This is a genomic window from Dactylosporangium sp. CA-092794 (assembly GCF_050948465.1).
Lineage (GTDB): Bacteria > Actinomycetota > Actinomycetes > Mycobacteriales > Micromonosporaceae > Dactylosporangium.
Window position 1 is genome coordinate 1,371,883 of the sequence record NZ_CP192044.1, and the last position, 230,686, is coordinate 1,602,568.

Here is a 230,686-nt window from a genome sequence, read left to right on the forward strand (position 1 = left end):
CGCCACCCCGGCCACCATCGGCCCGGCCGGGCCGGCCCGGTCGCACCAGGCGCCGGCCAGCACCATGCCGACGACGCTGGTGGCCAGCGCGCCGCCGAAGGCCAGGCCGTACAGCGCGACCCCGTCGAGGGCCCGCGCGACGGTGGGCATGGCCGCGGTGACCGCGACCGCCTCGAAGGCGACCAGTGTCACCAGGGTCACCATGCCCGCGGTCAGGGCGCGTCGGTTCCGCACCCCGGCAACGTCGCACCTCAACCGCGCTTCAGGTCAAGCCGCGATCGGCTTTGACATCGCCGCCCGGTTATGCCAACAATTGTTTGCCAACGTGTGTTGGCAAACGCGAGGAGGAGCCATGAAGACGATCATCGCGGGGGCCGGGCCCACCGGGCTGCTGCTCGCCGGGGACCTCGCCGCCGCCGGCGCCGACGTCACCGTGCTCGAGCGGCGGGCCGAGGAGTCCAACCTCACCCGGGCGTTCGCCGTGCACGCCCGCACGCTGGAGCTCCTCGACGCGCGCGGCATCGCCGAGGAGGTCATCGCCACCGGCACGAAACTTTCCCGGATGCGGCTGTTCAACCGGATCGGCGTCGACTTCGCCGCCCTGCCGAGCCGGTTCCCGTTCGTGCTGATCACCCCGCAGTACCACGTCGAGCGCATCCTCGAGGAACGGGCGGTCAAGGCTGGCGCGCGGATCGTGCGCGGCACCGAGGTCACCGGGCTGCGCCAAGACGAGCGCGGCGTCGAGGTACACACCAAGGCAGGCACGCACGCCGCGGACTACGCGGTGGGCGCCGACGGCGCGCACAGCGGCGTGCGGCACGCCCTCGGCCTGGAGTTCCCCGGCCGGGCCGTGGTCCGCTCGCTGATGCTGGCCGACGTGCGGCTGGCCCGGCCGCCGCAGGACGTGATCTCGGTCAGCGCGGTCGGCACCGCGTTCGCGTTCGTCGCCCCGTTCGGCGACGGGTGGTACCGCATCTTCGCCTGGAACCGCGAGCACCAGGTGCCCGACAGCACCCCGCTCACCCTGGAGGAGGTGCGCGAGACCACCGAACGGGCCTTCGGCCGCGACTTCGGCATCGGCGAATGCCGCTGGCTGTCGCGGTTCCACAGCGACGAGCGTCAGGTGGAGCGGTACCGCACGGGCCGCGTCTTCCTGGCCGGCGACGCCGCCCACGTGCACTCACCCGCCGGCGGCCAGGGCATGAACACCGGCCTGCAGGACGCGGCGAACCTCGGCTGGAAACTCGCCGCGACCGCGGCCGGGTGGGCGCCCACGGGCCTGCTCGACTCCTACCACGACGAGCGGCACGCGGTCGGCCGGCTCGTGCTGCGCACCAGCGGCGGCATCATCCGCCTGGCCCTGCTGGAGTCCCGCGCCGCGCGGCTCGGCCGCGACGTGCTCACCGGGCTCGCGCTGCACGTGCCGGCGGTGCTGCGGCGCGCCACCGGCACCATCTCCGGCGTCGGCATCTACTACCCGCACGCCCCGCGGACCGCCGACGCCGACCTCGGTGGCACCCGCCTCTACGAGCTGCTGCGGGCCGGCCGGCACGTGCTGCTCGGCCCCGCGGTACCGCCGCCCGGCTACGCCGACCGATTGGTATGCGCGGCGTACGACCGGTACATCCTGGTCCGCCCCGACGGCTACACCGCCTGGACGGGCACCGCGGGAGAGGTCGCCGTCGCGCTCCGCACCCATCTCGGTGATCCACGACACCCCGCCGACACGATCTCTTGACATGGGAGCGTTGATCGATGTGTCATGCCGGTCACAGAACGATTCTCGTCTTGTTGCCGCCGACGCACACGGGGACGACGTGCCGGGTCCCGCGCCGCCACGGGGGACCCGGCACCCTGGTTTCGGGCTGCCGTTACGGCACCGGGTCGTGGGTGCCGCGCGGCGTCACCGGATTGCAGCGGCGGATCCGCGCCGCCGTGAGCCGCGAGCCCTCCACCAGGCCGTAGCGGCGGACCGCCTCCATGCCGTAGGCGCTGCACGAGGGCACCTGGCGGCACTTGATGCCCAGATGGGGCGAGATGAAGCGCTGGTACCCGCGGATCGCGGCCATGCCCGCGCGCCCCGGACCGCTGGCGACCCGCCGCGGCGGCCGGGTCGGCGCCGAGACCGCCATCAGCGACAGCAGCGAGCTCAGCAGGAACGGGCTGCAGTCGCCGTCGCAGCAGTCCAGATCACAGTCGGGGGTGCAGTCACGGTCGCGCCGGCGGCCCTGCTGTTGCCGCTGCAGCCGCCGCTGGTGGCGGCGCGCCCGCCAGAGCGCGAAGAACTCGCCGATCCGCATGGCGGCGATTGTGGGCGGCCCCCGTCGCGGTGATCAAGCGACGGACCCAAACACGACAACGCACCCGGATGTTCGACTTCGCGCGGGCGGCCGGGAATGTCCGGACAGTCCCGGACACCCGGACGAAGTCGAACAACCGAGTGCGTCGTATTGCGGTCCGGCTGCTGTGGTCGGGCGCCGGCCGGCGGGGCTGATGCCGCCGGCCGGGGCCGTGGCCACACCATGAGCGGGCTCGGGCCTTACTTGGCCGCGATCTCGCCCGCGCCGCCGTGGTACTCCGTGCCCTCCGCGAACGCGGCGTCGAAGCGGTGCTGCAGAGCGTCGAGCTCCGAGAAGTCGGCCTCGTGGGCGTGCTCGCTGCCCTCGGCGGCGAAGACGTGGTCGTCGACCTCCGCGTTGTGGCTGTAGTTGGTGTAGTCGTCGGCCTCGTAGTGCACCGACGCCGGGGCGTCGTACTCGACGTGGTGGCCCTGCGAGAAGTCGGTGTTCTCGGCCGCGTGGTGGTCGGCCTCGTACACGCCGTACTGGTTGTTGTAGTCGGCCTCGTGACCCTGGGCCTGGTGCAGCTGGTCGAGAGCGTCGTGCTCCTGACCCTGCTCGTAGTGGCCGTAGTCCACGTCGTGGCCGGTGTCGCCGTAGCCGCCGGTGTCGACGTCGCTCATGGTGTGCTCCCTCTGGGATTTGGTGGGTGTGGCCTTGCGATGCATAGAACGTTACGGTCGGCCGCTCCTGCTCGAATCCCGGAAACGTGCCACCACTGGCACCCTCGCTCCGGCGCGGGGGTTGGCCGGGGCGTGCCCCGGGATGACAGACTTCGTTGCCGTGGACAGCGAAACTTTCTGGTCGATCATCGACGGTGCCCGGTCCGCCGCCGGGGACCGCGTCACGCCGGGCTTCGCCGAGCGCTTCACCGCCGCGCTGCGCATGCGCCTGGCCACCCTCGACAAGAGTGAGTTGTTGGACTTCGACGCCCGCCGCACGGAGCTGCAGGCCCGCGCCAACTCCTCGGCCATGTGGGCGACGGGCCGCGTGGTGGCCCGCTACGCCGACGCTTTCGTCGACGGCCTGATCGCCCGCGGCCGCGACCTCTACGAGCGCGCCGTGGCCGACCCCGACCGCTTGGCCGACGACCCGGTGATCCGCGCCGTCGCCGCCGGCGAGATCCCCGCCCACGAGCTGGCGCCACGGGAGGTCGAGGACCTGGCCGAGGAGCTCTACGGCGAGACCGACGACTACCCGATGCTGCTGCGCACCCGCACCGGCGAGGTCGCCCCGCTGGTCGAGGACGACTGGGACGACGAGGACGACGACGCGGTGCGCAAACACCTGCCCCGCATCGCCGCCCTGTTCCTGCCGCAGCCCTAGCCTTGCGCGACCGGCACACCACTTTCGGTCACGGTCGAATTTTTTGGCGCCTGGTACGGTGGAGGAGATTCGGAGTGCCACCGCCGAGGTTCGCACCGCATCCGGCGTTCGCGTTCACGCCGCTTTCGGCGACCGCCATGGCGCCGTCGGTGCCCACGTGTCGCCGGCGCAGGCGGGGGTCAGTCCGGAACGGGGAAGGTGGCGCCGATGCCCATGCCCGTGATCCACTCCGGGACCGGTTCGTAGGCGGTCCACGCCAGGGGCTGCCCGACCGCGGCCAGCCCGGTCAGCCAGGCGCGGATCTCGTGGCCGCCGGTGCCGGCCAGCAGCTCCAGCTTCTCGTGGCCCAGGTCGGTCACGGCGGCCAGGTCGTTGGCGGCCAGGCGCTCCAGGAACCAGCGGTCCCACTCGACGTTGACCGGCGCGCCCGGGTCGCCGCCCATGGCCCGCACCCGCGGCTCGCGGGCGGCGGCGAAAGCGCGCACGTCGCGGCGGCCGTGGATGAGGTTGGCGCGGCGGTCGCCGACGACCGACGGGTCGCGCGGGTCGTTCGACGGCAGCCAGTGGGACAAGCCGCCGCTGGCCAGCACCAGGACCCGGCCCGGGAAGCGGGAGTCGCGGATCGCGGCGCCCAGGGCCGTGCCCAGGTCGGCGCAGCGCTGCAGCGACGGCAGCGGCGGCGCGGCGGTGTTGAGCACCAGCGGCACCATCGGGGTGCGGGCGGTGCCGCAGAGCATCTCGTAGCTCTGCACCACGCCGTGGTCGACGGTGAGGGAGTACGACAGCGACACGTCGAAGCCCGCCCCGGCGAGCCCGTCGCGGATCGACCAGGCCAGCTCGCCGGCGACCGGCAGCGGGCCGGGGGTGCTGCCGTAGTCGCCGAAGCCGATGGCCTCCTCCACGCCGAGCACGAAGGGCGGCATCTGGTCGTAGAAGTTCGCGTGGAAGTGATCGGGGCCGATCACCACGATGGCGTCGGGCGCGAGCGCCGCGGTGGCGCGGGCGAGCCGGGCGGCGTCGGCCAGGAAGGCGCCGCCGGGCGCGTCGGGGTCGGCGGGCGGCAGCAAGGTCGCGAAGGGGGAGTGGGACATCCCGACAAAACCGACAATGGTACTCATGACAGGAAATCCCGGTGGATTTGGAGGTACTCCTCGACCTTCTCCCACTGCGGCCAGTGCCCGGCGTCGGCGATGACGTGCAACCGCGCGTCCGGCAGCCAGTCCAGCAGCATCTGCGCCTCGTCGAGCCCGCCGGTCGGGTCGTGCTCGGTCCACAGCAGCAGCGTCGGCGCCGAGATCTTGCCGACCCAGGAGGGGTCCCAGGCGAAGGCCTTGCGCACCTCGGGGTCCTGCAGCACCAGCGTGTTGGTGATGGCCTGCACGAAGCCGGGCCGCCGGTACACCGCCTGGCGCAGCGCGACCAGCTCGTCGGTGACCATCTCCTTGTGGTGGAACAGGAACTCCACCCGCCGGCGCACGGTCGGCTCGCTGGGGTCCAGCACCGCGGCCATGGTGCTGTCGCGCATCCGCGCCATCACCTCGGGCTTGTTGGCGATGTTGCCGGGCGTGTTGAGCACCAGCTTGTCGACCCGCTCCGGGTGGAACGCCGCCGTCCAGGCCACCACCCAGCCGCCGAGCGACTCGCCGGACAGGTGGGCGCGCTCGACGCCGAGCGCGTCCATGAGCCCGATCAGGTGGCCCGAGAGGACGTCGATGGTGTACGGGCGGTCCGGCGTGTCCGACCAGCCGTGGCCGATCATGTCGTAGACGGTGACCCGGAAGCTCTCGGCCAGCCCGGCGATGTCGCGGGCGTACGCCTCCAGGTGCCCGCCCGTGCCGTGCACCAGGATGAGGTCGGGTCCGGAGCCCGCGCGCAGGACCCGGGTGCGCACCCCGCCGACGTCGACGTGGCGCAGCTCGTGGTCGACGTCGGCGAGCTCGCCCCAGATGCTGATGTGTGTCACGGCTGCTCCTTGAATCGGATGCGGGCCTCGGCCACGCTCGACAGCCCCGCGCTCTGCCGCCGGGCGAGGCCCAGCAGGGCCAGCAGGCGGGAGTTCTCGATGGTGAGGAACTCGACCGGGTGCTCGGTGGAGTCGTTGTAGTGCCGGTGCCAGGTCCACGGGGGCGTGTAGATGAAGTCGCCGGTCGACCAGGACTCGGTGTCGTCCTCCACCTCGCTGTGCCCGGTGCCTTCGATGACGTAGTGGACGGTCTCGTGGTAGTGCCGCTGCATGTCGGAGGACAGCCCCGGCGGGATGGTCTGCCGGAAGATTTCGAAGGTACTGCTGGGCAGCAGGCCGGCGATGGACAGCTCGGTCGGGTTGTGGACCTGGTTCGCCGGCAGCCGCTCCAGCTGCCCGGCGTGCACCACGAACGGGCGGGCCGTGCCCGGCCGGACCGCGTCGGTGATGCCGCCGAGGAACGCGCCGAGGTCGAAGGGTTGCGTCGTCATCAGGTGGTCTCCGTCCTGCCGCCGTCGACCGTGAGCACGGTCCCGTTGACGTAGCTTGCGGCGTCCGAGGCGAGGAAGCACACGGCGGCGGCGATCTCCTCGGCCCGACCGGCCCGCCCGGCCGGCACGACCGCCACGTCCTCGGCCTCCACCTCGGAGTACGGCCGGCCCTCGCGCCGCGCCCGGGCGGTGAGGATCTGCCGCCGGCGCTCGGTGTCGGTCGGCCCGGGCGCGACGCAGTTGACCGTCACGCCGGCGTCGGCGAACTCGCGCGACAGCAGCTTCGCCGCGCTGGTGACGGCGGCGCGCAGTACCACGGAAGCGGCGATGTCGGGCTGCGGCTGGCGCACGGCGGTCGAGGTGATGATCACGACCCGGCCGAAGCCGCGCTCGGCCATGCCGGGCAGCACCAGCCGGGCCAGCCGCAGCGGGCCGAGCAGCAGCAGCTCGAACGCGGCCCGCCAGTGCTCGTCGCCGAGGTCGAGGATCCGCCCGGGTGGCGGGCCGCCGGCGTTGAGCACCAGGATGTCGGGGCCGCCGAAGCGCTCGGCGACCTCGCGGACCGTCGGCTCGGCCGAGTCCGGGTCGCTGATGTCGGCGACGAGCGGGTGGATGCCGTTGGCGACCTCGGGCGGCTTGCGCCCGGTCACCACGACCTGATGGCCCTGTGCGGCCAGCGCCTCGGCGACGGCCCGGCCGATGCCGGCCCCGCCCCCGCCGACCAGCGCCGTCCGCTGCGCGTTGCTTTGCACAGGGATTAGCCTGGGCCGCATGACCTCGCGGACCCAACGATGAGTCCCGCTGAGCGGGATTCCGGGGGCATGGGCGCGCTCGACCGGGCCGCCGCGATCCTGGGCGCCTTCGACGCCGTGCACCGGGAGCTGACCCTCGCCACGCTGGTCGCGCGCAGCGGGCTGCCCCGCTCGACGGCCCACCGCACCGCCGACAAGATGCTGCGGCTGGGCTGGCTGGACAAGCCGGCGGACCGGTACCGCATCGGCAATCGGCTCTTCGAGCTCTCCGGCCTGGCCCCGATCCGGCACGTGCTGCGGGAGGCGGTGCTGCCGTTCCTGCAGGACCTCTACAACGCCACCCGCACCACGGTGCAGCTCGGCGTGCTCAGCGGCACCGACGTGCTGATCGTCGAGAAGATCGGCGGCCATCGGCCGATGACGATGCTGTCCCAGGTCGGCGGCCTGATCCCGGCGCACTGCTCGGGGCTGGGCCGGGCGATCCTCGCCTACAGCGACCCGACGACCGTCGACGCCGTCATCGCGTCCGGCCTGAACCGGCGCACGCCGCGCACGATCACCTCGCCGACCGCGCTGCGCCGGGAGCTGGCCGAGATCCCGGCGCACGGGCTGGCCATCGACCGCGAGGAGGGCAACGTGGGCGTGAGCTGCGTCGCCGCGCCGATCTTCGGCCCGCTGGGCGCGGTGGCCGCGGCGCTGTCGGTGACCGGGCCGACCGGCCTGGTGCGGCCCGACCGGGCCGGACCGGCGGTCCGGCTGGCCGCCGCCGCGGCGTCGCGGGCCTATGCCGCTCGCTGAATTCCGTCCCGGTGAGCGGGACACCGCGTAGGGTGTCGGGGCTCACGGGTCGCACGCTGTGACCCACAACACCCCGAAGGAGGATCCCGATGAGCCTGGGCGGTGGATACTTTCTCCAGTCCCGTGACGGGACGCAGATCCCGGCGATCGGTCTCGGCATCACGATGAAGACCGACGGCAAGTCCACCCACGACGCCTACTCGCTGTTCGAGTACGCGATCCCGTCCGAGACCGACGGGCCGCCGCCGCACATCCACACCCGCGAGGACGAGTCGTTCGTCTGCCTCGCCGGCCGGCTGGACGTGAGCCTCGGCGGCGAGGAGTTCGTGCTGGAGCCGGGCGACTACCTGTACCTGCCGCGCGACGTCGTGCACGCGTTCCGCAACCCGTACCGGGACGAGGCCCGGGTCATCTCGGTCGTGTCGCCGGCCGGGCTGGAGGCCTACTACCAGGCACTGGGCGAGCTGCCGCCGGGCCCGAAGGACATCAGCAAGATCAAGGAGATCATGGTCGAGTTCGGCATCAAGATGCTGCCGCTGCCCGAGGGGCACTGACCATGCGCGTCGCAGTCATCGGCGCGGGCGTCGCGGGCCTGGTCACCGCCAAGACGCTGCTCCAGGCCGGCCACGAGGTGGTCGTGCTGGACAAGACCCCGGACGTCGGGGGCGTGTGGAGCGCGACGCGGCGCTACCCGGGCCTCACGACGCAGAGCGCGAAGGCCACCTACGGCTTCTCCGACTATCCGATGCCCCGCGAGTACCCGGAGTGGCCGACCGGCGAGCAGGTCCAGCAGTGGCTGGCCGGTTACGCCGCGCACTTCGGCGTCGAGCGCTGCCTGCGGCTGAACACCGAGGTCGTCGCGGCGCAGCGGGACGCCGCGGGCGCTTGGACGCTGCAGTTGCGCGGTGCCGACGGCGCCACCGCGACCGAGACCTTCGACCGGCTCGTAGTCGCCAACGGCATCTTCAGCGAGCCGAACGTGCCCGACTACCCCGGGCGCGAGGCGTTCGAGGCGGCCGGCGGGCGGCTGTGCGCCGGCACCGACCTGCACGACGCCGAGGAGGCCCGCGGCAAGCATGTCGTGGTGGTGGGGTACGGCAAGTCGGCCTGCGACGTCACGGTCCCGGTCAGCGAGGTGGCGGCCGGGACGCACATCATCGCCCGGCAGCTGCTGTGGAAGGTGCCCCGGCGCATCGGCGGCTTCCTGAACTTCAAGTTCCTGCTGCTGACCCGGATGGGCGAGGCGCTGTTCCCGTACCTGCACAAGCGCGGCATGGAGCGCTTCCTGCACGGCCCCGGCAACCCGATGCGCCGCTCGATGATCAACTCGATCGGCTCCGTCTCGGTCCGCCAGTTCAAGCTCCGCGAGCTCGACCTGGTGCCGCGCGGCACGATGGAGGGCATCGTGAAGGGCGCGATCGGCCTGGCCACCGAGGGCTTCTTCGAGGGCGTCGCGGCCGGCCGGATCACCGTGCACCGCGACACCACCGTCACCGCCCTAACGGCCCGCGACGGCCGGCCCGCGGCCGAGCTCGCCGACGGCAGCGTGGTCCCGGCCGACCTGGTCATCTGCGCGACGGGCTTCACCCAGGGCGTGCCGTTCCTCAACGCCGACGTGCAGGCCGGGCTCTTCGACGAGCGCGGGAACTTCATGCTGTACCGCCAGATCCTGCCGCTCAACGTCGAGGGCGTGTACTTCAACGGGTACAACTCCTCGTTCTTCAGCCCGCTGAACGCCGAGATGGCGGCGCTGTGGATCGCGGCCGACCTGGCTGGCGCGGTCGACCTGCCCGCACCCGACGAGCGCCGCCGCGCCGTCGTGGAGCAGCTCGCCTTCATGGACGAGGCCACCGCCCGGCACCACAGCCGCGGCGGGAAGATCATCCCGTTCTCGATGCACAACGTCGACGAGGTCCTCGGCGACCTCGACGTCAACATCCCGGCCCGGGTGCGCGCCTCGCACTGGCTCAACCCCGTGAACCCGGGCGCTTACCGCCGCGTGAGCAAGACCCTGATCGGCCGCCTCGGCGCCCCCGCACCCGCCCCCGCTGCCTCCGCCGCACCGCAGCCGGCTTCCGCCGAGGAGCCGGTCCGCGCCGCCTGACCCCGCCCCGCCGCTGCCGCGCAACCGCGCATAACCGAAATATCGGATTTATCCGTCACGAAGTGGCGGATAAATCCGATAAGTCCCGCGCTGGATAAGTCCCGCGCTGGATAAGTCCCGCGCTGGGTGAGTCCGGCAAGGGCGAAGTCCCGCGCTGGGCGAGTCCCGCAACGAGCAAGTCCCGCGAGGGTCAACTCCCGCGCGGGGCGAGTCGTCCCGCGAGGGGCGAGTCCCGCGAGGGGCAAGGTGGCGTGCCCGAGCCGGCGCAGGCCGCGCGCCGCCGGCCGCCAGTGGGGCAGGCAGCTCCCGCCTGGCTTCGAGTCGGCCGCGAGGCGGACATTTCGGATATGTCGCCCGTCGGGCTCGGGTGAACGTAGCCGGGGCGGACGAATGTTTCCGTGATCATGATGCTCACTGCGGCCGTGGTCCGGGTTTTCCATGATCCCGGAGTGTTGATGTACACCTGTGTACATCAACACTCCGGGATCATGAGAAACCGTTGGTGCCGGTGGCGGTTCGGCATGATCGTGGAGACTTCTGTCGCTGCGCTGTGCTTCTCGGTGGGAAATGCCCCGCGCCGTCTCGGAGGTCGCGGACGGCAGCCAGCTCATCCGCGCGTTTCGCCGGCGCTGCGACCAGACCCCCGCTCAGCCGCCCGCGGCCGGTGAACGGCCTCCGGCGGACGCGAGCCGGGCGGCTAGGCGGGCGGCGCCGAGTGCGGGATCGAGCGCAACACCTACCTGTGCGCCGCGGGCCTCGAGCGCCTCGATGACCCCGCGGCGCACCGGCGTGTCGGCAACTAGGAGCCCGCCGCCCAGCACCACCGGCGCGGCCGGCGCCTCCAGTTCGTCCAGCGTCGCGAGCAGCCGGGCGGCGGCCGAGGCGACGATCGCGGCGGCGTCCGGGTCGCCGGCGTCGGCCAGTTCGCAGACCAGCGGGGCCAGGGCGCCGAACGGTGGCAGCGCCTGCGCCCAGTGCACCAGATCGTCCGGCGTCGCCGCGCCCGCGTGGGCGGCGACCTTGCGGGCCAGGGGCGTGGACCAGCGGCGCGCGGCCGCGCGGACCGCCTGCAGGCCCAGCCACAGGCCGGAGCCCTCATCGCCCAGCAGCCAGCCCAGGCCGTCGGCGACCCGGACCACCTCCAGCCCGTCGACCAGGGCCGCCACCGCACCCGTGCCGGCGATCAGCACCGCCCCGCGGGTCCAGTCGCCGCCGGTCACACCGGCCCCGCCCCCCGTTCCAGCGCCGCCCGTTCCAGCGCCGCCCGTCCCAGCGCCGCCCGTCCCAGCGCCGCCCGTCCCAGCGCCGCCCGTTCCAGCGCCGCCCGTCCCAGCGCCGCCCGTTCCGGCGCCGCGGGTGGCATCGGCTGGGCCCGCCGCGAACGCCGAGCCGCCAACGCCAGCCGTGTGGGCCATACGGCCCCCGGCCGTCACACCGGCCGGGCCGGCCGCGAGGGCCGGGCTGGCCCCGCCTGCCATAGCGACCCCGCCGGACGCGTGGGCCGCGCCGGACGTGCAGGCCCCGCCGGACGCGTGGGCCGCGCCGGACGCGTGGGCCGCGCCGGACGCGTGGGCCGCGCCGGACGTGTAGGCCGCGCCGGACGTGTGGGCCGCGCCGGCGGCGAAGGCCGTCACCGCGTCGCCGACGATCTTCATCTCGCAGCGCAGGCCGAGGGCCGTCCACTCCGCCGCGAACGCCGCTGCCACCGCCGGGTCGGTCAGGGCGCTGGCGCCGGCCACGCCCACCACGCCGGCCGTGACCGAGGCCGGGTCGAGTGGGCCGAGCGCCGACCGCAGCGCCGACCCGACGGCGCGTGCGGCCGGCGGGCCCGCGGCCGAGGGGTTGCCCGGGCCGGCCGTGCCCCGGCCGAGCACCGTGCCCGCCAGGTCGGTCACCACGGCCCGGGACGCGGTGCCGCCCGCATCGACACCAACCACCACGTCAGCCATGGCGTCGATGGAAGCATAGAAAATTGTTGTTGACTAGAAGTTGAAGTGGTCGTAATTTTCATCGCCAAGGCAGAACGATGAAAAGGATGACCGACTGTGACGGGTGAGAGCGGCGGGCTGCTCGGGCGGCTGCGCATCGAGGGGCCGACGATGCCCGAGGCGCTGGCGAAGATCGCCGAGACGATCCTCGGTGATCCGGAGACCGCGGCGCACGCCAGCATCGTCGACCTCGCCGAGCGCTCCGGCACGTCGACCGCGACGGTCACCCGGTTCAGCCGGACGCTGGGCTTCAAGGGCTACGCCAACCTGCGGGTGGCCATCGCGACCGAGACCGGCCGGGCCGAGCAGGCCCGGTGGGAGACCGACATCAGCGGCGACATCGCGCCGGACGACCCGCTCACCGACGTGCTCGGGGTGGTCACGGCGGCGGACACCCGGGCCATCCAGGCGACCGCGGCCGGGCTCGACGTGGCGGCGGTCGAGCGGGTCGCCGCGGCGATCGCCGGCGCCGGGCGGGTCGAGATCTTCGGGCTGGGCTCCAGCGGCACCGCCGGTCGGGAGATGGCGTTCCGGCTCGAGCGGATTCGCATCCCGGTGTGGTACCGCTCGGACAGCCACACCGCGCTGACCAACGCCGCCCTGCTGGGGCCCGGCGACGTCGCGATCGGCCTGTCGCACTCCGGACGCACCCGCGAGGTGCTGGAGACCATGGCGGAGGCGGCCGACCACGGCGCGATGACGGTGGCGGTGACGTCGTTCGGGCGCTCGCCGCTGGCCGAGGTGGCCGACGTCGTGTTCACCACCTCGGTCCACGAGACCACCTTCCGGGTCGCGGCCCTCTCCGCGCTGCACTCCCAGCTGCTGGTCCTGGACCTCATCTACGTGGCGGTGGCCCAGCGCACCTACGAGCGCACCGCCGAGGCCCTCGAGCTCACGGTGCGCGCCGTCGACGCGCACCGGGTGCCCGACACGACGAACAACCGCAAGCGATCACGGAGGGACAAAGCGCTGTGACCATCAGAAGTGCCGACTACGTCGAGGCGATCCGCGCCGCCATCGAGCGGGTCGGCACCACCCAGGGCGACAAGGTGGCGCACGCCGCCGACCTGATGACCGCGACCATCCAGGCGGGCGGGGTGATCCAGGCGTTCGGCTGCGGGCACTCCGAGGCGCTCGCCATGGAGATCGCGGGCCGGGCCGGCGGGCTGGTGCCGACCAACCGCATCGCGCTGCGCGACATCGTGCTCTACGGCGGGGACCCGGTCAGCGCGCTGGCCGACCCGGAGCTCGAGCGCACGCCCAGCGTCGCGCACCGCCTCTACGACCTCGCCCACGTCAAGCCCGACGACACGTTCGTCATCGCCTCCAACTCCGGCGTCAACGGCGCCGTGGTGGAGATGGCGGCGCTGGTCAAGCAGCGCGGGCACGCGCTCATCGCGATCACGTCGCTGGCGCACTCGGCGCGGGTGGAGTCGCGGCACGCGAGCGGGCGGAAGCTCGGCGACCTCGCCGACGTGGTCCTCGACAACGGGGCGCCGTACGGCGACGCCTCGCTGCCGCTGCCCGGGGGCGGCGCCGTCGGGGCGGTCTCCTCGATCACCGCGGCGCTGCTGGCGCAGCAGATCGTCACCGAGGTGGTGGCGCGGCTGCTGGCGCTCGGCATCGCGCCGCCGGTCTACCTGTCCGACAACGTGCCTGGCGGGCGGGAGCACAACGCAGCACTCGAGGCGCGCTACGCCGGGCGCATCCGGCGTACCGCATAAAGGGAGAGAGATATGAAGAGGCGCGCGATTATCGCGACCCTCGCCGCCACGCCGCTGCTGAGCGCGTGCGTGACCAGCGGCGGCAGCGACGACACGCCGGCGGCGAACACCGCGGCGAAGAGCGCGGACAACCCGCTCGGCGTCAAGGACGACGCCCCGCTCGAGGTCGTCGTCTTCAAGGGCGGCTACGGCGACGACTACGCCAAGAGCGCCGAGGACGTCTACAAGTCCCGGCACCCGAAGGCGACCGTCGACCACAAGGGCATCCAGAAGGTCGGCGAGGCGTTACAGCCACGGTTCGTGGCCAACACGCCGCCCGACGTCGTGGACAACACCGGCGCCGGCCGGCTCGACATCGCCACCCTGGTCGGCGCCAAGCAGCTGACCGACCTCGCCGAGCTGCTCGACGCGCCCTCGTTCGACGACCCGAAGACGAAGGTGCGTGACACGCTGCTGCCGGGCGTGGTCGAGGACGGCACGTTCGATCAGCACGTGCTGGCGCTGAACTTCACCTACACGGTGTGGGGGATCTGGTATTCCAAGCCGCTGTTCGCGAGCAAGGGCTGGGCGTATCCGAAGACCTGGGACGAGATGCTCGCGCTGTGCGCCACCATCAAGGCGGCGGGCGTGGCGCCGTGGACCTACCAGGGCAAGTATCCGGAGTACATCAACGACCCGCTGCTGAGCATGGCGGCCAAGACCGGCGGCCTCGACCTCGTCAAGGCCGTGGACAACCTCGAGCCCAACGCGTGGAAGGCCGAGGGGCTCAAGAGTGCCGCCGAGGCGTTCGCCGAGCTGGCCGCCAAGGGCTACATCATGAGCGGGTCCGAGGCGCTGTCGCACACCGAGGCGCAGGCCGCCTGGTGCCAGGGCAAGGCCGCGTTCATCCCGTGCGGCTCGTGGCTGGAGAGCGAGCAGAAGGACGTCGCGCCCAAGGGTTTCGACATGGTGATGGGCGCGGTGCCGCCGCGGACCGGCTCCGACAAGCTGGGCGCGGCCGCGGTGCAGGCGGCCTCGTCGGAGTCCTTCCTGGTGCCGGCGAAGGCGAAGAACCCCGCCGGTGGCATGGAGTACCTGCGGATCCTGTTCTCCAAGCAGTCGGCGAAGGCCTTCGCGCAGAGCGCGGCCACGCTGCCGGCCGTGGCCGGGGCCACCGACGGGCTGACCCTGTCCAGCGGGCTGGGCTCGACCCGTGACGCGATCACCGCGGCCGGCAAGGACGCGTTCACCTACCGCTTCCGCACCTGGTACGCGCCGCTGGCCAAGGCCCTCGACGACGCCACCGGCGAGCTGGTCAACGGGCGCGCCAAGCCCGCGGAGTGGGCCGATCGCGTGCAGAAGGCCGCCGACGCGCTCGCGAAGGACTCCAGCGTCACGAAGTACCACCGATAATGAAACACGGGCGGCTCGTGTTCCTGTCCGGTGCGCTCGTGCCGGCGCTCGTGCTGCACGCCGTCTTCGTGCTGTCGCCGTATGCGCAGGCGTTCTACCTCTCGCTCACCGACTGGAAAGGCGTGGCCGGCGAGGCGCACTTCGTCGGGGCGGGCAACTATGCCCGCCTCGGCGGCGACTCCCTCTTCCTCGACGCGGTGCGCAACAACGCCGTCATGTTGGCGGTGGTACCCCTGGCCACGATCGCCCTGGGCCTGTTCCTGGCGAGCATGCTGCACCTCGGCGGCCGCGACGGGCGCCGGGGCATCGCGGGCTCGCAGGTCTACCAGATCGTGTACTTCTTCCCGCAGCTGCTGTCGCTGGTCATCATCGCGGTGCTCTGGCAGTTCGTCTACAACCCGAACACCGGCCTGCTCAACGGGGTGCTGCGCGGCGTCGGGCTGGACCGGCTGGCGCGCAGCTGGCTGGCCGAGCCGTCCCTGGCCCTGCCGGCGGTGATGGCCGTGCTGGTCTGGTCGGCCGTCGGGTTCTACATGGTGCTGTTCAGCGCGGCGATCGAATCGATACCGCGGGAGCTGTTCGAGGCGGCGCTGCTGGACGGCGCGAGCGGCTGGGCGACGTTCCGCAACGTGACGCTGCCGCTGGTGCGCGACACCGTGCAGGTGGCCTTCGTCTACCTGAGCATCACGGCGCTGGACGGGTTCGCGGTCGTGCAGGTCATGACCGTCGGGCCGGGCGGGCCGGACGGGGCGACCGAGGTGATCGGGCTGTCGCTGTACCGCAACGCCTTCACCTACGGCCGGTTCGGCTACGCCTCGGCGATGGGGGTCGCGCTGTTCTTCGCGACGCTGACGCTGGCCGTGCTCGCGCTGCGGGCGGGGCGCTCCGACAGGGTCGAACTCGCGTGAGACGCGTGCTGCCGCATGCGGCGATGCTGTGCTGGGGCGCGGTCACCGCGCTGCCGCTGCTGTGGGCGGTGCTCAGCTCGTTCAAGACCGACCAGCAGATCCTCACCGATCCCTGGTCGCTGCCGACGACGCCGCACTTCGACAACTGGTCGCGGGCCTGGGGCCAGGCCGACATCGGCCGGTACCTCCTCAACAGCCTCGTCGTCGTGGGCGGCGCCCTGGCGCTGACCATGCTGCTGGGCTCGCTGGTGGCGTATGCGCTGGCGCGGTACGAATTCCGCGGCAACCGGCTCGTCTACTACGTCTTCGTCGCGGCCATGTTCTTCCCGGTGTTCCTGGCCCTGGTTCCGCTGTTCTTCGTCGTGCGGCAGCTGCACCTGCTCGGCACCTACCAGGGCCTGATTCTCGTCTACGCCGCCTACGCGGTGCCGTTCGCCGTGTTCTTCCTGCACTCGTTCTTCCGCACGCTGCCCGGCGAGGTGGCCGAGGCCGCGTTCCTGGACGGCTGCTCGCACGCGGGGGTGTTCTTCCGCGTCATGCTGCCGATGTCCCGGCCGGGCCTGGTCGCCGTCGGCATCTTCAATTTCCTCGGGCTGTGGAACCAGTACCTCCTCCCGCTGGTCCTCAATCCCGACCCGGACCGGTACGTCCTGGCGCAGGGCCTGGCCTCCCTGTCGGTCAGCCAGGGGTATCGCAGCGACTGGAGCGGACTGTTCGCCGGCCTCACGATCGCCATGCTGCCGGTGCTCATCGCCTACGTCGCGTTCCAACGCCACATCCGAGCCGGTATGACCGCCGGCGCGGTCAAGTAAGTCCCTCCATCCCCTTGCACAGGAGGACTCCGCTCATGTCAATCGGCAAACGTCGATCAATTGCGATCGCCTCGGGCATCGCGTTGGCCGGCGCCGTCGGTGCGGTCGCGGTCACCGCGGCCACCGTCGGGACGGCCAGTGCCGCGGCGAACAACTGCGGCTACCTGTTCGACGACTTCAACTACAGCTCGTCCGCGGACTCGACGCTGACCGCGCACGGCTGGGTGCCGCGCACCTACTCCGGCGGCCCGGGCGTACCCGGCGCCACCTGGTCGGCCAACAGCATCTCCTTCCCGACCAACGGCGGTCAGAAGGTCATGCAGCTGACCGCGTCCACGGACGGCACCGGCGGGGGAACCAACCAGGCGGAGCTCTACACGAGCCAGAAGCGGTACTTCGAAGGCACCTACGCCAGCCGGGTCCGCTTCACCGACACGCCGACCGGCGGCAGCGACGGCGACCACATCAACGAGACGTTCTTCACGATCAGCCCGCTCAACGGCGACCTCGATCCCACCTACAGCGAGCTGGACATCTCGGAGTACCTGCCCAACGGCGGGTGGGGCGAGACGGGCCCGATCAACTACCAGACCACCTGGTACACCTACCGCAACGACCCGTGGTACGCCGACAACGTCCACTCGGAGGAGCGGCAGAGCTACGACGGCTGGCACGACCTCGTCGTGCAGGTCTCCGGCGGGCACGTCATCTACTTCATCGACGGCGTCCAGGTGGGCGACCACTCCGGCAAGTTCTACCCGCGCCAGACGATGACCATCAACTGGAACCTGTGGTTCATCGACACGGCGGCGCACAGCGGCGGCCTGAGCACCTACATCGAGCAGGTCGACTGGGTGCTGTACGCCAAGAACCAGGTCCTGACCCCGAGCCAGGCGTCGGCCCAGGCGGCCACCTACCGCGGCGCGGGCAACGCGTTCACCGACACGGTGGACTCCTCCGGCCCGTGCGTGACCCCGTCCGGCTCGCCGACGCCGTCGGCCTCGGCGTCGCGGTCGTCGTCCCCGTCGCCGTCGCCCACCCCGTCGACCCCGCCGGCCACGAACTGCGCGTCCGCGCCGGAGTGGTCGATCAGCGCGGTCTACCTGGCGGGCCAGACGGCCAAGCACGAGAAGAGCGCCGCCGGCGACCCCAACGGCCCGCCCTCGGGTCAGGGCAAGCACCTGTGGCGCGCCAAGTGGTGGACCCAGGGCTCCGAGCCCGGCTGGACCGCCAACTGGGAAGACCTCGGCCACTGCTGAGCCTCCCACCGACCAGAAGGGGCCGGTCGCCCGAACCGGCCCCTTCGCGGTGTGGTGCGGACATTTGCGAGTAGCTCGGGCGAGGGACATAGACTCGGGCCCATGCCGACGACCCGGGCCGCCGACCGGTTGCGGACGCTCGACGCCGACGTGTGGGATCCGTGGATCGCCGCCGCGTTCACCGGGCTGGCGTTCGTGCCGGTGCTGGCGAACATGAGCGCGCAGTTCGGCGACCTGCCCCGCCGCCCGGCCGACTGGTTCGCGCTCGTCCTCGTGCTGGCCCAGACGCTGCCGCTGGCCGTGCGCCACCGGTGGCCGGCCGCGTGCCTGGCGGTGGTCGGGGCCGGGTTCGCGATCCACGAGGCGCTCGCCTATCCGCCGCAGTTCTCCAGCGTGACGGTGTACCTCGCGCTGTACTCCGCCGGCGCCCACCAGGAGCGGTTCCGCCGCGGCACGGCGGTCGTCGCGTCGGCCGGGTATGTGACCCTCTCGACCGTCGTGCACGTGCTCGGCTCACCCGACCGGCTCGCCGACTTCCTGGTCTTCTACCTGCTGCTGGCCGTGTGCTGGGCGCTCGGCGCCTTCGTCCGGCAGCGGCGGGCCGTCGAGGCCGACCGCCGGCGGCTGGCGGCGGCCGCCGCGACCGCCGCCGAGCGGGCCCGCATCGCGCGGGAGCTGCACGACGTGGTGACCCACCACGTGACCGCGATCGTCGTGCAGGCCGACGCCACGCAGTTCCTCGCCGAGTCCCCGGACCGCGTGGTCAAGGCCCTCACGACGATCGGCGGGACCGGCCGGCGGGCGCTGGCCGAGCTGCGGTACCTGCTCGACGTGCTGGAGGCGACCGGCGAATCGGCCACGCCGCGCACGGCGGCCGAGGAGTCGGTGCGGGACCTGGTGGAACAGACCCGCCTCGGCGGGCAGCCCGTCGAGCTGGCCGAGGAGGGCGAGCCGCCCGCGCTCCCCGTCGCCGTGCGGCTGGCGGTGTACCGGGTGGTGCAGGAGGGCCTGACCAACGCGGTCAAGTACGCGGCGGGGCAGCCGACCGTGGTCCGCGTCGCCTACCTCGACGGCCGCGTCGAGGCCGAGGTGACCAACGCCGCCGCGCCGGTGCCGCTCACCGTGGGCGCCCGCCGCGACCTCTCCGGCGGGCGCGGCCTGACCGGGCTGCGCGACCGGGTCGGGACCCTCGGCGGCGAGCTGACCGCCGGGGAGCGGCCGGACGGCGGGTTCCGGCTGCGCGCGGTCATTCCCGTGGGGGACGCGTGACCCTCCGCCTGCTCATCTGCGAGGACCAGGAGCTGGTCCGGACCGGCTACGTCACCGTCTTCGACGCCCAGCCGGACATCACCGTCGTCGGCGAGGCCGCCGACGGCCCGGCCGCCGTCGACGCCGCGGCGCGCCTGAAGCCGGACGTCGTCGTCATGGACATCCACATGCCGCTGCTGGACGGCATCGAGGTCACCCGGCGCATCGCCGGCCCCGGCGTGCCCGACGCGCCGAAGGTCCTCGTCGTGACCACGTTCAACGTCGACGAGTACGTCTACGCGGCGCTGCGCGCCGGGGCCAGCGGCTTCCTGCTCAAGGACGCGCCGCTGGCCGAGCTCGTCAACGGGGTGCGCACGATCATGCGGGGCGAGTCCCTGCTGTCGCCCGCCGTGACGCGTACCCTCATCGGCCGCTACGCCGACCGCATCCGCCCGGCCGCCGTCGCGCGCGCCGACGACCCGCTCGACGCCCTGGCCCGCCGCGAGCGCGAGGTGCTGGCACTGATGGCCCGCGGCCTGTCCAACGCCGAGATCGCCGCGGAGATGGTGATCAGCCTGGAGACGGTGAAGACCTATGTCTCCCGCATCCTGGCCAAGCTCAACGTGCGCGACCGCGTCCAGGCCGTCGTGCTCGCCTACCGCACGGGCCTGGTCGCCCCCGACACCTAGTCAGCGCCACGGCCTGCTGGAACAGGCGCGGCGCCGGCCGGCGGGCTGAACCCGTCGGCCGGCGCCGCGAACAGCGGGCCCGGCCTACTCGGCGGTGAACGTCACCTTGCGCCGGCGGCGCAGGGTGACGACGAGCGCGGCGCCGCCGACGACCAGCGCGGCGCCCGTGCCGACCAGCGGCATCGTGTTGGACGAGCCGGTGACCGGCAGGCTCGGCGGCGCGGACCGGGACGCTTCGGGCGTGCGCGGCGGGGCCGTGGTCGCGGGCGGCGTCGTGGCCGGCGGCCTGGTCGTCGGCGGGGCCGTGGTGGGCGGCGGCGGGGTCTTGCAGTCGCCGGTCAGCGTCACCTTGGTGCTGGTGAACGGCAGCGGCCCGTTCTGCGGCCAGTTGCCGTTGCGGTCCCTCCACTGCCCGCCGCCGGTGATCACGACCTCCGCCTTGGTCGTGCCCGTGAACTCGGTGATGACCTTCGCCGACCCGTGCGGGCCCAGGTCGATGTCGGCGAGTTTGGTGTCGCCCGGCTTCTGGACGACATTGCTGATGTGTACGGGAGTGCCGAAGTCGTTGGTGACCGTCCAGGTGATTTTGTACGTACCGTCATCGTCACAACTCGCGGCGCCCGACGCGAGCACCGTGTGCGCGCTCGCCGGTGAAGCGAAGAGGGTCGATAGGCCGACGGCGGCCGCGGCGGCAAATGTGCCGACGACCACCCTCCTGAACAGCGTGTTTCTCACGTCGTCTCCTACGGGGTGGAACTTAGCGACGACACAAGATAGTGCGCGGCCGTAGGCGCGCAACACCCATTGGGGCATAGAAATTTGCTAAAACTCAGAAATGTCGGAATCGCCTAAGAAAACGTTAATGATCCATCGCTCAGCGTAATTGAGGCGTCACCGGAGCCCTGCGTCGCCGCTGGCCGGAGTACCCTCGCGCCGGTGGAGACCCCACAGATCCTCCAGGCCGCCTCGCTGCTGACCCTGCCGCAACTGCAGGTCGCCGAGGTCCTGTCGCTGCGCGCGGCCGGCACCCGGCGGCGGGATCTGGCGCGGGCGCTGGGCGTCGCCGAGGACGACCGGCGGCTCGCCGCGGCGCTCGACGCCCTGCGCGAGGCCGGGCTCGCCTGGCCGGACGAGGCCGAGCCGGACTGGATCCGCACCGTCGCGCTCCACCAGGTGCTGGCCAACGGCTACGGATTCGGCCGCGCCGCCGAGCACGAGCTGAACTACCTGCAGGTGGAGCAGTTACAGCGGATCGCCTACGAGCTGGGCGCCCCCGTGGCCCGCGACCACGGGCGGCTGGTGGCGGCGATCAGCGCCGCCCTGGCCGACTCCGACCTGGTGCGCGAGCAGTTCCGGGCCGCGCCGCGGGTGGCCCAGGACATCCTGCTCGACCTGGCCACCGGCGAGCCGTACCATTCCGACCCGCACGCGATGATGGCGCTGCGCAACGGCCGCCGGGCCTCGCCGCTGCGCTGGGCGGTCGACCACGGGCTGCTCATCTTCAACGCCTACTACGGCGCGGCCATCTCGATGCCCAGCGAGGTCGGCGTCGCGCTGCGGCCGGAGTTCCGCGCCGGCTTCGACCCGGTCCCGCCCGCGCCGCCCTCGGCCACGGTCAGCGCCGAGATGGTCGACCGCGAGGGCGCGGCCGCCGCCCGGTCGGCGCTGGCGGCCGTGACCATGCTGCTGGAGGAGTGCGGGCGTATCCCGGTGCCGATCCTCAAGGCCGGCGGCATCGGGCTGCGCGAGGTCCGCAAGCTGGCCCGGCTGCTCGGCACCGACGAGGAAGGCATCCGCTTCTGGCTCACCGTCGCCGGCATGAACGGCCTGATCGGCATCGCCGGCGACAAGGTGGCGCCGTCGGCCGAGTTCGACAGCTGGCTCAAGCTGGAGCCGGCCGACCAGTTCGGCTGGCTGCTGGACGGCTGGTTCCAGATGCCGGCCGCGCCCCTGCTGCTGGACGGCCGCCCGGCCCTGGTCGGCAGCGAGCACGACGGCACCAGCGCGCTGCTGCGGGTGACGCTGACCGCGGTCCTGGCCTCGCTGCGCACCGGCCGTGGCGCGGCCGGCATCGAAGGCCTGGCCGCGATGCTGGCCTACCTGCGCCCGCTCGTGGCCGGGGACGCCGAAGAGGTGGTACCCATGGCGGAGGCGCTCTGGCGGGAGTACGAACTCATGGGCGTCGGCGCCCATCACGCGCCCACGGCCCTGTGCCACGCGCTGGCCACGGGCGACCGCGACCGGCTCGCCGCCGCCCTGCGCGCCTTCCTGCCGGCCGCCGAGGAGTCGGTGGTGCTGCAGAGCGACCTCACCGCGGTCGCCACCGGAACCCCGTCCGCCGCGCTCAGCACCCTGCTCGACCTGACCGCCGACCGCGAGTCCCGCGGCGGCGCCTACACCTGGCGCTTCACCCCGGCCTCGGTCCGCCGCGCCTTCGACGCCGGCTCCACCGCCGACGAGCTGCTGGCGAGCATCCGCGCCGCGGCCACCGGCGGCCGGGTGCCGCAGCCGCTGGAGTACCTCATCACCGACCTGGGCCGCAGGCACGGCAACGTGCGGGTCCGCACGGTCGGCTGCGTGCTGCGCGGCGACGACGAGGCCCTCCTCGGCGAGCTGCGCGCGGTGAAGAGCCTGGCCCGGCTGGAGCTGACCGAGCTCGCCCCGACCGTGCTGTCCAGCGCCCTGCCCCCGGCCGAGACCCTCGCCGCCCTGCGCGCCGCCGGCTACGTCCCGGCCGCGGAGAACCCCGACGGCACCATCGCCTTCGAGCGCCCCACCCGCCACCGCGCCGAGCCGCCCGCCTAGACCTACTCGGGGTCGAACTGGACGTGGCCGGCCGGGATGCCCAGGTCCGGCAGCAGTCGGTTGAGGGCGGCGACCATGGCGGGCGGGCCGGCCAGGACCGCGTGATGGCCGGGCCACGGGCCGTGGCGGGCGACGACCTCCGGCAGCGTACCCTCGTCGAACGGGTAGGCCGGCCCGGCCGCCACCGCCGGCACGACCGACAGCCACGGCGCCGCGCGGGCGGCCGCGGTGAGCGAGTCCAGGTCGTAGAGGTCGGCGCCGGTGCGCGCGCCGGCGAAGAGCACGGTCCGCGGCGGCGCGGCCTCGCGGGCCAGCGCGCCGAGCAGCGCCCGGATGGGGGCGAGGCCGGTGCCGCCCGCGACCAGCAGCACCCCGGCGGCCCCGGTCAGCGGCCCGGTGCTCAGCCGGCCGCGGGCCGGGCCGACGCGTAACCGGTCGCCGGGGCCGGTGCGCTCGACCAGGACGTCACTGAGGCCGCCGACGCCCCGCGCCCGCACGTGGAACTCGAGCAGGCCGTCGCCGGTGGGCGGGGTGGCCATCGAGTAGCACCGCCAGGCGCGCGGCAGTAGCGGGGACTCCAAGGTGGCGTGCTGCCCCGCCCGGTAGCGGTAGGCCCGGGCGGTGCGCACGCGGAGGACCGCGAGATCGGGGCGGCGGCGTTCATGGCTGACGACCTCGCCGGTGTGGTACGGCGGGTCGGTGGTGAACTCCTCGGCGGCCTCGATCATGAGGCGGGCGGTGAACCAGTACAGGCGCAGCCAGGCCTCGTGGTACGCGTCGCGCCAGTGCTCGCCGCCGGCCGTGCGCAGCGCCTCGGCCAGCGCGTCGGCGAAGACCGCGTAGTGCTGCGGCAGCACGCCGAGCTTGCGATGGTCCCGGCCGAGCTCGGCGACGGCGGGCACGACGTCGCCCGGCGCGTCCAGCGCGTCGATGAGGGCGAGGAAGCACGCGGTGAGCCGGTCGCGCTGGACGTGGATGGAGCCGGGGAACATGCCGCGCATGTGCGGGCGGTCTCGGAAGAGCGCGCCGTACATGAACAGCAGCGCGTCGGGCAGCGGATCGAGGCAGGCCAGGCTCTCCCGCAGCAGCCGCTGATCGTCCTGCCGCTGCGGCCAGGACTCGACGGTCGGCGCGCCGGCCACGACGGTGGAGCCGCCGGTCTGCCCGTTGAGGTACCGGCGCAGCCGCATGCCGTGGTGCAGCCCGAGCAGCGCATGGTAGTCCCCGCCGGGGAGTCCGGAAGCCATGATCGCGACCGTAACCGCGCCGCCCGGACGGCCAGCAGGTCCCGAAGGCGTGAGATCAAAGGACCTTCGGCACTGGTGAGGCGCGGGCGCGACGGCGTCAGGCGGCCGGGGCGGGGAGGATGCCGCGCGCGGCGTGGGCGGCGGCGTCGGCCAGGGCCGGGATCGCGGGCAGGTCCAGGGCCGAGACCGTGATGCGCACGGCCGGCGGGGTGGCGATGCGGTACAGCGCGCCCGGCGCCACCGCGTACCCCGCCTCGCGCAGCCGGGCGACCGCGGTGGTCTCGTTCGGCACGCCGAGCCAGACGTTGAGGCCGGTGCGGCCGGTGACCGTCAGGCCGCGCTCGCGCAGCGCGGCCAGCAGGGTCGTGCGGCGGGCCTCGTACCCGGCGCGGGCGGCGGCCAGTGCGGCGGCTGTCGCCGGGTCCGCCCACAGGGCCGTGACCAGCCGCTGCAGGACGGTCGACACCCAGCCGGTGCCGAGGCGCTGGCGGCCGGTGAGCCGGGCGATGCTGGTGGCGTCGCCGGCGACCACGGCCAGGCGCAGGTCCGGGCCGTAGGGCTTGCTCACCGAGCGGACGAAGCCCCACGCCCGGGTGGCGCCCGCGAGCGGGTGCAGCGGCTCGACGGACAGCTCGGCGGCGTGGTCGTCCTCGATGACCAGGACGTCCGGGTGGGCGGCCAGGACCGCGCGGAGGTCGGCGGCCCGCGGGCCGGTGACGCTCGCGCCGGTCGGGTTGTGGGCCCGGCTGGTGACGACCGCCGCCCGGGCCCCGCCGCGCAGCGCGTCGGTCAGGCGCTGCGGGTCGGGCCCGGACTCGTCGACCGGCACCGGGACCGGCCGCAGGCCCAGGGCGGCGACCAGGTCGAGCAGGTTGGCCCAGCCCGGGTCCTCCACCGCGACCCGGTCGCCGGGCAGCAGGTGGGCGTTGAGCAACCGCTCGACGGCGTCCAGCGCGCCGCCCACGACCGCCAGCTCGGCCCCGTCGACACCGTCGCGCTCCAGGGCGGCGCGGGCGGCGGCCCGCAGCGGCGGATGGCCGGCGCCGGAGGCGTAGCCGGTCGGGGCGGGCTCGGCCGCGAGCGCGGCCAGGGCCGGGCCGAGGTCGGGCAGCAGGCGCGGGTCGGGGCCGCCGGAGGCCAGGTCCAGGACGCCCTCGGGGACCTCCAGACGGAAGGCGCCGCGGGCCGGGGCGACCGCCGGGCGCGGCCGGACCCGGGTGCCGTTGCGGCCGGCCGACTCGGCGATCCCGCGCTGGCGCAGGGCCTGGTAGGCGGCGGCGACCGTGGCCGGGCTGACCCCCAGCTGCGCGGCCGCCGCCCGGATCGGCGGCAGCGCGGCGCCGGTGGGCAGCGCGCCCGAGCGCACGCCGGCCTCCACGGCGGCGGATATCTCGCTGGCGGTGCGTCCGGCCAGCGCAAACCCAGCGGTCACTCCCCGACCCTACTGTCACGCTTTTCACCGCTCGCGCCTTCGCGGGGCTTCAAGTCTCCGCGATCATGCAAAAGGCGCCCGGTGCACCTCGGTTTTTTCGTGATCACGGAGTGAACATGTACCTATTGGTACCGTATGTCTCCGTGATCATGAGAAACCCGCCGTTCGGGGCCGGTCGCGTGCGTGATCGCGGAGTGTTTGTGCCGGGCAAAGCAGGCACAACGGGCATAAGCGATAAATGCGAAATGTCGGATAAATCCGGACGCGGAGCGTCTGGATTTATCCGAGTACGCCGCGGGGCAGGGTCAGGATTCCGGGGGCTGGAGGGTCGTGTTCTCGGCGGGTGGGTGCAGGGGAGTCAGGGTGGCGTAGCCGTCGGCCAGCAGGGCCAGGTCGGTGCCCGGGGTGCGGGCGTCCGGGCTCTCCTCGACCGCGATCCGGGCGTAGTCGTGGCCGAGCTCGGCCACCGCCATCTGGACCTGCCCGAACGCGGCCAGGGTGGCCCGGCGTACCCCGCGGACCTCGGCGAGCGGCCGGTCCGGCACGTTGAGGTTGAGGACCGTGCCGGGCGGCGCCGACGACAGCCAGGGCAGCAGGCCCACCGCGAGCGTGGCGGCGGTCGGCCAGTGCCGGACCTCGCCCTCGGTCTGGCGGAAGGCGGCCAGGCCCGAGCCGAAGGCGATCAGCGCCGTCAGCACGTCCAGGGAGACGGCCAGGGCGCGCAGGCCCTCGTTCGACGCGGTCAGGGCGGCGCCGACGGTGCCCGAGTGCAGGACCGCGTGGCCCGCGTTGGCGCCGCGGTTGATGCCCGACAGCAGGATGTCCGGGGCCGGGCCGAAGACGCCCAGCGCGGCCAGCGCGGCGATGTATGCGGGGGACGCCGCCACCGAATAGGCCGGCAGGCCGTCGAACTCGACGCGGTCCAGGATCAGGCGGCCCTGGTCGGTGATGGCGCTCAGCGCGGCGCCGGAGCCGCTCGCCTCGCGGTGCGGGGCGGCGACCACCACGTCGTGGCCGGCGGCGCTCGCGGCGACGGCTAAGGCGCGGAGGCCGGGGGCGGTGATGCCGTCGTCGTTCGTGATCAACAGTCGCACGACCACGAGACTAACGTCAGTGGCATGTCTGTACTTGTTGCGTTCTCCGTCACACCGCTCGGGACCGGCGCGGACGTCGGGGCCCTCGTCGCCGAGGCGGTGCGGGTCGTGCGGGCGTCCGGGCTGCCCAACCGTACCGAGGCGATGTTCACCACGGTCGAGGGCGAGACGTGGGAGGAGGTCATGGCCGTGGTGCAGGCGGCCGTGTCGGTGGTCCAGGCCAAGAGCCCGCGCACCAGTACCGTGATCAAGGTCGACTGGCGCGACGGACCGGTCGGCCGGCTCGACGCCAAGGTCGCCTCGGTCGAGCGGTACTTGGAAAGCTAAAGGCTGTCGAGGAAGCGCAGGGCGGCGCGGGCGTTCTCGTGCCGCCACGCGGCCAGGATCGCGGCGAAGCCCTCGGCCCGGTCGCGGCGGCGGGCCAGGGCCGGCTCCAGCGGGGCCAGCGTCTCGCGCTGCGCGGCCACCAGCGCGTCCAGCGGGCGGCCGCGGCGGGTCAGCAGGGCCAGCTTCACCAGGAACTCCGAGCGCAGGTCCCGCACGTGCGCCACCGGCCGGGCCAGCCACTCGGCCACCGCCGCCGCGCCCGCCGGGGTGACGCTCAGCACCGAGCGCTGCGGCCCGCGGTGGCCCGCCTGCGTCCCGGCGATCACGAGCAGGCCGGCGGCGGTGAGGCGGTCGGCGGCGCGGTAGACGATCGGGCGCGGCACCTGCCAGACCCGGCCCACGTCGCCGTCCTCGGCGGTCAGCGCCGCGATCGCGAAGCCGTGCGCGGGCGCCTCGTCGACGAGCGCGAGCACGATCCACTCGGGCAGCGACAGCGACGGCACACTCGCGAGCCTATGCCCTCCCCAGGTAGTCTCATTGTGACTACCCGGGCAGGGGGTGCGGATGACACAGCCGGTGGGGCGGCTGGCCGACGGCACGCCGCACTACGCCCCGATCGGGGTCCTGCTCGCCGACGGCGACCGGGTCTGCTGTCACCTGTGCGGGCGGTGGTTCCTGTCGGTGGCGAGCCACTTGCGGTACCACGGCTGGACCAAACCCGCCTATGTCGAGGCCTTCGGCCTGGAGCTCGGCAACCCGCTCAGCGGCACCGCCACCCGCAAGCGCCGCGCCGCCGCGCTCACCGCGCGCCACGCCGAGCCGGCCATCCGGCTCGCCCGGCTCGCGGCGCGGGACCGCTCCGGCAGCGGGGCGCTGACCGCGGCCGCCGCGCGTGCCGCCCGGGGCCGCCCGCACCCGGCCGAGCGCCGGGCCAAGACGCTCGCCGCGCTGGCCGGCGTCGACCCGGCCGCCCGCGCCGAGGGCAGCCGGCGCCGCGGCGAGCGCCACCGCGCCCGCGTCGCGGCCGAGGTCGCCGCGCGGTTCGGGTTCGCGACGTTCGACGAGTATCTCGCCGCCCGCGTCCGGGCGGGGCTGAGCATGGCGGCGATCAGCCGGGAGGCCGGGCTGCACAAGGACTGGGTGAGCCGGCACGCGCCCACGCCGGACCGGCCGGCGCCGGGCGAGGCGCGGCTCGGCCCGGTCGCGCGGGCGCTCGGCCACGCCGGCACCGCGGGCTACCTGCGCGCCGCGCACCTGGAGCAGCACCGCTCGGTCGCGGCGATCGCGCTGGAGGCCGGGGTGTCGCGCTGGACGGTGCTGGCCGCGCTGCGCCACCACGGCATCGAGCCGGTCGCCCACGCCGCCAAGCGCCACCGCGCGCAGGACCGCGGCGACCGCGCCGCGCGGGCGCTTGGCTACGCCTCGATCGGCGCGTTCGTGGCCGCCCGGCGCGCCGAGGGGGCGTCGTGGAGCGCCCTGGCCGCCGAGTCGGGCATCGCCCCGACCAGCCTGCGCCGGCTGCTGCGATGATCTGGGCGTGACCGACCGCTGGCTGCTCGACCCCGACCCCGCGCTCCTCCCGCCGGCCCGCACGCCCGAGGTGCGCTTCGCCAGCGGCGGCGTGCCGCTGCTCGGCGTGCTGCACGTGCCCGCCGGCCCCGGCCCGCACCCGATCGCGGTGCTGCTGCACGGCTTCCCGGGCAACGAGCGCAACTTCGACCTGGCCCAGGCCCTGCGCCGGGCCGGCTACGCCGCGCTGGTGTTCCACTACCGCGGCTCGTGGGGCGTCGGCGGCACCTATTCCTTCGCCAACGTCCTGGCCGACGCCGCCCGCGCGGTCCCGGCCGTGCGCGAACTCGCCGCGGAGCACGCCCTCGACCCCGAGCGCGTGGCGCTGGTCGGCCACAGCCTGGGCGGGTTCGCCGCCCTGCGGACCGCCGCGCACGACCCGTCGGTGCGCGCGGTGACCGCGATCGCGGCGTTCGACTTCGGCGCCGTTTCCCAAGCCCCGGATGTGGTACTCCGGGAAGCCCACGACATGTTCGGCTCCGACCTGCTGCCCCTGCGCGGTACCGACGGCGACGCCCTCTTCGCGGAGATGCTGGCCGCCGGCGCGGCCTGGCGACTGGCCGGCCTCGCGCCGGCGCTGGCCGGCCGGGCGGTCCAGGTCCTGGCCGCCTCCCACGACACCGCCGCACCGCCCGCGCTGCACCACGAGCCGGTCATCGCGGCGTACACCGCGGAACCGATCCACCGCCTCGAACACGCCACGTTCCCGACCGACCACGTCTTCTCCGACCACCGCCAGGCCCTCGCCCGCGCGGTCGTAACCTTCCTGGACCGGCACCTCGGCGCATAGCGGGCCGCCCCCACCGGACGAGACGACTGCCGTGTTCGTTGTGTGGGTAACCGAAAGGTGTCCGCCGCGCCGGTGAGTCGTAGCACGCGTCCGAGAACCATCGACGCAGGGAGAAACTCCGATGAAGTACCGCATCGCCGTCCTGGCGCTCGCGCCGCTGCTGCTGCTCGCCGCGGGCTGCGGGCCGGGGCAGGGGATCGCCGGGCCGTCGTCCGCGCCCCCGGTCGAGATGTCGTCCGCGCCGCCGGTCGTCGTCTCCAGCGCCCCGCCGGGCTCCGCCGAGCCGACCGGCGCCCAGCCGGCGTCCGACCGGTGCCACACCGGCGAGCTGAAGGTGACCGCGCGCGACGCGCCGGGCGGCGGGGCGGCCGGGAGCCTGTACTCCTGGCTGGTCTTCACCAACGTGTCCGGCCGTACCTGCTCGCTGTACGGCTACCCGGGCGTCTCGTGGCTGGACGGGCCGTCCGGCCAGCAGGTCAACGACCCCTTCCAGCGCACGAGCGACGTGACGCCGGCCAAGGTCGTGCTGGCGCCGCAGGCGGCCGCGCACGCGCTGCTGCGGCAGGGGCAGCCGGACCTGTTCGAGCCCGACTGCCACGCGGTGGACGTGGCCGGCTTCCGGGTGTACCCGCCGGACGAGACCGGCGCGGTGTTCGTGCCGTGGAAGGCGCGCGCCTGCGGGGCCAAGGGCGTCGACCTGGGCGACGTCGCGCCGATCGTGGCCGGCCTCAGCGAGTGACGGGCCTCAGGTGACCAGGCCGCGGCGGTAGGCGTAGACCACCGCCTGCACCCGGTCGCGCAGGCCGAGCTTGGTGAGGATGCGCGACACGTAGGTCTTGACGGTCTCCTGGCTGATCACCAGCGTCGCGGCGATCTCGCTGTTGGACAGGCCGTTGGCGATGAGGCGCAGCACCTCCAGCTCGCGCGGGGTCAGCGGCACGTCGTCCGGCCCGCCGCCGACGGGCCGGATCCGCGCCGCGTAACGGCCCACGAGCTGGCGGGTCACCTCGGGGGCCAGCAGGGCCGCGCCGGTGGCCACCGTGCGGATGCCGTGCAGCAGCTGGGCCGGCGGCGCGTCCTTGAGCAGGAAGCCGCTGGCGCCGGCGCGCAGCGCCTCGTAGACGTACTCGTCGAGATTGAACGTCGTCACGACGAGCACCTTGACGGGCTCGGCCACGCCGGCGCCGGCGAGCAGGCGGGTCGCCCCGATGCCGTCGAGGACCGGCATCCGCACGTCCATCACCACCACGTCCGGGCGCAGCCGGCCGGCGAGGTCGACCGCGGCCCGCCCGTCCCCGCACTCGCCGACCACCTCGAGGTCGGGCTGCGCGTCGATGATGGTCGCGAACCCGGTGCGGATCAGCGCCTGGTCGTCACAGACCAGGACCCGGATGGCGTCGCTCACGCGGCGCTCCCCGAAGGGATGCGGGCCCGCACCGCGAAGCCGCCGCCCGGCTCCCGGCCGGCGCTGAAGTCGCCGCCGAGCACGCCGACCCGTTCGCGCAGCCCGGTGAGGCCCCGCCCGCTCCCGCCGGGCGATCCCGCGGCCGAGCCCGAGCCGTCGTTGCTGACCTCCACGGTGATCTCCCTCGGGCCGTGGTGCACGTGGACCACGGTGCGGCTGCCGTGGGCATACTTCAGGGCGTTGGTCAGGGCCTCCTGCACGACCCGGTAGGCCGCGACCTCGGCGCTGCCGGTCGCGCGCGGCGCGGCGCCCTCCTCGGTGAACTCTACCGGCTGGCCGGCCCGCCGGGTCTGCTCGACCAGGTCGTTCAGCGCGCCGACGGACGGCGTCACCGGCCGTCCGGTGCCGTGGTCGGGGTTGAGCAGGTCGAGCAGGTGCCGCAGGTCGGCGATGGCCAGCCGGCCGGTGTCGGTGACGGCGCTCAGCGCCTCGTCGAGGCGCTGCGGTGCGGCGGTGAGGTAGCGCGCCGCCTCGGCCTGCACGACCATCGCCGTCACGTGGTGGGTCACGACGTCGTGCAGTTCCCGGGCGATGCGGGTCCGTTCGGCGGTACGGGTGGCCTCCGCGACGTGGAGGCGGCGCTCCGCCTCGGCGGCCCGGGTCTGGCGCAGCCACGCCCCGATGCCCCAGGCGAGGACCAGCGCCAGGTAGAACGTCACGAACCCGGACAGGCCCTCGGTCAGTCCCTGCCGGTCCAGCGCGAACGCCAGCGGCACGTAGGCGGCGGAGGCGACGAGCATGGTCACCCGCCGGTACCGCTCCAGATGGGCGCCCGCGCTCAGCAGCGCGATCGGCAGCGCCGTGCCCGCGACCATGTGGTAGCCGCGGAGCTGGTCGACGGCGAAACCGGCCGACACCAGGGCCAGGCAGGCGGCCGGCCAGCGCCGGCGCCCGGCGAGCGGCAGGCACTCCAGGGCGGCCACCAGCAACGCCAGCGCGTCGTAGGGGCGGGCCGGCTGGTCGCCCAGCCGCGTGCCGTAGCCCTGCAGCGCGGGCACCAGCGACGCGAGGCCGAGCAGCAGCGCGAACGGAAGATCCCGGACCGTGACGTCGAAGCGACGCCACCGGTCCGGGATCCGCTGCGGGTCCATCACCGGGCGAGCGTATCGGCCGAACCGGCCACGGCGGCGCGCCGGCGGCGGGGCACCAGGCGGCCGCGCCGGTGGGCCAGCACCAGAAACACGGTCGCGGTCAGCACGCCGGCCAGCACCGAGTACAGGCTCGCCTCCGGGCCGAAGTCGCCGCCGCCGAGCAGGGTCGGGCCGGACATCGCGCCGTCCAGCAGGCCCTGCGACCCGTCCTTGCCGGAGACCACGGTGCCGAAGATGCCGGCCTCGGCGAAGTTCCAGCCGAAGTGCAGCCCGATCGGCACCCACAGGCTGCGGGTGGCGGCGTACGCGGCGGCGAGCATCCCGCCCGCCTCGACCGCGATGGCGATCGCGCCCCACAGGCTGGCGTGCTCGTTGAGCAGGTGCGACAGCCCGAACAGCAGGCCGGTCAGGGCCAGCGCCCACCACGTGCCGATGCGCTCCTCGACGATGCGGAACAGCACGCCGCGGAAGATGAGCTCCTCGGTCACGGCGGCGGCGACCATGAAGCCGAGCGTCCCTACCGTGGCCACCGCCGAACCCCAGCCGACCACCCGGTAGCCGCCGAGCATCGCGATGTTCGCGATGACCGCCGCGAACAGCCCCACGCCGAGCAGCACGCCCCGCGCGGTCGCGGCGACGGCGCCGGCCCGGGCCACCTCCGTGACCGGGCGGCGCTCGGTGCGCCGCACCACCCAGGCGTACGTGAGCACACACAGCACGGCCGTCGCGACGCCCAGGATCAGCGTGAGCCACGCGTTGCCTCCCACCGCGCCGACCGCCAGGCTGCCGGCGAAGGCGACCACCGCAACGGCCCCGAACTGCTTCAACAGTCGCATGACGACTCCCTGTCCGTGTCCCGCGGCCGGTGCGCCGCGGCTATGTCGAACGGTATGGATTCGACGGCCCGGAATCGTCACCGCGCGGTGGACACCTGCCCGTAGCTCGCACGGGGGACAGGCGGTCGATCAGCCTCGGTAGAGCGCCGCGGCGAGCCGGGCGAAGGAGTGGACCAGCGGGCCCGCGGCGGCCGTGTTCCAGGCGACCACCAGCCGGCTGGGTGGCATTTCCGGCAGGGGTACGGCCACCAGCCCGGCCGGCAGCGCGTGCCCGAGCGGCGTCAGGCCCACCGTGCCGGTCCACAGCACCGCCTGCCGGCACTCGTGGGCGGTGCGGACCACCGGGCCGTCGCCGTCCGGGGTGGCCCGCCAGTAGGCGCTCCAGAGCGGGTCCGTGCCGTCCGGGAAGCGGAACCAGCGGCGGCCGGCGAGGTCGGCCAGGCGCAGCTCGGGGGCGGACGCGAGGGGGTCGTCGGCGCGCAGGACCACGCCGACCGGGTCGGCCCGCAGCGGTACCGTCGCGATGCCCGTGTCGTCGAACGGCGCCCGGGTCAGGGCCACGTCGGCCAGGCCGGTGCGCAGCCCCGTGGTGGGGTCGGCGAAGTCGGCCTCGCGGATGTGGACGTCGACGCCCGGGTGGCGGTCGCGGAAGCCGGCGGCCAGCCGGGTGCCGGTCTGGTCGGCGGCGTCGCCCAGGGTGCCGATCGTCAGCGTGGCCGGGCCCGACGCGGCGGAGACCCGGGCCCGCAGCCGGTCGGCCTGCGCCAGCAGGGTGCGCGCCTCGGCCAGCAGCGCCGCGCCGGCCGGCGTGAGCTCGACGCCCGACGGCGAGCGGTGCAGCAGCACCGCGCCGAGATCCGTCTCCAGCCCCTTGACCGCACGGCTGAGCGGCGGCTGGGTCATGTGCAGCCGCGCCGCGGCCCGCCCGAAGTGCAGCTCCTCGGCGACGGCCACGAAGTAGCGCAGCGTCCGCAGGTCCATCACCAGGCACGATACCCGGCCACCGGCGCCGTGGCCCGGCTCAGAACAGGGTCAGCGGCTCCACCGGTGCCGGCTCGGGCAGCGGCTCCAGCCGCGGCACCCGCGCCCGCACCTCGTCGTGGAACCGCCGCGCGAGCAGCGGCGCGTCGGCGTTGTCCGGGGTGTGGATGAACACGGTCGGCGAGCGCCCCTCCCGCAGCCACCCCTCGACGACGCCGGCCCAGTGCTCCCACCCGCGGACGGTCTCCTCGACGTCGTCCCGCCCGAGGTACCGCACGATCGGCCGGTCCGTCAACGCCACCGACCGCCGCGGCGTGCGCGGCTTCTTCGCCCACGCGTCGCGCTCGGCCTCGCTGGCCGGCGGCCGCTCGAAGAACGCCGTGGTGTCGAACGGCACCCACTCCGCCCCCGCGGCCGCGAGCACGCCCTCGAGCTGCCGCGTGGCCGCCGGATCGGCGAAGAACGCCGGATGTCGTACCTCCACGGCGTACCGGTGCGCGGGCGGCATCCGCCGCAGGAAGCGGGCCAGCGCGTCGACCTCGCCCGGCCCGAACGACCCCGGCAGCTGCACCCACAGCGCGTGCGCCCGCGGCCCGAGCGGCTCGACCGCGTCGAGAAAGGCCCGCACGTCCGCCGCCACGTCCACGAACCGCCGCTCGTGCGTGATCCGCTTCGGCAGCTTGACGACGATCCGGAAGTCCTCCCCGGTCTGCTCGGCCCACGACGCGACGGTCTCGCGCGCCGGCGTCGCGTAGAACGTGGTGTTGCCCTCGACGGCGTTGCACAGCGCGGCATACGCCCGCAGCCGCTCCCCGGCCGGCAGCGGATGCGCGACGAACCGCCCCTGCCACGCCTTGAGCGTCCACATCGCACACCCGACATGCAGCCGCATGGGGCCCACGCTATCCGCGCGCCCTCCGCCGCCGCGACCACACCCAGCCGCCGCCGGCCAGCACCGCGACGACCACGACCGCCGCGAGGATCCACCAGCCGGCCGGGCTCTGCTCGCCGGAGGCGGGCCGGTCGGCGAGCGGCGTCCCGGCGACCGGCCCGGCCGCCGCCGCGCTCGTCGGCGCGGCGGTGACCGGCGCGGCGCTCGTCGGCTCGGGGGACGGCGCGGCGCTGGTCGGCGCCGGCACGGCACTGGTGAACCCGAACGACCCGGAGATCGCGTCACCGTCCGCCGCCGCCGACTTCCAGGCCACCGTGATCGCGCCCGCGGGCAGCGGCTTGACCGCCTGCAGCACGTTCTTGTCGACCACCTGGGCGGCGCCGTCGCTGTAGTTCGTGCCGTCCGGTCCGGTGACCGTGATGACGGTCTTGCTCTGCCGTACCATTTCGTCGAACGTCAAGGTGATCGTGGCCACCGGTGTGGTCACCGTCGACCCCTTGGCCGGGTCACTGCGCAGGAGCGTCGCGTGCGCCCAGGCCGGCCCGGCCGGGATGCCGACCGCACCGCCGGCCGCCAGCAATACCGCGAACGCCCCGACCACCAACCGCCGCACCGTACCTCCACGCAGGTGAATACCCAGCCGTCGGTCGTTAGTCGTTCCGGCGGCCAGGAAAGTTCCCGATCCTCGCGCGGGTCATCCGCCGGCCCGCCGAGCCGGCGACGCCGTGAGCCGCGGCGCCGACGATGCCGCGGCCTGCGCGCGATAGTGGGTCGGCGACATGCCGTACGTGCGGCGGAAGAGCCGGCTGAAGTGCTCGGGGTGGGTGAATCCCCACGCCTGGGCGATGAGGCCGACCGGGCGGTTGCGCAGCAGCGGGTTGGTCAGGTCGCGGCGGCAGCGCTCCAGCCGGCGGTGCCTGATCTCCTCGGCGACCGAGTTTCCGCCGTCGCCGAAGACGCGGTACAGCTCGCGGATCGAGATGTTGTGGGCGTCGGCGACGGCATTCGGTGCGAGGGCCGGATCGGCGAGGCGGGTGTCGATGAACGCGTCGATGCGGGTCCGCAGCATCCGCCGCTTGGTCTCGCCCGGCATCGCGTCGGCCGCGCCGAGCAGCTGGGCGACGGTCGCGGCGATCAGGTCCACCAGGCGCCGGCCGAGGAAGCCGGCGTCGGTGGGCTGGAACTGGTCGTGGTGGCGGGCGATGTGCCGGATGTCGTGGGCCAGCAGGGCACCCATCCCGCCGGTGAGCGCAGCGGCCTCCACCACCTCGGGGCGGCACACGTTGCGGGTCTCGCCGATGCCCTCGATGACGGTCCGCAGGGTCTGCCCCTCGCGCAGGTAGACCTTCGGGTCGCGGCCGTCGCCGACGCCGCCCCGGGGTGCCGGTGCAGATCAGGTCCGGCTCGGCCCCGCCGAGCTCGTCGGCGGTGACCAGGCCGGGGCCGACCGGCGTGGTCGCCCGACGGCGCTTTCTTTCCGCGATCATGCCGAGGAGCATCCCGAATGGCGGGATCTCCATGATCGTGGAGCGACGATGTACCAGGAGCGGCACTATCACTCCGCGATCATGAGGATCCCGGCCAGTGGACGTCTCCGGTGCATGATCACGGAAGCAAAACGCCGCACCGGCCGCAGGGGCCACCGGCGCCGGGCGCGGCGGGCGGGGCCGCTGGGGGTCGCGCCGTTCTGGATCGACGGGGTTGAGCCGGCCCCTGGATCCGGCGGCGTGGGAGGGCGCAAGCCGCGGTCGAAGGCGGCCGGCCGCCGCCTTCGACCGGTGCTGCGGGAGCACGACACCCAAGCGCTCACCGACTTGCTGACGGCGACGTCTCGGAACTCCATCGCCCCTTCCGGAACACGAAAGGACCAGGGGTTCCGCGATCGGCGATGATGTCGCCATGACCGACTACAGCGCGCTGCTCGCTCGGATCGCGGCGAGGGCCCTCGAGGACGAGCCGACGATGCCGCTCGCCCACCTGCCCGCTCCGCTGCGAGCAGAGGACATCGAACGTGCCGAGGGACGGCTGGGGTTCGGACTGCATCCGCTGCTGGCCGCGGTCTACCGGGACTACGCAAACGGCGGGTTCGGTCCCGACTATCAGCTGCTCAGCACCGGCTGGTGGGACAAGCTCGAGAACGGCGACGATCCCGACCTGCGGCCCTGGCCCGGCTTCAAGGAGCGGGCGTCCGCCTGACCGGCCTCACGTCACCGCCGCGATGGCCGGGTTCAGCTGATTGATCTTCCACGCGTTGACCGCGACGGTGCGCAGTCCGGCGCGAACGAGCGGGTCGGCCGAAGCGATCGCCTCCGCCTCCTGCGAGGTCGCGGCGCGCAGGATCGCCAGTCCGGCGCCGGTCGGCCGTCCCGCCTGATCGGTCCACGGGCCGGACATGATCAGCTGCCCGTTCGCGAGCAGCTCTTCCTGGTACCGCTGGTGTTCGTGGATGCGCGGGGCGATCTCGGGCCACGGCACGAGGCTGGTGGTCACGACGGCCCAGAGGACGGGCCGGCCGTCGGCCGATGCGCTGCTGGTCATTCGCGTCGAACGCTCCTTGTCGGCCGCGCGGGTGGGACCGTTGTCAGCCCGGTCCCACCCGGCTCGAGGCTAGTTGAACTCCACTGGCTCAGTTGAACTCCATACCGCCGTTGACGTTGAACGCCGAGCCGGTGATGTTCCGGCCCTTGTCGGAAGCGAGGAATGTGACCATCGCCGCGATGTCTTCGGGCTCTTGCAGCCGGCCCAGCGCGATGCGGTCGTAGAAGGTCTGCCAGACGTCGTCCTGGTCCTTGCCGGTCATCGCCGACATCCGCGAGACGACACCTTCGTGCAGCTCGGTGCGGATCACGCCGGGACAGACGGCGTTGACGGTCACGTCGAACTGGGCCAGCTCACGTGCCATCGTCTGGGTCATCCCCACCACCGCCCACTTCGAGGCGGCATACGGCAGGATGTTCGGCGAAGCCCGCTTGGCGACGACCGACGAGATGTGGATGATGCGCCCGGAACGCTGAGCGATCATGGTCGGAGCGACCGCCTTCGTCGTCAGGAAGACGCCTTTCGCGTTGATGTCCATCACCCGGTCCCACTCCAGCTCGGTCAAGTTCTGGAAGGGCGCCGGGTTCGGGCCCACGCCGGCGTTGTTGACCAGGACATCCACCCGTCCGAGGTCCGAGAGCACCGTACCGGCGAGCTCCTGGCTTGATCGCTCGCTGCGGACGTCGTGCTCGTAGGCGACGGCCTGAGCACCCTTGAGACGGAGTTCCTCGGCGGTGGCCTCGGCCGCCGGCGCGTCGATGTCCGCCACCGCGACGGCGGCGCCGTCGTCGGCCAGCGCTCGCGCGATCGCCTTGCCGAGGCCGCGGGCCGCTCCCGTGACGATCGCGACGCGTCCGGTCAGTGGTGCGCTCACTGGACACCCCACAGCTTCTTGAAGGCGCCCTCGTAGGCGGCGGGGTCACCGAACCACTTGCCGGACTCGTAATCGTTGCTGTTCAGCTGGATGTCGGTCATGGATTGCTTCGTGTACGTGCGGAGCGGGATCTTCTTGCCGTGTTCCTCGGCCATCGGATCCGCGCCGAGCATCTGGCGGACGAGCATGTCCATGGACGCCCAGGCCTCGTAGTTGATGTCGCTGCCCGTGTCGGCGAACATGGCGCCGGAGTTGATCGACTGCAGGGCACCCAGCGTGCCGTTGACGGACACGATCTTCACCTGGCCGGCCTTCTGCTGCTGCGTCACGCCCTGGATGGCGCCCTGCGCGACGACGTCGAACTGTGCGTAGACGTAGTCGGCGTTCGGGTGCTGCACCAGACCCGTCGCCACCAGCGACGGCACGTTGCCCAGCTGGCTGCTGTTGATCGCGAGCTTGTTCAGCTTGCAGCGGGGACAGTTCTGCTTGAACTCGGGCTCGATGCCCTTGGCGACCGAGTTCGTGGTCGCCTCACTGTCGTTGATCGCGATGAGCAGCACCTCCGCGTCTCCGCCCGAGTCGACGATGATCTGGTCGGCGGTGATCGCGCTCTGCTTGACCTCTTGCCGGTCGAAGGCGCTGACCATCGAGGTGTACTGCCCGGGTACCTCCTGGTTGATGTTCAGCGCCACGGTCGGAACCTTCTTGGTCACGACGTCCTGGTATGCCTGGGGTGCGAGCCCGGGCGGGATCGAGTCGGTGATGATGCCGGCGGCGCCCGACGACGTGGCCTGGTTGAAGCAGCTGGTGATGTCGGCCGGGTTCGAGTTGCCGTTGCAGACCGTGACCGACATGCCGAGCGCGCCGGCGGCCTTCTTCAGCAGGTTCGCCTGTGACTGGAACAGCGGCGGGGCGGTCAGGATCGGGATGTAGAAGATCCGCTTCCCCCGTAATGTCGAGGCGGCCTGGGTCACCGGGGGGAAGTCGATGTTCACCGGCGGGCCGGTCTTGACGTAGGCGTCCAGTGCCTGCTGTGCCGCGCTGACGTCGCTGGAGTTCGTCGCGGCTGCGGAGGGTTCCGACGCGCTCTGGCATCCGCTCAGCGCGAGCGTCGCCGAAGCCGCGACCGCCAGGAGACCGGCGGACAAGGGGCGGGTGGTGCTCATGGGCTTCCTTTCGAAGCAGAGGCCGATGGCGGGATTGCGAGCACCGCTCAGGGGCGCCGGGCGCGCCGGCGCACGAGCGTGGAGACGGTCACCGAGAGCACCAGGGCGGCCCCGTAGAAGACCTGGCTGATCCAACCGACGTAGCCGAGGAGCTGGAGGCCGACGATGCCGGTGACGAGGAAGTAGATGGCCACCCACGAGCCGATCGGGTTGAACCTGCCCGGTTGGATGACGGCGGTGCCCAGGAAGGTGGCCGAGAACGCCGGCAGCAGGTACAGCTGCGACTGGCTGGCGTCGTAGCCGCCGACCGCCGACGCGAGCAGGACGCCGCCGACCCCGCAGATGAGACCGGAAGCGACGAAGGCTCCGAAGCGGATCCGCCGCACGTTGATGCCCGCGAGGCGGGCCACCTCGGGGTTGGCGCCGACGAACCGCATGTTGCGGCCCAGCGGTGTTACGGCGAGGACATAGGCGAGGGCAATCGTCAGCACGACGCCGTAGTAGAAGGAGATGGGCAACCCCAGCACGGGGTAGGTGGACAGCTTGGCGAAGTCCGGCGAGAGGCCGCTCACCGCGGTGAGGTTCTCGATCTTCAGGGCGAGCCCGAGCACCAGTGTTCCCATGCCGAGCGTCGTGACGATCGGATCGATGCCGAGGAACACGACGATCCACCCGTTCGCCGCCCCGACCGCGGTCGCGGCCAGGACGGCCACGATGCACGCGACCCAGATGTTCTGCCCGTGCAGGACGACCAGCACCGGGACGACCGTCGCCGCGAGCCCGAGATTGGACGCGAACGAGAGGTCGAATTCCCCGACGACGAACGTGCAGATGAGCGCCATGCACAGGAACACCAGCGCCTGCTGCGATCCGAAGATCGCCCGGAACGTGCCGGAGGTCGGAAACAGGTCGGGGACGAGGAGGGCGTAGAACAGGGCGAGCACGGCCCAGACCCCGATGACGGAGAATCTGCTGGGCTGGAGCCGGGCCGCGAACGACGTGCGTCGCTCACCGATCTTGGGCGGTGTTTCGGCTGCGGTGGCGGTCATGGCTGGCGGTCTCCAGGTGTCGAGGCGGCGGTCATAGGGCGTCGAGGACGTCGGCGGCGGTGAACCGGCCGGTCAGCCGGCGATGTTCCTGGCCGGCCCGCAGCACGATGACGTCGTCGCAGACGTACGCGAGGTCGGTGGCCTCGACCGAGCAGATCAGGACGGCGGTCCCGGCGTCGGCGACCGCGCGTACCACGCGCAGGATGTCGACCCTGGCTCCCACGTCGACCGCCTGCGTCGGCTCGTGCAACAGGAGCACGTCCGGCCGGTTGAGCAGCCACTTCCCGAGCAGCAGCTTCTGCTGGTTGCCGCCGCTGAACGAGGCCGCGGGCAGGTCCGCGGCGGGCGGAGTGATCCCGAGCAGGCCGACGATCTCGGCGAACTCCCGGCGTTGCCAGCCCTTGCCGATCGCGAAGGGGTTCGCGTGCCGGCGCAGGCGAGGCAGGGTGACGTTCTCGAGCGCCGTCATCGCCAGCGCCAGCCCTTCGTGCGCCCGCTGCTCGGGAACGTAGGCGATACCGGCCGCGATGTGGTCGCGCACGGCACTGCGCGCGAGGTCGAGCCCGCGTTGCCGGGCACCGGTGCGCACGATCCCGGTCACGTCGGACCTCGCGCCGGCGAGCGCGGCGGCGAGCACCTCGTGGCCGGCGTCGGTCGCGCCGGTCACGCCGAGGACCTGGCCGGGCTTGAGGTCGAGGTCGAGTCCGGTCAGGCCGCCACCGCTCACGCCGCGGGCGGACAGAGCGGGGCGGTCGGTCCCGGGGCCGACCGGCCGGGGTGGCAGGTCCGCGAGCTCCACCTCCCGGCCGAGCAGCAGACGCGCCAGCGCCGCCTCGGTCATGCCGCCGGTCTCGATGCCCGACGCGCGCGCCTGCCCGTCCTGCAGCACCGTGACGCGGTCGGCGAGGAGCAGCACCTCCTCGAGCCGGTGGCTCACGACCAGCACCGAGGTTCCCTCGGCGGCGAGCACCTTGACGATCTCGTAGAACTCGGGCAGCGACTCTCGCGGGAGCGATTGCGTCGACTCGTCGAAGACGATGCAGCCGCCGCCCGATTCGTGGCTTTGCAGGGCCCGGGCGATGGCGACCAGCGCACGCTGGCCGGGACGCAGGTCGCCGAGGCGCGCCCGCGGGTCGATCGCGGATCGCAGCCGCTGCAGCGTGGCCGCCGCTTCGGCGACCTCGGTGCGCCAGTCGATCCGCCGGGTCAGGCGGTGCCGGCGCAGGCGCCCCATCCTGATGTTCTCGACCACCGTCGCGTCCTCGATGAGGCCGAGGTCCTGGTGGACGAAGGAGAGGCCGTGCCGATTCAACTGCGTGGGTCTGGTCGGCAGGTCCAGCTTCTGGCCGTTGACCTCGAGCGTGGCGCCCGGGTCGGGGGCGATCACTCCCGAGAGGATCCGGACGAGCGTGGACTTTCCCGATCCGTTCTGGCCCACGAGGGCGTGGATCTCCCCTGGTGCCAGCTCCAGCCCGACGTCGCTCAGCACCCGGCTCGACCCGTAGGTCTTCGACGCGTGAGCGAGCGCGAGTCGTGGCGTTGCCGGAGCGGCGTCCGGGTCGAGCGGCGCCAGGAGCTCACGACGACCGTTCACGTGTCCTCCTTGGCCATCCCGATCTCACCCCTGAGATCGGCGTCACACGACCGTAACACCTACCGTGGTAGGTAGCGCAAGGGCCGAGTCGCCGAGGTTCACGGCTTGACCATCGTCCGACCTTGCATTTAGCGTCTTACGTACCTACCTATGTAGGTAACTAGGAGGGAGAAGTCGGTGCTGCTTAGCGGAGTGGTTCCGTTTCCGCAGGAGTTCGCCGCGCGGTACCGGGCGCGCGGCTACTGGGATGACCGGCTGCTGATCGAGCACTGGGAGGACGCCTTCGCCGCGTTCGGCGACCGGGTGGCGGTCATCGACGACCAGGAGCGCTGGACCTACGCGGAGCTGGAGCAACGTTCGATCAGGCTGGCGGGGGTGCTGGTCGATCTGGGCCTGCGACCCCGCGACCGGGTTGTCGTGCAACTGCCCAACACCAACGCCTTCGTCTGTCTCTACGTCGCCCTGCAGCGGATCGGTGCGATCCCGATCATGGCCCTGCCCTCCCACCGCTACCGGGAGGTCGAGCAGTTCGTGCGGCTCTCGGGTGCGGTCGCGCTCGCGTCCCCGGCGCGGGTGAAGGACACCGACTTCACCGAGATCTTCGAGCGCGTCGCCGCGGACCAGCCCTCGCTGCGGTGGCACCTCACGCTCGGCGCGGCCGACACCACGGGCGACAAGCGGCGTCTCGACCTGGCCGAGCTCATGGCCGGCGAGCCCATCACCTCGGCCCAGGACCTGCTTGACCTGCGGGGCGACCTGGACCCGGAGGACCCCGCGGTCTTCCAGCTCTCGGGCGGCACCACGGGTATCCCGAAGCTGATCCCGCGCAGCCACAACGACTACGCGTTCAATTCACGGCTTGCGGTGTCGGTCTGCGACGTCCGCCCCGGCGACGTGCTCCTGGACGTCCTGCCGATCTCGCACAACCTGCCGCTCGCGTGCCCGGGTCTGCAGGGTTTCGTGTTCGCGGGAGCCACCGTCGCGCTGTCCACCTCGACCCGCGCCGGCGACGTGTTCGCCCGCATCCAGCGCGACGGGTGTACCCACATGCACGTCGTGCCGGCCCTGCTGATCAAGCTCATCAACGACCCGGCGGCGGACGAGTTCGATCTCGGCTCGATGCGCGTCATCCAAAGCGGCGGTCAGCGCCTGCAGCCGGAGACCCGCCGCGGCGCGCAGCGGGTGTTCGATCGCGCGACCGTTCAGGAGAACTTCGGCATGGCGGAGGGGCTCCTGATGTTCGTGCGGCTGGACGACCCGGAGGAGGTGCGGATGGAAACCGTCGGGCGGCCCATCTGCGTGGACGACGAGGTCCGCCTCGTGGATGCCGACGGACGCGACGTCGCCGACGGGGAGGTGGGCGAGCTGTGGGCGCGCGGCCCCTACACGCTGCGCGGCTACTACAACGCGGCCGAGCACAACGCGCGGGCGTTCTCGCCCGACGGCTTCTACATGTCGGGAGACCTCATGTGGCGTCACCCGTCGGGTAACTACGTCGTCGCCGGCCGTACCAAGGACCTGATCAACCGGGGCGGAGAGAAGATCTCGGCGGAAGAGGTCGAGAACCTGATCCTGACCCATCCGGCCGTGCTGAACGTCGCCTGCGTGCCGGTCGACCACGAGGTGCTGGGCGAGCAGATGTGCGCCTGCGTCATCCTCAGGCCGGGCGCCACGCTGACGCTGCGGGAACTGGTGGTACACCTGACCGGCTTCGAGCTGGCCAAGCACAAGCTGCCCGAACACCTGCGGATCTACGACGCCTTCCCGCTCTCGCCGGTCGGCAAAGTATCCAAGAAGGACCTTGTGGCGCAGTTGCGCGCACCGGTGGAGTGACGGGCTACCTACCGGGGCAGTAAGCTTATCGAGATCGCACGTGACGAATTCCCGCGATGGGACTGAACGATAGCGAACAGTATGACGAACTCGGACGGCGCGCCTGACGCACTCGTCCAGGCGCTCCTCGAACTCGGTTTCTCCCAGTACGAGGCCAAGTGCTACGTCGGATTGATGAGTGCTGCGCCGCAGACGGGATATCGGGTGTCCAAGACCACCGGTGTCCCGCAGCCGAAGGTGTATGAGACGCTGCGGAAGCTCGTCACGCGGGGCGTGGTGCGCGAGATCGCCGGCGACCCGACGCTGTTCAGCGCCATCCCGCCGGACGCGCTCCTGCGGCAGCTCGAGGACACCTTCGAGCGCCGGCTGGAGGACGCGAAGGCCTCGGTCAGGGCGCTCGACCCGGCGGAGCTGCCGCGCGATCTGGAGTATGTCGAGCGGTTGGAAGGTGTTCAGGCCGTGCTCGTCGCGGCCGGGGACCTGCTGGCCGGGGCGACCCGCCGGGTCTACCTCTCGGCGAGCGCCGATGAGCTGACGCTGCTGCGGCCGGCCATCGAGCAGGCCGTGGACCGTCAGGTGGATGCCGTGATCCTGGCCTTCGGTCGCGGCAAGGTCGACATCGCCGGCGCTCGCGTCTTCCGCCACGCTTCCACGGACGGCGCGCTGTTCCGTCACCACCAGGCCCGCCACGTCGCGCTCGTGGTCGACTCGCGCGAGACCGTCAACGCCATCGCCGCGGACGGCGCGTCCTGGCACGGCATCCGGACCGCGAGCGTGCCGGTCATCGCGGCGGTCAAGGGCTTCATCCGCCACGACATCGACCTGCAGCAGGTTTTCGCCGACTTCGGGCCGCAGCTGGTGGATGCCTACGGCCCCGGGCTGCAGATGCTCGAGAGCTATCGGCAGGATCACACCGCCGGTGCCGAGTCGCTGGCCGCGCACGCCCGGAGCCGCGCGGAGCGACTTCGAGCAGGGTGACGCGGCGGCCGCGCGCCGCGCCACCACCCGCCCGGGCCACCTGCCGGGCGCGCCGCTCAGCGCCGGCCCGAGATGCCCGCCTGCATGGCCCGGACGCCGGTGACGAACCCGGGCAGCGTCGTCGACCAGCGCTGGGCGCGGGTCTCGAGCTCCAGCGCGTCGCCGTGCACCGGCAGCTCGGCCTCCGCGCGCAGCGACGCCACCATGCGGCGCGCGAGGTCGCGCTCGAGGCCGGCCATCGCCGCCAGCCGCGCCGTCGCGGCGCCGGCCGGGTCGTCCTCCACGGCGAGCACCAGCCCGTCGCGCAGCGCGGACTCGGCGTCCCAAGCCTCCGACAGCAGGCAAGCGGCCGCCGCCCGCTGGTAGCCGACGGCCCGTTGCAGCAGCCACAGGTGTCCGCCGCCCGGATGCAGGCGGAGCCGGGCGAACCTGGTGTCGAAGCGCGCCCGCGGACCGGCGAAGCGCAGATCGCACGCCAGCGCCAGGTTCAGCCCGGCGCCCACGGCGGGGCCGTCGACGGCCGCGGCGGTCAGCAGCGGCGACCGCATCACCCGCAGGAAGCCCTCGTAGACCGCCTCGACCGGGGCGAAGTCGCCGTCCGCCGCGCTGAGCAGCGTGTCGAGCCGGGCGCCCGCGCAGAAGGCCGGTCCGCGGGCGGCGATGACCACCGCCGAGACCGATTCGACGGCCTCGGCCTCATCCAGGGCGGCGCAGAGGCCGCCGATCAGCTCCGCCGACAGGACGTTGCGGCGATCAGGGTCGTTCAGCGTCACGACCGCCACGTTCGGCGCCGCCACCGTCAGCTCCACCAAGCTCGTCATGGACTTGACCGTATCGTACTACCTACTGAAGTTGGTACTATCGGCGTATGAGATCTGTGGTCCTGTCTTCCGTCGTCCGCACACCGATCGGCCGGGCCGTCAAGGGCTCCCTCCGCGCGGTCCGCCCCGAAGACCTTGTCGCCGGCGTGATCGCGAGGGCGGTGTCGGACGCCGGCATCGACCCGGCGCTGATCGACGATCATGTGCTGGGTACCGGATATCCGGAGGGAAGGCAGGGCTACAACCTGGCGCGGCGGGCCGGCCTGCTCGCGGGCCTGCCCGTGGAGATCCCGGGCTCCACTGTGTCCAGGTTCTGTGCCTCCAGCATGCAGGCGACCCGGGTGGCCGCTCACGCGATCATGACCGGCGAGGCGCGGGCGTATCTGGTCTCGGGCGTGGAATCGGTCAGCCAGGTGGGCCGCACCCTGGCGGAGGAGCACCGGCACCCCGATCTGACCGAAAGCGGCCCCTTGCCGGACGTGTACGTGCCCATGGGGGTGACGGCCGAGAACGTGGCCGCCCGATTCGGTATCAGCCGCGCGGACATGGACGCCTTCGCCGTCCGCAGTCACCAGCGCGCGGTCGCGGCGACCAGGGACGGCTTCTACGCGCGGGAGATCGACCCCGTGCGGACGCCGGACGGCGTCGTCTACCAGGACGACGGTCCGCGGCCGGACACGTCGGTGGAACGGCTTGCGCAGTTGCGGCCGGCGTTCCGCGAGGACGGCGTGGTCACCGCCGGGAACTCCTGCCCCCTCAACGACGGTGCGGTGGCCGCGATCCTGGTCGACGAGGACTTCGCCGAAAAGCACGGCCTGCCGGTACGCGCCCGGATCCTGGCCAGTTCCGTGTCGGGCGTCGACCCGTCGGTGATGGGCGTCGGCCCCATCGACGCGATCGGCGAGCTCCTGGCCCGCACCGGCCGGAAGATCGACGACATCGACGTCGTGGAGCTCAACGAAGCGTTCGCGAGCCAGGTGCTCGCGGTTAGCCGCGCGGTCGGCATCGACATCGACGAGCAGCTCAATCCGCACGGCGGCGCGCTCGCCCTGGGACATCCGTTCGGCATGACCGGTCTGCGCCTGGTGGGGACGCTGGTGAACGGCCTGGAGCGGCGCGGGGGGCGGCTCGGGATCGCGACCCTGTGCGTCGGCGGGGGCCAGGGCATGGCGATGCTCGTCGAGCGGGTCTAGCGAGCGTGATGTCGCCGGCGCACCCGCCACGTGTCCGTCGCGGGTGCGCCGTACCCCTTGGGGTGTCAGGTGGTCGCGGTGAAACCGCCGTCGATGACCACGATCTCGCCGGTGACGAACGGGTGGGAGACGAGCAGGGCGTGCACCGACTCGGCGACGTCTTCGACCTCGACGTTGCGGCGCAGCGGCGTCTGCCTGGCCCGTCGTTCCATGAGGCCGTCGTAGTTGTCGCCCAGGGTCCGTTGCATCCACTCGCCGGCGATCCATCCCGGGGCCACCGCGTTCACCCGGATGCCGGGGGCCAGGGCCCGGGAGAGGGTGCGCGTCAAGGAGACCACCGCCGCCTTGGAGGCGGCGTAGGCCAATGGCTGCGGCCCGGGCCGCAGGCCGACGATCGAGGCGACGTTGACGATGGAGCCGCCGCCGGCGCGCAGGACCGGCGCGGCGGCCCGCGTCACCTGCACGAGACCCCGCACGTTGACCCGGAAGACCCGGTCCCAGTCGTCCAGGTCGATGCCGTCCAGGTCCTCCGGAGCCGTTTCTGAGGTCGTGCCGGCGTTGTTCACCAGCGCGTGCAGCTCGCCGTGCGGGGCGGCCGCATCGACCAGGGCGCGCACGGCCGCGTCGTCGGACACGTCGGCGGCCACGGCCCGGTGGTCTCCGCCGATGGCGGCGAGCTCTTTGAGCGTCTGGTGGGCCCGATCGGCCGACCGGCTGTAATTGATGGTGACGTCGTAGCCCGCCTGCGCGAGACGGATCGCGCAGGCGCGACCGATGCCGGTGGCCGAGCCGGTCACGAGCGCGCGGGGGCGTGCGGTGGAACTGGTCAAGACATCTCCTCGCTGAGGCGTTGGTTCACAGGCCCAGTACTCGTTCGGCGTTGGCGTGGAAGACCTTGTCCAGGACTTCCTGGCTGTAGCCGAGGTCGTCCCACTCCCGCAGGATGCGCGCGAACGGGATGCTCGGGTGGTCGGTCCCGAACATGATCTTGTCCTGCAGGCGGGCGCGGATGTCCACCTTCAGCGACGCCGGGAAGTGCTTCGGGGCCCAGCCCGACATCTCCCAGTAGACGTTCGCCTTGTGCAGCGCCACGGCGGTCATCTCGTCCACCCACGGGAAGCCCGGATGGGCGGCGATGATCGTCAATCCGGGCAGTTCCGCCGCCAGATTGTCGATGGCCATGGGGTGGGCATCGCTGATCTTGGCGCCCAGGCCGCCCGGCAGCCCGGCACCCATGCCGGTCGTACCGACGTCGATCATCACCGGCAGGCCCAGGTCCCGGATGCACTCGAAGAGCGGGCGATGGGCGGTGTCATCGACCCGGAAATGCCCCATGATCGGGTGGAAATGGAAGCCGAGGAGCCCGTCCTCCCGCCCGGCGCGCTCCGCTTCACGGATCGCGTCATCCCCTTTCAGGGGATCCACGGCGCCCCAGGCGCCGACGAATACGTCCGGATGGCGTGCTCGCATGGCGGCGGCCTGCTGGTTCGTGAACGGTTTGGCACCGGTCAGGAACTCGATGTCGAAAGCGACCAGGACGGCTTCGAGGCCGGCGGCCCGGATGTCTGCCACCACGTCGTCCTCGGGCCGGCCCACCCAGGGCTTGTTCCAGTACTGGGCCAGGGCTTCGGCGAACGGGCCTTGGGAGTCGACCCACTCCTGGGTGCCCGGATAGCAGTGGAGATCGATCCGCCGCATAGCTCCTCCAGAGTTCAGTATGTACCTACTCTAGTAGGTAGTAGTCGCACGGTATAGCCGATCCGGGCATTAGCCAAGACCTTGAGCCACCTTGCTTACTACGAAGGTAGGTGGCAGTATCGCCGCCATGACGAGCAACTGTCTGCTGGTGACGGCCCGGTTCGACGGCCGCCTGGTTGCTGCCGTCGCCGCCGGGGAAGCCCTCTACCGTCCGCCCTGGCTCCGCACCGCGGCCGGCGTGATCGACGCCCTCCGAGCCTGGCCGGAGCTCTCGGACCGGTGGAGGTCATGGCGGCCCGACGAGGCCGATCGCCTGACCGGCGCCCAGGTGGTGCAGCCCCTGCAGTACCCGCCGAAAGTGCTGTGCTCGGGGCCCAACTTCACCGATCACCTGGCCGAGATGGGCGAGAGCGGGCTCGGGGACGCCTGGAGCGCCTACTTCTTCCTCAAGCCTCCGACCACGACGCTGGTGGCCGATGGTGCGGATGTGCTCATCGACGACCCCGAGACGGCCAAGGCCGACTGGGAGGGCGAACTCGCCGTGATCATCGGCATCGGCGGCAGGCGTGTCCGCCCCGAGGACGCCATGCGTCACGTCGCCGGCTACATGGTGGCCAACGACATCTCGCTGCGCGCACCCCACCGCCGCGACACCCCGGCCAAGCCCTTCCAGTGGGACTGGCTCGCGTCCAAGGGCGCCGACACATCGCTGCCGATCGGACCCGGCCTGGTCCCGGCGTGGACCGTCGCGGATCCGCAGAAGCTGAGGATCCGCACACGCGTCAACGGTGAGCTGCGCCAGGACGGCAGTACCGCCGACATGGTGCTCGGCGTGGCGGAACTGATCGCCGACGCGAGCCGGCTGGTGACGCTCGAGCCGGGCGACGTGATTCTCACCGGCACGCCCGCCGGGGTCGGCGCCAGCACCGGCCGGTTCCTGAGCGACGGCGACAAGGTCGAGGTGGAGATCGAGGGCGTGGGGGCCATCAGCAACACCATCCGCCGCCGCCCGCCAGAGCACGAGGAGACTCCATGAGCATCACGCACCTGCGCAGCATCGCCATCTCCGCCGCCGACCCGGAGCAGCTCCTGCCCTTCTACGAAGACATCTGGGGGCTGCGGAAGGTCGGCACGACGGGCGACGGCACCATCCTGCTGCGCGCCAACGGCGAAGAGCATCATGTGCTGGCGCTCGTACCCGGACCCGGACACCGGATGGACGGCATCGGACTCGGCGCCTCCTCGCCCGCCTACGTCGACGAACTGGCCGCGGCGCTGGTCGGCTCGGGTGTCGAACCGGTCAGCGGCCCGGCGTCCCGGCCACCCGAGCTGGGCGGCGGTTACGGCGTGACCTTCCGCGACCCGGAGGGCCGCCTGATCGACGTGAGTGCGAACGTCGGCACGCACGAGCCGTTCGCCGCGGGAACCGGGCCGGGACCCGACCGGCTCAGCCACGTCGTCCTCAACTGCACTTCCCAGGCCGCGTCGGTCGAGTTCTACACCACCGTGCTCGGCTTCAAGGTCTCCGACAGCTACGAGAACGACCTCATGGTCTTCCTGCGGTGCAACCAGCTCCACCACTGCGTGGTCATGGCGCCGGGCCGATGGACGTCGCTCAACCACGTCGCCTTCGAGGTCGCCTCCGCCGATGAGGTCATGAAGGCGCTCGGCCGCATGCGCAAGGCCGGCGTCGACACCATCTGGGGCCCGGGCCGGCACGGTCCCGGAGGAAACGTCTTCTGCTACTTCGCCGACCCGGTCGGCAACGTCATCGAGTACACCGCCGAGCTCCTCGAGCTCGACGACTCCTGGGAACCGCAGGTCTGGCGGCGCACACCGGAGAACGCCGACGTCTGGGGCACCAGCGGCGGCATCACCCCCGACGTCATCGCCGCCATGTCCAACCCGCCCGCCGGCGCTCTCGCCGAGCCGGAGCGATCGTGAGCCGCCGCATGCGCGGCTACGTGATGCGCGCCTTCGGCGCACCGGACGTGATGGAGCTGGTCGACGACCTGCCGGTCCCCGAGCCGGCCGACGGCGAGGTCCTGATCCGGGTCCAGGCCATCGCGCTGGCGCGGACGAAGGACGTGGCCATGCGGGCGGGCCGCCCGCCGTTCGCCCCGCGGGTGTCGCTGCCGCACACACCGGGAACCGAGCACGCCGGCGTGATCGAGGCCGTAGGGACCAACGTCGACCCCGCACTGCTCGGCACCCGGGTCGCGGTCTCCGCCGTGCTGACCTGCGGCGCATGCCGGGCGTGCCGGCGTGGACGCGAAGAGGCCTGCGCGGACTTCCGGCTGGTGGGCGTGGACCGTCCCGGCTGCTACGCCGAGTTCGTCACCGTACCCGCCGCCAACGCATTCCCGATCCCGGACGACCTGCCGATCGCCCACGCGGCCGCGCTGGCCGCGAACGGCCCGGTGGCCCGCGCGCAGCTGGACGCCGGATCCGTGGGCAGCGGTGACGTCGTCGCGATCATGGGCGCCGCCGGCGCTCTCGGGTCCACCGCGGCCTGCCTGGCGCATCACCGCGGCGCATCCGTGATCGCGGTGGACCGAGTGGCATCGAAGGCCGGCCTGCTGGCGGCGCTGCCCGCCGACGGCATCTTCGACGGCGCCGACCCGGAACTCGCGGCGAAGCTGCGCGCCCACACCGGCGGATGGGGCATCGACTGCGTCGTCGACAACCTGGGCCTGCCCGACCTGTGGCTCGCCTACCGGCCCGCGGTAGCCACCCTGGGCCGGATCGTCGTCTCGGGCGCCATCGGCCGCGACGCGATCCCGATGGAGCTGCTGCCGTTCTACCTGCACAGTCAGTCGCTGATCGGCGTCCGCACCGGCAACTTCACCCAGATGGCCGGACTCTGGAGCGACGTGAGCGCGGGCTTCCGCCTGCCCGGCACCGTCGTGCGAACCATGCCGTGGACCGACATGCCGCAGGCCCACGCCATGGTCGAGAACGGAGCGGCCATCGCACAGACCGTCCTGGAGGTGTCATGACGAAGCCGAAAATGCTCGCGCCGGGCGAGGGCCGTCTCATCGCGGGCGGAGGTCTGCACGCGACGCTGAAGGTCGCCGGAGGCAGCGAAGGGCTCACCTCGACCTTCGAGGTCGTGGTACCGCCCGGCTACGACGTCGGAGCCCACGTGCACACCATGGGGGAGGAGCTGTTCTACGTCGTCGAAGGCGAACTGGACCTGCTCGCCCTGGAGCCGACGACGCGGTCCGGCAACGACTGGCACGAGTGGGTCGCTCCCGACGGCCACACCTACATGCGGGGCGGACCCGGAGCCATGCTCTTCGTGCCCGCCGGCTGTCCCCACGCCTTCGCGAACCCGACGGACAAGCCCGCCAAGATGCTGTTCCAAGCGGCGCCGTCGGGCCACGAGGACTACTTCCAGGAACTCGCGGACTTCCTGCGCGCCAGCAACGGACCGCCGGACCAGGAGGAGCTCGGCCGGATTCGCCGGCGCCACGACATTGAACAGCTCACGCCCTTCCGCGGCGGAACACCACTGACAGCGAACCAGGGAAGCCGATGACGACCGGCACCCAGGTGCGCCGGGTCCCGGTCGTGCGGATCGATACCGTGGCGCTGCCGTCCTAGCGCAACGGCCATGGTGAATTTGTGGATCACCTGACGATGGAGGCTTCGGCGCACTCCCTCGAACGCGCTCGGAGAGTGGGAGAGCGGCACGAAGAGCATCCCACCCGCTTCGGTGAGCCGTGAGCGGCGCGCGTTCGTGGGTTCTGCCCCAGATCGAGGGGTTCGACGGCCCCGCCGCGGATCTCATGCCCGTCCCGGGTACGTTGAGTGACCATGGCGTGGTTCACCGAAGTCGAGCTCGGAGAGCTCGCCGGCAGCCGGTCGTTCGGCCGGGGCGGGAGTACGTCGAGGCGGTTACCAACGTGCGTGGCCTGTGACCGGCGGTGACACCCTATGCCTGACGATGACCAGGTGCTGCTGCACTGGCTGGAAAGTCTGCCGGAAGAGGCGCTTGCCCGGCTGCTGGCCGCTCGCCCGGAATCGCTGGAACCACCCTGGCCCCGGCATCTGCGGGCGCTGGCGGAGCGGATCGGCGAGCCGGAGGCGGTCACCATGACCGTCCGACGGCTGCCAACCCCGGCCGTCCAGGTGCTGAGGGCCCTCGCCGCCCTGCCGGTCGGCGCGACGCGGGAGACCCTGGCGTCGTTCCTCGGGCTTGCGCAGGATGATCCCGACCTGGCCCAGACCTTGGCGACGTTGGCCGAGTACGGGTTGGCGTGGGCCGACGAGGGCGACCAGCTTCGCCAGCCCCGCAGGGCGGCGGCCGGATGGCAGCACCCGCTCAACCTCGGCCGGCCGCTCGCCGCGTTCCTCGAGAATCTCAACCTCGGGCGGGTCAAGGAGTTGGCGCGTACCCACAATCTGTCGCTGCACGGCGGGAAGCACGCCCTGACCGAACGACTCACGGCCTACCTCAGCAGCCACGATCGGGTGGCCGGCATCGTGGCAACCGGGCCGACCGGGATCGAGGATCTGCTGCGGCCGTTCGTCTGGGACCAGCCGATCGGTGCGGCCCTTGGGATACGCTCCTTTGCCCCGCCTGATGGGCCGGCGACACCGGTGCGTTGGGCCGCCGATCGCGGGTTGCTGTGGCACCAGGACTGGGACTTCGCCGAGATGCCCCGTGAGGTGGCCCTGGCCCTGCGGGGCAGGGACTATCACCCCCCGTTCGACCCGAGACCCCCGGCGGTCGCGACGGTTGCGGCCGATCCGGAGGCGGTCGACCAGGCCGCCTCCGTGGCCGCGGGTCACCTGTTCGACCGGGCCTGCGCGCTGCTCGATCTTGCGGCCAGGACCCCGCTGGCCACCGTCAAGACCGGCGGCGTCGGCTCACGCGAGATCAAGCGCGTTGCCAAGCTCCTCTGCTGTGCCGAGGATGAGATCCGGGTACTGCTGGAGGTCGCCTTCGACGCCGGGCTGATCGGCGAACTCGAAGGCGCCGTCCGGGCGACACCGGCCTGCGCCGGATGGATGGAGGGCGATCCGGCGCAGCGGTATGCGACCCTGGCCCGGGCCTGGTGGACCAGCCCGCGCTCGGCGCTGTGGGTGCCGGAGGGGCCGCGGCCGGCAGCCCTGGCCGACACCGTGTCTGGCGAAGCCGGGGTCGCGGTCCGGCGGGCGCTGCTCGCCGCGCTGTCCCGGCTTCCCGCCGGGTCCGGTGTGGACACGGCCGAGCTGGCCGGCGGCCCTGGCGGGATGGACCCGGTCGGGGAAACCGGCGGGATCGCCGGGTACGTGCGGTGGCTCTGCCCGGCATACCCGACCGACCTGGTCGACGGCTGGATCTCGTCCGCAGCCGCCGAGGCGCAGCTGCTCGGTGCGGTGGCCGGGGGCGCGGTGAGTACGTTGGGCCGAGCCCTGGTGGAGGACGGCGACGTCGTCACCACCGCGCGGGGGCTGCTGACTGTGACCTGCCGGACGGCCCTGCTCGGCGCGGACCTGACGGCCGTGGTGGCCGGCCCGCCGTCAGCCGAACTGGCCCGCGTCCTCGACCGCCTGGCCGACCGGGAGTCCCGGGGTACCGCCTCGATCTGGCGGTTCAGCCCGGCAACAGTGCGCAGCGCCTTCGATGAGGGGTTCACCGAGGAGCGGATCCTGGCCGACCTGGCCGCCATCGCCGCGGGCGGGCTGCCGCAGCCGCTGGAGTACCTGGTCAAGGACGTGGCCCGGCGGCATGGTGAGGTCGGCGTCACCGGGGTGGTCTGCGTGATCCGCGGACTGGACGAGCCCCTGCTGGCCGAACTGCTCGCCCATCGCAAGCTCGCCAAGCTGGGACTGCACCCTCTGGCACCGACCGTGCTGGCCAGCGGACTCCCGCCGGACCAGACCCTGGCACTGCTGCGCGAGGCCGGGTACGCCCCGGTGCCGACCGGACTCGACGGCGTCTCGACGATCCGACGCGCTGACCAGTCGAGGGCCGGTGGGGCGGCCCGCGCTGAGGATGCCGGCCAGAATCCCGCCAAGAGCGCGGCGCCGCGCCCAGCCGAGGCCGGTACCGCCGTCGCGGCTCTCGATCCGCGGGTGCTGGCCGAGCGGCTGCGGGCCACTCCGGTTCCAGTCAGAATGTCCGAGGCCGAGACCTGGGAGGTGATCGCGCGGCACACCGGGCACCAGCGCGGCGCCGCCCTCAGCGGGTTGCAGTACTTCGCGACCTACGGGGTGCCCGTGCGGGTACAGGAGAGGCTCGAAGACGGCACGGAGACCTGGTGGGAGCTGCGGTCCGTGGAGATCGTGGAGGATGTGCTCATCGGCTGGTGCCCCGAACTCCAGGACTACCGCCAGGTCCGGCTCGACTCGATCGCCCTGGTGCGCCAGCACTGGAGCTGAGGCAAGGCCCGGGCCGCTGCGGCTGGTGATCAGCGGCACGATGACGCGGTGTTCCAGCGTGCGCAGTATGGGCATCCTGCTTCCCAGGCCGCTGCTCCTGAAGGCCGCCCGCTCCGGGCTGGATGTGGCCGGCATCGCCCGCACCTACCGCGTCACCGAGGAGATGGCCCGGTACCGGTACAACAGCACACGCATCGGCCGTCAGGTAGCCGGCGCTCGTGCACGTCTTTCCTGACGGCTAGACCGGTGTTACTCACCGACGGTGACCCGCCTTGTCACGGGCCACCGGGGCAGGCGCGAATCGTACCGCCTCGGCAGGCCCGACGAGGGGCTCGCGACTTTGATCTTCCAGACCGACGGGGTGTGAGGCCCGCCGCCTGATACGACTCGCTAGGCCCGTGGGCTGTGCCACTATGCATGGGACCGACCCCAAGGCAGGTAGTTCGCAGGATCGGGCGGACCTCGAGCGGCTCCAGCGACTGACCGACGATCGTGGCAACCCAAGCGCGTCCGCCACTGTTCGTCGGGTCAACGCGAGGATGCCCCGGGCCGTCGGGCCGGGGCATCCTCAACGTCTTTTCGAACGTGAAACTAGCGTCCACCATTAGTGATCTACCAGTCACGTCGCACGTTTGCAGTTCTGTGACGTGCCCCCGGCGGGTCCCTCAGAGCATGGGAAACGGCCATGACCGGCGGTGATGCCGACGTCGTGATCATCGACAGTTGCTGGCCGGTGCCGCCGCGCGAACAGTAGCAAGCGGTTCGTGCCCGTCCGCATCAGAGTTGGCGGACGGGCCGTAGCCCGGTGGGGCGGGGCTACGTCGTCCGGACCAGAGGGTCATGGTGTGCAGCTGTGGCCTGGGCCATGCGTTTGGTGGCGAGTGTGCGTCGGCGAGCCTCGTCGCAGCCGCCAGACGGACTGTGGCCCGGTCCGGATGTGACGTTCCAGGGCAAGTGGGAGGAGCGCAGCTGGCGCAACGTCCTGGGCCCGTTCTACGGCGGCATGACTGACAACTGCTGGGTCGGCCGGTTCCACGTGCCGCGCCACGTCCTCTATGGCGACGACATCGACTACGAGCAGGAGTTCCTGTACCGCTAGCCGCGCACCGTCGAGGAGCTGCGTCGATGCAGGTGTTGCGCGGTTTGCTGACGAGGTGAATGTCGGCGGTCTGGCTGGAATGGGTGAACCGCGACGAAGTGTCTTCAGGTCGGGTGGTTATGCCGGTGCGGTGCGTAACCACGTGGCAGTGAAGTGTGTCACTCGATTCGTGGGGTTCGGTGGCATGGCCTGCACCCGTGCGGTTGCGGCGTGGCGACGTTCAGTGATCGGTGCCATGACCATCTACCGCAACGTGCTGGTGTCGAAGTAACGTGCACGTGCATTTCGACATCGCTATATGGGTTCGGCTGGAACGGCGGTTGCCTTCGGCGCGGGGCTGCGGTCTCGCCTTACGGGGAGAAGGTTCGCTCGTGCGTGTTCATCGTGGGCTGTTTCGGTCGTTGCCGCGGTCTCGTTGGTTCGTGGCGTTGGCTGCTGGTGTGGTGCTTGTGTTGTTGGCGCCGCCGGCCGGGGCGTTGGCGGATCCGCCGACGGGTCCGGAGCCGTACCTTTCGGTGGCTGGTGAGCCGTTGGACGGGATCGGTGTCGAGGCGCCGTTCACGGTGGAGCTGTCCGACGCCGATGCGGTGTCCGGTGAGGTCACGTGGCTGGTTGATGACCATTTCGTGGGTAAGGACTCGGCGGCGCCGTATACGTGGGTGATTCCGGACACCCTGACGGACGGCAAGCACAAGGTGAAGGCCCGGTGGGTGACCAGCCCGCCGTCGACCGATGAGGTGTCGGCGTATTTCTGGCTGGGTGGGCCGTGGCAGCCGCCGAAGACGGTGTACGAGGAGCCCGCGCCGTCGCTGGAGAGCCTGTGGGTGACCGCTGACAACCGGCGGGAGCCGGTCGCCGGGCTGTATGACTGGTCGAAGGCCGGGTTCGGTGGCGGCACGGTGCTGCCGACGGATGCGAATGTCCGACCGGAGGCGCAGTGCCGGATCACGCCCGAGGAACTGCGTCAGGTCTACGGTGTGGTGCCCAACGACGGCGGGGACGATACCAACGGGTTGCAGGACGCGATCGACGACATCAAGGCGGTGTGCTCCCCGACCGGCGACTATACGAAGAGCAGCCGGATTCTGCTGCCGACGGGCACCCTGAACATCGACCACGAGTTGTCGATCGACGCCGACTATCTGATCATCCGGGGTGCCGGGTCTGATCCGGCGACGGGTACGCGGTTTGTGTACCGGCCCAATGCCGATACGCGCTACGACACGATCACCAGCGACGGTTCCCGCTGGGACCAGGATGCGATGACCTCGGGTGACGCCAACGGCGGTTGGCTCTGGCCGGGGCGGGGCCTGTTCCGGGTGCAGTCGCGGGCGGTGGACCCGAGGTATGCCGCTCAGTACGCCGCGGCCCCGGCGAACCGGAAGGATCTGTTCGAGGGCACGGTCAACGATCACTGGACCAGCGGGCTGCGGGTGCGGGGCAAGCCGGGGGATCCGAACTTCGCCGGCCGCAAGGGTGACACGGTGGTGTACCTGGCCGCGGATGCCTCGTTCGACAACTTGAAGGTCGGCGGCCTGGTCAACGTGATGGCGGCGAACTCGGAGAAGTTCTACGCCGAGATGCAGGCGCTGCCGACGAAGTGGCCGTTGGACAACTTGCACATGCGGCAGCAGATCTTCATGGTGACCGCGGGTGACCCGTTCGGCAAGACGCTGACGCTGGACAAGCCGCTGGAGTACGACTTGCCGGTCAACTCGACCTCGGATGGCTCGCCGGCGTTGAACGGTGCGGTGTTCGACTCGAAGGTGACCCCGCTGGTGGACGCGGTGGTCGGGGTCGGTCTGGAGGATCTGTACTTCACGCAGGAGATGCCGCAGCTGGACCGGGCGAATGCCAGCCACAACTACGGCAACATGGACCCGGCCGCGGCGATGCACGGCATCGTGTTCAAGTGGTCGGCGAACTCGTGGGTCAAGGGCGTGCGCGCGGAGATGACCGGCTCGCACCCGATCGTCACCGAGGTCGCTTCCAATCTGTCCATTGTGGACAATTATCTGGACGGTTCGTGGAACAAGGGCAAGGGCGGTAACGGCTATTTCCGTGGTTCGCGGGTGTGGGACTCGGTGTACGCCGGAAACACCACCCGTAACCTGCGGCATTTCACGTTCCAGTGGTCGGCGTCGGGGAACGTCGCGATCGGCAACAGCTTCGATTCGGACCTGAACCTGCACGGGGGCTACGAGCGCAACAACCTGTTCGAGCTCAACGAGGTGTCCACCCCGTATGCGCACCGATCGGACAGTTGCCAGTCCAACTGCGGTGGTGAGGGCGGCGACTCGGTAGAGGACGCCGGCTGGTATCCGATCTGGTGGGCGGCTGGGAAGAAGGCCGTGAAGTGGTCCGGTTCGTCCGGGCCGAACAACGTGTTCTTCAACAATCACCTGCGCAAGCAACTGGACAACGACACCACGCCGTACGTCGACTATGCCCCGTACGGCACCGACCGGCAGCGGATCTTCCGGTTCGGTTCCGACAGCTCTGGCGGATTCAAGCATCTGGCCTACAACGGTGAGCCGATCGCGGACTGGGCCGGCAACGAGACCCGTGACTACACCGCGGGCGCCGGGGTCGACGCGTCACGTACCGATCCCGGGCGGTCGTTGTTCCTCAAGTCTGTCAGCTTGTCCGGATACGGCGGGCCGCATCCGCAGCCGCTGCGCCGCACGTGGGGCTGTTCGTGCTGGGATGGCCGGGGCTGGGTCAACACCCGCCTGGCCGCGGATCCGGTGAACACGGCCACCGGCGGGCTGATGGAGACCTTCACTGACGCGTCGATCGCCGGCCTGGGCCGGTTCCTGGACTGGGGCCGTACCTACAACAGTCTCGACCTCACCGACGGGCCGCTCGGGCGGGGCTGGCAGTTCTCGTACAACCCGTCGGTCACCGCGGGCACCGACAACACGGTGATGATCCGCGACGGTACCGGCGGGCAGAGCCAGTACCGTCGCAACGCCGACAACTCGTACAGTGCGGTCGACCCGGGGGTCACCGCCACGCTGACCGACCGGCCGGGCGGCGGGTGGCTGCTGCGCAACCGCCTGGGCGACGAGTTGCTGTTCGACTCCGCAGGGCGGCTCGTCGCCGACCGCGACGAGCAGGGCCGCGGAGTCACGCTCGCCTATGCGGGTGGCCGGTTGCAGACGGTCACCGACGGCTTCGGGCAGACGTTCACGCTGCACTGGGGTGACACCGGACCGGCGGCCGGGCGGATCACGCAGATTACCGGGTCGGACGGGCACAGCGTCGGCTACGGCTACACCAGCACCGCCGGTGAGTCCCGGCTGACGTCGGTGACCGGGGTGGACGGCAAGACCACCAGCTACAGCTACGACCCGGCCACCGGCTACCTCAACGGCATCACTGACCCAGTCGGCAATGTGCTGGCCCGCACCGTCTACGACCCGGTCACCGGCCGGGCCGTCCAGCAGACCGACGGTGCCGGTGGGGTGTGGCGGTTCGCCTGGGACCCGGGCACGGAGACTGCCACCATCACCGATCCGACCGGCAGGGTCAGCAAGGACGTCTACCAGGGCAACGTGCTGGTCTCGCAGCTCGACGCGGACGGCCGCTCTGCCGATCTGTACTACAACGCCGACAACCACGTCATCGCCGAGAACACTACCGGCCAGGAACTGACCCGCGATGAGTACGACGGACGCGGGAACCTCACCCGGCGCACCTATCCGCCGGCCGAACACGGCGCGGCGCCGGCCACGGAGACGTGGACCTACGACACCGGCAACCGGGTGACCGCCCACACCGACGTGTTCGGCAAGGTCACCGGATATGAGTACGACGGCCAGGGCCGGCTCACGAAGACGACCTACCCGGACGGCACGACGGTCACCACCACCTACACCGCCCTCGGCCAGCCCAGGACCGTCACCGACCAACTCGGCCGGACCACGACCCTCACGTACGACGCCAGCGGCAACCTGATCCAGCAGGCGGAGCCCGGCGACCGGGTCACGACCTACAGCTACGACGCCGCGCACAACAAGCTGTCCGAGACCGACCCGCGCGGCAACGTGGCCGGCGCCGACGACGCCACCCGTGAGCGCTACACCAGTCACTGGACGTACGACGCCGTCGGCCGTGTGCTCACCGCCACTGACGCCCTGGACCACACCACCACCTACACCTACACCGCCAACGGTGAGGTGGACACCGAAACCAATCCCAGCGGCGGCGTCACCAGGTACACGTACGACGGCAACGACAACGTCCTCACCACCACCGACCCGAACGACCGGGTCACCACCAACACGTACGACGCCGCCGGTCGTCTCGCCTCGGTCACCGACGCCGAAGGCGGCAAGACCACCTACAGCTACGACGCCAACGGGAACCTGGCCGCCGAGACCGGCCCGGGCGGCAACGTTACCGGCGTCGACCAGGAAGCCCGCCGCCGGAACACCACCACATACGCCTACGACGCGGAGGGTCGGCCCACCCAGACCCGGGTGGTCGACCCGCAACGCCCCGACCGGTACCTCGTGACCACCACCGAGTACGACGGGCGGGGCCTGCCGGTGGCGGTCACCGATCCCGGCGGCGGCGTCATCCGCACCGTGTATGACCTGGCCGGACGCCCTGTCAGGACCACCGACCCGACCGGGGTGGTCAGCACCGTCAGCTACGACGACCTCGGCCGGGAAAAGACCCGCAGCGGCGGCGGCACCACCGTCACCAACACCTACGACGCCGCCGGCCGCCTGCAGCGGACCGAGACGGCCGGCGGCGCGGCCACCAGCTACACCTACTCCGACGACGACAACGTCAGAACCGTCACCGCCCCGGGCGGCCTGACTACCACGTTCGAGTACGACACGGCTGGCAACCGCACCCGGACCATCGACCCGCTCAACCGATCGGCGCGCACGCTGTACAACTCGGTCAACGGGGTCACCAAGACGATCGACCCGGCCGGCAAGGAAACCGCCTACGGCTACGACTCGTCCGGCCATGTCAACAAGGTCACCGACGCCAACGGTGGGATCACCCAGTACGCCTACGACAAGGCGGGCCAGCTCAAGACCCTCACCACGCCCAAGGGCGGCGCCTACACCTACACCTACACCAAGACCAGCCAGGTCAAGACGGTCACCACGCCGGCAGGCCGAGTCACCAGCTACACCTATACCCCCGACGGCCAGCCGAAGAAAGCTACCCTGCCCAGCGGGTCCATCACGTACAGCTACGACGAAATCGGCCGCCCCACCAAGATCGACTACAGTGATGCGTCCGCCGACGTCACCTTCAGCTACGACAAGGCCGGCCGGGTCCAGACCGTCGGCAACGGCATCACCACCGCCGAATACGGTTACGACCCGGCCGGGCGCACCGTCGCCATCAATCGCGGCACCCAGCGGTTCGCCTACGACTGGGATGACCAGGGACGTCTCGCCAAGCGGACGCTGCCCGACGGGCGGAGCCAGTCCTACACTTACGGCTCCGACGCGCGCCTGGACAAGACCACCCTCACCGCCGCCGCCACCAGCCGCGACATCAGCTACGGCTACGACGCCGCCCAACGCCTGCAGACCATCACCAGGTCGGACGGGCCTACCACCACACGCGGCTACGACAACGCCGGCCGCATCACTACCCTCCGGCACGCCGACGGCGGCGGCCACAGCCTGGTCCAGCAGAATGTGACCTGGACCGCCGCCGATAACCCCGACACGATCACCACCACCCGCGGCACCGCCACCACCGTGGCCACCTACAGCTACGACAACACCGGCCAGGTTACCCAACTATGCCTGCCCACCACCGGCGTCGCGTGTGCCGCCACCGATCCGCGGATCGGCTACGGCTACGACCTCAACGGCAACCGCACCAGCACCACGAAGATCAATGCCGGCACCGGCGGCTCCACCATCTCCGGCTACGACGCCGACGACCGGCCGACCACCAGCGCCGACGCCACCGGCACCACCACCTACACCTACGACGCCAACGGCAATCTCGCCGGCCAAACCAGCCCGGCCGGGACCCGCACCTACGCGTACGGCCTCGACGCCAACCTCCGCACGGTCGGTCTCGAAGACGGCCGCGCCATCGGCTACACCTACGACGAAGCCGGCAACCGCACCAGCCGCACCGTCAACGGCGCCGCCGACGCCGCCTGGACCTGGGATACCCTCGGCGACCTGGCCACCCGCCTCGACGAAACCACCGCTGGCGGCGCCACCACGCACCAGTGGTGGGCCGACCCGGTCAGCGCCCTGGGCACCGCCGTCGCGGACACAGCCGGACCCACACCGATCTGGCTGCTGGGCGACTACCAGGGCAGCATCACCGACGCCGCCACCGCGGCCGGTCTCACCTCCAGCCAGACCCTCGACCCGTTCGGCAACCCGGTCTCCGGCACGAGCGGTGGCCCGCTGGGTTTCCACGGCCAGTACCGCGACGACCAGACTGGCCTCTACGACGTCCGCGCCCGCGACTACGATCCCGCCACCGGCCGGTTCACCGCACCTGACCCCGTGGCCGCCGATCCGGGCACCCCGTTCGCCGCCACCTACCACTACGGCTACAACCGCCCCGGTGTGTTCACCGATCCCAGCGGTCAGTGGGTCAATATCCTCATCGGCGCCGGCGTCGGAGCGCTCGTCGGCGGCGCGGTCAGCGGCATCGTCGACTGCGCCATCGGCGGCAAACGCGGCTGGGATTGCGCCAAGAGTGTCGCCGTCGGCGCCGCCTGGGGCGCCGCCGCCGGCGCCCTGATGAGCGTCGGCCTGCCCGCCGGCGTCACCGCCTTCGCCGGCCGCGCCGGACCCTGGGGCCTGCGCGCCGCAGCATGGGGCTTCGACGCCCTCGTCGGCGGCGTCGCCAACGTCGGAGCCGGCGCCACCAACGCCTACCTCAACGGACACGGGTACAGCGGCGGTCAGGCCGCCGCCGACTTCGGCATCGGCGCCGCCGGCGCACTCGGCGGCCGGGCGCTGACCAAACTCGGCGGCAAAGCCTGGAACGCACTGCAACGCAAATTCTTCGGACCGAAACCGGCCAACCCCGCCACCGCGGCGTGCGACGACGCGGGCGGTGAGATCTCGGGCGGTACCAACCCGTCGGCGCCCGCCGGCAGCGGATCCCCTAGGTACTCGACTCCGTCCACGCCGGGGATGCGCAGCAAAATCAATCCCGGCGGCGGTACGCGGAACTGCGGGGGCGTCGCTTGTGCGGGGGACGCAACGCTAGGCGGAAATCCAACCTCGGTCGGCCCCGCCGATAGGCCGTTGAGAAGAGCGCAGATGGAGAAACTTATGGGACGCACGTTCGTGCGAGTCCGTGACCTGGACGACCTTGTCGATCGGGTGGAGTCGTGGGGTAGTGGGGCACGCGGCGTCGTCGGCGCCTGGCCAGCGGCGGAAACAAAACCGGGACACTACTTCAACGTGGTGAACAACAGTGGCCATGTATCATTCTTCGACTTCCAAAGCGGACAGGCTTCGCACGTCGACAGGTGGGACAGGTACTATCTGATGCGGACCAACTGAGATGCTTGACGAACAAGACGCCATCGCGGCCGCAGCTGCGTTTCTCGCTGAGACGAGCCGGCAATGGCCCGATCTGAACGTGCGGGTCGCGTCGCACTGGACGTTTGCCGATGACGGGAAGCTCATCGTGCCCTGGAACACCGTTGAGGCGCTCGACCATGGAGACGCGGACGCCGAGTTGGGTGGCAACATGCCAATCTGCGTCGATCTTAAGACCGGCGAATGTCGCTATATAGACATTAATGAGTTGGTAAGCTATATGAGTCGAGGTCTCATATAGGGAGGTTGTCTCGTGCGCCCAGCGGGCAGGGCGATTGCGGAGTCGAGCGATGAGGCTGTGAGCAGGGGTTCATGCGGTGAGTGAGCGCTGCCGGGGCCAAAGAAACGGGTGAGGCCGCATCGGTGATCATGGAGTTCTCGACGCCCCGTGACCCCGCAAGGACCTCACCCGCAGATGGCATCATCCCTCATCCCCGCACTGGCTGTCACCGCGCCTGACGCGGACTTCGCGCCTGCCCCAGTCACCGATCGTGAGCACGGCGGGCTGCCGCACGCCTTGGCCGCGGTCCCGGACCCGCGTGACCCGCGCGGGATCCGCTATCCCCTCGTCGGTCTGCTCACCGTCGCGGTCTGCGCGGTCCTCGCCGGCGCGTCGTCGTTCGCTGCCATCAGCGACTGGCTGCACGACCTGGACGAACACGCTCCGGCCCGGCTCGGGTTCGGCCGCCGGATGCCGGCGGGCACAACGGTGTGGCGGCTGTTGACCCGCCTCGACGCCGGCTTGCTCACCCAGGTCCTCGCAGGCTGGCTGCGCACCCGTACCCCACCGGTGCCGTCCCGGCCTCGCTGCTACCGCACCGTCATCGCCGTGGACGGCAAGACCCTGCGGTTGAGACACGAGGTCGTAGTGCGCCGCGAGGCGCCATCACTTCCGGGTGGGGTGAAGGACCCGCCGCTGGTCTGTCGCAGCAGGCTGGTGAAGCTGAGGGCAGTCGTGCGACGTGAGGTCGCACGTATTGAGTGATCGCACTGTTTGGAGGATCAGTCGTATGACGAGGGTGTGATCCGGTCCAGTGTCCGGTGTGGACCGTCCCTGTCCTGGCGTGCGTCGCCAGGGTCTTTGCGTAGTCGATTGACAGGTGTTTGACCTGGGTGGATGTCGGTGTCCGGGCCGGGGGCCGGGCTGATACGAGACGGGTGCGACCCATCGGTGATCATGGAGTTGCTGAGACAACATGACACCGACGAGGGACCGCACCCGCTGATGCCATCATCGCTGATCGACGTGATCCGCCAGCACGTACCCACCGCTGCCAGCCTCACGATGGCGGCTCGCGTCGAGCAGCCCCGCGGCCTGCTTGCGGCCCTGGCCCGGGTGCCTGATCCGCGCGACCGGCGTGGGATCCGTTACTCCCTGGCAAGCCTGCTCGCGGTGGCCGTGTGCGCGGTCCTGGCCGGCGCGGTCACGTTCGCGGCGATCATGGACTGGGCCGACGACCTCGACCCGGCCGCCGGCCGCCGGCTCGGGTTCACCGGCCGGGTCCCCGTGCTGAGCACACTGTGGCGGCTGCTGATCCGCGTCGACGCCTCCACGCTGCAGGCCGTGCTGACCGACTGGCTGCGGTCCCGCCTGCCCGTACCCCAACCGACCGTGCGACCCCACTGGCGGATCATCGCCATCGACGGCAAGGTCCAGCGCGGCGCCCGGCTACCCGACGGCCGGCAGGTCCACCAACTGTCGGCCTACGACACCACCGACGGCGTGGTCCTGGCCTGTTGAACGACGTTCGGTGTGAGGACGTGTGAGGCGTGTGCGTCGTTGCTGGTAGGCGGCGTTGGGGGCGAGCCTGGGGCTTGCCCTTTGTGCTGTGCGGCGACAACGTGAGCGGGGTCTGGATAGGGGCGGCCCTCCCGGTCTTTCTCTTGGCCGAGGTGGCCGGGAGGGCCGTGTGCGCTGCTTGGAGGCAGCTTGATGCTCACGGTAGAGGCCGACGCGGGTCGCGTCGAGGAACGTTTGCGGTCTGGTGGGCTTGTTTGCCCGTTCTGTAGCGGTGTTTTGACTGCTTGGGGGTTTGCCCGGGTGCGGGTGCTGCGCGGGGTGTCGGGCCCGGTCCGGGTGCGTCCGCGGCGGGCGTGGTGCGCTGGTTGTGGCCGCACGCAGGTGTTGCTGCCGCTGTTCGGGTTGTCCCGGCGTGCGGATGTCGCCGAGGTGATCGGTGCGGGGCTGGTGGCGAAGGCGGCCGGGTTGGGGCATCGGCGGATCGCGGTGCTGCTGTCGCGGCCGGCGGCGACGGTGCGGGGGTGGCTGCGCCGGTTCGCCGGGCGTGCCGAGTCGGTCCGGGCCGGGTTTACGGCCCTGGCCGTGGATGTCGATGCCGGCACGCCGCCGCCGATGGCGGCGGGGTCCGCATTCGGGGATGCGGTCGCGGCGGTGTTGGCGGCGACGGCCGCGGTGACGGCGCGGTGGCCCGGGTTGGCGCTCGCCGTGTCGCCGTGGCAGTTGGCCGCGGCGGTGTCCCACGGCAGGCTGCTCGCACCCGCCGCCGGCGGGCAGTTGACCAACACGAACCGCCTCTGGGCAGGGCTTTGGTGATCGAGCACCCTCACGCGCAGGTCCCATGACCTGCAGGTGAGGAGATTGCATTGACTACCTTTGATGATCAGGTGCGGGTGCGGGCCGAGCGGGCCCGGCAGGTCGCCTTGTTCCGTTACCGGCTCATCCAGGACGTCATCGACGTGCGCCTGACGAGCCGGGAACGCGGCCGGCTGGTGACGGCGATCGCCGGGCGGGAGCACGACGGCCCGTTCGGGGAGAAGATCACCGTGTCCCGGCAGACGATCGACCGGTGGTGCCGCCGCGACGGGTTCGCCGGTCTGGTTCCGCAACCGGCGCAGGTCCACCCGCGCACCCCGGCCGAGGTCCTGGACATGGCCGCCGGGCTGAAACGGGAGAACCTGGCCCGCACCGCGACCCAGATCGCCCGGATCCTGCGGGCGTCGTCGGGCTGGTCACCGTCGGAACGGACCCTGCAACGGCATTTCGAACGCCTGCAGCTGCACGCCCCCGCACCCTCGACCCTCGCCCAGACCGAGGTGTTTAGCCGGTTCGAAGCCGACCGGCCCAACGAATTGTGGGTCGGCGACGCGCTGCACGGCCCGGTCGTGGCCGGCCGGAAGACCTACCTCTTCGCGTTCCTGGACGATCACAGCCGGGCGGTGATGGGTCACCGGTTCGGCTACTCCGAAGACACCGTCCGCCTCGCCGCGGCCCTGCGCCCGGCCCTTGCCAGCAGGGGTGTCCCGGCCTCGATCTATGTTGACAACGGCTCGGCATTCGTTGACTCGTGGTTGCTGCGGGCCTGCGCGAGCCTGGGCATCAAACTCGTGCACTCCACCCCGGGCCGGCCGCAGGGCAGAGGCAAGATCGAACGGTTCTTCCGCACCGTCCGTGAACAGTTCCTGGTCGAACTGTCCACACCCGACAGTCAACCGATCGGCGACCTCGCCGAACTGAACCGGCTGTTCACCGCCTGGGTCGAGACTGAATACCACCAACGCATCCACACCTCCACCGGTGCCGCGCCGCTGGCCCGCTGGCGGGCGACACTGCCCAGCCCGCTGCCCACACCAAGCCCGGCCGCGCTGCGCGAGGCGTTCCTTTGGTCGGCGCACCGGACCGTGAACAACACCGCCACCGTTTCGTTGCACAACAACATCTACCAGGTCGACCCGATCCTGGTCGGCCGGAAAGTCGAGTTGGTGTTCGACCCGTTCGACATGACCGACGTCGAAGTCCGCCACCACGCCCGCTCCTACGGCCTCGCCGTCGCGTTCCGGATCGGCCGCCACGCCCACCCGAAGGCTCGACCCGAACACGTCGCGATCGACCCGCCACCGGTCGGCATCGACTACCTGCACCTCATCGGCGCCACCCACGCCGCAGCCCTCGGCGACCGTGTCAACTACGCCGCTCTCACCGCCACCACCCACCCGGAGCACGAGCAGACGCCCGATCGGACCGAGGAGCAGCGGTGACCATCGAACGCCTGCAAGCCTTCTACGGCTTCACCCGCATGCCCTTCGGCCGCAACCTCGCCCCCGGCATGCTGCACCGCCACGGCAGCCACGCCGAAGCTGTCGCCCGGATCACCTGGTGCGTCACCGAACACGCCCTCGGCGTCGTCACCGGTGAGGTCGGCGCCGGGAAAACCGTCGCTGTCCGCGCCGCACTCACCGCCCTGGACCCCACCCGTCACACCATCATCTACCTCGGCAACCCCACCATCGGCGCCCGCGGCATCCACCACGCCATCGTCACCGCCCTCGGCGGCCTGCCCCGCACCCACATGGCCACCCTCATCCCACAAACCGCCGACGCCCTCGCCGCCGAACACGCCGAACGCGGCCGCACCCCGATCCTCGTCATCGACGAAGCCACCTCCTGGACCACCACCAACTCGAAGGCATCCGGATGCTCACCAACCACGACATGGACTCCGCATCCCCGTTCGCCTGCCTCCTCGTCGGCCAACCCACCCTCCGCCGCCGCATCAAACTCGGCATGTTCGCCGCCCTCGACCAACGCATCGCCCTGCGCTACACCCTCGCCCCGATGACCCCGACAGACACCGCCAGCTACCTCCGCCACCACCTCACCCTCGCCGGCCGCTCCGACACCCTCTTCTCCGACGACGCCACCGCCCTCATCCACCAAACCAGCCGCGGACTACCCCGCGCCGTCAACAACCTCGCCGTCCAAGCACTCATCGCCGCGTTCGCCGCCGACAAAGCCATCGTCGACGAATCCTCAACCCGCGCCGCAGTCACCGAAGTCACGACAGAATGAACCGCAAAACGACACCATGAACACCACAGCCCCGCCGGACACCACCGGCGGGGCTCACCTAACACCGCTCACGCTCACCAGCAACGACGCCTTCATGCTCACGCCGAACGTCGCGCAACACTGGCCCAGGTCCAGATCCCGGCGAAGTCCAACGAAATCCCGGCGTTCACCCCGCTACTCGAACAGGTCGTGGCCCGGCTCGGCAGCCTGAACAATGTGGTGTTCGTCGCCGACGCACTGCACGCGCAGGTCGCCCACGCCCGCGAGGTCGCCAGACTCGGCGGGAACCTGTACGTTGCGGTCAAGGCCAATCAGCCCACGTTGTTCGCCCAGCTCAAACAGCTTCCGTGGGCGCAGGTCCGGTCGGGGACCGTCGCCGTGACCGTGGGCACGGACGCCGGGAGACCCGCACCGTCAAGGCCCTGACCGTGTGCACCCCGGGTGGTATCGCGTTCCCGCACGCTGAGCAGGCGGTACGGATCACTCGCACCCGCATCGTCGGCGACCAGCGCACCCACGAGATGGCATACCTGGTGGTGTCCCTGCCCGCAGACCAGGCACAACCGGCTGACCTGCAGGACTGGGCCAGTTCCGAGTGGCACATCGAAAATCGGCTGCACTTATCAGGGGGTGTAAGCCCTTTGTCATCAATGTCAGCGACGGCCGTCATCTGTTCCTCTTCTTCTCGTTGAGTCACTGCTATCAGCGGGGGCTCTTCGACGAGAAGGAACAGTGGCAGTGGCGTACAGCATCGCGGTTCGTCCGCCGGGCGGATGTCCGACGTGGACGGTGGTGGACGAGGCGTATCGCACGGTGCCTGCGATCGAGGAGTGGTTGGAGGCTCATCGGGTCGAGTGGTCGCCGAATACGGTGCGTGGGTATGCGACCGCGCTTGCCCCAGTGGTGGACGTTCCTGGAACAGCGTGGCGAGGCGGAGGGATGGGATCGGCTGGGGGTGCTGGCGGTTACCGCGTTCCTGTCCTGGTTGCGGAACGGCCGGACCGTTGAGCGGTCCCTCACCGTCGTGGTGGATGGCCCGTCGGCGGAGACGTTGGAGGCGCGGCTTGCGGCGTTGATCTCGTTCTACCGGTGGCAGGCGGTAGTGCACGAGGTTCCGGTCGCTGGGCGGCTGCTCAAGGGCGCCGCGCGGCGGGCCCCGGCCCGCGGGCTGCTGTCGTCGGCCCAGTCCATGATCGCCGCGAACGTGACCGCGCCGGCCAGGACCGCGCACACGGCCACCGCGAGCAGGCTTGCCAGGGAGTAACGGATCCCACGCCGGTCGCGCGGATCAGGCACCCGGGCCAGGGCCGCAAGCAGGACGCAGGGCTCCTCGACGCGAGCCGCCATCGTGAGGCTGGCAGCGGTGGGTACGTGCTGGCGGATCACGTCGATCAGCGATGATGGCATCAGCGGGTGCGGTCCCTCGTCGGTGTCATGTTGTCTCAGCAACTCCATGATCACCGATGGGTCGCACCCGTCTCGTATCAGCCCGGCCCCCGGCCCGGACACCGACATCCACCCAGGTCAAACACCTGTCAATCGACTACGCAAAGACCCTGGTCGACGCTCGCCAACCCCGAGATCCTGCGACCACTGCTCGACGGCCTTACTGTGCGATTGGACGGCGCCCCATCGGCGCCGAGCGTCATAAGCCGACGCCGGAAGATTCTCAACACCGCAGTCGAATACGCGGTTGAGCTGAAGCTGCTTGATGCGAATCCGATTCCGGCGCTGAAATGGAAGAAGCCCAAACCGACTCAACCGGTTGACCCGCGCTGCGTCCCGAATCCGGTTCAGGTGCGTTCGCTGCTCCACGGCGTGCGCGAACAGGGGCGCGTGGGGCGCCGCCTGGTCGCGTTCTACGGCTGCTTGTACTACGCGCTCATGCGTCCCGAAGAGGCAGCGTTTCTCAACAAGCGGCACCTTGTGATCCCGAAAGTGGGATGGGGGCAATTCCATCTCGACGGCGCCGATCCCTACGCGGGCAAGGATTGGACGGACACCGGCAGGGACCGGGATCAGCGGCAACTGAAGCAACGCGACCGCGGCGAGTCGCGTACCGCGCCATGCCCGCCCGAGCTGACCGCGCTTATTCAGGCCCATCTGGACGAGTTCGGGACGACACCGGACGGCCGGCTGTTCGTCGGTGATCGTAATCACGAGGAACTGCCGAAGCTCACTGTCGTGCGGACGTGGAGCCGAGCACGTCAGGCAGTGTTCACGGAGGAAGTCGCCGCTTCGCCGCTGGCGGGCCGCCCGTACGACCTGCGCCACGGCGGCATTTCCACGTACCTCAACGAGGGTGTTCCACCGACCGATGTTGCCGACTGGGCAGGGCAGTCGGTGGAGATCCTGTTCAGGATCTACGCCAAGTGTCTCGATCGTGGCCTACAGCGCAACCGTCACCGCGTCGATCGGGCGCTCGGCCACGGGTAGGCGCGCCCAAACGGTGGCGCGCCGGTGGCGTGGCTGGCCGATCAGGGCCGGATAACGCCAGTGACAGCCGGACACGGCAACGGCGCCGTTGGCCTGCATACCCGCAGGTCAGCGGCGCCGTTTTTGCTGCTAGAAGGCGATTCGATCGGTGGTGCCCCCGGCAGGATTCGAACCTGCGCTCCCGCCTCCGGAGGGCGGTGCTCTATCCCCTGAGCTACGGGGGCCTTGCGTTGTTCTCTCGTCTCGCGACGTCGACCACATTAGCAGAGCCCCGCCCCGGCCCGCGCGGTGGTTCCCCTGTGGCGGGTGGGGCGGGGTGGGGCTTAGGAGGACAGGGGCTGGGCGCCCAGGTCTTTTAGCATCTCGGTCAGTTGGGAGATGTCGTAGGACTGGGACACGCGGATCTTCTCCGCGGCGTCGCGGACCTCCTGGGACTGCGCCTTCTGGGCGGCGGCCTCGGCCATGTGGATGCCGCCCAGGTGGTGGCGGAGCATCAGCTGGCACCACAGGGTGTCGAAGTCCTTGCCGGTGGAGGACTTCAGCTTCGTGAGCTCGGCGTCGGAGGCCATGCCGGGCATGCGGCCGTCCGGCTGGAGGGTGTTCTGGCCCTCGGGCATCCAGGACATGGCGCGGGAGTCGGAGGTGGGGGAGAGGTGCCACTCGGTCAGCCAGGCCTGCATCTGGCCGATCTGCCACTGCTGGCTGGCGGCGATGTCGTAGCCCAGGTTGCGGATCTGGTCCGTGGTGCCCAGGCGGTACGCCCACATGCCCATCTCCACGGCCTGCGCGTGGTGGACGCTCATGTCGCGGGCGAAGCCGGCGTCGACCGAGTCGTTGCCGGGGGCCCGGAGGGTGGGGATCAGGTAGCCGATGGCGGTGCCGGCTCCCAGGAGGAGGACGGCGGCGAGCACGCCCAGGGTCAGGCGTGCTCGCCGTGAAAGTTGCGCGAACACGGTTGCTCAGTTGCCCATCGTGTTGCCGGCGCCGCTCGGGTCGTCCTTGCCGAGGTCGTGCGGTGTGGTGCCGGTGTCGGTGATGAAGCTGCCGTTGGAGCACGGGGTGCCGGGCTCGAGGCTGGCGTTCTGGCGCAGGGCCTTGATGAACTGGTCGATGCGCTTGTCGTCGGCGTTGTCGACCTTCAGCTGGAAGCCCCAGGCCTGTAGGGAGATCGGCTTGTCGAGGCCCGGATACGGGCTCATCAGCATGTAGTCGTTGCCGCGGACGCGCTTGGCGAGCTTCTCCACCTGGTCGGCGGGGAGGCTGGGGTTGTACGTGATCCAGACGGCGCCGTGCTCCAGGCTGTGCAGGGCGTGCTCGTTGGCGATGGCCTGCGGATACACGTCGCCGAGGCAGCGCTGCCAGTTGGCGTTGTGGTTGCCGGCGACGGGCGGGCTCAGCGGGTACTTCTGCGGGCCCCACACGTGCTCGCGCTGCTCCGTCATAGGCTTGTCGATCTTGAAGTAGTCCTTGATGCCGTCGATCTGGTCGGCGCGCTGGTGCCAGGTGAGGCCGTTCTGCCAGACCTGGTACCCCGCGAAGCCGATGATCGCCAGGGCCAGCACGCCGACGGTGGTGAACAGCGCGATCGGGCCCCAGGACATGCCCTGCTTGACCTTGACCGGGGCGATCTTCTTGGCGGCCGGGCGGCTGGCCGTCGCGGGGCGCTTGCCGGCGGCGGTGGCCGTCGTGGTCGTCTTGCGGGCGGGGGCGGACTTGCGAGGGTTGGCCTTGGGCCTGGTCGCCTTGGCCGGCTCGGCGGGGGACTCGGCAGCGTCCGCCTCTTCCACCTCGTCGACCTCGTCAGCCGCGAGGTCGACCTCGTCGAGCGACTCGTCACCGCCCTGCTTCGGCTTCGCGCCGGAGACGGCCTTGGTGGACGGCTTGCGATTGCCGCCACCGTGCTGGGTGCTCATGCTCATGTCGTCGCCTCGCTACGCTCAGCGTGGTGCTCGCTCATCGGGCCTCGTCTGGTCAACGGTCGGGGGTCGTGGCGGGCAACCGCCGTCCCGCATTGTGACCAGCACAACGGGCCGCCGCCAAGTACGGGAGTCTACCCCCGATAGCATTTGTCGGTGACTCCCGCCGAACTCGCCGTAGCAGTCCTCGCCGCCGCTCACGCGGCCATAACCGAGCGTGACCTCGACTCGTCCGTTCTTCCGGCGACGACCAGCGTGGAGCGACCGCGAAACCCGGAGCATGGTGACTATGCGTCCAATATCGCCCTGCAGCTGGGCAAGAAGGTCGGGCTGAACCCGCGCGAGCTGGCGAGCCTGGTCGCGAAAAATTTGCAGGAAACTCCCGGGATCGACGGCGTTGAGATCGCCGGGCCCGGCTTTCTCAACATCCGGCTGTCCGCGGCCGCCGCCGGCGAGCTGGCGGGGCTGGTGGTGCGGGCCGGGCGGGCCTACGGGCGCAGCGAGACGCTGGCCAAGGAGAAGGTCAACCTGGAGTTCGTCTCGGCGAACCCGACCGGGCCGGTCCACCTCGGCCACACCCGCTGGGCGGCGGCCGGCGACGCGCTGGGCCGCGTGCTTGCCGCCGCGGGCGCCGACGTGACCCGCGAGTACTACATCAACGACGCCGGCGTGCAGATGAACCGGTTCGGCGAGTCGGTCATGGCCGCCGCGCGCGACGAGCCGACCCCGCCCGAGGGCTACCCCGGCGAATATATTCAGGACATCGCCGCGCGGATAGTCAATGAAAATCCGGACATTCTGCGGCTGCCCGAAGCCGACCAGCAGCGAGCCTTCCTGGCCGAGGGCTACCAGGCGATGCTCAAGGAGATCCGGGCCAGCCTGGAGCGGTTCGGCGTCCACTTCGACGTCTGGTTCTCCGAGCAGACCCTGCACGACGGCGGCGCGGTCGAGCACGCCCTGGAGGAGCTGCGCAAGCTGGGCCACGTCTTCGACTCCGAGGGCGCCGTCTGGCTGCGCACCACCGACTTCGGCGACGACAAGGACCGGGTGCTGATCCGCTCCAACGGCGAGAAGACCTACTTCGCCGCCGACGCCGCGTACTACATCAACAAGCGCGAGCGCGGCTTCGAGCGCTGCATCTACATGCTGGGCGCCGACCACCACGGGTACATCGGCCGTCTCAAGGCGATCGCGGCCTGCGCCGGCGACGACCCGCAGCGCAACATCGAGGTGCTCATAGGCCAGCTGGTCAGCCTGCTGCGCGGCGGCGAGCCGGTCCGGCTGAGCAAGCGGGCCGGCACCCTGATCACGCTCGACGAGCTCATCGACGCGGTCGGCGTGGACGCGGCCCGGTACTCCCTGGCCCGCTCCTCCACGGACTCGCCGCTGACGCTGGACATCGAGGTCATCACGCGGCAGAAGAACGACAACCCGGTCTTCTACGTGCAGTACGTCGGGGCGCGCACGGCGTCGATCGCGCGCAACGCCGCCGAGCTGGGGCTCGAGCGCGGCGACGCCTATGACGCGGCGCTGCTGGTACACGAGAAGGAACTCGACCTGCTCAAGGCGCTCGCCGATTTTCCGTCCGTCGTCGCCACCGCGGCGGAGCTGCGCGAGCCGCACCGCGTGGCACGCTATCTGGAGGACCTGGCCGCGGCGTACCACCGGTTCTTCGACAACTGCCGGGTGCTGCCCATGGGCGACGAGCCGTTCACGGAGACCAACCGGGCGCGGCTCTGGCTCAACGACGCCACCCGCCAGGTCATCGTCAACGGGCTGGACCTGCTCGGCGTCTCGGCGCCGGAACGGATGTAGAGCACATGCGCGCACACGAGGCCGGAGCGCTGCACGCGGACCTGGGATCGAACGGTCCGTCGTGGCTGCGTACCCCCGACGACGTCAACGCCCTGGTCCCGACGCTGTGGCCGAAAACAGTAACCAGGGCGGCAAACGGGACGATCGAGGTGGGCGGCGTCGCGGTGACGACGCTCGCCCAGGACCACGGCACCCCGGCGTACATCTTCGACGAAGAGGACTTCCGGGCCAGATGCCGCCGGTTCAAGCAGGCGTTCGGCGGCGCCGAGGTCTACTACGCCGGCAAGGCCTTCATCGCCACGCACATCGTGCGGATCCTGGTCGAGGAGGGCCTGTCGCTCGACGTCTGCACGGGCGGGGAGCTGGCGATCGCCCTGCGCGGCGGCATGCCGCCGGAGCGCATCGGGCTGCACGGCAACAACAAGTCGGTCGCCGAGCTCACCGCCGCCGTCGAGCACGGGGTCGGCCGGATCATCGTCGACTCGTTCGACGAGATCGAGCGGCTGACGCGGATCGCCACCGAGACCGGCGCCCGGCCCAAGGTGATGGTCCGGGTCACGGTCGGCGTCGAGGCGCACACGCACGAGTTCATCGCCACCGCCCACGAGGACCAGAAGTTCGGCTTCTCGCTCTCCGGCGGCGCCGCGGCCGAGGCGGTGGAGCGGATCCTCGCCGACGACGTGCTGGAGCTGCGCGGCCTGCACTCGCACATCGGCTCGCAGATCTTCGACGCGGCCGGGTTCGAGGTCGCCGCGCGGCGGCTGCTCGGGCTGCAGGCGCGCATCAGCGAGGTGCACGGCAGGGAACTTCCGGAGCTCGACCTCGGCGGCGGGTTCGGCATCGCGTACACCACCCAGGACGAGCCCGCCGACCCCGCCGACCTGGCCGGGGACCTGCTGCGGATCGTCAAGCAGGAGTGCGCCGCGCTGCACCTGAGCGTGCCGCACCTGTCCGTCGAGCCGGGCCGCGCGATCGTCGGGCCGGCGATGTTCACCCTCTACGAGGTCGGCACGGTCAAGGACGTCGACGGGATCCGCACGTACGTCTCGGTCGATGGCGGGATGAGCGACAACATCCGGCCCGCGCTCTACGACGCCGCCTACTCCGCGACGGTCGCCGGACGGGCCTCGGCCGAACCGCCGATTCTCGCCCGCGTGGTGGGAAAACATTGCGAGTCCGGGGACATCGTCGTGAAAGATGAATTCCTGCCGGCCGACGTCAGGGCCGGAGATCTTCTTGCGGTCCCGGGCACCGGCGCCTACTGCCGCAGCATGGCGAGCAACTACAACCACGTCCCCCGCCCGCCGGTCGTGGCGGTGGCTGACGGCTCCTCGCGGGTCATCGTGCGCCGGGAGATCATGGACGACCTGCTCAGACTGGACGTGGGGTGACATATGCCGCCATCCGTGAAGGTAGCGCTGCTGGGCTGCGGGACGGTCGGTTCGGAGGTGGTCCGCCTCCTGCACGAGCAGGAGCACGACCTCACGGCCCGCATCGGCGCCCCGCTGGAGCTGGTCGGGGTCGCCGTGCGCCGGGCCGGCAAGGCCCGTAACCTGCCGGTCGACCCGGCGCTGTTCACCACCGACGCGCTGAGCCTGGTCAAGCGCGACGACGTCGACGTGGTCGTCGAGGTGGTCGGCGGGATCGAGCCCGCCCGCACCTGGCTGCTGGAGGCGCTGCACGCCGGCAAGAGCGTGGTCACCGCCAACAAGGCGCTGCTCGGCGAGGACGGCGCCACGCTGCACAAGGCCGCCGCCGACGCGGGCGCCGACCTCTACTACGAGGCCTCGGTCGCCGGCGCCATCCCGCTGCTGCGCCCGCTGCGCGACTCGCTGCACGGCGACCGGATCACCCGGGTGACCGGCATCGTCAACGGCACCACGAACTTCATCCTGTCCTCCATGGATGCCACCGGCGCCGGCTTCGCCGAGGCGCTGGAGGAGGCGACGGTGCTCGGCTACGCCGAGGCCGACCCGACCGCCGACGTGGAGGGCTTCGACGCCGCGGCGAAGGCCGCCATCCTCGCCTCGATGGCCTTCCACAGCCGGGTGACCTCGGCCGACGTGTACCGCGAAGGCATCACCGAGGTCACCGCCGCCGACGTGGCCAGCGCCAAGGCGATGGGCTGCACGATCAAGCTGCTGTGCATCGCTTCGAAGGCCAACGGCGCCGTCTCCGTGCGCGTGCACCCGGCGATGATCCCGCGCACCCACCCGCTGGCCGGTGTCGGCGACGCGTTCAACGCGGTGTTCGTCGAGGCCGAGGCGGCCGGCCAGCTCATGTTCTACGGCCGCGGCGCCGGCGGCGCCCCGACCGCCTCCGCGGTGCTCGGGGACGTCGTCGCCGTGGCCCGCAACCGCCTGGCGGGCGTCCGCAGCGCGTCCGAGTCGGCCTACGCCGACCTGCCGGTCTCGCCGATCGGGGACGTCCTCACGCGGTACCACATCAGTCTCGACGTCTCCGACAAGGCCGGCGTGCTGGCCCACGTCGCCGGCGTCTTCGCCAAACACGGCGTCAGCATCGCGACCGTCAACCAGTCCGGCCGGGGTAACCAGGCCGTGCTCGTCATCGTCACGCACGCCGCGCCGGACCGCGCCCTCGCGGCCACCGTCGCCGAGTTGCGCACACTGGACATCGTCCGCGCGGTGGCGAGTGTCCTGCGCGTCGAAGGGGAGTAGAGCGCCATGTGGCGTGGTTTGATCGAGGAGTACCGCGACCGCTTACCGGTCGGCCCGCAGACTCCCGTGGTGACCCTGCACGAGGGCAACACGCCGCTGCTGCCGGCGCCGGAGCTTTCCGCGCGGACGGGCTGCGACGTGTACCTCAAGGTCGAGGGCGCCAACCCGACCGGCTCGTTCAAGGACCGCGGCATGACCGTCGCGGTCTCCAAGGCCCTCGAGGAGGGCTCGAAGGCGATCATCTGCGCCTCCACCGGCAACACGTCGGCCTCGGCCGCCGCCTACGCCGCCCGCGCCGGCATCACCTGCGCCGTGCTCGTGCCCACCGGCAAGATCGCCTTGGGCAAGCTCGCCCAGGCGCTGGTCCACGGCGCCCGCCTGCTGCAGGTCACCGGCAACTTCGACGACTGCCTGGCGCTGGCCGCGAAGCTGGCCCAGGACTACCCGGTCTCGCTGGTCAACTCGGTCAACCCGGACCGCCTGGAGGGCCAGAAGACCGCCGCCTTCGAGATCGTCGCCGGCCTCGGCGACGCCCCTCACGTGCACTGCCTGCCGGTCGGCAACGCCGGCAACATCACCGCCTACTGGATGGGCTACAAGGAGGACCACGCCGCCGGCAACGCGACCCGCCGCCCGCGGATGTTCGGCTTCCAGGCCAGCGGCGCCGCCCCGATCGTCAACGGCGCCGTGGTCCGCGAGCCGAGCACCATCGCCACCGCGATCCGCATCGGCAACCCGGCCTCGTGGACCAAGGCGATCGACGCCCGCGACGAGTCCGGCGGCCTGATCAACGCCGTCACCGACCGCGACATCCTGCAGGCTTACCGGCTGCTGGCCCGCTCGGTCGGCGTCTTCGTCGAGCTGGGCAGCGCGGCGAGCGTGGCCGGGCTGCTCCAGGTCTCCGCCCAGGGCCTGCTCGAGCCGGGCCAGACCGTCGTGTGCACGGTCACCGGCCACGGCCTGAAGGACCCGGAGTGGGCGATCTCCACCGCGCCCGCGCCGACCACCGTCCCGGCCGACGCGCTCGCCGCCGCCAAGGCGCTGGACCTGGCATAAGCCTGCGGGACTCCGGTCCGTGCAACTGACGACCGTTGCTCCCGTCAGACACCGCTCGGGCCTGGCGGCCCTCCCTGCCAGGCCCGCGGTGCCAAGAGCGAAGCGAAAAGTCGGGCACTCCGTGCCACGACTTTTCGGACTTATACCCCGGCCGCCGAAATATCCACTATTTCCCCCTTTGCCGGTGCTGGACCGGCAGTAAGTCTCCGCGATCATGCCTGAGCCGCAGCCCGCACCACGCGTTTTCCATGATCGCGGAAGGTCGATGTACCCATAGGTACCTTAAGGCTCCACGATCATGAGAAACCCGCCCCGCGCCAGCCGGAGCCGCATGATCGCGGAGAGATTCGTCCGCCAACGCCGTCGCTCTGAACGGAGCGGGCGGGTGGCACGGGGTTCGGTGTAGCTGGCGGGGTTTGCGGGTGCGGGCTTCGGTGCGCTGCCGGCGCTGCCCCGGAACTCGGCGGCGGCGTCGGCTGTGGTCCGGGGTGCCGAGCGGCCGGGTGGCGTAGGCGAGTTCACCGTCGGTCTCGGACGAGCAGCCGCGGCTGCTCGCCGGCGTGTTTCGGGTAACGGCGGGCGACCGGGGGCTGCGTCGACGGCCACGGTGCGCAGCCCCCGGTAGCGCACGCCGGGCCGGCCGCGCAGCCCGGCGACCCCGGCCCGGATCTCGAACAGCGCGGCGCCGATGCGACGGCGGGCCCGACGACGTGGTTCGTTCGCTCCAGCCGCAGCCGGGTCGCGGAGTTCCGGCAGCTCAACCCCTCGCCGTTCCGGGAAATCGGGCGTTTGACGGATATTTCCCCCGCCAGGTCATAAGTCCGAAAAGTCGCGGCGCGGAGCGCCCGACTTTTCGTCATCCAGCCGGCAGCCGGGCTAGGGGGTTGAGCCGGCGGCGGGCGCCGGGCGGCGCATCGAGACCAGGGCCCAGCCGCCGGCGTAGAGCAGGGTCGTGGCGCCGGAGGCGGCGATCAGCAGGCGCGGGTCCGTGTGGTCGATGAAGGCGCCGACGGCGAGCTGGCTGACCGCGACCGACAGCGTGGCGAGCATGAAGTCGGTGGCGAAGACGCGGCCGCGCAGGGCGTCGGGTACCTCGGTCTGCAGCACGAAGTTCGACATCATCCAGTTGCCGCCGCCGGCCAGGTGGGCCAGCACCACGCCGGCCAGCACGAGCGGGAACCAGGTGAGCAGGCTGACGCCGATGTACGCGACGCCGTACAAGGCCATGGACAGCGCCAGGCCGGGCAGGAGCCAGGCCGGGTGGGACAGCACGCGGCGCAGGACCAGGGGGCCGATCAGGGCGCCCAGGCCGCGGGCGGCGAACAGCAGGCCGGTACCGAGCGGGCCGGCCCCCAGCAGGACGGCGAGCAACGGGAACGCGGTCAGCACGCCGTTGCCGAGGCCGACCGCGGACTTCACCGTCACCAGCGACGCGACCCGCGGGTTCGCGCGGACGTAGCGCAGCGCCTCGGCGATCGCGGCGAAGGTTGGTGCCGGCTCCTCGGTGCGCTCGGCCTGCAGCGGGCGGCGGACCCGCCAGACCTGCAGCGCGGAGAACGTCAGCAGGACGGAGGCCAGCACGAAGCACGGATAGGCGCCGAACGCGTCGGAGGCGATGCCGCCGAGCGACGCGCCGATGACGAGCATCGTGCCCCACGCCGAGCCGGCCAGGGCGTTGGCCTCGGACAGGTCCTTCGCGTCGACGACGTTGGGCAGCGCGGCCTGCGCCGCGGGGCTGAAGAAGGCCTTGGCGACCGCGATCGCCCCGACGGCGAGGAGCGCCACCCAGGCCGTGGCCGGCGTGCGCACGAGCAACAGCAGCAGCGCGCAGGCGGCCATGGACAGATCGGCGGCGATGAGGATTCGGCGCCGATCGAGCCGGTCGGCGACCGTGCCGGTGTAGGGCAGCAGCAGCGCCGTCACGCCGGTGTCCGCGGCGAGGACGAGCGCGCCCCACAGTCCGGAGCCGGTGAGGTGCGGCAGGAGCGTGAGGAGCGGGATCATCACGAACCAGTCGGCGCCCAGGCCGATCAGGTCCGCCGTGAACAGGTTGCGGAAGTCCTTGTTGCGGGTAAGGACCGAAAGCGCTGGCGGCACCCCCACACGGTAGTGGCTCGGCCCGCCCCTCCTCGAAGAACACAAACCCGATGACTCGGGCCGCGTCACTTGCAGACCGTCGCTCCCGCCAGACACCGGTCGGGCCTGGCGGCCCTCCCTGCCACGCCCGCGGTGCCAAGAACCCCGCACCTCTCCAGCCCGCGTCACCGCTACCCGTTAAGTCGAGCGCTCCGCGCCACGACTTAACGGATTTTTCGCCCGACACCAGATAAAAGCGCATATGCCCCCATCCCCCGCCGCGATCGCAGCCACAACTCTCCACGATCATGCGCGACCCGTCCCCGTTCACCGGCTTTCTCGTGATCGCGGAGACAACGTGTACTGATAGGTACCAAGAGTCTCCGCGATCATGAAATAGCGTTGGTGCCGACCGCGATGGGTGCATGATCGCGGAGACTTCTGGTCGCGATGCCCGCCGGGATCAAGCCGATCGAGGGCGACTCGGTGATGCGAGGCCCGGCCAATCGACAATGATCGAATCGACAAAGGGCCAATCGACGTGGGTCGACCAGTCGTCGTTCGCGGAGCAAAGTCGAGCAGGTCGAGCGGGCTGGGCGGGCTGAGCGCGCGGTCGAGTGGGTCGAGCGAGCCGAAGGTCGAGCAACGTGAGCAAGCCGAGCGGGAGAGCGGCGGTGTGGGCGGTGCGAGCGGAGCGGGCGGTGCGAGGGGAGCGGGCGGAGTGGGTGGAGTGAGCTGAGTGCGGGAGTGGGTGCGGGCGGGTGGAGTCGAGGGGGACTTGCGCGCGTGGGCTATCGTAGTGATATCACTTCGATATCCCTCAAGGAGCAGGTCATGGAGAGACGGGCCTTCCGGGTCGCCGGGTTCGCGATGCTCGGTGTGCTGGTCGTCATCGCGGTCGTGATCGGGGTGGCGCTCGCCACGCTGGAGGAGGGGCCCGCGAGCCTGGTCGCCGCGGTGCTGGCCGTGGTCGCCGCGCTGATCCTGACCGGGTTCACCGTGATCAATCCCAACGAGGCGCGGGTCGTGCAGTTCTTCGGGCGGTACGTCGGGACCGTCACCGACGCGGGGTTCCACTGGGCCGTGCCGCTGAGCACCAAGCGGCGGATCTCCCGGCGGGTGCGCAACTTCGAGACGGACCGGCTCAAGGTCTCCGACGCCGACGGCAACCCGGTCGAGATCGCCGCCGTGGTCGTCTGGCGGGTGGTCGACACGTTCAAGGCGTCGTTCGGCGTCGACGACCACATCTCCTACGTCGCCGTGCAGGCCGAGGCGGCGGTGCGGCACCTGGCGACCAGCTACCCGTACGAGTCGCACGACGACGGGCGGGCCAGCCTGCGCGAGGGCAACGTGGTGAGCGAGGAGCTGACCGCCGAGCTCGGGGAGCGGATCGCGCTGGCCGGGGTCGAGGTGCTCGAGTCGCGGATCACCCACCTCGCGTATGCGCCCGAGATCGCCCAGGCGATGCTCGCGCGGCAGCAGGCCAGCGCGATCGTCGGGGCGCGGTTCAAGATCGTGGAGGGCGCGGTCGGGATGGTGCAGAGCGCGCTGGAGCGGCTCGGTCAGCTGCAGGTGGTCGAGCTCGACGAGGAACGCAAGGCGCAGATGGTGGCCAACCTGCTGGTCGTGCTGTGCGGGGACCGCAACGTGCAGCCCGTCGTGAACACCGGCACGCTGTACGGCTGAGCCCGTGCCGGAGCGCAAGAAGCTGCTGCTGCGCCTGGATCCCCAGGTGCACGACGCGATCGCCCGGTGGGCGGCCGACGACCTGCGCAGCGTGAACGCCCAGATCGAGTTCGCGCTGCGCCTGGCCCTGCGCCAGGCGGGGCGCGAGGTACGGCGGGGGACCGTGGACGTACCACCGGATGATCCTGAGGATTGAGCAGCTCCGTCCTCATGGTGAGATGTGCGCATGGCCTTCCTGCCCGACCCGGTTCTCGTCCGCGTGCCGGCGACCAGCGCCAACCTCGGCCCCGGCTTCGACGCGCTGGGTCTCGCGCTGACGCTGTACGACGAGGTCGAGGCGCGCGTCACCGGCGGCGGCGTGACCGTCGAGGTGAGCGGCGAGGGTGAGGGCGAGCTGCCGGGCGACGAGAGCCACCTCGTGGTGCGCGCGATGCGCCGCGCCTTCGCCGAGCTGGGTGAGGGCGAAGGCAAAACACCGGGGCTGGCGCTGCGCTGCCGCAACCGCATTCCCCAGGCGCGCGGGCTCGGCTCGTCCTCGGCCGCGATCGTCGCCGGCATCGTGCTGGCCCGCGAGCTGGTGGCCGGCGGCGCGGAGCGCCTCGACGACACCGCCGCGCTGACCATCGCCAGCGAGCTCGAGGGCCATCCCGACAACGTCGCGCCGTGCCTGCTCGGCGGGTTCACGATCGCCTGGACCGAGCGCGGCCGGGCCGAAGCGGTGCGCCGGGAGCCGGACCCGGGCATCCGCCCGGTGCTGTTCGTGCCCGAGGAGCGCGGCCTCACCGAGGCGGCCCGCGCGGCGCTGCCCAAAACCGTGCCGCACGAGGATGCCGCGTTCAACGCCGGGCGCGCGGCGCTGCTGGTGCACGCGCTGTCCGGCGACCCCGCCCGGCTGTTCGCGGCCACCGAGGACCGGCTGCACCAGGGGTACCGCGCGGAAGGAATGCCGGCCACGGCAAGCCTTGTGGCGCATTTGCGCGGGCAGGGCGTGGCCGCGGTGGTGTCCGGCGCCGGGCCGAGCGTGCTCGCCTTCGGCGTCGACGCGTGGACGCCGCGGCCGGTGTCGGGATGGCGAGTTCTCCCGCTGGATGTCGATGTGACGGGCGCCCGCGTCGGCGGTGAGCTGCGATGAGGTACGCTGGAACACGCCGAGCGGGACCCTGTTGCCGCTGGCTAGCAGAGTTGATTACTCTCTAGTCTTACAGCAGCCGCTCAGTGCGGCGATCTCATGCGGGGCGGCGTGCTCCGAATTCCGTGGCACCCCTTGCGCACGCCCGGCCGCCAACCCGCAGTTTCCTGTGGTCGCGCGCACGGCTGGGCCAAAGACGCAGATGGTGGCGTCCCAGCCCATCGGCACGGCGCTGTAACACCTCCCGCACCGCACGCGAGGCGGGAGAACCCGCGGGCCACCCGGCCACCGTCTCGTATCCGGGCAGCCCCGGCCTAACGAGGGAAGGAATCCATTGAGCGACACCACCGACGTCACGTCGGATGTCTCCACCGACCGCGCCGCGGTCGAGGCCGACGGCGCCGAGGCCGGCGCGACGCGTCGGCGGCGCTCGGGCACGGGGCTGGCCGGCATGTTGCTGCCCGAGCTGCAGAGCCTGGCCGCCTCGTTGGGCATCTCCGGCACCGCCCGGATGCGGAAGGGCGAGCTCGTCACCGCCATTCAGGAGCGCCAGGCCGGCGAGTCGCGCCCGGCCGCCGCGCCCGCCCGGACCACCCGGGCCGCGCGCAGTGAGACCCGCACGGAGACCCGTACGGAGACCCCCGAGGCGGACTGGCCGTCCGCCACCGAGGTCACCGAGCCGCCGGCCCGCTCCCCTCGTCGGGCCACCCGGGCCGCCGGGCCGCCCGAGCCGCGTCCCGCCCGCGAGGAGACCCCGGCCGCCGAGCCGGTCGCGGCCGCCGCGGCGCCAGTCGCCGAGCGTCCCAGCCGCGCCGAGCGCACTGAGCGGGCGGAGCGGGGCGAGCGCACGACCGAGCGGGCCGAACGGGCCGAGCGCGCTGAGCGGGCTGAGCGCACGGTCGAGCGGGCCGAGCGCCCGGAGCGCGGCGAGCGCACCGAGCGCGGCGAGCGGGCCGCCGAGCGCGGCGACCGCGCGGAGCGGGCCGAGCGGCCCGAGCGCAACACCGCCGACCGGGGTGACCGCGCCGAGCGGGGCGATCGCAACCAGCGCGGCGGATTCACCGACGACGACGGCGACGACGACGGCACCGGCCGCCGCGGGCGGCGCAGCCGCTTCCGCGACCGCCGCCGGGGCCGCGAGCGCGACGGCACCGAGACCACCGGCGGCCGCGGCGGCAACGAGCCGCAGGTCAGCGAGGACGACGTCCTCGTGCCCGTGGCCGGCATCCTCGACGTGCTCGACAACTACGCGTTCGTGCGCACGACGGGCTACCTCTCCGGCTCCAACGACGTCTACGTCGCCATGTCGCAGGTCAAGCGCTACGGCCTGCGCCGCGGCGACGCGGTCACCGGCGCCGTGCGCCAGCCCCGCGACGGCGAGCAGCGGCGGGACAAGTACAACCCGCTGGTCCGCCTCGACACCGTCAACGGCATGGACCCGGAGGAGGCCCGGCGCCGCCCCGAGTTCTACAAGCTCACCCCGCTGTATCCGCAGGACCGCCTCCGGCTGGAGACCGAGCCGCACATCCTCACCACGCGCGTCATCGACCTGGTGATGCCGATCGGCAAGGGCCAGCGCGCGCTCATCGTCTCGCCGCCGAAGGCCGGCAAGACGATGGTCCTGCAGGCGATCGCCAACGCGATCACCCGCAACAACCCGGAGTGCCACCTCATGGTCGTCCTCGTCGACGAGCGACCCGAGGAGGTCACCGACATGCAGCGGTCGGTGAAGGGTGAGGTCATCGCCTCGACCTTCGACCGCCCGCCGACCGACCACGCCACCGTCGCCGAGCTGTCGATCGAGCGCGCCAAGCGCCTGGTCGAGCTCGGTCACGACGTCGTGGTGCTGCTGGACTCGATCACCCGCCTGGGCCGCGCCTACAACAACGCGTCGCCCGCCTCCGGCCGCATCCTGTCCGGCGGTATCGACTCGACGGCGCTGTACCCGCCGAAGCGCTTCCTCGGCGCGGCGCGCAACATCGAGAACGGCGGCTCGCTGACCATCATCGCCACGGCGCTGGTCGAGACCGGCTCCACCGGCGACACGGTCATCTTCGAGGAGTTCAAGGGCACCGGCAACGCCGAGCTCAAGCTCGACCGGAAGATCGCCGACCGGCGCATCTTCCCGGCGATCGACATCGACCCGTCCGGCACCCGCAAGGAGGAGATCCTGCTGGCCCCGGACGAGCTCGCGATCGTCATCAAGCTGCGCAAGGTGCTGCACGCCCTCGACTCGCAGGAGGCGCTCAACCTGCTGCTGGACCGGCTCAAGAAGACCCGGACCAACGTCGAGTTCCTCATGCAGATCGCCCAGACGACCCCGGGCGAATGAATGTTCCGGGACTCCGGTCCGTGCGACGCACGACCGTTGCTCCCGTCAGACACCGGGCCCGGCCTGCCCTGAACGGGCGGCCGGGCCCTGCCATGTCCGCGGTGTCAAGGACCCCGCGGTGCCGCGTCCGCGGTAACGAAGCGTCTGCGGTGCCAGGTCCGCGCGGTAGCGAGGGCGTCCGCGGTCAAGGACCCTGCGGTGCCGGGTCCGCGCGGCAATGAAGGCGTCCGCGGTGCCAAGGACCCCGCGGTGGCGAGGGCGGGCGCTAGAAGTTGCCTTCGGCCACCTGGAAGACGGTCAGGCCGAGGCCGCGCCACATACGGACCACCTGCTGGCGGTCGTCGAAGACGCCGACGACGTGGTAGCGGCTGCGGATCTCCTTGTCGAAGATCTCCGCCTTCACCACCGAGTCGCGGCGCGGGTCGCCGGCGGCGCGCATGAACAGCGCCGAGTACGGCACCGCCACGTGCTCGGCCAGCCACGCCTCCGTCGCCGCCCGGCCGTCGTCCGTGCGGCCCGAGCAGAACACGATCTCGTGGCCCGCCGCGTGCATCGCGCGGACGGCGGCGATCACCGGGGCGTTCGGCAGGTCCTCGCCGACCCGGGTCATGTCGTACGGGGTGCGGCCGTTGAACAGCGCGACCGTGCCGTCGATGTCGACGATCACCGCGCGCGGGGCGTCCGGCGGCGGCTCGTACGGCGCGGCCGTCCTCGTGTCGAGGACCGGCAACGGCAGGGGGAGGGCCCGGCCCGCGAGGTACCGCAGATGCATCGACCGGATCACCTCCTCACCCACGTGCCCGTCGCCCATGCGCAGGGCGTCGCGGCGGATGCACTCCTCCAGCGGCACGTCGGTGAAGTCGCGCACGCTGAAGTGGGCGCCGCACCTGGCGGCCAGCTCGGCGAACTCGCGCACGACCCGGCCGCGCAGGTTGGTGTCGTCGCAGACCACGTCGGCGCCGGCCCGCAGCAGGGCCTCCACCGCGGCGTGGTGCGCGATGGTCACCTCGTGCTCGGCGCGGCCCCGCCGCTCCGGGTCGTCGACCCGGCCGCCGTGCAGCATCCGGCGCAGCTCGTCGCGGTTGACCCGGACCAGCCCGGGCTGCCGGCGGGCCCAGGTGCTCTTGCCGGAGCCGGGGAGGCCGCGGGTGATCGTCAGCGTCGCCATCTACGCATCCTCCCCGACTGCCCGGCCGGCCGGTGGCGCCGGGTTCGCGCCCGGCATTTAGGCATCCTCCCCGGCTGTCCGGCTCCCCGGCTGTCCGGTGGCGCCGGGTTCGTGCCCGGTATTCAGCCATCCTCCCCGGCTGTCCGGCCGGTCGGTGGCGCCGGGTTCGTGCCCGCCGTCCCGGCGTCCTCCCCGACCGGCGGGCGCACCTGCTGCCACAGCAGCGGCGTGTAGTCCTTGCCGTCCAGGCGCAGGAACAGGCAGCCGCGCGCCGGGTGGCGGGCCACCGCGAGCGCGAAGTCCTTGCGCGTCCAGGCCGACGGCAGGGTGGCGACGACCGCGGTGTACTCCCGCTCGACACCGGCGACCAGCGCGTCGACCTGCGCGGTGAGCCCGGCCGCGATGCCCGTCGCCCAGGCGTGGAACTCGTCGGGCAGCGGCTCGAGCAGCTCGTCGAGGCGGCCGCCGACCATCGCCTCCCACACGACGCGCGGGTTGAGCCCGGTGACGATGCGGTGCAGCCGGACGTACTCCGAATATTTGATCTTCACGCGCGTGTCCGGCCCGGTGAAGTGCACGACCAGGCCCTCGCGGTTGTCGCGGGGCGGCGCGGCGAGCGCCTCGGCCAGGGTCGTGTAGCCGAACGACTCCACGACCGGGCCGGGCCAGCCGGACACGGCGCCGGGGCCGTGGCTGCGGCCGGTGGCGATCTCGACGGCGCCGAGCAGGACGAGGTCGTCCAGCCCGGCGTAGTCGATCACGATGCGGTTGCCCGGGTAGATGATCTCGAAGAGCATCGTGAGGCCCTCGGGCGGAGTGAAGCTTTCGGCGTACCGCGAAATCCACACCTTCGTCGCGTGGCGCGCCTGCTCCGAGTCGAACGACCCGCGCGTGGCGACCGCCCACCCGTCCGGCGTGGGGAAGAGCACACCGAGTGACCCGTCGGCCTTGTCCGTGACCGACACCGGGCCGTCGAGGTCGAGCGCGGGCGCGCCGGGCTGGCCGTGGTTGAAGAACTTCGCGAACGGCCGCGCCAGCACCCGCCCGCCGGCGGACACGACGAGGCCGCGGCAGGCCAGGGTGGCCGCGTTCCACACGTTCTCGTACTGCGCCTTCTCCGTGTAGTTGTGGATGAGCAGCGGCAGGGACGGGTGGCGCTGGGTGCGGATGTACCCGCCGCTGACCATGTCGGCCAGCAGCTTCGGGTCGCAGAGGTGATCGATGTGGAGGATCATGGCGCGGTACAGCGTAGGCGAGCCGCGCTCGCGTGTGCTTGGCATTATCGGGCCGGGGAATGCCGGCCCGGGTCAGGGCGTTACACGGACCGGTCGAGGTGCCCTGACGCCGTTGTGGCAGACTTGACCGTCGGCCAACTCAGGTTCCGGTTCACGCCCCGGCGTGGGCGACCCGGCGACCGAATGATCGAAAGGACCGCGGCCATGAAGCCGGAAATCCACCCGGAGTACGTGACCACGCAGGTCACCTGCTCGTGCGGCAACTCCTTCACCACCCGCAGCACCGCCAAGGGCGGTCAGATCCACGTGGAGACGTGCTCCGTCTGCCACCCGTTCTACACGGGCAAGCAGCGCGTGCTCGACACCGCGGGCCGGGTCGCGAAGTTCCAGCAGAAGTACGCGAAGGCCCAGGCCAAGAAGGCCGGCAAGTAGCTGCGCTTCCGGCGCCCGCACCGCCCCTGCCCGGGGATCGGTGCGGGCGCCGACGCTGTTCGGCTCCATTCGTGGTCTCTTTGAGGATTGGTCTGTTGTGAGCACCGACACCCGGCTCGCCACGCTCCTGGCGGAGTACCAGGAGCTCGAGCAGAAGCTCGCCGACCCCGGCATCCACGCCGACCAGGCGCTGGCCCGCCGCACCGGGCGGCGCTTCGCCGTGCTGTCGCCGATCGCGAAGACGGCCGGCGAGCTGGAGCAGACCCGCGAGGACCTGGCCGCGGCCCGCGAGCTGGCGGCCGAGGACCCGACGTTCGGCGGGGAGGCCGACGAGCTGGAGGCGCGCATCCCGCAGCTGGAGGAGCGCCTCGCCGAGCTGCTCGCCCCGCGCGACCCCAACGACGCCAAGGACCTGATCATGGAGATCAAGGCCGGCGAGGGCGGCGAGGAGTCCGCGCTGTTCGCGGGCGACCTGTTGCGGATGTATCTGCGCTACGCCGAGCGCCACGGCTGGGTCACCGAGGTCCTCGACTCGCAGGAGTCGGACCTGGGCGGCTTCAAGGACGTGGCGATCGCGATCAAGACCCGGGGCATCCCCGAGGGCGGCAACGGCGTCTGGTCGCGGCTGAAGTGGGAGGGCGGCGTCCACCGCGTGCAGCGCGTGCCGGCCACCGAGTCCCAGGGCCGCATCCACACCTCGGCCGCCGGCGTGCTGGTCACCCCCGAGGCGGAGGAGACCGGCGAGGTCGAGATCGACACCAACGACCTGCGCATCGACGTCTTCCGGTCGTCGGGCCCGGGCGGGCAGAGCGTCAACACCACCGACTCGGCCGTGCGCATCACGCACCTGCCGACCGGCATCGTCGTGTCCTGCCAGAACGAGCGCTCCCAGCTGCAGAACAAGGACCGCGCGATGCGCATGCTGCGGGCCAAGCTCGTCGCGCTCGCCGAGGAGCAGGCCGCGGCCGCCGCCGGGGACGCGCGGCGCTCGCAGGTGCGCACGGTCGACCGGTCGGAGCGCATCCGGACGTACAACTTCCCGCAGAATCGGATTTCGGACCATCGGATCGGTTACACGGCGTACAACCTGGATCTGGCCCTGGGCGGCGACCTCGACGGCGTCCTGGACGCCCTGGCCGAGGCCGACCGCAAGGCCCGCCTCGCGGGTGAGGACCAGCTCAGCCGAGGGTGATCGGGGTCTAACGCCAACGTCACATCCCCGAAACGGTGCAGCGGCAGCCTGGTCTCCGGTAGCGTTTCGTGCCGAACGGGTTGTACCCAACGTGATTGTTTCGGGAGGGTTGTCATGCCGTCGCCGTCGCCCGTCGACATCTCAGCGGCGCCGCGCGCCGTGGTCGCCACGGCCGCCGAGCTGATCTACAAGGTCGGCCGCTCCTTCCTGGGCCCCGACCGAATGCCGACGGCAAAGGCAAACGCGTGGGCGGCGGTCTGCGCGGACCAGGAGCGCGCCCGCATCCGCGAGGAAAACGCTCGCGTGCTGCTCTCTCCCGCCCGCTGACCTCTCCTCCTCTCTCCTCTCTCCCTCGGCCCGGGCCCCAAAGGCCCGGCACCTTTGCGCCCCGGCCCCCGGCCCCCGGCCCCCGGCCCCCGGCCCCCGGCCCCCGGCCCCCGGCCCCCGGCCCCCGGCCCCCGGCCCCCGGCCCCCGGGCCCAGCGCTCGCCCACGGCCCCGGGCCCGGCTCGCGACCCCGGGCGCACCCACCCGCGACCCGCAGCCTCGGCGCACCGCACCGCGGCGCGGCGCGGCGTGCGCTGCCCGTAGCTCGGGCATGCCCGCACGATGGCGCCGTGGCCCGCTGCCCCCGGGGTGCACCGCTCACGGCCCCGCAGCTGCGGCGCGCCCCGCCCGTGCCCCGGCGCGCGCCGACGGCCCCGCAGCCTTGGCGCGCACTGACGGCCTGGCGTGCGCGCCCATGACTCCACGGTTGCCGCCGTGCGTCGCAGGTCGGGACGAAAAGTCCAGACACTTCGTGTCCGGACTTTTCGGATTTATACCCTGTCGGACGATAAATCCGATTCAACGCGCTGGTGGTCGTGGCTCCACTGGGTTCCCGGCGCGGTGTCCCCGGGTCGGCGCGGTGCCTGGACAGACAGTCGATTCGGGCGGCGCGTTCGGGAGGGCAAAGCGGCGCCGGGCGGGCAGCGTGGCGATAAGTCTCCGTGATCATGCACGCGACCGTCTCGGCGCCACGGGTTTTTCGTGATCGTGGAGACATAGTGTACCTATAGGTACATTGTCACTCCGTGATCATGGAAAACTCGTGGTCGCGTGGTGGCTTCGGCATGATCGCGGAGACTTCTGGTCCTCGCCTGCGGTCGGGTTGACGGTGTCTGCGGCGTTGCGTCCTGCTCGGGCTCGAGTGCGTGCTGGGCGAGCCGCCCGCCGGGTGCGGGGATCGGGGCGATCTCCGCCAAGGCGGATTTATCGCCTGACAGGGTATAAATCCGAAAAGTCCGGACACGAAGTGTCTGGACTTTTCGTGCTCGGTCTGCGGCGGGGGCTAAGAAGCGGCGCGGGGGCGGGGGGTTTTCGCGCGCAGCATCGCGTGGTCGGCGGCCTCGAAGGCCTCGGCGACGCTCTGGAAGTCCTCGCCCGACAAGCCGGCCCAGCCGATGGTCACGCCGACCGGGGTGCCCGGCACCAACGACTGCCAGTCCTCCGACGCGACCGCGGTCACGATGCGGCGGGAGATCTCGCGGGCCTCGCCCGGTGAGGTGGTCGGCAGGACGACGACGAACTCGTCGCCGCCGTAGCGGGCCACGAAATCGCCCTTGCGCATGACGCGGTTGAGCACGCCGGCGACTCGTTGCAGTACCAGATCGCCGGACAGATGGCCGTGGACCGTGTTGACCTGTTTGAAGCCGTCCAGGTCGCACACGCCCAGGGCGGCGTGGCCGCCGGCGGCGACCAGCTTGGTGATGTGCTCCTCGAGGTAGCGGCGGTTGGGCAGGCCGGTCAGCGGGTCGGTCTGCGCCTCGCCGCGGTGGAAGTCGACCTTGCGGACCAGGTCCTCGTGGTCGAGCAGGGCGGCGACGCCGTCGACGAACAGGTCGCGCAGCAGGTCGAGCTGGGCGTTGGCGGCCCGGTACGCGGCGCGGTCGGCGTGGTAGGCCGAGCGGTAGTCGGCGGCGCCCAGGTGGGCGAGGGCGCGCAGGCGGTGCAGCTCGGCCGCGCCCAGCGAGTCGTCGCTGACCTGGGCGGTCTCCAGGCGGGCGACCGCCTCGATCGGGCGGCGCTCGGCGATCGCCTGGCAGACGGCGCCGAGCGTGCGCAGGTCGCTGGCGCGGGTCGACAGGCCGGCGGACTCCAGCAGGGGCCACGGGTCGATCGGGGGCGGGGCGCAGCCGAGGGTACCCAGGCGTACCACCGCATAACCCATGGCACCGCGGGCCACCGGGCGCAGCCGGTCGACCTCGTCGTCGCGGATGCGTCGCTCCAGGTCGGTGGCGATGTCGCGGAGGATGCGCAGGCAGCCCTCGCTGTCACCGCGGTGGTCGAGGTCGACGGCGAGGCGCAGCCGGATCTGGGGCGCGGCGAAGTCGGTGTTCGCGGTCGGCACGCCGACCTCGACGGCGACCTCGCGGGCGCGGTCCATGGCGGAGAGGGCGTGGCCGTGAAAGCCGGTGTACGAGTACGCCATCGCGAGGTTGTGCCAGCCCCAGGCGGTGTTCTCGTCGGTCAGCTCGACCGCGCCGAGAGCCCGCGAGCCGTGCACCAGGGCGCGGACGCAGTGGTCGAGCGAGCCGGCGCGCAGGGCGACGATGGCGGCCAGGGCCTGCAGCTCGCCGTACTGCGCGGGGTCCTGCACCTGGCGGGCGGCCGCCAGCGCGGCGTCGAGCGCGGCCGGGTACTCGTCCGCGCGCCCGAGGTTGATCAGCGCGATGAGCCGCAGCTTGAGGGCCTCCACGCGCTCGTGCGGCGACTGGTCGCCGGCCAGCACCCGGTCCACGACCGTCATCGCCTCGCCGAGGCGGTCGCCGAAGATGAGGCGGCGGGCGCGCGCCAGCTCCGACGTGCGGTCGGCAACCGCCATCTGGACCCCCTTCCGGCGCGCTCCATGATTATGAGGTGCACCGCCTCGAAGATGACACGCCGGAAGAGCAGTTGCCCACGCTTTCGGCGACGATCGCCGCGGCCACCCGGACGCTCGCCGCGGCCGGGGTTGCCTCCCCGCGGGCCGACGCCGAGCTGCTCGCCGCCCACGTGCTGGGGGTACCACGGTCGCGCCTGGCGACGGCGGCGCTCACCCGCGCTCAGGCCGCGCAGTTCGAGCGCCTGGTGGCGGACCGCGCGACCCGCGTGCCGCTGCAGCACCTGACCGGCACCGCCCCGTTCTACGGCCTGGAGCTGGCCGTCGGCCCGGGCGTCTTCATCCCCCGCTTCGAGACGGAACTCCTGGTGGAGTGGGCCTTGCCACACCTGCGGCCGGCCGGGAGCGTGGTCGACCTGTGCGCGGGCTCGGGCGCCATCGGCATCGCCGTGGCCACCCAGCTGCAAGACCTTCAGGTGTACTCCGTGGAGCGGTCCGACCGGGCCCTGCCATGGCTGCGCGAGAACGTGGCCCGGCTGGCACCGCACGTGCGCGTGGTTGTCAGCGACATTTCGGATATTTCGCTTTTAGCGGATTTGGCGGGTACGGTCGGTGCCGTGCTCTGCAACCCCCCGTACGTCCCGGAGGCGACCAAGGTCGACGTCGAGGTGGCGGAGCACGATCCCCACGACGCGGTCTTCGCCGGCCCCGACGGTCTCGCGCTCATGCCGGCCGTCGCCCGGACCGCCGCCCGCCTGCTGCGCCCCGGCGGCCTGCTCGCCATCGAGCACGACGACACCCAGGGCGAGTCGCTGCCCGCGCTGCTGCGCACGACGGCCCGCTTCGAGGCGATCGAGGACCATCGCGACCTGGCCGGCCGCCCCCGGTTCACCACCGCGCGGAGGGTGGCAGACTAGCCTGTCGTGATGCTTTACGACTGCAGCCGGCTCGCCGAGCGCGAGCGGGGAATCGCCGCCGCGATCGAGGCGGTTGGGCGCGGGGACCTGATCGTGATGCCGACCGACACGGTGTACGGCATCGGTGCCGACGCCTTCAAGACCTGGTCGGTGACCGCGCTCAACAACGCCAAGGGGCGGACCACGCCGGTGCCGGTGCTGGTCGGGTCGCGGCACACGCTCGACGGGCTGGTCTTCGGGCTGCCGCAGGCGGCGCGCGACCTGGTCGACGCGTTCTGGCCGGGCGCCCTGACGATCGTCGTCGAGCACGCCCCGAGCCTGCAGTGGGACCTGGGCAGCACCGACGGCACGGTGGCGGTCCGCATGCCGCTGCACCCGATCGCCCTCGAGGTGCTGCGCGAGACGGGTCCGATGGCGGTGTCGTCGGCCAACAAGCACGGCCAGCCGCCGGCCGAGACCGCCGCCGAGGCGCGCGAGCAGCTGGGCTACTCGGTCAGCGTCTACCTGGAGGGCGGCCCCTGCCCGGAGCCGGTGGCCAGCACGATCATCTCGGTCGTCGGCAACGAGCACCGGGTGCTGCGCGCCGGCGCGATCCCGATCGAGAAGCTCCGCGAGGTCGTGCCGGACCTCATCGAGCCCGCCTCCTGATGGCGCCGTTCAGCGTGCTGTGCGTCTGCATGGGCAACATCTGCCGGTCGCCGATGGCCGAGCGGCTGCTGGTCGCCGACGCGCTGGCGCTGGGCGGGGGAGCCGACCAGCTGTATGTCCACGGCGCCGGCACCGGCGGCTGGCACGCCGGTGAGCCGATGGACCCGCAGGCGGCCCGGCAGGTCCTGGCCCGCGGCGGCGCCGTGGCCGGGTTCCGGGCCCGCAAGCTGCTGGCCGAGCACGTCGAGTCGTCCGACCTGGTGCTGACCGCGACCATCGAGCAGGTCGACTTCGTGGCCGCCCTGTGCCCGGACGCGGCGCCGCGCACGTTCGTCTTCGGCGAGTTCGGGCGGCTGATCCGCGGCGCCGAGCTGCCGTCCGGCCTGACCGACGTGTACGAGCGGGGCGTGGCCCTGGTCGAGGCGGCCGACGCGGCCCGGGCGGGCAAGCCGGCGCTCCCGTCGGACGAGCTGGACGACCCGTGGGGCCGCGCCGACGCCTACTTCAGCCGCGTCGCCGACGAGATCCACGCCACGACGAAGCCGCTGGCCGAGGCCTTGTTCGGCTAGAACCGAAAAATCCAGCCGCTTCGCGACCGGATTTTTCGGACTTATCATCATTTTTCCGGGCGGCAAACCACATCGTTCACTATCGCATCCCGCGAAAATACGAAATGTCCGATAAATCCGGCCACGAAGTGGCTGGATTTATCGCCTCAAGAGCCAGCAAGCACGCCTCAGAGCCAGCCGGCGCGCCTCGGGAACCGGCCAGCGGGGCTCAAAAGCCGGCCAGGCGGGGCTCAAGAGCCAGCCGGCGCGGCTCAGGAGCCGGCCAGCGGGGCTCAAGAACCGGCCAGCGGGGCTCAAGAACCGGCCAGCGGGGCTCAAGGGCCGGCCAGCGGGGCTCAGGAGCCGGCCAGCGCGGCGCGGGCGATGTTGCGGGCCATGCCGCCGAAGACGAACGCGTGGAACGGCGCCACCGCCCACCAGTAGGCGTGCCCGGCCAGCCCGCGCGGCAGGAAGATCGCGCGCTGCGCGTAGACCGCCCCGCCGCGCCCGTCGCCGAGGGCCCGCAGTTCCAGCCAAGCCCGGCCGGGCAGCTTCATCTCCGCGCGCAGCCGCAGCAGCGAGCCGGGCACGATCTCCTCGACCCGCCAGAAGTCCAGCGCCTCGCCGACGTAGAGCCGCGCAGGGTCCCGCCGGCCCCGGCGCAGGCCCACGCCGCCGACCAGCCGGTCCAAGCGGCCGCGGACCGACCAGGCGAGCGGGAACGAGTGCCAGCCGTTGTCACCGCCGATCGCCTCGATGACCCGCCACAGCCGCTCGGGCGGGGCCGCCACGGCGCGGGTGCGCTCGTCGCGGTAGACCGTCCCGCCCGACCACGACGGGTCGGTCGGCAGCGGGTCGCTGGGTGCGCCCGGCACCGCCGCGTTGGACCAGCGGGTCTCCACGTCGCCCGCGCCGATCTTGCGCAGGGCCAGGGTCACGGCGGTGTCGAAGCCGGTGAGGCCGTCGTGCGGGTCCGGGACGTACCGGGCGATGTCGTGCTCGCCGCCCACCGCGTCCCGCCGGAGGCCGTCGATCAGCGGGCGGGCGACCCGGTGCGGCACCGGCGTGACCAGGCCGACCCAGTGCGCGGAGAGCCACGGCGCGCTGCCGCGGACCGGCACGAGCGCGCGGGGGCGCAGGCCGGCGATTTGGGCGTACCGCCGCATCAACTCGACATAGGCGAGCACGTCCGGGCCGCCGAGATCGAAGGCCCGGTTGACCGGTGGCGGGAAGACCGCGGCCGCGGCGACCAGGTAGCGCAGCGCGTCGCGGACGGCGATGGGCCGCACGCGGTTGCGCATCCACGCTGGCGCGAGCATGACCGGGACGCGCTCGGTGAGGTACCGCAGCATCTCGAACGACGCCGACCCGGAACCGATGATCATCGCGGCCCGGAACACCACCGCCGGCACGGCGCAGCGCAGGAAGATGTCACCGGCCTCCCGGCCGGCCGGCTGCGGACCGTGGAGGTGGACGATGCGCTGCACGCCCGCGGCCTCGCAGGCGATGGCGAAGTTCAGCGCGGCGAGGCGGTCGGCGTCCTCGATCGGGTCCTGGCCGTGCGCGGGGATCAGGTAGTAGGCGACGTCGATGCCGGCCAGCGCCTCGGCCAGCCCCACGTCCCGTGCCACGTCGCCGAGAGCGACGTCGACCTTCGGCGCCCACGGCACGTCGCGCAGCCGGCGCGGGTCGCGGGTCAGGCAGCGCACCTCGTGGCCGGCCGCCAGCAGGCGCGGGACCAGGCGTCCGCCGACGTACCCGGTCGCACCGGTCACCAGACATCGCATGACTTCATGCTTACCGTGCGCAATCGGAACCTAGACTCGTTTCATGGGCGACACGTACTGGGGACCCGATTTCGAGGCGCTCCGCCGCACCGACCCGGAGATCGCCGACGTCGTCCTGGCCGAGCTCGGGCGCCTGCGCGGCGGCCTGCAGCTGATCGCGAGCGAGAACCTGACCTCCCCGGCGGTGCTGGCGGTGCTCGGCTCGACGCTCACGAACAAGTACGCGGAGGGCTATCCCGGCCGGCGGTACTACGGCGGCTGCGCCGAGGTGGACCGGGCCGAGGCGCTCGGCATCGAGCGGGCCAAGGCGCTCTTCGCCGCCGAGCACGCCAACCTGCAGCCGCACAGCGGCGCGAGCGCCAACCTGGCCGCCTACGCCGCGCTGCTCATGCCCGGCGACACGGTGCTGGCGATGGAACTGCCGCACGGCGGCCACCTCACGCACGGCAGCAAGGTGAACTTCTCCGGCAAGTGGTTCAACACGGTTGGCTACCCGGTGCGCAAGGACGACGAGCTCATCGACTACGACGAGGTGCGCGAGCTGGCCCGGGCGTACCGGCCCAAGATGATCATCTGCGGCGCCACGGCGTACCCCCGGCTGATCGACTTCGCCCGGTTCCGCGACATCGCGGACGAGGTCGGCGCCTATCTCATGGTCGACGCGGCCCACTTCATCGGCCTGGTCGCCGGCGGGGCGATCCCCTCGCCGGTCCCGCACGCCGACGTCGTCTGCGCCACCACGCACAAGGTGCTGCGCGGCCCGCGCGGCGGGATGATCCTGTGCCGGGAGGGCCTCGCCCAGCGCATCGACAAGGCGGTGTTCCCGTTCACGCAGGGCGGCCCGCTCATGCACGCCGTCGCCGCGAAGGCGGTGGCGCTCAAGGAGGCGGCCCAGCCCGCCTACGCCGACTACGCCCGCCAGGTCATCGCCAACGCGCGGGCGCTCACCGAAGGGCTGGCGCAGCAGGGCATGCGGCCGGTGTCCGGCGGCACCGACACCCACCTGGCCCTGGTCGACCTGCGGGCGCTGGGGATCACCGGGCGCGAGGCCGAGGAGCGCTGCGACGCCTCGGGGATCACGCTGAACAAGAACGCCATCCCGTACGACCCGGAGAAGCCGATGACCGCCTCCGGCATCCGGGTCGGCACCCCGTCGGTGACCACGCAGGGCATGCGGGAGCCGGAGATGCGCCGGATCGCGGCGCTCATCGCCGCCGCGCTGCGCGGCGAGCCGGTCGGCGACGAGGTGCGGGAACTCGCCGCGGCCTTTCCCGCGTATCCTTCCCCGTGATGAGAAAGCGGCTGCAGCACCTTCCCGCGGGCCTGATCGCGATGGCGGTCGTGCTCGTCGTCACCGTGCCGATCGCGCTGTGGCGCGACGGCTGGGTCGGCGTGGCCGGCGACCTCGCGGGCGTCGGGCTGGTCGCGGCCAGCTATTCGGTGTCCAGCCTGATCATCGCCGCGACCGACCTCAAGGCCCGGCAGTTGCTGATGCCGGTGGCCTTGGCGACGTACATTGTGAAGTTCACCATCATCGGCCTGGCCATGTGGGTCGTGGCGAGCGCCGGCTGGGGCGGCCTGCGGTGGCTCGGCGCCGCGGTGATCATCGCCGTGGTGGCCTGGATGGCCGCTCACTCGGTGTGGGTATGGCGGGCCAAGATCCCTTACGTCGAGGTCTAGCCGCAGGGGTTGCGCCGCTCCGACCCCTGTGACGTGTTGGGCCGGCCGCCGTTGACCGACCACACGGCCTGGCTGCGGAAGACGCCGTCCTGGCAGGGCGCGCCGACCTTCCGGGTGCGTTGCTCGGCCACCACCGTCCGTAGCGTCTCGCCCTTGGCCGCCGTGAATGCCTGCTCCGCCGCGGTTGTCCAGCCTTCAGGGGTACTGCGCTGCAGCCGGACGGTCAGCTCGAGCCGGTCGGGGCCGGGGGAGCCGCACTGGAAGCGCGCCCCGGCGGAGAGCTGGCCGTCACTGGCCGTGACGCGCAGCGGTGATATGGAGCACAGTAGCGGGCTGAAGCCGCCGGCCTGGCGCGGCGCCCCGTCGCGGCCGCTCTTCGAGATCGCGACGGCGGCCAGGATCACGAAGAGTGCGATGACGGCGTTGCGCAAGGTCACCACTCCAGCACGGAATGTTAGATTGAGCTTCTCAGCTAACCCGGTGAGGGTGACCGTGCGCAACATTCACTCATGTGACAGTCGTGTAATTGACGTTCGCCGAGGATTAGGCGTAGTAACGTTGACGCCCGCCGGTTGATGGCCCCGGCCCGATGAGCGAACCCCCGCGCGACGAGCACGCGGGGGTCGATGCACGGGTGCTCCCGGCAGGCTGATATTGTCACCGCGTCATGGCCGGTAACCAGACACCCAAGCAGTCCGGTGCGCGAGGCTCCAACGAAGGTTGGGCCGCCGTCGGATACCTCATCTCGGGCATCGCCGTGTGGGGCTTCGTTGGCTGGCTTGTCGACCGTTGGCTCGGTTGGCATGGAATCGCCACCGCGATCGGATGTGTGCTCGGCGCCGCGGGCGGTGTGTACCTGGTGGTCAAGCGGCTGGGCGCCTGAGCCCGGTGGCGTGAGGGTTTTCGAGAGGAACGTGGTGAGCAGCGACCTGGTGGTTCTGGCGGAGGTGCCATTCCCGCCCACCGTGGAGGACATCTTTCCACCGGCCTTGGGCCCCGAGTGGCTGACCAAGTTCAGCCTGTTCCTCTGGCTGGCCGCCGCCGTTGTGATCGTGTTCTTCCTGGTCGCCTACCGCAATCCGAAGATCGTGCCGACGAGGGGCCAGTGGCTCGCCGAGAGCATGTATGGCTTCATCCGCGAGGGCGTCGCCAAGGACGTGATCGGGCACGAGGGCCTGCGCTTCGCGCCGTATCTGGCCAGCCTCTTCATGTTCATCCTGGTCGGCAACGTCTTCTCGATCGTGCCGCTCATCCAGGTCTCGCCGAACGCGCACATCGCCTTCCCGTTCACGCTGGCGCTGTGCACGTACTTCCTCTATCTGTACCAGGGCTTCAAGAAGCACGGCTTCCTCGGCTACCTCAAGCACGCGACCGTGCTGCCCGCCCCGTGGTTCATGCAGCCGCTACTGCTGCCCATCGAGGCGCTGCAGACCTTCATCCTGCAGCCGCTCACGCTCGCGCTGCGGCTCTTCGCCAACATGTTCGCCGGCCACATGCTGCTGCTGGTGTTCACGCTCGGCGGCTTCGCGCTGCTCAATGCGGAGAGCCTGTTCCTCAAGCCGATCTCCGTCGTCTCCTGGGCGATGACGATCGCGCTCACCTTCTTCGAGCTGCTGATCGCCGCCCTGCAGGCCTACGTCTTCACGCTGCTGACGGCCAACTACCTCGCCGGCACCCTGGCCGAGGAGCACTGAGCCGCCAGCCGTTCGTCCGCAGCAACACCACCACCCCCGCTTCGAGCTTCGAAAGCGTTATTGCTCCACCCTTTTCAGTTGTCCCGCGTGAACCAGTCACGCGAGATCCCAGGAGGAAATCCACATGCTCGCTGAAGTCTCCGGTAGCCTCGCCGCCGTCGGCTACGGTCTTGCCGCCATCGGCCCCGGCATCGGCGTCGGTATCGTCTTCGCGTCGTACATCCAGGCGACCGCTCGCCAGCCCGAGTCGGCCGGCCTGACCCGCACCTACATGTTCCTCGGCTTCGCCGTGGTCGAGGCGCTCGCCCTGCTGGGTATCGCCTTCGGCTTCGTGTTCGGCTTCTAGTCCCTCCCCTTCGATTCGAGCCGGGAGGTTTCCCATGCCGATCATCTTGGCAGCCGAAGGGCCCAACCCGATCATCCCGATCTGGCAGGAGATCGTGGTCGGCGGTTTCGCCTTCCTCATCCTCTGCATTGTGCTGATGAAGTTCGTCTTCCCCCGCATGGAGGAGACCTTCCGGGCGCGGGTCGACGCGATCGAGGGCGGCATCAAACGCGCCGAGGAGGCGCAGGCCGAGGCCAACCGGCTGCTCCAGCAGTACAAGGAGCAGCTCGCCGAGGCCCGCACCGAGGCGGCCAGCATCCGTGACGAGGCGCGCGCCGACGCCACGGGCATCCGCGAGGACATCCTCGCGAGAGCCCGGGAGGAGAGCGACCGCATCATCGCGGCCGGGCGCGACGCCCTGCAGACCGAGCGGCAGACCATCGTCCGGCAGTTGCGGGCGGAGATCGGTTCGCTCGCGGTCGACCTCGCCGGCCGCATCGTCGGCGAGGCGCTGGAGGACGAGGCCCGTCGCCGCGGCACGGTCGAGCGGTTCCTCTCCGAAATCGGTGAGGGCGACGACAGCGCGGCCGCCGGTGCCGCCGGGCGGCGCTGATGGACACAATCAACCGCGAGGCCTACGGGGCCGCTGCCGACAAGCTCGCCGAGTTCTCGGCGAGCGCTGACGTTCAGCGGATCGGTGCGGTCGCCGACGAGATCCTCGCGGTGGCCGACCTGCTGCGGCGCGAGCCCCGCCTGCGCCGCGCGCTGGCCGACCCGGCCCGTCCCGCCGAGGAGCGGGCCGGGCTGATCCGTTCGATCCTGTCCGGCAAGGTCGCCGACCAGACGGTCGAGCTGCTGGCCGGGCTCGTGTCCGGGCGCTGGTCCGGGCCGGGCGCGCTGCTCGACGGCGCGGAGCGGCTCGGCGTCGACGCCCTGCTGGCCGGGGCCGACCGGGCCGGGGAGCTGGCCGACGTGGAGGACGAGCTCTTCCGGTTCGGTCAGATCGTCTCGGGCGACGGCCGCCTGGCCGGCGCGCTGAGCGACTCCACCGCACCGGCGGCGGCCCGCACCGCGCTGGTCGACGACCTGCTCACGGGCAAGGCCAAGCCGGCCACGCTCGGCCTCGCACGGCTCGCGATCGCCGGTTTCGGCGGCCGCGGCTTCGACAGCTCGCTGACCCGCCTCGTCGAGCTGGCCGCCGCGAAGCGGGACCGGTCGGTGGCCTACGTGACCACCGCCGTGCCGCTGAGCGACGCCGAGGAGCAGAGCCTGGCTGACCGCCTGGCGGAACTGTACGGTCGAGGGGTGTCCCTCAAGGTCGATGTCGATCCGCGCATCATCGGTGGCGTGCGGGTCAAGGTGGGCAGCGACCTTTACGACGGCACAGTGGCCCGTCGCCTCGCCGAGGCGAAGACGGCGCTCTCGAAGTAATTACCCCGAAGCTTTGTTACTCCAGATAGAAGGTTGAGGATGGCCGAGCTGACCATCTCCTCGGACGACATTCGGGGCGCACTCGAGCGCTACGTCTCGTCCGTTGATGCACGGATCTCCCGCGAGGAGGTCGGCGTCGTCTCGTACGCCGGCGACGGTATCGCCCAGGTCGAGGGTCTGCCCTCGACGATGGCCAACGAACTGCTCGAATTCGAAGACGGCACGCTCGGTGTCTCGCTCAACCTCGACGTCCGCGAGATCGGCGTCGTCGTCCTCGGCAAGTTCGAGGGCATCGAGGAGGGCCAGCAGGTCAAGCGGACCGGCCGGGTGCTCTCGGTCCCGGTCGGCGACGCGTTCCTGGGCCGCGTGGTCAACCCGCTGGGCCAGCCGATCGACGACCGTGGCGACATCCCGAACGAGGGCTTCCGCGAGCTCGAGCTGCAGGCCCCCAACGTCATGGCCCGCCAGCCCGTCAAGGAGCCCCTGCAGACCGGCATCAAGGCGATCGACGCCATGACCGCCATCGGCCGGGGCCAGCGGCAGCTGATCATCGGTGACCGCAAGACCGGCAAGACCACGGTCGCGCTGGACACGATCATCAACCAGCGGGACAACTGGAAGTCCGGCGACCCGAAGCGGCAGGTCCGCTGCATTTACGTCGCCATCGGCCAGAAGGCCTCCACGGTCGCCGCCACGCGGGCGACGCTGGAGGAGTTCGGCGCCATGGAGTACACCACCATCGTGGCCTCCCCGGCGTCCGACCCGGCCGGCTTCAAGTACCTCGCCCCCTACGCCGGCTCGGCCATCGGCCAGCACTGGATGTACGGCGGCAAGCACGTGCTGATCGTGTTCGACGACCTGACCAAGCAGGCCGAGGCCTACCGTGCGGTGTCGCTGCTGCTGCGCCGCCCGCCGGGCCGCGAGGCCTACCCGGGCGACGTCTTCTACCTGCACTCCCGGCTGCTGGAGCGCTGCGCGAAGCTGTCCGACGAGCTCGGCGGCGGCTCGATGACCGGCCTGCCGATCATCGAGACCAAGGCCAACGACATCTCGGCCTACATCCCGACCAACGTCATCTCGATCACCGACGGCCAGGTCTTCCTGGAGTCCGACCTGTTCAACCAGGGCGTTCGCCCGGCCATCAACGTCGGCACCTCGGTGTCGCGGGTCGGCGGCTCGGCGCAGGTCAAGGCGATGAAGGACGTCGCCGGCCGGCTCCGGCTCGACCTCGCGCAGTATCGCGAGCTCGAGGCGTTCTCCGCGTTCGCCTCCGACCTGGACAAGGCCTCCCGCGCGCAGCTGGACAAGGGCGCCCGCCTGGTCGAGCTGCTCAAGCAGCCGCAGTATTCGCCGTTCTCGGTCGAGGAGGAGGTCGTGTCGGTGTGGGCCGGCACGACGGGCCAGCTCGACAGCATCGCCGTCGGCGACATCAAGCGGTTCGAGACGGAGTTCCTGCAGCACCTGCGCTCCAGCCGCAAGGAGCTGCTGGACGTCATCGCCGAGTCCCGCAAGCTGGACCAGGACACCATCGCCGGCCTGACCGACGCGATCAACCACTTCAAGGAAGTCTTCTCGGCCAAGGCCGAGGAAGCGGGGGTCAGCGACGCGCCGGCCAAGGCCCTCGAGGGCGAGCAGGCCCGCGAGACCGTCACCCGCCAGGTCCGGAAGTCGGGCTGACGCATGGCCGGTCAGGTACAAGCACTGCGCCGGAGGATCCGCACGGTCAAGTCGACCAAGAAGATCACGAAGGCGCAGGAGCTCGTCGCCACGAGCCGCATCGGCCGGGCGCAGGAGCGGGTCGCCGCCTCCCTGCCCTACGCCGAGGCGATCACGGGCGTGCTGACGGCACTGGCGAGCAACGCCAACGTCGACCACCCGCTGCTGGTGCCGCGCAGCCCGGTCCACCGGGCCGGCGTGCTGCTGGTCACCAGCGACCGGGGGCTCTGCGGCGGGTACAACGCCAACGCGATCCGCACCGCCGAGCAGCTCATCTCCCGGCTCCGGCAGGACGGCAAGCAGGTCGCGCTCTACATCGCCGGACGCAAGGGCGTGACGTATTACCGATTCCGCGGCCGTGAGATCGCCGGGAGCTGGACGGGCTTCTCCGAGCAGCCGCGGTATGACAACGCCTCGGAAATCGGCGAGGCCCTCATCCAGGCCTTCGTCAACGGCGCCGACGACTCGATCGACGGCCCGGGGCCCGACGGCGTCCTCGGTATCGACGAGCTCTACATGGTCCACACGCAGTTCCGCTCCCTGATGACCCAGACCCCGGTCGCGCGGATCGTCGCGCCGATGGAGGTCGAGGAGCAGGAGGTGAGCGGGCCACTGCCGGCCTACGAGTTCGAGCCGGAGGCCGAGCAGCTGCTGGAGGCGTTGCTGCCGAAGTACATCAACACGCGGATCTTCGCGGCGTTGCTGGACTCCGCGGCCAGCGAGTCGGCCGCGCGCCGGCGCGCCATGAAGAGCGCCTCCGACAACGCCGACGACCTGCTGAAGCGGTACACCCGCGAGATGAACTCCGCCCGGCAGGCGGCGATCACCCAGGAAATCAGCGAGATCGTCGGCGGCGCCAACGCGCTGGCGGCGGCGGGAAGTGATGTGTGATGACTGCACCTGCAGACACCAAGACCGCGGTCGGCCGCGTGGTCCGGGTCATCGGCCCGGTCGTCGACGCCGAATTCCCGCGTGACGCCATGCCCGACATCTACAACGCGCTCCACGTCGACGTGACCCTCTCCGGGGGCACCCGGACGCTGACGCTCGAGGTCGCCCAGCACCTCGGCGACAACATGGTGCGCGCCATCTCCATGCAGCCCACCGACGGCCTGATCCGGGGCGCCGAGGTGACCGACACCGGCGCGGGCATCTCGGTGCCGGTCGGCGACGTGACCAAGGGCCACGTGTTCAACGCCCTCGGCGACGTGCTCAACGCCGACCCGGCGACGCTCGACATCAAGGACCGCTGGGAGATCCACCGCCCGGCGCCCGCGTTCGCCGAGCTCGAGCCCAAGACCGAGATGCTGGAGACCGGCATCAAGGTGCTCGACCTGCTCGCGCCGTATGTGCGCGGTGGCAAGATCGGCCTGTTCGGCGGCGCCGGCGTGGGCAAGACGGTGCTCATCCAGGAGATGATCATCCGGGTGGCCCGCAACTTCGGTGGTACCTCGGTGTTCGCCGGCGTGGGTGAGCGCACCCGCGAGGGCAACGACCTCATCCTGGAGATGGCCGAGGGCCAGGTGCTGGACAAGACCGCGCTGGTCTTCGGCCAGATGGACGAGCCGCCGGGCACCCGGCTGCGGGTCGCGCTCGCCGCGCTGACCATGGCGGAGTACTTCCGCGACGTGCAGAACCAGGAGGTGCTGCTCTTCATCGACAACATCTTCCGGTTCACCCAGGCCGGCTCCGAGGTCTCCACGCTGCTCGGCCGCATGCCGAGCGCCGTGGGCTACCAGCCGACCCTGGCCGACGAGATGGGTCAGCTGCAGGAGCGCATCACCTCCGTGCGGGGCAAGGCCATCACCTCGCTCCAGGCGATCTACGTGCCCGCCGACGACTACACCGACCCGGCGCCGGCCACCACGTTCGCCCACCTCGACGCGACGACCAACCTCGAGCGGTCGATCTCGGACAAGGGCATCTACCCGGCCGTCGACCCGCTGGCGTCCTCCTCGCGCATCCTCGCGCCGGAGTACGTCGGGCAGGAGCACTACACGGTCGCCCGCGAGGTGCAGCGGATCCTGCAGAAGTACAAGGACCTGCAGGACATCATCGCCATCCTGGGCATGGACGAGCTGTCCGAAGAGGACAAGGTGACCGTCGGCCGGGCCCGCCGCATCGAGCGGTTCCTGTCGCAGAACACCTACGCCGCCGAGCAGTTCACCGGCGTCCCCGGCTCGACCGTGCCGCTCAAGGAGACGATCGAGTCGTTCAAGAAGATCAGCGACGGGGAGTACGACCACTTCCCCGAGCAGGCGTTCTTCATGTGCGGTGGCCTCGAGGACCTCGAGCGCAACGCGCACGAGCTGATGAAGGACTGATTTCGGGCGTATTGCGCAAAGGCGTGTCACCTTCGGTGGCGCGCCTTTTCGCTACCTTGCCGTCCGGTGAAATTTTCGGCAAAGATCCTTCGCGAGGCGGTGACGTGCGTCACGCTCTGAAGTGGTCGACGCTCACGGTCCGGCCCGCCGCAGTACCCGCCGTTCACCAGGTGTGCCAACGTGGTGAGGCCCACTGCTCCGCGGGACAGATCATTGACTAGACTCTTGCAAACCGAATCGCGCACACGAGGAGTAATTAGCGTGGCGAGGCAGCTGCACGTCGAGCTCGTAGCCGTCGAGGAGAAAGTCTGGTCCGGCGACGCGGACATGGTCGTGGCGCGCACGACCGAGGGAGAGCTCGGCGTCCTCTACGGCCACGAGCCGCTCCTCGGCCAGCTCGCCGAAGAGGGCCAGGTGCGCATCAAGCAGGCCGGTCAGGAGCTCGCCTACGACGTGGCCGGCGGGTTCATCTCCGTCACCGGCACCGGCGTGACGGTCCTCGCCGAGAGCTGCGCCCCCGCGTCCTCCTCCGCGGCGCACTGACGGCGGGCGGCGAAGGTGAGGATCGTCGAAGGCATCGGCATCGGCGTCCTCGTCCTGCTCGCCGCACTGGCGGTGCTGTTCCTGCGCCGCCTCGTCATCGCCCGCCGGGGCGGCACCATCGAGCTCGGCGTCCGCCTGAGCACCTTCCTGCCGGGCCGCGGCTGGTCCGCCGGCCTGGCCCGGTTCGCCGGCGACGAGCTGCGGTGGTATCGCATCTTCAGCTTCTGGCCGGGCCCGCGCCGGGTGTTCTCCCGCCGCGGGCTCGCCGTCGAACGCCGCCGCTCGCCCGACCCGGCCGAGCTGCTGGTCCTGCCGCAGGACTGGGTGATCGTGCGCTGCGTCAGCCGGCAGGCGCCGGTCGAGATCGCGATGGCCGAGCGGGCGCTGACCGGCTTCCTGTCCTGGGTGGAGGCGGCGCCGCCGGGAGATCCGACCCCGGAGACGCGCCCCTACCGCTACCGCGCGAGCTGAGTTCTACTCCACCGTCCGCCCGCCGGGCACCCATGTGACGTCGCCGCCGGGGTTCGCCGCGCGGCACAGGATGAAGAGCAGGTCGGACAGGCGATTGAGGTACTGCAGCGCGACCTCGTTGGTGCGCTCGGCGTCGGCCTCCCACAGCGCCCAGGCGCTGCGCTCGGCCCGCCGGGTGACGGTGCGGGCGACGTGCAGCAGCGCCGCGCCGGGGGTGCCGCCGGGCAGGATGAAGGAGTCCAGCTTGGGTAGGGCCTCGTTGAACTCGTCACACCAGCCCTCCAGCCGCTCGACCTGTGCCGGGGTGACCCGCAGCGGCGGGTGCGCCGGCTGCTCCGAGATCGGATTGCACAGGTCGGCGCCGACGTCGAAGAGGTCGTTCTGCACGGCCAGCAGCACCGCCGCGATCCGCTCGTCGAGCGCACCGAGCGCCAGCGCCACGCCGATGGCGGCGTTGGCCTCGTCGACGTCGGCGTACGCGGCGAGGCGCGGATCCGTCTTGGACACCCGCGAGAAGTCACCCAATCCCGTGGTACCGGTGTCGCCGGTCTTCGTGTAGATGCGCGTGAGGTGAATGGCCATGGTTTTCACGGTACGGAATACGCCTACGATGACCGACGTGGACGCGATCCGTGTTGTGGGCGGTGCCCGGCTGGCCGGTGACGTATCCGTGGTCGGCGCCAAGAATTCCGCGCTGAAGCTGATGGCCGCAGCCCTGCTGGCCACCGGTCGCAGCGTGCTGACCAACGTTCCGCGCATCACCGACATCGCCATCATGGCGGAGGTACTGCGCCGGCTGGGCTGCGACGTCGAGCAGGACGGCGACAAGGTGATCATCGACGTGCCGGAGGAGCTCGGCACGGAGGCCGACTACGACCTGGTACGCCGCCTGCGCGCCTCGATCTGCGTGCTGGGCCCGCTGCTGGCCCGCCGCGGCCACGTGCGCGTGGCCCACCCCGGCGGCGACGCCATCGGTTCCCGCGGCCTGGACATGCACGTCGAGGGCCTGCGCCGGATGGGCGCCGACATCTCGGGCGAGCACGGCTTCGTCATCGCCACCGCCCCCAAGCTGCACGGCGCCACGATCTGGCTCGACTTCCCCAGCGTCGGCGCCACCGAGAACCTGCTCATGGCCGCCGTCCTGGCCAACGGCCGCACCGAGATCGACAACGCCGCCCGCGAGCCGGAGATCGTGGACATCTGCCGCATGCTCACCGACATGGGCGCCGACATCTCCGGCGCCGGCTCCTCCCGCCTGACCATCCAGGGCGTCCCGGAGCTCCGCCCGGTCGAGCACCGCACCGTCGGCGACCGCATCGTGGCCGGCACCTGGGCCTTCGCCGCCGCCATGACCCGCGGCGACGTCACGGTGCACGGGATCGACCCGTCGTTCCTGGAGATCGCGCTCGACAAGGTGGCGACCGCCGGGGGAGACGTGACCACCGCCGCCGACTCCTTCCGGGTCGTCATGCCCACCCGCCCGAAGGCCGTCGACGTGGTGACCTTGCCGTTCCCGGGCTTCGCCACCGACCTGCTGCCGATGGCGGTCGGCCTGGCCGCGGTCAGCGAGGGCTCGTCGCTGGTGACGGAGAACATCTTCGACGGCCGCTTCATGTTCCTCAACGAGATGTCCCGCCTGGGCGCCGACATCCGCACCGACGGCCACCACGCGGTCGTCCGCGGCAAGGACCGCCTCTCCGGCGCCCCCGTGACGGCAACGGACATCCGCGCCGGCGCCGGCCTGGCCATCGCGGGCCTGTGCGCGGACGGCGTCACCGAGGTCCGCCACGTGCACCACATCGACCGCGGCTACCCAAGCTTCGAGTCCGACCTGCGCGCCCTGGGCGTAGAGATCGAGCGTTTCGTAGCCCCCCCAGACCAGTTCGACTTCTGACCCCCGCCGCACGAAAAGTCGGGCGCTCCGCGCCACGACTTTTCGGACTTATACCCCGACGGCCGAAATGTCCGTCAAGTCCCGCCGAACCGCCCGCGCCCGCGCACAAACCTTCCGCGATCATGCTCCAACCGCCGCCGACACCCCGCTTTCTCATGATCACGGAGACTTTTGGTACCTATGAGTACACTTTGTCTCCACGATCACGGAAAACCGGTGTGAACGCCCCCGGCCCCACATGATCGCGGAGCGTTGTTGTCGCCGCTGTCGCTGTCGCTGTCGCTGTCGCTGTCGCTGTCGCTGTCGCTGAGCCGCTGCCGCTGCCGTCGCGGCGTCCACCGCCCGTCGCGCTCGAGCGCCGTCACGCCCGCCGCCCGTTGACCCTGCCGGCGCGGTTCGGTGCCCGTGTGCTCAGCGTTGATCGAAAAGTCGGGCGCTCCGCACCGCGACTTTTCGGACTTATACCCCGACAGGAGAAATATCCGTTAAGTCGTGGCGCGAAGCGCCCGACTTAACGGGCGCCGCTGCCGTCGGGCGCCGCTGCCGTCGGGCGCCGCTGCCGTCGGGCGCCGCTGCCGTCGGGCGCCGCTGCCGTCGGGCGCCGCTGCCGTCGGGCGCCGCTGCCGTCGGGCGCCGCTGCCGTCGGGCGCCGCTGCCGTCGGGCGCCGCTGCCGTCGGGCGCCGCTGCCGTCGGGCGCCGCTGCCGTCGGGCGCCGCTGCCGTCGGGCGCCGCTGCCGTCGGGCGCCGCTGCCGTCGGGCGCCGCTGCCGGGCGGGGAGCCGGGGGACCGGAGGGCGGGTTCTTGGCGCCGCGGAGCTGGCAGGGCCAGGGCCAGCGAAGCTGGGCCCCGGCCCGGTGTCTGACGGGAGCAACGGTCGTGCGTTGTACGGACCGGAGTCCCAAATCGCCGGGGCTAGTCTCCGTCTCCCTGCCGGGCGGCCCGTTCCGGGCTGAAAATCGGTCGTGATGGTTGCGGTTCGTGGTGGTCTGTGGTGGCGTGATGCTGGTCGCCCGCTGACGTCGTGCCTCCTTGATCCGTTTGAGGTCGTGGGCTAGTCGGACGGTGGCAGCCGCGCCATGGGCCCTTCACTGTTGCTTCGAGCACGCGGATTAGCTTCACCCGTCCTGTGGCTGCCGCGGGCGACCGCCCTGGTATGTGCGCTGATGGGAGGTCGCGGGTGCTGGAGGAGACGCAGGATCGTGAGGAGATCATCGAGCGGGTCGCGGCGTTGGACATCGGCAAGGCCGAGGTGGTGTGTTGCCTGCGGGTTCCGGACGAGGCCAACCCCGGACGCCGGTTGCAGGAGGTGCGGACCTATTCCACGATGACCCGCTCGCTGGCCGGGATGGCCGAGCGGTTGCGGGAACTCGGGGTGACCCGGGTGGTGATGGAGGCGACGAGCGACTATTGGAAGCCGGCGTTCTATCTGCTGGAGGCGTACGGGTTTGACACCTGGCTGGTCAACGCCCGGGATGTCAAGCACCTGCCGGGCCGGCCGAAGACCGACCGGCTCGACGCGGTGTGGTTGTGCAAGGTTGCCGAGCGGCAGATGATCCGGCCCAGCTTCGTCCCGCCGCCACCGATCCGGGAACTGCGTGATCTGACCCGCTACCGGGTGGATCTGGTCGCCGCGGCCGGCGCGGAACGCAACCGGGCCGAGAAGCTCCTTGAAGACGCCCAGATCAAGCTGTCCGTGGTGGCCTCGGATATCTTCGGCACCTCGGGCCGGGCGATGATGGCCGCGCTGATCGACGGGCAGCGAGACCCGAAGATCCTCGCGCAGCTGGCCCGCTCCAGGCTGCGGAGCAAGATCCCGCAGTTGGAGGAGTCGTTCGTCGGGCGGTTCACCGACCATCACGGGTTCCTCCTGGCCAAGATGCTGGCCCGGGTCGATGCGATCAACGCCGACATCGCTGAGGTCGATGCCCGGATCGAGGCCCATATCGCCCCTTTCGGCGAAGCGGCGGTCCGGCTGGCTGAGATCCCCGGCGTCGGCCCGGCCGCCGCCCACGCGATCATCGCCGAGATCGGCCTGGACATGAGCCGCTTCCCCACCCCCGCGCACCTGGCCGGCTGGGCCCGGTTCGCACCCGGGATCAAGGAATCCGCCGGCCGGAAGAAGGGCAACGGCTCGACCGGGCACGGCAATCCCTACCTGGCCAGAGTCCTCGGCCAGATCGCGGTGTCCGCCGCCCGGACCCACACGTTCCTCGGCGAACGCTACCGCCGCCTCGCCCGCAGGCGAGGCGCCAAACGCGCCATCGTCGCGGTCGGCCGATCCGTGCTGACCATCATCTGGCACCTGCTGCACGACCCCGAGGCCCGCTTCCACGACCTCGGGGCCGCCTTCTACGACACACGTACCAGTACCGAACGCCGCAAACGCAACCACGTCCGCCATCTCGAAGCCCTCGGCTTCAAAGTCACCCTCGAACCCGCAGCCGCCTGACCACGTCAGACCTGGACATCCCGGCTCCGCTTCGCTACGCCGGGAGCTGCCGCCTGCCCACTCACCGTCGATTTTCGGATTAGAAGAGGGTGAGTTCGTCCCTCTCGACGCCGCGCAAGGCGTTGTAGTCCAGCACCACGCAGCGGATGCCGCGGTCCTCGGCCAGGACGCGGGCCTGGGGCTTGATCTCCTGGGCGGCGAAGATGCCGCTCACCGGGGCGAGCAGGGGATCGCGGCCGAGCAGCTCCAGGTACCGGGTCAGCTGCTCCACCCCGTCGATCTCGCCGCGGCGCTTGATCTCCACGGCGACCGTCGCGCCGGAGCCGTCGCGGCACAGGAGGTCTACCGGGCCGATGGCGGTCATGTACTCGCGGCGGATCAGGGTGAAGCCGTTGCCCAAGGTCTGGGGGGCGGCGGCCAGCAGTTCCTGCAGGTGGGCCTCCACGCCGTCCTTCACCAGGCCGGGGTCGATGCCGAGCTCGTGTGACGTGTCGTGCAGGATCTCCTCGATCGTGATCCGCAGTTCCTCGCCCGACTTGTTGACCACCCGCCACTGGCCCTCGTCCTCCGAGAGCCTGCAGGGCGGGCTCATCCAGTTCAGCGGCTTGTACGCGCGGTCGTCGGCGTGGATCGAGATCGAGCCGTCGGCCTTGATCAGCAGCAGGCGGGTCGCGGACGGCAGGTGGGCCGTGAGCCGGCCGATGTAGTCGACCGAGCACTTGGCGATGACGAGGCGCACGCGCGACAGCCTAACCTGTGCGACTGGCGAGCCGATGTCATGCTGTTGGGGTGTTGGAGTCATTGACGGGTCTCGGCCTCGCCACCTCGGCCGGGCTCAACGCGTACATCCCCTTGATGGCCATCGGGCTGCTCGCGCGGTATACGGACCTGATCACCCTCCCGCCGAACTGGGCGTGGATGGAGAACGGCTGGACGCTGCTCATCGTGGCGATCCTGCTGGCCATCGAGTTCGTCGCCGACAAGGTGCCGGTGGTCGACCACGTCAACGACGTCATCCAGACGTTCGTGCGGCCGACCGCGGGCGGGCTGGCGTTCGGCGCGGCGTCGAGCTCGCAGACGGTCACCGTCAGCGACCCGGGCACGTTCTTCAGCAGCCATCAATGGGTGCCCATCGTCGTCGGCGGGGCGATATCGCTCGGCGTGCACGGCATGAAGGCGGCGTCCCGGCCGGTCATCAACGCGACGACGGTCGGGTTCGGGGCGCCGATCGTGAGCACGATCGAGGACTTCGTCAGCGTGCTCCTGTCGGTCGTGGCGATCGTGCTGCCCGTCGTGGTGCTGTTCTTCCTGCTGCTGCTGTTCCTGGGTTTCGGCTGGTTGATGCGCCGCCGCCGGCGCCGCAAGGAGGAGAAGGCGGCCGCGAAGTGGGCGGCCGCCCAGGGCTGGCGGCCGGACGGCTACTGACGGGCTCCCTATAGTGGTCGCCGTGACGGATGCGATCACGGTGCGCGGCCTCCACAAGAGCTACGGCAAGGCCGTAGCCGTCGATGGAGTCGACCTCGACGTCGCCGCGGGCGAGGTCTTCGCCCTCCTGGGGCCGAACGGCGCCGGCAAGACAACCACGGTGGAGATCCTGGAGGGTTTCCGCAAGCGGACCTCGGGCGAGGTCACGGTGCTCGGCGCCGACCCGCAGCACGCCGACGCGGCCTGGCGGGCCCGGGTCGGCGTGGTGCTGCAGAGCACCGGCGAGTTCGACGACCTGACCGCCCGCGAGGTGGTCCGCCACTTCGCGAACTACTACCCGTCGGCCGCCGACCCGGACGAGATCGTCGAGCGGGTCGGCCTGGCCGAGAAGCAGAACGCCCGCACGCGTACCCTCTCCGGCGGCCAGAAGCGCCGCCTCGACGTGGCGCTGGGCATCATCGGCCGCCCCGAGCTGCTCTTCCTCGACGAGCCGACCACGGGCTTCGACCCGGAGGCGCGCCGCGAGTTCTGGGGCCTGATCCGCGACCTGGCCGGCGCCGGCACCACGATCCTGCTCACCACGCACTACCTGGAGGAGGCCGAGGCCCTGGCCGACCGGGTCGGCGTCCTCACCGGCGGCAAGCTCATCGCCGTCGACGCCCCCGACCGCCTCGGCGGCCGCGGCCAGGGCGGCGCCACCGTCGGCTGGATCGGCCCCGACGGCCCGGCCAGCGAGCTGACCGAAACCCCGACCGCGCTCGTCGCCCGCCTCGCCGAGCAGTTCGGCGGCGAGGTGCCGGGCCTCACCGTCACCCGACCCAGCCTCGAGGATGTGTACCTGCGGATGATCGGGGCCGGCGAATGAACACGCTGCGGCTGGGCCTGCTGCGCGGCGGCCTGGAGATCAAGCAGTTCCTGCGCAGCCGCGAGTCGGTGGTCTTCACCCTCGCCTTCCCGCTGATCCTGCTGACCGTCTTCGGCGCCGTCTTCGGCGGCGAGATCGCCCCCGGGGTGACGTTCACGCAGTACTTCGCGGCCGGCATGATCGCCGCCGGCCTGCTCTCCACCGGCTTCCAGAGCCTGGCCATCCAGATCCCGATCGAGCGCGAGAAGGGCATCCTCAAGCGCCTGCGCGGCACCCCGATGCCCCGCGCCGCGTACTTCATCGGCAAGGTCGTCATGGTCCTGGCGATCGGCCTGCTGGAAACGATCCTGCTGGTCGCGGTGGCCACCCTGTTCTTCAACGTGACGCTGCCGGAGAACGCCGGCAAGTGGCTGACGTTCCTCTGGGTGGCGTTGCTGGGCATCGCCGCCTGCACGCTGTGCGGGGTCGCCTTCTCGTCCCTGGCCAGTTCCGGCCGCAGCGGCCCCGCCGTGGTCACCCCGGTGGCGATCGTGCTGCAGTTCATCTCGGGGGTCTTTTTCCAGTACACCGAGCTGCCCTCGTGGATGCAGGACATCGCCTCGATCTTCCCGCTCAAGTGGATGACCCAGGGCATGCGCTCGGTCTTCCTGCCCGACTCGTTCGCCGCCCAGGAACCCTCCGGCTCCTGGCAGCACGGCACGATCGCCCTGGTCCTGGGCGCCTGGGTCGTGGCCGGCCTGGTCCTGTGCCTGCTCACGTTCCGCTGGACCGAACGAGACTGAGATAAAACCGAAGAACATGCGGGACTCCGGTCCGCGCAACTGACGACCGTTGCTCCCGTCAGACACCGGTCGGGCCTGGCGGCCCTCCCTGCCAGGCCCGGGGGCGGTTGGCCTGCTCGCCTCCGGCGGGCCTCCCGGCGGGATCCCGCCGACTCACTCCCCACCGCCGCCTCTCCTCCTGACAGGCCGCCGCCGACCCAGGCGCGCTGAGCGCCCGCCCGCGCCGCCGCCCGCCCGTCCGTGCCGCCGGCCCGCTCACGCCCGATCATGTGGTCTACTCACCACGGCCGGCCGATGGCTCGACGCCCGACTGAGCGCGAGCGCGAGCCGGCCCAGCTCAAGCGCGGCTCTTGCGTCCGAGGGCGCGATGCTCGAGCGGCCAGTGCCGCCAGGCGAGCTGGTCCCGCGTCAGGTGCGGATCGAGGGTGCGACGCTCGAGTCGGTCGATGCCGGCAGCGAGCTGGTCCCGGTGCAGCGCGGCGGCTCCTGCGACCGGGGTGCGCCGCTCGAACCGGCCGCTGCCGACGGCACGCCGGACCAGGTCGAGTCGGCGCGGCTTCAACCGCGTTCGACGGCCGGCTCGACGCGTCCGGGCAGGCAGTCGGTCGCCGCTTCGCCGCCGATGATGCGCTGCGCGGCGGGGGCCTCGGCCATAAGTCTCCGCGATCATGCGGGAGCCGTCGCCGTTCACCGGGTTTTTCATGATCGTGGAGACAAAGCGTACTCATAGGTACCAAAAGCCTCCGCGATCATGGAGAAGCGTTGGTGTCGGCGGCGACGGGTGCATGATCGCGGAGACTTACTGCCGGGCGAACCACGATAAAAGGCGAAATAGTGGGCATTTCGGGCGTCGGGGTATAAATCCGAAAAGTCGTGGCGCGGAGCGCCCGACTTTTCGTCTTGCTCTTGGCGCCGCCGCGGGGATGGCTGTCGGAAATTATGAACTGATCAGTCTGCGGGCGCGGTCGAGTTCGTCGGCGAAGACCAGGATGCGGACCATGCCGTCCGGGCCGGTGGCCAAGGTCGCGCGGACGCCGTTGCCGCGCAGGCGGTCGCGGACCTCGCGGGCGAAGGCCAGGTCGCCCACCATCGACACCGACCGCAGCAGGCCGTAGTCGGCCACCGGCAGGGGCGGCGGCTCGAGCGGCGCGCCGTGTTTGAGCAGCCGGATGATGAGCAGAAGCGCGGCGAGCACGCCGGCGGAGGCGGCCCACCCCGCGAGGTACATGAGGGGCACGTTGACAGTCTGCCACCACATGATCACCCACCGCGGGCGGTTAAGGTCAACGGGGTTGACGACGGGAAAGGGAATGGGGGCCGGCCATGGCGGGTCGTCTTGCGGTCATCGGAGCGGGGCTCATGGGTGCCGGCATCGCCCAGGTCGCCGCGCAGGCCGGGTGGGAGGTGACGCTGCGGGACCTGGGCGACGAGGCGGTCGGGCGCGGCCTCGCCGGCATCCGGGGCAGCCTGGAGAGGTTCGCGAGCAAGGGCACGATCGCGGCCGAGGACGTCGGCGCGGCGCTCGGGCGGATCACGCCCACCACCGAGCTCGACGCGGCCGCCGACGCGGACATCGTGGTCGAGGCGGTGTTCGAGCGGCTGGACGTCAAGCACGAGGTGTTCCGGGCGCTCGACAAGATCTGCAAGGAGGGCGCGGTCCTGGCCACGAACACCTCGGCGATCCCGATCACCCAGATCGCCGCGGTCACCCAGCGGCCGGAGCAGGTCGTCGGCACGCATTTCTTCTCGCCGGTACCGGTGATGAAGCTGTGCGAGCTGGTCCGCGGCTACAAGACGAGCGACGCCGCGCTGGCCACGGCCCGGGCGTTCGCCGAGGAGATCGGCAAGACGTGCATCGTGGTCAACCGGGACGTGGCCGGGTTCGTCACCACGCGGCTGATCGCGGCGCTCGTCGTCGAGGCGGTCAAGCTCGTGGAGAGCGGCGTGGTCAGCGCCGAGGACCTCGACCTGGCCTGCAAGCTCGGCTTCGGCCACGCGATGGGTCCGCTGGCCACGACCGACCTGACCGGCGTCGACGTGCTGTACCACGCGGCCAGGAACATCCACACCGACACCGACGACGCCAAGTTCTTCCCGCCGGAGCTGCTCGCCCGGATGGTCGTCGCCGGGGACCTCGGGCGCAAGAGCGGCAAGGGCTTCTACACGTACTCGTGAACCAGCGCGGCCGGCACGGTGAAGCTGAACCGGCTGCCCCCGCCCGGGTTGTCGGTCACGGTGATCATTCCGCCGTGCCGGTCCACGATCCGCCGGCAGATCGCCAGGCCCAGGCCGGTGCCGCCGTAGGACTGGCCGGCGTGCGCGCGATGGAACGACTCGAAGACGTGCGGCTTGTCCGCGTCGGGGATGCCGATCCCGCGGTCGGCGACCTCGACGCGGACCCAGCCCCGGCCGGCCGGCTGGGCGCTGATGTCCACCTTGGGGGTACGACCCGGCTGCACGTACTTCAGCGCGTTCCCGACCAGGTTGTCCAGCACCTGCCGCAGCATGGCGGGGTCGGCCTCGACCCGGGGCAGCGCGCCGACGTAGACGTCGGGCCGCACGTGCAGGTGGCTCACCCGCTCCTCGACCACCTCGCGGACGAGGGCGGCCAGGTCGACCTCGGTCGGCTTGAGCGCCGCGTCGCGGGCGGTCACGTAGGCCAGCAGGTCGTCGATCAGCCGCCGCATCCGCACCACGCCCGCCTCGACCCGCTCCAGGCTCTGCGCCGCCCGCTCGGGGCGGTCGGGCAGCGCGTCGCGGGCCATCTCCGCGTGCGCGCCGATGACGGTCAGCGGGTTCTTCAGGTCGTGCGCGACGATCCCGGCGAACGCCGCCAGGTCGCCCTCCCGTTCGCGCTCCTCGGTGATGTCGTGGAAGACCGCGATCGCGCCCCGCCGGCCCTCGACGTCCAGCGGCCGGCCGCTCACCGACAGCAGGACCCCGTCGGGCCGGTCCGGGTTGCGGATCACCATCTCGACCCGGTCGGTCGACTCGCCGGCGAGCGCCCGCACCAGCGGCAGCTCCTCGGTCGGAAACGGGGCGTGCCCGTCGGGCTTGAAGATGCCGTAGTGCGCCTGCCAGTGCTCGGCGCCGTCGACGTCGACGCTGCGGCCGAGCATCTCCTTGGCGGCCGGGTTGTGCACCAGGAAGGCGCCGTCGGTGTCCACCACCCCCACGCCGTCGCTGATCCGCTCCAGGATGCCGTTGAGCAGCGCCACCTGCCGGTCCGCGGTGCGCTGGGCCGCGCGCAGCCCGGCGGTCGCGGTCACCACCCGCGCCTCGGCCCGGCCCCGGGCCCCGGCCAGGCCCCACAGCATGCCGCACACCAGCAGGGTCAGCAGCCCGCCGCCGACCGCGACGACGACCGGCAGCGCCGGCGCCGAGCCGCCCTGGCGGGCCGAGTCGGCCGAGACCATCAGCCGCCACTGCCGGTTCGCGATCTGGACCCGCACGTCGCGGCGCAGGTCCGGGTGCCCGCCCTGGTGCAGCGCGGCGACCCGGCTCTGCTGGCCGTTGCCGTTCTGCGCCCACAGGTCGGCGTCGACCTGGCCCTGCGTCGCCCGGGTCAGCACCCCGCCCGCGAAGTCCTGCCCGCGCAGGCCCAGTACCACCCAGCCCTTGAACTCCCGGCTGCCGTCCGGGGCGGGGTTGCCGTAGGCGGAGGCGGCGAGCACGAACGAGAGCTGCTGCCGGCCGGCCGGCAGCCCGCGGTCGCGCAGCAGCACGTAGGTGTCGGACACCGCCGGCTGCCCGGACCGGCGCGCCTCGTTCAGCGCCGCGGTCGGCTCGGCGGCCTGCGACAGATCGGTGCCCGGCGGCAGCATCTCGGTGCCGTCCAGCGGCCGGCTGAAGATCGTGAACAGGTGCTCCCGGCCGGTCCCTTGCGGCCGCAGGTCGAGGCCGGTCACGCCGCGCTCGCGCCAGAAGTCGCGCACGGCGGTGAGCTGGGAGTCCAGCGCCGGTACCACGAACACCAGCGACGTGGCCCCGACCAGCCCGGCGTCCTGCAGGGGCGCGGTGGTGGCGGCGAAGTCGTCCCGGGTCAGCTCGGTGTGCGAGCCGACCGCCGCGGCGACGGTGCGCAGGGCGTCGAGGTACCGGTGGATCTCGGCCCGCACCGACGCCTCCGACAGGGTGGCGGCGCGGTCGAGCACGGCCTGCGCGCGGTCCTGCTGGCCGCGCTCGATGGAGCTCGCGGCCTCCCACGACGCGCCGAGGCCGAGGGCGAGCACGAGCGCGATCGCCAGCACCCCGGCCAGGCCGACCTGCCGGAACGCGGCCCTCAGCCGACCCGTCACCCCAAACTGATCGGCGACCGGCCGGCAACCCTGAGGCTATTTGCTGCGGCCGTGGACCAGCCGGACCACCTTGACGACCTGCTGTATCGACTGCTCGGTGCGGTCGAAGGTCATGGCGGCCAGCACCGTCGGGCCGCGGCGCTTGACGATCGCCTTCGGCCGGGTGAACTCGCGCAGGCCGTCGGCGCCGTGGATGCGCCCGAAGCCCGAGTCGCCGACGCCGCCGAAGGGCAGGGTCGGCATGCCGGCGAAGGTGAGGGCCGAGTTGACCGAGGTCATCCCCGAGCGGACCTGGCGGGCGAGCTCGAGGCCGTGCGACCGGGAGAAGACCGCGCCGCCCAGGCCGTAGCCGGTGTCGTTGGCCAGCCGGACCGCCTCGGCGGCGTCACGCACCCGGGCCACGGTCAGGGTCGGGCCGAAGGTCTCCTCCTGGACCGCGGCCGCATCCTCCGGCACGTCGACCAGGATGGTCGGGTTGACGAACGGCGGCTGCACCGCCTCGGCCCCGCCCAGCACGGCCCGCCCGCCACGGGTGAGGGCGTCCTCGATGTGCCGGCGGATCGTCTCGAGCTGCGACGGCATGGTGATCGGGCCGATGTCGTCACTCGGCTCGGCGCCGACGCGCAGCTTGGCCGCGCGCGCGACGACCCGGTTGAGGAAGTCGTCGAAGACCTGGTCCGCGACGTACACCCGCTCGATGCCGACGCAGGTCTGCCCGGCGTTGGTCAGCCCGCCCCAGACACAGGCCGCGGCGGCGGCGTCCAGGTCGGCGTCGGCGGCGACGATCATCGCGTCCTTGCCGCCGCACTCGAGCAGGACCGGGGTGAGGGTCTCGGCGGCGGCCGCCATCACCTTCTTGCCGGTCGCGGTCGAGCCGGTGAAGGCGATCTTGTCCACGCCGCTGCGGCACAGCGCGGCGCCGACGTCGCCCAGGCCGTGCACGATCTGCAGGACCGGCCGCTCGGGGACGACCTCGGCGAAGCGGTCGACGAACCACTGGCCGACGGCCGGGGTGTACTCGCTGGGCTTGAACACCACCGCGTTGCCCGCCGCCAGCGCGTAGGCGATCGAGCCCATCGGGGTGAGGATCGGGTAGTTCCACGGGCCGATCACGCCGATCACCCCGTAGGGCAGGTACTCCAGGTAGGAGGCGTGCTCCTTGAGCAGGATCGAGCTGCCCACCCGGCGCCGGCCGAGCACCTTGCGGGCGTGCTGGGCGGCCCAGGCGATGTGGTCGATCGCCGCGATCGCCTCGACCAGCGCGTCGGCCCGCGGCTTGCCGCCCTCCCGGTGCATGAGCGCGGCGAGCTCGTCCAGCCGGTTGGTGAGCAGGCTGCGATACGCCAGCAGGCGGCGCTTGCGCCCGGCGAAGCCGAGCTCGGCCCACCACGCGGCCGCGCCGCGGGCGCTCGCCACCGTGGCGGTGAGATGATCGGTGGAGGCGACCGGGAACCGGCCGACCTCCTCGCCGGTGACGGGGTTGGTCGAGATGAGCGAGCCCTCGTCGATGGCGGGGACGCCGGGCGTTCGCGTGGCGGTCATGGCGCGAGTCTAGACCCGGAAATTACTCGCGAGTAAGGCTCGTCGCAGGTCGAGAACATCGTGCACTGCTCCGACCGTTGGGTACCACCGGCAACAGGAGGAAGCTCGCATGGAACCGATCAAGACCGAAAAGCTGAGCGTGCCCGGCGCGACCCTGTACTACGAGGTCCGTGGCAGCGGGCCGGTCCTGCTGCTCATCTGCGGCGGCATCTATGACGCCGAGGGCTTCACCGGCCTCGCCGACGCCCTGGCCACCGAGCGGACCGTGGTCACCTACGACCGGCGCGGCAACTCCCGCAGCGTGCTGACCACCCCGCCGTCCATGCTGAGCGTGGAGGAGCAGGCCGACGACGCGTACCGCCTGCTCGGCGCGGTCGAGGTGACCGAGGACGAGCCGGCCGAGGTGTTCGGCAACAGCTCCGGGGCGGTCATCGCGCTGGAACTCGCCACCCAGAACCCGGCCATGGTGCGCACGGTGGTCGCGCACGAGCCCCCGCTGTTCGAGCTGCTGCCCGACTTCGACCACTGGCGCACCGTGCTGGCCGAGGTGGAGGAGGTGTACCGCGAGGGCGGCGCCGGCCCGGCCATGGAGGTGTTCGGCGCGGCGATGGGCATGCACGGCGACGGCGACGGCGGCACCCCGCCCTCGCCCGAGTTCGCCGCCCGGATGCAGGCGAACGTGGAGGTGCTCGTGGCCCGGGAGATCCCGCCGATCGGCGCCTACGTGCCCGACCTCGACCGCCTGCGCTCCGGCGCCGTGCGGGTCGTGCCGGCGGTCGGCGCGGCCAGCACGGGCGAGCCGCCGAACCGGGCCGGCCTGGAACTGGCCGCCCGCCTGGAGACCACCGTCGCGGTGTTCCCGGGCGGCCACGGCGGCTTCGGCGACGCCGTCCCGTTCGCCGCCAAGCTGCACGAGGTGCTGGCCGGTGAGCACCCGGTTACGAGGCGTACTCCTTGATGATCCGCTCGGCCACCGCGAGCGGATCGGCGAGGCGGCCCTCGGCCGGGGCGTCGACCCACCGCTGCTTGGCCGGGAAGAAGGCGCCGGAGGCCGCCGCGCGGCGGATGGTCTCCTGCATGCCGGTGTCCATCTGGCCCGGGTCGATGTTGGCGACGGTGATCCGCTCCTCGTCGCGGACCTGCGAGGCGACGCCGTCGAAGAAGGTCTCGCCGGCCGCCTTCGTGGTGCAGTAGAGCGACCAGCCGTCGATGAGGCTGCGCGCCGCGCTGGAGGAGATGAACAGCAGCCGGACCCGGGCCTCGGCCGGCGCCGCGCGCAGGAAGGTGTTGGTCAGCACCACCGGCGCGGTGAGGTTGACCGCGATCGCGTTGGTGATCGCCTCGGTGGTCAGCCGGCCGACCGCGCCGATCGGGTCGATGACTGCCGCGTTGTGGATCAGCACCGCCTCGTCGGCGTCGCGCAGGAAGGCGCGCAGGACGTCGTAGTCGGGCAGCCAGTGCGCATCGGCGATATCCGTGGAGAACAGCGTGACGTCGGTCGGGCGCTCGTCGCGCAGCTGTTGTTGCTCCGCGGTGAAGTGGCGGCCGACCGCCAGGATGCGATCGCCGCGCGCGGTTGATACGTCGAAGAGGGCGGCGCCCAGGCCGCGGGACACTCCGGTGATCACGACGGCACGCATGCGGTCACTCTATTCCCCTCCGGCGAGCATTTACATGGCCCGTGCGCCGGGCACGGGTGGTCCCTTCGGCGCCACCGCGGAGCCCGGGCAGGATTCGCCGAGCTTCTCCGCGATCGCACCCAGCGCATCGGCGAGCGCCGCGGTCTGCGCCGGGTCGAGGTTGTCGAAGATCAGCCGGCGCACGTCGGCGAGGTGGGCCGGCGCGACCCGCTCGGCGAACGCGCGCCCGGCCGCGGTGACCTGGGCGATGCTGACCCGGCCGTCGCAGGCGTCGCCGGTGAGCTCGACGTAGCCGAGGTCGACGAGCTTGCGCATGCGATGGCTCAGCCGGCTCGGCGACATGTTCATCTGCGCGGCGAGCTCGGACAGCCGGAGTCCCTCGCAGGCGTTGCTCAGCGCGGCGAGCAGGCCGAACTCGACGTGGACCAGCCCGTGCGGGCGGAACGTGCGCTCCAGCTCGGGAAACCCGACGAGCACGACGGCCAGCAGCGACAGCCAAGCGCTGCGCTCGGTGTCGTCCAGCCATCGCGGCTCGTCGGTCATGCGTTCCATGGTGCCTTGATCTTGTGCCGGCGGGCTAACGACGCGTCCGATACGCGTCAGAAGCGGCCGACCGCGATGATGACCGCGATGGCGCCGAGGACCACGTTGACCGGGATGGAGCCGTACTCCTTGGCCCGCGCGTGGTCGACCAGGGCGAGCACCATGATGATCGCCAGGCCGACGGCCGCGAGCGGGGTCAGGATCGTGGCGATCCCGGTCGCCCAGGGCAGGATCAGCCCGAGCCCGCCGAGGATCTCCACCGCGCCGATGAACTTGACCGTGCCATCGGTTCTGCGGTTCACCCAGGTCATGTTGCCGGCGAGTTTCTCCTTGGGCTGGATGACCTTCATGACGCCGGCCAGGATGAACGCCGCGCCGAGCAGCGCCTGGAGGATCCACAGAAAGACGTTCATGGTCGCGCTCCCTCATGCAGCAAGCTTCGAATTCCGGTGGACGAAAGTATGCGGCGGAGAAACTTGAAGGGTCAAGTACCATCTTCGAGGCATCCCGTTGCGCAGGTGAGGGCCCTTCACCCGGCGGTCGCCGACGGTGAGTCCATGGAGACGTTGCAGCAGCCGTCCCGGTGGGTCACCGGCCTGGCCGTCTTCGGCGGCAGCATGATGATCGTCATCGGGATCTTCCAGGCCGTGGTCGGTCTGACGGCGATCTTCGAGCGGTCCTTCTACGTGCTGCTGACCGACAACTACCTGTTCGGCTTCGACGTGGGCACCTGGGGCTGGATCCACCTGGCCCTGGGCGTGCTGGTGGCGGCCGGCGGGGTCGCCGTGCTGGCCGGGCAGCTGTGGGGGAGGGTGCTCGGCGTCGTGCTCGCGGCGCTGAGCGCGATCGCCAACTTTCTGTTCCTGCCGTACTACCCCCTGTGGTCCATGCTGATCATCGCCGCCGATGTCGCCGTCATCTGGGCGCTGACCAGGTATGGGCGCGACGAGGCCGTCCTGCGCTAGAGGTGTGTGGGCCGGCCACATGTGACCGGCCCACAACCGGTGCGACCATGCGGTGATGCACGTCACCTCCCGCGGGCCGGAGTCCGGGCCGGCCGTCCTGCTCATCCACGGAAACTGCTCGTCGTCGGGCTTCTGGGAGCCCTTGATCCGCCACTTACCGCCGCACTGGCGGATCGTCGCGCCGGACCTGCGCGGGTACGGCGCCAGCCCCGCCCTGGGCATCGACGCCACGCGCGGCCTGCGCGACTTCGCCGACGACGTGGCGCCGCTGCTGTCCGATTTCCCGGATCGACCCGTCACGGTGGTCGGGCACTCCATGGGCGGCGGCGTCGCCCTGCAGCTGCTGCTCGATCACCCTGACCGCATCGGGGCCCTGGTGCTGGAGGCGCCGGTGTCGCCGTACGGCTTCGGCGGTACCCGCGACCTCGACGGCACGCCGACCACGCCCGACTTTGCCGGCACCGGCGGCGGCTCGGCGAACCCCGACTTCGTCCGCCTGCTCGCCGCGCAGGACCGCGGCACGCAGGAGCAGGCCAGTCCCCGCAACGTGATGCACGCGTTTTATGCGGCCCCGGGCTTCGACTTCGGCGCCGACGAGGAGCTCCTGCTCGACACGATGCTCTCCACGGCCACCGGAGAAGATCAATACCCCGGCGACGGTACGGCGAGCGAGAACTGGCCCGGCACCGCGCCCGGCACCCGGGGCGTGCTCAACACCATGTCCCCGCGCTGGCTGAACCTGTCGGGCATCGTCGACCTGCCGGCGAAGCCGCCGATCACCTGGATCCGCGGCGACCAGGACGCCATCGTGTCCGACGCGTCGTTCTTCGACCTCGCCCAGCTGGGCAAGCTGGGCCTGGTCCCCGGCTGGCCGGGCGAGCGGGAGTGCCCGCCCCAGCCGATGGTCGGCCAGACCAGAGCGGTGCTTGAGCGGTACCGCGGCAAAGGCGGCGAATTCCGCGAGATCGTCTACGAAGGCGTCGGGCACAGCCCGCACGTGGAGCGCCCCGAGCAGTTCGCCGCGGCCCTGCGGGAGGCGGTCGGCTCCTGATGCGAGCCGCCGCCCGCTGCGGCACAGTGAAGCGATGGAGCTGACCGACAGCGGCGGGCTCGTCTCGTTCATCTCCGTGGCCGCCGTCGTGGTCGGCCTGATCGGCGTGGTCGTGCCGGTGCTGCCGGGCCTGTTCCTGGTCTGGGCCGGCGTGCTGGTCTGGGCCCTGTTCGGCGGCCACGGCCCGACCGGCTGGACGGTCGCCGCCGCCGCGACGGTCGTGCTCGCCTTGGGTTTCGCCGCGAAGTACCTGGTCCCCGGCCGCAACCTCAAGCGCGCCGGGGTCTCCAACCTCACCCTGCTGCTCGGCGGCCTGTGCGGCATCGTCGGCTTCTTCGTGATCCCGGTGGTGGGCCTGGTCATCGGCTTCGTGCTGGGCGTCTTCCTGGCGGAACTCGCCCGCCGGCGCAACGCGGCCCAGGCCTGGCAGTCCACGAAACACGCCCTGAAGGCGGCCGGCCTGTCGATGCTCATCGAGCTGGCCACCGCCCTGATCATGACCACGATCTGGCTGGCAGGCTGGTTCCTCGCCGGGTGAGGCTCCAGAATTGTCGTACCCCTCTGGCAAAGTAACCCCCATGGAAACCGGTCGCCACATCGACGCCCTGGAGCGCGCCGGGCTCGACTTCGTGGACGCCGCGGAGCGAGCCGGCCTCGACACCCCCGTCCCGACCTGCCCGGAGTGGACGGTCCGCGAGCTGGTCCAGCACCTGGGCTACGTCCACCGCTGGGCCGCCACCTACATCCGTGACCGCCGCCCCACCATGCTGACCGACACGGAGGAAGCGGAGGCGGTCGGCCCGATGCCCGCCGACGCCGACCTGGTCGCCTGGTTCCAGACCGGCCACACCGCCCTGGTCGACCTGCTCCGCACCGCCGACCCGGCCCTGGCCTGCTGGCACTTCCTCCCGTCCGGCTCCCCCCTGGCCTTCTGGGCCCGCCGCCAGGCCCACGAGACCACCATCCACCGCGCCGACCTGCAGGGCGCCACCGGCCCCATGTCCGGCGTCGACGCCGACCTGGGCATCGACGGCATCGACGAGCTCCTGATGGGCTTCTACGCCACCACCCGCGCCCGCCGCCTCCGCTGCGACACCCCCTGCACCCTCTCCGTCCACGCCACCGACGGCGCCAACTGCGAGGGCCCCCACTCCTGGACCGTCCACATGCACCCAACCGGCGCCACCATCACCCGCAACCCCTCGCCCACCCCCACTCTCACCCCCGGCCCCGCCCCCACACCCACTCCCGCCACCACGCCGCTCTCCACCGCGACCTCGCCCACTCCCGCGCCGCCCACTCCCGCGCCGCCCACCTCAGCCCCGCCCACCCCAGCCCCGCCCACCTCCGCCCCGCCCACCTCCGCCACCTGCACCCTGCGCGGCCCCGCCAGCGATCTGTATCTGGCCCTGTGGAATCGCCGGCCCACGACCGACCTCCACGTGGAGGGCGACGAGTCGGTGCTGACGCAGTGGCGCACCCGAGCCACGATCCGCTGGACCTGACGCCCCCCGCACCGGTCGGTCAGAGCCGGCAACACCGGCCCGCGCCCCGCCGCCCGCCCGACGGCGCCGCCCGCCGCCCGCCGCCCGCCGCCCGCCGCCCGCTGCTCGGCCGCTCGGCCGCTCGCGTCGTCCGTCCGCGTCGTCCGCGTCGGCCGTCGTCCGCGTCGCCTGTCATCCGCGTTGCCCGCCGCCTGTCGTCGCCTGCCGTCGCGGCGGTTGTTGTCGCGAAAAATCCAGCCGCTCCGCGGCCGGATTTTTCGGACTTATCATCATTTTCCGGTCCGGTCGCGCTGGAGCGCAGTGCAGCGGCCAGAAGTCTCCGGGATCATGCCGCACCCGCTGTCGAACCAACGGTTTTTCATGATCACGGAGTGAACATGTACACCCGTGTACCTCAAGTCTCCGGGATCATGGAAAACCCGTGATGTCGCCACGACGGGCATCATGATCACGGAGACATACGTCCGGCCCGGCCGCACCGATCGGATGTTCGGCCGATGGGTGCCGACGGGCGCGCGGGCTGGGTCGTGTCGCTCGTCGGATGGGGCCTCCGTTGGCCCGCATGCCGTTGCGGCTGTCTTCAGGGCGGTGACGGGGGTGGGTGGGCAGGAGCGGAAGCGCCCGCCCCTGGGAGAGCTTGGGGCGGGCGCTGATGGGTGGGTGAGGTCGTCAGGCTGGGCTGCGGCGCAGCATGCCGGGGAAGCGGCGGAGCTGCTCGCGTGGGACGACCAGCGGGATGTAGACCAGCAGGCCGGCCGCGCCGGCGGTCAGGAGTTGGACGATTGGGTACGGGCCGGTGAAGCGGGCCACCAGCACGGCCACCGCGGCGGCCAGGACGGTGGCCAGCAGCGGGCGGACCAGGGGTGGGCCGAGCGGGCGCAGGGCCACGTTGGCGTGCTGGAGGGCCAGCGCGGTCAGCGGGATCGCCACGAGCACGCCGATGCCCGTCTGGGCAATGGCGGCGCCCTTGATGCCGAACGACTCGGTGAAGTACCACAGGGCGGGGATCAGCGCCACCGACCAGCCCAGGTAGATCCACAGGGTGGACCGGGTGGCGCCGGCGCCCATCAGGGCGTCCATGGCCAGGCCGGTGACCATGCGGACGAAGGTGAGGCCGACCAGCAACATGAGCACGGGGGCGGCCGGGGCCCACCTGCCGCCGTAGAGCAGCGCTATGAGCGGGGTCGCCAGGACCGACATCAGGGCGACGATCGGGGCCACCACGCTGACCAGCATCGGCACGGACTTGTGCACGCCGTTGGCCAAGGCGCGGTCGTCGGTCTCGGAGAGGCGGGAGAAGCCCGCGACCGAGACGTAGCGGATGGCGGTGCCGAGGATGGTCTGCGCCCACATGGAGGTGTTGAAGGCCAGCACGTAGAAGCCCAGCAGCTCCTGGCCGCTGATCCGGCCCACGATCGCGAGCTGGACGTTCATCACGATGGCCTCGATGCCCAGGCTGATCGCCAGGGGGAAACCATATTTCAGCAGCTTGCCGGCGATCTCGCGCTCGAAGCCGACGCGCAGCGGCACGCGGGCGAAGATGGTGACCAGGATGCCCGTCACGGCGGCGCTCGCGACCTGACCCCAGGCGAAGCTGTAGGCGCCGGCGCCCATGACGGCCAGGGGGATCGAGATGGCGGCCTGGAAGACGAGGCCGGCGGTGTTGGCGATGATCAGCTTGTCCTGCTGGAAGTCGCGCATGAGTTTCGCGCTGCGCACCGCGGTCAGGCCGTCGATGACGATGACCAGCGTGAGCAGGCGGACCACGCCGACCGCGTTGCCGTCGCCGGAGAACGCGGAGTAGGCCGGGGCGGCGATCCAGAAGGCGCCGTAGACGACGACGCCGAAGACGGCGGCCAGTGTGGCCGCCGTCGGCGCCATGTCCTCGAGCTTTCCCCGCCACTGCACGACGGCGGCGATGAGGCCGACGTCGTTGATGTGCATCAGCACGGCGAGCGCCGCCGTGGCGATGCCGAACGTGCCGTAGTCCGCGGGGGTCAGCAGGCGGGCCAGCACCAGGCCCATCGCGAAGGAGCCGATCTTGGCCGCCAACGTGCCGACCAAGCTCCAGCGCAGGCCGCGCCCTGCCTTGTCGCCGATCTCGGACTGGATCAGCTGGATCTCTTCGGTGTTGGTCACTCAGCAGCTCTCTGCGCTGGAATCCTGGGGTTGGTCGCGCCGCTGCCGCCCTCCTCGATCTTCTCGAGCCAGGCCTCACGCCAGTAGGGAGTGATCGCGCGAGGGCAGCTCGCGTTGAATGCACCCTCGCAGATCACGCCCTCCAGAACAAGACAAGGGCTCTTCATATGGATCATTCGGCCGGTGTTCTCGTCCACGATGTGGTCGATCCGGCGGGCAATGCGGGCCGTTCGGCCGCAGTGCCTCGCCATTTCGGCGTCGAAGCCCATCCCCCGGTTGAGCAGGTTCTCGTTCAGGGTGGGCTCGATCTCCTTGGCGGAGAGCACGCGCACGAGGTCGCCGGGCTCCAGGCCCTTGCGCACGTCCGGGGTCTTGCCCACGGCCCGGCCCTTCAGGTAGCCCCAGTGCCGGCCGCCGCGCAGGCGGGCCCACTTCGGCAGCACCTTGGCGCTGAGCCCCTGGAACCGGTTGAACATGCCGGCGCCGACGGCGCGGACCGTCCAGCCGACGGTGGCGTTGCCGGTGCGCACGTCGGTGACGAACTGGCTGAACCGGAGCAGCGGGAGCACCTCGGGGGCGGAGCGCAGCAGCTCGGTGGCGTGGCAGCGGTAGCGCTCGGCGCCGTCGTCGAAGCGGGGGCCGCGGGCGTTGAGCGTGATGAGCGGCAGCAGGCGGGCGTCCTCGGGGGCCGTGGCGGTGGACGCGGGCTCCCCGTCGGCGACCTTGCGCAGCCAGGCGGTCTTCCAATAGACCATGCACGCGGCCTGGCAGCCGCCGTGGCCGCCGCCGTCGCAGCGCACGCCTTCCAGATGTACCGCGTTGTCCATCTTGCGGATTCCGGTGCGGGTGAGCGTGTCGCAGGTCTTGTGCGCCGATTTGTACACCCGCAACCGCTGCCCGCAGTACTGCAGCATTTCGGGCATGAATTGCAAAGACTCGTATTCGCCGTTTTCGTCCAGCGTGGCGAAAATCTCCTCCTGGCTGAGCACCTCAACCAGGTCACCGGCCCGCAGGTTCAGCGGCTCCCGCCGGACCGAAGTTTGCGTTTGCAAGTCAGACCGCCTCCGTCAGTGGCCCGCGGCGTGCCGCGGTACGCCCTACCGAACTAGCACCCTCCAACGCCCGGCATCCGTTACGCGGGGCCGACTTGCGGCCCGCCGCGTTCTGCCTCCCGGCCCGGGCTCGCGGCAGCTTACTCGCCGAAGTTCAACTGTCACGGAGAAGTCCGCCGCCGACTTCTCCGCTTACCGGCCGGACAACTCTGCGTACCGCGGAAAAAACGACATTCCGCGCGGCGGGGTGACCGTGGTAACCGCAGAAATCCGACTCTGGACGGGCGTACTCTACGCAGCCCTGAACCGCCCTCCAGGAGTGTGACAAATTTATGACGGATCTTCCGGCCCCGGTTGGGGTCGGCTACGTTCACCGCGGTTCTCAATGTCGGCCTAACCAGCTCGTGGGGGGTCTGGTGACCGTACAAAATCGCCCATTTCACTTCATTACGTCCATGCCGCGTCTGCGGCAGCCGCTGACCCAGTGGCGGGACCGGATCCGGCACCTCGAAGATCTGGGATTTCACACCGTCGCGATCGCCGACCACCTCGGCGACGGCTGGTCGATGGACCCGATCACGGTGATGGCGATCGCCGCGGAGGCGACCACCACCCTGCGCGTATCGACCAGCGTGCTGTGCAATGACTTCTATCACCCGTTCTTCCTGCACCGCTCGATCAGCAATTTGGACGTCATCTCCGAGGGGCGGGTCACCCTCGGCCTCGGCGCCGGCTGGCGCCCGCTCGACTACTCCGTCTCCGGCGTCCGGTTCGACCCGGCACCGGTGCGGGTGGCCCGGCTGGCGGAGTCGATCGCGGTCCTCAAGGGCCTCTTCGCCGGCGAGCGGTTCACCTTCGCCGGCGAGCACTTCCGGGTGGAGGAGGCGCTCGGCGCGCCGCGGCCGGTGCAGTCGCCGCACCCGCCGATCATGGTGGGCGGCGGCGGGCGGCGGATGCTGCAGCTCGGCGGCCGCGAGGCCGACATCGTCGGCATCAACCCGCCGCGGCTCACCGAGCACAGCGACCCGGCGAAGATGGCCCGCGAGCTCAGCGCCGAGGGGCTGCGGGCCAAGGCCGGCATCGTGCGCGAGGCCGCGGCCGCGGCCGGGCGCGACCCCGACGCCGTGCTGCTGCAGACCAACCTGCTCGACGTACGGGTGCGCGGGATGGAGCGGGACAGCCGCTCCACCTCGGACCTCGTCAACTGGCTGGGCGAGGCGGCGGTGACGGATTCCCCGCTCGTGCTCGACGGCGACGTGGAGCGGTGCATCGATGCGCTGCACGAGCTGCGCGAGACCGTCGGGATCACCGAGATCCATCTCGGGAATGACGCCGACGGCGTGGCGGAAATCGTGAAGCGGCTCAGTTAATCCAAAAATAAGGCGGATCAAAACCGCGGCTAAGCGCTTTATCGAAGATCAGCGCTCGGCAATCACTGCGCCACTTCCGGCTACCAAAAACCCGGGTATGGTGGTCGGCGGCCTTCACCAATCGAGCCCCAAGCGCGAATGGGACAAGGAGCAGCGATGCGAAGAACTTTACGGCTCGCCTCGGCCGTCGCGGCGTGCGGAATCCTGGTCGCCGGCCTGGCCGGCTGCGGGGACGAGCGGCCCCAGGCCGGCGGCGCGCCCGAGCCGGTCGCGGCCGCGTCGGGCGAGGCCGCGGTGCAGCCCGCGAGCGCCCCGGCCAGCGCGTCCGCGTCGGCGTCGGCCAGCCCGTCGGCGAGCCCGTCACCGCGCCGGTCGGCCACGTCCGCGCCCGCCGGTGGCGGCAGCGGCGGCGGTACGGGCGGCGGCAGCAGCACCGGCGGCGCGCGCACCTCCGGCAAGCCCGACGCGAGCAGCACCGGCGTGCGCCCGGGCACGCAGCTGACGGTCGTCAACGGCGACCAGACCTTCTCCACCGCCAACCAGGTGATCAGCGGCAAGGACTTCCACGGCTTCGTCAAGGTCACCGGCAAGAACATCCGGTTTGTCAACTGCATCTTCCGGGGCCGCGCGACCAGCAGCAACAACGCGCTGCTGGACACCGACCGGGGCACCGGCACGGTCGTGGAGGACTCGGAGTTCGTCCCGTCCAACCCGTCGGCGACGCTGGACGGCATCTACGCCAACAACATCAGCATCTACCGGGCCAACGTCCACGGCAGCGTCGACGGCGTGAAGACCGGCAGCAACGTGCTGGTCCAGGACTCCTACATCCACGACATGTCATGGTTCGCCAGCGACCCCAACCAGGGCGGCGGGGCCACCCACAACGACGGCGTGCAGGGCTTCCTGGGCGACAGCAACGTGGTCCTCAAGCACAACAACATCGACATGTCGACGTCGAAGGAGGCCAACGCGGCCTTCCAGGACTCGGCCAAGAACTCGCGGGTCGAGGACAACTGGCTCGACGGCGGCGGGTGCACGCTGAACTTCAGCCACGTCAACGCCCCGCTCGGCGGCATCGCGGTGGTGAACAACCGGTTCGGCCGGCACTCGTTCTACAACTGCCCGATTTTGCTCAGTACGCAAACCACGCTCAGTGCCAATTCCGGCAACGTCTGGGTGGACACCGGAAAGCCGATTCCGGCACCGCAGCGGCACGATTAAGCGGAACGAAAGAAAGGGCCCCGCCGTCGGCGGGGCCTTTTCAGTAGGCGCCGGTGCCGCGGACGACGGCGGTCACCGTCCAGGTCAGTAAGCGCCGGTGCCGCGGACGACGGCGGTCACCGTCCGGGCCAGGATGCGCAGGTCGAGCAGCGGGGACCAGTTGTCGACGTAGTTGAGGTCGAGGCGCACCGACTCCTGCCAGGACAGCTCCGAGCGGCCGGAGACCTGCCACAGGCCGGTCATGCCCGGCTTGACCAGCAGCCGCCGGCGGACGTCCTCGTCGTAGCCGGCGACCTCCGACGGCAGCGGCGGGCGGGGGCCGACCATCGACATCGTGCCGTTGATGACGTTGAGCAGCTGCGGCAGCTCGTCCAGCGAGGTGCGGCGCAGGATCGAGCCGACCTTGGTGACCCGCGGGTCCCGCTTCATCTTGAACAGCAGGCCCTCGGTGTGCTGGTTGAGGTGGGCGATCTCGGTGCGCAGCTTGTCGGCGTCCTTCACCATCGTGCGGAACTTGTAGCAGGTGAATTCCTTGCCGTTGATGCCGGTGCGGGACTGGCGGAACAGCGCCGGGCCGGGCGAGGTGGTGCGGATGAGGATCGACACGACCAGCATGAACGGGCCGGCCAGGATCAGCAGGATCGTGGCCAGGAACCGGTCGAGCACGTTCTTCACGGCGCGCTGCGGGCCGGTCAGGATCGGCGCGCGGACGTGCAGCAGCGGGCCGCCGCTGCTGGGCAGCACGGCGACCCGCTCATGGGCCACCTCGGGCAGGGCGGGCGCCACGAGCAGCTCGATGTCGTTGTCCGACAGCTCCCAGGCCAGCCGCCGCATGCTGTAGGGGTCGAGCTCCAGCGGCAGCGCCACCAGCACCGCGGTGCAGCCCGCGCCGAGGGCGGTGGCCGCGACGTCCTTGAGGTCGCCGTACACCGGGATGGAGTGCGCGGTGATCTTGCGTGCCTCGTCGAGGTCGGTGATGCACGCGCCGGCCACCCGCAGGCCGTAGGAGCGGTCCCGGCGCAGCGCGGTGAGCAGGCCGACCACCGAGTCGGCGGGCCCGATGAGCAGCGTGCGCTGGCGGACGTACTCCCGCTGCAGCGTGCTCAGCATCGCCACCGTCGTGTAGCGGCCGGCGATGGTCAGCGCCGCGGCCACCGGCACCGCCACGATGAGCGGCTTGAGCAGGTAGAGCATGTCGAAGAGCACGCACACGGGGGCGAGCACGGCGATGCCGATGACGGCGGCACGGATGGTTCGGTACATCATGCCGGTGCGGCTCTCCAGGAACCACCGGTCGTACATCCGGCAGCCGGCCAGCAGTAACAGCCACAACAGCCCGAAGGCGGCGACGGAGTACGCGGGCGGAACCCCCTCGCCCGGCGCGACGAACGCGCCGCCCATGAGGTCGGCGGCCATGAACAGGACGACGGTCGTGATGGCGATCGTCACCGCCAGGACGTCGCCGAGGAAGGCAACGAGCAGGTTGCGTCCGTTCGACCTGAGCTTGCGCCGCTGGACTCCCGGAAACGCCGCCATCACCGCGGTCTCGACCGTGGCCGAATCCGCCAGAACCATCCCAACCCCCTTACGTGCCTGCTCAGATCCACTTATCGAAGGTGAAATGTGGTGAACCGCCCGCCGTCGCGACAGCCGGTGCGCGGCCGAACCCCGGCCGTAAGGTACCGAGCATGTCGCATTGCCGGTACCGTCGTGCCGCATTCCCGACGTGCCTGAAGGTGCTATTGACAGCTCCCGGGCAGCACCTTCGGCGGAATCGCCGTCCAATAAGGGAAAAAAGGACAAGACGCCACGCCGGAATCCCGATCGTCGCCGGCTCGCCGCGGCAAACTTCCCGGGTAATCACGCTGTGTCGCCTTAATGGAGTTCTATGCTTGACTTAAAGGTCCCGTAGTGACGGCCGGCAATATGGCGGGAGCGGTCCGGCCAGGCAGGACGCTTGATCGCCGGGGTGTAGGCATGATCACCGTCCGTTCAGCGGGCCGTCACGCAACGCATTGTCTTAAGCCGAGCGCCACCGTCAAGCCGCCGCCCCCGACAGCGTCGGCCCTTCGCACTCCGCCTCGTTTACCAAGCACTCGCCGAAACCGCCCCCGAGCGCAATGGGTCAAACGATGTTTCAATGCATGGGCACAAATTGCTGGCCGGGCTTTCCTGCGCCGCCGTTGGGAGGATAGCAGCGTCCGGCCAGGTAGCGGCAGCGCGCCCGGGGCCACCGGTCGCCCGGATTCGGGGTTTTCGCAGCTCGCCGGGCCCGTTCGTCGGGATCACGACGGGCCACTCGGCGGGGAATGTGTGGACGTTCGGCTCGCGCGGCGCCCGCCGCCGGTACTATCCGGGGAGCTTCAGCCCGCACTGAGCAGTCGTGGGAGCGGCTCGTGACCAGTAGTAGGACAGCACCGGTCGTCAGCATCGTCACCGTCGCGCACAACGACCGCGGAGGCCTGCTCAAGGGCCTCGCGGCCCTGCAGGCGAGTACCGAGGTGCCGACCGAGATGATCGTCGTGGACAACGGCTCGACCGACAACACCGCGGCGGCGGTGCGCCATGCCTTCCGCGAGGTCTCGCTGGTGCGCCGGGACAACCCGCTGCACCCGCTCGCCGCGGCCAACCTGGGCGCCGAGCGGGCCAGGGCCCCGTGGCTGCTGCTGCTCGACCCCGGCCTGGAGCCGGTCGGCGACGCGATCCGGACCCTGGTCGAGCACGCCGGCGGCAATCCCGGGCACCGCCTCTACACCGGCCGCTCGCTGATACCGCGGCGCGGCCACGCCGCGCCGTCCGACGACGGGCTGACCGTCGAGGGCGCGCCGTCGCTGCTGGGCACCGTCTGCCTGGCCGCGAGCCTGCCGCTGGAGCCGGAGCGGCTGCCGCGGCTCGACCGGGCCATCGGCGGCGAGGTGCCGGCGGTGACCCCGCGCATGCTGCTGGCCGAGCGGGGATTCTGGGAGGACCTCGGCGGCTTCGACGAGCGCCTGCCGGCCGCCGACCTGTCGGCCCGCGCCCGGGCCCGCGGCGCCCGGCCCGTCCTGGTGCCGGATGCCCAGATGGTGTCGGTGGCGCCGGCGCCGCCGCGGCGCGGGATCACCACGACCGACCTGGCCGAGCGGATGGCCTTCGCGCACCGGCACTGGACGCCGGGCCGGTCCCGGGCCGCCGGCATCCTGCTGAGCGCCGCGGCGCTGGCCCGGTCGGTGGGCGGCGACCCGTGGCGGGAGGCGTGGCGCACGCGCGCCTGGTGGCTCTCGCCGGTCGAGGCGGCAGCGGAGGCCGGGCCGCCCGCGCTCCCCGCGGTGCCGCGCCACCTGCGCACCGTGCCCAACCAAACTCGGCCTTAGCGCCAGCTTCCTCGCCCAGGCCGGCCCGGCGCACTGCGCCGGGCCGGGCCGCCCAAGGCGCTGGCGGTGCCGCACCACCTGCGCGCCGTGCCCAACAGCCTCAGCCTTAGCGCCTGCTCCACAGCTGCGGCGGGCCCAGCTTCCGCCCAGCGGCGTCCCGCGAAAGCCCGGTTACAACACCGGTAGCCTGGCTTCCGCGGGCCACCACTGGACGAAACCTGGACTCCGCCTCGCTCCCACCCCAGCTGTGGAGCAGGCGCTAGCGCGGCGCGCCGCGCGGCCGCTGGATGTTCGGGGTCCGGCGGTCGCGGGCGCGCCAGCAGCCCGTGTGCCAGTGCCGCCGGTCGGTCAGGTCGCCGCGCTCGTCGGCCGGCCAGGCCACCAGGTGCGGCACGCCCGGCGGGATCTCCTGGTCGCAGCCCGGGCAGCGGTAGGCCTTGGTCGCCGCGCCGGCCGGGATGTTGCGCACCTGCCACTCGCCGTCGCTCCACGCCTGCACGGCGCCGACCCCGCGCTTGAGCCGCTCGAGATCGAGCGGCGGCGGGTCGTCGCCGCGCTTGGGGTGGTTGCGCCGGGGGGACATCTGTCAAGACTATCCAAGGCGGAACGTGCGACCGGCCGTCACCAGGTGCTCCAGGAGCGGGGCGGGGGAGAGGCCCGGCTCGCGGACCTCGCGGTACTGGGCGCGCAGGAGGGTCAGCGCGACGTCCGGGCCGATCGCGTCGAGTAGCTCGAAGGGGCCGGTCGGGTAGCCGCAGCCGAGCTTCATCGCGTTGTCGATGTCGTCAGGGGTGGAGTAGGCGGCCTCGACCATCTTGACCGCGTCGTTGAGATACGGCAGCAGCAGCGCGTTGACCACGAACCCGGCCCGGTCCCCGCACACCACCGGCTGCTTGCCGAGCGAGCGGCACACCGCGGCCGCCGTGGCCACCGTCGCGGCGGAGGTGCGGATCGTGCGCACCACCTCGACCACGCCGACGGCCGGGCCGAAGAAGTGCAGCCCGACCACGTCGGCCGGGCGCCCGGTGGCGGCCGCGAGCTCGACGACCGGCCGGCTCGAGGCGGTCGTGGCCAGCACGACGCCGGGCTTGCAGGTCTCGTCGAGCGAGGCGAGGAGCGCCGGGTCGCCGGCTTCCGCCTCGATGACCAGGTCGGCGTCGGCCGCCTCGACCAGCTCGTGGCCCGCCGCGGCGAAGGCCTCGACGATGCCGGCGGCCTCGGGGCCGGAGCCGACGACGGCGACCTTCACGACGCCCGGCGCCTCGGCGGCGGGGTGCGGGGTGGCCTCGTCCGGCACGACGACCGCCGAGCCGGGCTTCTCGTAGGTGTAGAAGCCGCGCCCGGACTTGCGGCCCAGCAGGCCGGCGGTGACCATCTGCCGGATCAGCGGCACCGGCGCGTGGCGGCGGTCGCGGCCGCCCCGGCGGTACATCGTGTCGAGGACCTCGTAGGCGGTGTCGAGCCCGATGAGGTCCAGCAGCGTCAGCGGCCCCATCGGCAGGCCGCAGCCGAGCCGCATGGCGGCGTCGATGTCCTCGCGGGTGGCGTAGCGCGACTCGACCATCGCCGCGGCCTGGTTGAGGTAGCCGAACAGCAGCGCGTTGGCGATGAACCCGGCCCGGTCGCCGATCGTCACGCCGACCTTGCCCAGCCGCGCGCACAGCGCCTCGACGTCGGCGACCACGTCGTCCGCGGTGACGACCGTGCGCACCACCTCGACCAGCTTCATCACCGGCGCCGGGTTGAAGAAGTGCATGCCGATGACCTGGCCGGGGCGGCCCGTCGCCACCGCGATCTCGGTGACCGACAGGCTGGAGGTGTTGGTCGCGAGGATCGCCCCGGGCTTGCACACTCGGTCGAGGTCGGCGAAGAGCCGCCGCTTGATCTCCAGCCGCTCGGGCACGGCCTCGATGACCAGGTCCGCGGCGCCCAGCGCGCCCAGGCCGGCGGCGAACGTGACCCGGCCGAGCAGCGCGTCGCGGTCGGCCTCGGCCAGCTTGCCCCGGCGCACCGCCCGCTCGACCGACCCGCGCAGCGTCGCCTCGCCGCGGCGCAGGGCCTCGGCGTCGATCTCGACGGCGGTCACGGCCACCCCGTTGCGGGCGAACACCTCGACGATCCCGGCACCCATCATGCCGAGGCCCACCACGCCGACGGTTGCGAACTCGCGCCCCATGTGTCCTCCCAAACGCTCGCTCAGGTCCCCGGCGAGTCTCCCACGCCGGGGAACCGAGCTAGTCGTTGCCCAGGAACCAGCGGGTGGTGGAGGTGCGCACCGTGCGGGCGGGGTGGGTCAGGCGCCAGACCGTGCCGCACATGCCGCAGGTCAGGGCCAGGATCATCGTGTACGTGCTGAAGCTCAGCGAGTCGAACGTGCCCGCCACGACCAGCGCGATCAGCTGGGTGGAGATCAGCGCGGCGCAGAGGTGCTTGTCCTCCGGGCTGGTGGAGCGGCGGAACGCGAGGAACGCCAGCACGATCCCGGTGAGGTGCAGCCCGCCGATCACCGCCGCGCCCACGTAACCGTTGGCGATCAGGGTGGCCAGCCACTGGTTGTCCAGGATCTGGTACTGCGGCGCCACCCACGTGCCGGTGCCGCGCCCGAACCACGGCCGCTGCGCGATGTAGTGGAAGGCGAGGGGATAGCGATCGGCCCGGACCGTGAAGGCGGGATTGTTCGACGGGTCGTCGAAGAGGCTGGTAAAGGTGCGCAGCAGGCCCGGGCTGGCCCCGCCGAGAGCGGCCAGCACCGTGCCCGACATGATGAAGATGTTGTACCGCGTGCGCCACGCCCAGACCGGCACGAGCACGACGAACATCAGCAGGATGGCCAGGATGCCGGTACGCGAGATCGTGGCCGCGTTGCCGGCCGCGATGAGCAGGCAGGCCACCGCGGAGAGCTGCCGCCGCCACCGGGTGCCCGCGTGCATCGCGAAGTGCAGCGCGAAGGGCAGGATCAGCGACAGGGTCGCGGCCAGCTCGATGTAGTGCGTGGTGGTGGCCGCCACCCGGATGCCGCCGCCGCGCTCCTCGAAGCCCGGCGCCCAGCCCTTGGCCTGCAGGCCCGGGATCTGGATGTACTGCGTGATGTCGATCGAGGTGACGTACTGGATGATCGCGATCGCGCCGACGATCGCACCGCAGACCACGAGGACCTTGAGCACGCCGCGCAGCCGGATCCAGTTCGGCACGCCGTCGGCCGCGGTCAGCAGGATGCCGGCGAAGACGCCGTAGTACAGCATCGTGCGGTCCGCGGAGTTGGCCTCCATCGAGGTGAGCCCGCGCATGAACCCGATGGCGTAGGAGATCAGCGCCGATACCAGGAAGGCCATCAGCGCCCAGCGCATCGGCTGCGGCCCGGTCATCGACAGCGTCGGCGTGAACCGGGCCAGCACCCACCAGACGAACAGCAGCAGGCCCAGGACCAGGCCGGGCCGGCCGACGTCAGTCATGCCGGGCAGGATCAGCCGGGCCGGGACGAGCATGATCAACAGTACGGTCGCGCTCAGCAGTGCCGCCGCGTCGATGCGACCCACGCGGCGGCGCGTGACGTACGTCCGGCCGAAGACGAACGACGGTTCGAGGTCGGCGGAGTAGTACGGAGTAAAGGTGGTCACCGTCAGGCCGTGCCGCTAACTGGACTTGCCACGCTTGGCCGTCGGCTTTGGAGGCATCGCGGACAGCGGGATGATCACGGTGGAGTCGGCGTCCGGGGACTTCTCGGGCTCCCGGTTGTCCCAGGTGGTCGGCCGCTGGTACTCGACGGTGAGCCCGGCGTCGCCCGCGGCCTGCCCGGCCACCGCGCCCGCGACGACCGGCACCTGCCGCCCGTCGGACCTGGAGCCGGTGACCGTGCCGATGCCGTTGATGCCGCTCGCGCCGCGCACGCTCGCGCTCCCGCCGGCCCGGGCCGAGATCGGCGGCGGCAGGGGCGCCGTGGCCGAGGACTCGCCGCCGTCGTCGTCGAACGGCCGCCGGCGGCGGGCGTTGCGCCGGCGCAGCCAGGCGTCGGTGCCGATGGTGGCGCCGGCGGTGAGCAGGATCCCGGCCGCGGCGACCGCGACGAGTGCCCGCTTGACCTTCGACGTCGACTTCTTGACGTTGGCGCCGAGGTCGAGCCGCTTGACCGTGATGAGGTTGGCGTCGGTCACGCCGAGCGAGGTCTGCAGCTTCGCCACGCTGTCGGTGAAGATCTTGACGAGCTTCTCCGCGGTGTCGCGCGCCTGGGCGGCCGACGAGCCGGTAATCTCGAAGGTGACCAGCGGCGAGTTCGAGCCCATGGTGACCGTGTAGGTGTCGGCGTAGCCGGTGCGCTTGAACTCCTCGACCACGGACAGGTCGAGCGCCTGCACGATCGCCGCGTTGCCCAGCGTCTGCAGGCCCTGGGCGAGCCAGGGGTTGCGCTGGTCGGCGGTCGTGAGCTGCTGCTCGGGCGTGGTGTTCTTGGCCGGAGCCGGCGGCACGAGTTGGACGTAGGCGGTACCGACGAAGTCGGGCTTCACCTGACTGACGGTCACGCCGGTGATGACGGCGGACAGCAGCAGCAACGGCAACGCCACCTGCCAGCGTCGCACGAGCAGCTTCGTGATGTCCCAGAAGTCCAACGTCGTCCTCTCGATGACCGCACCGGCCGGTTGCCCCGTATTCTCGGTGTTGCCTGCGGCTCAGCGTCTACAGTGTCCTGTTGCCCTCGGCGGACGGCAAGAACGGCGATAACGGGGTGGGCCGCGTGCTCGACACCCTACTGCCTCGCCGCCAACCCGCGAACAGGCCCCAGGCTGGGCGAACGCTGTGAATTCCGCTCATGTCGGGTTGCTGACAAACCTTCGTCCGATCAACCGATTACCCCGTGCCCGCCGGGCGGACCACGATCGCGTCGGCCCTAGCGGGTCTGAGCGCGCAAGCTTCGCCGGGGCGACAAGTTCATTGGAGGGATCCGCCGGTATGCCGACTTCGGTCGTCAACATCACCGTGCACGGAATCGGCCCGACCTCGCGCACGCTCGACCCGGGCGAGAGCAACACCTGGGTGAGCGTCGAACAGTTCGAGCAGGTCCTCGACGCGGCGGTCGGCCGGGACGACGTGCGGATCACGTTCGACGACGGCAACGCCTCAGACGTGCGGATCGGTCTGCCGCGGCTGGTCGAGCGGGGCCTCACGGCGCAGTTCTTCGTGCTCGCCGGGGAGTTCGGCAAGCCGGGCCGGGTGTCCGTGGACGGCGTCCGGGAACTGGTGGCCGCGGGGATGTCCGTCGGCTCGCACGGCTGGGCCCACCGCGACTGGCGGCGCATCACGCCGGAGCAGGCGCAGGAGGAGATCGCCGACGCCAACCGGGTCATCGGCGAGATCACCGGCGCGCCCGTCACCGATGTGGCCGTCCCGTTCGGCTCCTACGACCGCGTCGTGCTCGGGCGCCTGCGCCGGGCGAGCATGCGCCGCGTGTACACCAGCGACGGGGGTCGCGCACAGCCCGACGGGTGGCTGCAGGCGCGCAATAGCATTCGTCACGACCTCGACGCCGACTGGATCGAGCACGTGTTCAACGGGAGAAGTTCGCCGCAGGTCATCGCCCGGCGATTCGCCGCGCGGAACGTCAAACGACTTCGTGGAGCACCGTGACCAGCATCGCGATCGTTATCGTGACGTACAACAGCGCCGCCGTCCTGGGCGGCTGCCTCAACTCTCTGCCCTCCGAGGGCGTCGACATCACGCGGGTCGTGGTCGTCGACAACAACTCCAAGGACGACTCCGTCGCCATCGCGCGGGCCGCCGCCGGCCAGCTGCCGATCCGGTGCGTGCAGACCGGGCGCAACGCCGGCTACGCCGCCGCGGTCAACGCCGGTGTCGCCACGCTGGCCGACGAGAAGTACGACGCGATCTGGGTGATGAACCCGGACACCCGGCTGCGCCCGGACACGTTACGCATCCTTGTCGATGCGCTGAGTGAGCCGCGGCGCGGCATCGTCGTGCCGAAGATCCTCAACCCGGACGGCACGCTGCAGCCCTCGCTGCGGCGCAAGCCGACCGTCGGGCGGGCCCTCGCCGAGGCCGTCGTCGGCGCCCGGGCCGGCCGGCTCGGCACGATCGGCGAGCTGATCACCGACCCGCGCGAGTACGCCGAGCCCCGCACCGCCGTCTGGGCGACCGGCGCGGCGATGCTGCTCGGCGCCGAGATGGTCCGCGAGATCGGCGGCTGGGACGAGTCGCTGCTGCTCTACAGCGAGGAGACCGAGTACGCGCTGCGCGCGGCCGACCACGGCTGGTCGCTGTGGTTCGACCCGCGGGCCGTGGTCGAGCACATCGGCGGCGAGTCGGGCACCAACCCGAAGCTCGCGGCGCTGCTCGTGGTCAACAAGGTGCGGCTGTTCAAGCGCCGACACACGCTGCCGGCCGCGGGCGCCTACTATGCCGCGGTGATGCTCGGCGAGGGGATGCGCGCGCTGCAGGGCCGGCGCACCTCCCGCGCGTCGCTGGCCGCCCTCATGCACCCCAAACGCCCACCGAAGCTCGGAGACTGACCACATGAGCCCGGACCGAGGTCGCGTGCGCACAGGGCGGACGGCCCTGCAGGCGGTCGCCTTCGACGAGCTGAGCACCGCGCAGCTCGACGCCTGGCACAAGCTGCGCGCCATCAACCCGATGCTGGACAGCCCGTACTTCCACCCGGGGTTCAGCGGCGCCGTGCACGCGGCCGGCCGCCCGGTGACGGTGTACGTGGGCCACGGCCCGACCGGGGAGGTCGAGAGCCTCTTCCCGGTGCATCGCGACGGCGCGGTCCTGCGCCCGGTCGGCTGGCCGGGCGCGGACTTCCAGGGCCCGATCCTCGCGCCGGGCGCGGCGTACCCGGTGACCGGCCTGTTCGGCGACGGGGTGGGCGCGCTCGAGTTCGACCACCTGCTGGAGCTCTCCGAGGACTTCCGGCCGTGGATCACCGGCAGTCGGCCGTCGCCGTTCGTCGACACGACCGGAGGCATGGACGGGTACCTCTCCCGGGCCTCGAAATCGGGCAAGGACAACATGGGCCAGGCGCGGCGCCGCACCGCCAAGGCCGAGCGCGAGATCGGCCCGGTGCGCTTCGTCGCCGACTCCCTCGACGAAGGCGACCTGGCCAAGGTGATCGAGCTCAAACGGGCGCAGTATGCGGCCACCGGCGCCAAGGACTACTTCGCCGAGCCCGACCGGCAGGCGCTCATGACCGCCCTGCTGCGCACCCGCGGCACCGAGTTCGCGGGGATCCTCTCCACCCTGTACACCGGCGACCATCTGCTCGCCGCCCACTTCGGCATCCGCTCGGGCGGCGTGCTGCACTGGTGGTTCCCGGTCTACGACCCCGCCCACGCCGCCCTCGCGCCCGGCTGGATGCTGCTGCGCGAGCTGGTCATGGCCGCGCCGCAGCTCGGCTTCGCGCGCATCGACCTGGGCCGGGGCGACGACGAGTACAAGCGGCGCGCGAAGACCGGCGAGACGCCGGTCTGCCAGGGCCTGGCCACCCGCAGCTCGGCCCGGCGCGCGCTGCGGGCGGCCCGCGAGTCCCTCGTCACCGCGGCGAAGGACTCACCGCTGGGCCCGCAGCTGCGCCGCGTCGTGCGCAAGCTTCGAACGATCAGGCGCTAGCCGCGCCGGAACCTGGGGAGCGACACAGCATGGCCGCACGAAGGGCCCTCATCCTGGTCGAGAACCTGTCCGTGCCGTTCGACCGGCGCGTGTGGCAGGAGAGCCTCGCGCTGCGCGACGCCGGCTGGGAGGTGATCGTCATCTGCCCGCAGGGCGCCAAGCGCGACACCGAGCCCTATGCGGAGATCGACGGCATCAAGATTCACCGGTACCCGCTGGAGCCCGCCACCGGCGGCCCCGTCGGCTACGCGAAGGAGTACGGCAACGCGCTGCGGCACACCCTGCGGCTGGCCAGGAAGGTCGGCCCGGTCGACGTGGTGCACGCCTGCAACCCGCCGGACATCCTCTACGTGGTGGCCAAGCGGCTGCGGCGGCAGTACGGCACCCGGTTCGTCTTCGACCAGCACGACCTGGTGCCGGAGCTGTACCTGTCCCGCTTCAACCGCGGCAAGGACCTGCTCTACCGGGGCGTGCTGCGGGCGGAGAAGGCCACCTACGACGCCGCCGACGTCGTCATCGCCACCAACGAGAGCTACCGCGAGGCCGCGCTGACCCGCGGCGGCAAGCGCCCCGACCAGGTGTTCGTGGTGCGCAGCGCGCCGGTCGTCGAGCGCTTCCACATGGTGCCGCCGGACTCCTCGATCAAGAAGGGCAAGCCCTACCTGCTGTGCTACCTCGGCGTGATGGGCCCGCAGGACGGCGTCGACTACGCGCTGCGGGCGCTGACCAAGCTGCGCGACGAGGTCGGGCGCACCGACTGGCATGCCGCGTTCGTCGGCGCCGGCGACACCTTCGAGCAGATGCGGGAGCTGGCCCGTGAGCTCGGCCTGGCCGACCTCGTGACGTTCACCGGCCGGATTCCCGACGAGGACCTGCTGCGGTACCTCTCCACCGCCGACGTCTGCCTCTCGCCCGACCCGCTGAACCCGCTCAACGACGTCTCCACGATGAACAAGATCATGGAGTACATGGCGATGTCCCGGCCGATCGTGTCGTTCGAGCTGCGCGAGGCCCGGGTGTCGGCGGGTGAGGCCGCCGTCTACGCCCCCGCCAACGACGAGTCGGAGTTCGCCAAGCTGACCTCCTACCTGCTCGACAACCCCGACGAGCGGCGGCGCATGGGCGAGCTCGGCCGCCAGCGGGTCAGCGGCCCGCTGTCCTGGGAGGTGTCGAAGGCCAACCTGATCGCGGCCTACGAGAAGGCGGTCGAGGGCAAGCCGCCCGCCTCAGGCATCCCCGCCCAGCGCCGGCCCGGTGCGGGTGCTGGCGTCGCTGCCCCAGCCGGCGCGATCCCGGCGCAGCCGGCTCACGGTGCGGTCCAGGACCAGCACGCTCAGGTAGGCGGTGGCGTCGACGGGGCTCACGGTGCGCCGGCGCACCAGCCGCACCAGGGAGCCCAGGCCCAGGCGGGCCTCACCGGCGTTGCCGGCGCCCTTGAGGGCGGCCAGCTGCCGGTTGCCCCGCCGCACCCGGACCCGGCGGTTGAGGTGCGCGGCGATGGTCCGGGCCGGTCGTACCAGTGAGCGCGCCTCGGCCACCACGACCCGCTCGTGCGGTGCGAAGCTGGCGTGCACCCAGCCGTCGTCGGAGATCACATCGGGCATCGGGAAGACCCGGCCATGACCTGCTTCGGTGAGCACGTAGACCCCGGCCCCGGCCAGCGCCCGGCTCGGCGCGATCATCCGGTCGTGGACGCGGTGCACCCGGCCGATGAGCGGGCCGACCCGGCTCAGGTCGAAGTCGGGCACGGGCGAGCAGGCCAGCACGCCCGGGCGGGCGCACGCGGCGACGAGGGCGCGCACCGAGTCGGCGGTCAGCTCGACGTCGGCGTCGAGGTACACCCGCGGAAACGTGCGGCAGGCGGCGTCGCCCTTGCGCAGCGCGGGGACCTTGCCCGGCACCTCCGACTCGAGCACCCGCACGCCGGGCACCCGGGACGCGGCCGCGGCGGTGTCGTCGGTGCACGCGTTCGGCACCACGATGACGTCGAACTCGCCCGGCTGCGTGCCCGCCAGCAGGCGGCGCAGGTTGTGCTCGATCACGGCCGCCTCGTTGTGGGCGGGAATCACGATGCTGACCACGGGACCGACCACCGGACCACCCTTCCTAGGCCGATGCACACGATAGCGGCCGGCCGCCCGCGACCGATCGGAGTATGTCGCTCATGACCGAACTGGCCGTCATCACCCCGACCTATCGGCCGGACGCCGAGCTCTTCGACCTGCTGCACGCCTCGGTACTCGAGCACACCCCCGCCGACACGGTGCACCACGTGTTCGTGTCCGAGGTCGACCTGCCGCTGTTCAGCAGGTACGAGAGCGCCCGCTGCCGGGTGCGCACGAGCAGCTCGATGCTGCCCCGGCGGTACCGCCCGGTGCCCGGCATGAACTACCACGTCAACGTCCGGCGCCCGTGGCCGCCGGTGCGCGGCTGGATCATGCAGCAGACCATCAAGCTGGCTGCCGCCGGCGAGCTCGACGCCGACCTGGTCCTCATGGCCGACTCCGACGTCGTGTTCGTGCGCCCGACGACCGCCGACCGCTTCCAGGTCGGTGGCCGCCGCTGGCTCTACCGCGAGGACGGCGGCGTCACCGCGGACATGGAGCGCCACGTCATCTGGCACCGGGTCGCCCGCGAGCTGTTCGGCCTGCCGCCGGCGCCGCCCCCGCCGCTGCCGGACTACGTGAGCCCGCTCAACGCCTGGGAGCCCGGGGTCGTGCGCGCCATGCAGCGGCACATCGAGCAGGTCACCGGCCGCAACTGGCTGGACGTGTTCAACAGCCAGCTGCACATCTCGGAGTTCATCCTCTACGGCGTGTTCGTCGACGAGGTGCTCTGCGCCGGGCAGGAGAGGCTGCCCTCCGACATCACCATCTGCCACAACAACTGGCAGCGCTCGCCGCTGAGCGTCGACGAGGCGGTGAAGTTCGCCGGCGAGCTGGGCCCGGACGCGGTGGCCATGATGATCTCCGCCAAGTCCGACACGCCGCTGGAGCCGCGGGTGGCGGCCATCAAGCGCTGCGCCGAGATCGTGGGCACCCGGTGACCGCCACCGCGGCCGATCAGCCGACCGTGGTCGTCGCGAAGACGGCGCTGGAGCGGCCGCGGCTGGTCGGACTGGACGGCATCCGGGGCGTGGCGGCGCTGTGCGTGATGCTGCACCACTGCTGGCTGCTGGCCTTCCCGGGGTACCCCCAGACACACGGCCCGCTCTGGCTGGCCTGGCTGATCTACGGGCACCTCGCCGTGGTGGTGTTCATCACCCTGTCCGGCTTCTCGCTGGGCGTCGCGCCGGCCCGCCGCGACTGGCAGCTCGGCAGCGCGAAGCGCTTCGCACACCGGCGCGCGTGGCGGATCCTGCCGCCCTACTGGGCCGCGCTGATCTTCAGCCTCGCCATCGCCTGGGCGATCGTCCCGCAGCCGGACACCCCAGTCCCGACCGGCAAGTCGGTGGTCATCTACGGGCTGCTGCTGCAGGACGTGTTCGGGTCCCCGTCGCCGAACGGGGCCTTCTGGTCGATCGCGATCGAGGCCCAGCTCTACGTCGTGTTCCCGCTGCTGCTGGTCATCCTGCGCCGCGCGGGCGCGATCGTGCTGCTCACCGCCGTCACCCTGGTCGTCGCCACGATCGGCGTGCTGGCCCCGCACGTGCACCTGGTCGACATGCTGCTGCGGTTCACGCCGGAGTTCGCGGTGCTGTTCACCCTGGGCCTGATCGCCGCCGGGGTGCTGCGGGCCGGCGACCGGGTCTACCGGCTGCCGTACCACTGGCTGGCCCTGCTGGCGGCCGCGCCGGTGATCGCGCTGATGGCGGTGCAGGGCTCGGTCTGGACGATCACCCACTACTTCTGGGTCGACCTCGCCTTCGGCCCGGCCGTCGCCCTGCTGCTGGCCGCGGTGGCGACCGGGCGCCCGCGCCCGCTGGTGCGGTTCCTCGACACCCGCCCGCTGCGCTCGCTCGGCTCCTTCTCCTACAGCCTGTACCTCACCCACGCGCCGATCGTGGTCGTCGTCTACACCCAGCTCATCGACGGGCGGGTGAGCGCCGGCGTGCCGGCCTTCTTCGCCACGGCCGCGATCGCCGCGCCGCTGGCCGTCGCGTTCGCCTGGTCGTTCTCGCGCTTCTTCGAGCTGCCCTTCCAGCGGTACCGCAACTGGGCCGCCCTGCGCGCCGCCATGCGCCGCACGGAGCTCACGTCGGCCGGTTAGCCCGGCCCGGCTCGCCGGGCTACCGGCGGCCGATGGCCAGGCGGGCCAGCTTGCGGGACTTGTGCGAGACCGAGCGCTGCTGCCGGCGAAGGTACATGCGGTAGACCGCCGACTTCGCCGCGCGGCGCTGCTCGGGGGTCAGGGCCGGCGCCTGCGACGCCCACTGCAGCAGCTCGCGGAACTGCAGGGTGTTGGAGAAGTGCGACTGCCAGCCCGGCACGCCCAGCCGCCCCGCGATCGTGCCGATGCGCTCCTGCTTCCAGTGCCGGTGGGCCAGCACCTCCGGCAGGTGGGCCCACGGGCCGGTCAGCGCCATCTTGACGGCGAAGACCTCGTCCTCGCGCAGCATGTTGCGCCGCGGGATGGCCATGACCGGCTCGCGGCGCATCATCGCGTAGAGCGGGTCGATCAGCAGGTAGCTCGCGTTGAGCAGGCGCAGCATCTCGCGCAGGCGGACGATCGGGTCGTCGGAGCCAAGGCCGGTGCCGGTGTACTCGGCGGTGGAGACGCCGCCGTCCGGGCCCTCGTAGTCGATCTGCGTGGTGACCAGGATGAGCCGCGGGTCGGCCCGGAAGGCGGCCACGCACTTGGCGGCGAAGGCCGGGTCGAGCGAGTCGTCGTCGCCGATCCAGCGGAAGAACGTCCCCCGCGCCCGCTCTCCGACGAACCGGAAGTTGGGCAGCAGGCCGATGTTCTCCGGCTGGCGGTGGTAGGCGATCCGGTCGTCGGCGCGGGCCAGCTCGCGGCAGACGTCCTCGGTGTCGTCGGTCGAGGCGTTGTCGGAGATGACCAGCTCGACGTTCGGATAGTCCTGGGCGAGCACCGACTTGACGACGTGCTCGATGTCCCGGCCGGCGTTGCGCACCGGGAGCCCGATCGAGACCAGCGGCGACTCAGCGTGCGTCATGAGACCTTCCCGGCTGCGGGGGGACTGCTGGGGGTGCTGCGGGGCAACGCTATCAACGCCGCACCACACAGAGCGAGGGCGAGGAGCCCGGCTCCACGCCCTCGCGGCGGCTCATTGGCTCAGTTGCAGTTGAGCGGGCCGACGACCTTCGTGATGTTGTAGTTGTCGTCGATCGTCACCAGCTGGTTGCCCGACCATTGGGCCACGCTGCAGTCGGACTCGACCGGACCGTAGATCCACGAGTGGTCGACGAGCGAGTTGTTCTTGACGATCACCGTGCCCTTGGCGTTCTTCACCTGGATGCTGTAGGTGCCGCCCATGACGAGGTTGTTGGTGACCGCGACGTTGACGGAGCCGTTGTCGGCGATGAAGATCGGTGCGGTCACGTCCTGGACGTCGCGTTGGTCGATGGTGGTGTTGTTGAGGGTGAGGTCGTGGCCGGTCATGTAGGTCTGGATGCCGTCGGAGTGGGCGTTGGGGTACTGGCAGAGGTAGACGTATGAGCTTTGGATGTTGATGTTGTTGCCGGAGGCGCGGAAGCCGTCGGAGTGGCCGCGGATGTGTACGCGGGTGGCGGTGTAGTCGGATTCGCCGACGCCGGGGTCGGGGTCGCAGCCGGTGGCGGGGCCGACGGTGGAGTCGCTGAGGGTGAAGGAGTACTTCTTGCCGCCGTATTCGTCGAGGACGCCGCCGTCGATCTGGCTGTTCGTGATCTTCACGTTGTAGGCGGTGATCAGCAGATCGCCCTTGATGTGCACTTTGTCGAGGACGGTATTGTCCTTTTGCACGCGATACGACTTGCCGTCGAGATTCGCCGCCAAATCGGTCAGTTTGGTGCCATTCGGCACGCCGACGTTGGCCGGCGTGGCCCGGGGGCCCGCGCCCGTGTTGCCGGTTTTCGGTGGAGTGGTGGGCTTTGGGCTAGCTGGCTTTGAGCTCGACGCGCTCGGGGCGGCCGAGGCGGATCCCAGGGCGGAGTTCGCCCCGTCGTTCGCCGAGGCCCCGGCCGATGGGGCCGCACTGCCCTGGGCGCTGCCGCGCCCGGACTCGTGGTCGGACCCGACGGTCACCTTGCAACTCGCGAGCATCAACGCTGCTGCGGCTACCGCGATGAGTGCCGTGGCAACGCCGAGCCGGTGGGCTCTGCGCTTCCCGTCGATCACGGTCGAAACACTCCATTTCTGCCGACGTCAGAGAACCGGGGCGCGTTGCATTTCCGCGCCCCGGCCATGCTACCGCCCGGCCGGAAGTGATTGCGCAGTTGAGCCGAGAATGCGGCACAAATGCGTTCCGACCTGCGCTTTCATTTCTTTGGTAACGCTTAAGTCATTAAAGATCCTCGAAATACTCCGCAAATTATCGGTCATATGTCCCGAGGTTGCCCCTAGGCCGGCGGCCGGTCGGGGCAGTACCGGGGCGCCACCGTGCCCGTGACCGCGGTGCGGATGCTCGCCGTCAAGCCGCCGGGCGCGGTCGCGGTGACCGTGGAGGCGCCCGCCGGAGCCCGTTGATGCGGTAGCTGCCGCCGGCCGCGGTGGTGGCCGTGGCACCGCCCGGCGACCGGCCGAACCGCCGGTGGGCTGGACGACGTCAGTTATGGCAAGGCAGCGGCCCCACGACGGAGGTGATGTTGTAGTGGTCGTCGATCGTCACCAGTTGGTTGCCCGACCATTGGGCGACGCCGCAGTCCGATTCGACCGGTCCGTAAATCCACGAGTGGTCGACCAATGCGTTGTTCTTGACGATGACGGCGCCTTTGGCGTTTTTGACCTGGATGCTGTAGGTGCCGCCCATGACGAGGTTGTTGGTGACCGCGACGTTGACGGAGCCGTTGTCGGCGATGAAGATCGGTGCGGTCACGTCGTGCACGTCGCGTTGGTCGATGGTGGTGTTGTTGAGGGTGAGGTCGTGGCCGGTCATGTAGGTCTGGATGCCGTCGGAGTGGGCGTTGGGGTACTGGCAGAGGTAGACGTATGAGCTTTGGATGTTGATGTTGTTGCCGGAGGCGCGGAAGCCGTCGGAGTGGCCGCGGATGTGTACGCGGGTGGCGGTGTAGTCGGATTCGCCGACGCCGGGGTCGGGGTCGCAGCCGGTGGCGGGGCCGACGGTGGAGTCGCTGAGGGTGAAGGAGTACTTCTTGCCGCCGTATTCGTCGAGGACGCCGCCGTCGATCTGGCTGTTCGTGATCTTCACGTTGTAGGCGGTGATCAGCAGATCGCCCTTGATGTGCACCCGGTCCAGGACGGTGTTGTCCCGCTCCACGCGGTAGGTGTTGCCCTCGTCGTTCGCGCTCAGCTCGGTCAGCTGGACGCCCGCCGGCACGCCGACGTTGGCGGGCGTCGGCCGGGCGCCCGGGGCGGTGTTGCCGGGGCCGGGCGGGGGAGCGGTGGTGGTCTTCGTGGTGCTCGGCCGCGGGCCCACGGTGGTGGGATGTGGGCCGGGCGCCGTTGCCGGTGCGCCGGTCGTTGCCGGCGCCCCGGTCGTCGTCGGCGCGCCGGCGGTCACCGGCGCCTCGGCCTCGGTGGACGCCGGCGTCCCGGCCGATGTCGGCGCCCCGGCCGCTGTCGTCGGTGCCCCGGTGGTTGCCGGTGCCCCGGTCGTCGTCGGCGCGCCGGCCGATGGTGCGGGTGCGGGGATTCCGTCCGCGGTGCCGTGGCCGGCGACGGTGGTGGTCCGGGTGCAGCTCGCGAGCGTCAACGCCGCCGCGGTTGCCGCGATGAGCCGGTGCACTGCGCGCTTCCGGTCGGTCACGGCCACCATCTTGGCGGCCGGGTCACGCCCGTCGCTATGCCGCGAACCGAATGTCCATCCGGCCTTCGCGCAATGGTCCGCCAAACGACGCAGGCCCGCCCCGCGTGCGCGGAGCGGACCTGCGTCGAGGAACGGGCGGGCTCAGGCGACCAGGATTTCCGCGGTCACGCCCAGATCGGCGAGCGACTTGCCGATCTCTTCCTTGTACGCCGGATTGGTGATGACGACCGCCTTCGGCTGCAGCGCGGTGAGCGTCGAGGGCGGGTCGACCCGGTGCCCGGTGACCGGCAGGAACCGGCCCCACTTGCGCGGGTTGAGGTCCACCACGCCGGCCAGCTGCAGCTCCCGGTCGGCGAGGGTGAGGAACTGCACGCCGCGCGAGCCGGCGCCCCACAGCACCGGCCGGGCGCCCTCGGCGTCGAGCCGGGCGATGGTGTCCCGCCAGCGCTGCCGCTCGGCGTGGTGCCGCTCGGCGAAGCCGGCGACCGCGGCCAGCTGCTTGTCCCGCGCGCGCAGGCTCGGCAGCTCGCCGGTGTGCGCGACGTGGCCGCCGGCGCGCGGCCGGTTGGCCGAGACCTCGATGTACCGGAACATCCCGGAGAACAGCGTGCCCGTCGACTCCACCGTCCAGCCCGCGCGGCCGAAGATCGTGGCCAGCGAGTAGGCGTCGAAGTAGGACACGTGCGGGTAGATGACCTCCCAGCCGGCGGTGGCGAGGTCGTAGACCGCGTCGGGGACCTCGACGTAGCCGAACACCTCGCGGCCGTGCGCCTGCTCGCGCAGGTCGACCAGGAACTCGTAGGGGTCGTCGAGGTGCTCGAACCAGTGCCGGGAGGTGAAGAAGTCGTACTCCGGCAGGCCGCTGCCGCGCGGCGCGAAGCTGCTGTGGAAGGTGGCCGGGCCCTGCTCGCCCTCCTCGCCGGCATACATGGCGTCGTAGCCGACCCCGCGCGCTTCGCTGGCGTGCGTGAGCTCCCGCAGGAACTCGCCCTGGCCGCAGCCGATGTCCAGGACCAGCTTGCCGCTGAGGTCGTACCGCTCGTTGAGGCTCTGCACCAGGTCCGCCGAGAACTTCTGGAACGCGGGGGAGAAGTGCAGGTTGGTGTCCATCGTCGTGTCGTAGACGAGCTTGCCGGGCTCGAACGCCACGTTGCGCACGTAGGCGCAGCGCGGGCAGGCGGCCAGCTCCATCCGGCCCACCGGCGAGGCGACGGCGTCGCCGTGTGCCTCCCAGTGCACGCCGCACAGCACCGGGATCTCGCCCAGGTCGGCGAAGGGGACCAGCCGGTCCTCGCCGCACGAGTCGCAGACGCGATGTCCGGACTCCATGGCCGACGGGGTGGTCACGCCGTGATCCAGCGCAGGTCGTTGTCGAGCTTGCCGGCCGCGATCAGCGACTTGATCCGCTTGATCCGCTGGTGGGTCTCGCTGCCGAACTGCTCGATGGTGAGGCCGTAGCGCTGGTAGTTCTCGATGAGCTGCTCGACGCCGAGCTTCACGTTCCACTTCGGCTGGAACTCGGGCACCTCGGCGGTGATCAGGTCGCACGTCACGCGGTAGTTGCGCAGGTCGGTGCCGGCGCCCTCGGCGAAGGTGACCTCGCTGCCGGGCACCACCTCGGCGACCAGGTTGGCCACGTCGCGGATGAGGTAGTTCTCGCTGGTCCGGCCCACGTTGTACGCCTTGGCGTGCACCCGGTCGCGGTCGACCTCCAGCAGCGCCAGGAAGGCGGCCGAGATGTCCTCGATGTGGATGAGCGGGCGCCACGCGGTGCCGTCGGACAGCAGCCGCACCTGGCCGGTGAGCAGCGCGTGCGCGGCGAGGTCGTTGACCACCAGGTCGCCGCGCAGGCGGGGGGAGAAACCGTACGCCGTGGAGTTGCGCAGGAACACCGGCGAGAAGTCGTCGTCGGCGAGCTCGAGCAGGCCCTGCTCGGAGAGGATCTTGGACTCACCGTAGGGCGTGACCGGCTGGAACCCGGCGCTCTCGTCCAGCGGGGTGTCGTCCTCGCCCTTGCCGTAGAGCGAGCAGGACGACGAGAACAGCAGGCGGGGCACGCCGGCGGCCTTCGCCGCGCGGGCCAGCCGCAGCGTGGAGCGGTGGTTGACCTCGTAGGTCAGGTCGGGGTTGAGGTTGCCCAGCGGATCGTTGCACAGCGCGGCGAGGTGGATCACCGCGTCGAAGCCGGTCACGTGCTCCGGCTCCACGTCCCGCAGGTCGACGCGCAGCGTCTTGATCTCTTCCGGCGCCGGGCCGAGGACACAATCAGCGAAGAGCCCGGTGTCGAGTCCGACCACCTCGTGCCCGGCTTCGCGGAGTATCGGCACCAGCACGCTGCCGATATATCCGTCGTGGCCAGTGACGAGTACGCGCATGAGCTAGCTCCCGAAACACTCGACGGGTCTGGACGGTGAGTCTAGGAGCCGCCGTTACGGGCCCCCGGTGGTCTGTCGGACTTTTTACTTTGTCGTTTACCGCCGTGTGGCCTTCCCGGCTAGGTTCTTGGCGGCCGGTTACGGGTTCTGGGATCTGTTCTAAGCTTGCGCGTCTTCACCGCCTGGTCCGGGCCGGGCGCGGCGGGTTGGTTCACCGGCCAGCAGCCTAGCGCCAACGACTCTTGAGGGGGAACGCATGTCCGCTGTCTCGTGCCGGCTGTGCGGGGCCGAGCTTACCGAGACCTTCGTCGACCTGGGGATGTCCCCGCTCTGCGAGAGCTACGTCCCGGCCGGCAAGGTGGACGCGGCCGAGACGTTCTACCCGCTGCACGTGCGCATCTGCCGTGAGTGCCTGCTCGTGCAGCTTCCGGCATATGTCGCGGGCGAGGACATTTTCTCCGATTACCTGTATTTCTCCTCATACTCGACGTCGTGGGTCGAGCACGCCCGGCGGTACACGGTCGCGATGACGGAGAAGCTAGGCCTAACGGCCGACAGTCTGGTCGCCGAGGTGGCCAGTAATGATGGGTACCTTCTGCAGCATTTTGTGGCCGCCGGTATTCCCGTGATCGGCATCGAGCCGGCCGCGAATGTCGCAGCGGTCGCCCGGGAAAAGGGCGTTCGGACAGAAGTTTGTTTCCTCGGGCCGGAAACCGGGGCGGCCGTCGCCGAACAATACGGACGCGCGGATCTGGTGGCGGGGAACAACGTCTACGCGCACATCCCGGACATCGTCGGCTTCTCGCAGGGCCTGGCCAACCTCGTCAAGCCCGACGGCCTGGTCACGCTCGAGTTCCCGCACCTGCTGCGGCTGATCGAGCGCCGGCAGTACGACACCATCTACCACGAGCACTACCAGTACCTGTCGCTGCTGACCGCCTCCCGGGCCCTGGCCAAGGGCGGGCTCACCGTCGTGGACGTCGAGGAGCTCGCCACGCACGGCGGGTCGCTGCGGGTGCACGCCAAGCACACCGAGCACGCCGGTGAGCCGTCGATCGCGGTCAAGACGCTGCTCGAGACCGAGGCCGCGGCCGGCCTGCACACCTTCGAGGGGCACCTGGGCTTCGCCGACGAGGTCTTCACGATCAAGCGGGACCTGCTGACGTTCCTGATGCAGGCGCGGGCCGAGGGCAAGCGGGTCGTCGGCTACGGCGCCCCCGGCAAGGGCAACACGCTGCTCAACCACTGCGGCATCCGCGAGGACCTGCTGGAGTACACGGTCGACCGCTCGCCGCACAAGCAGGGCATGTTCCTGCCGGGCACGCACATCCCGATCTACGCGCCGGAGCGCATCGCCGCCGACCGGCCCGACTACGTCCTGGTCCTGCCGTGGAACCTGCGCACCGAGATCAGCGCGCAGCTGTCCTACGTCAAGGAGTGGGGCGGCAAGCTGGTGTACCCGATCCCGGTCCTCGAGGTAGAGGGGTAGATCCCGCTCATGAAGGTCGTACTGTTCTGCGGTGGCCTCGGCATGCGTATGCGCGAGGGGACGAACAACGTGCCGAAGCCGATGGCGATGATCGGCGACCGCCCGCTGCTGTGGCACGTCATGCGGTACTACGCGCACTTCGGGCACACCGACTTCATCCTGGCCCTGGGCTACGGCGCGGCCGTGGTCAAGGACTACTTCCTGCACTACGACGAGACCCTGTCCAACGACTTCACGCTGAGCGGCACCGACCGTGACGTGCAGCTGTTCTCCACGGACATCACCGGCTGGAACATCACCTTCATCGACACCGGCCTGAAGGCGAGCATCGGCGAGCGGCTCATGCACGTGCGCAAGTACGTGGAGAACGAGCCGATGTTCCTGGCCAACTACGCGGACACGCTCACCGACGCCCCGCTGCCGGAGATGGTGGAGCGCTTCCGCAACTCGGAGGCGACAGTCAGCATGCTCGCCGTGCCGCCGGTCTCCACGCACCACGTGGTGGAGATGGACGCGGACGGCTCGGTCTCCCGGGTGCGCGACTTCCGCGAGCTGATGACGTGGGAGAACGGCGGGTACTTCATCCTGCGCCCGGAGATCTTCGACGTGCTGCGCGAGGGCGAGGACATGGTGCCGCACGCCTTCGACCGGCTCATTCCCGAGCGGCGGTTGATGGCTCAGCAGTACGACGGGTTCTGGCGGGCCATCGACACCTTCAAGGACCGGGCGGAGATGGAAGAGGCGTACGTCGGCGGCAACTGCCCGTGGATGCTGTGGGACGCGATGCGGGGTCCGGCGCGGTGATCGGCTTCTCCCTCTCCGGCGTGCGGTCGGTCGTCGCGCTGGGCGCCCACCCGGACGACATCGAGATCGCCGCCGGCGGCCTGCTGCTGTCGCTGCCCGACGGCGTGACGGTGGACTACGTGCTGGCCAGCGGCGTGGCGGCCCGGCAGGCGGAGGCCCGCGCGGCCGCGTCGGCCTTCCTGGCCCACGCCGGCGACCTCACCTTCCACCTGCACGACCTGCCGGACGGCCGGCTCCCGGCACACTGGAACGAGACCAAGGAGATCGTCGAGGCGGCCGCCCGCCTGGGCACCGCGGACCTGGTCCTGGCCCCGTCGACGGACGACGCCCACCAGGACCACCGGCTGCTGGGCTCGCTGGCGTCGACGGCGTTCCGCAACTCCCTGGTCCTGCACTACGAGATCCCGAAGTGGGACGGCGACCTCTCCCGGCGCAACGTCTACGTCCCGCTGACGCCCGACCAGGGCCGGCAGAAGGTGGCCCTGCTGCACGAGCACTTCCCGTCGCAGAAGGCCCGCGACTGGTGGGACGACGAGGTGTTCCTGGGCCTGGCCCGGATCCGCGGGATGGAGTGCCGCGCCCACTACGCCGAGGCCTACACGGTCACCAAGTCCCTGCTGACCTTCTGACGCCTCGCCCGCGTTTCCCGGGCCGGCCCCTTCGGCTCTTCGGCCCGTCGCGCTTCGGCCCGCGGCGGGCCCCGGCCCTTGAGCTTGCCGGCCGATGTCGGGCGGCGGCCCGCCCGTTCGGCTCCGCACGCCGCCGGGCACGGCGCGGCGACAGAAAGTCTCCGCGATCATGCTGCACCCGCTGCTGACACCAACGGTTTTTCATGATCACGGAGCGTTGATGTACACCCGTGTACCAATTGTCTCCGGGATCATGCAAAACCGTGCCGCAGCGGTGGTGAGCCTCATGATCACGGAGACATTCGTCCGGCGTTTCACTCGGCCCGTTGTGCCTCGGGCGCTGTTTCGCCCGGATCCGGATATGTCATGACGACTCCGTCGTCATGACATATCCGGATTTTTCGTGTTTTAGCGGGTGTAGGGTCAGTTCTTGGGCTTTTGGTTGATCCGGACCTGGTTGCCGGCCGGGTCCCGGAACGAGCAGTCCCGCACGCCGTAGAACTGGTCCATCGGCTCCTGCAGCACCTCGGCGCCGCTCGCCGCGACCCGCTCGAACAGCGCGTCCACGTCGTCGGTCTGCAACACGAGGCCGCCCAGCGAGCCCTTGGCCAGCAGTTCCCGGATCACCTGCGCGTCCTCCGGCGACCGGCCCACGCCCGCGGACTGCAGGACGATGCCGATCTCGGGCTGGTCCTTGGGACCCACGGTCAGCCAGCGCGCGCCTTCCATCGCGACGTCCTGGCGTACCTCCATGCCGAGCGTGTCGCGGTAAAACCCCAGCGCCGCCTCGTGGTCGTCGACTTCCAGGAAGGTGTTGTTGAGTCTCAGCTCCATGTCCCCGACGCTACGCGGCGGGGTTGACCTGCGCTTCTTTGTTCCTGCTCGGACGGGTGACGAGCTTGGCCCAGCACGCCGGGATGGTCGCGAACGCGCTGTGGTTGCGCGCGCGGTAGGCGCTCGGGCTCTCCCCGACCAGCTCGGTGAAGCGGCTGCTGAACGAGCCGAGCGAGGTGGCACCGACGGCCAGGCAGACCTCGGTGACCGACAGGTCGCCCCGGCGCAGCAGGGCCTTGGCCCGCTCGATCCGCCGGGTCATGAGGTACGAATACGGCGTCTCGCCGAAGACCGCGCGGAACTGCCGGGAGAAGTGCGCCGGCGACATCAGCGCCGCACGGGCCATCGCGGGGACGTCGAGCGGGCGCGCATACTCCCGGTCGATCAGGTCACGGGCCCGGCGCAGGTGCTTGAGGTCCTCGGGCGTCACCCAGCCAGCATCGCACAGCATCCTCGCCCGCGCGTCCACCGGCCCGACGAGCCGCCCGGTGGCGGTGCGTCCGGCCCGGGGTGGGGCAGGGGTCAGGTGACGTTGGCCTCGACGGTGACCTTGCCGTTGGCCGGCGCGGCGGAGGACAGCTCCTGGTTGAGCTCGGCCAGCCGGGCCTCGGCGGCGGCGACCTGGGCGGTCAGCTCCGTCTCCTCCTCGCGCAGCTTGACCAGCCGGGCCTCGGCCGCGGCGACGTCGGCGTCGGCCTTGCTCTTGGCCTCCGCGTCGCGCTTCGCCGCCTCGATCGAGATCGTGTGGTCGGCCTCCGCCTCGGCCTCAAGGGCCGCGATCCGGCCCTTGAGCGTCTCCGCCTCGGCCGTGGCTTCCCGCAGCCGCTCGACCTCGGCGGCCTGCTCGCGCAGCTGCTCGACCTCGCTCGCGGTCTTGCGGAGCTGCTCGACCTCGCTCGCGGTCTTGCGCAGCTGCTCGGCCTCGGCGGCGGTCTCCCGCAGCGATTCGATCTCGGTCTGCAGGGCTTCGGCCTTCGCCACACTTTCGCGCAGCGACGTGATTTCGGTCTGCAGTGCTTCGGCTTTGGCCGCGGTTTCGCGCAGCGACGTGATTTCGGTCTGCAGTGCTTCCGCTTTGGCCGCGGTTTCGCGGAGGGCCTCGATCTCGGTCTGCAGCGTTTCCACCTTGGCGGCGGCGGTGCGCAGCGATTCGATCTCCGCCTGCAGGGACGCGGCCGCGGACTTCAGCGACGCGGACTCGGCCTCGGCGGCCTCGGCGCGGGCCTGCAGGGCCGCGGTCTCGCCGGCGGCGGCCGCGCGGGTGTCGGCGGCCTCCGTGGTGGCGGCGGCGCGGACGCCCTCGGCCTCCTGGGCGGCCACGGCGCGCAGCTCGTCGGCCTCGGCGCGGGCGGCGGCGCGCAGGCGCTCGGCCTCCGTCTCGGTGTCGGCGCGCTGCTTGGTCAGCGCCGCGTCGTGCGCGGTGCGCAGGTCGGCGAGCTCCTGCTCCAGCGTGGCGCGGTGGGTGGCGAGCTCGGCGTCGACCTGCTGCTTGGCCTGGCCGTGCTCCTCGGCGAGGCGGCGGCGGGCCAGCTCGGCGGCCTCGGTGGCGGCCTGCTCGGCCTGCATGGCGAGGGTGGTCGCGGCCTCCTGGGCCTGGCTCGCGACGGTCGCGGCGTGGTGCTGGGCCTGGGCGGCGACCGAGTCGGCGGCCTCCTGCGCCTTGGCGGCGACCGCGGCGGCCGCCTGCTGGGCCTGCGCGGCGAGGGTGTCGGCCTCGTGCTTGGCCTGGGCGGCCAGGGTCGCGGCCTGCTCCTGGGCCTGGGCGACGATCGCGGCGGCGTGCGACTGGGCGCCGGCGGTCTGCTGCTCGGCGGCGGCGCGCACGGCGTGGGCGTGCTGGTCGGCCTCGGCGCGGATGGCGGCGGCGTGCTGCTCGGCGGTGGTGCGCACGCCGTGCGCGTGCCGCTCCGCGTCGGCGCGGGCCTGCTCGAGCTGGGCGGTGGTGACCTGGGTGATGCGCTGGGCCTCGGCGTGGGCGGTGCCGATGATCCGCTCGGCCTCGGCGTGGGCGTGCGCGGAGCGCTCGTCGAGGCTGCGGGCCTCGGCGTCGAGGGCGGCCCGGCGGTGCACGACCGCGCGCTCCTCCTCGGCGCGGCGGGCGGCCAGGGCGAGCTCGAAGTCCTCGTTGGCCTTGGCGGCGCGGCCGCGGGCCTCGCCGAGCAGGCGCTCGGCGTCGGCGCGCAGCCCGGAGATCTCCTGCACAGCGCCGGCGCGGATGTCGGCGGCCTGGTCCTCGGCGAGGGCGAGGATCTGCTCGACGCGCGGGCCCAGATGGCGGAACGAGACGACGCCGCCGCGGCCGGGCGCGTGGCGGCGCAGCTCGGCGAGCTCCATCTGCAGGTCCTGGACCTGCGAGGCGAGGGCCTGGACCTGGCCCCAGACCTCATCGTTCTCGATCTTCAGCGCGGCGATCTCGTTCTCGGACCGGGTCCAGTACTTGTCGACCTGATCCCGCCGGTACCCCCGGATGACCGTTTCGAAGTTGGGCTCGGAGGACACGCCCGTGCCCGCGTCGAAAAGGTCGCCGTCGTCTGACATGACACCCATCCTCACACGCAACGTCCCGCCGCGCGCAATTTACCAACTGCGCGTGACGGGACGTGCGATCGAACTCCCCGTGAATGATTCGAGAAGCGGCACGACCGCCGCATCCCGCGGATCCGTTAGGCGGAGACCTTGTCGCCGTTGCCCGACTTGCTCTTGTCGCCGCCCTGCTGCGGCGCCACCGACGGCATGATGCCGGCCAGGCCGGAGAGCATCTGCCCGAGCTGCGAGGTGACCGCGTCCTTCTGGCGCGTGAGGTCCTCGACCTCGCGCCGGGCGCGGTTCGTGGTGTCCTCGGCCTCGGCGCGGGCCTCGCTGAGCACCCGGTGGGCCTCGGCGCGGGCCTCGTTGACCGTCTTGTCGGCGAGGTTCTTGGACTTGTCGATCGTCTCGGCGGCGGCGCGCTCGGACTCGACCCGGCGCGTCTCGGCGCGCTGCTCGATCTCCTTGGCGCGGTCCTCGGCCGCCCGGGCGCGCCCCTCGGCCTCGGTGACGAGCTTCTGGGTCGCGGCGACGGCGGAGGCGTGGCGGGCGGACTCGTCGCGCTCGGCCTTCTCCTGCCGCTCGGCGATCTCCAGGGCGAGGGACTGCAGGTCCTTGTCGCGCTTGTCGCGGGCGTCGGTGAGCAGCTTGGTCGCCTCGGCGCGCTTCTCCTCGGCCTCGCGGGCGGCCTTGGCGCGCAGCTGGGTGATCTCCCGCTCGGCGGTGGCCCGCAGCGTCGCGACCTCGCGCTCGACGGTCGCCTTGAGCTCGGCGACCTCGTGCGCGGTGGCGGTGCGCAGCTGCTTGGTCTCGCGCTCGGCGTCGGCCCGCAGCGTGTCGGCCTCGCGTCGCGCCTGCACCCGGACCTCGGCGGCCTCCCGCTCGGCGGCGGTGCGCAGGTTGCCCGCCTCGCGCTCCGCGGTCGCCTTCATGGCGGCGGACTCGGCGCGCGCCTTGTCGGTGATCTCGCGGGCCTCCAGCCGGGCCGCGGAGATGATGCCCTCGGACTCGCGCTTCGCCTCGCCCCGGTGGTCGTTGGCCTGCTCCTCGGCCAGCCGCAGGATCTGCTCGACCCGGGTGCCCAGCCCTGAGAGGGTCGGCCTGTTGTTCTCTTCCAGCTGCTTGTTGGTGTCGCTGAGCTTCTGTTCCATCGTGCCGAGGCGCTGCTCGGCCTGGCGGACGCGGCGTTGGGCCTCGGCGAGTCGGCCCTCGGCCTCTTCGCGGGCCTGACTGGCCTGCTGCAGCTGCGAGTTGAGACGCTGCAGCTTGCTGTCGACCTGCTGACGGTCGTAACCGCGCAGGACGACGCTCAGCTCTTCGTGATCCGAGCCGTTCTGGAAGAAGTCAACCGAGGACTGAGGCTGGGGCATTGGCACATACTTGCAGACCACCCGGGGGCCTTCGCAAGGGTGCGGGGGCGAACTTCCGTGTGGCTTTCATGGTCAACTTCGATGAGCCTGGACGCGCCTGGTTTTTGTCATGCTTTCCGGGCGTGTCGATTGGCCGAACGTCGAGCCGCCGCGGCCACATCGGGGAGGCCGCGAACCGGCCGGTCGCTTGCTCGTGAACGGCCCGTAGCAGCCGGTCACGACCGCGCTGCGGGCTCCACCAGTTCCACCAGCACGCCCCCGGCGTCCTTGGGCTGGACGAAGTTGACCCTGGATCCGGCGGTACCGCGCCGCGGCGCGTCGTAGATCAGCCGCACCCCGCGCTCGCGCAGCGCGGCGCACGTGGCGTCGATGTCGCTGACCGTGTACGCGAGCTGCTGCATGCCCGGCCCGCGGCGGTCCAGGAACTTGGCGATCGTCGAGTCGGGCGACAGCGGCGCGAGCAGCTGCAGGCACCCGCCGTCCGGGGTCGGCCCGACCGACAGCATGGCCTCGCGCACGCCCTGCTCCTCGTTGACCTCCTCGTGGACGCAGCGCATGCCGAAGACGCGGGCGTAGAACTCGATCGCCTCGTCGAAGTCGGCCACGGCGATCCCGACGTGGTCGATCCGCTCGATGCCGATGGGTGATATATCCAACTTCCGAGGCGAGGAGTCCATGGCGATAGTCTGAACTGAATCAACGTTCACGTCGCGACGATGCGCTGTGAAAGTTCTCTCGGAGGCTTCTGCCATGACTCAGTCGGTGATCGTCAACGGCGCCCGCACGCCGATGGGACGCCTGCTCGGCGCGCTCAAGGATCTCCCGGCCACCAAGCTGGGCGAGATCGCCATCCGGGCCGCCCTGGAGCGCTCCGGCGTGGCGCCCGATCAGGTGCAGTACGTGATCATGGGTCAGGTCCTGCAGGCCGGCGCCGGTCAGATGCCCGCCCGCCAGGCCGCCGTCGGCGCCGGGATCCCGATGAGCGTCCCCGCCATCACGATCAACAAGGTCTGCCTCTCCGGCCTCGACGCGATCGCCCTGGCCGACCAGCTCATCCGCGCGGGCGAGTTCGACGTCGTCGTCGCCGGTGGGATGGAGTCGATGACCAACGCGCCGCACCTGCTCATCGGGCAGCGGCAGGGGTACAAGTACGGCGACGTGGTGATCAAGGATCACATGGCGCTGGACGGGCTCACCGACGCCTACGACCAGGTCTCGATGGGCGAGTCGACCGAGCGGCACGTGGCCCGGCTCGGCCTCACCCGCCAGGCGCAGGACGCGTTCGGCGCCGCCAGCCACCAGAAGGCGGCCGCCGCGCAGAAGAACGGCCACTTCGCGGAGGAGATCGCCGCGGTGGAGATCCCGCAGCGCAAGGGTGATCCGCTGGTGATCGCCGAAGACGAGCAGATCCGGCCGGAGACCACCGTCGAGAGCCTGGCCAAGCTGCGCCCGGCGTTCACCAAGGACGGCACCATCACGGCCGCGACCTCCTCGCCGATCTCCGACGGCGCCTGCGCGGTGGTCGTGATGAGCAAGACCAAGGCCGAGGAGCTGGGCCTGACCTGGCTGGCCGAGATCGGCGCGCACGGCAACGTCGCCGGCCCGGACAACTCGCTGACCAGCCAGCCGGCCAACGCGATCAAGCATGCGCTGGGCAAGGCCGGGCTGAGCGCCGCCGACCTCGACCTGGTCGAGATCAACGAGGCGTTCGCCGCGGTCGGCGTCCAGTCCACCGCCGAGCTCGGCATCGACCCGGCGATCGTCAACGTCAACGGCGGCGCGATCGCGCTCGGCCACCCGATCGGCATGAGCGGCGCCCGGCTGGCCCTGACGCTCGCCCTGGAGCTGCGCCGGCGCGGCGGCGGCCTCGGCGCGGCCGGGCTGTGCGGCGGCGGAGGACAGGGCGACGCGCTGCTGCTGCGAGTACCGAAGCAATGACGACAACCCCCTGCGCTCGGGCCGGGGCCCCGTCGACCGGCCTCCGTTAAGGTCTGCGGGTCAACCTTCAGCTTGATCAGCACAGGGGGCTCACCGTGACGGCCTGGACCGTCATGCTGCGCGGCATCAGGTATCGGGCCGGCCGGTCGTTCGTCGTCTTCCTCCTCGCCGTCACGGCGACCACGGCGGCCGTCCTCGCTCCCGCGTACAGCCGCGCCGCGCAGCAGTCCGTGCTCGCCGACGGGCTGTCCGCCGCGTCCACCGGCGCGACCGGGCTCACCGTCGGCGCCACGGGCACCGGGGACAGCGCCGCCTTCACGGACCTCGCCGAGATCCGGCAGACCGTGAACGCGGCCCTCGACCAGGACACCTTCCTCGACGAGCGGCTCGACCGCGCGGTCGCGGCCATCGACACCGAGGTCACCTTCGGCGAGGCGGGCGCGCGCCTCGCGTACCGCCAGGATGTCTGCCGCCGGCTCGACCTCGACGGCGCCTGTCCGGACAACCCGGGCGAGGTCGCGGTCAGCCGGCGCACCGCCGCCGCGCACAACCTCAAGCCCGGCGACCAGCTCACGCTGCACCTCGGCCCGGCCGGAGCGGGGCGCGACAAGGCGTTCAAGATCACCGGTTTGTACCGGCCGAAGGACTCGGGCGCCGCGTACTGGGGCCACACCGCCTACTTCAGCGCCGGCTCCGGCGGCGACGGCGAGCGCGCGGACGCGGTGTTCAGCCAGACCGAGGACGACCTGCGCGCCGAGCCCGCCGCGACGCTGACGACGCGGCTGGAGTTCCCGCTGCGCACGGAGCGGATCCGGATCGACGACGTGCCCCGGCTGCGCCGAAGCCTGCAGGCGCTCGGCGACCGGCTGCGCGGGCGCGAGCTCGAGCTCACCACCGGCCTGCCGGCGGTCCTGCGCGACATCGACGCCGACCAGCGCGCCATCGCCCGCACGGCGCCCGTCATCGCCGTACCACTGCTGCTCCTGTGTTGGTTTGTGCTGTTCCTGCTCGTGGCCTCGCTGACCGAGGAGCGCGGGCCCGAGATCGCGCTGGCCAAGCTGCGCGGCTATGCGCCCGGGCGCGCGGCGCGCTTCGGCCTCGGCGAGGTGGTGCTGCTGGCCGCCGCCGCCGCGCCGGTCGGCCTGGCCGCCGGCCTCGCCCTCGTGCGGCTGGCCGCCCGCGCGCTGCTCGCCCCCGGCGCGGGCGCGGAGGCGCGCTGGCCGGTCTTCGCCGCGGCGGGCGTCGCGTTCGCCGCCGCGATCGTCGCCGCGCTGCTCGCCGCCCGCCGGACGCTGTCCCGGCCGGTACTCGGCCTGCTGCGGCGCGTGCCCGGGCGCGGCGGCCGGCGGGCCGGCGTGACCGAGGGCATCGTCGTGGCGCTGGCCGCGGCCAGCCTGGTCGCCGCCGCGGGCGACCGCGCCTCGCCGCCGGCCCTCCTCGCGCCGCCGCTGCTCGCCCTGGTGCTCGGCATCGCCGCGGCCCGCCTGCTCGGCCTGTGGTCGGCGGCCCGGCTGCGCATCGCCCGCCGCCGCGGCCGCATCGTGCCGCTGCTGTCGGCCGCGCAGCTGTCCCGGCGCCCGGGCGGGCAGCGGCTGGTCGTGGTCGTGACCGTGGCCGTGGCGCTGCTCTCCTTCGCCGCCACCGCCTGGGACGTGGCCGCGCGGGCGCGCGCGGACGCGGCCGAGGACGCCGTCGGGGCGCCCCGGGTCCTCACCGTCAATGCCGCGCACCCCGACGCGCTCGTCTCCGCCGTGGCCGAGGCCGATCCGGGTGGTCATGCGATGGCGGTGGTACGAGCCAGCCAGCGCTTCGACAACAACCCCGTCGAGCTGCTCGGCGTCCAGGCCGACCGGCTGGCCCGCGTCGCCGTCTGGCGCGGGCACTCGCCCGAGCAGATCGCCGGCGTCGCGAGCCGGCTGCACCCGGACGCCGCCGCGCCGCTGCGCCTGGGCAAGGACCTGGGCGTCGAGGCGACCGTCGACACGCTGCCGGCCGAGCCGGCGCTGCGCCTGGCCGCGATCGTGGCCGGCCCGGGCCGGCCGCCGCGCACCGTCGCGCTCGGCGCCCTGGCCAAGGGCACCCGCGGCTACCACGCGGCGCTGCCCGGCTGCACCACCGAGTGCCGGCTCGTCGGCCTCGCGGTCGGCCGCGCCGCCGGCGGCAGCGACCCGTTCGCGGTCACCGTGGCCGTGCGGGCGCTCACCACCGACGGCGGCCCGCTCAGCCCCGGCTTCGACCTCGCCGGCCGCTGGCAGCCCCGCCCGGGCGCGAACGGCGCCTCGACGCTCACCGTGCGCGCGGGCGCGGCGCTGGGCATCGACGTCGCCGGCAGCGACCCCGCCGACGCGGTGGTCGAGCACGTCGACACGCCCGATGCGCTGCCGGCGGTGCTCGCCGGCCAGGCGCCGGCCGACGACGCGCGCGCCGCGACGTTCAGCCTGCCCGGGTTCTCCGAGCAGCCGCAGCCGTTCACCGTGGCGGCCCGCACCGGCAGCCTGCCCCGGGCCGGCCACCGCGCGATCATGTTCGACCTGGACTACGCCACCCGCATGGCCGAGCGGACCGCGAGCCTCGCCGACAACGGCAACCTGCGCTACGAGGTCTGGGCCGGCGCGGGCGCGCCCGCGGACCTGGGCGCGCGCCTGAGCTCGCTGGGCATCCAGGTGCTCACGACCGAGTCGATCCAGGGGTACACCGCCCAGCTGGGCCGCCGCGCCCCCGCGCTCGGCCTGTGGCTGTACCTGCTGGCCGGCGGCGCGGCGCTCCTGCTCGCGCTCGGGGTCGTGCTGCTGACCGCGTACATCGGCGTGCGGGCCCGGCTCGGCGAGTTCGCCGCGCTGCGCATGGCCGGCGTCCGGGCGGGGCAGCTGCGCCGGGCGGTCTTCCGGGAGTACCGCGCGCTGCTCGGCCTGCCCCTCGTCGTCGGCCTGGCCGCGGGGATCGCCGGCGCGCTGGTCGTGCTCCCGGGCGTGCCGCTGGTCGCGGTGGGCACGCCGGCCGGCTCGTTCTCCTACGAGCCCTCGCTCGGCGCGCTGCCGATCGCGCTCGGCGTGACCGTGCTCGGCCTGCTGCTGATCGTGCTCATGGTGCCGCGCCTCCTCGGCCGCGGTCTGCGGGACGGTGCCCGGTGAGCCGCGGCCTGGCGGTGATGTGCCGCGGTCTGGTGTACATCTACCGGCTCGAGGGCTACGACGTGGTCGCCCTGTCCGGGGTCGACCTGGACATCTCCGCCGGCGAGTCGGTCGCCCTGCTGGGTCCGTCCGGGGCGGGCAAGTCGACGCTGCTGTCCCTGCTGGCCGGGCTGCTCCCGCCGTCCGCCGGCCGGCTCACCGTCGGCGACCACGACCTCGCCCGGGCCGGCCAGGCGGAGCTGCTGGCGCTGCGCGCGAGCGACGTCGGCGTCGTGCTGCAGGGCGCTTCGCGGAATCTCCTGCCGTACCTCACCGCGGAGCAGAACGTGCGCTTCGCCCAGCGCGGTGTGCCCGCCGACCGGCGCCGCGACCTGCCCGACCCGCGCGAGGTGCTGGCGCTCGTCGGCCTCTCCGGGCGCGGACGCAACCGGCAGCGCCCGGTGCGACTCTCTCCTGGTGAGCGCCAGCGGTTGGCGCTCGCCGTGGGACTGGCCGGCCGGCCGGGCCTGCTGCTCGCGGACGAGCCGACCAGCCAGCTCGACAACCGGGCCCGCGACGAGGTGCTGACAGCGCTCGACGCGGTCCGCCGGGCCGGGACGACGGTCGTGGTCGTGACCCACGACCCGGACGTCGGCCTGCGGATGGGCCGCACGGTGACCATCCGCGACGGCCGGGTCGGCGCGGAGGGCCGGCGCGGGGAGGACTTCTCGGTGGTGGGCCGCGACGGTACGGTGCACCTGCCGCCGGACGTGCTCCGCCTGCTGCCGCCGGGCACGCTGGTCGGCGTGGAGCCGCAGCCCGACGGCACGGTGCTGCTGGTGCCGGCCCGAGCGAACGTGGAGGGTTTGCAGTGAAGACGCTGACGGTCGAGGGGGTGACGGTCGCGTACGAGCGGGACCGCCCCGTTCTGCGCGACGTGTCGGTCGTGGTTTCGCCGGGCCAGATCCTGGCGGTCACCGGCCCTTCCGGCGCCGGCAAGACAACGTTGCTGTGGGCGATGGCGGGCTTGCTGCGCCCGGCCGCGGGCACGGTCTCCGTGGACAGCACCCCGCTGCGCGACCGCGACCACGCCGTCGCGGAGCGCGTCGTGCTCATCCCGCAGGACAACGGCCTGGCGGCCATCCTCACGGCCCAGGAGAACATCCAGGTAGCGATGATCGCCGGCGGCGCCGCCCCCGCGGACGCCCGCCGCGCCACCGTCGCCTCCTTGGAGCGCCTGGGCCTGGCCAGCCAGGCGGACCAGCTGGTCGAGGAGCTGTCGGGCGGCCAGCAGCAGCGCACGGCGATCGCCCGCGGCCTGGCCTTGCACGGCAGCGTCGTGCTGGCCGACGAGGTGACCAGCGAACTGGACGCCACGAACCGCCAGCGGGTGATGGAGCTGCTGCAGGAGGAGGCGCGCCGCGGCGCCGCGGTGGTCTTCGCCACCCACGACCCGGAGGCGGCGGCCGCGTGCGACCGCGAACTCCACCTCTCCGACGGCGCCGCCCAACTGCTCCGCGGCTGACCCTCCCCCTCCGGCCACCCCCTGCCCGACGGCGCGCCGATACTTTCCAGCCTCCGGCGCGCCGGAAGCCCCTCGCGGCTCGCCGGCTCGGCTCGACGGCGCGCCGACGCCCCCGATTGCACGCCGACCCGGCTCGATGGTGCGCCGGCGCTCCCTCGGCGAGCACTGGCGCCCCTCTACGGTGCGTTGGCGGTCTCGACGTGCTGTGGTGCGGCTCGCCGGGGCGCGGGGCGCGGGGCGCGGCGTGCGCGCGGCGCGCGGGGCGCGCGGGGCGTGCGGCGCGCGGGGCGTGCGGTGCGCGGGGCGTGCGGCGCGCGGGGCGCGGCGTGCGCGGGGCGTGCGGCGTGCGCGGTTGCGATCGCGCGGTTGCGGTGTGCGGTCTCGGCGGTGGCCGCGCGCTCGCTGGAAACCCGTTGCACGAAAAATCCAGATGCTTCGCATCCGGATTTTTCGGACTTATGCCCTGTCAGGCGAAAAATCCGATAAGTCGTGGCGCGGAGCGCCCGACTTATCGTCTTCGGCGGCGTAGCACCGGCGCGGCGACGAGAACTCTCCACGATCATGCCGAAGTCGCCTATGCACCAGGGGTTTTCCATGATCCTGGATACAAAATGTACTCATAGGTACCATATGTCTCCAAGATCATGGCAAATCGGCGATTTCAGCGCGAGCACTCCATGATCACGGAGACTTTCGGCCGCCCCGGCTGCCGTGTCGGGCTCCGCGCTCACGCCCCCTCGGCGCGCCCGCGTCTGCGCGGCTCCGAGCCGGCCCCGGCTGCGTAGGTGGCTGATAGTTACGTGCGTTTGTGCGTCGGTGTGGTGGGGGGCGACGCGGCCTGAACGGGGGTCCCCACCGTGGCGTCGCGCGGGTACGCTCGCTGGCGTTTCAGACCTGGGATAGGGAGAGTGCACCATGAGCGAGGCCACCGCGGGCTTCCCCGCGCGTACGGACAGCGACGACCCGGACCTGACCGGCGACGCCCTGGCCACCGTCGAGCCCGCGTCCGCCGCTGTGCCGGCGGTGCCCGCCGTGCCCGCGCAGGCCGCGGCGCCTGAGCAAGAGCAGCACTCGCGGTTCGACGACGCGGCCGAGAAGGTCACCACGTTCGCGTCCGGGGCGGCGGACAAGGTCGGGGAGCTCGCCTCCAGCACCGCCGCGGCGTCGGGGCGGATCGCGTCGCAGGTGGTCGACCGGCTGCGCAACAACGCGGAGCTGGCCGCCGAGCGCGGTATCACCACGATCGCCGACGAGGTGGTCGAGAAGGTCGCCGGGATCGCCGCGCGGCAGGTGCCGGGGGTGTACGACCTCGGCGGCGACGTGGCGCGGGTCTTCGCCGCGGTGCGGGACCGGATCGGGCTCGGCGGCGAGGACGGGGAAACGTCCAACCGGGGCGTCTCCGTCCGGCTCGAGGGGCGCACCGCGACCGTGCGGGTCACGCTGGTGATCGAGTACGGCTTCGTCGTGTACTCCGTGGCCGAGAAGGTGCGTACCAAGGTGATCGGCTCGGTCGAGAACCTGCTGGGCCTGGAGGTCACCGCGGTCGACATCGTGGTCGACGACGTCCACGTGGACGAGAAGGACGCCAGCCGGACCGGCAACGACGAGGCCCGCGCCGCCGACTTCGCATAAGCCCAAGCCCAAGCGGAGGCGCAAGCGCGGAAGCCCAAGCCGAAGTGGAAGCCCAAGCGCGCAACAGGCGAGCAACAAAGGCGCAACACAGAAAGCAGTGAGCGAGCAGCCAGCCCACGCCCCAGATCGCGGGGCGTGGGCGCGTTATCGAAACGCAATACAACCAAGCAACCGGCCCCGCCGCTCGCAGGTCTTCAAACGACGACCTTGACTACGGGGGAGGGGCCTTGCTGGCACTCGTGCTCGCCGCGCTGCGGGCCCGGCGCGCACAGGCGCTCACGCTGCTCCTGCTGAGCACGCTCGCCGCGGCCGCCGCTGCGGCCGCGCCCTGGTATGTGCTGGCCTCCACCGAGCGCATCGCCACCCGCCACGTCGAGTCCGCGCCGATCCAGGAGCGCTCGCTGGAGACGATCGGCGAGGGGCCGATCGAGGGCGGCTCGGTCGAGGCCCAGCTGGCCGCCGAGGCCGACCGCACCCAGCGGATCGTCGGGCTGCCCGGGTTCACCACCTACACCGAGGCGTATCTGTCCGGCCAGGCGACCGCCGCCGCGGCCGGCGCCGGCGAGACCCGCGCCACCAACTCGTCGCTGACCCTGCGCACCGGCGCCTGCGGGCACGTGACCGTCGAGGGCGCCTGCCCGAGCGGCCCCGACGAGGTCATGGTCAGCTACCGCACGGCCCGCTGGCTGCGGCTCAAGGTGGGCGACACGCTCGTGTTCGCCAACTCGGGGCTGCCGCGGCCGCTGGAGCTCAAGGTCTCGGGGGTCTACCGCCCCGACGACGCCACCCAGGCGTACTGGAGCAGCAACGACCAGCTCGTCGCGAACTCCCTGCCGACGAGCGCGCCGCCGGACATGACCGAGCCGGTCGACGACGCGCTGCTCGCCGCGCCCGCGCTGTTCGACACGAAGCTGCAAACGCCGGTCCGCACCATCGTGGACATGGTCGCCGGGCCGAGCCTGCTGGTCGACAACGCGACCGAGGACGTCCGGTCCCGGCTCGCCGCCGCGACGGTGGTGGCCGCCAACAACCGGCTGACGCTCAACACGCAGCTGCCCACGACGATCGACCAGGTCGAGCGGGACCGGCGGCTGGTCTCGCTGGGCGTGCCGGTCGGCGCCTTCCAGTTGCTGGTGCTGTGCTGGTTCGCGTTGTACCTCGCGGTGAAGTACACCGGCGAGGAACGGCGCCCGGACATCGGGCTGGTGAAGCTGCGGGGGGCCACCCGCGCGCGCACCTGGGCCCTGGTCAGCGGGCAGAGCGCGCTGCCCATGCTGGCCGGCGCCCTGCTCGGGCTGCCGCTGGGCTATCTGGCCGCGCTCGCGGTCAGCGGCGTGATCCACGACGCGTCCGTCAACGCGCAGGCCGCTGGGCTGTCCGTCGGCGCGGCCGCCCTCGCGGTGCTCGGCGCGCTGCTCGCGGCGCTGCTGGCCGAGCGGCGGGCGCTGTCCTCGAGCGTCTCCGAGCTGCTGCGCCAGGCCCCGGCCCGGTCCCGCGTCTGGCGCGAGCTGTTCGACCTGGTGCTGGTCGTGCTCGCGGTGGTCGCCGTCTATCAGGTCAAGCAGCGCGCCGCCGGCGACACCGCCGGGCTCGCGCTGCTCGCCCCCGGCCTCGCCGCGCTCGCCTTCGCGCTGGTCGCCGCCCGGCTCATCACGTTCACCGCGGCGCGGATGGTCGAGGGGGCGCTTCGCCACGGCCGGCCCGCCCGCGCGCTCACCGCGATCTACCTGGCCCGCCGGCCCGGCGTGCACCGGCTCGCCGCGCTGATGATCGTGACCGTGGCCCTGCTGAGCACCTCGGCGCTGACCTGGAGCGCCGGGCGGGCCGAGGGCCGGGCCCGGGCCGAGCTCGAGGTCGGCGCCGACCGGGTGCTGACGGTCCGCGCCGACAACCGGCTCGCCCTGCTCGACGCGGTGCGCGCGGTCGACCCCGGCGGCGCGCACGCGATGGCCGCCGTCGAGTCGGTGCGCTCGGGCGGTGACCGGGTCCTGCTGGTCGACAGCCCGCGGCTGGCCCGGGTGGCGACCTGGCGGCCCGAATACGGCCTCGACGCCGCCGCGACCGCGGCCCTGCTGCACCCCGGCGCGCCGGTGCCGCCGATCACCGTCACCGGTGGCGAGGTCACCGCCGACATCACCACCAGCGTCACCGACTCCGAACCGGGCCAGGTCGTGTTCCTCGACGTCGTCCTCGCCGACCCCAGGGGCGCCCGGGTCACCGCCCGGCTCGGCCCCCTCGCCGACGGCCCGCAGCGGCTCACCGCCGCCGTGCCGGGCTGCGCGGCCCCGCCCGGCTGCCGGCTCAGCTCCCTGCAGATCATCCAGAGCACGCAGGAGCAGAAGATCTTCTTCGCCGCCCGCTCCGGCATCGAGGTCACCGTCCACGGCCTCACCCAGGGCGGCGACCGGCCGGTGCTGGCCAAGGACATGCTCACCGACCGGGCCCGCTGGCGCCTCGGCGTCAACGGCAACGCCCCCAACCTCGTGGCCACCCCGGTTTCCGACGGGCTGCGGCTCACCGTCGCGCCCATCCGCACCGGCGGCATGACCGACCCCGGCATCTATCCGCTGGACACCCCGGCGCCGCTGGCCACCGTGCGGGCCACCAGGCTGCAGCCGCGGCTCGTGGGCGACCAGCGGTTCGGCTTCGGCTCCGTCTCGATCTCCGAGCGCGTCGCCGGCACCGCCACCCGCCTGCCCCGCCTCGGCGACCGGGGCGTGCTCGCCGACCTCGAATACGCCGACCGGCTCGGCGCCGACTTCGGCGCCGGCGATGAGCTGCAGGTCTGGCTCAACGCGAGCGCGCCCGCCGGCATCACGAAACAGCTGCAGCAGCAGGGGGTGAGCGTGCTGGCCGAGGAGTCGATCGACGGCACCGCGCAGCGGTACGCCTCCTTCGGGCCGCCGCTGACCCTGCAGTTCATGCTGCTGTCCGCCATCGTCGGCCTGGCCCTCGCGATCGGCTCCGTCACCGTGGTCGCCGCGGTCGAGCGCCGCCCCCGCGCCCGCGAGCTCGGCGCGCTGCGGGCCCAGGGCGCCCCGGCCGGACTGGTGCGGCGGGTCGGGGTCGAGGGCTACCTGGTCCTGGCCGGCGCCTCGCTGCTGTTCGGGCTGCTGCTGGCGGCGCTGATCCGCGCCTACATCGGCGACGTCCTGCCGTACTTCGCCGACGGATGGAGCGCGCCGTGATCGGGCTGGTCCTGTCGATGGTCCGGGCCCGGCCCGGGCAGGCCCTGACCGCGTTCCTGCTGGCCATGTTCGCGATGGCGGCCGCGGTCAGCGCGCCGGCCTACTCGGCGACCGCCGACCGGGCCGTGGTGCGCAGCGAGGTCGCCGCCGCGCCGATCGCCGAGCGGGTCGTGCAGGCCCGGATCACCACGCCGACCCCCCGCGACCACGACTTCGAAAACCTCGTGCCGCAGGTGTTCAATGGTGGCGCCTTCGCCGGCGTGTTCAGCACCGAGTACGACATCGTCGTCACCCCCGCCGACCCCAAGTACGACAAGATCGCCCCTCGCTTCGTCTACCGCGACGACGTCTGCACCCACCTGCGTTTCACCGCCGGCCGGTGCTTCATCAGCGAGACCGAGGCGGTGCTCGGCAAGGACGCCGTCGAGCAGCTCGGCCTGCACATCGGTGACACGTTTCAGGTCGCCTACGCCACCTACAGCACGGAGGACAGCGACTACTACGAGGCCGGCCCGCGGGTCACCCTCACCCTCGTCGGGGCCTTCGAGCCGGTGAACACGTCGGAGCAGTACTGGTCGGACTTCGACTACTTCAACCCCCGCCCCACCGCCCGGCTGACCGCCGAGCCCGTCTTCGCCAACCGGCTCACCCTGGAGGCGCTCGAGCACGGCCCCGAGCGGCAGGCCCTCGACGTGGTGATCGACCCCAACGCGATCACCCGCGACTCCCTCGACGCGATCAACGCCTCGGTGCGGTCCGGCAACGACAAGCTGGCCTCGCTGCCCGGCCGCGCGAGCGTGCGCACCGGCCTGCCCACCCTGCTGGCCCGGATCAACGGCGACCGGGCGCTCGTGGCGGAGGTCGTTCCGGTGGCGGCGGTACCGCTAGTGCTGCTGTGCTGGTTCGTCCTGTTCATCTCGGTGGCCGCCGCCGCCCAGGAGAAGCGCTTGGAGCTGGGCCTGCTGGCGCTGCGCGGCATCACCGCGCCGCGGCGCTGGTGGCTCTCGGCCGGCGAGAGCGTGCTGCCGATCCTGGCCGGCGCCGCCGTCGGCTTCCTGTTCGGCCACTACCTGGTGCGCGCCGCGGCCTGGCTGCTGCTGAGCAGCTCGGCCGGCGTGCCGCTGTCGGCCGGGCTGGACTGGTGGGCGCTCGCCTCCGTCGGCGGCGCGCTCCTCGCCGCGCTGCTGGCCCAGCGCGCCGAGCTGGCCAAGCGCACCGTCGACCTGCTGCGCAACGTGCCCAGCCGGGTCTCCCGCTGGGGCGCCCCGGTGTTCGAGGTCACCGTCGTGGTCCTCGCCGCCGTCGCGGTCGTGCAGCTGCGCCAGGGCGGCAACGGACTGACCGGCTTCGCGTTGTTCGCCCCGTCCGCGGTGGTGATCGCCGTCGCGCTGCTCGCCGCCCGCGCCGTGCTGCCCATCGCCGAGCGCGCCGGCCGGCGGGCCATGCGCCGCGGCCGGATCGGCCCCACCCTCGCCGCCTACGCCATCTCCCGGCGCCCCGGCACCCAGCGCGTCCTCGCCCTGTTCGTCGTCGCGATCGGCCTGCTCGTCTTCGCCGCCACCGCGGCCACCGCCTCCGGCGACGCCCGCGACCGGCGGGCCCGGGTCGAGCTCGGCGCGCCGCGGGTCCTCACCGTGGAGCCGCTCAGCCGCGCCGCCCTGCTGGCCAAGGTCCACACCATCGACGAAAACGGCAAGTTCGCCATGGCGACCGTGACGCTGCCGGTCTCCGATGACACCGGCGTGCCGCCGATGCTCGCCGTCGACAGCCGCGCCCTGGCCGCCACCGCGCTGTGGGACGACCCGCACGTCTCCGCCGCCGACGCGGCCAAGCTACTCAGGCCCGACCCCGGCCGTCCGTCGATCGAGGTCGACAACAAGGAGCTGTCCCTCGACGTCACCATCGACTCCACCGTCGATGCGTTCCGGGTCCACTGGTTCGCGGTCGTCGTGCCCTCCGACGGCTCCGACGTGGGCCACGTCGACCTCGGCACGATCCAGCCGGGCCGGCACACCTACGTGCGCAACCTGCCGATGTGCGTCAACGGCTGCCGGCTCTCCGCGCTGTCCATGGAGCAGCCCGAAGGCCGCGGCTTCGACGTCTCGATGACCCTGCACAGCCTCAGCCAGCACGGCAAGGCGCTGGTCGACGAGGCCGGGTTCGCCGACGCCGGCGGCTGGCGGGTGCCGGAGTCGCCCGGCCCGAAGCTGCTCGTGCCGACGCTCACCGCGGCCGCCGACGGGCTGCACGCGGAGATCTCCGGCTACAAGGGCGCCGACGTCGCGGTGCGCATCATGCCCACCGACGCGCCGGCGCCGCTACCGGTGATCATGGCCCGGACCGCCGGCATCGGCGACCACATGACCGGCCTGGACGAGGCGCGCCAGTCCGTCACGGTCGCCGCCGAGGTGGAGACGGTACCCAAGCTGGGCTACGCCGGCGGCATCGTCGACCTCGACTACGCCGAGCGGATCGCGACCGACGGCGGCGACGCGATCAACCCGCAGATCTTCCTCGGCCCCGCCGCGCCCGCCGACATCCTCGACCGGCTGCGCGCCCAGGGCCTGACGGTCACCGCGGACCGCGCCGTCGGCCCGCTGCGCGACGCCCTCGACGAGCAGGGCCCCGCCGTGGCGCTGCGCTTCCACGAGCTGGCCGGCGGCCTCGCCGTGCTGCTCGCCGCCGGCGCGCTGTGGCTGGTCGCGAGCCTCGACCGGCTGCGCCGCGCCGGCGAGCTGCGCGCGCTGCGGACCCAGGGCGTCACCCGGCGCGACGCCGGCGCCAGCGGCTACCTCGCGCTGGTCGGCACCGCGGCCCTGCTCGCCCCGTTCGCGGCGCTGGCCAGCTGGCTGCTGGTGCGCGAGTATCTTCCGGTGTTCAGCGACGACCCGCACGGGTTCCACCCGTCGTACTGGCCCTCGCCGGTGCCGGTCCTCGCCGCCTGGGCTTCGGCGACGGTACTGCTGGGTGCGGCGGCGATCGTCGCGGGCGCCCGGCTGCGGGCGGCGACCACTCACCGACGGCGATAGGGACGAGGAGGGGGACACGATGAACGGACTGGCGGTGGCCTGCCGGCGGGTCGTGCACATCTACCGGGCCGAGGCCGGCGACGTGGTCGCGCTCGCCGGCGTCGACCTGTCCATCGGCCCGGGCGAGACGCTCGCGCTGGTCGGGCCGTCCGGCTCGGGCAAGTCGACGCTCATCTCGCTGCTGGCCGGGCTCATGCGCCCGTCGGCGGGCCGGGTCAACATCGGCACGTACGACATGGGCAAGCTCTCCGACGGCGAGATCGCCCGCCTGCGCGGCACCGAGATCGGCGTGGTGCTGCAGGGCGCGGCGCGCAACCTGCTGCCCTACGCGTCGCTGCACCGCAACATCTGGCTGGCCCAGCGGCGCGCCGCCCGCACCGAGGGCATCAAGCTCGACGACCCGGACCGCATCCTCGACCTCGTCGGCCTGCCCGGGCTCGGCCGGGCCCGCATCGACGAGCTCGCCCCCGGCGCCCGCCAGCGGGCTGCGCTCGCCGTCGGCATCGCCGCCGGCCCCGGCCTGCTCCTGGTCGACGAGCCGACCAGCCAGCTCGACACGCACGGCCGCGACGAGGTGCTCGAGGCCCTGGAGACGGTCAACCGCGAGCGCAACACCACGATCGTCGTCGTCACCCACGACAGCGACGTCGGCACCCGGCTCGGCCGCGCGGTGACCATCCGCGACGGGCGGGTCGGCGCCGAGGGCCGCGACGGCCAGGACTTCGCGGTGGTGGCCGGCGACGGCACGGTACAACTGCCGCCCGAGGTCCTCGGGGACTTCCCGCCGGGGACGCTCTTCACCGTGGAGCACATCGACGGGGCCGTCACGCTGGTTGCGGGTGGATCCGACCGATCACTTGCGGCAGATCACCTGGGGCACGTGCAAAACTAGGGCCATGACCGACCCACGCCAGTCACAGTCGATCTTCACCCGCGGGGCGGTGGACCTCGGCGCCCTGGCCGCACGCAACGCGGCGGCCGCGCAGCGGTCCGCCGAACCGGCCCCGTCGGCGCCCGCGGGCGCCAACGTGATCGACGTCACCGAGGCGACGTTCCAGAACGACGTCATCCAGCGCTCCCTCACGGTGCCGGTCGTCCTCGACTTCTACGTCGAGATGAGCGCGCCGCACCAGCAGTTCTCCCCGCTGCTGGCCAAGCTCGCGGCCGAGGGCGGCGGCTCGTGGGTGCTCGCCCGCGTCGACATCGAGGCCAACCCGCGCCTCGCCCAGATGTTCCGGATCCAGAACATCCCCTTCGTCGTCGCGATCGTCGGCGGCCAGCCGGTCGACGCCTTCAACCAGATGCTGCCCGAGCCGCACCTGCGCCAGTGGATCGACGCGGTGCTCAAGGCGGCCGGGGTCGAGGTCGAGCACCCGGAGGACCCGCGGCTGCTCGCCGCCGACGACGCCATGGCCGACGGCGACCTCGACGCCGCCGAGGCCGCGTACCGCAAGATCCTCGACGAGACCCCGGCCGACGCCATCGCCGAGTCCGGCCTGGCCCAGGTCGGCCTGCTGCGGCGGACCGAGGGCGTGGACATCGCCGGTGTGCTCGCCGCCGCCGAGGCCGCGCCCGCCGACGTCGCCGCCCAGCTGCTCGCCGCCGACGTCGAGGTGCTCACCGGGGAGGCCGACCGGGCGTATTCGCGGCTGGTCGCCCTTATCCGCCGCACGGCGGGCGACGAGCGCGAGACCGCGCGCAAGCACCTGGTCTCGCTGTTCACCGTCGCCGGCCCGGACGACCCCGCGGTCGCCAAGGCCCGCCGGGCACTGGCGAGCGCGCTCTTCTGACGGCGCCCGCATGCGCCGGATCGCCGTCGTCGACGCACCGAGCAACCTGGGGTTACGGCCACCGACCGCTACCTCGGTGCCCGGCTGCGCCAAGGCGCCCGGCGCACTGCGCGACCACAACCTGCTGGCCCGCCTCGGCGCGCGCGACGCCGGCTGCATCACCCCGCCGCGGTACGACCCGGCGGGGTGGCAGCCCGGCGACGGGGTGGCCCAGTCGGCGGAGATCGCCGTCTTCGTCCGCCGGCTCGCCGACCGCATCGGCTCGATCCTCGCCTCCGGCGACTTCCCCCTGGTCCTGGGCGGCGACTGCTCGATCCTGCTCGGCGCCGGCCTGGCCATGCGCCGCTACCAGACCGAGCTCGGCGGCCGGATCGGCCTGATCTACGTCGACGGCCACTCCGACTTCCGCCACGAGGGCAACGCCTCCTACATCGGCGCCGCCGCGGGCGAGGCCCTGGCCCTGGCCACCGGCCGCGGCCAGGCCAACCTGGCCTCGATCGAGCAGCGCCGCCCGTATTTCCGCGACGTCGACGTGGCCCTGCTCGGCATCCGCACGCACGACGAGTACCGCCTCGACCTGCAGGCCGCCGGCATCGTCGCCCGCGCCGTCCCGGAGCTGCGCTCCAACGGCGCCGCCCGCTCCGCGCAGTGGGCCCGCGACCAGATCCGCGACTGCGCCGGCTTCTGGGTGCACGTCGACGTCGACGTGCTCGACCCGGCGGTCATGCCGGCCGTGGACGCGCCCGACGTGGGCGGCATCGCCTACCGCGAGCTGGAGATCCTGCTCAGCGGCCTGGTCGCCGATCCGCGCTGCCTGGGCGCGCAGGTGACGGTCTTCGACCCGGACTACGACCCCGACGGGCAGTATGCGGCCGAGGTCACCGACGTGCTCGTCGCCGGCCTGGAGCCGTTGATCACGTCGTCGGCGCTGGTCGCGGCCTCGCCGGACCCGGTGATCTCGGCCCCGCCGTTCGCCGCCCCGGTCTCCGCGCCCCCGGTCTCCGCCCCGCCCCTGGCCACCCCGCGCATCCCCTACACGCAGCCCATGGCCCGTCCGCCGGAGATATCGGATATGTCCGATACGGAGTCGACGGCGGGCGGCGCCGAGGGGCGCATGGTCCACTTCCACCGCTTCTCTTCCGCCATTTCGGATATATCCGAAATGTCCGATAGGGGGGCGGAGGTCGCGGCCGCCGGGAACGCGGCATCTGCCGAGGAAGAGGACGAGGAGTTCGTTGCCATCCGCGAGGAGTCGGGGGCCGTGGCAGGGCCCGATACGGCAGATGTCGTCGAGGGAGATTTCGGCGCTGTCGGCGAGCGCGAGGTGGGTGACGCCTCGGCGGACGGGTGGGCCGAGCCCGTGCTGGCCGATCGCGGGCCGGCAGGCGACGAGGTGGGGGCCGTGGCGGCCGATCGCGGGCCGGTGGTCGGCGAGGAGGTGGAGGCTGCGGTGGTCGAGGCGGAGACGGACGAGCTGGTAATGGACCGGGCGGGAATGAGCGACGCCGGAGTGGCCGAGGACGTGGCGGTTGAGGGCGCCGGAGCCGGGGGAGGGTCGGCCCCGCCGGAGGTGGTCGACGGCATGACGTTGGGGGATGGGGTCCGGGCCGGGCTGTCGGCGCGGCGGCGGACCAACCGGGTCGCCGCGTTGTCGCTGGACTCGTTGCCGCGCGACGCCGTGGGGCCGGGTGGGCTGCGGCCGCCGTTCGTGCCGTCGCAAGGGGCGCGGCGCAAGGGGCCGGACTCGCCCGAGTCGCCGCTCACCGACGTCGTGCCGGCCGCGCGGACGCCCATGGACGAGGAAGAGCCGGCCGGATAGCCGCCGCGGCCGGCACGACGGCCGCGCGGACGCCCGTGGACGAGGAAGAGCCGGCCGGAGAGCCGCCGCGGCCGGCCCCGGTGGTCCCGGGGCCGGCCGTCAGCAACGCGGTGCGTCAGCCGGTGATCTGGAAGAACTTGCCGGCGATCGGGACGGCGGCGGCCGTCGACGCGCCGCCGTTCTCGACGAAGACGCAGAAGGCGATGTCGCCGCGGTACCCCATGAACCACGAGTGGGTGTGGGCCGGGTTGTTGTCGTATTCGGCCGTGCCGGTCTTGCCCCGCAGGTCGCCCGGCAGGTCCTTCAGCTGGTTGGCCGTGCCGTCCGTGACGACCTGGCGCATCATGTTGCGCAGCGCGTCCAGCGACGTCGGGTTGAGCTGCGGGCCGTCCGGCGCCGGGCTCTTCGGGGCCGGGTCCAGCACCAGCTGCGGCTGCTTCCACTGGCCGCGGGCGACCGCCGCCGCCGCGCCGGCCAGGCTGACCGGGGAGACGAGGTTGGTGCCCTGGCCGAAGGCGGCCGCGGCCTGCTCGGCCTGGGAGCCGTTGACCGACACCTTGCCGGTGAAGACGTCCGTGCCGATGTCCCACGGGATGCCGATGCCGAGCGAGGCCGCGGTCTTGCCCAGGCCGTCGGGGGCGATCTTCGGGGCCAGGGACGCGAACGCGGTGTTGCACGACTTCGCGAAGTCGGTGCGCAGCGGCACGTTGCCGAGCTCCTCGTCGTGGGAGTTCTTGAAGGTGCGGCCGTCGACGGTCAGCGTCTTGGGGCAGTTGACCGTGTCCTCGCCGGTCATGCCCTTGTCGAGCACGCCCAGCGCGGTGACGGTCTTGAACGTGGAGCCGGGCGGGGTCTGGCCGGTCAGCGCGAAGTTGTTCGGCGCCGCGCCGGGGCCGTTGGCCACCGCGACGATCGAGTTGTCGCTGATGCGGATCGCGACCAGGGCCGAGCGCCGCGTCTCGCCGGCCAGGGCCTGCTCGGCGGCGGTCTGCAGCTTGACGTCGAGCGTCAGCTTGATCTGCGCGCCGGCCGTGGGGTCGGTGGAGAACAGCTGCTTGTCGGGGGTGCCGGTGGGCATGGGCACGACCACCTTGACGCCCGGCTTGCCCTGCAGGATCGAGTCGTAGCGCTGCTGGAGCCCGGACTGGCCGACCACGTCGCCGATCTTGTACTTGCCCGGGTTCTTGTCCATGATCTCCTTCGTCACCTCGCCGGTGGTGCCCAGCAAGGCGCGGGCGAACTGCGCGGAGGGCGCGAGGGACTGCGTGGAGTTGCGGGTGACGACGCCGGGCGTGGAGTTGAGCTTGTTGGCGACCGGGTCGTAGACCTCCTTGCGCAGCGTGATGATCTGCACGAAGGCGTCCGGCTTGGCCTTCTTCACCTGGTCGGGCAGGCCGGACAGGTCGACGCTGACGTTGGCCTGGGTGAAGGCGTCGGTGAGGTTCTTCACGACGAGGTTGATGTCGGCGATCTGGCGCGGCTCGACGCCGACGATCACCACGGGCCTGGTGCTCACGATCGGCTGGCCGGAGCCGTCGAGAATGCCGCCGCGCGACCCGGCGCTCGTGCGGATCGCGAGCTTGTCGGTGGCCTCGAGCTGCGGGTTGATGGTCTTCGCCCCGAAGATCACGGTCCAGGCCTTGTCGACCCGCTTGGCGTCGATCGTGCTGTCGTACTCCCACGTCGAGTCGGCGATCGGCCACGCCACGTGCACGACGGCGCTGCTGTTGTCGTCCTTGACCACCGGCGCGCCCTTGAGGGTCAGCTTCGGCTTCAGCGTCGCGAGGTCCCCCTCGACGCTGGTCAGCAGCTTCTGCGCGGCATCGCCGGCGAGGGCCTTACCGTCCGGGCTCAGGAACTTCAGCCCCGAGATGTTGCCCTGCTCCCAAGCCCCGAGGAAGGCCTTGAACGAGTCGTCCGGCGGCTTGCTGGAGCACGCGGGCAGCGTGCCGAGCAACGCCAGGGCGGCGGCGAGTGCGGTGACGCGACGGATCGAAACGGCCATGTGGGCGATTCTGCGCTATGAAAGCACAGTTCTGCACGCCCCAAGATCGCACAAGTAGGACAATTCAGTACGCCGGACCCTGGTTGATCGGGTATTCGACGGTCGTGAACCGGGCGGCAAACTCCGACACCACGATGACGTCTTAGGCTGAGCGTGGACAACCCACAACGTGGTGGGCGAGGGGAGAACAACCGATGAATCGGCCTGGGGCAACCCCGGTGCAGGACGCAAAGGGTTTACGCGGTGCGCGCACACCCGATGCGGTCGAGGACGACGAGCTGGAGCAGTCGGTGCCGAACGCGGAGCATCTGGTGGCGGAGGCGGTGGTGCTCGCCACCGCGCAGGACGCCGACCCGGAGCTGGTCGCCGCCTACTGGCGCCTGGTGCCCGACGAGGAGCTGGCCTCCTGCGATGTGGCCAAGATGGTGGCGGCGACCCGGTCGCACACGGAGCTGGCCCAGCAGCGGCTGCCCGGCGAGCTGAAGCTGCGCCTCGGGCTGAGTGTCACCGGCGGCACGTCGGTGGAGATCGTCACCGACGACATGCCGTTCCTGGTCGACTCGCTCACCAGCGCGCTGTCGTCGCGCAACGTCGACGTCAACCTGCTGGTTCATCCCCTGGTGGTGGTACACCGGGCGCCGCTGGGCGCGCTGGAGGACGTCCGGGTCGGCGTCGAGCCCGAGGACGCGGCCGCCGGTGACCTGGTCGAGAGCTGGATCCGCATCGAGGTCGACCGCATTCGCGATCAGGACGACCTGGACGAGCTGCGCTCCGACCTCACCCGCGTGCTCACCGACGTGCGCGAGGCCGTCGAGGACTGGGCGAAGATGCGCATCCAGGCGCTCGCGCTCGCCGACGAGCTCGGCAGCGCCCAGCTGCCGGTGCCGGACAAGGACATCACGGACTCCGTCGAGCTGCTGCGGTGGCTCGCCGACGACCACTTCACCTTCCTGGGCTTCCGGGAGTACCGACTCAGCAAAGGCGAACGCGGCGAAGAACTGCTGCACGCGGTGCTCGGCAGCGGCCTGGGCATCCTGCGGGCGGACCAGATCAGGCCCCGGGTGCTCTCCTCGATGACCGCCGAGGCATACGCCAAGGCCAAGGAGAAGCGGCTGCTCATCATCACGAAGGCGAACTCCCGCGCCACCGTGCACCGCTCCGCCTACCTGGACTACATCGGCTTCAAGCAGTTCGACGCCGACGGCAACGTGGTCGGCGAGAAGCGCTTCCTGGGCCTGTTCTCCTCGGCGGCGTACCGCACCAGCGTGCGCGACCTGCCGGTGGTCAAGCGCAAGGTCGCCGAGGTGATCGAGCGCTCCGGGCTGTCGCCGCGCAGCCACTCCGGCAAGGACCTGATGGAGACGCTGGAGACGTATCCGCGCGACGAGCTGTTCCAGATCGGCACCGACGAGCTGTACAAGGCGGTCATGGGCGTGCTGCGCCTGGCCGGCCGCCGCCAGCTGCGGGTCTTCCTGCGCCGGGACGCCTACGGGCGGTTCATCTCCTGCCTGGTGTACCTGCCGCGGGACCGCTTCACCACCGCCAACCGGCTGCGCATCCAGCAGATCCTGCTGTCCGAGCTCAACGGCGTCGGCGTGGACTACACGACCCGGGTGAGCGAGTCGAAGTTCGCCCGCGTGCACTTCATCGTGCGCACCGAGCCCGGCAACCCGCCCGGCGAGATTGACGTCGACGACCTCACCGAGCGTCTCTCGGAGGCGACCCGGCTGTGGGACGACGACTTCCGGCTGGTGCTGGAGCGCAAGCTCAACGACGAGCACCAGGCCAAGGTGCTGTACCAGCGCTACGGCGGCGCGATCTCGGAGACCTACAAGGACGAGCACACCCCCTACGAGGCGGTCAAGGACGTCGCCAAGCTCGAGCTGCTCGACGAGCCGGGGCAGTTGGTCATGCACGTGTACCGCCGGCGCCAGGACGAATCCGACATCCGGTTCAAGGTGTTCCGGTACGGCGAGCCGATGCTCCTCTCCGCGGTCCTGCCGGTGCTGCACTCCCTGGGCGTGCGGGTGACCGACGAGCGGCCCTACGAGGTCGTCCGCGCCGACGGCACGGTCTACCTGTACGACTTCGGCCTGCAGCTGCCGCCCGACTCCCGCGCGATCACCGAGGTCCGCCCGCACCTGGAGAACGCGTTCTCGGCCACCTGGCGCGGCGAGGCCGAGGTCGACAACTTCAACACCCTCGTGCTGAAGGCCGGCCTGACCTGGCGCGAGGTCGTCGTGCTGCGGGCGTACGCGAAGTACCTGCGCCAGGCCGGCACGGTGTTCTCGCAGGACTACATGGAGACGACGCTGCTGGCGTACCCGGGGATCGCCTCGAAGCTCGTCGCGCTCTTCGTCGCCCGCTTCGATCACCGGCTGCAGCTGGCCGACGCGGCCCGCACCGAGTGGTCGAAGGAGCTGGTGGCGGCGATCAACGAGGACCTCGACGAGGTCACCAGCCTCGACCAGGACCGCATCCTGCGCTCGTTCCTGCACCTGATCCAGGCCACCCTGCGCACCTCGTTCTACCAGCGCGGCGACGGGGGCCGGCCCAAGTCGTACACCGCCTTCAAGCTCGACCCGCAGTCGATCCCGGACCTGCCCGCCCCGCGGCCCCGCTTCGAGATTTTCGTGTACTCCCCGCGGTTCGAGGGCGTGCACCTGCGCTTCGGCGCGGTCGCCCGCGGCGGGCTGCGCTGGTCCGACCGGCGCGAGGACTTCCGCACCGAGATCCTGGGCCTGGTCAAGGCGCAGATGGTGAAGAACGCCGTCATCGTGCCCACCGGCGCCAAGGGCGGGTTCGTGCTCAAGCAGAACCCGGGGGACCGCGACGAGGCGGTCGCCTGCTACCAGCTGTTCATCTCGGCCCTGCTGGACGTCACCGACAACCTCGACGGCGGCAAGGTGGTCGCCCCGCCCGACGTGGTGCGCCACGACCCCGACGACCCGTATCTGGTCGTCGCCGCGGACAAGGGCACCGCGACCTTCTCCGACATCGCCAACGAGATCTCGATGCGGTACGGCTTCTGGCTCGGCGACGCGTTCGCCTCCGGCGGCTCGGCCGGCTACGACCACAAGCGGATGGGCATCACCGCCAAGGGCGCCTGGGAGTCCGTCAAGCGGCACTTCCGCGACCTCGGCGTCGACACCCAGACGACCGACTTCACCGTCGTCGGCGTCGGCGACATGTCCGGCGACGTGTTCGGCAACGGCATGCTGCTGTCCCGGCACATCCGCCTGGTGGCCGCCTTCGACCACCGGCACATCTTCGTCGACCCCGCGCCCGACGCCGCGAGCTCGTACGCCGAGCGCCAGCGCCTGTTCGACCTGCCCCGCTCCTCGTGGGACGACTACGACCGGTCGCTGATCTCGGCCGGCGGCGGCGTGTTCCCGCGCACCGCCAAGTCGATCCCGCTCTCCGAGGAGGCCCGCGCGGCGCTCGGCATCACCACCGACGCCCCGCTGACCCCCAACGAGCTGATGCACGCGATCCTGGCCGCCCCGGTCGACCTGTTCTGGAACGGCGGCATCGGCACGTACGTCAAGGCCACCGGCGAGTCGCACGTCGACGTCGGCGACAAGGCCAACGACTACATCCGGGTCAACGGCCGCGAGCTGCGCGCGAAGGTGGTCGGCGAGGGCGGCAACCTGGGCCTGACCCAGCGCGGCCGCATCGAGTACGCCCTCAACGGCGGCCGCATCACGACCGACTTCATCGACAACTCGGCCGGCGTCGACTGCTCCGACCACGAGGTCAACATCAAGATCCTGCTCGACCGCGCGGTCGCCGCGGGCGAGCTGGACCCGGCCGAGCGCAACCCGCTGCTCGCCGAGATGACCGACGAGGTCGGCGAGCTGGTCCTGCGCGACAACTACGACCAGGCCACCGCCCTGGGCAACGCCCGCGCCCAGTCCCGCTCGCTGCTGCCGGTCCACAAGCGGCTCATCGCCGACCTGGAGCGCCGCGGCCAGCTCGACCGCGCCCTGGAGGGCCTGCCCAGCGACGAGGAGCTCGACGAGCGGGCCGCCACCGGCGTCGGCCTGACCTCGCCCGAGTTCGCCGTCCTGCTCTCCTACGTCAAGATCGTCCTGGAGCACGAGATCCTCGACTCGGACCTGCCCGACGAGGCCTGGACGAACGACATCCTGGTCGAGTACTTCCCGACCGCCCTGCGCGAACGGTTCGCCGAGGCGATGGCCGAGCACCCGCTGCGCCGCGAGATCGTCACCACGGCGGTGGTCAACGAGGCGGTCAACCGGGGCGGCACGTCGTTCTTCCACCGCGCCTCGGAGGAGACCGGCGCCGGCGCCGCCGACGTCCTTCGGGCCTCGGTCGTCATCCGCGAGGTGTACGGCCTGGGCGAGCTGCGCCGGGCCGTGGAGTCGCTGGACAACCGGATCCCGACCCAGTCGCAGACGGCGGTGTACCTGGAGATGCGCCGCCTGCTCGACCGCGCGGTGCGCTGGCTGGTATCCAACCGCCGCCTGCCGATCGACGTGCCGGGTGAGATCGCCCGGCTGCGCCCCGGCGTCTCCCGCCTGCTGCCGCAGCTGGACACCCTGTTCCGCGGCCGCGAGCGCGAGTCGCTGCGGGCCAACGCCGAGGGCCTGCGCGAGCTGGGCCTGCCGGCGGAGATCGCCGACAGCACGACCCGGATCATGTACGCCTTCGGCCTGCTCGACATCGTCGAGGTGGCCTCGGTCACCGGCCGCGACGTCAACGAGGTCGCCACGGTGTACTACCTGCTCTCCGAGCGCTTCCGGGTCGACGACCTGCTGTCGCGGATCTCCGCCCTGCCGCGCGAGGACCGCTGGCAGACCCTGGCCCGGATGGCGCTGCGCTACGACCTGTACGCGGCGCTGGCCGCCCTGACCGCGGAGGTCCTCAACGCCACCTCCCCGGACGGCGACCCGGAGGCCCGCGTGCACGAGTGGGAGCAGAGCAACGCGACGTCGATCGCCCGCACCCGCAACGCCATCGGCGAGTTCGGCGAGTCCCCGGGCGACCTGGCCGCGATCTCGGTCCTGCTCCGCCAGATCCGCACCCTGGTCCGCGCCTCGGCCGCCTGATTGCGCCCGGCGCTCCTCACTTGTACCGTGTGGTTGGTACAAGTGAGGAGCGCCGATGCTTTGGGCACCATTCCTGCGGCTGAGCGGCGTCGTTGCCGGCCTCCTAGCAGCGGTGGCGCTCGCCGCCCGGCCGGAGCCGGACGAGGGTCCCTCGGCCGCCGTCGCGGCCCTCGCCGCGCTCGCCGCCGCCGGCCTGTTCGCCGCCGACCGGACCGTGCCGCGCCCGGCCCAGACCGGCGTGCGGACCGCCCGGCTGGTCCGCCGCCGCCTCCTCGACGTGGTCCCCTTCGCCCCCGCCGCCGGCGTGCTCGTGCTCGCCGGCGCCCTGACCGGCCTGCTTGTCGCCACCGGCGCCGCGTCGAGGCCGCACAACTTCTCCGCGACCACCCCGCCCAACCCGGCCGACGGCCGCCACCTGGGCTGCCTGTCCGGCGGCGTGGCCCAGTCCGGCCCGTGGCCCGGCTGGCACTACGCGATCCCGGTGCTCGCCACCGTGGCGCTCGCGACCGTCGCGGCGGTCGCCGCCCTGCGCTCCCTCGTCGTGCGCCCGCTGGCCGACGCCCACCGGCACCAGGCGGCGTCGTCGGTCGTCGGCGCCCTCGGCGTCGTGGTGGCGACGCCGCTGGCCGGGGCCGCCTGGTTCGCCTACTCCGTCCTCGGCCAGCCCGGGGTCTGCGACGAGCCGGTGATGCCCGGGCTGCGCCCCTGGCTCCTGACGCTCGCGACCATGGCGGCCACGGCCGGCGTCTACTATGCGGCGCGCACCGTCGGCCCGCTCCGCCCGCTGAGCGCCCGACGATGATCGAGCCGCTGGTCACCATCGACTCGACGCGGCCGGTGCCGCCGTACGCGCAGATCCGCGACCAGATCGCCGACCTGGTCGAAGCGGGCGGCTTGGCGGAGGGCGCCCGGCTGCCGAGCGTGCGCCAGCTGGCCGGCGACCTCGGCCTGGCCGCCGGCACCGTGGCCCGGGCCTACCAGGAGCTGGAGTCCGGCGGCTACGTGACCACCCGGCGGGGCGGCGGCACCCGCGTGGCCAGGCAGCCGGTTGCCGCTCCCGGGCGCCGGTCGGCGCTCATCGAGCGGCACGCCCGCGAGTACGTCGACAGCGTCCGCCGCCTCGGCGCCGACCGCGCCGAGGCCGTCGCCGCCGTCCTCACCGCCTTCGACGCGTCCCCCCACTAAGCCGGGGCCGCTCGCCTGCCCCGCCCGCCCCGCCGTCGGCCGCGCCGGGACCGTGGCCGCCGCGCTCGCGGCTTTCGCGGTGTTTGTCGGCTAAGTCGGGGCCGCTCGGATGCCCCGCCCGCCGCCCGCCGCCCGCCGCCTGCCGCCCGCCGCCTGCCGCCTCGGCGTCGCCGTGCCGGGACGGTGGCCGCTGTGCTCGCTGCGTTCGCTGCGTTGCCCGATAAGTCGGGCGCTCCGCGCCACGACTTATCGGATTTTTCGCCTGACGGGTCATATAACCGAATTTGCGAAGTATGAACCGACTTAGGGGGCGCTGTCGCCCGCGCCGTGGGGCTTGACCTGGGGTGCTGGACGGGGGTCGGCGCCGAGCCTGCGGTTGGTCGGCGTTTCCCGCCGTCACGGTGCGCTTGATCGCGAAGCCGGAGTGCCGAGCGGCTGAAACCTTCCGTGATCATGGATGTCGGTGCCGTGGAAGCACCCGGTTTTTCATGATCGTGGAGACAAAGCGTACCTATGTGTACAGAAACGCTCCGTGATCATGAAAAAGCGAGGTGCGCGCGGCGACCTGTGCATGATCGCGGAGACTTTCGGCGGCTGCGTCAGAGCCGCGTTGACTGTGCGGCGGGCGGGATCAGCGGCTCGGGCGGCGGGTGGTTCTGCGGATGGCGCATTCCGGGCGGGAGCACCGCCGGGGCCGGCCGGTCCACCCGCCGGCGCGGAGCGCCCGGGCGACCTGGGCCGCCGTGGGGCAGGGCGTGCTGACGTCGGACCAGCCGTACCGTAGCGTGCGCATGCCGGTCGAGGCCGACTCGTTGTCGCGGCGCCGGTCGTCCCGGCGGCGCTCCTCCGGGTGGTAGGCGCCACCGTCGAGCTCGACGATCGCGCCGAACGCCGGGTACTCCACGTCGCGGTAGCGGGACCGCCCGGCCGCGCGCTGCCTGGACTGCCGCCGGCCCCGCGGCAGCCGGTGGTCGCGCTCGACGTCGTGGAGGTATCGGCGCTCCAGCACCGAATGCGCACCGGCGGCGGTGTCGTCGAGGATCCGGATGAGCAGCCCTCGGCGGCGTACCCTCCGGCGCTGGACCATCGCCTCGGCGAGCCGCTGCGGCGTGGTCAGCCGGCGACCGCACGCCGCGGTGATCCAGCCGATTGCCGCCTCGAGATCGTCCGCCTGATCGGCGAGGTCCAGCACCGTGTCCTCGATCCGGGTCCGGCACAGCGCCGGGCCGGGCGGCGCCGCCGCGGCCACCCGCCCGGAGCGGTGGACGACCACGCCGGGCATGGGCGCGATCCGCCGCTCGGCCGGGATGGTGACGTGCACCAGCGCAGCCGCAGTGTCGGTGAGTCCGAGCAGCTCCGCGGCCGTGTGGTGGCTGAGCGCCGCGCCCGGGCCGGCGCGCAGCAGGACGGCCCACAGCAGGGCCTCGCGCGGCAGCGTCCCGGTCGAGGCGTGGTACACCCCGTGGAACACCGGCGACCATCGTCCGGCCTCGAGGTGCCGGCGGATGGTGCCGGCACTGAGCCCCGCACGGCGCGCCTGGGCCGCCGTCACGACGCCGGCCTGCAGGCTGAGCAGCGCATCGAGCACCCGCTCAGCCTGGCACCGGCGCCGCGGGCGTGGGAAGACCGCGCCCGCGGCTGTGGATAACGCGCTACGCGGCGAGGCCACGGTGCTGGGGGCGTGGGAAGACCGCGCCCGCGGCTGTGGATAACGTGCTAGGCGGCGAGGCCGAGGGTTTCGGCGGCGGCGCGGCCGTTGGCGTGGCTCGCGCCCCACGTGGTGATGAAGGCGCGGGCGCCGGTCGGGCGCCAGGACGACGGCCAGCCCATCTCCACGACGGTGACCGCGTGCGTGTCGGTCAGGGTGTCGATCAGGGCGCGGGCGCCGGGCAGGCGGTGCACGTTGCGGCCGACGACCACGATCGGGCGGCCCCCCGCGCGGGCGCGCAGGTCGGTCGGGTCGGCCTGGGCGGCGACGACGCGCACCTGCTCGGTGCCGTTGATGTGCGGGCCGAGGCCCCACGGCACGCGCCCGGCCGCGATCGAGGACTCCGACTCCAGCTGGACGACGAGCGGGGCGCTGGCCCGGTCGTGGGTGCCCTCGATGCGGACCGCACCCAGGGCGGCCGGGTAGCCCAGGCCCGGCTCCTCGCGGTCGGTGCGGTCGCCGCGGCGGGTCCAGGCGGCCAGCTCCGCCACCCGGGCCACGGCCTCCTCCAGGCGATCGGCGGCGAGCCGGCCGTCGCGGACGGCGGCGGCGATCTCGTCGGCGCAGGCGTTGGTGATCCGCTCGTCGATGTCGGCGCCGATGCACAGCAGGTCGGCGCCGGCGGCCAGGGCGAGCACGGCGCCGGCCGGGATGCCGCCGGCGTAGCGGGCCGCGCCGAGCATCTCCAGGGCGTCGGTGACGACCACGCCGGTGAAGCCGAGCTCGCCGCGCAGCAGGTCGACGAGGACGGCGCGGCTGAACGTGGCGGGGGCGTCGCCGGTCAGCGCCGGCACCCGGATGTGCGCGGTCATGATCGACTTGGTGCCCGCCTCGATGGCGGCCACGAACGGGGGCAGCTCGCGGTTGTGCAGCAGCGCGCGGTCGATGTCGACGGTCGGCAGCTCGAGGTGCGAGTCGGCGAGCGTGGCGCCGTGGCCGGGGAAGTGCTTCGCGCACGCGGCCACGCCCGCGCCCTGCAACCCCCGCACGGCGGCGGCGGTGTGGGCGGCGACGGCGCGCGGATCGGCGCCGAAACTCCGGGTACCAATGATGGGATTGTCATCGGCGGTGTTCACGTCGACCGTCGGTGCCAGGTTGAGGTTGATGCCGAGCCCGTCGAGCTCTGCGCCGATGGTGCGGTAGACGCGCCGGGTGACGGCCGGGTCGTCGAGGGCGCCCAGCGCGGCGTTGCCCGGATAGGGGCTGCCCAGCCGGTGCGCCAGCCGGGTGACGTCGCCGCCCTCCTCGTCGATGGCGATGAGCACGCCCTCGCGCGCCGCGTGCAGGCTCGCGGTCAGCGCGGCGAGCTGCTCGCGCTCGACGATGTTGAACCCGAAGAGCAGGTGCCCGGCCATCCCCTCGGCGAGAAGGTCCACGGCCCATGCCGGGGCCTGCTCTGCGCGGAAGGCGCCGAGCAGCGTGCCCAGGGCCAGGCGGCGGAGTCCGGGATCGGTCGACACGATGTTCCCCCCTCAGCGCGGACGGGTGTTGGACACTCGTCGGAAAGCGCTATCCACGATCGTAGAAGCTTCTTGACCAGTTGTGCGTAGGCCGAGCGGGTGGTCCGACCGTACGCTTTCCCAATAGGTTGCTCGCAGCACGCTAATAGGAAAGTTTCCTAAATACTAGGGGTCGTGACGATGAGTTCCTCCAGGCTGCCCGGTACCCCCCGGTTATTGCGCGCCCTCAACGACCGCGCTGCCCTAGAACTGCTGCTCAGCCGGGGTCCGTTGACCCGCGCCCAGCTCGGCGAGCTGACCGGACTGTCGAAGGTGACGGCCTCCCAGTTGGTGGAACGGCTGGAGGAGCGCGGCCTCGTGGCCCGCGTCGGCGAGCAAGCCGGCGGCCGCGGCCCCAACGCGCAGATGTACGCGGTGGTCCCCGCCACCGCGTACGTGGTCGGCGTCGAGGCCGGCCCCGCCCACGTTGTGGCCGGTGTGGCGGACATCACGGGCAACATCGTGGGCCGCACGGATGTCGCCATCGGCGACGGCGACGACCCGGTCAAGGTCGTCCACGCCGCGGTCGTCGAGGCCGCCTCCGCCGCCGGCGCGCCGATCGAGCGCATCCGCCGCATCGTCCTGGGCACCCCCGGCCTGGTCGACCCGAAGAGCGGCGAGATCACCTTCGCCTGGGACCTGCCGCGCTGGCACCGGGGCCTGCTGACCGCCCTCAAGGAGGACCTGGACCGCCCGGTCATGTTCGAGAACGACGTCAACCTGGCCGCCATCGCCGAACAACACAGCGGCGCCGCCGTCGGCGCCCAGGACTTCGTCCTCGTCTGGCTCGACCGCGGCGTCGGCACCGCGGTCGTCCTCGGCGGCCGCCTGCACCGCGGCAGCGTGGGCGCCGCGGGTGAGATCGGCTACCTGCCGGTCGCGGGCACGCAGGTGAGCCGCGACGTGTCCCGCAAGTCGAAGAGCGGTTTCCGGACTTTGGTCGATGCCGCAGCGGTACGAGCCGTCGCCAAGACCCACGGCTTCAAAGCCGCCGGCGCCGCGGACGCGGTGCGCGCAGCCATCGCCGCGGGCACGGCCGGCAGCCCGTTCCTCGACGAACTGGCCCGCCGCATCTCGCTCGGCGTAGCGTCGGTCGGCCTGGTCCTGGACCCGGAGCTGGTCGTCCTGGCCGGCGAGATCGGCCAGGCCGGCGGCGCCGACCTGGCCCAGCGGGTCCAACACGAGGTCGCCGCGATCGCCGTCGTCTCCCCGCGCGTGGTCCCCACCGAGGTCGCCTCCGAGCCGGTCCTCAACGGGGCGATTCTCACGGGCCTGGACGCGGTCCGCGAGGAGGTCTTCGGCTCGACCGCCTGACCCGCGCCCGCGCCCGCGCCCGCGCCCGCGCTTCCGCGCCCGCGCCCGCGCTTCCGCGCCCGCGCCCGCGCTTCCGCGCCCGCGCTTCCGCGCCCGCGCTTCCGCGCCCGCGCTTCCGCGCCCGCGCTTCCGCGCCCGCGCTTCCGCGCCCGCGCTTCCGCGCCCGCGCTTCCGCGCCCGCGCTTCCGCGCCCGCGCTTCCGCGCCCGCGCTTCCGCGCCCGCGGGCGCGGCGTGTGAAGTGGCTGGCGCCTGATCCTGCTGGTTGTTGTCGGGTGGCTGGTGGCGGGCATCGCATTTGGGCGTCGTTGGCCGCCGGTGGGGCGCGGCGGGGTCGTCGGCGTTGCCCCCGACCGGCGCGGCGGGTCGGGCGCGGCGGATGTATCACCGGTCGAGCGCGAGCATCCGATCGGTGCGGCCGGGGCGTGCTTATCTCTCCGTGATCATGATGTCCGTCGTGGCCGTGTCATGGGTTTGCCATGATCCCGGAGACTTGTGGTACACGGGTGTACATCAGCGCTCCGTGATCATGAAAAACCGTTGGTGTCGGTGGCGGGTTCGGCATGATCACGGAGACTTCTGGCGTAACTATTCAGGTGGTTGGCGGCAGGGACTTGATCGTCTGGGTGGTTTAGGGCACGGTGTCCGTTGTGAGTGCCGGTCCGCGTCCCAGCTATGACGAGTTGGCGGCGTTGGTGGTGGTCCAGGCTGAGCAGATCGCGGTGTTGCGGGCGCGGGTGGCGGAGTTGGAGCGGCGGTTGGGGCTGGACTCGCACAACTCGTCGAAGCCGCCGTCCTCGGATGGGCTGGGGAAGCCGGCGCCGCGGTCGCAGCGGCGGGCGGCGGGCCGCCGGGCGGGCAAGCAGCCCGGCGCGCCGGGTGCGGCGTTGACACAGGTGGATGAGCCGGATGCGGTGGTGGATCACCGGCCGGTGGCGTGCGCCGGGTGCGGTGAGGTCCTGGCCGGTGTCGCGCCGGTCGGGTTCGAGGCGCGGCAGGTGTTCGACCTGCCGCCGATGCGCTTGGCGGTGACCGAGCACCGGCTGTGGCGGTGCGCCTGCGCGTGCGGGACGCACACCACAGCCGCGGCGCCGGTGGGGGTGGACGCGCCGGCGCAGTACGGGCCGTCGATCGCGGCCCTGACGGTCTATCTGCTGGTCGGCCATCACACGCCGGTGGACCGTACCGCGCAGATCCTGGCTGATCTGTTCGGTGCGGCGCCGTCGGCGGGGTGGATCGCCGGGCTGACCGGGCGCGCCGCGACCCGGCTGACCGGCTTCACGCAACGGCTGCGGCAGGTCCTGCGCACCGCGGCGGTGGTGCATTTCGACGAGACCGGGCTGCGGGTGGCCGGCCGGCTGCGGTGGCTGCACGTGGCCTGCACCCCGCTGGGCACCTTCTACCACCTGGACGACAAACGCGGCCGGGACGCCATCGACGTCATCGGTGTGCTCACCGCGCTGGGCGCGGGCCAGACCGCGGTCCACGACGGCTTCAAGTCGTACCTGCACCCCGCCTACGACACCGCCGGGCATGCCTTGTGCAACGCTCACCACCTGCGGGAACTGGACGGCTGGGCCGAACACGACCCGGCCCACACCTGGGCCGGGACCCTGGCCGGGCTGCTCCGCGAGGGCAAACACCAGGTCAACCAGGCCGTCGCCGCCGGCCGGGACCGTCTCGACCAGACCGTCCTGACCGATCTGCTGCACCGCTGGGACCAGGCCGTCCAGGCCGGCTACGCCGCCAACCCACCCCCACCAGCGGCGGCCGCGGCAAGATCCTCGCGCTGATCGACCGGATGCACGGATTCCGGCGCGAGATCTGGCGCTTCGCCCACACCTTCACCGTCCCGTTCGACAACAACCAAGCCGAACGCGACATCCGCATGGTCAAAATCCAGCAGAAGATCTCCGGCGGCTGGCGCACCCCCCACGGCGCCCAGCACTGGCTGACCGTGCGCAGCTACGTCTCCACCGTGCGCAAAAACGGCCTGCACGTCCTCACCGCCCTGCGCGACGCCCTCACCGGCAACGCCTGGCTCCCACCCCAACCTGAATAGTTACCTTCTGGCCACCGCGCTGCTCCGCGCCGTGCAGCGCTGGCCCGTGCGCGGGTGCGGGGTGCGGTGGCTGCGGGCCGGGCGCGTCGGCCGTATGTGCAGCACCGCAGCTGCGGTTGCCCGGCCTCGCGGACGGCGCCGGCCGGCACGCGAGGCACGGAGGCGGTGGCGAAGGGGGGCGGTGGCGGAGAGGCCCGGAGGCGGTGGCGGTGCGGGCGCGGAGGCGGTGGCGGTGCGGGCGCGGAGGCGGTGGCGGTGCGGGCGCGGAGGCAGGGGCGGTGCGGGCGCGGTGGCGGTGGCGGAGGGGCGCGGAGGCGGTGGCGGTGCGGGCGCGGAGGCGGTGGCGGTGCGGGCGCGGAGGCAGGGGCGTAGGGGAGCCGGGGGAGAGGGCGCGTCAGCGGGCGTCGCGGCGGTGCATGGACACGAAGGCGGCCATCACCAGGAGCGCCACCACGGCCGCGATCACCAGGCCGCCCTGTTGCCAGCTGCCCGAGAAGCCGGCCGCGGGGACGCAGCCGCTGCAGGCGGCGTCGGTGTCGAAGGTGAAGCCCTTGGTGAGCCAGGCCGAGATGTAGCTCGACAAGCGGTAGTGCTGCGAGTAGTCGACGGTCTGGATCACGCCGAAGAGGATCAGGGCGCCGAGTTCGTAAATGAGCAAATATGCCATGCCGACGCCGAGGGCGGTGGAGGTGTGGCGGCCCAGGGAGGCGATGGCGAAGCCCAGGGCCGTGCCGGCCACCGCGAGCAGGACCACCCGCACGCCGGTGAGGACCAGCGAGCCGAACTCACCGCCCGTCATCTGGCTGACCGTGCCGTTGCCCGCGGCCACGGCCATGAAGGCGGCGGTCCACAGGGTGAGGTACACCAGGGAGATCAAGCCGACGCCGGCGCAGGCCGCGAGCAGTTTGGCGCCCAGGACGGCGCCGCGGCGGGGGGCCCAGAGCAGCAGGTTGGCCATCCCGCCTGAGCTCCACTCGACGCCCACGAACGAGGCGCCCAGCACGAAGCCGGCCACGGCCAGGACGATCGCGGCCGTGTAGAACAGCGACGGCCACTGGCGGTGGAAGGAGAAACCGTACTGCAGCATCGACTCGGGCGTGGGGCGCGAGCCGTAGTCGCAGCCGCGCGGGAAGTGCTCGTTGGGCTCGGCGTTCTCCAGGCCGCTCTGGACCTTTCCGCAGCGATCGACGTTGCTGTCCCAGACCTCGGCGGCCGACGCGGCGTTGACCTTCGCGGACTCGATCTCGTCGGGGGTGGGCGTGCTGCGGGTGAGGGTGAAGCCGAACGTGAGCACGGCCAGCAGGCCGCCGATGAGCACCAGCGTGACCAGGGTGACGCGGCGGCTGAACAGCCGGGACCACTCGGCGGCGAACAGGCGGCTCATGCCAGGTGCTCCTCGTGCTCGGCGACCGCGGGCCGCCGCGACAGGTCGGGCCGCGAGGCGGCGAAGAAGCGTCCGGCGACCGCGGGCCGCCGCGACAGGTCGGGCCGCGAGGCGGCGAAGGACCGGCTGGCGAACGGACGGCCGGCGACCGCGGCCCGCCGCGCCGGATCGGGCCGCGCGGCGGCGAAGGGGCGGGGGCGGGTCATGCCGGCTGCTCCTCGGACCAGTCGGAGTCGTCGACCGGGCGGAGCTGGCCGCGGCGCGGGCCGCCGCCGGTCAGGCTCAGGAACGCGTCCTCGAGCTGGGCGACCGGGGCCAGCTCGCGCACCCACAGCCCGTTGACGCCCAGGGCGTGCGACACCCACGCGGCGTCGGCGAGGTCGTGGACGATGAGGTGGTCGCCGGCGACGCTCACGTCCGCGCCCGCCTCGGTCAGGATCTGGGCGGCGCGCTGGTGGTCGTCGACGCGGACCCGGTAGGCCCCCTTGTCCGCGACGGCGAGGACCTCCGACACCGGGCCGGCGCCGACCCGGCGCCCGCGCGAGATGATCGTCACCGAGTCGCAGATCTGCTGGATCTCGGCGAGGATGTGGCTGGAGATGATGACGGTCATGCCCCGGTCGGCCTGCCCGCGCAGCAGGTCGCGCATCTCGCGGATGCCCGCCGGGTCGAGGCCGTTGTTCGGCTCGTCCAGGATGAGCAGCTCCGGGTCCTTCAGCAGCGCGGAGGCGACCGCGAGCCGCTGGCGCATGCCGAGCGAATAGGACCGCACCTGGTCCTCCGCGCGGTCGGCGAGGCCGACCTGGTCGAGCACGACGTCGATGCGGGCCTTCGGCACGCCGCCGGCCTTGGCCAGCAGGGCGAGGGTCTTGTACCCGGTGAAGTTGCCGAAGAACGCCGGCGCCTCGACGATCGCGCCGACCCTGGGGGCGACCCGGGCCTGGCGCCGGGGGACGGGCTCACCCAGGATGCTCATGTGCCCGCCGTCGGCCCGCAGGAGCCCGAGCAGGGTCTTGAGCGTGGTCGACTTGCCCGAACCGTTAGGGCCGAGGAAGCCGTGGATCTGCCCGGCCTCGACCAGCATGTCGAGCCGGTCGAGCGCGGCCCGCGGCCGGCCGAACACGCTCTGGTACGTCTTGACCAGACCGGCGATTTCCAACACAGCTGTCATCGCAGGGGACAATACGGCCTCGCCCGGCCGCGCGGGGCCCCGGCAGCCGTCGATGGGCCGGCCGTGGTTGGATTGGCATGTGTCAGATGACCTTGTCATCGAGGTGGAGCAGGCGACGGTCACCCGCAACAGCAGTGACCTCATCCGCTCGGTGAGCTGGCGGGTCGAGCTCGACGAGCGCTGGGTGATCCTCGGCCCCAACGGCGCCGGCAAGACCACGCTGCTCAACCTGGCCGGCGCGCGGATGTATCCGTCCCGCGGCACGGTCAGCGTGCTCGGCGAGCGGCTCGGCCGGACCAACATCGCCGAGCTCAAGACCCGCCTCGGCTTCTCCTCCAACGGCCTCGTCCTGCCCGGCGAGGAGACGGCGCGCGACGTGGTCCTCACCGCCTCGTGGGCGGTCGTCGGGCGGTTCCGGGAGCGCTACGACGCGATGGACGAGTCCCGCGCCGTCGCCCTGCTCGACCAGTTCGGCGTCGCCGGCCTCGCCAACCGCCTCTACGGCACGCTCTCCGAGGGCGAGCGCAAGCGGGTGCAGATCGCCCGGGCGCTGATGACCGACCCCGAGCTGCTGCTGCTCGACGAGCCGACGGCCGGGCTGGACCTGGGCGCCCGCGAGGACCTGGTGCGCCGCCTGGCGGACCTGGCCGCCGACCCCGACTCCCCGGCGATCGTGCTGGTCACCCACCATGTGGAGGAGATCCCGCCGGGCTTCACCCACGCGATGCTGATGCGCGACGGCGGCGTGGTGGCCCAGGGCCTGCTCCGGGACACCGTCACCGCCGACAACCTGTCCAAGACCTTCGGCCTGCCGCTGCGGCTGTCCACGATCGACGGCCGCTTCCACGCCCAAGGCGCCTGAACCTTTCAATATCAGAGCTACCGCGATGTCCGTCGTGGTCCGGACCGTAACTCCCGTGGCCTCACCCTTCGCGGATAGTCACGGTCCGCTGGCGCCGCGTCCCCGCCACGCACGGGGGCTCAGCGGCCCTTGAAGGTCGGCTTGCGCTTCTCCACGAACGCGGCCATGCCCTCCGCCTTGTCCTCGGTGCCGAACAGCGCGGCGAACAGCTGGCTCTCCAGGGCCAGCGCCGAGGCCAGGTCCATCTCCAGGCCGCCGTCCACGGCCAGCTTGGCGGCGCGCAGGGCCAGCGCGGGCGCGGTGACGTACGGCTTGACGAGCGCGACCGCGGCCTCGTAGACCTGCTCCGCCGGTACCACTCGATCGACCAGACCCATCGCGAGCGCCTCCGGGGCGGTCACGAACCGGCCCGACATGATCAGGTCCTTGGCGCGGGCCGGTCCGACGAGGCGGGACAGCCGCTGCGTGCCGCCCGCCCCCGGGATGACGCCCAGAGTGATCTCCGGCTGGCCCAGCTTGGCGTCCTCGGCGGTGACCCGCCAGTCCGCGGTCAGGGCGAGCTCGCAGCCGCCGCCGAGGGCGTAGCCGGTGATCGCCGCGACGACCGGCTTCGGGATGCGGGCGATCGCGTCCAGCGCGCTGGAGAGCGCGCCCGCGCGGGCCGCCATCTCGGCGTAGCCCATGCCCGCCATCTCCTTGATGTCGGCGCCGGCGGCGAACACCTTCTCGCCGCCGTAGAGCACGACGGCGCGCACGTCCTCGCGCTCGGACGCCTCCCGCGCCGCGGCCCGCAGCTCCTCCTGGACCTGGATGTTGAGCGCGTTCATCGGCGGGCGGTCGAGCCGGATCGTGGCGATGCCGCCGTCGACCTCGACCCGCACCAGCCCGCTCCCGGGCTTCCCCGCCGCGTCGGTCGTCGTGTTCAAGGGTGTCTCCTCAACGTCGTTGTCGTTGCCCGGAGCGTATTCCGCTGTACCGTCTGAGTTGCCATGGCCACCACGTATTACCGCGACAACGTGGTGCACATCAGCTCCGGCGGTGTGCGCGTCGCTGAAGCCTGGTATCCGCTGGAGACCCTGGCGTACGTCTGGCACGAGCGGACCGGCCGCCTGCGCCACGCGCTGTACATGATCGGCACGCGCGGAGGCGCGGTCCTGCTGGTCCTCGGCCTGCTCGCGGCGGCCGGCGTGGCGGCGCGGCGGATCGACTTCGGCGGCGAGCAGCGCACGATGTACATCGCCGGCGGCATCCTCGCGGTCGTGGTCGTCGGCGGCATCGCCGCGTTCTGCGTGGAGGGGCTGCTCGACCTGCTCGACCGCGCCCACGACCACGGCAAGGGCGTGCACGAGATCTGGGTGCGCACCCGCGAAGGCGACTCCATGATCTATTCGACGACGGACGCCCCGAAATTCGGGCAAATCTATCGAGCGCTGCAGCGGGCGGTCGAGCAGTCCGCCTAGACTGCCCGGCATGGTGGCCCTGGGCGTCGATTTCGGCACGTCGCACACGGTGGCGGTGGCCCGCTGGCCGGACGGCCGGGCGCGCCCGCTGCTGTTCGACGGCTCGCCGCTGCTGCCCTCCGCGGTGTCGCTGGAGGAGACCGGCCTCATCGTCGGGCGCGACGCGGTGCACAGCGCCCGCCGCGCGCCGCAGAGCTTCGAGCCCAACCCGAAGCGGCGCATCGACGACGGCTCGGTGCTGCTGGGTGAGCAGGACGTGCCGGTGCAGGGCATGATGACCGCGGTGTTCGAGCGCGTCCTCGCGGAGTTCACCCGCACCGCCGGCGGCGCCCCGAGCGCGGTGACCGTCACCCATCCCGCGGGATGGGCCTCCACCCGGAGAAAGACCCTCCAGGATGCGGTCCGTCAGGCCGGGCTCCCCGGCGCCGCCCTCGTCCCCGAGCCGGTCGCGGCGGCCACGTACTTCGTCCGCGCCCTGCGCAACATGGTGCCCGTCGGCTCCGCCGTCGTCGTCTACGACCTCGGCGCCGGCACCTTCGACGGCAGCGTCGTGGCGCGCACCCAGGCCGGGTTCGAGGTGCTGGCCGTCGGCGGCCGCGACGACCTCGGCGGGCTGGACTTCGACGAGGTCGTCATCGGGCTGATCGGCCGCGCCCTGCCGGCGGCGGACTGGCAGCGGGTGACCGCCGACGCGCGGGCCGGCCGGCAGCTGCGCGAGGAGGCGCGGGAGGCCAAGGAGCGGCTGTCCCGCGCCGCGTCGGCGACCGTGATGGTGCCGCTGCTCGACGTGGACGTGCCGCTCACCCGCGACGAGTTCGAGGCCGCGGCCCGGCCGCTGGTGGAGCGCTCGGTGCGCTCCCTGGCCGAGACGCTGCGGCTGTCCCGGCTCACCCCCGAGCGGACCGCCGGGATCTTCCTCGTCGGCGGCGCCAGCCGGATGCCGCTGATCGCGACCGAGCTGCACCGCGAGTTCGGCCGGCCGCCGGTGACCATCGAGCAGCCGGAGCTGGTGGTCGCCGAGGGCAGCGTGCTGGTCGGCGCCGCGGTGCCGACGACCCGAAGCGGCCGCGCGGTCGCGGAGACGCCCGCGCCCGCCTCACCCGCGCCGTCGTCCTTCTCGCCCGCGCCGTCGTCCTTCTCGCCCACCCCGTCGGCTTTCTCGCCCGCGCCGTCGTCCTTCTCGCCCAGCCCGCCGGGCGTTCCGCCCACCCTGCCAGGCATCGCGCCCACTTCGCCGGGCGTCTCGTCCACCCTGCCGGGCGTCTCGCCCGTAGCGCCGACCGCCTCGAACTCCCTCGCCCTGCCGGCCGACTCGACCCTCGCTTCCGGCGCCTCCGGGCCCGGCTCAGTCGCCCCTGGCTCAGTCGCCCCTGGCTCGGTTGCCCCCGGCCCGGTCGGTCCCGGCCCGGTCGGTCCCGGCCCGGTCGGTCCCGGCCCGGTCGGTCCCGGCCCGGTCGGTCCCGGCCCGGCCGCCGAGCCGTCTTCCCCGGCCGCGAGGCCCGCCGTGCCGGGCTCGCCGGTTTCGCCCGGTCCGGTGGCGCCTGTCCCGATCAGCCCGCCCGTGCAGCGCCGGCCGCCCGTCCCGCCGCCCCCGGCGATGCCCCGCTACCCCGCCCCTTATCCGCCGCGGCCGCTCTACTACCCGCCGCCCACGCCGCAGGTCGTGTACTACCCGGCGTACGCGATGCCGGCGATGATGGTGCCGCAGCCCCGGGTCAAGGGCCCGTGGTCGATCCGGTGGCCGGCCGGGTTCATGACGACCTACGCCGTTCTGCTGTATTTCCTCGCCGCGCTGCTGCTGCTCGCGGCGACGTTGCCGTACCTCAGCTCGAACGGGACCCCGACCTTCGAGGGTCAGGACCTGCGGGACCTGACCCGGCCGGCCCTGGAGGTGTCGGGGCTTTGCGCCGTGCTGGCCACGCTGCTGGTCCACGCCGCCGCGCGGGCGCGCCGGCCGATGGCCCGGCACCTGTGGTACCCCCTCGCCCTCTGCCTGATCGTGGGCCTGGCGAACCTCGTCTTCTCCGGCCAGGGCGGCGGCCTGTGGACGCAGATTCCGGCGGGGGTGTTCCTGCTGTCCGCGGCCATGCTGCTGCTGCCCGGTTCGCGCAAGTGGGCGCGCCGCCCGCGCAAGCCGCCGGCCCTGAAACCGCCCGAACCGGATCCCGGGCCGCCGCAGTCCACGGCGGGTTAGTCAGGGCGGCCTAGACTTCGGGGCATGCCTACGCCTGGTATCCGGCTCGGGGTCGACTTCGGCACCTCGAACACCGTCGCGGTCGTGCGGTGGCCGGACGGGCGCTCCCGGCCGCTGATCTTCGACGGCTCGCCGCTGCTGCCCTCGGCCGTCTACGCCGAGCCGGGCGGCGCGATCATCGTCGGCCGCGACGCGGTGCACAGCGCGCGCCTCGAGCCGGCCCGTTTCGAGCCCAACCCGAAGCGGCGCATCGACGAAGGCGCGGTGCTGCTCGGCGACCGGGAGGTGCCGGTCAACGAGCTGTTCGCCGCCGTGCTGCGCCGGGTCCGCGACGAGTTCGCGCGCACCGTCGGCGAGGGGGCGCCGGAGGTCACCGTGACGATCCCGGCGTCGTGGGGCGCGACCCGCCGCCTGTCGATCGCCGACGCCGCGGCCGCGGCCGGGCTGGGCCGGGTGCGCCTGGTGCCCGAGCCGGTGGCCGCCGCCGCGTACTTCACCCAGGTCCTCGGCCGCGAGGTGCGGGTCGGCTCGGTCGTCGTCGTGCACGACTTCGGCGCGGGCACGTTCGACGCGAGCGTGGTCGCGCGCACCGCCGGCGGCTTCGAAGTGCTCGCCGTCGACGGCCGCGACGACATCGGCGGCATCGACGTCGACAACGCGATCGTCAAGCACATCGGCACGATCTGCGAGCCGCAGGCGCCGCAGGAGTGGCACCGGCTGATGCAGCCGCAGACGGTCGAGGACCGCCGGCACCGGCGGCTGCTGTGGGACGACGCGCGGGTGGCGAAGGAGCGGCTGTCCCGCCAGCCCGCGTCCGACCTGACGATCCCGCTGCTCAACATCGACGTCCACCTGACCCGCGAGGAGCTGGAGCGGCTGGCCCAGCCGATGCTGGAGCAGACGGTGCGGGTCACCCAGGGCGTCATGCGCTGGGCCCAGCTGCCCCAGGACGCGATCGCCGGCGTCTTCCTGGTCGGCGGCTCCAGCCGCATGCCGCTGGTCGCCACGCTGCTGCACCGCATGCTGGGCACGGCCCCGGTCGCGATCGAGCAGCCCGAGCTGGTCGTCGCCGAGGGCAGCATGCTTGCCGGCTCGACCGCCATGCAGCCGCGCTCCGACCCCGCGCCCGGGCCTTCCACCGGCGTCCTCCCGCAGGTTCCCGGCCTGGCCTGGCAGCCGGGACCGGCCGCGCCGCCGCCCGCCTCCGCGCACTCTTCCGCGCCGCCGCTCGCCTCCGCGCACTCTTCCGCGCCGCCGCCCGCCTCCACGCAGTCCTCCGCGCCGCCGGCCGCTGCCTCGCCCGCTTCCGCGCCGCCGGCCTCGGCGGCCCCGGACGGGCTGCTGTGGCCCGACGCGGGCGCCCTGGGCGCGGACGCGCCGGTCTCGGGCACGCCGTTCTCCGGTGGGTACTCCGCGCCGCCGCCCGGCGGCTTCCAGAGCACGCCCGTGTCCGCGCCGCCCGGCGGCTCCGTCTCCGCGCCCCCGGGCGGCCCGGTCTCCGCGCCGCCCGTCGTGCCCGTCTCGCCGCCGCCGCTCGGCCCGCCTGCCGCGCCTTCGTTCACCCAGTCTTCCGCCCCGCCGTCGTTCACCCCGCCTACCGCGCCGCCGTCGTTCACCCCGCTTGCCGCGCCGCCGTCGTTCACGCCGCCTTCCGCGCCGCCGTCGTTCACCCCTTCTGCCGCGCCGCCGTCGTTCACCCCGGCGGCCGCGACGCCGCCCCAACGGCCGGTGTCCGCGCCGCCGAACCGGCCGGTGAGCTCGGGGCGGGTGTTCGTCTCCGGCGGGGTGCCGGAGCCGTCGACGCGCTACGACGAATACGGCAACCCCTTCCACGGCGACGCCGCGCCGTCCCCCGCGCCTCCGCGCGGGGCACCCCGGCCGCCGTCGAGCCGTCCCACCGCCCCCGCGCGCCCGCAGCCGAGCGCGGCGAAGGTGTACGACGGCGCGCGCCGCCGCCGCGGCCCGGTCGCGCGGGCGCTGCTGACCCTGATCGTGCTCGTGCTGCTGGTGGCGACCCCGCTGGCGGCCGGCTGCGTGTCGTACTACCTGACCACCGACCACTGGCCCGAGCCGGTCGCGGGCTGGCTCGACTCGAGCAACCCGTGACTTGGCAAACGCCCGGCTCGGGCAATCCGCCCGGCTCGGGCAACTCGCCCGGCTCGGGCAACCAGCTCGGCTCGGCCAACCCGTTCGACTTGGGCGACTCGCTCGGCTCGGGCAAGCGCGTGACTGGTAAACGCTCGGCTCGAGCGACTCGTGACCGGCAAACGTGAGTAGGATTCGCACATGACGCAGATCGACGGGCACGGCGGAGACCTGGCGCTCGCGGCGCTGCGTGGCTTCGGGGTCAACGAGCTGTTCACGCTCTCCGGCGGCCACGTGTTCCCGCTGTACGACGCGGCGAAAAAGGCCGGCATGCGCATCGTCGACGTGCGCCACGAGCAGTCCGCGGTGTTCGCCGCCGAGGCCGTGGCCAAGCTGCAGCGCCGCCCCGGGCTCGCGGTGCTGACCGCCGGGCCGGGGGTGACCAACGGGGTCTCCGGGCTCACCAGCGCGCTGTTCAACGGCGCGCCGGTGGTCGTGCTCGGCGGCCGGGCGCCGCAGTTCCGCTGGGGCTCGGGCAGCCTGCAGGAGATGGACCACCTGCCCGTCGTGTCCGCGGTGACCAAGCACGCCGAGACGATCTTCGCCACCGACGAGGTCTACGCACGGATGCAGGCCGCCGCCCTCACGGCGCTCACGCCGCACCGCGGACCCGTCTTCGTGGACCTGCCCCTCGAGGTGGTCTTCTCGACCGCGGACGGGATCGCGGCGGAGCCGGCACCGGCGGTACCCGTGGAGGAACCGGATCCGGACGAGGTGCATCGGGCCGTCAGTCTCCTCGCCGCGGCCGAGCGGCCCGTCATCGTCGCCGGATCCGACGTCTGGGCCGGCGATGCGACCGCCGCCCTGCGCGAGGCCGCGGAGGCGTTGCGCATCCCGGTCTTCGCCAACGGCATGGGGCGCGGCACGCTGCCGCCCGGCCATCCGCTCGCCTTCGCCCGGGCGCGCAAGCCCGCGTTCGGCGGCGCCGATGTCATCGCCGTCATCGGCACGCCGCTGGACTTCCGGCTCGGCTTCGGCGATTTCGGCGGGGCGCAGGTCGTCCACGTCACCGACGCGTCCTCGCAGCAGGCCTCGCACGTGACGCCGGCCGCCGCACCATCCGGCGACCTTCGGCTGACCTTGTCGGCCTTTTCGGGGTACTCCGGGTTGGTCGCCGATCACGAGGAGTGGATCGCCACCCTCCGCGCCGCGGAGAACGCGGCCAAGGCGAAGGAGACCGACGCCCTCGAGGCCGACACCGACCCGATCAAGCCCAGCCGCATCTACGGCGAGCTGCGCAAGGTCCTGGCCGAGGACGCGGTGACCATCGGCGACGGCGGCGACTTCGTCTCCTACGCCGGCAAGTACCTTGAGCCGGCCCGCCCGGGCACCTGGCTCGACCCGGGCCCGTACGGCTGCCTCGGCACCGGCATGGGCTACGCCATGGGCGCCCGCCTCACCTACCCGGACCGGCAGATCTGCGTGCTCATGGGCGACGGGGCGGCCGGATTCTCGCTGATGGACGTGGAGTCGCTGGTCCGCCAGCAGCTGCCGGTCGTGATCGTGGTGGGCAACAACGGCATCTGGGGGCTGGAGAAGCACCCGATGCGGCAGATCTACGGCTACGATCTGGCCGCCGACCTGCAGCCGGGCCTGCGCTACGACGACGTGGTGAAGGCGCTCGGGGGCGCGGGGGAGACGGTGGAGAAGCCGGGCGACCTCGCGGGGGCGCTGGGCCGCGCGTTCGCCTCCGGCGTGCCGTACCTGGTGAACGTCCTCACCGATCCCGACGACGCCTACCCGCGCTCGTCCAACCTCGCTTAGGGCCCTGGCCCAGTCCTTCGCTCGGTCCGCGGATTCGTCTGCGGTCGGGGAGTGGTGATGGTCGCGCGGGCGCGGTGCTCGGCGCTTTGTGGCGTCTGGTGTCGCGCCCGGTCGCGTGTCGGTTGCTTGTCCACGCGGTTGCGTGGTGGTCTCGCGGTCCGTGGCCTGTGGTGTTGCGGCGGCCGCGCGGTGTGTTCCCGGATTTCGCGGTACTTTCCGGATTTATCGTCCTATGTCAGTATTCACCCGGTATTCGCTCGGCTTGCTTACTCCAGGCCGAGCAGCCGGGGGAGTTCGCCGATCGAGCCGATGACCTCGTTCGCCCCCGCGGCCTGCAGCGCCTGCCGGTCGCCCGCGCCGGTCAGCACGCCGACGAGCAGCCCCGCGCCCGCGCGCTGGCCGGCGATGAGATCCAGCGGCGTGTCGCCGACGACGAGCATGCGGCGCACGTCCTCGACCCCCAGCTTCAGCGCCGAGACGAGCATGAAGTCCGGAAACGGGCGCCCGCGCCCGGCGTCGGCGGGGGAGAGCACCAGGTCGACCTGGCCCCACCAGCCGAGCGCGTCGATGATCGCCTCCTGCGTGGCCCGGGCGAACCCGGTGGTCAGCGCGACCTTGATCCCGCTGGCGCGCAGCGTCTTGATCGCCTCGATGGCGCCCGGGATCGGCAGCACGGCGCCCTCGTCGACGAGCAGCCCGTACGCCTCCTCGAACGTCTCATTGGCGGACTGGGCGCGTTTCTCGTCGCCGTCCAGCAAGAGCCGGAACACCTCGATCCGGCTCTGTCCCATCGTCTTGCGCACGACGGCGAGCATGCGCTCGTGCTGCGGGGTGCCAGGCGCTACGCCCTCGCCGGCGAACGCCACCGTGAAGGCCTGCTCGACCAGGCCGTCGTCACGCACCGTAGTGCCTGCCATGTCAATGCAGGCGAGTTGCCACGCGGTCATCTCGCGATATGAGCATGGTCAGGAGACCGGAGAGTGAACGGCACAAAACCGTCAGAAGGCACCCCGCCCGGCGCGGCGCGCGGCGGCGTCCGCCGGCTTCCTGCCCGGCCCGGCGGAACGCCCCGGACCAGCCCCTTACCCACCGGTCAGGGCCCCCGCGCGGGAGCTCGCCCGGGCGCCCCAGCCTCGATTACATGGACAAATGTCATCGTCTCCTGGTTGCCAGGCTCACGCGTGCGCCGCCGCCATGGCCCGCTCGGCGCGCGCGGGAGCGGGCCGCTCGGTCAGATCTTGGTTGGGCCGCAGCAGCCACCAGCACGCGACGAGCCACAGGGCCGCGAGGAGGCAACTGCCGAGGATGTCGGTCGGGTGATGCATCCCGCGGTACGTCCGGGCGACCGCGACCCACAGCGGCATCAGCACCGCTGCCGCGACGAGCAGCCACCGCCACCACGCCCGGGTGCGCGGCAGCGCCAGCACCGCCGCCACCGACCACATGCAGATGGTCGCCGCGACGTGCCCGGACGGGAAACTGGAGGTCGGCATCGGCCCGTCCATGTTCTCGACATCGGGCCGCGCCCGCCCGACGATCGCCGCGCTGCCCAGGAACAGCGTCAGCTCCCCGAACATCACCGTCACCAGGAACACGACGGGCCGCCACCGCCGCACGGCCGCGAGCGCCACCGCGCCTACGACGAGACCGATCGCGAGGATGGAGTGGGTGTTGCCCACCTCGCTGCCCACGATGCTGACCCGCCCCAGCGACGCGAACCGATGCCCGGCGAACCAGTGCGGGATGCTGCTGTCCCAGAGCAGGTTGCCGTTGCCATGGTGGTACCTCGCGAGCGGCACCCCGACTCCCACCAGTGCCCCGAACGTCAGCACCCACGCCACCACCAGCCCGGCGGCCACCCAGCCCCGCCCGTGCGCCTCCGCGCCCACACCTCCGCGCGCCCGGCCGTCCGCGTCCGCGCGTGCCTCGGCCGTGGTAGTGCCTCCGCGCGGGCTCGGGAGCGTCACGGCGCCGTTCGTCCCAGCGGCGGCACGCGCGGAGGCGGCACGCGCGGAGGCGGCACGCGCGGAGGCGGCGATGGGCGCGGAGGCGCCCGGGCCGTGTGGTTGCGTTGGGCGGAGGTCCTCGACGGCCTCCGGTTCCAGGCCCTCGGCGAGCGGCTCGGTCACGCGGCGGCCCTGGCCGTAGCGGATCAGCTCGAACGCGGCCGCGCACAGGCCCACCCACGCGACGCCGAGCGACCACGCGCCGATCACGTCGGAGAGGAAGTGCACGCCGAGCGCGAGGCGGCTGAAGCCGATCAGGGCGACGAGCACGCCGGCGGCGACGAGGACGGGGCGGCGCCACCGCGCGTGGACGGCGGGCAGGAAGACCAGCAGTAGCGCGCCGTAGCAGACGAACGAGTTCAGGGCGTGGCCGCTCGGAAAGCTGTTGCCGCCTCCGTGCGCGATCGGCTGCTCGACCACGGGGCGCAGGCGGCCGATCGCGAGCTTGAGCGCCGGGTCGAGGACCAGGCCCCCGAGCGTGGTGGCGAGCAGGAACCCGGCCAGCCGGAACTGCTTGCGCACCGCCAGCAGCGTCATGCCGATGATCACCAGCCACGCCAGGACGCCGAAGCTGCCCAGCCGGCTGATGCCGCCCATCAGCTGGACCAGGAATCGGCTCGGGGCGACCAGCTCGTTCAGCCTGTGGGCGACGCCGCGGTCGACGGACTCCAGGGGTACCCATCGAAGCCGGACGGCAATCACCAGCAGGCTGAAAAGGCCGGACGCGGCGCCGAACCCGGCCATCCGCAACAGTGCCGCTCGATTACCGCTCACGTTTGCCACCATGCCCATCCTGGGGATTGCCAGAACATGACCACGAACGATCTGCTGAAGAGCCTCACCAGGGTCGGCTTCATCGGCTACGGGCTGCTGCACCTCGCCCTGGCCTGGGTGGCCGCGCAGATCGCGTTCGGCGAGGGCGGCGAGGAGGCCGACCAGTCGGGGGCGTTCCACAAGCTCGCCGAGCAGCCGTTCGGCGAGCTGCTGCTGTGGTTCGTCATCGTATGCCTGGTCGCGCTGGCGGCGTGGCAGGCGATCCTCGCCGTATGGGGGCACCGCGACACGCGCGGGCGCGAGCGGGTCTTCGAGCGCGTCGCGTCGGCGTCCCGCGTGGTGGTGTACTGCGTCCTCGCGTGGACGGCCGGCAAGGTCGTGGCCGGCGCCCCGTCCTCCAGCGCCCAGCAGCAGCAAGAGGCCACCGCGGGGCTGATGGCGAAGCCCGCGGGGGCGTGGCTGGTCGGCCTCGTCGGCCTGGGCGTCCTCGCGCTGGGGCTCGGCATGATCTGGTACGGCTGGAAGCGCAAGTTCGCCCGCAAGCTCGCCATCGCCGGGGCGCGGGGGCGCACGGCCGCGATCCGGGCCGGGCAGATCGGCTACGTGGCGAAGGGGTTGGCGTTCGGCATCGTGGGGTATCTGCTGCTGGACGCGGCGATCACGAACGACCCGGGCAAGTCGCGCGGCCTGGACGCGGCGCTGCACACGCTGGCCGGGGAGCCGTTCGGGAAGTTCCTCCTGCTGGCGGTCGCGATCGGCGTGGCCGCGTTCGCGGTCTTTTGCGTCTTCCAGGCGTGGTACCGCAAGGTCGGCTCATGACGCGTTCCGCGGTCATCGTGAACCCGGCGAAGGTCCTGGACCTCGACGGGCGCCGCCGCGAGCTCTGCGACGCCCTGGCGGCCGCCGGCTGGCCCGAGCCGCTGTGGCTGCCGACCACGCCCGAGGACTCCGGCTGCGGCATGGCCGAGGCGGCGCTGGCGGCCGGCGTCGAGGTGGTCCTGGTCTGCGGCGGCGACGGCACGGTGATGGCCGTCGCCGGCGTGCTCGCGGGCACCGGTGTCGCGGTCGCGCTCATCCCGTCCGGCACCGGCAACCTCCTGGCGGCGAACCTCGGCATCCCGCACGACGTCGCGGCGGCGATCGCGGTGGCCGTCGGCGGCGAGCGCCGCCGCATCGACGTCGGCGTGGTGGCGGGCGCGGGCACGTTCACCGTGATGGCCGGCATGGGCTTCGACGCCGCGATGGTCGGCGAGACCCCGGACGAGGCGAAGCGCCGCTTCGGCTGGGGCGCGTACGCCGCCTCCGGGCTGCGCAACCTCACCCGCCACCGGATGGCGGTGCGAATCCGCCTCGACGGCGGCCGCTGGCTGCACCGCCGGGCCAGCAGCGTGCTCATCGCCAACGTGGGCCGGCTCCAGGGCGGGATACGCCTCCTGCCCGACGCAGCCCCGGACGACGGCCTCCTCGACGTCGCGGTGCTCGCGCCCCGCCATCTGTCCGACTGGGTACGCCTGGCCGGCGGCGTCCTGCTGCAGCGCGACGGTGCGCATCAGCTGGAGACGTTCCGCGCCCGCACCGTCGAGATCCTCGCCTCGCGCGACGAGCCGCGCGAGCTCGACGGGGACGTCATCGCGCCCGCGCGCCGGCTGGCCGCCGAGATCCGCCCGGGCGCCCTCACCCTCTGCGTGCCCCGCGCCTGAGTGGACGCCTCCGCGCGCTCGGAGGCGGTGCCGGGCGGCAATTGTGCCGGTTTGCGCCGCGTGGCCGGCAGTTCCGCAGCGGGCAAGCCTGTGCCACGTCCGGGCGAGGAGCTGAGCCCGGACGGTCTCGCGGCCGGGCCGTCGCTGGTCAGGCCGGTTCCGCGGGTCCCCGGGCTATGCGCCCGGGTTGTCGTCCTCGCGGCGTTTCAGATCCTCCTCCCAGCGGCGCAGCAGCTCAGCGTCGTTGCGGGACTGGGCGGTGTCGATGCCGCGAAGGAATTCCGGGTCATCGTCTGGCGCGGTCACCCGCTTGCGCCCCCGGCCGCCCGCGACCACGCCCGCCCGCTGTTCCAGCGAGACGGGGCGGCCGGCGAAGAACCACGCGACGGGGCCGACGATCGGGAGCAGCAGGATCACCAGGAACCAGACGGGCCGGGGCAGCCCGCGGATGTCCTCGCGCTCCGAGGACAGGCAGTCGATCAGTGCGATCAGTGTCGCGACCAGCACGATCAGGAAGGGCAGTGCGCGTCCCATGGCGCCATCATGACTCAGCGAAGGGGGTCATGACATCAGCAACAGGGTGCCCATCGCGCAGTAGAGCAGGATGAGCGTCACGAACGCCGGCACCGAGCGCCCGATCGGGGTGGCGACGTCGCGGATCCGCCGCAGGGTGATCGCGACCGCGCCGGACCAGGCGAGCCCGATGGCCGCCAGGGCGCAGGCGGACGGCAGTGATTCCAGGTGTACCACTGCCAAACGGGCAAGCAGCAGGGCCACCGCTGACATGGAGATGAGCGTGCGCCGCCACGCCAGTTGGGTGCGCTCGGCCTGCACGCCCGGGGGCCGCTCGGAGCCGCTCATAGCAGCGTAGCCACCAGCAGCGCGCCCGCGCCGACGGCGACCACGATGGCCAGGACGGCCGGGAACCGTGACGGGGGCAGCGCCTCACCCAGCCGGATCGCCCGTTCGCTGCGGGCCCAGTGATCGACCGCGCGGATGGCGACCAGGCCACCGAGCGCGAACAGTGACACGGCCATCACTTCACGTAGTCGATGGGCCGGCAGGAACTGCGCGACCGCGAGGCCGCCGCCGATCAGCGCGAGCGCGGTGCGCAGCCAGGCCAGGAACGTGCGCTCGTTGGCGAGGGAGAACCGGTAGTCGGGCGTGTTCCCGACCGAGCGGACCTCGTCAGGGTCGAACCAGAGCCGGATCGCCGACCACATGCCCATGGAATTGTCATACCCCCTCAGTACAGTCGCCTCGTGTTCAGAACGACCCTCGCCGGACTGCGTGCACACAAGGTAAGGCTTGTGCTGACCGCCGTCGCCGTCATGATCGGTGTCGGTTTTCTCGCCGGCACGCTGGTCTATGGCGACACCGCGCGGGCGGCGTTCTACGACGATCTTGCCCGAGCCGCCCGCAACGTGGACGCGTCGGCCGGGCCGGAGCGGGTGCCGTTCGGCGACCGGACCTCCGGGTTCGCCGAGCCGGCGCGGCGGCTCGACCTGGCCGACCTCGATGCGGTGCGCGCGGTGCCGGGCGTCGCCCGCGCGGACGGGCGGATGGCCGAGCGGCTGTCGATGCTCGACGGTCAGGGGCGGCTGATCGCCAACTTCGGGCGGGCCGGCTGGGCGGTGTCGACCCCCGGCGACCCGGGACTGTCGATGTTCGACGTGTCCGCCGGCCGGCTGCCGCAGCGCGCCGGCGAGGTCGCGGTCGACGCCACCACGCTGGAGGAGTCCGGCTTCCGGGTCGGCGGCCCGGTCTCGGTGATCGGGCCGGGCGGCCGCCCGGTGGCGCTGACCCTGGTCGGCGCGTTCGACCTGGGCGCCAACAAGCGGTTCGCCGGGCTGAGCGTGGCCGCGCTCACCCCCGACGACATGCGCACGATCGCCGGCGCGACCGGCTATGCGGAGATCGTCGCCGCAGCCGCGCCCGGCGTGTCCGAGCGCGACCTCGCCGACCGGGTGCAGCGGCGGCTCGGCGCCGAGGCATTTGTGCTCAGCGGCGACCGGCTGCGCGAGGCGTATGCGGTGGCGGCGGCGAAGTACGTCGACGGGTTCCTGACCGTGCTGTTCGCGTTCGGCCTGGTCGCGCTGGCCGTCTCGGTGTTCGTGATCGCCAACACGTTCGCGATCCTGGTCGCGCAGCGGGTCCGGGAGCTGGCGCTGCTGCGCTGCGTGGGCGCGTCGCGTGGGCAGCTGTTCGGCTCGGTCGTGCTCGAGGCGCTCGTTGTCGGCCTCGTCGCCTCGCTCGGCGGCCTGCTGGCCAGCGCCGCCGTCGGCTGGGCGCTGCTCGTCGGGCGCGACGCGCTCGGCCACGCGGTGCGCATCGACCGGCTCGTCGTCGCGCCGTCGACGGTCGTGATCGGCCTGGTCGCGGGCACCGTCTGCACCGTCGTGGCGGCCCTGCTGCCGGCGCTGGCCGCGAGCCGGGTGCCGCCCATGGCGGCGCTGTCCGCGGCGCCCCTGGAGGCCGCCGTGCCCGGCCACCGGCGGCTCCGCCTGGGCGCGGCCTGGGTGCTGGCCGCCGGCGGGGCGCTGCTCGTGCTCGCCGGCACCGCCGCGCCGGGGTTCCTCGGGGTGCCGATCGTGTTCCTCGGCGCCATCGGGCTGTTCGCCGCCGCGGTGGCGGCCGGCCCGTTCGTCATCGGCCGGCTCACCGCCTGGGCGGGCTGGCTGCCGGCCCGGCTGTTCGGCGCGCCCGCGCGGCTCGCCGTGGCCGGGGCGCGGCGCAACCCGAAGCGGGTCGCGGCCACCACCGGCGCGCTCGCCGTCGGACTGGCGTTGATGAGCCTGTTCGCGGTGCTGCTGGCCACCACCCGCGTGCAGGCCGAGCGCGAGCTCGACGAGAACTTCGCCGTCGACTACGTGATCACCGGCGGGTTCGTGGCCGGCACGCAGGCCCCGGCGGTGCCGGACGCGGTGCTCGACGCGCTGCGCGGGCGGCCCGAGTTCGCCGCCGTGGCCGGGGCGCGCACCCGCGGCGCGCAGGTCGCGGGCCGGCGCGCCGAGGTCTGGGCGATGGAGCCGGGCGCCCTGGCCACCGTCCTGCGCCCGGAGGTCATGTCCGGCTCGGTCGCCGCCTTCGGCCCGGGCGAGGCCGCGCTCAAGCGCCCGTTCGCCGCGGCCCTGGGCGCGGGGGTCGGCTCCCGGGTCACCCTGCGCCCGCGCGCGCCGTCGGCCTCGCCGGTGACGCTGCAAGTGGTCGCCCTCTACGACGACGCGCCCACCGCGGGCGAGGTCCTGCTCGACTGGTCCGACTACGCCGCCGCGTTCGGCCCTGCCGGCCCGGACTCGGTGCTGGTCAAGGCCGCCGAGGGGGTGCCGGCGGAAACCTCCCGCGCGGCGGTCGACGCCGCGGTGCGCCAGGAGCCCCGCCTGCAGGTCTCCAGCCAGGCCGAGTGGCGGGCGAAGGTCACCGAGAGCCTCGACCGGCAGCTCCTCGTCTTCTCGGCCCTGCTCGGCATGTCGATCGTCATCGCCCTGACCGGCATCGCCAACACCCTGGCCCTGTCCGTCCTGGAGCGCACCCGCGAGTCGGCCCTGCTGCGCGCCCTCGGCCTGTCCCGCGCCCAGCTGCGCGCCACCCTGGTCCTGGAGGCCGTGCTCATGTCGGCCGTCGGCGCCGTGGCGGGGATCGCGCTGGGCGTCCTCGCGGGGGTGGCGGCGGCCGTCGGGCTCATCCGGCAATACGGCCACGGCCATCCCGTCGTTCCGTTCGGTCAGCTCGCCCTGTATGCGGCGCTGGCCGCCTGCGCGGCCGCGGTCGCGGCGCTCCCACCGGCCCGCCGCGCGACCCGCACCGCCCTGGCAGCCGCGATGTCCCCCGACTAACGCCTCCCCCGGCCCCGGTCGTGCCGGGCCTGCGCGCCGGGCCTGCGCCGGGCCTGCGCGCGGCGGTCGTGCCGGGCCTGCGCGCGGCGGTCGTGCCGGGCCTGCGCGCGGCGGTCGTGCCGGGCCTGCGTGCCGGGCCTGCGTGCCGTGGTCGCGCCGGGCCTGCGTGCGGCGGTCGCGCCGGGCCTGCGCCGGGCCTGTGCGCGGCGGCCGTGCCGGGCCTGCGTGCCGTGGTCGTGCCCGGCCTGTGTGCGGCGGTCGTGCCGGGCCTGCGCCGGGCCTGCGCCGGGCCTGCGCCGGGCCTGCGCCGGGCCTGCGCGCGGCGGTCGTGCCGGGCCTGCGTGCCCCGGTCGTGCCCGGCCTGTGTGCGGCGGTCGTCCGCTTGGCCAGCGGCCGCTGTGATCCGCCCGTCCCCGTACCCCGCATCGGCCGGCGCACCCGGGAACGGGCACCGCCGGCCGCCGGCGGGCATGGCGGTCCACGTGGTGCTCGGCGTGCGCGTCCCGGCGCGCTGGGCGGGCGCGGTCGGCGATCACGTCTCACATGCTGGGCGCTGGCGGCCGCGGCCACGGCGCAGCGACCGGAAGTCTCCGCGATCATGCTGTACCCGACGCCGACACCAAGGTTTTTCATGATCACGGAGTGCTGATGTACCCCCGTGTACCGAAAGTCTCCGGGATCATGGCAAACCCGTAGTACGTCCACCGCGCACATCATGATCACGGAGACATACGTCCGCCCCGCCCTCCGCAGATCGGATGGTATGCCCGGCGGGTGCGACATCCGCACCGTGTGATCCACGCCCCAGGACGGGACGCGTGCGGAATCTTTGTGATCGGGCTGGACCGCGCCATCACGGTCAGGCCGGGCTATTCGGCCTGGTCCGTGCCATTTGCGCTGTTTGTCATGATCTGGGCGAGCCGACCCGGCGGCCTTCCGCGCCGGCCCTCCGCCGCGCTTCGCGCGAGACCGTGCCGACCCGGCGGCCCTCCGCGCGAGCCGGGACGCTCCGGCGGCGGTCGCCATGTCGCCGGCCTGAGATCTGCCACGGGGGCTTTCGCGGGAGGCTTTCCGCGGTGTCAGTGCGTCCTGGCTGCGTGCCACAGGTCGCGGATCGTGTCCGATACGCACGGTTCGCGAGGGCGGCCGCAGGTGCACAGGTGATCGTCCGGAGGCTCTTGCCTGCGGTGTGTGACCTTTTCCGCAGCGCGGGCCGTGACGGCGGCGGAGAGCCGCCGGGCGGGCTCCACGATGACCGATTTATCCGACATATCACCCCACCCCTGGGCTCCAGAATGAGCCGCTGGGTGACACTTTTCACCGTCAAAGCTAACCTACTCCCCAGTAACATCTGGGAGGCGAGCCTGTTGCAGGACGGGGCGAGCCGTAACGTGGGGCGCATGTCGCGAGCGAAGGCGCGGCGACTGTCAAGCAGGAGGACCTCGGACCACGATGAAGATCGTCGTACTCGTCAAGCAGGTGCCGGACTCCGGCGCGGATCGCAACCTGCGCAGTGACGACAACACCGTCGACCGCGCGTCGGCGAACAATGTGATCAACGAGATGGACGAGTACGCCATCGAGGAGGCCCTGCGCCTCCAGGAGGCGCACGGCGGCGAGGTCGTCGTCCTGACCGTCGGCCCGGAGCGTGCGACCGAGTCGATCCGCAAGGCGCTGTCCATGGGGCCGGACTCGGCCGTCCACGTCCTCGACGAGGCGCTGCACGGCTCGTGCGCGGTCGCCACGTCGAAGGTGCTCGCCGCCGCCATCGCCGGGCAGAACGCCGACCTGGTCGTCTGCGGCGCCGAGTCGACCGACGGCCGCGTGCAGGTCATGCCGCACATGATTGCCGAGCGGCTGGGCATCGCCGCGCTGACCGGCGCCCGGAAGGTCACCGTCGAGGGCTCGCAGCTCACGATCGAGCGGCAGACCGACGAGGGCTACGAGGTCGTCACCGCCGCCACGCCCGCGCTGGTGAGCGTCTGGGACACGATCAACGACCCGCGGTACCCCTCGTTCAAAGGCATCATGGCGGCCAAGAAGAAGCCGCTGCAGACGCTCTCGCTGGCGGACCTCGGCATCGCCACGGGTGAGGTCGGGTTCGACGGCGCGACCAGCGCCGTCGTCGAGCACCACAAGCGGCCGCCGCGCCAGGCGGGCAACAAGGTCGAAGCGGGCGACGACGGCGGCGTGAAGCTCGTCGAGTACCTCGCCTCCGAGAAGTTCGTGTAGGGGGAGCGCACACCATGGCTGAAGTTCTGGTCGTCGTCGAGGCCTCCTCGCAGGGCGTGGTCAAGAAGGTCACGCTCGAGATGCTCACCCTGGCCCGCACGCTGGGCTCGGACGTCTCCGCCGTCGTGCTCGGCGGCTCCCCGGACGGGCTGACCGACAAGCTCGGCGAATACGGCGCGTCGAAGATCTACGCCGCCACCGGCGCCGACCTCGACGAGTACCTGGTCGCGCCGAAGGCCACGGTCCTGGCCGACCTGGTCCGGCGCGTCTCGCCGGCCGCGGTCCTGCTCGCCTCCACGCAGGAGGGCAAGGAGATCGCCGCCCGCGTCGCGGTCAAGCTCGACAACGGCGTGCTGACGGACGTGGTCGCGGTCGAGCCCGACGGTACCGCCACGCAGATGGTTTTCGCCGGCTCGACGATCGTCAAGTCGAAGGTCACCAAGGGCGTGCCGATCGTGACGGTGCGCCCCAACTCGCTCACCCCCGCGCCCGCGCCGGCCACCCCGTCGGTCGAAACCCTCGAGGTCGCCGTAGAGGACCGCGACAAGCTCGCCAAGGTCGTGGAGCGCAAGGTCGAGGCCAAGGGCGCCCGCCCCGAGCTCGCCGAGGCCTCGGTGGTCGTCTCCGGCGGCCGCGGCGTGGGCAGCGCCGACAACTTCAAGCTGGTCGAGGAGCTCGCCGACCTGCTCGGCGGCGCGGTCGGCGCCTCCCGCGCGGCCGTCGACTCCGGCTTCTACCCGCACCAGTTCCAGGTCGGCCAGACCGGCAAGACGGTGTCCCCGCAGCTGTACGTCGCGCTCGGCATCTCCGGCGCCATCCAGCACCGCGCCGGCATGCAGACGTCGAAGACGATCGTCGCGGTCAACAAGGACCCCGAGGCGCCGATCTTCGAACTGGCCGACTTCGGCATCGTCGGCGACCTGTTCAAGGTCGTGCCCCAGGCCGCCGAGGAGATCCGCAAGCGCAAGTAGCCGCGTCCTTTCGCCGCGGCTCTCGGGCTGCGGCTTTGCGAATGGCGCCCGCCGGCGGTCCGACGGGCGCCTTCGTTGTTTCCGATGTGGTACCCCCTGAGCCGCCAACTACGGCAGCCGGCCCCGCAGCACGCTGCGCCCCGAGTGCGTGGCATCACCGTCGTGCGCCTCCGCCGAGATGTCGACGATGCTGTATCGCGACAGGTCCAGCGACGCCGGCACGATCACCGACAGGTCCGGCCCCTTGCCCAGCACGCCGAGCGCCTCCGCGCGCGCGGCCGGCCCGCTCCCGTCGAGCAGCCACGCCTCGTAGTCCGCGCCCCGCTGGACCGCCAGGCCCTCGGCGTGCATGACGAGCCGCCGTTCCCCGTTGACGCTGCGCAGACACGCGTACCCGCCCGCCCCGCGCGGCGCCCCCGGCATCGCCTCCAGCCGCGCCCGCGCGTCCTGCCCCCGGCACACGGTCCCACCTGCGCCGCCGTCGCCCCCGCGCCGCACCAGCACGGCGATCTCGGCGGCGGCGACCGCGGCCAGCACGGCGGCAGCGGCCGCGAACGCGACGGTGCCACGCCATCCGCCCCTACGCCGCGCCCCGCTTACGCGGACCGGCGGTAGGCCTCCGGCGCGGCCAAGGAGGCGGCGCCGTGGGCGCCCCCGCTCGGTCGCCTCCTCGCCCCGCGCGGAGGTTCCAGCTTGGGGCGCGTCGTCCCGCGCAATACCGTGCGCCTCCTGTCGCGTCCGGGCGTCGCTTCCACCGAGCTCAAGCCGCGCGGTCGCGTGCGGCTCGTCCGGCCCCGTTGCCCTCGTGCCGGCTTCCCTGGCCGCGGTCGCGGGCGGTGCCATGGTCGCGGTCGCCGGCGGAGGCGGCATCGCGGGCCCAGTCGCGTGCGGTGCCGTAGGCGCGGTCGCGTGCGGTGCTGGGGACGCGGGTGGTGCCGTGGGCGCGGACGGTGTCGTGGGTGCGGGGGCGGGCGGTGCTGCGGTCGCGGGCGGTGCGGTGAGGCCGGGGTGGGCGGGTGGCGGGTCGGAGTGCAGGCTCATCGACGGCGGGGACTGAGCGCGCCCGGAGGCGGTGAGCTCCGCGCGGATGCGTTGCCACACGCGCTCCGGGGGCGGTGGGAGTTCCCGCAGGCGCTGCGTCTCGCGGCCGAGCCGGGCGACGTCGCGCAGCGAGGTCAGGTCGGCGCGGCACTGGTCGCAGGCCTGCAGATGGGAGCTTTCGCGCGCGTCGCGCGGCTCCTCACCGAGTGCCAGGAGTACGAGCCGCTCGGGCTCCAAATGCGGCACTGTCCACCTCCCATCGGCGGCGCAGGCGGGCCATTCCGCGCTGCAGGTGGCTCTTCACGGTGGCCGGCGGCAGGCCGGTGAGTGCGGCGATCCGCGGGCGGGTCAGGTCGTCGTAGAACGCCAGCTCCAGCACGCGCCGCTGCTCGCCCGGGAGCCGGGCCAGCTCGTCGGCCAGGATCAGCCGATCGACGATGCGGTCAGCGGGCGCCTCGGGCACCGCGTCGTGCCGGGCGCCGACCGGCGGGCGGAGCGGGGCCGCACCAGGTGCCATGTCGTGCCCAGCGGCGGCCGGCATGTGGTCGGGGGACGCGCTGGATGGCGCGCCGGGCTCGGCGCCGGCCGGCGGGCGGACCGGCGACACGCCCGGTGGCGTGGCGGGCTCGGTAGCGGTCGGCGGGCGGATGGTGGCCGGGCCGGGTGGTGGGTCGGGCTCGGCGCCGGCCGGTGGGTGGATCGGCGACGTGCGCGGTGGCGTGGCGGTCGGCGGGCGGATGGCGGCCGCGCCGCGAGGTGGGTCGGGCTCGGCGTCGATCGATGGGTGGGCCGGCGCCGCGCGTGGTGGCGTGGCGGGCTCGGTGGCAGGTGGCGGAGGGACCTGGTCGGCGGTGCGGTCGTCAGGCGAAGGCGCGGGCGCGGGCGCGTGGAGCGGCGCTGCGATCTTGGCCTGGGCGATGGCCAGCAGCCATCCGAATAGTGAGCCGCGGGCCGGGTCGAGGGTCGCGCGGTCCAGCCAGGCGGCGGTGAAGGTGGCCCGGGTGGCGTTCTCGGCGTCGGCGGTACTGGCGGTGCCCCGCACGGCCAGGTGGAACACCGCGGGGCCGAAGCGCTCGTAGGCCAGGCGCAGGGCGCGTTCGTCCCCGGCGCGGAACGGCTCGATGAAGCCGTCGTCGCCGTCGGGGGCGGTCGGGTGCCCGGTGTTCACCGGCGCTGCCCGGCCGGGTGCCGCGGTCGCCACCATCGCACGAGTACGTCCTGAAGCCGCTCGGTCGGTTCTTGACCAAGCATTCGGGGGGCGGCCGGCGCGCGGATGCGTGACACCGGGATTTCCCCACGGCGGCGTCACCCGCGATCCGCGGAGTGCTTCTTTCGGATCGTGCGCAACAATGTTCGAGCGAGTATCGGCTCACTGTCGGTGACCGGGCCGGCGTGACGTGGCGTAAGGACCGCAGGCCGACCTCGGCCTTCCGGGATCGGGGTGCCGTGCGCGGGTGGGCGGCCGGTCACAGCCGGTGTCGCCGCCGGAGCCCTGCGCCGGGAGTGCGCGGGAGCGGTGAAGATCGCCGCACCACCGGAGGGGTAGTAAGGAGCGCTCGGCCGTTAGGCTTGGGCCCGATGCCGTACCTCGATCACGCCGCCACCACGCCGATGCTCCCGGAGGCGCTCGACGCCTACGTCGCCACCGCGCGCGAAGTCGGCAATGCTTCGTCGCTGCACGCCCCCGGCCGCCAGGCGCGCCGGCGGGTGGAGGAATCGCGTGAGCGGATCGCCGCCGCGCTGGTGGCCCGCCCGTCGGAGGTGATCTTCACCGGGGGCGGCACCGAGAGCGACAACCTGGCGGTCAAGGGGCTGTTCTGGGCGCGCCGGTCCGCCGTGGCGGGCCGCAACCGGGTCGTCGCGAGCTCCGTGGAGCACCACGCCGTGCTCGACTCCGTCGCCTGGCTGGAGCGGCACGAGGGCGCCGACGTCACCTGGCTGCCGGTCGACGAAGCCGGGCGGGTGCGCCCGGACGACCTCGCCGCGGCGCTGGCGGGCGGCGACGTCGCGGTCGCCACCGTCATGTGGGCGAACAACGAGGTCGGCACCGTCCAGCCGGTCGCCGAGCTGGCGGCCCTGGCCGTCCGCGCGGGCGTGCCGTTCCACACCGACGCGGTGCAGGCCGTCGGCCAGGTCCCGGTCGACTTCGCGGCCAGCGGCGCGGCCGCGCTGACGGTGAGCGGCCACAAGCTGGGCGGCCCGATCGGCGCGGGCGCGCTGCTGCTGGGCCGCGAGGTGGACTGCACGCCGCTGGCGCACGGCGGCGGCCAGGAGCGCGACGTGCGCTCGGGCACGCTCGACGTCCCGGCCATCGTCGCCTTCTCGGTGGCGCTCGAGCTGTCGGTGAAGACGCAGCGCGAGTCCGCCGAGCGGATCGGCCGGCTCCGCGACGCCCTGGTCGAGCGCGTCCGCGCGGCCGTGCCCGACGCCATCCTCAACGGCGACCCCGTCGATCGCCTCGCCGGCAACGCCCACTTCTCGTTCCCCGGCTGCGAGGGCGACGCGCTGCTGCTGCTCCTCGACGCCCAGGACATCGCGTGCTCGACCGGCTCGGCGTGCTCGGCGGGCGTGGCGCAGCCCTCGCACGTGCTGCTGGCGATGGGCGCCGACGACGCGCGGGCGCGCTCGTCGCTGCGCTTCACGCTCGGCCACACCTCGGCCATGGCGGACGTCGACGCGCTGGTCGCCGCGCTGCCGCCGGCGGTCGAGCGCGCCCACCGCGCGGCCACCAAGAACCGCTGAGAGCCGGGTGACCATAATCGGAGTGAGCCGGTCGGCGGGCTCGATTCGGGTGGCATACAGGTGGGTGACGCGGCCGGGTGAAATGGTGTGTGAGATTTCAGCAATGGTACCGAATGCGGTCGGCCGTCGGGTTGAATCCGTCCGAGTGAATCGGGCATCGTTCCGCAACAATATTGCCTGGTAGAGCATCCGGCGATTTGGTTACGGCCGTTCTCTGACGGTTTTCGTGCGGCTTAAGACGGCGGATGCATCTATCTTTGCGCGGTGTCTGTCGAAACCCCTTTTGTGGATGACGCCACCGACATCATCGCCGTTGTCGACCAGCCGTCGCCGGTATTTGTCGACGTGTCGGGTCGTCGGAGAAAGCGAATCAGAATTATTTTCGCCGCACTCGGTAGCGCGACGCTCGTCTACGGTGCGCTGGTGGCCACGAGCCTGGCCGGCGGGCCGCTGCAGCCGCAGCAGTTGCTGCCGTTCCCGGATCTGGTGAACAACCTGCCGGTGCTCGAGCCGCAGCCCGCGGGCACGCCGCAGCCCGGTGCCAAGAACACGCCGGTGGCGCACAAGACGCCGGTCACCTCTGCCAAGAAGATCACCACCGCCGGACCGGCGCCCACGCGCAGCGGCGCCGCGCCCGCGCCCGCGGGCACCACCGGGGCGCCCGGCGTGCCCGGGCCCGGGGCGACCGCGACGACCGCGCCGCCGCCCGCGGAGGCGACGAGCACGCCGGCCGCGCCCGACCCGTCCGTCTCGCCGACGCACAGCCCGGCGCCGACCGCCGGGCCGACCGCGACCCCGGCGCCGACCCCGACGGCCACGCCGCGGCCGGGCCAGACGGAGGGCGCGACCGATAGGGCGCTGCCCGGGATCGGCGCGACCCCGACGGCGGCGCCGACCCGCTCCGCGGACACGGTCCCAGTCAAGGAGACCTCGACCGCGCTGCCCGACGTGACGCTGGCGGCCTCGCCGACGACCGGCGCCGCCGCGGGCACCGAGCACGGAACCGACGGCATCGTGCCCTCGCCCGGGGCGTCCGCGAGCGTGGGCCCGGCGTGAGCCCTCGCAAGCAGGTCGCGAAGCAACGGTTCTCGATCACCCGCCTGGTCTTCGGCGTCGTACTGCTGAGCATGCTGATCGGCGTGCTGTTCGTCGAGGCGTACGTCAACGCCGAGTTCCACCCGGACAACACCGAGAGCGTGGGCCAGCAGGCGCACGTGCCCCAGCAGGTGATCGACGGCGGGCCGATCATCGACACCCGCAACGGGGCGGTGCGCTCGTACAAGCTGCCCGACAAGACGATCGCGCTCACCTTCGACGACGGGCCCGACCCCGAGTGGACGCCGCGCATCATGGACGTCCTGCGCCGGCACAACGTCAACGCGACGTTCTTCGTCGTCGGCACCCAGGTCACCCGGCACGCCGACATCGTGGCCGAGCTCGCGCGCGGGGGCGACGAGATCGGCATCCACAGCTTCACGCACCCGCGCCTGGACGAGCTCTCGCAGTGGCAGCGTGAGCTGGAGTACTCCCAGACGCAGCTCGCCGTGGTCCGCGCGACCGGGCGCAAGTCGGCGCTGCTGCGCCTGCCGTACTCCTCCAGCGCCAACGCCATCGACGACGCGAACTGGCCGCTGATCCAGGAGGCCGGGAAGCTCGGCTACCTGTCGATCATGACGGACACGGACAGCCGCGACTGGAGCAAGCCGGGCGTGGACGCGATCGTGCGCGGCGCCACCCCCGAGGGCACCAGCGGCTCGATCGTGCTCATGCACGACGCGGGTGGCGACCGCGCGCAGACCGTCGAGGCGCTGGACCGCTTCATCCCGCTGATGCAAAAGCGGGGGTACGCCTTCACGACCGTCTCCGCCGGCCTGGCAAAGGCCCTCGCCGGCCAGAGCGTCTCGGTGGAGGCGCCGGCGAACGCCGCCGACAAGCGCCGCGCCATGGCGCTCGTCACCGCCGTCTCCGTCGCCGACTGGATCATGGAACTGCTGCGGGTGCTGTTCCTGCTCGTCGGGATCCTCACGATCGGGCGCACGGTCGCGCTGTTCCTGCTCGCCGGCCGGCACGCGCGGAAGCGCCGCGCGAAGACCTGGTCGTGGGGCCCGCCGGTCACGGATCCGGTGTCCGTCGTGGTGCCCGCCTACAACGAGAAGGAGGGCATCGAGGCCGCGGTGCGCTCCCTCGCGGGCGGCGACCATCCCGGCGGCATCGAGGTCGTGGTCGTCGACGACGGCTCCACCGACGGCACGGCCGCGCTCGTCGAGGCGATGCAGCTGCCCAACGTCCGGGTCGTGCGCATTCCCAACGGCGGCAAGCCCAACGCGCTCAACGTCGGCGTGGCGATGGCCCGCCACAACATCATCGTCATGGTCGACGGCGACACCGTGTTCGAGCCGGAGTCGGTGCGCCACCTCGTCCAGCCCTTCGCCGACCCGTCGGTCGGCGCGGTCGCGGGCAACGTCAAGGTCGGCAACCGGGGCTCGATCGTCGCGCGGTGGCAGCACATCGAGTACGTCATCGGCTTCAACCTCGACCGGCGCCTCTACGACCTGCTGCAGGTGATGCCGACCATCCCGGGCGCCATCGGTGCGTTCCGCCGCCAGGCGCTGCGCGACATCGGCGGGATCAGCCACGACACGCTGGCCGAGGACACCGACGCGACGATGGCGCTGTGCCGCAGCGGCTGGCGGGTGGTCTACGAGGAGCGCGCCCGCGCGTGGACAGAGGCGCCGAGCACCCTGAAGCAGTTGTGGCTGCAGCGGTACCGCTGGAGCTACGGCACGATGCAGGCGATGTGGAAGCACCGGCAGTCGCTGGTCGACACCGGCCCGTCCGGGCGCTTCGGGCGCGTGGGGCTGCCGTTCATCGCGTTCTTCGGCATCGCGCTACCGCTGCTCGCCCCGCTGATCGACATCCTGCTCGTCTACGGCCTGTTCTTCTCCAGCTGGAAGATCACGACGGGGGCCTGGCTGGCGATGCTCGGCCTGCAGCTGGTGACCGCGATCGTGGCGTTCCGGCTGGACAAGGAGCGGCTGCGGCCCCTGTGGGTGCTGCCGTTGCAGCAGTTCGTGTACCGCCAGCTGATGTACATCGTGCTCATCCAGTCGCTGGGCACGGCGCTGACCGGCGCTCGGCTGCGCTGGCACAAGCTGCACCGGGCGGGCTCCGCCGGCGCCAGCGCGCCGATCGCCCCGGACCCGGCTCCCGCGCAGTCCACGCCCACGCCTGCGCCCGCGCCCGCACGGCACGGCTGGGACGGCGCCGCCTCCGCGCGGCACGGCTGGGACAACGCCGCGTCCGCGCGAGAGGGCTGGGACGGTGCCGCCTCCGCCTGGGATGAGTGGGATAGTGCCGCGTCCGGGCGGGGTGAGCGGGACGGTGCCGCGGCCGTGCGGGGTGAGTGGCGTGGTCCTGAGTCCAGGCGGGACGACCGGGACGGTGCCGCGGCCGCGCAAGGAGAGTGGCATGGTCCCGCATCCGGGCGGGGCGACTGGGGCGAAGCCGCGCCCGTGCGGGGTGAGTGGCGTGGCCCCGCGTCCGGGCGGGACGACTGGGGCGAAGCCGCGCCCGCGCCGGGCGAGTGGCGCGGTTCCGCGTCCGGGCCGGCTGAGCGGGACGGTGCCGCGGCCGGGCGGGGCGAGTGGGACGGTGCCGCGGCCGGGCGGGGCGAGTGGGACGGTGCCGCGGCCGGGCGGGGCGAGTGGGACGGTGCCGCGGCCGGGCCGGCTGCGTGGGACGGTGCCGCCGCCGGGCGGGGCGAGTGGGACGGTGCCGCGGCCGGGCGGAGTGAGTGGCGCGGTTCCGCGTCCGGGCCGGATGAGTGGGACGGCGCGGGGTCCGCGCGGTCGCGGGGGGTGGCCCAGGTGCCGCAGGCGTCCGCGCCCGAGCGCCGGGTCTCCGAGCACACCGCGGTGCTGTACGGCGCCGCGCACTCGCGCCTGCTGCGGTCGCGCGCCGCCGAGTCGGAACGGGAAGGGGACTGAGTGCGTCGCATGTCCCTGCGCCGGCGGCTGGGCTTCGCGGTGTTCATCGTGGCGTCCCTGGCCCTGGGCTCGCTGGCCGTGCGCGGGTCCGGGGGCGTCGAGGAGGAGGCGGCCGGGCAGACGGCGGCGGCCGCCTCGCCGGCCCCGGCCCCGTCGGCGGCCGTCGCGCGGGCGCCCGGGGGCGCGAGTGCGAGTCCGGCCCGCAGCGCCGACGGGCGGCTCGCGGTGCGGGTGGGGCCGGCGCAGCAGGTGCGCGGCGATCTGTCCGACCCGCAGAAGAAGGACATCGCCATGCGGCTGGTGTCCAGTGCGGAGAACTCGACGCTGGACTGGACCGCGCAGTACGGCTACATCGAGGACATCCACGACGGCCGCGGGTACACGGCGGGCATCGTCGGGTTCTGCAGCGGTACCGGGGACCTGCGCGCGGTCGTCGAGCGGTACACGAAGGCGGTGCCGGGCAACCGCCTGGCCGCGTACCTGCCGGCGCTCAAGCGGGTCAGCGGCAGCGCCTCGCACGCCGGCCTGGACCCGAACTTCCCGGCGGACTGGAAGGCGGCCGCGGCCGATCCCGCGTTCCGCGCCGCGCAGGACGCCGAGCGGGACCGGATGTACTTCAACCCGGCGCTCAGCCAGGCCAAGCAGGACGGGCTGCGGGTGCTGGGCCAGTTCATCTACTACGACGCGATCGTCATGCACGGCGCGAACGGCCTGGCGAAGCTGCGCCGCACCGCGGCCGCGCAGGCCGCCCCGCCCGCGAAGGGCGGCGACGAGGCGGCCTACCTGGGGGCGTTCCTCGACGCGCGGGTGCGGCTGATGGAGGACGAGGGCGACCACGGCGACTCCAGCCGGGTGGACGAAGCGCAGCGGGTGTTCCTGGCGGCGCGCAACTTCGGCCTCGATCCGCCGCTGCGCTGGAAGGTCTACGGCGACTCCTACGAGATCGCGGTCTGATTGTTCTTGGCACCGCGGACCTGGCAGGGCCCGGCCGCCCGTTCAGGGCAGGCCGGGCCCGTTGTCTGGCGGGAGCAACGGTCTGTATGTGACGCGGCCCGAGTCATGAATATCGGATTTATCCGAAATTTCGGGCTTGGCGGCGAACCGTCGGGGCGCGTCGACGCGCGCGGAGGCGTGGGATGCCGAGGTGGCGGATGGCCTGGGATCCGGCCGCGCGGGAGCGTGGTGGGTGCGCCGGTAGGCTTGTCGTGTGAGAGTGCTAGCGGCGATGTCCGGCGGGGTCGACTCGGCGGTCGCGGCCGCCCGGGCGGCGGCGGCCGGGCATGACGTGACCGGCGTCCATCTCGCGCTGGCCCGCAACCCGCAGACCTACCGCTCGGGCGCGCGCGGCTGCTGCACGCTCGAGGACGCGCGCGACGCGCGGCGGGCGGCCGACGTGATCGGCATCCCGTTCTACGTCTGGGACATGGCCGAGCAGTTCCACGAGGACGTGGTGGACGACTTCGTGGCGGAGTACGCGGCCGGGCGCACGCCCAATCCGTGTCTGCGCTGCAACGAGAAGATCAAGTTCGCGGCGGTGCTGGATCGCGCGGTGGCGCTCGGATTCGACGCGGTCGTCACCGGCCACCATGCCCGGCTCGGCGCGGACGGGCTGCTGCGGCGCAGCGTCGACCTGGCCAAGGACCAGTCCTACGTGCTGGCCGTCCTGACCCGGGCGCAGCTGGACCGGGCGATGTTCCCGCTCGGCGACTCGACCAAGGCGCAGGTGCGCGCGGAGGCGGCCGCGCGGGGGCTGGCCGTCGCCGACAAGCCCGACAGCCACGACATCTGCTTCATCGCCGACGGCGACACCAGGGGCTTCCTCGCGGAGCGGCTCGGGCGCGCGCCGGGCGACATCGTCGACGCGACCAGCGGGGCGGTGATCGGGCGGCACGAGGGCGCGTATGCCTACACCGTCGGCCAGCGCCGCGGGCTGGACCTGCGGGTCTCCGCGCCCGACCGCAGCCCCCGCTACGTGCTGTCGATCACCCCGGTGACCAACACGGTGACCGTCGGGCCCGCGTCCGCGCTGGACGTGTCGGCGGTGATCGGGCAGCGTCCGGTGTGGACGGTGCCGGCCGCCGGCGACGTCGCCTGCGAGGTGCAGCTGCGCGCGCACGGCGAGACGGTGCCCGCGACCGTGCGGCTCGAAGAGGGCCGGCTGGTCGCCGTGCTCGGGCGCCCCGCCCGCGGGGTCGCGACCGGGCAGGCGATCGTGTGTTACGAGCCGTCCCCGGACGGCGACATCGTGCTTGGCTCGGCCACCATCGCCGAGACGTCCTGAGCCCGCGAGCTGGAGAGAATCGTCGTGACGTCGTTCGCTTGGCCGGTCGGGTCCGCCACCGGCATCGGCTCCATGCCCGGCACCGACATCGCCGAGGCGCAGCGCATCGTGCTGGGCGAGCTGCCCGACCTGCCGCACCTGCCGGAGCTGCCCGCGCGCGGCCCGGGCGCGGACATGATCGGGCGCGCGGGCGCGTTCCTGGTCGAGCTGCCGATCGAGCTGTACGCCGCGCGCTGGCGCGTGGCCGCCCGGCCCGGCCACGACCTGCGCGTCGCGCGCGACCTGCTGGAACGCGACCTGGACACGATGACGGAGCAGGCCGGCGAGTTCACCGGCGTGTTCAAGGTGCAGGTGCCCGGGCCGTGGACGCTCGCCGCGTCGCTCGGGCTGCCGATCGGCGGGCAGGTGCTGCGCGACCCGGGCGCGGCGCGCGACCTCGCGGAGTCGCTGGCCGACGGCGTGCGGGCGCACGTCGCGGACGTGCGGGCCCGGCTCCCGCGCGCGACGGTCCTGCTGCAGCTCGACGAGCCGTCGCTGCCGGCGGTGCTGGCCGGGCGGGTGCCGACGGAGAGCGGGTTCGGCACGCTGCGCTCGGTCGACGAGAGCGTCGCGCGGGCGGCGCTGACCGGGGTCGTGGAGGCGGCCGGGGCGCCGGTCGTCGTGCACTGCTGCGCGCCGGACGTGCCGCTGGGGCTGCTGTGCGAGGCGGGCGCGGTCGGGGTGGCGCTCGACCTGTCGCTGGTCCGCGACCTGGACGCGCTGGGCGAGCGGCTGGACGCCGGGCTGGGGCTGTTCGCCGGGGTGTCCGGGCGCACGTCGGCGGAGCTGGCCGGGCAGGTCCGGGACCTGTGGCGCAAGCTCGGCTTCCCGCTGAAGACGATGGCGGAGCAGGTGGTCGTGACGCCGCCGTGCGGGCTGCCGTCCGGCGCCAGGGTGCGCACCACGCTGACCGCCGTGCGGGAGGCCGCTCGCCGGCTGACGGACGACCTCGAGTAGCGGATTTTTTGTCGTACCCCCACGGTAAGTTCACTGCCATGACCGACGCCGAAACCGAACCGACGATCGAGGCCCGCGAGCGGCACGCCGAGCTGGCCCGGGAGCTGGACGAGCACCAGTATCGCTACTACGTGCTGCAGTCCCCGTCGGTCGACGACGCGACCTACGACCGGCTCATGCGGGAGCTGGTGGCGATCGAGACGCAATATCCGGCGCTGGTCACGCCGGATTCGCCGAGCCAGCGGGTCGGCGGCACGTTCTCGACCGAGTTCGCGTCGGTCACGCACCGGGAGCGGATGCTCAGCCTCGACAACGCGCTCGACGAGGCCCAGCTCGACGCCTGGGCGGAGCGGGTGGAGCGCGACGCCGGCAGCCAGCCGCGCTACCTGTGCGAGCTCAAGATCGATGGGCTGGCGCTCAACCTCACCTATGAGCAGGGCCGGCTGACCCGGGCCGCGACCCGCGGCGACGGGCGCACCGGCGAGGACATCACGTTCAACGCCCGCACGATCCGCGACATCCCGGAGCAGCTGGCCGGCGACCACGTGCCCGACCTGCTGGAGGTGCGCGGCGAGGTGTTCTTCACCCTGGAGGGGTTCGAGGAGGTCAACGCGGCGCAGGTGGCGGCGGGGGAGAAGCCGTTCGCCAATCCGCGCAACGCGGCCAGCGGCAGCCTGCGGCAGAAGGACCCGCACATCACCGCGGGCCGGCCGATGCGCATGCTGGTGCACGGGTTCGGCGCCCGGGAGGGGTTCAACCCGGCCAGCCAGTCCGAGGCGTATGAGCTGATGCACGGCTGGGGGCTGCCGACCTCGTCGCGGTATGAGGTGTTCGACGACCTGGCGGGCGTGAAGTCCTACATCGCCAAGTTCGGCGAGCTGCGCCACAAGCTGGAGCACGAGATCGACGGCGTGGTGGTGAAGGTCGACCAGCTGTCGATCCAGCGCCGGCTCGGCTCGACCAGCAAGGACCCGCGGTGGGCGATCGCGTTCAAGTATCCGCCCGAGGAGGCGATGACGAAGCTGCTCGACGTGCAGGTCAACGTCGGGCGCACGGGGCGGGTCACGCCGTTCGCGGTGATGGAGGCGGTGTTCGTCGGCGGCGTCACGGTGCGGCAGGCGACCCTGCACAACGCGCAGGAGGTCGTGCGCAAGGGCGTGCTCATCGGCGACACGGTGGTGATCCGCCGGGCCGGCGAGGTGATCCCCGAGGTTCTCGGCCCGGTCGCCGACCGCCGCGACGGCACCGAGCGGGCGTTCGTGATGCCGGCCGAGTGCCCGGCGTGCGGCACGCCGCTGGCTCCGGAGAAGGAGAGCGACGTCGACATCCGCTGCCCCAACACGCAGTTCTGCCCGGCGCAGCTGCGGGAGCGGCTGTTCGCCCTGGCCAGCCGGTCGGGGCTGGACATCGAGGCGCTCGGCCAGGAGGCGGCCGCGGCGCTGCTGGAGTCGGTCATCCCGAACGAGAGCGAGCTGTTCGACGTCGACGCCGAGCGTTTGGCGGGCTCCCCGTTCTTCGTCAACAAGAACGGTTCGCTCGGCGCCAACGCGGTGAGCCTGCTGGCCAACCTGGAGGAGGCCAAGCAGCGGCCGCTGTGGCGGATCATGGTCGCGCTGTCGATCCGGCACGTCGGCCCCACCGCGGCGCAGGCGCTGGCCCGCTCGCTGGGCTCGATGGAGGCGATCGCCTCGGCCACCCCGGAGGAGCTCGTCGCCGTCGAGGGCGTCGGCCCGACGATCGCCCGCGCCGTCCACGACTGGTTCGAGGTCGAGTGGCACCGCGAGTGGGTGAAGCGCTGGGCCGACGCCGGGGTGCGGATGGTCGAGGAGCGGGTCGACACCGGGCCGCGGCCGCTGGAGGGCATGACGGTCGTGGTGACCGGGTCCCTGGAGCGGTATTCCCGCGATCAGGCCACCGAGGCCGTCACCTCGCGCGGCGGCAAGGTCTCCGGCTCGGTGTCGAAGAAGACGCACTTCGTGGTCGTCGGGGAGGCACCGGGCTCCAAGGCGGACAAGGCGGCCTCGCTCAAGGTGCCGATCCTGGACGAGGCGGGGTTCGAGGTGCTGCTGACCGAGGGCCCCGACGCGGCACGGGCCGTGGCCCAGGTCGCCGAGCCCGCGGACCCCGCGGACCCCGCGGACCCCGCAGACCCCGCAGATCCCGCAGAACCCTCGGAGGCGGCGGAATCGTCAGCGGAGGAGAAGGAGGAGGTTTAGCGGCAGAGCCGGCCCGGATGCTCCACGTGCATGAAGGACGCTGGTATTCACCTGGTTGGCCGGGGTGAGCGGGAAGGCTCGGGTGCTCGATTGCGGCCGTGTCATGGCAGAGCTGAACGAGCGGGGCTTCTCCGGCGTGCCGGGGTGGACCTGTCTCCCGCGCTGACCTTGCGGGGCCGCCAGTCGCGGCCCGGCCTGCTGCGGTTCGAGGTGCTGGAGTCCAGCCGGCGAGCTTCGACGCCGTCGTGCTGTTCGCGGTGCTGACGTGCGTCCCCGACGACGACGCTCAGCGGGCACTGATCGCCGAGCTGGTCCGCGTTCTGGCGCCGGGCGGGCCGCTGTATGTCAGCGACATGGTCAAGCCGACGAACGCAACCGGGGCCGCTACGCCGCGCATGCCCAGCGGTTCGGCACCCCGTACGGGGTGTTCGCCACCGGCGGCCGGGCGGCGTGCCGGAATCGACCGTCATCAATCACGGACGGTGCAACTGCTGGAGACCGCGGTCAGGCGCCAGCCTTCGGTGACCGCCGGCGCGGCGGTCGCCGTGCGCGTGGTTTCCCGGTCCTGGCGATGCTGACGCCGATGGACGCGGTCCGCTGCGCCGTGATGGAGAGGTGCCAGACTGCTGAGCGGCTGGCCCGAGGTCACGTCCGCCGGCGTGGTGTATCAGGCCAGTGCCTGATCGTGCTGGTTGAGATCAGGCGGCCGCCGCGGGCTGGGTGTCGGTGGCCACCTGGGCGCACAAGCGGTCATCGCCCCCTGGGTGGCGCGGTGCGGCGGACCGGTGCGGATGTCGCACCCGCCGGGCGCAACCTGCGATCCGCGCGGCCGGGCCGGACGTATGTCTCCGGGATCGCGATGCTCGCGGTGGCCGCACACCGGGTTTGCCATGATCCCGGAGACTTGTGGTACACGGGGGTACATCAGCGTTCCGTGATCATGAAAAACCGATGGTGTCGATGCGCTGGTGCGCATGATCACGGAGACTTCCGGTCCCTGCGCCCTGCCGCGCGGCGTGCAGCGCCCGACCGGTGGGACATGATCGCAGACCGTGCCCGCCGGTTGGGACGCGCAGGCCGGCCGCCGGTGGCCGCCGGCGGGCATCGTGGACGGCGGGGCGGGCCGGTGCCGGGGTGCGGGCGGAGCGCGGCCGGTGCGGGCCGGCCAGTATCGGACCGCACGCGGCGCATCGCGGCCGTGCCGGTGCCGGTCCGTGGCGGACAGGCCAAGCTCATACACCACGCCGACGGACGTGAACTGGCCCGACGTTCCTGTGCTGATTCTGTCGTGCGGGCGGAGAGTAATGGCTTGATTGGCGCGATGTAACCGCTCCCATGGGCTGACGGGAGTCAATACCGATTGACACGTAGGGTTCGCAATCGGTTACCCGGCAATGATATTCAAGCTGATCTGTCCACTTTGGCATCGCCCGGTCGGTTGAATAGCATGGCGGTTCTGCATCGATTCGGCATCCTTTCCTGATTTCTCCCGGCGGCAGGGTGCAGGCTCCGTAGGCGTCCGTACCGACTGTCGCGCGGCCCGCCAGACGAGCCGGCGCGCCGAGCAGAGAACGGGGACCGGCCGGATGGAGCAGAGCGCGTTGCGCAACGTCGCGCCGCCTCGGCATCGACATCGGTTTTTCGCGTACGTCGCCGTCGTCATCGGGCTGGCGGCCGCGCTGGCCGTGCAGAGCGTGGTGCGCGACGGCCTGCCCGGGCGCACGGATCCGGCGTTCTGGGTGTTCGCGGCGCTGGCGGTGGTCGCCGACACGCCGCCGTTCGTGCAGGGCGGGCGGGACGAGGAGGCGCCCACCTTCCCGTCGGTGTCGTTCACGTTCGCGCTACTGATCGCCTACGGGTGCGCGCCCGCCGTGGTGGTCCAGCTCGCGGCGGTGGTCGTGGCCGCGATATGGCTCAAGCACGCGCCCTGGCGGGCCGCGTTCAACGCCGCCCAGTACATCGTGTCCTTCTGCGCGGCCGGGGCTGTGCTGAACGCGGGCGGGTTCGATGCGCGACGCCCGGACGCGCACGCCCTGCTCGGCGGGGCCGCGGTGCTGTGGGTGCTGGCCGCCGCGGCGACCTGGTTCGTGGTGAACAACCTGCTGGTCTCCACGGCGGTGTGGCTGCGCTTCGGCGGCGGCTGGCGGCGGCGGTTCGCCCGGGCGGTGGTCGCCGACGCGCTGCCCAACGGGGCGCTGCTGCTGTCCGCGCCCGGGCTGGTCGCGGCCGCGCACGTCGACGTGTGGCTGGTGCCGCTGGCCCTGGTGTCGCTGTTCGCGGTACGGCGGATGATCAAGCTCGCGGCCCAGCGCTCCCAGGCGGCGCGCCGCGACCCGCTCACCGGCCTGCCCAACCGCAAGGCGCTCGAGCGCGCGGTCGCGGCGGCGCTGCAGGAGCACGCGGAGCGGGCCGAGGTCGGCGCGGCCGAGCGGCGCCTGGCCC

Annotated in this window: 197 protein-coding genes, 1 tRNA gene and 6 pseudogenes (2 of these 204 running past the window's edge); 124 read left to right on the plus strand and 80 right to left on the minus strand. The window is 72.1% G+C overall.

The genetic code is table 11. From position 1 onward, the window contains the following. Positions 1–234: the start of an MFS transporter gene (locus tag ACQPXD_RS06010; RefSeq protein ID WP_432835629.1), read on the minus strand. Its footprint begins 1,140 nt before the window's first position; the window shows 234 of its 1,374 coding nt (coding positions 1–234); the start codon lies at positions 232–234; the stop codon falls past the left edge of the window. Between the two features lie 118 nt (positions 235–352). Between ACQPXD_RS06010 and ACQPXD_RS06015 the strand changes: the two genes are divergently transcribed. After that, positions 353–1,738, plus strand: a complete 1,386-nt coding sequence (locus ACQPXD_RS06015; protein WP_432835631.1) for an FAD-dependent monooxygenase — start codon at positions 353–355, stop codon at positions 1,736–1,738. A gap of 133 nt (positions 1,739–1,871) precedes the next feature. Here ACQPXD_RS06015 and yidD read toward each other — a convergent pair whose 3' ends face one another. Next, complete coding sequence (gene yidD, locus ACQPXD_RS06020; protein ID WP_432835633.1) at positions 1,872–2,300, minus strand: membrane protein insertion efficiency factor YidD; 429 nt, start codon at positions 2,298–2,300, stop codon at positions 1,872–1,874. Between the two features lie 239 nt (positions 2,301–2,539). Next, positions 2,540–2,962: a hypothetical protein gene (locus ACQPXD_RS06025; protein WP_432835635.1), complete on the minus strand. Its 423-nt coding sequence runs from the start codon at positions 2,960–2,962 to the stop codon at positions 2,540–2,542. Between the two features lie 160 nt (positions 2,963–3,122). Between ACQPXD_RS06025 and ACQPXD_RS06030 the strand changes: the two genes are divergently transcribed. Then, positions 3,123–3,665, plus strand: coding sequence for a DUF4240 domain-containing protein (locus ACQPXD_RS06030; protein WP_432835636.1), 543 nt, complete (start codon positions 3,123–3,125; stop codon positions 3,663–3,665). Between the two features lie 179 nt (positions 3,666–3,844). Here ACQPXD_RS06030 and ACQPXD_RS06035 read toward each other — a convergent pair whose 3' ends face one another. Genes ACQPXD_RS06035 through ACQPXD_RS06050 form a run of 4 tightly spaced genes read right to left on the minus strand, consistent with a single transcriptional unit; the run spans position 3,845 to position 6,871 of the window. Beyond that, positions 3,845–4,783 (minus strand): 2,3-dihydroxyphenylpropionate 1,2-dioxygenase, encoded by a 939-nt coding sequence (locus ACQPXD_RS06035; protein ID WP_432835638.1) that lies wholly within the window; start codon positions 4,781–4,783, stop codon positions 3,845–3,847. Next, positions 4,780–5,628: an alpha/beta fold hydrolase gene (locus ACQPXD_RS06040; protein ID WP_432835640.1), complete on the minus strand. Its 849-nt coding sequence runs from the start codon at positions 5,626–5,628 to the stop codon at positions 4,780–4,782. The genes ACQPXD_RS06035 and ACQPXD_RS06040 overlap by 4 nt, the downstream gene beginning before the upstream one ends. After that, positions 5,625–6,119, minus strand: coding sequence for a cupin domain-containing protein (locus ACQPXD_RS06045; protein WP_432835642.1), 495 nt, complete (start codon positions 6,117–6,119; stop codon positions 5,625–5,627). The genes ACQPXD_RS06040 and ACQPXD_RS06045 overlap by 4 nt, the downstream gene beginning before the upstream one ends. Then, positions 6,119–6,871: an SDR family oxidoreductase gene (locus ACQPXD_RS06050; RefSeq protein WP_432835644.1), complete on the minus strand. Its 753-nt coding sequence runs from the start codon at positions 6,869–6,871 to the stop codon at positions 6,119–6,121. Before ACQPXD_RS06050 ends, ACQPXD_RS06045 begins: the two co-directional genes overlap by 1 nt. 39 nt (positions 6,872–6,910) lie before the next feature. Here ACQPXD_RS06050 and ACQPXD_RS06055 point away from each other — a divergent pair, with 39 nt between their 5' ends. From ACQPXD_RS06055 to ACQPXD_RS06065, 3 genes are all read left to right on the plus strand, one after another. Beyond that, complete coding sequence (locus ACQPXD_RS06055) at positions 6,911–7,669, plus strand: IclR family transcriptional regulator (RefSeq protein WP_432835646.1); 759 nt, start codon at positions 6,911–6,913, stop codon at positions 7,667–7,669. An 89-nt stretch (positions 7,670–7,758) separates the two neighbouring features. Next, positions 7,759–8,223 (plus strand): cupin domain-containing protein, encoded by a 465-nt coding sequence (locus ACQPXD_RS06060; RefSeq protein ID WP_432835647.1) that lies wholly within the window; start codon positions 7,759–7,761, stop codon positions 8,221–8,223. A gap of 2 nt (positions 8,224–8,225) precedes the next feature. Next, a complete protein-coding gene (locus ACQPXD_RS06065; RefSeq protein WP_432835649.1) occupies positions 8,226–9,773 on the plus strand; it encodes a flavin-containing monooxygenase in 1,548 nt (515 codons plus the stop codon). A gap of 647 nt (positions 9,774–10,420) precedes the next feature. On the opposite strand, the gene ACQPXD_RS06070 is transcribed toward ACQPXD_RS06065, so the two are convergent. Then, entirely contained in the window at positions 10,421–11,722 is a 1,302-nt protein-coding gene (locus ACQPXD_RS06070) for a hypothetical protein (RefSeq protein WP_432835651.1), read from the minus strand. 96 nt (positions 11,723–11,818) lie between these two features. On the opposite strand from ACQPXD_RS06070, the gene ACQPXD_RS06075 reads away from it, so the two are divergent. The 8 genes from ACQPXD_RS06075 (at position 11,819) to ACQPXD_RS06110 (ending at position 19,793) form a co-directional block, all read left to right on the plus strand. Further along, positions 11,819–12,736 carry a MurR/RpiR family transcriptional regulator gene (locus tag ACQPXD_RS06075; protein ID WP_432835653.1) on the plus strand — a complete coding sequence of 306 codons (918 nt, stop codon included), beginning with the start codon at positions 11,819–11,821 and terminating at the stop codon, positions 12,734–12,736. A gap of 2 nt (positions 12,737–12,738) precedes the next feature. Continuing rightward, positions 12,739–13,485 (plus strand): sugar isomerase domain-containing protein, encoded by a 747-nt coding sequence (locus tag ACQPXD_RS06080; protein WP_432843666.1) that lies wholly within the window; start codon positions 12,739–12,741, stop codon positions 13,483–13,485. 12 nt (positions 13,486–13,497) lie between these two features. After that, the gene (gene ngcE / locus ACQPXD_RS06085) at positions 13,498–14,877 is read left to right on the plus strand and encodes an N-acetylglucosamine/diacetylchitobiose ABC transporter substrate-binding protein (protein WP_432835655.1); all 1,380 of its coding nucleotides are present in this window, start codon (positions 13,498–13,500) and stop codon (positions 14,875–14,877) included. Further along, on the plus strand, positions 14,877–15,785 hold the full coding sequence (locus ACQPXD_RS06090; protein WP_432835657.1) for a carbohydrate ABC transporter permease: 909 nt from the start codon (positions 14,877–14,879) through the stop codon (positions 15,783–15,785). The genes ngcE and ACQPXD_RS06090 overlap by 1 nt, the downstream gene beginning before the upstream one ends. Before the next feature lie 23 nt (positions 15,786–15,808). Next, positions 15,809–16,597 (plus strand): carbohydrate ABC transporter permease, encoded by a 789-nt coding sequence (locus ACQPXD_RS06095; protein ID WP_432843668.1) that lies wholly within the window; start codon positions 15,809–15,811, stop codon positions 16,595–16,597. 35 nt (positions 16,598–16,632) lie between these two features. Beyond that, positions 16,633–17,856, plus strand: a complete 1,224-nt coding sequence (locus tag ACQPXD_RS06100; RefSeq protein WP_432835659.1) for a glycosyl hydrolase — start codon at positions 16,633–16,635, stop codon at positions 17,854–17,856. Positions 17,857–17,958: 102 nt separating this feature from the next. Next, a complete protein-coding gene (locus ACQPXD_RS06105; protein WP_432835661.1) occupies positions 17,959–19,125 on the plus strand; it encodes a sensor histidine kinase in 1,167 nt (388 codons plus the stop codon). Then, complete coding sequence (locus ACQPXD_RS06110; RefSeq protein ID WP_432835663.1) at positions 19,122–19,793, plus strand: response regulator; 672 nt, start codon at positions 19,122–19,124, stop codon at positions 19,791–19,793. Before ACQPXD_RS06105 ends, ACQPXD_RS06110 begins: the two co-directional genes overlap by 4 nt. Positions 19,794–19,877: 84 nt before the next feature. Here the strand turns inward: ACQPXD_RS06110 and ACQPXD_RS06115 are convergent, their stop codons facing one another. Further along, on the minus strand, positions 19,878–20,528 hold the full coding sequence (locus tag ACQPXD_RS06115; protein WP_432835665.1) for an LPXTG cell wall anchor domain-containing protein: 651 nt from the start codon (positions 20,526–20,528) through the stop codon (positions 19,878–19,880). A gap of 201 nt (positions 20,529–20,729) precedes the next feature. On the opposite strand from ACQPXD_RS06115, the gene ACQPXD_RS06120 reads away from it, so the two are divergent. Continuing rightward, positions 20,730–22,598 (plus strand): helicase-associated domain-containing protein, encoded by a 1,869-nt coding sequence (locus ACQPXD_RS06120; RefSeq protein ID WP_432835667.1) that lies wholly within the window; start codon positions 20,730–20,732, stop codon positions 22,596–22,598. A gap of 2 nt (positions 22,599–22,600) precedes the next feature. Here ACQPXD_RS06120 and ACQPXD_RS06125 read toward each other — a convergent pair whose 3' ends face one another. The 3 genes from ACQPXD_RS06125 to surE all read right to left on the minus strand — a co-directional run bounded on the left by ACQPXD_RS06125 (position 22,601) and on the right by surE (position 26,371). Beyond that, a complete protein-coding gene (locus ACQPXD_RS06125) occupies positions 22,601–23,845 on the minus strand; it encodes a globin domain-containing protein (RefSeq protein WP_432835668.1) in 1,245 nt (414 codons plus the stop codon). Positions 23,846–23,942: 97 nt separating this feature from the next. Further along, entirely contained in the window at positions 23,943–25,277 is a 1,335-nt protein-coding gene (locus tag ACQPXD_RS06130) for an aminotransferase class I/II-fold pyridoxal phosphate-dependent enzyme (RefSeq protein WP_432835670.1), read from the minus strand. 305 nt (positions 25,278–25,582) lie between these two features. After that, positions 25,583–26,371 (minus strand): 5'/3'-nucleotidase SurE, encoded by a 789-nt coding sequence (gene surE, locus ACQPXD_RS06135; protein ID WP_432835672.1) that lies wholly within the window; start codon positions 26,369–26,371, stop codon positions 25,583–25,585. A 24-nt stretch (positions 26,372–26,395) separates the two neighbouring features. Here surE and ACQPXD_RS06140 point away from each other — a divergent pair, with 24 nt between their 5' ends. After that, positions 26,396–26,698 carry an MTH1187 family thiamine-binding protein gene (locus ACQPXD_RS06140; RefSeq protein WP_432835674.1) on the plus strand — a complete coding sequence of 101 codons (303 nt, stop codon included), beginning with the start codon at positions 26,396–26,398 and terminating at the stop codon, positions 26,696–26,698. Here ACQPXD_RS06140 and ACQPXD_RS06145 read toward each other — a convergent pair. After that, the gene (locus tag ACQPXD_RS06145) at positions 26,695–27,201 is read right to left on the minus strand and encodes a PadR family transcriptional regulator (protein ID WP_432835676.1); all 507 of its coding nucleotides are present in this window, start codon (positions 27,199–27,201) and stop codon (positions 26,695–26,697) included. The genes ACQPXD_RS06140 and ACQPXD_RS06145 overlap by 4 nt on opposite strands. A 61-nt stretch (positions 27,202–27,262) precedes the next feature. Here ACQPXD_RS06145 and ACQPXD_RS06150 point away from each other — a divergent pair, with 61 nt between their 5' ends. The 3 genes from ACQPXD_RS06150 (at position 27,263) to ACQPXD_RS06160 (ending at position 29,796) form a co-directional block, all read left to right on the plus strand. After that, entirely contained in the window at positions 27,263–28,228 is a 966-nt protein-coding gene (locus tag ACQPXD_RS06150; RefSeq protein ID WP_432835678.1) for a hypothetical protein, read from the plus strand. A gap of 7 nt (positions 28,229–28,235) precedes the next feature. Next, positions 28,236–29,057, plus strand: coding sequence for an alpha/beta hydrolase family protein (locus ACQPXD_RS06155; RefSeq protein ID WP_432835680.1), 822 nt, complete (start codon positions 28,236–28,238; stop codon positions 29,055–29,057). A gap of 121 nt (positions 29,058–29,178) precedes the next feature. Next, entirely contained in the window at positions 29,179–29,796 is a 618-nt protein-coding gene (locus tag ACQPXD_RS06160; RefSeq protein WP_432835682.1) for a DUF4232 domain-containing protein, read from the plus strand. Between the two features lie 6 nt (positions 29,797–29,802). Here the strand turns inward: ACQPXD_RS06160 and ACQPXD_RS06165 are convergent, their stop codons facing one another. From ACQPXD_RS06165 to ACQPXD_RS06195, 7 genes are all read right to left on the minus strand, one after another. Then, positions 29,803–30,462, minus strand: a complete 660-nt coding sequence (locus tag ACQPXD_RS06165) for a response regulator (RefSeq protein ID WP_432835684.1) — start codon at positions 30,460–30,462, stop codon at positions 29,803–29,805. Further along, positions 30,459–31,613, minus strand: a complete 1,155-nt coding sequence (locus tag ACQPXD_RS06170) for a sensor histidine kinase (RefSeq protein ID WP_432843670.1) — start codon at positions 31,611–31,613, stop codon at positions 30,459–30,461. Before ACQPXD_RS06170 ends, ACQPXD_RS06165 begins: the two co-directional genes overlap by 4 nt. Then, positions 31,613–32,449, minus strand: coding sequence for a lysostaphin resistance A-like protein (locus ACQPXD_RS06175; protein WP_432835686.1), 837 nt, complete (start codon positions 32,447–32,449; stop codon positions 31,613–31,615). Before ACQPXD_RS06175 ends, ACQPXD_RS06170 begins: the two co-directional genes overlap by 1 nt. A 129-nt stretch (positions 32,450–32,578) precedes the next feature. Continuing rightward, the gene (locus ACQPXD_RS06180; protein WP_432835688.1) at positions 32,579–33,430 is read right to left on the minus strand and encodes a LysR family transcriptional regulator; all 852 of its coding nucleotides are present in this window, start codon (positions 33,428–33,430) and stop codon (positions 32,579–32,581) included. Positions 33,431–33,470: 40 nt separating this feature from the next. After that, entirely contained in the window at positions 33,471–34,298 is an 828-nt protein-coding gene (locus tag ACQPXD_RS06185) for a DUF72 domain-containing protein (RefSeq protein ID WP_432843672.1), read from the minus strand. Between the two features lie 34 nt (positions 34,299–34,332). Then, on the minus strand, positions 34,333–34,935 hold the full coding sequence (locus ACQPXD_RS06190; RefSeq protein ID WP_432835690.1) for a copper resistance CopC family protein: 603 nt from the start codon (positions 34,933–34,935) through the stop codon (positions 34,333–34,335). A gap of 81 nt (positions 34,936–35,016) precedes the next feature. Then, positions 35,017–35,589 (minus strand): helix-turn-helix domain-containing protein, encoded by a 573-nt coding sequence (locus tag ACQPXD_RS06195; RefSeq protein ID WP_432835692.1) that lies wholly within the window; start codon positions 35,587–35,589, stop codon positions 35,017–35,019. Between the two features lie 632 nt (positions 35,590–36,221). Between ACQPXD_RS06195 and ACQPXD_RS06200 the strand changes: the two genes are divergently transcribed. Then, a complete protein-coding gene (locus ACQPXD_RS06200; RefSeq protein ID WP_432835694.1) occupies positions 36,222–36,518 on the plus strand; it encodes a hypothetical protein in 297 nt (98 codons plus the stop codon). Between the two features lie 6 nt (positions 36,519–36,524). On the opposite strand, the gene ACQPXD_RS06205 is transcribed toward ACQPXD_RS06200, so the two are convergent. The 5 genes from ACQPXD_RS06205 to ACQPXD_RS06225 form a co-directional block, all read right to left on the minus strand. After that, positions 36,525–36,860, minus strand: a complete 336-nt coding sequence (locus ACQPXD_RS06205) for a YciI family protein (protein ID WP_432835696.1) — start codon at positions 36,858–36,860, stop codon at positions 36,525–36,527. Positions 36,861–36,948: 88 nt separating this feature from the next. Continuing rightward, positions 36,949–37,734, minus strand: coding sequence for an SDR family NAD(P)-dependent oxidoreductase (locus tag ACQPXD_RS06210; protein ID WP_432835697.1), 786 nt, complete (start codon positions 37,732–37,734; stop codon positions 36,949–36,951). Next, the gene (locus tag ACQPXD_RS06215; protein ID WP_432835699.1) at positions 37,731–38,900 is read right to left on the minus strand and encodes a sugar ABC transporter substrate-binding protein; all 1,170 of its coding nucleotides are present in this window, start codon (positions 38,898–38,900) and stop codon (positions 37,731–37,733) included. The genes ACQPXD_RS06210 and ACQPXD_RS06215 overlap by 4 nt, the downstream gene beginning before the upstream one ends. 47 nt (positions 38,901–38,947) lie before the next feature. Then, positions 38,948–39,949 carry an ABC transporter permease gene (locus tag ACQPXD_RS06220; RefSeq protein ID WP_432835701.1) on the minus strand — a complete coding sequence of 334 codons (1,002 nt, stop codon included), beginning with the start codon at positions 39,947–39,949 and terminating at the stop codon, positions 38,948–38,950. A gap of 31 nt (positions 39,950–39,980) precedes the next feature. Next, positions 39,981–41,543 (minus strand): sugar ABC transporter ATP-binding protein, encoded by a 1,563-nt coding sequence (locus ACQPXD_RS06225; RefSeq protein WP_432835703.1) that lies wholly within the window; start codon positions 41,541–41,543, stop codon positions 39,981–39,983. Between the two features lie 177 nt (positions 41,544–41,720). On the opposite strand from ACQPXD_RS06225, the gene ACQPXD_RS06230 reads away from it, so the two are divergent. Continuing rightward, on the plus strand, positions 41,721–43,376 hold the full coding sequence (locus ACQPXD_RS06230) for a (2,3-dihydroxybenzoyl)adenylate synthase (protein WP_432835705.1): 1,656 nt from the start codon (positions 41,721–41,723) through the stop codon (positions 43,374–43,376). A gap of 81 nt (positions 43,377–43,457) precedes the next feature. Beyond that, positions 43,458–44,354 (plus strand): TrmB family transcriptional regulator, encoded by an 897-nt coding sequence (locus tag ACQPXD_RS06235; protein ID WP_432835707.1) that lies wholly within the window; start codon positions 43,458–43,460, stop codon positions 44,352–44,354. A gap of 56 nt (positions 44,355–44,410) precedes the next feature. On the opposite strand, the gene ACQPXD_RS06240 is transcribed toward ACQPXD_RS06235, so the two are convergent. Beyond that, positions 44,411–45,175 carry an enoyl-CoA hydratase-related protein gene (locus ACQPXD_RS06240; RefSeq protein ID WP_432835708.1) on the minus strand — a complete coding sequence of 255 codons (765 nt, stop codon included), beginning with the start codon at positions 45,173–45,175 and terminating at the stop codon, positions 44,411–44,413. Between the two features lie 47 nt (positions 45,176–45,222). Between ACQPXD_RS06240 and ACQPXD_RS06245 the strand changes: the two genes are divergently transcribed. Next, positions 45,223–46,368 carry a thiolase family protein gene (locus ACQPXD_RS06245; RefSeq protein ID WP_432835709.1) on the plus strand — a complete coding sequence of 382 codons (1,146 nt, stop codon included), beginning with the start codon at positions 45,223–45,225 and terminating at the stop codon, positions 46,366–46,368. 65 nt (positions 46,369–46,433) lie between these two features. Here ACQPXD_RS06245 and ACQPXD_RS06250 read toward each other — a convergent pair whose 3' ends face one another. Together ACQPXD_RS06250 and ACQPXD_RS06255 are read right to left on the minus strand one after the other, a co-directional pair. Next, positions 46,434–47,198: an SDR family NAD(P)-dependent oxidoreductase gene (locus ACQPXD_RS06250; RefSeq protein ID WP_432835711.1), complete on the minus strand. Its 765-nt coding sequence runs from the start codon at positions 47,196–47,198 to the stop codon at positions 46,434–46,436. Positions 47,199–47,223: 25 nt separating this feature from the next. Then, positions 47,224–48,066, minus strand: a complete 843-nt coding sequence (locus ACQPXD_RS06255; RefSeq protein WP_432835713.1) for an amidohydrolase family protein — start codon at positions 48,064–48,066, stop codon at positions 47,224–47,226. A 127-nt stretch (positions 48,067–48,193) separates the two neighbouring features. Here ACQPXD_RS06255 and ACQPXD_RS06260 point away from each other — a divergent pair, with 127 nt between their 5' ends. The 16 genes and pseudogenes from ACQPXD_RS06260 to ACQPXD_RS06335 form a co-directional block, all read left to right on the plus strand. After that, the gene (locus ACQPXD_RS06260; RefSeq protein ID WP_432835715.1) at positions 48,194–49,102 is read left to right on the plus strand and encodes a fumarylacetoacetate hydrolase family protein; all 909 of its coding nucleotides are present in this window, start codon (positions 48,194–48,196) and stop codon (positions 49,100–49,102) included. Further along, complete coding sequence (locus ACQPXD_RS06265; protein ID WP_432835717.1) at positions 49,099–50,010, plus strand: VOC family protein; 912 nt, start codon at positions 49,099–49,101, stop codon at positions 50,008–50,010. The genes ACQPXD_RS06260 and ACQPXD_RS06265 overlap by 4 nt, the downstream gene beginning before the upstream one ends. Continuing rightward, a complete protein-coding gene (locus ACQPXD_RS06270; protein ID WP_432835719.1) occupies positions 50,007–51,065 on the plus strand; it encodes an alcohol dehydrogenase catalytic domain-containing protein in 1,059 nt (352 codons plus the stop codon). Before ACQPXD_RS06265 ends, ACQPXD_RS06270 begins: the two co-directional genes overlap by 4 nt. Next, positions 51,062–51,607 (plus strand): cupin domain-containing protein, encoded by a 546-nt coding sequence (locus tag ACQPXD_RS06275; protein WP_432835721.1) that lies wholly within the window; start codon positions 51,062–51,064, stop codon positions 51,605–51,607. Before ACQPXD_RS06270 ends, ACQPXD_RS06275 begins: the two co-directional genes overlap by 4 nt. 398 nt (positions 51,608–52,005) lie before the next feature. Further along, positions 52,006–54,438, plus strand: a complete 2,433-nt coding sequence (locus tag ACQPXD_RS06280; RefSeq protein WP_432835722.1) for a helicase-associated domain-containing protein — start codon at positions 52,006–52,008, stop codon at positions 54,436–54,438. Between the two features lie 67 nt (positions 54,439–54,505). Then, positions 54,506–54,673 (plus strand): hypothetical protein, encoded by a 168-nt coding sequence (locus ACQPXD_RS06285; RefSeq protein ID WP_432835724.1) that lies wholly within the window; start codon positions 54,506–54,508, stop codon positions 54,671–54,673. A 702-nt stretch (positions 54,674–55,375) separates the two neighbouring features. Further along, complete coding sequence (locus ACQPXD_RS06290) at positions 55,376–55,537, plus strand: hypothetical protein (RefSeq protein ID WP_432835726.1); 162 nt, start codon at positions 55,376–55,378, stop codon at positions 55,535–55,537. A 440-nt stretch (positions 55,538–55,977) separates the two neighbouring features. Then, positions 55,978–63,063: an RHS repeat-associated core domain-containing protein gene (locus tag ACQPXD_RS06295; protein ID WP_432835727.1), complete on the plus strand. Its 7,086-nt coding sequence runs from the start codon at positions 55,978–55,980 to the stop codon at positions 63,061–63,063. Position 63,064: 1 nt separating this feature from the next. Next, entirely contained in the window at positions 63,065–63,343 is a 279-nt protein-coding gene (locus ACQPXD_RS06300) for a hypothetical protein (RefSeq protein WP_432835729.1), read from the plus strand. A 147-nt stretch (positions 63,344–63,490) separates the two neighbouring features. Beyond that, positions 63,491–64,087, plus strand: coding sequence for a transposase family protein (locus ACQPXD_RS06305; RefSeq protein ID WP_432835731.1), 597 nt, complete (start codon positions 63,491–63,493; stop codon positions 64,085–64,087). Between the two features lie 240 nt (positions 64,088–64,327). Further along, on the plus strand, positions 64,328–64,843 hold the full coding sequence (locus ACQPXD_RS06310) for a transposase family protein (protein ID WP_432835733.1): 516 nt from the start codon (positions 64,328–64,330) through the stop codon (positions 64,841–64,843). A 381-nt stretch (positions 64,844–65,224) separates the two neighbouring features. After that, positions 65,225–65,656, plus strand: a complete 432-nt coding sequence (locus tag ACQPXD_RS06315; RefSeq protein ID WP_432835735.1) for a hypothetical protein — start codon at positions 65,225–65,227, stop codon at positions 65,654–65,656. A 50-nt stretch (positions 65,657–65,706) separates the two neighbouring features. Then, complete coding sequence (locus ACQPXD_RS06320) at positions 65,707–67,098, plus strand: DDE-type integrase/transposase/recombinase (protein ID WP_432835737.1); 1,392 nt, start codon at positions 65,707–65,709, stop codon at positions 67,096–67,098. Further along, a complete protein-coding gene (locus tag ACQPXD_RS06325) occupies positions 67,095–67,679 on the plus strand; it encodes an AAA family ATPase (protein ID WP_432835739.1) in 585 nt (194 codons plus the stop codon). The genes ACQPXD_RS06320 and ACQPXD_RS06325 overlap by 4 nt, the downstream gene beginning before the upstream one ends. Beyond that, positions 67,676–67,909, plus strand: coding sequence for a hypothetical protein (locus ACQPXD_RS06330; RefSeq protein ID WP_432835741.1), 234 nt, complete (start codon positions 67,676–67,678; stop codon positions 67,907–67,909). Before ACQPXD_RS06325 ends, ACQPXD_RS06330 begins: the two co-directional genes overlap by 4 nt. Before the next feature lie 96 nt (positions 67,910–68,005). Beyond that, positions 68,006–68,335 (plus strand): annotated as a pseudogene (locus ACQPXD_RS06335) (transposase); the annotation flags it as partial. Between the two features lie 657 nt (positions 68,336–68,992). On the opposite strand, the gene ACQPXD_RS06340 reads toward ACQPXD_RS06335, so the two are convergent. Further along, on the minus strand, positions 68,993–69,424 hold the full coding sequence (locus ACQPXD_RS06340) for a transposase family protein (protein ID WP_432835743.1): 432 nt from the start codon (positions 69,422–69,424) through the stop codon (positions 68,993–68,995). Positions 69,425–69,526: 102 nt separating this feature from the next. Here ACQPXD_RS06340 and ACQPXD_RS06345 point away from each other — a divergent pair, with 102 nt between their 5' ends. After that, entirely contained in the window at positions 69,527–70,345 is an 819-nt protein-coding gene (locus tag ACQPXD_RS06345; protein ID WP_432835745.1) for a tyrosine-type recombinase/integrase, read from the plus strand. Between the two features lie 149 nt (positions 70,346–70,494). Here ACQPXD_RS06345 and ACQPXD_RS06350 read toward each other — a convergent pair. From ACQPXD_RS06350 to ACQPXD_RS06360, 3 genes are all read right to left on the minus strand, one after another. After that, positions 70,495–70,569, minus strand: a tRNA-Arg gene (locus ACQPXD_RS06350). Positions 70,570–70,668: 99 nt separating this feature from the next. Beyond that, positions 70,669–71,298 carry a DUF305 domain-containing protein gene (locus ACQPXD_RS06355; protein ID WP_432835746.1) on the minus strand — a complete coding sequence of 210 codons (630 nt, stop codon included), beginning with the start codon at positions 71,296–71,298 and terminating at the stop codon, positions 70,669–70,671. Positions 71,299–71,304: 6 nt separating this feature from the next. Continuing rightward, on the minus strand, positions 71,305–72,264 hold the full coding sequence (locus tag ACQPXD_RS06360; RefSeq protein ID WP_432835748.1) for a DUF3105 domain-containing protein: 960 nt from the start codon (positions 72,262–72,264) through the stop codon (positions 71,305–71,307). Positions 72,265–72,417: 153 nt separating this feature from the next. Between ACQPXD_RS06360 and argS the strand changes: the two genes are divergently transcribed. From argS to thrC, 4 genes are read left to right on the plus strand one after another with little or no spacing between them, the layout of a single operon-like run. Next, positions 72,418–74,076 (plus strand): arginine--tRNA ligase, encoded by a 1,659-nt coding sequence (gene argS, locus ACQPXD_RS06365; protein ID WP_432835750.1) that lies wholly within the window; start codon positions 72,418–72,420, stop codon positions 74,074–74,076. A 5-nt stretch (positions 74,077–74,081) separates the two neighbouring features. Next, complete coding sequence (lysA, locus tag ACQPXD_RS06370) at positions 74,082–75,467, plus strand: diaminopimelate decarboxylase (RefSeq protein ID WP_432835752.1); 1,386 nt, start codon at positions 74,082–74,084, stop codon at positions 75,465–75,467. A gap of 15 nt (positions 75,468–75,482) precedes the next feature. Continuing rightward, positions 75,483–76,754, plus strand: a complete 1,272-nt coding sequence (locus ACQPXD_RS06375) for a homoserine dehydrogenase (RefSeq protein ID WP_432835754.1) — start codon at positions 75,483–75,485, stop codon at positions 76,752–76,754. A gap of 6 nt (positions 76,755–76,760) precedes the next feature. Continuing rightward, positions 76,761–77,810: a threonine synthase gene (thrC, locus tag ACQPXD_RS06380; protein ID WP_432835756.1), complete on the plus strand. Its 1,050-nt coding sequence runs from the start codon at positions 76,761–76,763 to the stop codon at positions 77,808–77,810. Positions 77,811–78,686: 876 nt separating this feature from the next. On the opposite strand, the gene ACQPXD_RS06385 is transcribed toward thrC, so the two are convergent. Next, the gene (locus ACQPXD_RS06385; RefSeq protein ID WP_432835758.1) at positions 78,687–79,907 is read right to left on the minus strand and encodes an MFS transporter; all 1,221 of its coding nucleotides are present in this window, start codon (positions 79,905–79,907) and stop codon (positions 78,687–78,689) included. Between the two features lie 813 nt (positions 79,908–80,720). Between ACQPXD_RS06385 and ACQPXD_RS06390 the strand changes: the two genes are divergently transcribed. The 4 genes from ACQPXD_RS06390 (at position 80,721) to rho (ending at position 85,033) form a co-directional block, all read left to right on the plus strand. Next, on the plus strand, positions 80,721–81,572 hold the full coding sequence (locus tag ACQPXD_RS06390; RefSeq protein WP_432835760.1) for an SPFH domain-containing protein: 852 nt from the start codon (positions 80,721–80,723) through the stop codon (positions 81,570–81,572). A 4-nt stretch (positions 81,573–81,576) separates the two neighbouring features. Further along, entirely contained in the window at positions 81,577–81,768 is a 192-nt protein-coding gene (locus tag ACQPXD_RS06395; RefSeq protein ID WP_432835761.1) for a hypothetical protein, read from the plus strand. Positions 81,769–81,792: 24 nt separating this feature from the next. Beyond that, positions 81,793–82,704, plus strand: coding sequence for a homoserine kinase (thrB, locus tag ACQPXD_RS06400; protein WP_432835763.1), 912 nt, complete (start codon positions 81,793–81,795; stop codon positions 82,702–82,704). 331 nt (positions 82,705–83,035) lie between these two features. Further along, positions 83,036–85,033, plus strand: a complete 1,998-nt coding sequence (gene rho, locus ACQPXD_RS06405) for a transcription termination factor Rho (protein ID WP_432835765.1) — start codon at positions 83,036–83,038, stop codon at positions 85,031–85,033. Positions 85,034–85,298: 265 nt separating this feature from the next. Here the strand turns inward: rho and ACQPXD_RS06410 are convergent, their stop codons facing one another. Together ACQPXD_RS06410 and ACQPXD_RS06415 are read right to left on the minus strand one after the other, a co-directional pair. Further along, a complete protein-coding gene (locus tag ACQPXD_RS06410; protein WP_432835767.1) occupies positions 85,299–86,201 on the minus strand; it encodes an AAA family ATPase in 903 nt (300 codons plus the stop codon). Positions 86,202–86,323: 122 nt separating this feature from the next. After that, positions 86,324–87,436: an RNA ligase gene (locus ACQPXD_RS06415; RefSeq protein WP_432835769.1), complete on the minus strand. Its 1,113-nt coding sequence runs from the start codon at positions 87,434–87,436 to the stop codon at positions 86,324–86,326. 204 nt (positions 87,437–87,640) lie between these two features. Between ACQPXD_RS06415 and rpmE the strand changes: the two genes are divergently transcribed. The 3 genes from rpmE to ACQPXD_RS06430 all read left to right on the plus strand — a co-directional run bounded on the left by rpmE (position 87,641) and on the right by ACQPXD_RS06430 (position 89,387). Beyond that, positions 87,641–87,868 (plus strand): 50S ribosomal protein L31, encoded by a 228-nt coding sequence (gene rpmE, locus ACQPXD_RS06420; RefSeq protein ID WP_432835771.1) that lies wholly within the window; start codon positions 87,641–87,643, stop codon positions 87,866–87,868. Between the two features lie 97 nt (positions 87,869–87,965). Beyond that, on the plus strand, positions 87,966–89,060 hold the full coding sequence (gene prfA, locus ACQPXD_RS06425; protein ID WP_432835773.1) for a peptide chain release factor 1: 1,095 nt from the start codon (positions 87,966–87,968) through the stop codon (positions 89,058–89,060). Positions 89,061–89,174: 114 nt separating this feature from the next. Beyond that, a complete protein-coding gene (locus ACQPXD_RS06430; protein WP_432835775.1) occupies positions 89,175–89,387 on the plus strand; it encodes a hypothetical protein in 213 nt (70 codons plus the stop codon). A 1,002-nt stretch (positions 89,388–90,389) separates the two neighbouring features. Here the strand turns inward: ACQPXD_RS06430 and ACQPXD_RS06435 are convergent. Then, complete coding sequence (locus ACQPXD_RS06435) at positions 90,390–91,922, minus strand: diguanylate cyclase domain-containing protein (RefSeq protein WP_432835776.1); 1,533 nt, start codon at positions 91,920–91,922, stop codon at positions 90,390–90,392. A gap of 35 nt (positions 91,923–91,957) precedes the next feature. On the opposite strand from ACQPXD_RS06435, the gene prmC reads away from it, so the two are divergent. Genes prmC through ACQPXD_RS06450 form a run of 3 tightly spaced genes read left to right on the plus strand, consistent with a single transcriptional unit; the run spans position 91,958 to position 94,053 of the window. Beyond that, positions 91,958–92,836 carry a peptide chain release factor N(5)-glutamine methyltransferase gene (prmC, locus tag ACQPXD_RS06440; RefSeq protein WP_432835778.1) on the plus strand — a complete coding sequence of 293 codons (879 nt, stop codon included), beginning with the start codon at positions 91,958–91,960 and terminating at the stop codon, positions 92,834–92,836. Between the two features lie 9 nt (positions 92,837–92,845). Beyond that, entirely contained in the window at positions 92,846–93,484 is a 639-nt protein-coding gene (locus ACQPXD_RS06445; RefSeq protein WP_432835780.1) for an L-threonylcarbamoyladenylate synthase, read from the plus strand. After that, positions 93,484–94,053: a phosphotyrosine protein phosphatase gene (locus tag ACQPXD_RS06450; RefSeq protein WP_432835782.1), complete on the plus strand. Its 570-nt coding sequence runs from the start codon at positions 93,484–93,486 to the stop codon at positions 94,051–94,053. The genes ACQPXD_RS06445 and ACQPXD_RS06450 overlap by 1 nt, the downstream gene beginning before the upstream one ends. A 335-nt stretch (positions 94,054–94,388) precedes the next feature. Here the strand turns inward: ACQPXD_RS06450 and ACQPXD_RS06455 are convergent, their stop codons facing one another. Continuing rightward, complete coding sequence (locus ACQPXD_RS06455; protein WP_432835784.1) at positions 94,389–95,819, minus strand: SDR family oxidoreductase; 1,431 nt, start codon at positions 95,817–95,819, stop codon at positions 94,389–94,391. 43 nt (positions 95,820–95,862) lie between these two features. On the opposite strand from ACQPXD_RS06455, the gene glyA reads away from it, so the two are divergent. Both glyA and ACQPXD_RS06465 read left to right on the plus strand, forming a co-directional pair. After that, the gene (gene glyA / locus ACQPXD_RS06460) at positions 95,863–97,110 is read left to right on the plus strand and encodes a serine hydroxymethyltransferase (RefSeq protein WP_432835786.1); all 1,248 of its coding nucleotides are present in this window, start codon (positions 95,863–95,865) and stop codon (positions 97,108–97,110) included. Continuing rightward, positions 97,110–97,499: a hypothetical protein gene (locus tag ACQPXD_RS06465; protein WP_432835788.1), complete on the plus strand. Its 390-nt coding sequence runs from the start codon at positions 97,110–97,112 to the stop codon at positions 97,497–97,499. Before glyA ends, ACQPXD_RS06465 begins: the two co-directional genes overlap by 1 nt. Here the strand turns inward: ACQPXD_RS06465 and ACQPXD_RS06470 are convergent. After that, positions 97,496–97,936: a hypothetical protein gene (locus ACQPXD_RS06470; RefSeq protein WP_432835790.1), complete on the minus strand. Its 441-nt coding sequence runs from the start codon at positions 97,934–97,936 to the stop codon at positions 97,496–97,498. The genes ACQPXD_RS06465 and ACQPXD_RS06470 overlap by 4 nt on opposite strands. A 230-nt stretch (positions 97,937–98,166) precedes the next feature. On the opposite strand from ACQPXD_RS06470, the gene ACQPXD_RS06475 reads away from it, so the two are divergent. The 10 genes from ACQPXD_RS06475 to ACQPXD_RS06520 all read left to right on the plus strand — a co-directional run bounded on the left by ACQPXD_RS06475 (position 98,167) and on the right by ACQPXD_RS06520 (position 106,003). Then, on the plus strand, positions 98,167–98,382 hold the full coding sequence (locus ACQPXD_RS06475; RefSeq protein ID WP_432835791.1) for an AtpZ/AtpI family protein: 216 nt from the start codon (positions 98,167–98,169) through the stop codon (positions 98,380–98,382). A 34-nt stretch (positions 98,383–98,416) separates the two neighbouring features. After that, the gene (gene atpB / locus ACQPXD_RS06480) at positions 98,417–99,193 is read left to right on the plus strand and encodes a F0F1 ATP synthase subunit A (RefSeq protein WP_432835793.1); all 777 of its coding nucleotides are present in this window, start codon (positions 98,417–98,419) and stop codon (positions 99,191–99,193) included. A 124-nt stretch (positions 99,194–99,317) separates the two neighbouring features. After that, positions 99,318–99,539 (plus strand): ATP synthase F0 subunit C, encoded by a 222-nt coding sequence (atpE, locus tag ACQPXD_RS06485; RefSeq protein ID WP_432835795.1) that lies wholly within the window; start codon positions 99,318–99,320, stop codon positions 99,537–99,539. A 34-nt stretch (positions 99,540–99,573) separates the two neighbouring features. After that, a complete protein-coding gene (locus tag ACQPXD_RS06490) occupies positions 99,574–100,131 on the plus strand; it encodes a F0F1 ATP synthase subunit B (protein ID WP_432835797.1) in 558 nt (185 codons plus the stop codon). Beyond that, a complete protein-coding gene (locus tag ACQPXD_RS06495; RefSeq protein WP_432843674.1) occupies positions 100,128–100,949 on the plus strand; it encodes a F0F1 ATP synthase subunit delta in 822 nt (273 codons plus the stop codon). Before ACQPXD_RS06490 ends, ACQPXD_RS06495 begins: the two co-directional genes overlap by 4 nt. 39 nt (positions 100,950–100,988) lie before the next feature. After that, positions 100,989–102,626: a F0F1 ATP synthase subunit alpha gene (atpA, locus tag ACQPXD_RS06500; protein ID WP_432835799.1), complete on the plus strand. Its 1,638-nt coding sequence runs from the start codon at positions 100,989–100,991 to the stop codon at positions 102,624–102,626. Positions 102,627–102,629: 3 nt separating this feature from the next. Continuing rightward, on the plus strand, positions 102,630–103,556 hold the full coding sequence (locus ACQPXD_RS06505) for a F0F1 ATP synthase subunit gamma (protein WP_432835801.1): 927 nt from the start codon (positions 102,630–102,632) through the stop codon (positions 103,554–103,556). Beyond that, complete coding sequence (gene atpD / locus ACQPXD_RS06510) at positions 103,556–104,989, plus strand: F0F1 ATP synthase subunit beta (RefSeq protein WP_432835803.1); 1,434 nt, start codon at positions 103,556–103,558, stop codon at positions 104,987–104,989. Before ACQPXD_RS06505 ends, atpD begins: the two co-directional genes overlap by 1 nt. A 261-nt stretch (positions 104,990–105,250) precedes the next feature. Further along, positions 105,251–105,532 (plus strand): F0F1 ATP synthase subunit epsilon, encoded by a 282-nt coding sequence (locus ACQPXD_RS06515; protein ID WP_432835805.1) that lies wholly within the window; start codon positions 105,251–105,253, stop codon positions 105,530–105,532. 15 nt (positions 105,533–105,547) lie between these two features. Further along, positions 105,548–106,003 carry a DUF2550 domain-containing protein gene (locus ACQPXD_RS06520; protein WP_432835806.1) on the plus strand — a complete coding sequence of 152 codons (456 nt, stop codon included), beginning with the start codon at positions 105,548–105,550 and terminating at the stop codon, positions 106,001–106,003. A 3-nt stretch (positions 106,004–106,006) separates the two neighbouring features. Here the strand turns inward: ACQPXD_RS06520 and ACQPXD_RS06525 are convergent, their stop codons facing one another. Then, on the minus strand, positions 106,007–106,585 hold the full coding sequence (locus ACQPXD_RS06525; RefSeq protein WP_432835808.1) for a cob(I)yrinic acid a,c-diamide adenosyltransferase: 579 nt from the start codon (positions 106,583–106,585) through the stop codon (positions 106,007–106,009). 28 nt (positions 106,586–106,613) lie between these two features. Between ACQPXD_RS06525 and murA the strand changes: the two genes are divergently transcribed. From murA to ACQPXD_RS06540, 3 genes are all read left to right on the plus strand, one after another. After that, positions 106,614–107,897, plus strand: a complete 1,284-nt coding sequence (gene murA / locus ACQPXD_RS06530) for a UDP-N-acetylglucosamine 1-carboxyvinyltransferase (RefSeq protein WP_432835810.1) — start codon at positions 106,614–106,616, stop codon at positions 107,895–107,897. A 255-nt stretch (positions 107,898–108,152) separates the two neighbouring features. After that, complete coding sequence (locus ACQPXD_RS06535) at positions 108,153–108,278, plus strand: hypothetical protein (protein ID WP_432835812.1); 126 nt, start codon at positions 108,153–108,155, stop codon at positions 108,276–108,278. Positions 108,279–109,075: 797 nt separating this feature from the next. Then, positions 109,076–110,347: an IS110 family transposase gene (locus ACQPXD_RS06540; protein WP_432833946.1), complete on the plus strand. Its 1,272-nt coding sequence runs from the start codon at positions 109,076–109,078 to the stop codon at positions 110,345–110,347. A 79-nt stretch (positions 110,348–110,426) separates the two neighbouring features. Here the strand turns inward: ACQPXD_RS06540 and nucS are convergent, their stop codons facing one another. After that, the gene (nucS, locus tag ACQPXD_RS06545; protein ID WP_432835814.1) at positions 110,427–111,086 is read right to left on the minus strand and encodes an endonuclease NucS; all 660 of its coding nucleotides are present in this window, start codon (positions 111,084–111,086) and stop codon (positions 110,427–110,429) included. Positions 111,087–111,136: 50 nt separating this feature from the next. Here nucS and ACQPXD_RS06550 point away from each other — a divergent pair, with 50 nt between their 5' ends. Genes ACQPXD_RS06550 through ACQPXD_RS06560 form a run of 3 tightly spaced genes read left to right on the plus strand, consistent with a single transcriptional unit; the run spans position 111,137 to position 113,419 of the window. Next, positions 111,137–111,772 (plus strand): DUF4126 domain-containing protein, encoded by a 636-nt coding sequence (locus ACQPXD_RS06550; RefSeq protein ID WP_432835816.1) that lies wholly within the window; start codon positions 111,137–111,139, stop codon positions 111,770–111,772. A 22-nt stretch (positions 111,773–111,794) separates the two neighbouring features. Continuing rightward, a complete protein-coding gene (locus tag ACQPXD_RS06555) occupies positions 111,795–112,637 on the plus strand; it encodes an ABC transporter ATP-binding protein (protein WP_432835818.1) in 843 nt (280 codons plus the stop codon). Continuing rightward, positions 112,634–113,419, plus strand: coding sequence for an ABC transporter permease (locus tag ACQPXD_RS06560; protein WP_432835820.1), 786 nt, complete (start codon positions 112,634–112,636; stop codon positions 113,417–113,419). The genes ACQPXD_RS06555 and ACQPXD_RS06560 overlap by 4 nt, the downstream gene beginning before the upstream one ends. A gap of 337 nt (positions 113,420–113,756) precedes the next feature. Here the strand turns inward: ACQPXD_RS06560 and ACQPXD_RS06565 are convergent, their stop codons facing one another. Both ACQPXD_RS06565 and ACQPXD_RS06570 read right to left on the minus strand, forming a co-directional pair. Continuing rightward, positions 113,757–113,981 carry a hypothetical protein gene (locus ACQPXD_RS06565; protein ID WP_432835822.1) on the minus strand — a complete coding sequence of 75 codons (225 nt, stop codon included), beginning with the start codon at positions 113,979–113,981 and terminating at the stop codon, positions 113,757–113,759. Positions 113,982–114,356: 375 nt separating this feature from the next. Next, positions 114,357–114,677 carry a hypothetical protein gene (locus ACQPXD_RS06570; protein WP_432835824.1) on the minus strand — a complete coding sequence of 107 codons (321 nt, stop codon included), beginning with the start codon at positions 114,675–114,677 and terminating at the stop codon, positions 114,357–114,359. A 65-nt stretch (positions 114,678–114,742) separates the two neighbouring features. Between ACQPXD_RS06570 and ACQPXD_RS06575 the strand changes: the two genes are divergently transcribed. After that, positions 114,743–115,594 carry a 3-hydroxyacyl-CoA dehydrogenase family protein gene (locus tag ACQPXD_RS06575; protein WP_432835825.1) on the plus strand — a complete coding sequence of 284 codons (852 nt, stop codon included), beginning with the start codon at positions 114,743–114,745 and terminating at the stop codon, positions 115,592–115,594. Here the strand turns inward: ACQPXD_RS06575 and ACQPXD_RS06580 are convergent. Both ACQPXD_RS06580 and ACQPXD_RS06585 read right to left on the minus strand, forming a co-directional pair. Continuing rightward, positions 115,579–117,717 carry an ATP-binding protein gene (locus ACQPXD_RS06580; protein WP_432835826.1) on the minus strand — a complete coding sequence of 713 codons (2,139 nt, stop codon included), beginning with the start codon at positions 117,715–117,717 and terminating at the stop codon, positions 115,579–115,581. The two genes, ACQPXD_RS06575 and ACQPXD_RS06580, sit on opposite strands and share 16 nt — an antisense overlap. 36 nt (positions 117,718–117,753) lie before the next feature. Further along, the gene (locus ACQPXD_RS06585; protein WP_432835827.1) at positions 117,754–119,259 is read right to left on the minus strand and encodes an aldehyde dehydrogenase family protein; all 1,506 of its coding nucleotides are present in this window, start codon (positions 119,257–119,259) and stop codon (positions 117,754–117,756) included. Between the two features lie 109 nt (positions 119,260–119,368). On the opposite strand from ACQPXD_RS06585, the gene ACQPXD_RS06590 reads away from it, so the two are divergent. Further along, on the plus strand, positions 119,369–120,217 hold the full coding sequence (locus ACQPXD_RS06590) for an alpha/beta hydrolase (RefSeq protein WP_432835829.1): 849 nt from the start codon (positions 119,369–119,371) through the stop codon (positions 120,215–120,217). Here the strand turns inward: ACQPXD_RS06590 and ACQPXD_RS06595 are convergent. From ACQPXD_RS06595 to ACQPXD_RS06605, 3 genes are read right to left on the minus strand one after another with little or no spacing between them, the layout of a single operon-like run. After that, positions 120,198–120,899 (minus strand): SDR family NAD(P)-dependent oxidoreductase, encoded by a 702-nt coding sequence (locus tag ACQPXD_RS06595; RefSeq protein ID WP_432835831.1) that lies wholly within the window; start codon positions 120,897–120,899, stop codon positions 120,198–120,200. The genes ACQPXD_RS06590 and ACQPXD_RS06595 overlap by 20 nt on opposite strands. A gap of 30 nt (positions 120,900–120,929) precedes the next feature. Then, positions 120,930–121,442 carry a MarR family winged helix-turn-helix transcriptional regulator gene (locus ACQPXD_RS06600; RefSeq protein WP_432835832.1) on the minus strand — a complete coding sequence of 171 codons (513 nt, stop codon included), beginning with the start codon at positions 121,440–121,442 and terminating at the stop codon, positions 120,930–120,932. Positions 121,443–121,498: 56 nt separating this feature from the next. Then, positions 121,499–121,855: a DoxX family protein gene (locus ACQPXD_RS06605; RefSeq protein ID WP_432835834.1), complete on the minus strand. Its 357-nt coding sequence runs from the start codon at positions 121,853–121,855 to the stop codon at positions 121,499–121,501. 144 nt (positions 121,856–121,999) lie between these two features. Between ACQPXD_RS06605 and ACQPXD_RS06610 the strand changes: the two genes are divergently transcribed. Genes ACQPXD_RS06610 through ACQPXD_RS06625 form a run of 4 tightly spaced genes read left to right on the plus strand, consistent with a single transcriptional unit; the run spans position 122,000 to position 124,963 of the window. Then, positions 122,000–122,407: a DUF7144 family membrane protein gene (locus ACQPXD_RS06610; protein WP_432835836.1), complete on the plus strand. Its 408-nt coding sequence runs from the start codon at positions 122,000–122,002 to the stop codon at positions 122,405–122,407. 55 nt (positions 122,408–122,462) lie between these two features. Beyond that, on the plus strand, positions 122,463–123,458 hold the full coding sequence (locus ACQPXD_RS06615; RefSeq protein ID WP_432835838.1) for an alpha/beta fold hydrolase: 996 nt from the start codon (positions 122,463–122,465) through the stop codon (positions 123,456–123,458). A 34-nt stretch (positions 123,459–123,492) separates the two neighbouring features. After that, positions 123,493–123,996 (plus strand): DUF456 domain-containing protein, encoded by a 504-nt coding sequence (locus ACQPXD_RS06620; RefSeq protein WP_432835840.1) that lies wholly within the window; start codon positions 123,493–123,495, stop codon positions 123,994–123,996. A gap of 40 nt (positions 123,997–124,036) precedes the next feature. Continuing rightward, complete coding sequence (locus ACQPXD_RS06625; protein WP_432835841.1) at positions 124,037–124,963, plus strand: maleylpyruvate isomerase family mycothiol-dependent enzyme; 927 nt, start codon at positions 124,037–124,039, stop codon at positions 124,961–124,963. Between the two features lie 669 nt (positions 124,964–125,632). Here the strand turns inward: ACQPXD_RS06625 and ACQPXD_RS06630 are convergent. Then, the gene (locus ACQPXD_RS06630; RefSeq protein ID WP_432835843.1) at positions 125,633–127,102 is read right to left on the minus strand and encodes an oligosaccharide flippase family protein; all 1,470 of its coding nucleotides are present in this window, start codon (positions 127,100–127,102) and stop codon (positions 125,633–125,635) included. Then, on the minus strand, positions 127,099–128,154 hold the full coding sequence (locus ACQPXD_RS06635) for a hypothetical protein (RefSeq protein WP_432835845.1): 1,056 nt from the start codon (positions 128,152–128,154) through the stop codon (positions 127,099–127,101). Before ACQPXD_RS06635 ends, ACQPXD_RS06630 begins: the two co-directional genes overlap by 4 nt. A gap of 455 nt (positions 128,155–128,609) precedes the next feature. Here ACQPXD_RS06635 and ACQPXD_RS06640 point away from each other — a divergent pair, with 455 nt between their 5' ends. Both ACQPXD_RS06640 and ACQPXD_RS06645 read left to right on the plus strand, forming a co-directional pair. Next, complete coding sequence (locus tag ACQPXD_RS06640; protein WP_432835847.1) at positions 128,610–129,524, plus strand: TIGR03621 family F420-dependent LLM class oxidoreductase; 915 nt, start codon at positions 128,610–128,612, stop codon at positions 129,522–129,524. A gap of 156 nt (positions 129,525–129,680) precedes the next feature. Continuing rightward, on the plus strand, positions 129,681–130,748 hold the full coding sequence (locus ACQPXD_RS06645) for a hypothetical protein (RefSeq protein WP_432835849.1): 1,068 nt from the start codon (positions 129,681–129,683) through the stop codon (positions 130,746–130,748). 84 nt (positions 130,749–130,832) lie between these two features. Here the strand turns inward: ACQPXD_RS06645 and ACQPXD_RS06650 are convergent, their stop codons facing one another. Further along, entirely contained in the window at positions 130,833–132,323 is a 1,491-nt protein-coding gene (locus ACQPXD_RS06650; protein WP_432835851.1) for a sugar transferase, read from the minus strand. 821 nt (positions 132,324–133,144) lie between these two features. Here ACQPXD_RS06650 and ACQPXD_RS06655 point away from each other — a divergent pair. After that, positions 133,145–134,101, plus strand: a complete 957-nt coding sequence (locus ACQPXD_RS06655) for a glycosyltransferase family 2 protein (protein WP_432835853.1) — start codon at positions 133,145–133,147, stop codon at positions 134,099–134,101. A 259-nt stretch (positions 134,102–134,360) separates the two neighbouring features. Here the strand turns inward: ACQPXD_RS06655 and ACQPXD_RS06660 are convergent, their stop codons facing one another. From ACQPXD_RS06660 to ACQPXD_RS06675, 4 genes are read right to left on the minus strand one after another with little or no spacing between them, the layout of a single operon-like run. Then, complete coding sequence (locus ACQPXD_RS06660) at positions 134,361–134,684, minus strand: hypothetical protein (RefSeq protein WP_432835855.1); 324 nt, start codon at positions 134,682–134,684, stop codon at positions 134,361–134,363. 9 nt (positions 134,685–134,693) lie between these two features. Further along, entirely contained in the window at positions 134,694–136,277 is a 1,584-nt protein-coding gene (locus ACQPXD_RS06665) for a 3-hydroxyacyl-CoA dehydrogenase family protein (RefSeq protein ID WP_432835857.1), read from the minus strand. A 58-nt stretch (positions 136,278–136,335) separates the two neighbouring features. Further along, on the minus strand, positions 136,336–137,718 hold the full coding sequence (locus ACQPXD_RS06670; RefSeq protein WP_432835859.1) for an O-antigen ligase family protein: 1,383 nt from the start codon (positions 137,716–137,718) through the stop codon (positions 136,336–136,338). Between the two features lie 15 nt (positions 137,719–137,733). Beyond that, positions 137,734–138,705: a hypothetical protein gene (locus tag ACQPXD_RS06675; RefSeq protein WP_432835861.1), complete on the minus strand. Its 972-nt coding sequence runs from the start codon at positions 138,703–138,705 to the stop codon at positions 137,734–137,736. A 340-nt stretch (positions 138,706–139,045) separates the two neighbouring features. Between ACQPXD_RS06675 and ACQPXD_RS06680 the strand changes: the two genes are divergently transcribed. The 4 genes from ACQPXD_RS06680 to ACQPXD_RS06695 are packed head-to-tail and all read left to right on the plus strand — an operon-like array spanning position 139,046 to position 143,238. Next, entirely contained in the window at positions 139,046–139,720 is a 675-nt protein-coding gene (locus tag ACQPXD_RS06680) for a polysaccharide deacetylase family protein (protein WP_432835862.1), read from the plus strand. Further along, on the plus strand, positions 139,717–140,619 hold the full coding sequence (locus ACQPXD_RS06685; RefSeq protein WP_432835864.1) for a glycosyltransferase family 2 protein: 903 nt from the start codon (positions 139,717–139,719) through the stop codon (positions 140,617–140,619). The genes ACQPXD_RS06680 and ACQPXD_RS06685 overlap by 4 nt, the downstream gene beginning before the upstream one ends. Positions 140,620–140,644: 25 nt before the next feature. Beyond that, positions 140,645–141,715: a GNAT family N-acetyltransferase gene (locus ACQPXD_RS06690; protein WP_432835866.1), complete on the plus strand. Its 1,071-nt coding sequence runs from the start codon at positions 140,645–140,647 to the stop codon at positions 141,713–141,715. Positions 141,716–141,744: 29 nt separating this feature from the next. Next, positions 141,745–143,238, plus strand: a complete 1,494-nt coding sequence (locus ACQPXD_RS06695; protein WP_432835868.1) for a glycosyltransferase family 4 protein — start codon at positions 141,745–141,747, stop codon at positions 143,236–143,238. A 288-nt stretch (positions 143,239–143,526) separates the two neighbouring features. On the opposite strand, the pseudogene ACQPXD_RS06700 reads toward ACQPXD_RS06695, so the two are convergent. Beyond that, positions 143,527–143,835 (minus strand): annotated as a pseudogene (locus ACQPXD_RS06700) (glycosyltransferase); the annotation flags it as partial. Positions 143,836–143,879: 44 nt separating this feature from the next. Between ACQPXD_RS06700 and ACQPXD_RS06705 the strand changes: the two are divergent. Both ACQPXD_RS06705 and ACQPXD_RS06710 read left to right on the plus strand, forming a co-directional pair. Next, complete coding sequence (locus tag ACQPXD_RS06705; protein WP_432835870.1) at positions 143,880–144,761, plus strand: DUF6492 family protein; 882 nt, start codon at positions 143,880–143,882, stop codon at positions 144,759–144,761. Continuing rightward, the gene (locus ACQPXD_RS06710; RefSeq protein ID WP_432835872.1) at positions 144,758–145,924 is read left to right on the plus strand and encodes an acyltransferase family protein; all 1,167 of its coding nucleotides are present in this window, start codon (positions 144,758–144,760) and stop codon (positions 145,922–145,924) included. Before ACQPXD_RS06705 ends, ACQPXD_RS06710 begins: the two co-directional genes overlap by 4 nt. Before the next feature lie 19 nt (positions 145,925–145,943). Here ACQPXD_RS06710 and ACQPXD_RS06715 read toward each other — a convergent pair whose 3' ends face one another. From ACQPXD_RS06715 to ACQPXD_RS06735, 5 genes are all read right to left on the minus strand, one after another. Continuing rightward, positions 145,944–146,831 (minus strand): glycosyltransferase family 2 protein, encoded by an 888-nt coding sequence (locus ACQPXD_RS06715; RefSeq protein ID WP_432835874.1) that lies wholly within the window; start codon positions 146,829–146,831, stop codon positions 145,944–145,946. A 119-nt stretch (positions 146,832–146,950) separates the two neighbouring features. Then, positions 146,951–147,994, minus strand: coding sequence for a hypothetical protein (locus tag ACQPXD_RS06720; protein ID WP_432835876.1), 1,044 nt, complete (start codon positions 147,992–147,994; stop codon positions 146,951–146,953). Between the two features lie 427 nt (positions 147,995–148,421). Continuing rightward, positions 148,422–149,582, minus strand: coding sequence for a hypothetical protein (locus ACQPXD_RS06725; protein WP_432835878.1), 1,161 nt, complete (start codon positions 149,580–149,582; stop codon positions 148,422–148,424). A gap of 141 nt (positions 149,583–149,723) precedes the next feature. After that, entirely contained in the window at positions 149,724–150,929 is a 1,206-nt protein-coding gene (locus tag ACQPXD_RS06730; RefSeq protein ID WP_432835880.1) for a methyltransferase domain-containing protein, read from the minus strand. Then, positions 150,926–151,957, minus strand: coding sequence for an NAD-dependent epimerase/dehydratase family protein (locus tag ACQPXD_RS06735; RefSeq protein WP_432835882.1), 1,032 nt, complete (start codon positions 151,955–151,957; stop codon positions 150,926–150,928). Before ACQPXD_RS06735 ends, ACQPXD_RS06730 begins: the two co-directional genes overlap by 4 nt. A 256-nt stretch (positions 151,958–152,213) precedes the next feature. On the opposite strand from ACQPXD_RS06735, the gene ACQPXD_RS06740 reads away from it, so the two are divergent. From ACQPXD_RS06740 to ACQPXD_RS06750, 3 genes are read left to right on the plus strand one after another with little or no spacing between them, the layout of a single operon-like run. Beyond that, positions 152,214–153,446 carry a methyltransferase domain-containing protein gene (locus ACQPXD_RS06740; RefSeq protein ID WP_432835884.1) on the plus strand — a complete coding sequence of 411 codons (1,233 nt, stop codon included), beginning with the start codon at positions 152,214–152,216 and terminating at the stop codon, positions 153,444–153,446. A gap of 9 nt (positions 153,447–153,455) precedes the next feature. Beyond that, positions 153,456–154,250 carry a sugar phosphate nucleotidyltransferase gene (locus tag ACQPXD_RS06745; RefSeq protein WP_432835886.1) on the plus strand — a complete coding sequence of 265 codons (795 nt, stop codon included), beginning with the start codon at positions 153,456–153,458 and terminating at the stop codon, positions 154,248–154,250. Beyond that, positions 154,247–154,879 carry a PIG-L deacetylase family protein gene (locus ACQPXD_RS06750; protein ID WP_432835888.1) on the plus strand — a complete coding sequence of 211 codons (633 nt, stop codon included), beginning with the start codon at positions 154,247–154,249 and terminating at the stop codon, positions 154,877–154,879. Before ACQPXD_RS06745 ends, ACQPXD_RS06750 begins: the two co-directional genes overlap by 4 nt. Before the next feature lie 423 nt (positions 154,880–155,302). On the opposite strand, the gene ACQPXD_RS06755 is transcribed toward ACQPXD_RS06750, so the two are convergent. The 5 genes from ACQPXD_RS06755 to mce all read right to left on the minus strand — a co-directional run bounded on the left by ACQPXD_RS06755 (position 155,303) and on the right by mce (position 160,286). Beyond that, positions 155,303–155,713, minus strand: a complete 411-nt coding sequence (locus tag ACQPXD_RS06755) for a VOC family protein (RefSeq protein WP_432835890.1) — start codon at positions 155,711–155,713, stop codon at positions 155,303–155,305. A gap of 10 nt (positions 155,714–155,723) precedes the next feature. Next, the gene (locus ACQPXD_RS06760; protein ID WP_432843676.1) at positions 155,724–156,164 is read right to left on the minus strand and encodes a helix-turn-helix transcriptional regulator; all 441 of its coding nucleotides are present in this window, start codon (positions 156,162–156,164) and stop codon (positions 155,724–155,726) included. 71 nt (positions 156,165–156,235) lie between these two features. Next, positions 156,236–158,251, minus strand: coding sequence for a hypothetical protein (locus tag ACQPXD_RS06765; RefSeq protein ID WP_432835892.1), 2,016 nt, complete (start codon positions 158,249–158,251; stop codon positions 156,236–156,238). A gap of 125 nt (positions 158,252–158,376) precedes the next feature. After that, positions 158,377–159,609: a cell division protein DivIVA gene (locus ACQPXD_RS06770; protein WP_432835894.1), complete on the minus strand. Its 1,233-nt coding sequence runs from the start codon at positions 159,607–159,609 to the stop codon at positions 158,377–158,379. A 215-nt stretch (positions 159,610–159,824) separates the two neighbouring features. Then, the gene (mce, locus tag ACQPXD_RS06775; RefSeq protein ID WP_432835896.1) at positions 159,825–160,286 is read right to left on the minus strand and encodes a methylmalonyl-CoA epimerase; all 462 of its coding nucleotides are present in this window, start codon (positions 160,284–160,286) and stop codon (positions 159,825–159,827) included. Between the two features lie 73 nt (positions 160,287–160,359). Here mce and ACQPXD_RS06780 point away from each other — a divergent pair, with 73 nt between their 5' ends. The 10 genes and pseudogenes from ACQPXD_RS06780 to ACQPXD_RS06825 all read left to right on the plus strand — a co-directional run. Beyond that, the gene (locus tag ACQPXD_RS06780; RefSeq protein WP_432835898.1) at positions 160,360–161,547 is read left to right on the plus strand and encodes an acetyl-CoA C-acetyltransferase; all 1,188 of its coding nucleotides are present in this window, start codon (positions 160,360–160,362) and stop codon (positions 161,545–161,547) included. Between the two features lie 95 nt (positions 161,548–161,642). Further along, a complete protein-coding gene (locus ACQPXD_RS06785) occupies positions 161,643–164,678 on the plus strand; it encodes an FtsX-like permease family protein (protein WP_432835900.1) in 3,036 nt (1,011 codons plus the stop codon). Positions 164,679–164,695: 17 nt separating this feature from the next. After that, entirely contained in the window at positions 164,696–165,532 is an 837-nt protein-coding gene (locus tag ACQPXD_RS06790; RefSeq protein WP_432843678.1) for an ABC transporter ATP-binding protein, read from the plus strand. Then, positions 165,529–166,182, plus strand: a complete 654-nt coding sequence (locus ACQPXD_RS06795) for an ATP-binding cassette domain-containing protein (protein ID WP_432835902.1) — start codon at positions 165,529–165,531, stop codon at positions 166,180–166,182. The genes ACQPXD_RS06790 and ACQPXD_RS06795 overlap by 4 nt, the downstream gene beginning before the upstream one ends. 915 nt (positions 166,183–167,097) lie before the next feature. Further along, positions 167,098–167,814 carry an Asp23/Gls24 family envelope stress response protein gene (locus tag ACQPXD_RS06800; RefSeq protein WP_432835904.1) on the plus strand — a complete coding sequence of 239 codons (717 nt, stop codon included), beginning with the start codon at positions 167,098–167,100 and terminating at the stop codon, positions 167,812–167,814. Between the two features lie 227 nt (positions 167,815–168,041). Continuing rightward, positions 168,042–171,002 carry an FtsX-like permease family protein gene (locus ACQPXD_RS06805; RefSeq protein ID WP_432835906.1) on the plus strand — a complete coding sequence of 987 codons (2,961 nt, stop codon included), beginning with the start codon at positions 168,042–168,044 and terminating at the stop codon, positions 171,000–171,002. After that, on the plus strand, positions 170,999–174,031 hold the full coding sequence (locus ACQPXD_RS06810; RefSeq protein WP_432835908.1) for an ABC transporter permease: 3,033 nt from the start codon (positions 170,999–171,001) through the stop codon (positions 174,029–174,031). Before ACQPXD_RS06805 ends, ACQPXD_RS06810 begins: the two co-directional genes overlap by 4 nt. Before the next feature lie 19 nt (positions 174,032–174,050). Beyond that, positions 174,051–174,923, plus strand: a complete 873-nt coding sequence (locus ACQPXD_RS06815) for an ABC transporter ATP-binding protein (protein WP_432835910.1) — start codon at positions 174,051–174,053, stop codon at positions 174,921–174,923. A gap of 4 nt (positions 174,924–174,927) precedes the next feature. Further along, positions 174,928–175,821, plus strand: coding sequence for a tetratricopeptide repeat protein (locus ACQPXD_RS06820; protein WP_432835912.1), 894 nt, complete (start codon positions 174,928–174,930; stop codon positions 175,819–175,821). A 10-nt stretch (positions 175,822–175,831) separates the two neighbouring features. Next, a pseudogene (locus ACQPXD_RS06825) lies at positions 175,832–176,774 on the plus strand (arginase family protein); the annotation flags it as partial. A gap of 981 nt (positions 176,775–177,755) precedes the next feature. On the opposite strand, the gene ACQPXD_RS06830 reads toward ACQPXD_RS06825, so the two are convergent. Beyond that, the gene (locus ACQPXD_RS06830) at positions 177,756–179,645 is read right to left on the minus strand and encodes a penicillin-binding transpeptidase domain-containing protein (protein WP_432835914.1); all 1,890 of its coding nucleotides are present in this window, start codon (positions 179,643–179,645) and stop codon (positions 177,756–177,758) included. 194 nt (positions 179,646–179,839) lie between these two features. On the opposite strand from ACQPXD_RS06830, the gene ACQPXD_RS06835 reads away from it, so the two are divergent. Genes ACQPXD_RS06835 through ACQPXD_RS06845 form a run of 3 tightly spaced genes read left to right on the plus strand, consistent with a single transcriptional unit; the run spans position 179,840 to position 185,902 of the window. Continuing rightward, positions 179,840–184,717 (plus strand): NAD-glutamate dehydrogenase, encoded by a 4,878-nt coding sequence (locus tag ACQPXD_RS06835; protein ID WP_432835916.1) that lies wholly within the window; start codon positions 179,840–179,842, stop codon positions 184,715–184,717. Positions 184,718–184,772: 55 nt separating this feature from the next. Further along, positions 184,773–185,519 (plus strand): hypothetical protein, encoded by a 747-nt coding sequence (locus ACQPXD_RS06840; protein ID WP_432835918.1) that lies wholly within the window; start codon positions 184,773–184,775, stop codon positions 185,517–185,519. Beyond that, complete coding sequence (locus tag ACQPXD_RS06845; protein WP_432835920.1) at positions 185,516–185,902, plus strand: GntR family transcriptional regulator; 387 nt, start codon at positions 185,516–185,518, stop codon at positions 185,900–185,902. Before ACQPXD_RS06840 ends, ACQPXD_RS06845 begins: the two co-directional genes overlap by 4 nt. A gap of 631 nt (positions 185,903–186,533) precedes the next feature. On the opposite strand, the gene ACQPXD_RS06850 is transcribed toward ACQPXD_RS06845, so the two are convergent. Both ACQPXD_RS06850 and ACQPXD_RS06855 read right to left on the minus strand, forming a co-directional pair. Next, positions 186,534–187,490 (minus strand): type IV toxin-antitoxin system AbiEi family antitoxin domain-containing protein, encoded by a 957-nt coding sequence (locus tag ACQPXD_RS06850; RefSeq protein ID WP_432835922.1) that lies wholly within the window; start codon positions 187,488–187,490, stop codon positions 186,534–186,536. A gap of 128 nt (positions 187,491–187,618) precedes the next feature. Further along, positions 187,619–189,070, minus strand: coding sequence for a glycoside hydrolase family 3 protein (locus ACQPXD_RS06855; protein WP_432835924.1), 1,452 nt, complete (start codon positions 189,068–189,070; stop codon positions 187,619–187,621). A 180-nt stretch (positions 189,071–189,250) separates the two neighbouring features. Here ACQPXD_RS06855 and ACQPXD_RS06860 point away from each other — a divergent pair, with 180 nt between their 5' ends. From ACQPXD_RS06860 to ACQPXD_RS06870, 3 genes are all read left to right on the plus strand, one after another. Next, positions 189,251–190,423: an ROK family transcriptional regulator gene (locus ACQPXD_RS06860; protein ID WP_432843680.1), complete on the plus strand. Its 1,173-nt coding sequence runs from the start codon at positions 189,251–189,253 to the stop codon at positions 190,421–190,423. Positions 190,424–191,071: 648 nt separating this feature from the next. Continuing rightward, the gene (gene tnpC / locus ACQPXD_RS06865) at positions 191,072–192,214 is read left to right on the plus strand and encodes an IS66 family transposase (RefSeq protein WP_432824394.1); all 1,143 of its coding nucleotides are present in this window, start codon (positions 191,072–191,074) and stop codon (positions 192,212–192,214) included. Between the two features lie 8 nt (positions 192,215–192,222). Continuing rightward, positions 192,223–192,483 carry an IS66 family transposase gene (locus tag ACQPXD_RS06870; RefSeq protein ID WP_432827772.1) on the plus strand — a complete coding sequence of 87 codons (261 nt, stop codon included), beginning with the start codon at positions 192,223–192,225 and terminating at the stop codon, positions 192,481–192,483. A 394-nt stretch (positions 192,484–192,877) separates the two neighbouring features. Here the strand turns inward: ACQPXD_RS06870 and ACQPXD_RS06875 are convergent, their stop codons facing one another. From ACQPXD_RS06875 to ACQPXD_RS06885, 3 genes are read right to left on the minus strand one after another with little or no spacing between them, the layout of a single operon-like run. Next, on the minus strand, positions 192,878–193,867 hold the full coding sequence (locus tag ACQPXD_RS06875) for an ABC transporter permease subunit (RefSeq protein WP_432835926.1): 990 nt from the start codon (positions 193,865–193,867) through the stop codon (positions 192,878–192,880). Beyond that, positions 193,864–194,073, minus strand: a complete 210-nt coding sequence (locus tag ACQPXD_RS06880; protein ID WP_432835927.1) for a hypothetical protein — start codon at positions 194,071–194,073, stop codon at positions 193,864–193,866. The genes ACQPXD_RS06875 and ACQPXD_RS06880 overlap by 4 nt, the downstream gene beginning before the upstream one ends. Next, positions 194,070–195,038 carry an ATP-binding cassette domain-containing protein gene (locus tag ACQPXD_RS06885; RefSeq protein WP_432835928.1) on the minus strand — a complete coding sequence of 323 codons (969 nt, stop codon included), beginning with the start codon at positions 195,036–195,038 and terminating at the stop codon, positions 194,070–194,072. Before ACQPXD_RS06885 ends, ACQPXD_RS06880 begins: the two co-directional genes overlap by 4 nt. Positions 195,039–195,090: 52 nt before the next feature. On the opposite strand from ACQPXD_RS06885, the gene ACQPXD_RS06890 reads away from it, so the two are divergent. Beyond that, complete coding sequence (locus tag ACQPXD_RS06890; protein WP_432835930.1) at positions 195,091–195,900, plus strand: ABC transporter ATP-binding protein; 810 nt, start codon at positions 195,091–195,093, stop codon at positions 195,898–195,900. Between the two features lie 119 nt (positions 195,901–196,019). On the opposite strand, the gene ACQPXD_RS06895 is transcribed toward ACQPXD_RS06890, so the two are convergent. Continuing rightward, positions 196,020–196,784, minus strand: a complete 765-nt coding sequence (locus ACQPXD_RS06895) for an enoyl-CoA hydratase/isomerase family protein (protein ID WP_432843683.1) — start codon at positions 196,782–196,784, stop codon at positions 196,020–196,022. Between the two features lie 105 nt (positions 196,785–196,889). On the opposite strand from ACQPXD_RS06895, the gene ACQPXD_RS06900 reads away from it, so the two are divergent. The 4 genes from ACQPXD_RS06900 (at position 196,890) to ACQPXD_RS06915 (ending at position 203,463) form a co-directional block, all read left to right on the plus strand. Further along, positions 196,890–197,360, plus strand: coding sequence for a DUF6232 family protein (locus tag ACQPXD_RS06900; RefSeq protein WP_432835932.1), 471 nt, complete (start codon positions 196,890–196,892; stop codon positions 197,358–197,360). 10 nt (positions 197,361–197,370) lie between these two features. Next, complete coding sequence (locus ACQPXD_RS06905) at positions 197,371–199,554, plus strand: Hsp70 family protein (RefSeq protein WP_432835934.1); 2,184 nt, start codon at positions 197,371–197,373, stop codon at positions 199,552–199,554. Positions 199,555–199,578: 24 nt separating this feature from the next. Then, on the plus strand, positions 199,579–201,660 hold the full coding sequence (locus ACQPXD_RS06910) for an Hsp70 family protein (RefSeq protein WP_432835936.1): 2,082 nt from the start codon (positions 199,579–199,581) through the stop codon (positions 201,658–201,660). A gap of 180 nt (positions 201,661–201,840) precedes the next feature. After that, positions 201,841–203,463 carry an acetolactate synthase gene (locus tag ACQPXD_RS06915; protein ID WP_432835938.1) on the plus strand — a complete coding sequence of 541 codons (1,623 nt, stop codon included), beginning with the start codon at positions 201,841–201,843 and terminating at the stop codon, positions 203,461–203,463. Between the two features lie 266 nt (positions 203,464–203,729). Here the strand turns inward: ACQPXD_RS06915 and ACQPXD_RS06920 are convergent, their stop codons facing one another. Both ACQPXD_RS06920 and ACQPXD_RS06925 read right to left on the minus strand, forming a co-directional pair. Next, a complete protein-coding gene (locus ACQPXD_RS06920) occupies positions 203,730–204,380 on the minus strand; it encodes an HAD family hydrolase (RefSeq protein WP_432835940.1) in 651 nt (216 codons plus the stop codon). A 258-nt stretch (positions 204,381–204,638) separates the two neighbouring features. Next, entirely contained in the window at positions 204,639–206,243 is a 1,605-nt protein-coding gene (locus tag ACQPXD_RS06925) for a phosphatase PAP2 family protein (protein WP_432835942.1), read from the minus strand. Positions 206,244–206,279: 36 nt separating this feature from the next. On the opposite strand from ACQPXD_RS06925, the gene ACQPXD_RS06930 reads away from it, so the two are divergent. Further along, positions 206,280–207,062: a DUF1206 domain-containing protein gene (locus tag ACQPXD_RS06930; RefSeq protein ID WP_432835943.1), complete on the plus strand. Its 783-nt coding sequence runs from the start codon at positions 206,280–206,282 to the stop codon at positions 207,060–207,062. Then, positions 207,059–207,943 (plus strand): diacylglycerol/lipid kinase family protein, encoded by an 885-nt coding sequence (locus ACQPXD_RS06935; RefSeq protein WP_432835944.1) that lies wholly within the window; start codon positions 207,059–207,061, stop codon positions 207,941–207,943. Before ACQPXD_RS06930 ends, ACQPXD_RS06935 begins: the two co-directional genes overlap by 4 nt. 174 nt (positions 207,944–208,117) lie before the next feature. On the opposite strand, the gene ACQPXD_RS06940 is transcribed toward ACQPXD_RS06935, so the two are convergent. Genes ACQPXD_RS06940 through ACQPXD_RS06950 form a run of 3 tightly spaced genes read right to left on the minus strand, consistent with a single transcriptional unit; the run spans position 208,118 to position 209,166 of the window. Beyond that, positions 208,118–208,477, minus strand: a complete 360-nt coding sequence (locus tag ACQPXD_RS06940; protein WP_432835946.1) for a PLD nuclease N-terminal domain-containing protein — start codon at positions 208,475–208,477, stop codon at positions 208,118–208,120. Positions 208,478–208,504: 27 nt separating this feature from the next. Beyond that, entirely contained in the window at positions 208,505–208,804 is a 300-nt protein-coding gene (locus tag ACQPXD_RS06945) for a DUF202 domain-containing protein (protein WP_432835948.1), read from the minus strand. Further along, on the minus strand, positions 208,801–209,166 hold the full coding sequence (locus ACQPXD_RS06950) for a YidH family protein (RefSeq protein WP_432843685.1): 366 nt from the start codon (positions 209,164–209,166) through the stop codon (positions 208,801–208,803). Before ACQPXD_RS06950 ends, ACQPXD_RS06945 begins: the two co-directional genes overlap by 4 nt. Positions 209,167–209,205: 39 nt before the next feature. Between ACQPXD_RS06950 and ACQPXD_RS06955 the strand changes: the two genes are divergently transcribed. The 3 genes from ACQPXD_RS06955 (at position 209,206) to ACQPXD_RS06965 (ending at position 214,982) form a co-directional block, all read left to right on the plus strand. Further along, entirely contained in the window at positions 209,206–211,779 is a 2,574-nt protein-coding gene (locus tag ACQPXD_RS06955) for an ABC transporter permease (RefSeq protein WP_432835950.1), read from the plus strand. 1,452 nt (positions 211,780–213,231) lie between these two features. After that, the gene (locus ACQPXD_RS06960) at positions 213,232–214,011 is read left to right on the plus strand and encodes an electron transfer flavoprotein subunit beta/FixA family protein (protein WP_432835951.1); all 780 of its coding nucleotides are present in this window, start codon (positions 213,232–213,234) and stop codon (positions 214,009–214,011) included. Between the two features lie 14 nt (positions 214,012–214,025). Next, positions 214,026–214,982: an electron transfer flavoprotein subunit alpha/FixB family protein gene (locus ACQPXD_RS06965; RefSeq protein ID WP_432835952.1), complete on the plus strand. Its 957-nt coding sequence runs from the start codon at positions 214,026–214,028 to the stop codon at positions 214,980–214,982. A 108-nt stretch (positions 214,983–215,090) separates the two neighbouring features. Here ACQPXD_RS06965 and ACQPXD_RS06970 read toward each other — a convergent pair whose 3' ends face one another. The 3 genes and pseudogenes from ACQPXD_RS06970 to ACQPXD_RS06980 all read right to left on the minus strand — a co-directional run. Continuing rightward, positions 215,091–215,519 carry an anti-sigma factor gene (locus tag ACQPXD_RS06970; protein WP_432835953.1) on the minus strand — a complete coding sequence of 143 codons (429 nt, stop codon included), beginning with the start codon at positions 215,517–215,519 and terminating at the stop codon, positions 215,091–215,093. A 703-nt stretch (positions 215,520–216,222) separates the two neighbouring features. Further along, positions 216,223–216,480: pseudogene (locus ACQPXD_RS06975) on the minus strand (RNA polymerase sigma factor); the annotation flags it as partial. Between the two features lie 507 nt (positions 216,481–216,987). Continuing rightward, a pseudogene (locus tag ACQPXD_RS06980) lies at positions 216,988–217,227 on the minus strand (RNA polymerase sigma factor); the annotation flags it as partial. Between the two features lie 374 nt (positions 217,228–217,601). Between ACQPXD_RS06980 and ACQPXD_RS06985 the strand changes: the two are divergent. The 9 genes and pseudogenes from ACQPXD_RS06985 to ACQPXD_RS07025 form a co-directional block, all read left to right on the plus strand. Beyond that, a complete protein-coding gene (locus tag ACQPXD_RS06985) occupies positions 217,602–218,765 on the plus strand; it encodes a cysteine desulfurase family protein (protein ID WP_432835954.1) in 1,164 nt (387 codons plus the stop codon). A gap of 423 nt (positions 218,766–219,188) precedes the next feature. Beyond that, entirely contained in the window at positions 219,189–219,821 is a 633-nt protein-coding gene (locus ACQPXD_RS06990) for a hypothetical protein (RefSeq protein WP_432835956.1), read from the plus strand. Beyond that, positions 219,818–222,751 (plus strand): glycosyltransferase, encoded by a 2,934-nt coding sequence (locus ACQPXD_RS06995; protein ID WP_432835958.1) that lies wholly within the window; start codon positions 219,818–219,820, stop codon positions 222,749–222,751. The genes ACQPXD_RS06990 and ACQPXD_RS06995 overlap by 4 nt, the downstream gene beginning before the upstream one ends. Positions 222,752–222,760: 9 nt before the next feature. Continuing rightward, positions 222,761–223,705, plus strand: coding sequence for a chitosanase (locus ACQPXD_RS07000; RefSeq protein ID WP_432843687.1), 945 nt, complete (start codon positions 222,761–222,763; stop codon positions 223,703–223,705). Positions 223,706–223,958: 253 nt separating this feature from the next. Beyond that, positions 223,959–225,032 carry a tRNA 2-thiouridine(34) synthase MnmA gene (gene mnmA / locus ACQPXD_RS07005; RefSeq protein ID WP_432835959.1) on the plus strand — a complete coding sequence of 358 codons (1,074 nt, stop codon included), beginning with the start codon at positions 223,959–223,961 and terminating at the stop codon, positions 225,030–225,032. 72 nt (positions 225,033–225,104) lie between these two features. After that, a complete protein-coding gene (locus ACQPXD_RS07010) occupies positions 225,105–226,028 on the plus strand; it encodes a methionine synthase (RefSeq protein ID WP_432843689.1) in 924 nt (307 codons plus the stop codon). Positions 226,029–226,066: 38 nt separating this feature from the next. After that, positions 226,067–228,244, plus strand: coding sequence for an NAD-dependent DNA ligase LigA (ligA, locus tag ACQPXD_RS07015; RefSeq protein ID WP_432835961.1), 2,178 nt, complete (start codon positions 226,067–226,069; stop codon positions 228,242–228,244). 218 nt (positions 228,245–228,462) lie between these two features. Next, a pseudogene (locus ACQPXD_RS07020) lies at positions 228,463–228,822 on the plus strand (class I SAM-dependent methyltransferase); the annotation flags it as partial. 1,008 nt (positions 228,823–229,830) lie between these two features. Continuing rightward, a protein-coding gene (locus tag ACQPXD_RS07025; RefSeq protein WP_432835963.1) for a putative bifunctional diguanylate cyclase/phosphodiesterase crosses the window boundary here: on the plus strand, positions 229,831–230,686 show its 5' portion. The gene runs 1,226 nt beyond the window's last position; the window shows 856 of its 2,082 coding nt (coding positions 1–856); it begins with the start codon at positions 229,831–229,833; the stop codon falls past the right edge of the window.

Coding starts and splice junctions, on each gene's coding strand:
- ACQPXD_RS06015 (WP_432835631.1), top strand. CDS start 353: ATGAAGACGATCATCGCGGGGGCCGGGCCCACCGGGCTGCTGCTCGCC.
- yidD (WP_432835633.1), bottom strand. CDS start 2,300: ATGCGGATCGGCGAGTTCTTCGCGCTCTGGCGGGCGCGCCGCCACCAG.
- ACQPXD_RS06025 (WP_432835635.1), bottom strand. CDS start 2,962: ATGAGCGACGTCGACACCGGCGGCTACGGCGACACCGGCCACGACGTG.
- ACQPXD_RS06035 (WP_432835638.1), bottom strand. CDS start 4,783: ATGAGTACCATTGTCGGTTTTGTCGGGATGTCCCACTCCCCCTTCGCG.
- ACQPXD_RS06045 (WP_432835642.1), bottom strand. CDS start 6,119: ATGACGACGCAACCCTTCGACCTCGGCGCGTTCCTCGGCGGCATCACC.
- ACQPXD_RS06055 (WP_432835646.1), top strand. CDS start 6,911: ATGAGTCCCGCTGAGCGGGATTCCGGGGGCATGGGCGCGCTCGACCGG.
- ACQPXD_RS06060 (WP_432835647.1), top strand. CDS start 7,759: ATGAGCCTGGGCGGTGGATACTTTCTCCAGTCCCGTGACGGGACGCAG.
- ACQPXD_RS06065 (WP_432835649.1), top strand. CDS start 8,226: ATGCGCGTCGCAGTCATCGGCGCGGGCGTCGCGGGCCTGGTCACCGCC.
- ACQPXD_RS06070 (WP_432835651.1), bottom strand. CDS start 11,722: ATGGCTGACGTGGTGGTTGGTGTCGATGCGGGCGGCACCGCGTCCCGG.
- ngcE (WP_432835655.1), top strand. CDS start 13,498: ATGAAGAGGCGCGCGATTATCGCGACCCTCGCCGCCACGCCGCTGCTG.
- ACQPXD_RS06090 (WP_432835657.1), top strand. CDS start 14,877: ATGAAACACGGGCGGCTCGTGTTCCTGTCCGGTGCGCTCGTGCCGGCG.
- ACQPXD_RS06095 (WP_432843668.1), top strand. CDS start 15,809: ATGCTGTGCTGGGGCGCGGTCACCGCGCTGCCGCTGCTGTGGGCGGTG.
- ACQPXD_RS06100 (WP_432835659.1), top strand. CDS start 16,633: ATGTCAATCGGCAAACGTCGATCAATTGCGATCGCCTCGGGCATCGCG.
- ACQPXD_RS06105 (WP_432835661.1), top strand. CDS start 17,959: ATGCCGACGACCCGGGCCGCCGACCGGTTGCGGACGCTCGACGCCGAC.
- ACQPXD_RS06125 (WP_432835668.1), bottom strand. CDS start 23,845: ATGGCTTCCGGACTCCCCGGCGGGGACTACCATGCGCTGCTCGGGCTG.
- ACQPXD_RS06140 (WP_432835674.1), top strand. CDS start 26,396: ATGTCTGTACTTGTTGCGTTCTCCGTCACACCGCTCGGGACCGGCGCG.
- ACQPXD_RS06150 (WP_432835678.1), top strand. CDS start 27,263: ATGACACAGCCGGTGGGGCGGCTGGCCGACGGCACGCCGCACTACGCC.
- ACQPXD_RS06160 (WP_432835682.1), top strand. CDS start 29,179: ATGAAGTACCGCATCGCCGTCCTGGCGCTCGCGCCGCTGCTGCTGCTC.
- ACQPXD_RS06170 (WP_432843670.1), bottom strand. CDS start 31,613: ATGGACCCGCAGCGGATCCCGGACCGGTGGCGTCGCTTCGACGTCACG.
- ACQPXD_RS06175 (WP_432835686.1), bottom strand. CDS start 32,449: ATGCGACTGTTGAAGCAGTTCGGGGCCGTTGCGGTGGTCGCCTTCGCC.
- ACQPXD_RS06180 (WP_432835688.1), bottom strand. CDS start 33,430: ATGGACCTGCGGACGCTGCGCTACTTCGTGGCCGTCGCCGAGGAGCTG.
- ACQPXD_RS06185 (WP_432843672.1), bottom strand. CDS start 34,298: ATGTGGACGCTCAAGGCGTGGCAGGGGCGGTTCGTCGCGCATCCGCTG.
- ACQPXD_RS06200 (WP_432835694.1), top strand. CDS start 36,222: ATGACCGACTACAGCGCGCTGCTCGCTCGGATCGCGGCGAGGGCCCTC.
- ACQPXD_RS06205 (WP_432835696.1), bottom strand. CDS start 36,860: ATGACCAGCAGCGCATCGGCCGACGGCCGGCCCGTCCTCTGGGCCGTC.
- ACQPXD_RS06215 (WP_432835699.1), bottom strand. CDS start 38,900: ATGAGCACCACCCGCCCCTTGTCCGCCGGTCTCCTGGCGGTCGCGGCT.
- ACQPXD_RS06220 (WP_432835701.1), bottom strand. CDS start 39,949: ATGACCGCCACCGCAGCCGAAACACCGCCCAAGATCGGTGAGCGACGC.
- ACQPXD_RS06235 (WP_432835707.1), top strand. CDS start 43,458: ATGACGAACTCGGACGGCGCGCCTGACGCACTCGTCCAGGCGCTCCTC.
- ACQPXD_RS06240 (WP_432835708.1), bottom strand. CDS start 45,175: ATGACGAGCTTGGTGGAGCTGACGGTGGCGGCGCCGAACGTGGCGGTC.
- ACQPXD_RS06245 (WP_432835709.1), top strand. CDS start 45,223: ATGAGATCTGTGGTCCTGTCTTCCGTCGTCCGCACACCGATCGGCCGG.
- ACQPXD_RS06255 (WP_432835713.1), bottom strand. CDS start 48,066: ATGCGGCGGATCGATCTCCACTGCTATCCGGGCACCCAGGAGTGGGTC.
- ACQPXD_RS06260 (WP_432835715.1), top strand. CDS start 48,194: ATGACGAGCAACTGTCTGCTGGTGACGGCCCGGTTCGACGGCCGCCTG.
- ACQPXD_RS06265 (WP_432835717.1), top strand. CDS start 49,099: ATGAGCATCACGCACCTGCGCAGCATCGCCATCTCCGCCGCCGACCCG.
- ACQPXD_RS06275 (WP_432835721.1), top strand. CDS start 51,062: ATGACGAAGCCGAAAATGCTCGCGCCGGGCGAGGGCCGTCTCATCGCG.
- ACQPXD_RS06280 (WP_432835722.1), top strand. CDS start 52,006: ATGCCTGACGATGACCAGGTGCTGCTGCACTGGCTGGAAAGTCTGCCG.
- ACQPXD_RS06285 (WP_432835724.1), top strand. CDS start 54,506: ATGGGCATCCTGCTTCCCAGGCCGCTGCTCCTGAAGGCCGCCCGCTCC.
- ACQPXD_RS06300 (WP_432835729.1), top strand. CDS start 63,065: ATGCTTGACGAACAAGACGCCATCGCGGCCGCAGCTGCGTTTCTCGCT.
- ACQPXD_RS06310 (WP_432835733.1), top strand. CDS start 64,328: ATGCCATCATCGCTGATCGACGTGATCCGCCAGCACGTACCCACCGCT.
- ACQPXD_RS06330 (WP_432835741.1), top strand. CDS start 67,676: ATGACCCCGACAGACACCGCCAGCTACCTCCGCCACCACCTCACCCTC.
- ACQPXD_RS06340 (WP_432835743.1), bottom strand. CDS start 69,424: ATGTCGGTGTCCGGGCCGGGGGCCGGGCTGATACGAGACGGGTGCGAC.
- ACQPXD_RS06360 (WP_432835748.1), bottom strand. CDS start 72,264: ATGAGCATGAGCACCCAGCACGGTGGCGGCAATCGCAAGCCGTCCACC.
- lysA (WP_432835752.1), top strand. CDS start 74,082: ATGCGCGCACACGAGGCCGGAGCGCTGCACGCGGACCTGGGATCGAAC.
- thrC (WP_432835756.1), top strand. CDS start 76,761: ATGTGGCGTGGTTTGATCGAGGAGTACCGCGACCGCTTACCGGTCGGC.
- ACQPXD_RS06390 (WP_432835760.1), top strand. CDS start 80,721: ATGGAGAGACGGGCCTTCCGGGTCGCCGGGTTCGCGATGCTCGGTGTG.
- ACQPXD_RS06410 (WP_432835767.1), bottom strand. CDS start 86,201: ATGGCGACGCTGACGATCACCCGCGGCCTCCCCGGCTCCGGCAAGAGC.
- ACQPXD_RS06415 (WP_432835769.1), bottom strand. CDS start 87,436: ATGATCCTCCACATCGATCACCTCTGCGACCCGAAGCTGCTGGCCGAC.
- rpmE (WP_432835771.1), top strand. CDS start 87,641: ATGAAGCCGGAAATCCACCCGGAGTACGTGACCACGCAGGTCACCTGC.
- ACQPXD_RS06430 (WP_432835775.1), top strand. CDS start 89,175: ATGCCGTCGCCGTCGCCCGTCGACATCTCAGCGGCGCCGCGCGCCGTG.
- ACQPXD_RS06435 (WP_432835776.1), bottom strand. CDS start 91,922: ATGGCGGTTGCCGACCGCACGTCGGAGCTGGCGCGCGCCCGCCGCCTC.
- ACQPXD_RS06445 (WP_432835780.1), top strand. CDS start 92,846: ATGCTTTACGACTGCAGCCGGCTCGCCGAGCGCGAGCGGGGAATCGCC.
- ACQPXD_RS06450 (WP_432835782.1), top strand. CDS start 93,484: ATGGCGCCGTTCAGCGTGCTGTGCGTCTGCATGGGCAACATCTGCCGG.
- ACQPXD_RS06455 (WP_432835784.1), bottom strand. CDS start 95,819: ATGCGATGTCTGGTGACCGGTGCGACCGGGTACGTCGGCGGACGCCTG.
- glyA (WP_432835786.1), top strand. CDS start 95,863: ATGGGCGACACGTACTGGGGACCCGATTTCGAGGCGCTCCGCCGCACC.
- ACQPXD_RS06465 (WP_432835788.1), top strand. CDS start 97,110: ATGAGAAAGCGGCTGCAGCACCTTCCCGCGGGCCTGATCGCGATGGCG.
- ACQPXD_RS06475 (WP_432835791.1), top strand. CDS start 98,167: ATGGCCGGTAACCAGACACCCAAGCAGTCCGGTGCGCGAGGCTCCAAC.
- atpE (WP_432835795.1), top strand. CDS start 99,318: ATGCTCGCTGAAGTCTCCGGTAGCCTCGCCGCCGTCGGCTACGGTCTT.
- ACQPXD_RS06490 (WP_432835797.1), top strand. CDS start 99,574: ATGCCGATCATCTTGGCAGCCGAAGGGCCCAACCCGATCATCCCGATC.
- atpA (WP_432835799.1), top strand. CDS start 100,989: ATGGCCGAGCTGACCATCTCCTCGGACGACATTCGGGGCGCACTCGAG.
- ACQPXD_RS06505 (WP_432835801.1), top strand. CDS start 102,630: ATGGCCGGTCAGGTACAAGCACTGCGCCGGAGGATCCGCACGGTCAAG.
- atpD (WP_432835803.1), top strand. CDS start 103,556: ATGACTGCACCTGCAGACACCAAGACCGCGGTCGGCCGCGTGGTCCGG.
- ACQPXD_RS06525 (WP_432835808.1), bottom strand. CDS start 106,585: ATGGCCATTCACCTCACGCGCATCTACACGAAGACCGGCGACACCGGT.
- murA (WP_432835810.1), top strand. CDS start 106,614: ATGACCGACGTGGACGCGATCCGTGTTGTGGGCGGTGCCCGGCTGGCC.
- ACQPXD_RS06560 (WP_432835820.1), top strand. CDS start 112,634: ATGAACACGCTGCGGCTGGGCCTGCTGCGCGGCGGCCTGGAGATCAAG.
- ACQPXD_RS06570 (WP_432835824.1), bottom strand. CDS start 114,677: ATGTGGTGGCAGACTGTCAACGTGCCCCTCATGTACCTCGCGGGGTGG.
- ACQPXD_RS06575 (WP_432835825.1), top strand. CDS start 114,743: ATGGCGGGTCGTCTTGCGGTCATCGGAGCGGGGCTCATGGGTGCCGGC.
- ACQPXD_RS06585 (WP_432835827.1), bottom strand. CDS start 119,259: ATGACCGCCACGCGAACGCCCGGCGTCCCCGCCATCGACGAGGGCTCG.
- ACQPXD_RS06590 (WP_432835829.1), top strand. CDS start 119,369: ATGGAACCGATCAAGACCGAAAAGCTGAGCGTGCCCGGCGCGACCCTG.
- ACQPXD_RS06595 (WP_432835831.1), bottom strand. CDS start 120,899: ATGCGTGCCGTCGTGATCACCGGAGTGTCCCGCGGCCTGGGCGCCGCC.
- ACQPXD_RS06600 (WP_432835832.1), bottom strand. CDS start 121,442: ATGACCGACGAGCCGCGATGGCTGGACGACACCGAGCGCAGCGCTTGG.
- ACQPXD_RS06605 (WP_432835834.1), bottom strand. CDS start 121,855: ATGAACGTCTTTCTGTGGATCCTCCAGGCGCTGCTCGGCGCGGCGTTC.
- ACQPXD_RS06610 (WP_432835836.1), top strand. CDS start 122,000: ATGGAGACGTTGCAGCAGCCGTCCCGGTGGGTCACCGGCCTGGCCGTC.
- ACQPXD_RS06615 (WP_432835838.1), top strand. CDS start 122,463: ATGCACGTCACCTCCCGCGGGCCGGAGTCCGGGCCGGCCGTCCTGCTC.
- ACQPXD_RS06620 (WP_432835840.1), top strand. CDS start 123,493: ATGGAGCTGACCGACAGCGGCGGGCTCGTCTCGTTCATCTCCGTGGCC.
- ACQPXD_RS06625 (WP_432835841.1), top strand. CDS start 124,037: ATGGAAACCGGTCGCCACATCGACGCCCTGGAGCGCGCCGGGCTCGAC.
- ACQPXD_RS06640 (WP_432835847.1), top strand. CDS start 128,610: ATGCCGCGTCTGCGGCAGCCGCTGACCCAGTGGCGGGACCGGATCCGG.
- ACQPXD_RS06645 (WP_432835849.1), top strand. CDS start 129,681: ATGCGAAGAACTTTACGGCTCGCCTCGGCCGTCGCGGCGTGCGGAATC.
- ACQPXD_RS06650 (WP_432835851.1), bottom strand. CDS start 132,323: ATGGTTCTGGCGGATTCGGCCACGGTCGAGACCGCGGTGATGGCGGCG.
- ACQPXD_RS06660 (WP_432835855.1), bottom strand. CDS start 134,684: ATGTCCCCCCGGCGCAACCACCCCAAGCGCGGCGACGACCCGCCGCCG.
- ACQPXD_RS06665 (WP_432835857.1), bottom strand. CDS start 136,277: ATGGGGCGCGAGTTCGCAACCGTCGGCGTGGTGGGCCTCGGCATGATG.
- ACQPXD_RS06680 (WP_432835862.1), top strand. CDS start 139,046: ATGCCGACTTCGGTCGTCAACATCACCGTGCACGGAATCGGCCCGACC.
- ACQPXD_RS06695 (WP_432835868.1), top strand. CDS start 141,745: ATGGCCGCACGAAGGGCCCTCATCCTGGTCGAGAACCTGTCCGTGCCG.
- ACQPXD_RS06705 (WP_432835870.1), top strand. CDS start 143,880: ATGACCGAACTGGCCGTCATCACCCCGACCTATCGGCCGGACGCCGAG.
- ACQPXD_RS06715 (WP_432835874.1), bottom strand. CDS start 146,831: ATGACGCACGCTGAGTCGCCGCTGGTCTCGATCGGGCTCCCGGTGCGC.
- ACQPXD_RS06735 (WP_432835882.1), bottom strand. CDS start 151,957: ATGCGCGTACTCGTCACTGGCCACGACGGATATATCGGCAGCGTGCTG.
- ACQPXD_RS06740 (WP_432835884.1), top strand. CDS start 152,214: ATGTCCGCTGTCTCGTGCCGGCTGTGCGGGGCCGAGCTTACCGAGACC.
- ACQPXD_RS06745 (WP_432835886.1), top strand. CDS start 153,456: ATGAAGGTCGTACTGTTCTGCGGTGGCCTCGGCATGCGTATGCGCGAG.
- ACQPXD_RS06755 (WP_432835890.1), bottom strand. CDS start 155,713: ATGGAGCTGAGACTCAACAACACCTTCCTGGAAGTCGACGACCACGAG.
- ACQPXD_RS06760 (WP_432843676.1), bottom strand. CDS start 156,164: ATGCTGTGCGATGCTGGCTGGGTGACGCCCGAGGACCTCAAGCACCTG.
- ACQPXD_RS06765 (WP_432835892.1), bottom strand. CDS start 158,251: ATGTCAGACGACGGCGACCTTTTCGACGCGGGCACGGGCGTGTCCTCC.
- ACQPXD_RS06770 (WP_432835894.1), bottom strand. CDS start 159,609: ATGCCCCAGCCTCAGTCCTCGGTTGACTTCTTCCAGAACGGCTCGGAT.
- mce (WP_432835896.1), bottom strand. CDS start 160,286: ATGGACTCCTCGCCTCGGAAGTTGGATATATCACCCATCGGCATCGAG.
- ACQPXD_RS06780 (WP_432835898.1), top strand. CDS start 160,360: ATGACTCAGTCGGTGATCGTCAACGGCGCCCGCACGCCGATGGGACGC.
- ACQPXD_RS06790 (WP_432843678.1), top strand. CDS start 164,696: ATGTGCCGCGGTCTGGTGTACATCTACCGGCTCGAGGGCTACGACGTG.
- ACQPXD_RS06800 (WP_432835904.1), top strand. CDS start 167,098: ATGAGCGAGGCCACCGCGGGCTTCCCCGCGCGTACGGACAGCGACGAC.
- ACQPXD_RS06815 (WP_432835910.1), top strand. CDS start 174,051: ATGAACGGACTGGCGGTGGCCTGCCGGCGGGTCGTGCACATCTACCGG.
- ACQPXD_RS06820 (WP_432835912.1), top strand. CDS start 174,928: ATGACCGACCCACGCCAGTCACAGTCGATCTTCACCCGCGGGGCGGTG.
- ACQPXD_RS06830 (WP_432835914.1), bottom strand. CDS start 179,645: ATGGCCGTTTCGATCCGTCGCGTCACCGCACTCGCCGCCGCCCTGGCG.
- ACQPXD_RS06835 (WP_432835916.1), top strand. CDS start 179,840: ATGAATCGGCCTGGGGCAACCCCGGTGCAGGACGCAAAGGGTTTACGC.
- ACQPXD_RS06840 (WP_432835918.1), top strand. CDS start 184,773: ATGCTTTGGGCACCATTCCTGCGGCTGAGCGGCGTCGTTGCCGGCCTC.
- ACQPXD_RS06845 (WP_432835920.1), top strand. CDS start 185,516: ATGATCGAGCCGCTGGTCACCATCGACTCGACGCGGCCGGTGCCGCCG.
- ACQPXD_RS06860 (WP_432843680.1), top strand. CDS start 189,251: ATGAGTTCCTCCAGGCTGCCCGGTACCCCCCGGTTATTGCGCGCCCTC.
- ACQPXD_RS06870 (WP_432827772.1), top strand. CDS start 192,223: ATGCACGGATTCCGGCGCGAGATCTGGCGCTTCGCCCACACCTTCACC.
- ACQPXD_RS06875 (WP_432835926.1), bottom strand. CDS start 193,867: ATGAGCCGCCTGTTCGCCGCCGAGTGGTCCCGGCTGTTCAGCCGCCGC.
- ACQPXD_RS06880 (WP_432835927.1), bottom strand. CDS start 194,073: ATGACCCGCCCCCGCCCCTTCGCCGCCGCGCGGCCCGATCCGGCGCGG.
- ACQPXD_RS06885 (WP_432835928.1), bottom strand. CDS start 195,038: ATGACAGCTGTGTTGGAAATCGCCGGTCTGGTCAAGACGTACCAGAGC.
- ACQPXD_RS06890 (WP_432835930.1), top strand. CDS start 195,091: ATGGGCCGGCCGTGGTTGGATTGGCATGTGTCAGATGACCTTGTCATC.
- ACQPXD_RS06900 (WP_432835932.1), top strand. CDS start 196,890: ATGGCCACCACGTATTACCGCGACAACGTGGTGCACATCAGCTCCGGC.
- ACQPXD_RS06905 (WP_432835934.1), top strand. CDS start 197,371: ATGGTGGCCCTGGGCGTCGATTTCGGCACGTCGCACACGGTGGCGGTG.
- ACQPXD_RS06910 (WP_432835936.1), top strand. CDS start 199,579: ATGCCTACGCCTGGTATCCGGCTCGGGGTCGACTTCGGCACCTCGAAC.
- ACQPXD_RS06915 (WP_432835938.1), top strand. CDS start 201,841: ATGACGCAGATCGACGGGCACGGCGGAGACCTGGCGCTCGCGGCGCTG.
- ACQPXD_RS06920 (WP_432835940.1), bottom strand. CDS start 204,380: ATGGCAGGCACTACGGTGCGTGACGACGGCCTGGTCGAGCAGGCCTTC.
- ACQPXD_RS06930 (WP_432835943.1), top strand. CDS start 206,280: ATGACCACGAACGATCTGCTGAAGAGCCTCACCAGGGTCGGCTTCATC.
- ACQPXD_RS06935 (WP_432835944.1), top strand. CDS start 207,059: ATGACGCGTTCCGCGGTCATCGTGAACCCGGCGAAGGTCCTGGACCTC.
- ACQPXD_RS06940 (WP_432835946.1), bottom strand. CDS start 208,477: ATGGGACGCGCACTGCCCTTCCTGATCGTGCTGGTCGCGACACTGATC.
- ACQPXD_RS06945 (WP_432835948.1), bottom strand. CDS start 208,804: ATGAGCGGCTCCGAGCGGCCCCCGGGCGTGCAGGCCGAGCGCACCCAA.
- ACQPXD_RS06950 (WP_432843685.1), bottom strand. CDS start 209,166: ATGTGGTCGGCGATCCGGCTCTGGTTCGACCCTGACGAGGTCCGCTCG.
- ACQPXD_RS06960 (WP_432835951.1), top strand. CDS start 213,232: ATGAAGATCGTCGTACTCGTCAAGCAGGTGCCGGACTCCGGCGCGGAT.
- ACQPXD_RS06965 (WP_432835952.1), top strand. CDS start 214,026: ATGGCTGAAGTTCTGGTCGTCGTCGAGGCCTCCTCGCAGGGCGTGGTC.
- ACQPXD_RS06985 (WP_432835954.1), top strand. CDS start 217,602: ATGCCGTACCTCGATCACGCCGCCACCACGCCGATGCTCCCGGAGGCG.
- ACQPXD_RS07000 (WP_432843687.1), top strand. CDS start 222,761: ATGTCCCTGCGCCGGCGGCTGGGCTTCGCGGTGTTCATCGTGGCGTCC.
- ACQPXD_RS07010 (WP_432843689.1), top strand. CDS start 225,105: ATGCCCGGCACCGACATCGCCGAGGCGCAGCGCATCGTGCTGGGCGAG.
- ligA (WP_432835961.1), top strand. CDS start 226,067: ATGACCGACGCCGAAACCGAACCGACGATCGAGGCCCGCGAGCGGCAC.